The organism is Streptomyces sp. NBC_00285 (assembly GCF_036174265.1).
Taxonomy (GTDB): Bacteria; Actinomycetota; Actinomycetes; order Streptomycetales; family Streptomycetaceae; genus Streptomyces.
The window spans coordinates 1,193,542-1,424,227 of sequence record NZ_CP108055.1 but is presented as its reverse complement, the minus strand read 5'-3'; the positions used below and the strand labels follow the sequence as shown (position 1 = coordinate 1,424,227).

The 230,686-nt window shown below is 70.1% G+C and carries 174 protein-coding genes and 12 pseudogenes (1 of these 186 cut by a window edge); 96 read left to right on the top strand and 90 right to left on the bottom strand.

The features are described from left to right. The first annotated feature begins 7 nt into the window (after positions 1-7). Entirely contained in the window at positions 8-766 is a 759-nt protein-coding gene (locus tag OHT57_RS06580; RefSeq protein WP_328745092.1) for a PaaX family transcriptional regulator C-terminal domain-containing protein, read from the top strand. A 743-nt stretch (positions 767-1,509) separates the two neighbouring features. Here the strand turns inward: OHT57_RS06580 and OHT57_RS06575 are convergent. Continuing rightward, positions 1,510-2,720: pseudogene (locus tag OHT57_RS06575) on the bottom strand (IS256 family transposase). 282 nt (positions 2,721-3,002) lie between these two features. Then, a complete protein-coding gene (locus OHT57_RS06570) occupies positions 3,003-4,031 on the bottom strand; it encodes an amidohydrolase family protein (protein ID WP_328745091.1) in 1,029 nt (342 codons plus the stop codon). Positions 4,032-4,108: 77 nt separating this feature from the next. Between OHT57_RS06570 and OHT57_RS06565 the strand changes: the two genes are divergently transcribed. The 6 genes and pseudogenes from OHT57_RS06565 to OHT57_RS06535 all read left to right on the top strand — a co-directional run bounded on the left by OHT57_RS06565 (position 4,109) and on the right by OHT57_RS06535 (position 8,971). Continuing rightward, positions 4,109-4,738, top strand: a complete 630-nt coding sequence (locus OHT57_RS06565; protein ID WP_328745090.1) for a TetR/AcrR family transcriptional regulator — start codon at positions 4,109-4,111, stop codon at positions 4,736-4,738. A gap of 252 nt (positions 4,739-4,990) precedes the next feature. Beyond that, positions 4,991-5,344 carry an enoyl-CoA hydratase-related protein gene (locus OHT57_RS06560; protein ID WP_328745089.1) on the top strand — a complete coding sequence of 118 codons (354 nt, stop codon included), beginning with the start codon at positions 4,991-4,993 and terminating at the stop codon, positions 5,342-5,344. A 700-nt stretch (positions 5,345-6,044) separates the two neighbouring features. Further along, positions 6,045-6,356, top strand: a pseudogene (locus tag OHT57_RS06550) (4-hydroxy-2-oxovalerate aldolase); the annotation flags it as partial. A gap of 4 nt (positions 6,357-6,360) precedes the next feature. Then, the gene (locus OHT57_RS06545; RefSeq protein ID WP_328745088.1) at positions 6,361-7,179 is read left to right on the top strand and encodes an SDR family NAD(P)-dependent oxidoreductase; all 819 of its coding nucleotides are present in this window, start codon (positions 6,361-6,363) and stop codon (positions 7,177-7,179) included. Between the two features lie 294 nt (positions 7,180-7,473). Next, a complete protein-coding gene (locus OHT57_RS06540) occupies positions 7,474-8,715 on the top strand; it encodes a cytochrome P450 (protein WP_266520893.1) in 1,242 nt (413 codons plus the stop codon). A gap of 61 nt (positions 8,716-8,776) precedes the next feature. Next, entirely contained in the window at positions 8,777-8,971 is a 195-nt protein-coding gene (locus tag OHT57_RS06535) for a ferredoxin (protein ID WP_266520891.1), read from the top strand. 86 nt (positions 8,972-9,057) lie between these two features. Here the strand turns inward: OHT57_RS06535 and OHT57_RS06530 are convergent, their stop codons facing one another. Beyond that, positions 9,058-10,440, bottom strand: coding sequence for an MmgE/PrpD family protein (locus OHT57_RS06530; protein ID WP_328745087.1), 1,383 nt, complete (start codon positions 10,438-10,440; stop codon positions 9,058-9,060). 681 nt (positions 10,441-11,121) lie between these two features. Between OHT57_RS06530 and trpC the strand changes: the two genes are divergently transcribed. Then, positions 11,122-11,910, top strand: coding sequence for an indole-3-glycerol phosphate synthase TrpC (gene trpC, locus OHT57_RS06525; protein WP_328745086.1), 789 nt, complete (start codon positions 11,122-11,124; stop codon positions 11,908-11,910). 606 nt (positions 11,911-12,516) lie between these two features. Here the strand turns inward: trpC and OHT57_RS06520 are convergent. From OHT57_RS06520 to OHT57_RS06490, 7 genes are all read right to left on the bottom strand, one after another. Beyond that, positions 12,517-13,398: an LLM class F420-dependent oxidoreductase gene (locus OHT57_RS06520; protein WP_328745085.1), complete on the bottom strand. Its 882-nt coding sequence runs from the start codon at positions 13,396-13,398 to the stop codon at positions 12,517-12,519. Positions 13,399-13,487: 89 nt separating this feature from the next. Then, the gene (locus OHT57_RS06515) at positions 13,488-13,961 is read right to left on the bottom strand and encodes a MaoC/PaaZ C-terminal domain-containing protein (protein WP_328745084.1); all 474 of its coding nucleotides are present in this window, start codon (positions 13,959-13,961) and stop codon (positions 13,488-13,490) included. A 138-nt stretch (positions 13,962-14,099) separates the two neighbouring features. Continuing rightward, positions 14,100-15,668, bottom strand: coding sequence for a carotenoid oxygenase family protein (locus OHT57_RS06510; RefSeq protein ID WP_328745083.1), 1,569 nt, complete (start codon positions 15,666-15,668; stop codon positions 14,100-14,102). A gap of 150 nt (positions 15,669-15,818) precedes the next feature. Continuing rightward, positions 15,819-16,244 carry a MarR family winged helix-turn-helix transcriptional regulator gene (locus OHT57_RS06505; protein WP_328745082.1) on the bottom strand — a complete coding sequence of 142 codons (426 nt, stop codon included), beginning with the start codon at positions 16,242-16,244 and terminating at the stop codon, positions 15,819-15,821. A 145-nt stretch (positions 16,245-16,389) separates the two neighbouring features. Further along, complete coding sequence (locus tag OHT57_RS06500; RefSeq protein ID WP_328745081.1) at positions 16,390-17,730, bottom strand: MFS transporter; 1,341 nt, start codon at positions 17,728-17,730, stop codon at positions 16,390-16,392. A 2-nt stretch (positions 17,731-17,732) separates the two neighbouring features. Beyond that, the gene (locus OHT57_RS06495) at positions 17,733-18,311 is read right to left on the bottom strand and encodes an alkyl sulfatase dimerization domain-containing protein (RefSeq protein ID WP_328745080.1); all 579 of its coding nucleotides are present in this window, start codon (positions 18,309-18,311) and stop codon (positions 17,733-17,735) included. A gap of 133 nt (positions 18,312-18,444) precedes the next feature. Beyond that, the gene (locus tag OHT57_RS06490) at positions 18,445-19,683 is read right to left on the bottom strand and encodes a PucR family transcriptional regulator (protein ID WP_328745079.1); all 1,239 of its coding nucleotides are present in this window, start codon (positions 19,681-19,683) and stop codon (positions 18,445-18,447) included. A 164-nt stretch (positions 19,684-19,847) separates the two neighbouring features. Here OHT57_RS06490 and OHT57_RS06485 point away from each other — a divergent pair, with 164 nt between their 5' ends. Next, positions 19,848-19,991, top strand: coding sequence for a hypothetical protein (locus OHT57_RS06485; protein ID WP_328745078.1), 144 nt, complete (start codon positions 19,848-19,850; stop codon positions 19,989-19,991). Positions 19,992-20,082: 91 nt separating this feature from the next. Next, the gene (locus OHT57_RS06480) at positions 20,083-22,953 is read left to right on the top strand and encodes a helix-turn-helix transcriptional regulator (RefSeq protein WP_328745077.1); all 2,871 of its coding nucleotides are present in this window, start codon (positions 20,083-20,085) and stop codon (positions 22,951-22,953) included. A gap of 16 nt (positions 22,954-22,969) precedes the next feature. Here OHT57_RS06480 and OHT57_RS06475 read toward each other — a convergent pair. From OHT57_RS06475 to OHT57_RS06430, 10 genes and pseudogenes are all read right to left on the bottom strand, one after another. Beyond that, positions 22,970-23,451 (bottom strand): annotated as a pseudogene (locus OHT57_RS06475) (ISAzo13 family transposase); the annotation flags it as partial. After that, a pseudogene (locus tag OHT57_RS06470) lies at positions 23,452-24,116 on the bottom strand (IS256 family transposase); the annotation flags it as partial. Positions 24,117-24,192: 76 nt separating this feature from the next. After that, positions 24,193-24,429 (bottom strand): annotated as a pseudogene (locus OHT57_RS06465) (helix-turn-helix domain-containing protein); the annotation flags it as partial. Positions 24,430-24,758: 329 nt separating this feature from the next. Then, a complete protein-coding gene (locus OHT57_RS06460) occupies positions 24,759-27,746 on the bottom strand; it encodes an NHLP bacteriocin export ABC transporter permease/ATPase subunit (protein WP_328745075.1) in 2,988 nt (995 codons plus the stop codon). A gap of 1 nt (position 27,747) precedes the next feature. Continuing rightward, entirely contained in the window at positions 27,748-30,030 is a 2,283-nt protein-coding gene (locus tag OHT57_RS06455) for an NHLP family bacteriocin export ABC transporter peptidase/permease/ATPase subunit (protein WP_328745074.1), read from the bottom strand. Then, on the bottom strand, positions 30,027-30,770 hold the full coding sequence (locus OHT57_RS06450) for an HlyD family efflux transporter periplasmic adaptor subunit (RefSeq protein ID WP_328745073.1): 744 nt from the start codon (positions 30,768-30,770) through the stop codon (positions 30,027-30,029). The genes OHT57_RS06455 and OHT57_RS06450 overlap by 4 nt, the downstream gene beginning before the upstream one ends. A 106-nt stretch (positions 30,771-30,876) precedes the next feature. Beyond that, on the bottom strand, positions 30,877-31,236 hold the full coding sequence (locus tag OHT57_RS06445; protein ID WP_328745072.1) for a hypothetical protein: 360 nt from the start codon (positions 31,234-31,236) through the stop codon (positions 30,877-30,879). Between the two features lie 189 nt (positions 31,237-31,425). Further along, positions 31,426-31,611, bottom strand: coding sequence for a hypothetical protein (locus tag OHT57_RS06440; RefSeq protein WP_328745071.1), 186 nt, complete (start codon positions 31,609-31,611; stop codon positions 31,426-31,428). Positions 31,612-31,847: 236 nt separating this feature from the next. Beyond that, on the bottom strand, positions 31,848-32,216 hold the full coding sequence (locus tag OHT57_RS06435; protein WP_328745070.1) for a hypothetical protein: 369 nt from the start codon (positions 32,214-32,216) through the stop codon (positions 31,848-31,850). Positions 32,217-32,408: 192 nt separating this feature from the next. Beyond that, positions 32,409-32,582: a bacteriocin gene (locus OHT57_RS06430; protein ID WP_328745069.1), complete on the bottom strand. Its 174-nt coding sequence runs from the start codon at positions 32,580-32,582 to the stop codon at positions 32,409-32,411. A 264-nt stretch (positions 32,583-32,846) separates the two neighbouring features. Between OHT57_RS06430 and OHT57_RS06425 the strand changes: the two genes are divergently transcribed. The 3 genes from OHT57_RS06425 to OHT57_RS06415 all read left to right on the top strand — a co-directional run bounded on the left by OHT57_RS06425 (position 32,847) and on the right by OHT57_RS06415 (position 34,056). Next, positions 32,847-33,176 (top strand): helix-turn-helix domain-containing protein, encoded by a 330-nt coding sequence (locus OHT57_RS06425; RefSeq protein WP_328745068.1) that lies wholly within the window; start codon positions 32,847-32,849, stop codon positions 33,174-33,176. 8 nt (positions 33,177-33,184) lie between these two features. Then, positions 33,185-33,391 (top strand): helix-turn-helix domain-containing protein, encoded by a 207-nt coding sequence (locus OHT57_RS06420; RefSeq protein WP_328745067.1) that lies wholly within the window; start codon positions 33,185-33,187, stop codon positions 33,389-33,391. 110 nt (positions 33,392-33,501) lie between these two features. Further along, complete coding sequence (locus OHT57_RS06415) at positions 33,502-34,056, top strand: hypothetical protein (protein WP_328745066.1); 555 nt, start codon at positions 33,502-33,504, stop codon at positions 34,054-34,056. Between the two features lie 298 nt (positions 34,057-34,354). Here the strand turns inward: OHT57_RS06415 and OHT57_RS06410 are convergent. The 7 genes and pseudogenes from OHT57_RS06410 to OHT57_RS06380 all read right to left on the bottom strand — a co-directional run. Next, positions 34,355-35,366 (bottom strand): annotated as a pseudogene (locus OHT57_RS06410) (IS481 family transposase). Then, a complete protein-coding gene (locus tag OHT57_RS06405; protein ID WP_328745065.1) occupies positions 35,363-36,541 on the bottom strand; it encodes a Cmx/CmrA family chloramphenicol efflux MFS transporter in 1,179 nt (392 codons plus the stop codon). The pseudogene OHT57_RS06410 and the gene OHT57_RS06405 overlap by 4 nt, the downstream one beginning before the upstream one ends. 266 nt (positions 36,542-36,807) lie before the next feature. After that, positions 36,808-37,353, bottom strand: coding sequence for a hypothetical protein (locus tag OHT57_RS06400; RefSeq protein ID WP_328745064.1), 546 nt, complete (start codon positions 37,351-37,353; stop codon positions 36,808-36,810). Between the two features lie 358 nt (positions 37,354-37,711). After that, positions 37,712-38,929, bottom strand: a complete 1,218-nt coding sequence (locus OHT57_RS06395) for an IS701 family transposase (protein ID WP_328745063.1) — start codon at positions 38,927-38,929, stop codon at positions 37,712-37,714. 188 nt (positions 38,930-39,117) lie between these two features. Then, a pseudogene (locus OHT57_RS06390) lies at positions 39,118-39,349 on the bottom strand (transposase); the annotation flags it as partial. Between the two features lie 23 nt (positions 39,350-39,372). After that, positions 39,373-40,614 carry an IS110 family transposase gene (locus OHT57_RS06385; protein ID WP_328743949.1) on the bottom strand — a complete coding sequence of 414 codons (1,242 nt, stop codon included), beginning with the start codon at positions 40,612-40,614 and terminating at the stop codon, positions 39,373-39,375. Between the two features lie 1,161 nt (positions 40,615-41,775). Then, a pseudogene (locus OHT57_RS06380) lies at positions 41,776-41,871 on the bottom strand (IS5 family transposase); the annotation flags it as partial. Positions 41,872-42,032: 161 nt separating this feature from the next. Here OHT57_RS06380 and OHT57_RS06375 point away from each other — a divergent pair. From OHT57_RS06375 to OHT57_RS06360, 4 genes are all read left to right on the top strand, one after another. Next, positions 42,033-42,437 (top strand): hypothetical protein, encoded by a 405-nt coding sequence (locus OHT57_RS06375; protein WP_328745062.1) that lies wholly within the window; start codon positions 42,033-42,035, stop codon positions 42,435-42,437. A 129-nt stretch (positions 42,438-42,566) separates the two neighbouring features. Further along, positions 42,567-43,340: a hypothetical protein gene (locus OHT57_RS06370; protein WP_328745061.1), complete on the top strand. Its 774-nt coding sequence runs from the start codon at positions 42,567-42,569 to the stop codon at positions 43,338-43,340. Positions 43,341-44,204: 864 nt separating this feature from the next. Next, the gene (locus OHT57_RS06365; protein WP_328745060.1) at positions 44,205-44,603 is read left to right on the top strand and encodes a hypothetical protein; all 399 of its coding nucleotides are present in this window, start codon (positions 44,205-44,207) and stop codon (positions 44,601-44,603) included. 209 nt (positions 44,604-44,812) lie between these two features. After that, positions 44,813-45,328 (top strand): peptidase inhibitor family I36 protein, encoded by a 516-nt coding sequence (locus OHT57_RS06360; protein WP_328745059.1) that lies wholly within the window; start codon positions 44,813-44,815, stop codon positions 45,326-45,328. 262 nt (positions 45,329-45,590) lie between these two features. Here OHT57_RS06360 and OHT57_RS06355 read toward each other — a convergent pair. Then, positions 45,591-45,702, bottom strand: a pseudogene (locus OHT57_RS06355) (transposase); the annotation flags it as partial. Between the two features lie 663 nt (positions 45,703-46,365). Between OHT57_RS06355 and OHT57_RS06350 the strand changes: the two are divergent. From OHT57_RS06350 to OHT57_RS06310, 9 genes are all read left to right on the top strand, one after another. Further along, positions 46,366-46,953, top strand: coding sequence for an RNA polymerase sigma factor (locus tag OHT57_RS06350; RefSeq protein ID WP_328745058.1), 588 nt, complete (start codon positions 46,366-46,368; stop codon positions 46,951-46,953). Beyond that, a complete protein-coding gene (locus tag OHT57_RS06345) occupies positions 46,950-47,564 on the top strand; it encodes a hypothetical protein (RefSeq protein ID WP_328745057.1) in 615 nt (204 codons plus the stop codon). Before OHT57_RS06350 ends, OHT57_RS06345 begins: the two co-directional genes overlap by 4 nt. 1,494 nt (positions 47,565-49,058) lie before the next feature. Next, a complete protein-coding gene (locus OHT57_RS06340; protein WP_328745056.1) occupies positions 49,059-52,967 on the top strand; it encodes an SGNH/GDSL hydrolase family protein in 3,909 nt (1,302 codons plus the stop codon). A gap of 80 nt (positions 52,968-53,047) precedes the next feature. Continuing rightward, positions 53,048-53,449: a hypothetical protein gene (locus tag OHT57_RS06335; protein WP_328745055.1), complete on the top strand. Its 402-nt coding sequence runs from the start codon at positions 53,048-53,050 to the stop codon at positions 53,447-53,449. Positions 53,450-54,140: 691 nt separating this feature from the next. Continuing rightward, on the top strand, positions 54,141-55,139 hold the full coding sequence (locus OHT57_RS06330; RefSeq protein WP_328745054.1) for an RNA polymerase subunit sigma-70: 999 nt from the start codon (positions 54,141-54,143) through the stop codon (positions 55,137-55,139). Positions 55,140-55,144: 5 nt separating this feature from the next. Further along, positions 55,145-55,441 (top strand): hypothetical protein, encoded by a 297-nt coding sequence (locus OHT57_RS06325; RefSeq protein ID WP_328745053.1) that lies wholly within the window; start codon positions 55,145-55,147, stop codon positions 55,439-55,441. Continuing rightward, a complete protein-coding gene (locus OHT57_RS06320; protein WP_328745052.1) occupies positions 55,438-55,893 on the top strand; it encodes a DUF6069 family protein in 456 nt (151 codons plus the stop codon). Before OHT57_RS06325 ends, OHT57_RS06320 begins: the two co-directional genes overlap by 4 nt. A 425-nt stretch (positions 55,894-56,318) precedes the next feature. Then, entirely contained in the window at positions 56,319-57,698 is a 1,380-nt protein-coding gene (locus OHT57_RS06315; protein ID WP_328744772.1) for an IS1380 family transposase, read from the top strand. A gap of 1,541 nt (positions 57,699-59,239) precedes the next feature. Then, a complete protein-coding gene (locus OHT57_RS06310; protein ID WP_328745051.1) occupies positions 59,240-59,533 on the top strand; it encodes a hypothetical protein in 294 nt (97 codons plus the stop codon). On the opposite strand, the gene OHT57_RS06305 is transcribed toward OHT57_RS06310, so the two are convergent. Continuing rightward, a complete protein-coding gene (locus OHT57_RS06305) occupies positions 59,528-59,923 on the bottom strand; it encodes a helix-turn-helix domain-containing protein (RefSeq protein WP_328745050.1) in 396 nt (131 codons plus the stop codon). The two genes, OHT57_RS06310 and OHT57_RS06305, sit on opposite strands and share 6 nt — an antisense overlap. Before the next feature lie 8 nt (positions 59,924-59,931). Between OHT57_RS06305 and OHT57_RS06300 the strand changes: the two are divergent. From OHT57_RS06300 to OHT57_RS06280, 5 genes and pseudogenes are all read left to right on the top strand, one after another. After that, a pseudogene (locus OHT57_RS06300) lies at positions 59,932-60,200 on the top strand (O-methyltransferase); the annotation flags it as partial. Positions 60,201-60,389: 189 nt separating this feature from the next. Next, complete coding sequence (locus OHT57_RS06295; RefSeq protein WP_328745049.1) at positions 60,390-60,971, top strand: SLATT domain-containing protein; 582 nt, start codon at positions 60,390-60,392, stop codon at positions 60,969-60,971. Continuing rightward, a complete protein-coding gene (locus OHT57_RS06290; protein ID WP_328745048.1) occupies positions 60,968-62,281 on the top strand; it encodes a nucleotide-binding domain-containing protein in 1,314 nt (437 codons plus the stop codon). The genes OHT57_RS06295 and OHT57_RS06290 overlap by 4 nt, the downstream gene beginning before the upstream one ends. A gap of 86 nt (positions 62,282-62,367) precedes the next feature. Next, on the top strand, positions 62,368-62,568 hold the full coding sequence (locus OHT57_RS06285; RefSeq protein ID WP_328745047.1) for a hypothetical protein: 201 nt from the start codon (positions 62,368-62,370) through the stop codon (positions 62,566-62,568). A gap of 267 nt (positions 62,569-62,835) precedes the next feature. Further along, positions 62,836-63,921, top strand: a complete 1,086-nt coding sequence (locus tag OHT57_RS06280; protein WP_328745046.1) for an integrase core domain-containing protein — start codon at positions 62,836-62,838, stop codon at positions 63,919-63,921. Positions 63,922-64,073: 152 nt separating this feature from the next. Here the strand turns inward: OHT57_RS06280 and OHT57_RS06275 are convergent, their stop codons facing one another. The 3 genes from OHT57_RS06275 to OHT57_RS06265 form a co-directional block, all read right to left on the bottom strand. After that, positions 64,074-64,682 (bottom strand): hypothetical protein, encoded by a 609-nt coding sequence (locus tag OHT57_RS06275; protein ID WP_328745045.1) that lies wholly within the window; start codon positions 64,680-64,682, stop codon positions 64,074-64,076. A gap of 182 nt (positions 64,683-64,864) precedes the next feature. Continuing rightward, the gene (locus OHT57_RS06270; protein WP_328745044.1) at positions 64,865-66,322 is read right to left on the bottom strand and encodes a DUF1996 domain-containing protein; all 1,458 of its coding nucleotides are present in this window, start codon (positions 66,320-66,322) and stop codon (positions 64,865-64,867) included. A gap of 365 nt (positions 66,323-66,687) precedes the next feature. Then, on the bottom strand, positions 66,688-67,176 hold the full coding sequence (locus OHT57_RS06265) for a hypothetical protein (protein WP_328745043.1): 489 nt from the start codon (positions 67,174-67,176) through the stop codon (positions 66,688-66,690). 137 nt (positions 67,177-67,313) lie between these two features. On the opposite strand from OHT57_RS06265, the gene OHT57_RS06260 reads away from it, so the two are divergent. The 6 genes and pseudogenes from OHT57_RS06260 (at position 67,314) to OHT57_RS06240 (ending at position 71,832) form a co-directional block, all read left to right on the top strand. Continuing rightward, positions 67,314-68,405 (top strand): integrase core domain-containing protein, encoded by a 1,092-nt coding sequence (locus OHT57_RS06260; RefSeq protein WP_328745042.1) that lies wholly within the window; start codon positions 67,314-67,316, stop codon positions 68,403-68,405. A 9-nt stretch (positions 68,406-68,414) separates the two neighbouring features. Then, positions 68,415-68,837 (top strand): ATP-dependent nuclease, encoded by a 423-nt coding sequence (locus OHT57_RS06255; protein ID WP_328745041.1) that lies wholly within the window; start codon positions 68,415-68,417, stop codon positions 68,835-68,837. Between the two features lie 106 nt (positions 68,838-68,943). Next, positions 68,944-69,090 (top strand): annotated as a pseudogene (locus tag OHT57_RS47390) (ATP-dependent endonuclease); the annotation flags it as partial. Between the two features lie 145 nt (positions 69,091-69,235). Beyond that, positions 69,236-70,657 carry an ATP-binding protein gene (locus tag OHT57_RS06250; RefSeq protein ID WP_328745040.1) on the top strand — a complete coding sequence of 474 codons (1,422 nt, stop codon included), beginning with the start codon at positions 69,236-69,238 and terminating at the stop codon, positions 70,655-70,657. 147 nt (positions 70,658-70,804) lie between these two features. Further along, a pseudogene (locus OHT57_RS06245) lies at positions 70,805-71,326 on the top strand (helix-turn-helix domain-containing protein); the annotation flags it as partial. Between the two features lie 95 nt (positions 71,327-71,421). Next, the gene (locus OHT57_RS06240) at positions 71,422-71,832 is read left to right on the top strand and encodes a hypothetical protein (RefSeq protein WP_328745039.1); all 411 of its coding nucleotides are present in this window, start codon (positions 71,422-71,424) and stop codon (positions 71,830-71,832) included. On the opposite strand, the gene OHT57_RS06235 is transcribed toward OHT57_RS06240, so the two are convergent. Further along, on the bottom strand, positions 71,807-72,433 hold the full coding sequence (locus tag OHT57_RS06235) for a nucleotidyltransferase family protein (RefSeq protein ID WP_328745038.1): 627 nt from the start codon (positions 72,431-72,433) through the stop codon (positions 71,807-71,809). The two genes, OHT57_RS06240 and OHT57_RS06235, sit on opposite strands and share 26 nt — an antisense overlap. Before the next feature lie 109 nt (positions 72,434-72,542). Between OHT57_RS06235 and OHT57_RS06230 the strand changes: the two genes are divergently transcribed. Continuing rightward, the gene (locus tag OHT57_RS06230) at positions 72,543-72,977 is read left to right on the top strand and encodes a hypothetical protein (protein WP_328745037.1); all 435 of its coding nucleotides are present in this window, start codon (positions 72,543-72,545) and stop codon (positions 72,975-72,977) included. 175 nt (positions 72,978-73,152) lie between these two features. On the opposite strand, the gene OHT57_RS06225 is transcribed toward OHT57_RS06230, so the two are convergent. Further along, positions 73,153-73,956 (bottom strand): pectate lyase, encoded by an 804-nt coding sequence (locus OHT57_RS06225; RefSeq protein ID WP_328745036.1) that lies wholly within the window; start codon positions 73,954-73,956, stop codon positions 73,153-73,155. A 47-nt stretch (positions 73,957-74,003) separates the two neighbouring features. Further along, the gene (locus OHT57_RS06220) at positions 74,004-74,981 is read right to left on the bottom strand and encodes a pectate lyase family protein (protein ID WP_328745035.1); all 978 of its coding nucleotides are present in this window, start codon (positions 74,979-74,981) and stop codon (positions 74,004-74,006) included. A 644-nt stretch (positions 74,982-75,625) separates the two neighbouring features. Here OHT57_RS06220 and OHT57_RS06215 point away from each other — a divergent pair. Then, on the top strand, positions 75,626-76,924 hold the full coding sequence (locus OHT57_RS06215) for an extracellular catalytic domain type 1 short-chain-length polyhydroxyalkanoate depolymerase (RefSeq protein WP_328745034.1): 1,299 nt from the start codon (positions 75,626-75,628) through the stop codon (positions 76,922-76,924). Between the two features lie 97 nt (positions 76,925-77,021). Here the strand turns inward: OHT57_RS06215 and OHT57_RS06210 are convergent, their stop codons facing one another. Continuing rightward, positions 77,022-78,101: an NADH:flavin oxidoreductase/NADH oxidase gene (locus OHT57_RS06210; protein WP_328745033.1), complete on the bottom strand. Its 1,080-nt coding sequence runs from the start codon at positions 78,099-78,101 to the stop codon at positions 77,022-77,024. Positions 78,102-78,220: 119 nt separating this feature from the next. Between OHT57_RS06210 and OHT57_RS06205 the strand changes: the two genes are divergently transcribed. After that, on the top strand, positions 78,221-78,574 hold the full coding sequence (locus tag OHT57_RS06205; protein ID WP_328745032.1) for an ArsR/SmtB family transcription factor: 354 nt from the start codon (positions 78,221-78,223) through the stop codon (positions 78,572-78,574). Here OHT57_RS06205 and OHT57_RS06200 read toward each other — a convergent pair. The 16 genes from OHT57_RS06200 to OHT57_RS06125 form a co-directional block, all read right to left on the bottom strand. After that, positions 78,494-79,882, bottom strand: coding sequence for a nucleobase:cation symporter-2 family protein (locus OHT57_RS06200; protein ID WP_328745031.1), 1,389 nt, complete (start codon positions 79,880-79,882; stop codon positions 78,494-78,496). The genes OHT57_RS06205 and OHT57_RS06200 overlap by 81 nt on opposite strands. A gap of 132 nt (positions 79,883-80,014) precedes the next feature. Beyond that, on the bottom strand, positions 80,015-81,016 hold the full coding sequence (gene ilvC / locus OHT57_RS06195; protein WP_328745030.1) for a ketol-acid reductoisomerase: 1,002 nt from the start codon (positions 81,014-81,016) through the stop codon (positions 80,015-80,017). A 45-nt stretch (positions 81,017-81,061) separates the two neighbouring features. Then, the gene (gene ilvN / locus OHT57_RS06190; RefSeq protein ID WP_328745029.1) at positions 81,062-81,625 is read right to left on the bottom strand and encodes an acetolactate synthase small subunit; all 564 of its coding nucleotides are present in this window, start codon (positions 81,623-81,625) and stop codon (positions 81,062-81,064) included. A 14-nt stretch (positions 81,626-81,639) separates the two neighbouring features. Further along, complete coding sequence (locus tag OHT57_RS06185; protein ID WP_328745028.1) at positions 81,640-83,520, bottom strand: acetolactate synthase large subunit; 1,881 nt, start codon at positions 83,518-83,520, stop codon at positions 81,640-81,642. 57 nt (positions 83,521-83,577) lie between these two features. Further along, positions 83,578-84,390: a 4'-phosphopantetheinyl transferase family protein gene (locus OHT57_RS06180; protein WP_328745027.1), complete on the bottom strand. Its 813-nt coding sequence runs from the start codon at positions 84,388-84,390 to the stop codon at positions 83,578-83,580. A gap of 40 nt (positions 84,391-84,430) precedes the next feature. Further along, a complete protein-coding gene (locus tag OHT57_RS06175; RefSeq protein WP_328745026.1) occupies positions 84,431-85,756 on the bottom strand; it encodes an MFS transporter in 1,326 nt (441 codons plus the stop codon). Next, entirely contained in the window at positions 85,753-87,228 is a 1,476-nt protein-coding gene (gene argH / locus OHT57_RS06170; RefSeq protein ID WP_328745025.1) for an argininosuccinate lyase, read from the bottom strand. Before argH ends, OHT57_RS06175 begins: the two co-directional genes overlap by 4 nt. A gap of 448 nt (positions 87,229-87,676) precedes the next feature. Next, entirely contained in the window at positions 87,677-88,930 is a 1,254-nt protein-coding gene (locus OHT57_RS06165; protein ID WP_328745024.1) for an ATP-grasp domain-containing protein, read from the bottom strand. Further along, a complete protein-coding gene (locus OHT57_RS06160) occupies positions 88,927-89,979 on the bottom strand; it encodes a PLP-dependent cysteine synthase family protein (protein ID WP_328745023.1) in 1,053 nt (350 codons plus the stop codon). Before OHT57_RS06160 ends, OHT57_RS06165 begins: the two co-directional genes overlap by 4 nt. 1 nt (position 89,980) lies before the next feature. Next, positions 89,981-90,898: a GHMP family kinase ATP-binding protein gene (locus OHT57_RS06155; protein ID WP_328745022.1), complete on the bottom strand. Its 918-nt coding sequence runs from the start codon at positions 90,896-90,898 to the stop codon at positions 89,981-89,983. A 194-nt stretch (positions 90,899-91,092) separates the two neighbouring features. Continuing rightward, positions 91,093-98,280 carry a non-ribosomal peptide synthetase gene (locus tag OHT57_RS06150; protein ID WP_328745021.1) on the bottom strand — a complete coding sequence of 2,396 codons (7,188 nt, stop codon included), beginning with the start codon at positions 98,278-98,280 and terminating at the stop codon, positions 91,093-91,095. Continuing rightward, positions 98,277-109,628, bottom strand: coding sequence for a non-ribosomal peptide synthetase (locus tag OHT57_RS06145; RefSeq protein WP_328745020.1), 11,352 nt, complete (start codon positions 109,626-109,628; stop codon positions 98,277-98,279). The genes OHT57_RS06150 and OHT57_RS06145 overlap by 4 nt, the downstream gene beginning before the upstream one ends. Positions 109,629-109,758: 130 nt before the next feature. Beyond that, positions 109,759-111,015 carry a glutamate synthase-related protein gene (locus tag OHT57_RS06140; protein ID WP_328745019.1) on the bottom strand — a complete coding sequence of 419 codons (1,257 nt, stop codon included), beginning with the start codon at positions 111,013-111,015 and terminating at the stop codon, positions 109,759-109,761. Then, entirely contained in the window at positions 111,012-112,001 is a 990-nt protein-coding gene (locus tag OHT57_RS06135; protein WP_328745018.1) for an asparagine synthetase A, read from the bottom strand. Before OHT57_RS06135 ends, OHT57_RS06140 begins: the two co-directional genes overlap by 4 nt. Further along, positions 111,998-113,278, bottom strand: a complete 1,281-nt coding sequence (locus OHT57_RS06130; protein WP_443053425.1) for a methylaspartate mutase — start codon at positions 113,276-113,278, stop codon at positions 111,998-112,000. The genes OHT57_RS06135 and OHT57_RS06130 overlap by 4 nt, the downstream gene beginning before the upstream one ends. Continuing rightward, complete coding sequence (locus OHT57_RS06125; protein ID WP_328745017.1) at positions 113,275-113,754, bottom strand: cobalamin B12-binding domain-containing protein; 480 nt, start codon at positions 113,752-113,754, stop codon at positions 113,275-113,277. The genes OHT57_RS06130 and OHT57_RS06125 overlap by 4 nt, the downstream gene beginning before the upstream one ends. A 209-nt stretch (positions 113,755-113,963) precedes the next feature. Here OHT57_RS06125 and OHT57_RS06120 point away from each other — a divergent pair, with 209 nt between their 5' ends. Next, positions 113,964-114,260, top strand: coding sequence for a hypothetical protein (locus tag OHT57_RS06120; RefSeq protein ID WP_328745016.1), 297 nt, complete (start codon positions 113,964-113,966; stop codon positions 114,258-114,260). Positions 114,261-114,310: 50 nt separating this feature from the next. After that, the gene (locus OHT57_RS06115; protein ID WP_328745015.1) at positions 114,311-114,523 is read left to right on the top strand and encodes an MbtH family protein; all 213 of its coding nucleotides are present in this window, start codon (positions 114,311-114,313) and stop codon (positions 114,521-114,523) included. A 65-nt stretch (positions 114,524-114,588) separates the two neighbouring features. Here OHT57_RS06115 and OHT57_RS06110 read toward each other — a convergent pair whose 3' ends face one another. Continuing rightward, complete coding sequence (locus OHT57_RS06110) at positions 114,589-115,515, bottom strand: ornithine carbamoyltransferase (protein WP_328745014.1); 927 nt, start codon at positions 115,513-115,515, stop codon at positions 114,589-114,591. Positions 115,516-115,561: 46 nt separating this feature from the next. After that, a complete protein-coding gene (locus OHT57_RS06105) occupies positions 115,562-116,911 on the bottom strand; it encodes a helix-turn-helix domain-containing protein (protein ID WP_328745013.1) in 1,350 nt (449 codons plus the stop codon). A 278-nt stretch (positions 116,912-117,189) separates the two neighbouring features. On the opposite strand from OHT57_RS06105, the gene OHT57_RS06100 reads away from it, so the two are divergent. Next, complete coding sequence (locus OHT57_RS06100; RefSeq protein ID WP_328745012.1) at positions 117,190-120,198, top strand: AfsR/SARP family transcriptional regulator; 3,009 nt, start codon at positions 117,190-117,192, stop codon at positions 120,196-120,198. 101 nt (positions 120,199-120,299) lie between these two features. Here OHT57_RS06100 and OHT57_RS06095 read toward each other — a convergent pair whose 3' ends face one another. Next, a complete protein-coding gene (locus OHT57_RS06095; RefSeq protein ID WP_328745011.1) occupies positions 120,300-120,683 on the bottom strand; it encodes a hypothetical protein in 384 nt (127 codons plus the stop codon). Positions 120,684-120,837: 154 nt separating this feature from the next. Then, the gene (locus OHT57_RS06090; protein WP_328745010.1) at positions 120,838-121,194 is read right to left on the bottom strand and encodes a hypothetical protein; all 357 of its coding nucleotides are present in this window, start codon (positions 121,192-121,194) and stop codon (positions 120,838-120,840) included. A 279-nt stretch (positions 121,195-121,473) separates the two neighbouring features. On the opposite strand from OHT57_RS06090, the gene OHT57_RS06085 reads away from it, so the two are divergent. The 8 genes from OHT57_RS06085 to OHT57_RS06050 are packed head-to-tail and all read left to right on the top strand — an operon-like array spanning position 121,474 to position 141,755. Beyond that, positions 121,474-122,856: an MFS transporter gene (locus OHT57_RS06085; RefSeq protein ID WP_328745009.1), complete on the top strand. Its 1,383-nt coding sequence runs from the start codon at positions 121,474-121,476 to the stop codon at positions 122,854-122,856. After that, complete coding sequence (locus OHT57_RS06080) at positions 122,840-126,373, top strand: amino acid adenylation domain-containing protein (protein ID WP_328745008.1); 3,534 nt, start codon at positions 122,840-122,842, stop codon at positions 126,371-126,373. The genes OHT57_RS06085 and OHT57_RS06080 overlap by 17 nt, the downstream gene beginning before the upstream one ends. After that, the gene (locus OHT57_RS06075; RefSeq protein WP_328745007.1) at positions 126,358-127,410 is read left to right on the top strand and encodes a MupA/Atu3671 family FMN-dependent luciferase-like monooxygenase; all 1,053 of its coding nucleotides are present in this window, start codon (positions 126,358-126,360) and stop codon (positions 127,408-127,410) included. The genes OHT57_RS06080 and OHT57_RS06075 overlap by 16 nt, the downstream gene beginning before the upstream one ends. Next, positions 127,407-132,155, top strand: a complete 4,749-nt coding sequence (locus OHT57_RS06070; RefSeq protein ID WP_328745006.1) for a non-ribosomal peptide synthetase — start codon at positions 127,407-127,409, stop codon at positions 132,153-132,155. The genes OHT57_RS06075 and OHT57_RS06070 overlap by 4 nt, the downstream gene beginning before the upstream one ends. After that, the gene (locus OHT57_RS06065) at positions 132,152-136,120 is read left to right on the top strand and encodes a non-ribosomal peptide synthetase (protein ID WP_328745005.1); all 3,969 of its coding nucleotides are present in this window, start codon (positions 132,152-132,154) and stop codon (positions 136,118-136,120) included. The genes OHT57_RS06070 and OHT57_RS06065 overlap by 4 nt, the downstream gene beginning before the upstream one ends. 3 nt (positions 136,121-136,123) lie before the next feature. Next, entirely contained in the window at positions 136,124-139,396 is a 3,273-nt protein-coding gene (locus tag OHT57_RS06060) for a non-ribosomal peptide synthetase (RefSeq protein ID WP_328745004.1), read from the top strand. Next, positions 139,393-139,719: a hypothetical protein gene (locus OHT57_RS06055; protein ID WP_328745003.1), complete on the top strand. Its 327-nt coding sequence runs from the start codon at positions 139,393-139,395 to the stop codon at positions 139,717-139,719. The genes OHT57_RS06060 and OHT57_RS06055 overlap by 4 nt, the downstream gene beginning before the upstream one ends. Further along, the gene (locus OHT57_RS06050) at positions 139,716-141,755 is read left to right on the top strand and encodes a beta-ketoacyl synthase N-terminal-like domain-containing protein (protein ID WP_328745002.1); all 2,040 of its coding nucleotides are present in this window, start codon (positions 139,716-139,718) and stop codon (positions 141,753-141,755) included. The genes OHT57_RS06055 and OHT57_RS06050 overlap by 4 nt, the downstream gene beginning before the upstream one ends. A gap of 50 nt (positions 141,756-141,805) precedes the next feature. Here OHT57_RS06050 and OHT57_RS06045 read toward each other — a convergent pair whose 3' ends face one another. The 4 genes from OHT57_RS06045 to OHT57_RS06030 all read right to left on the bottom strand — a co-directional run bounded on the left by OHT57_RS06045 (position 141,806) and on the right by OHT57_RS06030 (position 144,888). Continuing rightward, entirely contained in the window at positions 141,806-142,543 is a 738-nt protein-coding gene (locus OHT57_RS06045; RefSeq protein WP_328745001.1) for a thioesterase II family protein, read from the bottom strand. Positions 142,544-142,639: 96 nt separating this feature from the next. Next, positions 142,640-143,104: a hypothetical protein gene (locus OHT57_RS06040; protein ID WP_328745000.1), complete on the bottom strand. Its 465-nt coding sequence runs from the start codon at positions 143,102-143,104 to the stop codon at positions 142,640-142,642. Between the two features lie 10 nt (positions 143,105-143,114). Then, positions 143,115-143,354 (bottom strand): hypothetical protein, encoded by a 240-nt coding sequence (locus tag OHT57_RS06035; protein ID WP_328744999.1) that lies wholly within the window; start codon positions 143,352-143,354, stop codon positions 143,115-143,117. Positions 143,355-143,550: 196 nt separating this feature from the next. Next, positions 143,551-144,888 carry an FAD-dependent oxidoreductase gene (locus OHT57_RS06030; protein ID WP_328744998.1) on the bottom strand — a complete coding sequence of 446 codons (1,338 nt, stop codon included), beginning with the start codon at positions 144,886-144,888 and terminating at the stop codon, positions 143,551-143,553. Between the two features lie 189 nt (positions 144,889-145,077). On the opposite strand from OHT57_RS06030, the gene OHT57_RS06025 reads away from it, so the two are divergent. Next, the gene (locus OHT57_RS06025) at positions 145,078-145,545 is read left to right on the top strand and encodes a DUF6214 family protein (RefSeq protein ID WP_328744997.1); all 468 of its coding nucleotides are present in this window, start codon (positions 145,078-145,080) and stop codon (positions 145,543-145,545) included. A 61-nt stretch (positions 145,546-145,606) separates the two neighbouring features. Here the strand turns inward: OHT57_RS06025 and OHT57_RS06020 are convergent, their stop codons facing one another. Beyond that, complete coding sequence (locus OHT57_RS06020; protein WP_328744996.1) at positions 145,607-146,260, bottom strand: DUF305 domain-containing protein; 654 nt, start codon at positions 146,258-146,260, stop codon at positions 145,607-145,609. Positions 146,261-146,370: 110 nt separating this feature from the next. On the opposite strand from OHT57_RS06020, the gene OHT57_RS06015 reads away from it, so the two are divergent. Beyond that, entirely contained in the window at positions 146,371-147,873 is a 1,503-nt protein-coding gene (locus OHT57_RS06015) for an LVIVD repeat-containing protein (RefSeq protein ID WP_328744995.1), read from the top strand. On the opposite strand, the gene OHT57_RS06010 is transcribed toward OHT57_RS06015, so the two are convergent. The 5 genes from OHT57_RS06010 to OHT57_RS05990 all read right to left on the bottom strand — a co-directional run bounded on the left by OHT57_RS06010 (position 147,861) and on the right by OHT57_RS05990 (position 151,325). Further along, positions 147,861-148,535 (bottom strand): TetR/AcrR family transcriptional regulator, encoded by a 675-nt coding sequence (locus OHT57_RS06010; RefSeq protein WP_328744994.1) that lies wholly within the window; start codon positions 148,533-148,535, stop codon positions 147,861-147,863. The two genes, OHT57_RS06015 and OHT57_RS06010, sit on opposite strands and share 13 nt — an antisense overlap. Before the next feature lie 243 nt (positions 148,536-148,778). Continuing rightward, positions 148,779-149,471, bottom strand: a complete 693-nt coding sequence (locus OHT57_RS06005; protein ID WP_328744993.1) for an HAD family hydrolase — start codon at positions 149,469-149,471, stop codon at positions 148,779-148,781. A gap of 9 nt (positions 149,472-149,480) precedes the next feature. Further along, positions 149,481-149,999, bottom strand: coding sequence for a hypothetical protein (locus tag OHT57_RS06000; RefSeq protein WP_328744992.1), 519 nt, complete (start codon positions 149,997-149,999; stop codon positions 149,481-149,483). After that, positions 149,996-150,667, bottom strand: a complete 672-nt coding sequence (locus OHT57_RS05995; RefSeq protein ID WP_328744991.1) for a phosphatase PAP2 family protein — start codon at positions 150,665-150,667, stop codon at positions 149,996-149,998. Before OHT57_RS05995 ends, OHT57_RS06000 begins: the two co-directional genes overlap by 4 nt. A 127-nt stretch (positions 150,668-150,794) precedes the next feature. Continuing rightward, entirely contained in the window at positions 150,795-151,325 is a 531-nt protein-coding gene (locus OHT57_RS05990; protein WP_328744990.1) for a DUF5134 domain-containing protein, read from the bottom strand. A 211-nt stretch (positions 151,326-151,536) separates the two neighbouring features. Between OHT57_RS05990 and OHT57_RS05985 the strand changes: the two genes are divergently transcribed. From OHT57_RS05985 to OHT57_RS05970, 4 genes are all read left to right on the top strand, one after another. Further along, the gene (locus OHT57_RS05985) at positions 151,537-151,791 is read left to right on the top strand and encodes a hypothetical protein (RefSeq protein ID WP_328744989.1); all 255 of its coding nucleotides are present in this window, start codon (positions 151,537-151,539) and stop codon (positions 151,789-151,791) included. Between the two features lie 126 nt (positions 151,792-151,917). Then, a complete protein-coding gene (locus tag OHT57_RS05980; protein WP_328744988.1) occupies positions 151,918-154,512 on the top strand; it encodes a cellulosome protein in 2,595 nt (864 codons plus the stop codon). A gap of 127 nt (positions 154,513-154,639) precedes the next feature. Beyond that, a complete protein-coding gene (locus OHT57_RS05975; RefSeq protein WP_328744987.1) occupies positions 154,640-154,948 on the top strand; it encodes a hypothetical protein in 309 nt (102 codons plus the stop codon). A 339-nt stretch (positions 154,949-155,287) separates the two neighbouring features. Beyond that, a complete protein-coding gene (locus OHT57_RS05970; protein WP_328753130.1) occupies positions 155,288-156,814 on the top strand; it encodes a glycoside hydrolase family 43 protein in 1,527 nt (508 codons plus the stop codon). 88 nt (positions 156,815-156,902) lie between these two features. Here OHT57_RS05970 and OHT57_RS05965 read toward each other — a convergent pair whose 3' ends face one another. Beyond that, positions 156,903-157,298: a VOC family protein gene (locus tag OHT57_RS05965; protein ID WP_328744986.1), complete on the bottom strand. Its 396-nt coding sequence runs from the start codon at positions 157,296-157,298 to the stop codon at positions 156,903-156,905. A gap of 71 nt (positions 157,299-157,369) precedes the next feature. Here OHT57_RS05965 and OHT57_RS05960 point away from each other — a divergent pair, with 71 nt between their 5' ends. Beyond that, positions 157,370-157,906, top strand: coding sequence for a GNAT family N-acetyltransferase (locus OHT57_RS05960; protein WP_328744985.1), 537 nt, complete (start codon positions 157,370-157,372; stop codon positions 157,904-157,906). A 15-nt stretch (positions 157,907-157,921) separates the two neighbouring features. Here OHT57_RS05960 and OHT57_RS05955 read toward each other — a convergent pair whose 3' ends face one another. Further along, positions 157,922-158,605, bottom strand: a complete 684-nt coding sequence (locus OHT57_RS05955; RefSeq protein ID WP_328744984.1) for a glycerophosphodiester phosphodiesterase — start codon at positions 158,603-158,605, stop codon at positions 157,922-157,924. Between the two features lie 269 nt (positions 158,606-158,874). On the opposite strand from OHT57_RS05955, the gene OHT57_RS05950 reads away from it, so the two are divergent. The 5 genes from OHT57_RS05950 to OHT57_RS05930 are packed head-to-tail and all read left to right on the top strand — an operon-like array spanning position 158,875 to position 163,329. After that, complete coding sequence (locus tag OHT57_RS05950; RefSeq protein WP_328744983.1) at positions 158,875-160,272, top strand: DUF6421 family protein; 1,398 nt, start codon at positions 158,875-158,877, stop codon at positions 160,270-160,272. 53 nt (positions 160,273-160,325) lie between these two features. After that, complete coding sequence (locus tag OHT57_RS05945; protein WP_328744982.1) at positions 160,326-161,075, top strand: SDR family NAD(P)-dependent oxidoreductase; 750 nt, start codon at positions 160,326-160,328, stop codon at positions 161,073-161,075. Then, the gene (locus OHT57_RS05940; RefSeq protein ID WP_328744981.1) at positions 161,072-162,142 is read left to right on the top strand and encodes a threonine aldolase family protein; all 1,071 of its coding nucleotides are present in this window, start codon (positions 161,072-161,074) and stop codon (positions 162,140-162,142) included. Before OHT57_RS05945 ends, OHT57_RS05940 begins: the two co-directional genes overlap by 4 nt. A gap of 41 nt (positions 162,143-162,183) precedes the next feature. Next, positions 162,184-162,696 (top strand): GNAT family N-acetyltransferase, encoded by a 513-nt coding sequence (locus tag OHT57_RS05935; RefSeq protein WP_328744980.1) that lies wholly within the window; start codon positions 162,184-162,186, stop codon positions 162,694-162,696. 60 nt (positions 162,697-162,756) lie between these two features. After that, the gene (locus OHT57_RS05930; protein WP_328744979.1) at positions 162,757-163,329 is read left to right on the top strand and encodes a transglutaminase family protein; all 573 of its coding nucleotides are present in this window, start codon (positions 162,757-162,759) and stop codon (positions 163,327-163,329) included. 77 nt (positions 163,330-163,406) lie between these two features. Here OHT57_RS05930 and OHT57_RS05925 read toward each other — a convergent pair whose 3' ends face one another. Beyond that, the gene (locus OHT57_RS05925; RefSeq protein ID WP_328744978.1) at positions 163,407-164,135 is read right to left on the bottom strand and encodes a lysophospholipid acyltransferase family protein; all 729 of its coding nucleotides are present in this window, start codon (positions 164,133-164,135) and stop codon (positions 163,407-163,409) included. A gap of 187 nt (positions 164,136-164,322) precedes the next feature. Then, entirely contained in the window at positions 164,323-164,739 is a 417-nt protein-coding gene (locus OHT57_RS05920) for a DUF4395 domain-containing protein (RefSeq protein WP_328744977.1), read from the bottom strand. A gap of 75 nt (positions 164,740-164,814) precedes the next feature. On the opposite strand from OHT57_RS05920, the gene OHT57_RS05915 reads away from it, so the two are divergent. The 4 genes from OHT57_RS05915 (at position 164,815) to OHT57_RS05900 (ending at position 168,000) form a co-directional block, all read left to right on the top strand. Continuing rightward, positions 164,815-165,228, top strand: a complete 414-nt coding sequence (locus OHT57_RS05915) for a TlpA family protein disulfide reductase (protein ID WP_328753129.1) — start codon at positions 164,815-164,817, stop codon at positions 165,226-165,228. Positions 165,229-165,436: 208 nt separating this feature from the next. After that, positions 165,437-165,946, top strand: coding sequence for a flavin reductase family protein (locus OHT57_RS05910; protein WP_328744976.1), 510 nt, complete (start codon positions 165,437-165,439; stop codon positions 165,944-165,946). Between the two features lie 226 nt (positions 165,947-166,172). Then, a complete protein-coding gene (locus OHT57_RS05905) occupies positions 166,173-166,961 on the top strand; it encodes an electron transfer flavoprotein subunit beta/FixA family protein (RefSeq protein ID WP_328744975.1) in 789 nt (262 codons plus the stop codon). Between the two features lie 76 nt (positions 166,962-167,037). Then, on the top strand, positions 167,038-168,000 hold the full coding sequence (locus OHT57_RS05900; protein WP_328744974.1) for an electron transfer flavoprotein subunit alpha/FixB family protein: 963 nt from the start codon (positions 167,038-167,040) through the stop codon (positions 167,998-168,000). Positions 168,001-168,056: 56 nt separating this feature from the next. Here OHT57_RS05900 and OHT57_RS05895 read toward each other — a convergent pair whose 3' ends face one another. Beyond that, positions 168,057-168,950 (bottom strand): endonuclease/exonuclease/phosphatase family protein, encoded by an 894-nt coding sequence (locus OHT57_RS05895; protein ID WP_328744973.1) that lies wholly within the window; start codon positions 168,948-168,950, stop codon positions 168,057-168,059. A 189-nt stretch (positions 168,951-169,139) separates the two neighbouring features. Between OHT57_RS05895 and OHT57_RS05890 the strand changes: the two genes are divergently transcribed. Continuing rightward, positions 169,140-170,456: a DUF6986 family protein gene (locus OHT57_RS05890; protein WP_328744972.1), complete on the top strand. Its 1,317-nt coding sequence runs from the start codon at positions 169,140-169,142 to the stop codon at positions 170,454-170,456. A gap of 96 nt (positions 170,457-170,552) precedes the next feature. After that, a complete protein-coding gene (locus tag OHT57_RS05885; protein WP_328744971.1) occupies positions 170,553-172,469 on the top strand; it encodes a serine/threonine-protein kinase in 1,917 nt (638 codons plus the stop codon). Here the strand turns inward: OHT57_RS05885 and OHT57_RS05880 are convergent. Both OHT57_RS05880 and OHT57_RS05875 read right to left on the bottom strand, forming a co-directional pair. Further along, positions 172,415-173,209: a hypothetical protein gene (locus OHT57_RS05880; protein WP_328744970.1), complete on the bottom strand. Its 795-nt coding sequence runs from the start codon at positions 173,207-173,209 to the stop codon at positions 172,415-172,417. The genes OHT57_RS05885 and OHT57_RS05880 overlap by 55 nt on opposite strands. A 7-nt stretch (positions 173,210-173,216) precedes the next feature. Then, positions 173,217-174,266 (bottom strand): LacI family DNA-binding transcriptional regulator, encoded by a 1,050-nt coding sequence (locus tag OHT57_RS05875; protein ID WP_328753128.1) that lies wholly within the window; start codon positions 174,264-174,266, stop codon positions 173,217-173,219. A gap of 194 nt (positions 174,267-174,460) precedes the next feature. Here OHT57_RS05875 and OHT57_RS05870 point away from each other — a divergent pair, with 194 nt between their 5' ends. Continuing rightward, positions 174,461-175,411: an ROK family protein gene (locus tag OHT57_RS05870; RefSeq protein WP_328744969.1), complete on the top strand. Its 951-nt coding sequence runs from the start codon at positions 174,461-174,463 to the stop codon at positions 175,409-175,411. A gap of 88 nt (positions 175,412-175,499) precedes the next feature. Here the strand turns inward: OHT57_RS05870 and OHT57_RS05865 are convergent, their stop codons facing one another. After that, entirely contained in the window at positions 175,500-177,518 is a 2,019-nt protein-coding gene (locus tag OHT57_RS05865) for an NPCBM/NEW2 domain-containing protein (RefSeq protein WP_328744968.1), read from the bottom strand. A 153-nt stretch (positions 177,519-177,671) separates the two neighbouring features. On the opposite strand from OHT57_RS05865, the gene OHT57_RS05860 reads away from it, so the two are divergent. The 7 genes from OHT57_RS05860 (at position 177,672) to OHT57_RS05830 (ending at position 185,495) form a co-directional block, all read left to right on the top strand. Beyond that, on the top strand, positions 177,672-177,872 hold the full coding sequence (locus OHT57_RS05860; RefSeq protein ID WP_328744967.1) for a hypothetical protein: 201 nt from the start codon (positions 177,672-177,674) through the stop codon (positions 177,870-177,872). 146 nt (positions 177,873-178,018) lie between these two features. Beyond that, complete coding sequence (locus OHT57_RS05855; RefSeq protein ID WP_328744966.1) at positions 178,019-179,059, top strand: NUDIX hydrolase; 1,041 nt, start codon at positions 178,019-178,021, stop codon at positions 179,057-179,059. A 367-nt stretch (positions 179,060-179,426) separates the two neighbouring features. Beyond that, on the top strand, positions 179,427-180,458 hold the full coding sequence (locus OHT57_RS05850; protein ID WP_328744965.1) for an ABC transporter permease: 1,032 nt from the start codon (positions 179,427-179,429) through the stop codon (positions 180,456-180,458). Positions 180,459-180,540: 82 nt separating this feature from the next. Then, positions 180,541-182,208, top strand: coding sequence for an ABC transporter substrate-binding protein (locus tag OHT57_RS05845; protein ID WP_328744964.1), 1,668 nt, complete (start codon positions 180,541-180,543; stop codon positions 182,206-182,208). Positions 182,209-182,279: 71 nt separating this feature from the next. After that, positions 182,280-183,272 (top strand): ABC transporter permease, encoded by a 993-nt coding sequence (locus OHT57_RS05840; RefSeq protein ID WP_328744963.1) that lies wholly within the window; start codon positions 182,280-182,282, stop codon positions 183,270-183,272. 28 nt (positions 183,273-183,300) lie between these two features. Next, positions 183,301-184,377, top strand: a complete 1,077-nt coding sequence (locus tag OHT57_RS05835) for an ABC transporter ATP-binding protein (protein ID WP_328744962.1) — start codon at positions 183,301-183,303, stop codon at positions 184,375-184,377. After that, complete coding sequence (locus tag OHT57_RS05830) at positions 184,374-185,495, top strand: ABC transporter ATP-binding protein (RefSeq protein WP_328744961.1); 1,122 nt, start codon at positions 184,374-184,376, stop codon at positions 185,493-185,495. Before OHT57_RS05835 ends, OHT57_RS05830 begins: the two co-directional genes overlap by 4 nt. On the opposite strand, the gene OHT57_RS05825 is transcribed toward OHT57_RS05830, so the two are convergent. Further along, the gene (locus OHT57_RS05825) at positions 185,396-186,499 is read right to left on the bottom strand and encodes a protein kinase family protein (protein WP_328744960.1); all 1,104 of its coding nucleotides are present in this window, start codon (positions 186,497-186,499) and stop codon (positions 185,396-185,398) included. The two genes, OHT57_RS05830 and OHT57_RS05825, sit on opposite strands and share 100 nt — an antisense overlap. A 134-nt stretch (positions 186,500-186,633) precedes the next feature. After that, a complete protein-coding gene (locus tag OHT57_RS05820) occupies positions 186,634-187,989 on the bottom strand; it encodes a dipeptidase (RefSeq protein ID WP_328744959.1) in 1,356 nt (451 codons plus the stop codon). 133 nt (positions 187,990-188,122) lie between these two features. Here OHT57_RS05820 and OHT57_RS05815 point away from each other — a divergent pair, with 133 nt between their 5' ends. Further along, entirely contained in the window at positions 188,123-189,424 is a 1,302-nt protein-coding gene (locus OHT57_RS05815) for a geranylgeranyl reductase family protein (RefSeq protein ID WP_443053424.1), read from the top strand. 4 nt (positions 189,425-189,428) lie between these two features. On the opposite strand, the gene OHT57_RS05810 is transcribed toward OHT57_RS05815, so the two are convergent. Then, the gene (locus OHT57_RS05810) at positions 189,429-189,878 is read right to left on the bottom strand and encodes a nitroreductase family deazaflavin-dependent oxidoreductase (RefSeq protein ID WP_328744958.1); all 450 of its coding nucleotides are present in this window, start codon (positions 189,876-189,878) and stop codon (positions 189,429-189,431) included. 134 nt (positions 189,879-190,012) lie between these two features. Between OHT57_RS05810 and OHT57_RS05805 the strand changes: the two genes are divergently transcribed. The 3 genes from OHT57_RS05805 to OHT57_RS05795 all read left to right on the top strand — a co-directional run bounded on the left by OHT57_RS05805 (position 190,013) and on the right by OHT57_RS05795 (position 192,691). Beyond that, entirely contained in the window at positions 190,013-190,708 is a 696-nt protein-coding gene (locus tag OHT57_RS05805; RefSeq protein WP_328744957.1) for a TetR/AcrR family transcriptional regulator, read from the top strand. An 82-nt stretch (positions 190,709-190,790) separates the two neighbouring features. Next, positions 190,791-192,029 (top strand): sensor histidine kinase, encoded by a 1,239-nt coding sequence (locus OHT57_RS05800; protein ID WP_328744956.1) that lies wholly within the window; start codon positions 190,791-190,793, stop codon positions 192,027-192,029. Further along, positions 192,026-192,691, top strand: coding sequence for a response regulator transcription factor (locus OHT57_RS05795; RefSeq protein WP_328744955.1), 666 nt, complete (start codon positions 192,026-192,028; stop codon positions 192,689-192,691). The genes OHT57_RS05800 and OHT57_RS05795 overlap by 4 nt, the downstream gene beginning before the upstream one ends. On the opposite strand, the gene OHT57_RS05790 is transcribed toward OHT57_RS05795, so the two are convergent. Next, a complete protein-coding gene (locus tag OHT57_RS05790) occupies positions 192,652-192,939 on the bottom strand; it encodes a DUF6332 family protein (protein WP_328744954.1) in 288 nt (95 codons plus the stop codon). The two genes, OHT57_RS05795 and OHT57_RS05790, sit on opposite strands and share 40 nt — an antisense overlap. Positions 192,940-193,019: 80 nt before the next feature. Further along, complete coding sequence (locus OHT57_RS05785; protein WP_328744953.1) at positions 193,020-194,510, bottom strand: MFS transporter; 1,491 nt, start codon at positions 194,508-194,510, stop codon at positions 193,020-193,022. Between the two features lie 86 nt (positions 194,511-194,596). Between OHT57_RS05785 and OHT57_RS05780 the strand changes: the two genes are divergently transcribed. After that, a complete protein-coding gene (locus OHT57_RS05780; RefSeq protein ID WP_328744952.1) occupies positions 194,597-194,977 on the top strand; it encodes a MarR family winged helix-turn-helix transcriptional regulator in 381 nt (126 codons plus the stop codon). On the opposite strand, the gene OHT57_RS05775 is transcribed toward OHT57_RS05780, so the two are convergent. Continuing rightward, the gene (locus OHT57_RS05775; protein WP_328744951.1) at positions 194,974-195,711 is read right to left on the bottom strand and encodes a maleylpyruvate isomerase family mycothiol-dependent enzyme; all 738 of its coding nucleotides are present in this window, start codon (positions 195,709-195,711) and stop codon (positions 194,974-194,976) included. The two genes, OHT57_RS05780 and OHT57_RS05775, sit on opposite strands and share 4 nt — an antisense overlap. Positions 195,712-195,738: 27 nt before the next feature. Next, positions 195,739-196,683, bottom strand: coding sequence for a LysR family transcriptional regulator (locus OHT57_RS05770; RefSeq protein WP_328744950.1), 945 nt, complete (start codon positions 196,681-196,683; stop codon positions 195,739-195,741). Between the two features lie 50 nt (positions 196,684-196,733). Between OHT57_RS05770 and OHT57_RS05765 the strand changes: the two genes are divergently transcribed. Then, a complete protein-coding gene (locus OHT57_RS05765; protein ID WP_328744949.1) occupies positions 196,734-197,429 on the top strand; it encodes a type 1 glutamine amidotransferase domain-containing protein in 696 nt (231 codons plus the stop codon). A 154-nt stretch (positions 197,430-197,583) separates the two neighbouring features. Further along, positions 197,584-197,919: a hypothetical protein gene (locus OHT57_RS05760; RefSeq protein WP_328744948.1), complete on the top strand. Its 336-nt coding sequence runs from the start codon at positions 197,584-197,586 to the stop codon at positions 197,917-197,919. A 99-nt stretch (positions 197,920-198,018) separates the two neighbouring features. On the opposite strand, the gene OHT57_RS05755 is transcribed toward OHT57_RS05760, so the two are convergent. Further along, positions 198,019-199,260, bottom strand: a complete 1,242-nt coding sequence (locus OHT57_RS05755; RefSeq protein WP_328744947.1) for an MFS transporter — start codon at positions 199,258-199,260, stop codon at positions 198,019-198,021. 520 nt (positions 199,261-199,780) lie between these two features. On the opposite strand from OHT57_RS05755, the gene OHT57_RS05750 reads away from it, so the two are divergent. From OHT57_RS05750 to OHT57_RS05740, 3 genes are all read left to right on the top strand, one after another. Further along, positions 199,781-201,118, top strand: coding sequence for a gluconate:H+ symporter (locus tag OHT57_RS05750; RefSeq protein WP_328744946.1), 1,338 nt, complete (start codon positions 199,781-199,783; stop codon positions 201,116-201,118). A 99-nt stretch (positions 201,119-201,217) separates the two neighbouring features. Continuing rightward, entirely contained in the window at positions 201,218-202,546 is a 1,329-nt protein-coding gene (locus OHT57_RS05745; protein ID WP_328744945.1) for an enolase C-terminal domain-like protein, read from the top strand. A gap of 156 nt (positions 202,547-202,702) precedes the next feature. Further along, the gene (locus OHT57_RS05740) at positions 202,703-203,305 is read left to right on the top strand and encodes a hypothetical protein (RefSeq protein ID WP_328744944.1); all 603 of its coding nucleotides are present in this window, start codon (positions 202,703-202,705) and stop codon (positions 203,303-203,305) included. 413 nt (positions 203,306-203,718) lie between these two features. Here OHT57_RS05740 and OHT57_RS05735 read toward each other — a convergent pair whose 3' ends face one another. The 3 genes from OHT57_RS05735 to OHT57_RS05725 form a co-directional block, all read right to left on the bottom strand. Continuing rightward, on the bottom strand, positions 203,719-204,816 hold the full coding sequence (locus tag OHT57_RS05735; RefSeq protein WP_328744943.1) for a Gfo/Idh/MocA family protein: 1,098 nt from the start codon (positions 204,814-204,816) through the stop codon (positions 203,719-203,721). Next, positions 204,786-205,496, bottom strand: coding sequence for a ThuA domain-containing protein (locus OHT57_RS05730; RefSeq protein WP_328744942.1), 711 nt, complete (start codon positions 205,494-205,496; stop codon positions 204,786-204,788). The genes OHT57_RS05735 and OHT57_RS05730 overlap by 31 nt, the downstream gene beginning before the upstream one ends. A 99-nt stretch (positions 205,497-205,595) precedes the next feature. Beyond that, positions 205,596-207,755: a protein kinase domain-containing protein gene (locus tag OHT57_RS05725; RefSeq protein ID WP_328744941.1), complete on the bottom strand. Its 2,160-nt coding sequence runs from the start codon at positions 207,753-207,755 to the stop codon at positions 205,596-205,598. A gap of 195 nt (positions 207,756-207,950) precedes the next feature. Between OHT57_RS05725 and OHT57_RS05720 the strand changes: the two genes are divergently transcribed. From OHT57_RS05720 to OHT57_RS05705, 4 genes are all read left to right on the top strand, one after another. Continuing rightward, complete coding sequence (locus tag OHT57_RS05720) at positions 207,951-210,296, top strand: tetratricopeptide repeat protein (RefSeq protein ID WP_328744940.1); 2,346 nt, start codon at positions 207,951-207,953, stop codon at positions 210,294-210,296. Further along, complete coding sequence (locus OHT57_RS05715; protein WP_328744939.1) at positions 210,200-211,417, top strand: hypothetical protein; 1,218 nt, start codon at positions 210,200-210,202, stop codon at positions 211,415-211,417. Before OHT57_RS05720 ends, OHT57_RS05715 begins: the two co-directional genes overlap by 97 nt. Further along, positions 211,414-212,691 (top strand): alpha-glucoside ABC transporter substrate-binding protein, encoded by a 1,278-nt coding sequence (locus OHT57_RS05710; protein ID WP_328744938.1) that lies wholly within the window; start codon positions 211,414-211,416, stop codon positions 212,689-212,691. Before OHT57_RS05715 ends, OHT57_RS05710 begins: the two co-directional genes overlap by 4 nt. A 198-nt stretch (positions 212,692-212,889) precedes the next feature. Further along, entirely contained in the window at positions 212,890-213,540 is a 651-nt protein-coding gene (locus OHT57_RS05705) for a DUF6629 family protein (protein WP_328744937.1), read from the top strand. A 221-nt stretch (positions 213,541-213,761) separates the two neighbouring features. Here the strand turns inward: OHT57_RS05705 and OHT57_RS05700 are convergent, their stop codons facing one another. Together OHT57_RS05700 and OHT57_RS05695 are read right to left on the bottom strand one after the other, a co-directional pair. After that, a complete protein-coding gene (locus OHT57_RS05700; protein WP_328744936.1) occupies positions 213,762-214,793 on the bottom strand; it encodes a LacI family DNA-binding transcriptional regulator in 1,032 nt (343 codons plus the stop codon). A gap of 254 nt (positions 214,794-215,047) precedes the next feature. Further along, positions 215,048-216,163 (bottom strand): FAD-dependent oxidoreductase, encoded by a 1,116-nt coding sequence (locus OHT57_RS05695; protein ID WP_328744935.1) that lies wholly within the window; start codon positions 216,161-216,163, stop codon positions 215,048-215,050. A gap of 53 nt (positions 216,164-216,216) precedes the next feature. On the opposite strand from OHT57_RS05695, the gene OHT57_RS05690 reads away from it, so the two are divergent. After that, positions 216,217-216,909, top strand: a complete 693-nt coding sequence (locus OHT57_RS05690; RefSeq protein ID WP_328744934.1) for a TetR/AcrR family transcriptional regulator — start codon at positions 216,217-216,219, stop codon at positions 216,907-216,909. Between the two features lie 111 nt (positions 216,910-217,020). Here OHT57_RS05690 and OHT57_RS05685 read toward each other — a convergent pair whose 3' ends face one another. Then, positions 217,021-219,222, bottom strand: coding sequence for an MMPL family transporter (locus OHT57_RS05685; protein WP_328744933.1), 2,202 nt, complete (start codon positions 219,220-219,222; stop codon positions 217,021-217,023). Positions 219,223-219,654: 432 nt separating this feature from the next. Here OHT57_RS05685 and OHT57_RS05680 point away from each other — a divergent pair, with 432 nt between their 5' ends. Both OHT57_RS05680 and icmF read left to right on the top strand, forming a co-directional pair. After that, entirely contained in the window at positions 219,655-219,927 is a 273-nt protein-coding gene (locus OHT57_RS05680; protein WP_328744932.1) for a hypothetical protein, read from the top strand. A 264-nt stretch (positions 219,928-220,191) separates the two neighbouring features. Next, complete coding sequence (gene icmF / locus OHT57_RS05675) at positions 220,192-223,422, top strand: fused isobutyryl-CoA mutase/GTPase IcmF (protein WP_328744931.1); 3,231 nt, start codon at positions 220,192-220,194, stop codon at positions 223,420-223,422. 115 nt (positions 223,423-223,537) lie between these two features. On the opposite strand, the gene OHT57_RS47385 is transcribed toward icmF, so the two are convergent. Continuing rightward, on the bottom strand, positions 223,538-225,571 hold the full coding sequence (locus OHT57_RS47385) for a 2-oxo acid dehydrogenase subunit E2 (protein WP_443053423.1): 2,034 nt from the start codon (positions 225,569-225,571) through the stop codon (positions 223,538-223,540). A gap of 1 nt (position 225,572) precedes the next feature. Next, positions 225,573-226,670, bottom strand: coding sequence for a thiamine pyrophosphate-dependent dehydrogenase E1 component subunit alpha (locus tag OHT57_RS05660; RefSeq protein WP_443053422.1), 1,098 nt, complete (start codon positions 226,668-226,670; stop codon positions 225,573-225,575). Positions 226,671-226,910: 240 nt separating this feature from the next. Here OHT57_RS05660 and OHT57_RS05655 point away from each other — a divergent pair, with 240 nt between their 5' ends. Together OHT57_RS05655 and OHT57_RS05650 are read left to right on the top strand one after the other, a co-directional pair. Beyond that, positions 226,911-228,200 (top strand): cysteate synthase, encoded by a 1,290-nt coding sequence (locus OHT57_RS05655; RefSeq protein WP_328744930.1) that lies wholly within the window; start codon positions 226,911-226,913, stop codon positions 228,198-228,200. Further along, positions 228,197-230,686: the 5' end (the start) of a non-ribosomal peptide synthetase gene (locus tag OHT57_RS05650; protein ID WP_328744929.1), read on the top strand. The gene runs 5,310 nt beyond the window's last position; only the first 2,490 of its 7,800 coding nucleotides appear in the window; the start codon lies at positions 228,197-228,199; its stop codon lies beyond the right edge, outside the window. The genes OHT57_RS05655 and OHT57_RS05650 overlap by 4 nt, the downstream gene beginning before the upstream one ends.

Sequence of the window (230,686 nt, the reverse complement as noted above, 5' to 3'; positions counted from 1 at the left end):
CGTGACCATGCGGAGGAACGTGTCGGTGCAGCCGGGTGAGGTCGATCTGCGGACGCTGTCCGCCCGGTCGGTCGTGCTGAGCCTGCTGCTGGGCGCGCATCCGCCGCACATGCCCGTGAAGGACCTGCTCCGCGCGGTGGAGCCGTTCGGGGTCGGGGGCTCCACGCTGCGTGCCGCGCTCAGCCGGATGGTGGCCGCCGGTGACCTGCGGCGCGTCGACTCCGTCTACGGCCTCAGTGACCGGCTGCTCGCTCGTCAGCGCCGCCAGGACGATGCCGTGCACCCCCGCACGCGCGTGTGGAGCGGCGACTGGGAGATGGCCGTGATCACCGCGACGGGCCGTGGACCGGCCGAACGCGCCGAGCTGCGCGCGCGGTTGACCGCGCTCCGGCTCGCCGAACTCCGTGAGGGCGTCTGGCTGCGCCCCGCGAACCTGGTCCGGCCGCTCCCGGACGGCCTCGACACGCTCGCCCAGCGCTACACCGCCCGCCCCGACCGTCCCGGCCCCGAACTGGCCGCCGCGCTGTGGCCCCTCGACGGCTGGGCGGCGGAGTCCCGGGCGCTGCTCGCCCACGTCGCTTGCGCGGATCTGCCCGCGGACCGGCTCGCGGGCTTCGCGGCGGTCGTACGTCATCTGCTGGCCGATCCGGTGCTCCCGCCCGAGCTCCTGCCGCCCGACTGGCCGGGGACACGGCTGCGGTCCGCGTATGCGGCCTATCGGCGGACGCTGTCGGACATCGTGCCCCAGGACCCGCTCCGCACATGACACGGCGGCCGTGCGAAGCGCCGTGCGGGGACGCTTCGTACGGCCGCCTTCACCTGCGAAGGGGCTACCTGTAGGTGATGTCGGACGTCGCGTACTTGCAGTACTTGCCGTCTAAGCGGGCTTGAGCTGCGGTGGGTTCTTCCTATGGGGCTGTGACCAGGGCCAATGCGTGTTTCTTGCTGTTTCCCGATGTACCAGCTTCTTTCGCTGGGGACCCCCCTGAGAACTCCCTGGCCGGGCTCCCGCCCCCCTGAGAACCCCCTGGCATCACCCTCGCGAAGAGGGCTGTGAGCTGGAAAAACAGCAGCCCTTGCGCCATCTGACGACGCAGGGGGACTTCCGATGCGCCTGACCAAGTCCTGGCCCGCGACGCAGTCTGCCTACTGGACTGCCGATGCATAAGACCGGCACCGGCAAGGTTCCGGCGACCCGTCTGAGCCCGTCCGCAGCCACGGCACGGATCTCGGCAACGGTGATCTTGGCTTCGGGGCCGGGTACGGGGTGTGTCAATTTAACGGCCCTGGCTCACTTCCGGTGGTAGCGGGCGGTGATGCTCGTTACCTGTAGCGATCTACCCAGCTCAGGCTGCACGTCGACGGCGGAGCCATGAGCTCGTCCCAGCCAGGGCAACGAGGTCTCGGGCGGGCACCCACGCGCTCCAACCAGGCGTTCTTCTCATGACTTTCCGTCACCACCGGAAGTGAGCCAGGGCCAATTTAACGGCTGATCCTGGTTGTTGATGGTCAGTTGTTGCTCGGGGTCAGGCGTCCCTCGAAGGCGATCTGGAACGCGTTGAGGGGTGCTTTCCAGCGCATGGTCCACCGCCTGCGGCCCTTTCCGGTCGGATCGAGGCTCATCAGCGCCATGTAGATGCACTTGAGGGCGGCGGCCTCGTTGGGGAAGTGCCCGCGGGCGCGAACAGCTCGGCGAATGCGTGCGTTGACGCTCTCGATCGCGTTCGTGCTGCAGATGACCTTGCGGATCTCGACGTCGAAGGAGAGGAAGGGGCACGAACTCGGCCCAGGCGTCGGACCACAGCTTCACGATCGCCGGATACTTCCGGCCCCATGCCTCCTGGAACTCCAGGAAGCGTTCCGTGGCTGCATCCTCGCTGGGTGCGGTGTAGACGGGCTTGAGGGCCTTGGCGACCTTGTCCCAGTCCTGACGGGCGGCGTAACGGAACGAATTCCGCAGCAGGTGAACCACACATGTCTGGACAATCGTGCGAGGCCAGACGGCCTCCACCGCATCGGGAAGCCCCTTGAGCCCGTCGCAGACCAGCATCAGCACGTCGTCCAGGCCGCGGTTCTTGAGCTCGGTGAACACGTGCAGCCAGTACTTCGCTCCCTCGCCGCCGTCGCCGGCCCAGATGCCGAGGATGTCGCGGGTGCCGTCCACGGTCACGGCCATCACCACGTAGATCGGACGGTTCGCGACCTTCCCGTCTCTGATCTTGACGTTGATCGCATCGACGAACAAAACGGGGTAAATGCGGTCGAGTGGCCGGTTCTGCCATTCGGCCATGCCCTCCATCACCTTGTCGGTGATGGTGGAGATGGTCTGCTTGGACACCTCGGCCCCGTAGACCTCGGCCAAGTGGGCGGCGATCTCGCCGTGCGTGAGCCCCTTCGCGGACAACGACAGAACCATCTCGTCGACCCCGGTCAGCCGGTGCTGCCGCTTCTTGATGATCTGCGGCTCGAACGTGCCCGACACGTCACGCGGGACCTTGATCTCGACCGGTCCGACGTCGGTCAGCACAGTCTTGGCCCGGCCTCCGTTGCGGGAGTTGCCACTGCCCCGGCCGGCTGACTCGTGCTTCTCGTAGCCGAGATGATCCGTGATCTCACCTTCCAGGGCGGACTCCAGGACCCGCTTGGTCAGCTGCTGCATGCAGCAGCCCGCCCTGCCCGGTCAGCTGCAGTCCCTCTGACCGGGCCTGCTCCACCAGCATTGCCACCAACTGCTCGTCCGACACGGGCACGGGCGGCCCGGACAAGTCCTTCTCGACAGGCTCCACGGTCTCCAACTCCACGGCGGTGTCAGTCACTTGACGTCTCTCCCATGATCGTCGGATTCGCCGTTAGATTGGCCCTGGCTCACTTCCGGTGGTGACGGAAAGTCATGAGAAGAACGCCTGGTTGGAGCGCGTGGGTGCCCGCCCGAGACCTCGTTGCCCTGGCTGGGACGAGCTCATGGCTCCGCCGTCGACGTGCAGCCTGAGCTGGGTAGATCGCTACAGGTAACGAGCATCACCGCCCGCTACCACCGGAAGTGAGCCAGGGCCGTTAGATTTACACTCCCGGGCGTCGCGATGGCGTTGTGCGGCCGCGGGGAAGAGGTCGAACGTGCGGTGGCCGAGTGCGTCGACTTCCGGCGGTGTGAGGACGTGGGAGTTGTGGAGCGCGTCGATGTTGCGTTTCATGTTGTTCTCGTTCGAGCAGGGGACTCCGGCGTCGGCGCCGTAGACGAGATGGTCGCGGGGCACCATCGTGACTGCTGCGGCGAGGTTGGCGTCGGTGCCGGATGCGGCGGTGTCGAGGTAGAGCTTCGCCAGGTCGGTGCGGATGTCATCGGCGGTCAGGCCCAGGGGGTTGAAGACGTACTCCTCCGCCCCGAGCAGTCCGAGGCGACCGGAGAGCGCGGGCAGGGCGCCGCCGCAGTGGGCGAGGACGATCGTGAGGCGGGGGTACCGGCGGAAGAATCCGGTGTAGAGGAGGTCCACGATGGTCCGGGTGGTCTCGAACGGCAACTCGACCAGGACAGCCGTCTGCCGGAACGTGGGCGGCACGGCGCTCGGATGGATGAACAGCACGGCCGAGCGCCGGTCGAGTTCCTCCCACACCGGCGCCAGACGCGGGTCCCCGAGCGGGACACCTGAGCGACGGGTGGTCAGCAGGTAGCCGTCGGGGTGTGTTTCCGTGTCACCGCGCGCGATCTCGGCCAGAGCCGCGTCCGGGTCGTCGGTGGGCAGGCCGGCGAGCAGGCCGAAGCGGCCGGGGTGGTCGGCGACGAGCTGGGCGCCGTAGTCGTTCCAGGCGCGCAGCTGTGGCAGTGGGGAATCGACGGGTACCGGGCTGAGCATCTGCACGGCGATGCCCAGGCGATCCATCGTGGCGAGCATCGTCTCGGGTCGCCAGTGGTAGGGCTCGGGCGCCAGGAGGTGAGCTTCCCTCAGTTGTCGCCACTGGGTCTCACGCTCCTCCGCCGTGGTCGGTGGGGTGAAATGCGCATGGATGTCCACCCAGCCGTTGACCTTGTCCATGATGCGCTCTCCCTGGAATCAAGTTGCACTCAAGTGCAACTGATTCGATGGTTGCACGAGAGTGCAACAATGTCCACATGAGGAAGACGGAGGGCGAGAAGCAGGACGGGAGGACGCGCAATGCCCAGGCCAACCGGGAGCGCGTCTACGTGGCAGCGATCAAGGTGTTCGCTTCGCGCAGCTACGACGCCGCCACCATGGACGAGATCGCAGCAGAAGCCGGGGTGTCACGACGGACCGCGTTCAACCACTTCCCCGCGAAGTCCGACATCGCCACTGAATGGGCAGTGCGAGGCGGGACATCGGCCTTCGCCCTGGTGCGCGACATCGACCGCATCACCTCTGCCGCCGACCGGGTCCGGGCTTATTTCCACGAGCTGGCCCTCACAGCGGAGCGGAACTGGGACGAGACCCGGCAGATGACAACCGGACTCCTGCGCGGATACGGCGTATCACCCCACCGCTCGCGGCTCTCCGCGGAACTGCGTGGCTGGCTGCGTGACTGCCTGCAAGAACGGCAGGGCAACACACCGACACCCTCGGCCGATCCCGCCCTGGCCGTGGACGTGCTCTACGACGTCTTCCAGGGCGCAATCATGCGATGGCTACCCCAAGAGGCCGCGCCGCACGGGGCGTTCACGGCCGAGGTGGACGCCGCCATCGCGCTCGTGCTGGCCGGATTCGCGAGTGACGCCGGCCACGCATAGGCAGATGCCTGCGAGCCGGGACACCGGGTATTTTACCGAGCTGATCGAGCAGATACAGCCGGGGCCGGATCACCGGGCGGCTGCGGGCTGCGTCCGGGCGGCGCATGAGGGACGCCGGCTCGCCGGCCGCCCGCCGAATCGGCGCCCGGAACCACGCTCGAAATCGGTCGGCGGATCGGGCTGGGAGAACCCGGTGCCGGATGGTGGAACGGACCGGCGGCGGAAGTGCGGGGTCTCCCTACTGGCTCCGGCATGAGCGAGGTGCCCGTCGACATCACCGATCGGATCATGATGACCGTCATCAACCGCCCTGAGGCCCGCAATGCCGTCACCATGGCCGTCTCGGTGGCTTGTGCCGAGGTGCTCGACGAACTCGACGCCCGCGACGACCTCGCCGTCGGAGTCATCACCGGCGCCGACGGTAACTTCTGCGCCGGTATGGACCTCAAGAGGTTTCTGCGCGGCGAGCGCCCGTCGCTGCCGGGCCGCGGCTTCGCGGGCCTGACCCGACCCCCACTGGCCAAGCCACTGATCGCGGCCCTGGAGGGCTGCGCTCTGGCCGGGGGCTGCGAGGTCGTCCTCGCTTGCGACATGGTGACCGCCTAGCGTCAGCTCCCCGCCGCTCGCGCGGTGCGCCAGGTGGGCACGGTCGCCGCAGTATCACCACGATCATCGCCCAGTACACCCGCGACTCCGAACTGCGGAGCAGATGCTCGTAGTCGCGCACCAGCCTGCGGTGCAGCATCGAGATCCCATACGTGTGCTCCACCACCCACCGCTTGGCCTGGGAAACGAACCCGGTCTGCCCACGTCGAGACTGCCGACTATCGCGATCGTGGGCGTCCTTTCGAGGGGGCACAGGCGAGTGGGTGCTCCGGGCTGGGGCGGCTGAAGAATGGCCAGCGGGTCGCTCGTGGGGGCGACCAGGTACTTGGTCAGGTATGCGGGCTTGCCTGACAGCTGCACGGTCTGGGTGCAGATGAGCAGCGGGTCGGAGGGGCGCAGGCCCAGGAGTTTGCCGCGCGTGGCCCCGGCGATTCCGGCGGTGACGGTGCACTCGGGGGGCCGAATACCGGGCCGAAGATGTCGGTCATGGCGCCCAGCAGAGTGCGTGAGCTGCTCTGCAGTTCCTGGATGCGGTCGGCGACGGCGGGCATGCGATCGCGCAGCTCCCCACCGGCCGGGATGTGCTCCTGGACCAGTGCGAGGACCTCACGCCCGCGAGACACGCGCGTTTCACAGAACCAGGCGGACCCGAGCCTGGTGGTGCTCGATACCCAGAGCGTGCACGCGGCGGCGGGTCAAGCTGCAGGACGCCGCCGACGACATCGTCCGCCCGCTGCAGGGCCGCCCGGTGCGCGTGGACCGCGAGACCCTCACCCTCGGCCACGCTGGCGTCTACTGGTCGTTCCTGCGGCACACGGAGAACGCTGCGGCGCGATACGGCGTCGACGTCCGCGACATCCTCATGGAATGCGGCCGACGGCGGCTCGTCGGCGGCCAGAAGGACATGATCATCGACATCGCGCTCTACCTCGCCGCCGAGGGGGCCGCCACACTCACTGGAGCAAGGCCCTCGACCCGTGGGAGCGGGCGCGTGGACGAACGGAGCGGATGAGCGCATGGATGAGCTGTCGGGAAAGATCGCTTTCATCACGGGATCGGCCGGTGGGATCGGGCTGGGAATCGCCCGCGCGTGTGCGCAGGCGGGCATGCGGATCGTGCTCTCGGACATCGACGAAGGCGAGCTGGCGGATTCTGCAGCGCAGTTGACGGATGCCGGCGCCGACGTTCTTGCGGTTCCGCTCGATGTCACGGACCGAGAGGGGTGGGCCCGTGCGGCCGGCCGGGTGTCCGAGGAGATGGGCCCGGTGCAGCTGCTGGTGAACAACGCCGGTGCGAGCACCTTCGGCATGCGCTTCGAGGAAATAGGCCCCGCGGTGTGGGATCGCATGATCGGCATCAATCTGACCGGCGTCTACAACGGGGTGCATACCTTCCTTGACGCCATGCGGGCGGCGGGCGGCGGCCATATCGTCACCACCTCCTCGATGGGAGGGCTGGTCGGTATGGCGGCGCTGGCGCCGTACTGCGCAACCAAGTTTGCCGTCGTGGGGCTCTCCGAGGTGCTGCGTGCCGAGCTCGCCGAGGAGCAGATCGGTGTCAGCGTTCTGTGCCCCGGCGGTGTCCGGTCGCGGCTGTGGCGCACCTCGCGCCCCGTGCGGGGGTTGCCGGACTCCGACACCCCGCCGTCGGATGTGAGCGGGCAGTCGGCGAATCCTGCCGGAATGGATCCCTTTGAGGTGGGCCTGCGCGTGCTGGAGGCGGTCGTCGCCGACGAACCGTACATCCTGACCCACCCCGAGTTCAGGGATGCCGTCACTGAGCGGCACGAGCGGCTGCTGCACGGATTCGACCGCGCGGAAGCCTTCACGAAGTGATCGGGGTTCCGTGCGTCCTTGAGCTGACCACGCCGGGCACTGTCGCGCGCGATTGCCGCACGGCGCCCGGTTCAACCTGGAATTTGCCGATAGGTGACGGCCCGGTCATCGGCTGCTCCGGTCGGGCGTGGGCAGGGGGGATCCGGAAGGGCTAAGGTCCGCAGGATCAACTGGGTGGCTGAGGCAACTACTTGTCGGCGGCTCTGTGTTGGAGGATGCCCGCGCGTCCGGGTCGGCTGCCCGCGCGGCGCGATCGTCGGGTGGATCGGGCGGTACGAGATCGGGAGGATGGACATGGCGAACACAGTGGCGGAGATATCGGGCGGGGGAGCCGCCGAGGTACCGTCGTTTCCGATGCCCAGGGCGGACGGCTGCCCGTTCGACCCTCCGCCTGAGCTGCGGCGGCTGCAGGACCAGGCGCCGCTGAGCCGGGTACGGCTGTGGGACGGCAGTACCCCGTGGCTGGTAACCCGGTTCAACGATCTGCGGGACCTGCTGGCGGACCCGCGGGTCAGCGCGGACAGCCGCCGCGCGGGGTTCCCGCACATATCCGAGAGCATTCGCGACACCCGGGACAAGACCAGGACCTTCCTCACCATGGACGGCGAGGAGCACTCCCGGATACGTCGCATGGTGACTGGCTCCTTCACCGCTCGGCGGATGGAGGCCATGCGCCCGACGATCCAGAAGATCACCGACCGCCTGATCGACGACATGCTGGCTGGTCCGTGTCCGACGGATCTGGTCCAGACCCTGGCTCTGGCGCTGCCGTCGATCGCCATCAGCGAACTGCTCGGCGTCCCGTACGCCGACCACGATTTCTTCCAAAGCAACACGGCCGCCCTGACCGAGCGGGGCCTGGCACCCGAGAAGATGCTTGAAGCCCAGCGCCGGATGGTCGAATACCTGGAGCAGCTGGTCGGCGACAAGCTACTCCATCCTGGCGACGACATGCTGTCCAGGCTGGCGTCCGAGCAGGTCGCCACCGGCGCCATCACCCGCCAGGAACTTGCCTCCATGGGCTTCCTGCTGCTGATCGCCGGGCACGAGACCACAGCCAACATGATCACGCTCGGCACGCTGGCGCTGCTCGAACACCCCTACCAGCTCGCCGAGTTGCGGGCCACCGAGGATCCGAAGCTGGTGGCCGGGGCGGTCGAGGAACTGCTGCGGTACCTGCACATCGTCCACTCCGGGCGGCGGCGCATCGCCCTTGAGGACATCGACATCGCGGGCCAGACGATCGGCGCGGGCGAGGGCATCGTGTTGGCCAATGACATCGGCAACCGGGACCCCGAGTTCTTCCCCGAACCCGACCGGCTGGACATCCACCGTGACGCCCGACGGCACCAGGCGTTCGGCTTCGGCCCGCACCAGTGTCTGGGCCAGCCGCTGGCCCGCCTGGAACTGCAGGTCGTCTACGGCACCCTCTACCGCCGGATACCCACCCTGCGCCTGGCCATCGGCCTGGACGAGGTGCAGTTCAAGCGGGACGGGCTGATCTACGGCGTCTACGAGTTGCCGGTTGAGTGGTGACTCCGTCGTGACGGCCGGTTCCGGCAGCAGTGAGACGGCGACAAAGGAGCGAGGAAGACACATGCGGATAGCGGTCGACCAGGACAAGTGCGTGGGGTCCGGGCAGTGCGTGCTGGCCGTTGAGGAGGTCTTCGACCAGCGCGAGGAGGACGGCATCGTCGTACTGCTGGACGCCCAACCGTCCGACGAACTGGTACCAGACGTCCAACAGGCCGCCTTCGTCTGCCCGGGCCGGGCCATCACGGTGTCGCCGTAGCAGGCACGACGCCATCGATCGCCCACCACCAAGGCCTCCCCGCGGCGTGCGTTCTGCCTCGGGGGGTCTGCGGTGGCACTTGCGCGTTACATGGCCAGCAGCGCGGCGAGGCTGCGGACTTGGCCGGTGCCGGCCAGCCCGCACACGGCGTCGATCACGGCCTGGGCCCTGGCATCGCTTATGACGCCGCCGGTGTTGTCGCGGAACTTGGCGGTGACGTCCGCCCTGGTCGCCGGGCGGGCCGGGTGGCCGGTGAAGCCCGCCTGGTAGCGCTCGAACGAACGCCCGTCGTGCAGCGTGATCTCGACCCGGGAACTGAGAAACGAGTCCCCCGCGGGAATGGCGATGGCGTACGGCTGCACCAGGTCCGCCGCCGCCAGAATCTCCGGATCGTTCCATCGCCGGGGATCCATGTAGTCCTGGGGGGCGTTGCGGCCGGTGACGAGCTGCAGGGCGGTGCTGAAGGCCAGTGAGAACTGTGCGGAGATCGCGTCGGTGGGGCGGGTGATGTGGGCGCCGTGTCCGACGACGACATCCGCCAGGCCGACCCGGATCGTGGTGACGGTGCGCCAGTCCTCGATGCCGTGCTCGGCGCGCAACTGTTTGACCAGGTCAAGGGGGGCGTGGATGGTGCCCACCGTCGGATAGAAGCGGAAGACGGTGTCCAGGATGTGCCAGCGGTCCCAGCCGCGCTCCAGCGGGGTGGTGTCGGCGGTGCCGGCGAACATGGCGAAGATCCCACGATCACCTTCGAGGATCGCGGCCGGACCGGTCAGGCCCGCCTGGGCCAGCAGCGCCGCCTCGGTGCCCGAGCGGGACGCCACTCCGGCGTGCAGGCGCTTGACCTCACCGCCCGAGCGGTCGTATTCCATGGTCCCGCCCGCGTCACTGGCCGCGATGCCGAAAGCGTGGGCCAACTGCTCCGCGTCCAGGTCCAGCACCTTTCCTGCCGCGGCGGCGGCGCCGAATACACCCATGACCTTGGAACCGTGCCACCCGGTGCGGAGCATGCCCTGGCTGGCCACCGCCCCCAGCAGACACATCACCTGCACCCCGGCGACGACCGCGACCAGCAGGTCCCGGCCCGACGCGCCATCGCGCTCAGTCAGGGCAAGCGCGGCGGGAACCACAGCCGAGGAAGTGTGCCAGGCCAGCTCGTGGGCGTCGTCGAACTCACACGCCGAGCCGAGCGTTCCGTTCACCCACGCCGCTTGGGCGGGCGAGGTGCGCCGCTCCGCACCGGTGACGGTGGACTGATCAGGTCCGGGCGCCAGCTCGGACAAGCGCCGCACCGGCTGCACATTGGGCAGGGTCGCACCGCGTATCTGCAGCCCCAACTGGTCGAGTATCAGCATCTGCGTCCGATCAACTACATCCTCGGGCAAGTCCTCGAACCGCAGGTCGGTGACCCAACGGGCCAACCGCTGCGAGACCGTCGCGGCGCCGGCCTGGGCGGTGTGAGTGGTCATGACGGATCCTCAGCCTCGACGCGTGCCTTCCTCGGCGCCGAGCGTAGCCGTCGGCGCAGCCGCCCCGAACGGGGCCGGTGCGGCGGCCACCGCGTCTGGGGCCTCCATCCTGCCGGGAACACCAACGAGGGCCACGTGATCGCGGAGAGCCGTCCGCCGCTGCGGTCAGGTCGCTGTGCAGGCGCCGGTGCCGCCGAGGCGGAGCATGGCGGCGTAGACCTGGCTGGGGGTCATGGGCGGTTCCGGCAGCGGGTGGGCCCGCTCGGCACGGAATCGAGCATGAGGTAGAGGTGCCGCCACCAGACGTTCGGTGCGATGCCGTGGGTGGCCTCAACGGCCCCCGCTCGGCCCCCATCAACGTCCGCGCCGCCGGCAACAAGGGCGGCATCCGCCTCTCGCGCGCCAACGCCGCCGCCTCTTCCTCCAGCAAGCCGCCGACACCACTCGCATCGGCCAGCCCCCTTCATCACCGACAAGGAGATGATGTCCCGCCCCCGCCGTGCCGGATTGCCCCGGCTTCTCAGACGGACATGGCGGATCCTCAGTGAGTCGGCTGACGAAGGGCTCGCGTACGCGAGACACACGGCGGGCGCAATTGCGGCCGCCGGTAGCATGCGCCTCGTACCGCACGATCGACTTTCCCGCCGCCTCGTCGGCGGCATGCACAGGAGAGGCTGAACCTTGAACGTACTCGCCGAGATCGTCGCCGGGGTCCGCGAGGATCTTCAAGAGCGCATGGGCAAGGTGCCCCTCGACGAGCTCAAGGAACTCGCCGCCCACGCGCCTCAGGCCAAGGACGGCGTGGCCGCCCTGCGCGGCGACGGCGTCCGCGTGATCTGCGAGGTCAAGCGGTCCAGCCCGGCCAAGGGCGCGCTCGCCGCGATCGCCGACCCGGCCGCTCTGGCCACCCAGTACGCGGCCGGCGGCGCAGCAGCGATCTCGGTCCTGACCGAACAGCGCCGCTTCAAAGGCTCCCTGTCCGACCTTGCGGCCGTCCGCGCCGCCGTAGACACACCACTGCTGCGCAAGGACTTCATCGTCACCGCCTACCAGCTGTGGGAGGCTCGCGCCCACGGCGCCGACCTGGCCCTGCTGATCGTGGCCTCCCTGGACCAACCAACCCTGGTCGCGCTGATCGAGCAGGCGCACGCCATCGGCCTGACCCCGCTCGTCGAGGTACACGACCAGCAGGAGGCAGCCCGCGCCGTCGACGCCGGTGCCCGCGTCATCGGAGTCAACGCCCGCGACCTGAAGACCCTTCACGTCGATCGGGACACCTTCACCCGAGTCGTCCCCGCGATCCCGGATCACATCGTGAAGGTCGCGGCCTCCGCGGTACGCGGCCCGCGGGACCTCATCGCCTACGCCGACCACGGCGCGGACGCGGTCCTCGTGGGCGAGGCCCTGGTCACCGGCCCCGACCCCCAGGCCGTCGTCGCGGACCTGGTGGCCGCCGGCATTCGCCACTGACGCCCAGCCCACTCCAGCGTCCAGCCTCCGTACAGGCGACGACCACGACATCCTGCGCGACCGGCTCGATATCCGATGGCAAGACCCGACCGGTCCGTGAAGTCCCCCACGATCGCTTTGGAGATGTCGAGGGCGAGGCGTGGGGTGACGGGCAGTGCGTCACCTTGGCGCTCAGGTCTTCAGGGGTAGGCTCACGTGCGCGTGTCCTCACCGGATCCGGCCGGCTTCGCGCCGCCCGCTGTTCGCGTCGTTGTCACGGACGGGGCAGGACGATGGTTCACGGCGGCTTCTGCACGGTCGGCCCGGTCGGCGTAGTCAACCGTTTCCGCAGGTGCCAGTGCTCATCAAGTCGCGGATTCTGCAGATTCAATGTGAATGCGGACCTGCCGTAGGAGTGCGTCGGCCCGTCCCTCGACCTCGGCGGCATCCTTGGCGGCTTGTCCGCCGGTGACTCGCTCGACAGTGGCCAGTACGCTGACAGGTGTGGTGTCCCGGTCGATCTGACCGACGCGCTCGGACTGGCGCGGCAAGAGGCTCTGCCGGGGCGCGCTCCCGGCCCTGGACCGGCCGTCCGAGAGGGATAGGACGGCCGATTCTCGGGCCGCTTCAGCCTAGTTCGGTCAGTCGCCTTACGGCCTGGGAGGCGAAGGTCTCCATCCATCGCGACGTGGCGCCCAGATGCGGCGAGATGATGACCGTGTCGATGCCAAGCTCGGCGTACGGCTCGATGTCGCGGGTGAAGGTGTCCAGATCCTCCGCCGTGGCGGCCTCTCCCGAGTACGTGATCGTCCGGCGGACGGTGTCGTGGTCGCGGTCCGCCTTGTCGCAGTGCCGGCGCAACACGTCCAGCTTGTGCGCGACGTCCTCGGGCGAGGTGGCGAACAGGTTGCAGGCGTCGCCGTACCGGGCGACGAGCCGCAGTGTCTTCTTCTCCCCACCGCCGCCGATCATGATCTCCGGGTGCGGGCTGCTGACCGGCGGCGGGACGCACAGGGTTTCGGCGAGCTGGTAGTGGCGGCCTTCGAAGGGCCCGTTGTCGTCCGGGTCCCACATCTGCAGGCAGATCCTCAGGGTCTCCTCCAGCCGTTCGAACCGCTCCGCGAGTGGCGGGTAGGGGACGCCCAGGCCGTGGTGCTCGCGGTCGTACCAGGCCGCTCCGATGCCCAGAGTGGCCCGGCCGCCGGAGAGGACGTCGAGCGTGGTGGCGATCTTGGCGAGCAGTCCGGGGTGGCGGTACGTCACTCCGGTGACCAGGGCGCCCAGTCGCACGGTGGAGGTGTGGGCGGCCAGATAGGCGAGGGCCGTGTAGGCCTCCAGCATGGGTGCCTCGGCGCCGCCGTTGAACTCCATCTGGAAGTAGTGGTCCATCACCGACAGCCGGTTGACGCCGGCGGCCTCAGCCGCTGCTCCCGCGGCGGCCAGCTCTGCCGCCAGGGCAGGGCCGCCCTCGGGGTGGTCGAACCGGTTGATGTGCACGCCGGCATGCATGTCCGTCTCCGTTCAGTGTCTTCTCGGGTGTCCGGGGCCTTTGGCGGCACTCGGTACGGTCGCGAGCGGCCGGCGGGGGTTCCTGGGTGTCAGGCCGTGCCGCCTTCTCTCCCGCCTGGTGGGCGGTGTTCCCAGAGCGTTTCTCCCTGGAGTTCCAGGACGACGGTGCCGGAGTCGTTGGTGAGGGCGCCCCGGCTGCGGACGGCGGCGGTGCCGTCGTCGCGGGGGCGTACCTCCAGGATCTCCATCGTGCCGTGCAGCACGTCCCCGGGCCGGACCGGCGCCAGCATGCGCAGGGATGTGATCTCCCGGCCGGCGATGACGGCGGCGCGGGAGAGGACCGCGTCCACCAGGAGGCGTTGCAGGACTGCCAGGGTGTGGAAACCGCTGGCGATGAGGCCCCCGAAACGGCTCGCGGCAGCCGCGTCCTCGTCCGTGTGCAGCGGCAGCGGGTCGAAGCGCCGGCCGAAGTCGAGGATCTCCTCCCGGGAGACCTTGGCGCCGCCCAGGTCGAACACGACACCGGGGCGAAGGTCCTCGGCGTACAGCCGCACGGTGCTCACCGCCGGTCCGACGTCCGCGCCGGCCCTCCCGGACCTCGGCACGGGCTGCACCGGTGGGTGTGCGTGCCGAGTCGCATGCGGGTCTCCGTTCATCTCGTCCTGCGGGGGAGGTCGTCGGCGATGGCTTGTGCTCGCCGGCTACGGGGCGAGGGTGGCGATCTCCGGACTGTCCAGCCAGGTGGCGTGGACACCGAACGGCACCCGCTGCGGCAGATGCAGCCGTGCCAGTTCGGTCATGGTCTGGGCGTCGATGACGACGAGTTCGGCGCGGTGGTCGTCCATGAGCAGGTCGAGTAGGTAGCCGTTGTCCTCGCTGCTCGCCGTGGGCCTGGGAACGAACAGGGCCTCGCCGCCGTACATGTCGCCGTAGTCGAGGTAGCCGAGTTCCTTCTCCTCGACGAGGTCGTACTTCAGGACCCCCTTGCCCATGTAGCCGTCACCGTGTTCGTCGAGCAGGTAGCAGTAGCGGCTGGTCCGCCCGACGTGGTTCAGGTTGAGGCTGGGCCGCTCGTAGCCGTGGTCGATCAGCAGCCGGTCGTCGGTGACCTCCCCGGTGTCCAGGTCCAGCACCCAGGTCCTGACCTGGGCGGGCGGTTCCTCGGGGGTGTGGATCGCAACGCTCGACGGATAGGACGGGAAGACGGGGGAGTAGAGCACGATCTCCCGCGAGCCGCGCGGGCCTTGGCGCTCCCAGGCGTTGATGACGTGCCAGACGGTGCCGGCCTGGCCGGTGGTGAACCAGCGCACCTCGGTGTCCGGTCCGAAGTCGCGAGGGAGAACACCCCACCGCAACCGGTGGTCGGCATCATGGCGGAAGACGCTGCCTTCCGGGCCGAGCAGACCGCCGGGATCCCGGCGGACGGAGATGTCGGGGAACACGAGATGGTTCTCGGTCAGGAAGAAGTCGTGCAGCCAGCCCATCTCGCCCGTGTCCGGCGTCTGCCGGTGCACGACCTGCTGCGCTGCGAGTTCTCCCTTGTGGAGCAGCCCGGCGATGATCTGTCCGGACGGCTCGACACTGAGGTTGTACACGTCGCCGTTGTCCGGGTTGATGCGCGGGTGCGCGGAGAAGGGGCCTTCCCACTCCCCCGCCCACGTCTCCAGCCGGCCGCGGCCGTCCACGATCAGCCGGCCGTCCTCGACGCGTGTGTCGAGGACGAACGCGTAACCCGTCTCCTGAAGGCAGTACAGGCGCCCGTGGTGGTACCGGATCGAGGTCGAGCCCGGGGTCCGCTCGAAGGGGCCGAGGGCGGGGATCAGACCGTGGCGGATCTTCTCCTCCACCAGGGCGAGCCGGTCCGCACCCGGCCTGCCCGAGACCAGGTCGGAGAACTCCGGGTACACCTCCCGGCCGGCGGCCCGCTCGGCCTCGAACCGAGGGGTGCGGACGTAGGAGTTGGAGTACGTGGCACTCCCCGACGAGATCTGGATCTGGTGGACCATCCCGGCGCCCGAGAAGGCATGGAGCCGGATATGGCCGTTGTCGAACTGGGAGTTGGTGCCGTTGCGCAGGTACGCGCCCTCCAGGTCGGCGGGCAGCTCACCGCTCACCCGGACCGGAGCGTGGGCCAGTTCCCTGCGCACCGGCCGGTAGCCCGGAACGTTGTACACGCTGTCCCTGTTGTGATTCTCCAGATCCAGCGCGGCGTCGATGCGCCGTTCCTCTTCCACGATCGCGGAGACGGACGAGTCGGACGAGACGGTCATGGGATCACTCCTTGCTGCCGGGCGGGCATGCGAGACCGAGCCCTCTGCGTGCATCGGGCTGTGGAGTACGAGCGACTGGACCGGTCCGTCGCCGCGAGACCGGTGTCCAGGGAAGGGAAGGGAAGGGGAAGGGAAGGGGCCAGGCGACTGTCAGTCGAGTTCCGTGACGAACCGGTGGAACAGGCGGCTGAACGTCTCGACGTCCTCGTCCGGCCAGTGGCCGAGCCGTTCCTTCAGTCCCTCGCGCTGGTGCTGTCTGACGCGCGCCAGGCGGGCGTGGCCGGTGTCGGTCAGTTCCAGCAACTTGGTCCTGGGACGCGACGGATGCGTCACCCGGCGCAGCAGGCCGTCCTCCTCCAACTGGGACAGCTGACGACTGACGGTGGACTTCTCCAGCCCGTACCGCTCCGCCAGGTCGGAGGCGGTGGGCAGAGGGAAGGTACCCACATACGACAGCATCGTGTACGCGACGAAGGGCAGCTCGTCGTACATGTTGTTCGCCCGCACCCGGGAATTGCGGGAGAACAGGATGATCGCCTCGTGGATCACGTCGAGGGGTTGGTCCTGTGCTGTCATGACGCCATCATGGAGTTGTGCGAAGCAACTGTCAAGGTTGTATCGCACAACTCAAACTGCATGGGCATCCCTCCAAAATCTGCGCCAGAGCCAGAGCCAGAGCCAGAGCCAGAGAACGGCCAGCCCGGTCGGGCAGGGCACCCTTTCATTGGCTGGCAGCGCCTCGGGGCGCTGGGGTTTCCGGGACGCCGAGTCGCCGGGCGTCCCTTTCCGGGCGCAGGAAGAGCGCCGCCAGGAGGCCGGTGACCAGGAGCAGCGTCGCCGTGACGAGCCATGCGTTGTGATAGCCGATCGCGATACTCGCCGCGCTGTCAACGGTCCGGCCAAGGATCAGGGGCGACGCGATCCCGCCCAGGGCGAAGACCGCCACCAGTGCGCCCAGGACGACGCCACGCTGGGAGGGCGGCGTGATCCGGGCGATGGCCGTCTGCGCGACAGTGATCATGACCATGCCGAGCGCCATCGGACCGAACATCATCGGAACCTTGATCCAGAGCGCGTCGACGGTCGCGAACCACGCCACCGCGACCGACGAGGCCATCAGCAGCAGACCGGCGCCGGCAGGCAGCTTTCCACCGGTGCCGCGCAGAGCGGCCCGGCGGGCCAGCATCCCGTGCGCCAGGAAGACCACGCCGTTGGCGACGGCACCCCCGCCGACCGCGGCACTGGCCTGCTTGAGGTCCCAGCCGACAACCGTCTGGAGATAGTCCGGCAGCCATGTGAGCTGGGCGCTCATTACCCAGTAGGCCCCGAACGCGCCCAGGGCCGCGGTGATGAACGTGCCGGAGAGGAAGACGGACCGCAGCGGTACCTCCACGCACCTGGGCCCGCCGTCCGCGATGCGTGCGCGTCGGCCCACGGGCGGGGCCAGCGGCCCCTCTTTGCCCTTCACCGTCCACACCGACGCCCACAGGATCCCGGCGATACCCGCCACTCCGAAGGCCCAGCGCCAACCGAAGTGGGAGATCACCGCCCCCAGGGCCGGTGCCGCCACCGCGACTCCCGCCGCCGCGCCCACCATGAGGATGGCGGTCGGCAGGGTTCGCTCTCGCTGCACGAACCAGCCGTGCACGTGATGAACCGCCACGGGTGCCGCGGGCCCTTCGGCGAAGCCGAGGAGCACTCTCGTCGCGATCAGCGTCCCGAAGCCCGCCGCGGCCCAGAGCATCGGCAGCTGAGCGACCGACCACAGCAGGCCCATCGCCAGGAGCAGCACCGAGGTGCGCACCCTACGCGTCAGGAACGACACGCCCAGCGCGGAAAGCGAGAACAGGCTGAAGAACGCGGCCTGGGCGGTGCCGAACTCCTGCCGGTCGAGACCGAACTCCTTCATGATCTCCGGGCCGGCCAGCCCCAGGACGGCCTTGTCGGCGAAGTTCACCAGCATGAAGGCCAGCAGCAGCCAGGTAGTCGTCCAGGCCTGTCGGCCGGCAGGTAGCGCGGTCACCGGGCCGCTTTCGCGCACCTGGGCATTCGTTGCCTCCACGGTCAGGCCCCTTCCTGGGTGCTGTCGTCCACGGGTACGCCGCAACCGCAGCCGTCGTCGTCGACGACGCCCACGCTGATCGCTCCCGACGCCCGCCGCCGCCCCTCGTCACTGCGCGTCAGTTCGGTGGCGACATCCGTGCCGTCGGCGACGGCGGCGGATTCGGCGGCCGCCCAGTTGAAGATGCCGCGCGCCATCGTCGAGGTCTCGCGCCCGGCACGGCGGGCGAAGATCTCGGCCCTGATCCGGGCCACCTGCCGGTCGGCCGGCGCGGCCAGTGCGGCGGTCTCGCCAAGGTGCGTCGCCAGGCGCGGTTCCCCGCGGCCGAGCAGCTGCTCGGCCCGGTCCGCCAGCACCCGCGGGCCGCCCGCTACGTCGGCGAGCTCGGCGGGCAGTGCCGCTTCCGGGGCAGGCTTGAGGCTCGCCGGGTTCTGGTCGTACCAGCCGCCCCAGAGCCGCCGGAGATTGCGTACGACGAATTCCGGCTCGTCGTACGCCGGGTGGAGGTAGGGCTTCTCCAGGAGGCCCGCCGGAACCTTCACACTGTGCAGCACCTCATCGAGGCGTGCTCCGGCGTTCATCAGATCGCGCCTCTGGGTGCACAGGCGCTCTGGCGCTCGATGCGAAGATCTCGGACCAGTCATACGACTCCGTCGAGCAGACCCGTCATCAGGTGCCCACGTCCGGCACCTCCGACTGCCGCTCGCGCGGCGTTCACCCCGGCGCGTTGTCACGCAACAACAAGGCGGCCAGAGCCAGGGCGGTCCCGCGTGAGGAGGCGATGTCGAGGCCGGTGAGCTCGCTGATTCTGGTGAGTCGGTTGTCCACGGTGTTGGGGTGCAGGCCGAGGTGGCGGGCGGTACTGCGCCGGTCCTGCCGGTGTCCGAGGTGCACGCGCAGGGTGTCGATGAGGTCGGGGCGGTCCTCGATGGGGTCCAGCAGGGCGGCGATGCGGTCGCTGCTCTCGTCGGGCTGGGAGAGGTGGTATTCCAGGAGGACGTCGTTCATGGTGTGGACCCCCGGGGGATGGCCGCAGGCGCGGGCGATCCGGACGATCTCGGCGGCGGTGCGGGCCGCGGCCGGGACGTCTTGGGCGGTGGCGGCGGCGACCGCGGCGAGTCTGACGCCGTTGCCGCAGACCTGCCTCAGTGAGGTGCACAGCTCCTGGTAGGTATGGATGCCGTCCTTGTCGTCGGCCTGTTGGGGAACGATCACCTGGCCTCCGTCCACGCCCAGCAACGACACGGGCTCGGTGTCCAGGCTGCGGTCGACGACGGCCTGGACGCGGCGGACCTGGCGGCGGTCCGCGACACTCGTGGTCTCCGTGCTCTCTTCCCTCGGCAGATGCAGGTGGACGACGAGACAGGGGCCTTCGAGGCCCAGCTGCTTGAAGGCACGCTGGGGAGACATGGAGCCGTCCAGCAGGCCGCGTACCAGGGAGCGGTGATGCTCGCGACGTTCCGCCGCCAGCGTCGCCTGCTCTGCCAGGTAGGTCTCGGTTACGGCGCCGATGACGGCTTCATGACCGCGCAGGAGCAGGTCGACGAGCTCGATCAGTGCGCCCGCTTCTTCGCCGGTGGCCTCGTCCCGGAGCGCCTGCCACAGGACGTGGACGGCCGTGGCGTGGGCGCGCAGCAGCGTGGGCAGCGGCATGCCCTCCTCGGCACGTTGTGCGGCGCGTTCGCGGAAGAGGCTGTAGTCCCCGGCGCGCCTCTGGGGGTCTCGTGCGCGGCGCAGGTAGAGGCGTAGGCCGGTGCGGACTGTCGCGGCGACTTCCACGTCCTTCACATCGGCGGGGAGGTCGGAGTAGCCCGGCAGCCGTTCGAACACGTCGCGGGCCATGTGGCGGGCGAGCTCGTTGACGTGGCTCTCGCAGCGCGCGGCCAGAGCCTGCGCGGCTGGAGACAGCGCGGGATACGCCGCGTGGCGTTCGGGCGTGGGATCGCTCGGCACCAGCTCTCCCTTCAGCCTGTGACAGATCACAGGGCCCGTCGCTTTTGGCTGTGAAGATGAGGGATGTCTCTCCGACCGCATCCGACACAGACTCTACGCAGATCAGCAGGCTGCCGCAGGGGGCAGGACGGCGGCCCAGGGGCGAATGCTGGGAGCCGGACGCTATGACAGAACACGATTCCAGTGACTACACGGCGTACGCGGACCGGGTCTGGTCCGGCGAGGAGACGCTGCTGCCCCACTTCGCGGGCGGGCTCGCGAGCGGCGGTCCGGCGCTGCAGTCGGTCTTGCCTTTGTACGCCTTATGAGTACGGCGCGCCCCAGGGAAGGCCACCTGCAACCCATCATGGCGCGCTTTGAAGGTCAGCATTCGCTCTGCGAGTTCCACGGAGAAACTATATGTTGAAGTCCAATCGAATGCCGCCACTTCGCGAACTTCAATCTTCGGCGATTGCCGAATTGATTGAGTGCGCACAGGCCGGATACGGCAGCGTCATCTCAATATCGGGAACAATGGGGGCGGGTAAAACATCACTCCTGCGTGACATTTGCGACGATGTGCGGAGTCGTGACTTCACCTTCCTTCAGCTATTTGGTAATTTCCCTGAGCGTGAGAATGGATTCGAGGCAGCACGGGCACTCCTTGGTTCGGCGCCCTTGACGCGGGCAGCCGCGCGACCAGGAAATGAATCTGCACCAACTGATATTGCCGAAGCGATCAGAGCAATCGAAAACTGGAAACCAGGCGACTCGACTTCAACTTCGGTGGTTTCTCGACAGATCGATGACATCATCTGTTTTCTATCGCGTGATATGCCGCTCGTGATCGGTGTCGACGACTGCCAGTGGCTGGATTCGCCATCCCTGAAGTGGCTTACTGAATTTTCTTGGCGCATACGGCAAATGCCTGTAATTCTTGTGGTAGTTGTGGGTTCAGGGGAAGTCTGTGTAGACCCGGAGCAACTTGACGAATTGATTTCCAATGCAGTACACGAGTTCCACCCAGATCCGCTGCGGCCTTCTGAGGTGGCGACCATTTTGGAAAACAGTCTCGGAATTCCTGGCGATCCAGAGTTCATTCGAGCATGCATCACTGGTACCTGCGGTAACCCTAGGTTGATGACCGCCCTCGCGGCACACCTCGCAGAGCGTCAGATAGTGCCGGACGCGGAAAATGCTCCATGGGTGTCGACCTTGGAACTCGCCGGTCTGGCTCCGGCACTACGAGCCAGGCTCCGACGAGTCACCAAGCATGCGCATGCAGTAGCCCAAGTTGTGACCGTCCTCGACACAAGCGCCACGATCGACCGAGTCGCCGCGATGACAGGCGTAACGCCTTCAGTCATAAGTGGCACGGTTAACGCACTGCAACGAATGGGTGTGCTTGACGTCGAAAGGCAGAGCGTCACGATTGTTCATCCCCTCATTGAATCGCTGCTCAGGCAACAGCTCACTTACTCGGCTCTCCAGGAATTGCACTGCCAGGCCGCCCGGACCATCGCCCTCACTGGGGGAAATCCGAAGGATGTGGCAGAACACCTTCTGGCTAGCGCTCCTGTTGCGGAGCCATGGGCCTTGGCGGCGTTGATGGCAGCAGCAGAACATGTGTTGACCGATGGAGATCCCCGATCCGCTGTCGCCTATCTGCGCCGGGCACTCCAGGAACCGTCGACCGACAGTGACCGCTTCAAGGTGCTGGGACGGCTGGGCGAAGCAGAGGCACGCATCGACATCAAAGAGGCCATGGCAAACCTGTCTCAGGTCGTTGCGGCCAGTTCTTGCGCCGAGGTACGCGCCCGGGCAGGTCAACAGCTTGCTGACCTGCTCGGGATCCTCGGGGACGAGGTGACCTTGGAGCGTCGCGCCGGCAGCCTTCGATCGCTAAGCGCAGGGACGATACTGCCAATGCACACTACAGCCGCGCTGTTTGAGCTGCAGAAGCAGGGCGAGCAAGCCGTTGCGGCGGCATTGGGCCGGAGAGTTCAAATCGGTGATGACTCAGACCCTGCGGCACTGAAGCAGTTTATGACAACTTACGCAGCAACCGCAGATGCTGATAGCTCCGTGAGTATCGCCTTTACGTCGCATTGCCGAAATAGAACCTTCGCAGTCGCCTTGGCAGATCGGGTCGTAACAAGCCCACTCGCAGACGTCGACCAGTTCTTGGCACACCTGCGGGGCAATCAGACGCTCATCCACGGAGGGCGCCTCGATACGGCTTTTACCCATTGCGACAGACTGATCACCATGGCAACGGCCTGGCAGCATCTGCCAGCGTTGTCGGCGGCCTATGGTCAACGAGCAGACATCTGGTTCCGCCGCGGCCGACTTCACGAAGCGGTCGACGACGCCCGGACCGGCCTGAAGCTGTTGGAGGATTCCCAAGCCGATCCTCGCGCCGGCACTGTGATGATGCTGCGCGCTCGGTTGATTCATGCCCTCGTGGAACTCGGGTCCCTAGCGGAGGCAATGGATGTTCTCGAGGCAGGCGGTTGGACCATCGACCTTCCGCCGGACCCGGACTTTCCAAGTCCCGCCTTGCTGTTCGCTCGGGCGCAATTGCTTGTCAGTGTCGGTCGAACACAGGAAGGCATACGAGAGCTGCTAACCTTGGGTGATCGGCTCACCGATTGGAAAATTGCCAATCCCGCCCTCATTCCATGGCGATCTTCGGTAGCGATCGCCATGCACCGGACTGGCCACCAGAAAAAGGCACTCACACATGCTGCAGAGGAAGTAAGGCTGGCACGCGAGTGGGGGGCACCAGGGCCGCTCGGCCGTGCACTCAGAATCTACGGGTCCATTCTTCCCAGAAGGGCTGGGCTCGCCACCTGCAAGGAAGCAACCGATTTGCTGGCTGATTCCGATTGGTCTCTGGAATTCGCTTGGAGTCTTATCGAATATGGGTCCGCGCTCCATTCATCTCACCGCGATGTGGAAGCACGAAAATTTCTGAAGCAGGCCCATCGGATCGGTCTCGACATCGGATCTCCTATCTTGGTCGACCGTGCCAAGACCGATTACGGCATCGTTGGTGGACGACTGGGAAAGAACTCATCGAAAGCTTCCGTTTTGACCCCTGCCGAGCAACGAGTCGCTCTCCAGGCGGCAGCGAAACAGACAAATCGCGAGATCGCGGTCGCCCTTTTTGTCAGTCGACGGGTTGTAGAAATACACCTAACCAGGGCGTATCGCAAGCTGGGAATATCAGGAAGGAACGAACTGCCTGATGCCCTCCGCACAATAGGCGTGACTCCAGCAGAATCATGAACTCTATGGGTTTCGTACTGGTGAGGTCTTTCGCGGTGGGTGCGGTGGCCGGTGCTGGGCGGGCGTGGCGGTTGAGGGCCTCCAGGATGGGGTGATCTCGTGGAGGGTATCGCCGACGACATCTGCCAGTGAGCCGAGCGGGGAGGTGGGGACGCGGATCTGGGGCTTCCAGCGGTGGCGAATGACGGTGACCAACAGTCGGTCGGACAGTGACAAGGGGTGCGCGCCGCAGGGTGCGGTGGCGGGCGCGCTTGTGATGGAGGCTGATGGGCGGGTGGTCGAGGAGGCACCGCTCGACGATGGCCGGCAGCTCGGTGAACGCCGCGTGCTCCAGGCCGGTGAGGGTGGGATGGTGCAGTGCAGCCAGTCGGGGGCCCGGTCGTCGCGACGCGGGAGGGGTGTCGGGGTTGATGGTTGGGGCCGCAGGATGTAGTTCCAGGTGCCGTGCCAGTCTTGCGCTATCAGCGGCAGGGCCGCCATGACCTCGTCGGGCATGGTACCGAGGATGTCCCGGGTGCCGTCCACGGTCACCGCGAGGGCAACGCGGATCGGCCGGTTCGCCATCTGCCCTCGCGGACCTTCACGTGCACGCAGTCGATGAAGATCACCGGATAGACCGAATCCAGCGGCCGGTTCTGCCACTCCGTCATCCCGTCCATGACCTTGTTGGTGATGGTTGAGATGGTCTGCTTGGACACACTCACGCCGTAGACTTCAGCCAGGTGCGCAGAGATGTCACCATGCGTCAGACCGCGAGCGGACAGGGACAGCGTCATCTCGTCCACGCCGGTCAGCCGCCGCTTCTTGACGCTCTGCGGTTCGAAGCTGCCGTCGCGGTCACGCGGCACCGTGATCTCCACCGGTCCCACATCGGTCAGCACGGTCTTGGACCGGACCCCGTTGCGGCTGTTGCCACTGCCGGCGCCGGCCGGATCATGCTTCTCGTAGCCGAGGTGGTCGGTGATCTCTCCCTCCAGGGCGGACTCCAGCACGCGCTTGGTCAGCTGCTGCAGCAGGCCGCCGTCGCCGGTCAATTGCAGCCCGCTCGGGCGGGCCCTGTCGACCAACTGCCCGATCAACTGCTCGTCCAGCATGTCCGCCGACAACTCGACCGCCCGGACCTCGTCAACCGCCTCGGCAGAGACGGTCACGTCGCTCGTCAGGTGCTACTTCCATGATCGGGAGTTACATCGAAGACCGTACAGACCCGCCCTTGGCAGCTCCTTCTCCAGCAAGGACGAAGCGTCCGTCCGACAGCTTCGGCAGTTTCGCGGGTCCCTTCGACTTCAGACCCTCCATGCCGCCTTCACGCCAGGCCCGGCGCCATTGCTCCACCGAACGCTCGCTCACCCGCAGGTTCATGGCGAAGTCCGAAGTCCTGTCACCTCGTGCGAACCTCTGCCCGGCCTCCAGCCGGATCCCTTCACGCGCAGCCCGCCGCTCAGTAGTCAGGCCCCCGCCATCCGCGTACCGCATGACACCGGCATACCGCAGAGATCACCCACCGTCACCACCCGAACGCAACCCGAAAGGGTCAGTAACAGCAGGGCGGGGACCAGCCTCAGACCGATATCGGCCAGCCGCTTGGGAGCGGGCACCCGCCCCGACGGCACCGGTCCGCGGTCCAGTTCGCCCACGCCGCGCGAGCCCGTTGACTCCGCAACTCCGGTGGCGCGGGCAACAACACGGACCGCCAGCGCTGCCACAGTCCCCTCCGTCACATCCGGATCCTATGAACCCAACTGCTCCATCAAATCAAGGAGTTATTGATCGACAGCTCCCTGCCCTGCCAACAAGCAGGCAAATCAACCGCTGGCACAGTGAGGCGAGGGGAGGGGCTCCTGAATTTGCCTGTGGACGAGTTGGTAGAACAGTCCCGCCTGGTCGGTGAGCAGTTGTTCGGGGGATCCTTCCTGGGTTATCCGGCCTTCATCAAGCACAATCACCCGGTCCGCGTGCATGATCGTGGATAGTCGGTGCGCGATCACGATGCGGGTCGCGGACAGCGTTCTGGTGCTTTCGGTGACGATGGCCTGGGTTTCGTTGTCGAGTGCGCTGGTCGCCTCGTCGAAGAAAAGGATCTTGGGGCGTGCGATCAATGCCCGGGCAATCATGAGTCGTTGGCGTTGCCCGCCGGACAGTGCCGCCGCGCCGTCGGTGACCAGCGTGTGCATGCCCATGGGCATGCCCTTGATGTCGCGGTCGAGGCCGGCGAGTTCGGCAGCCTTCCATGCCTCATCGACGGTGTACGAGCCGGTACCGCAGATGTTGCTCAGGATGGTGCCGGCGAAGGGGGCGGCGTGTTGCAGGACCACGCCGCACTGCTGGCGCACCTCGGACAGGTCGAGTTGGGTGAGGTTGTGGCCGTCGTAGCGGACCGTTCCGGTGGTGGGCTGGTTGAAGCCGATGAGCAGACGCAACAGGGTGGACTTCCCGCAGCCGGTCGGTCCGACGATCGCGACGAACTCGCCGGAGCCGACGTGCAGGTTGATCTTTTCGAGGATGAGGGGTGATCCGTCGGAGTAACGAAACGACACGTCTGCGAGTTCCAGCTCACCGGACAGGCGTTCCGGCACCGTTTTGCGTGAGGTGACCTCGGGGGTTTCCTCGAGAACTGGACGGATTTTATCGAACAGGGGGACCACGGCGCTGGCGGATGAGATCGCGCTGGTGACCTGCACCATGGAGGAAAGGACGGCGGCAAATGCTGTGAGGAACGTCAGGAACTGAGCGAGCGTCAGCATGCCCTCGGCGGGTCCGGCGAGTGCGAGGAACAGCAGGAGCGTGGAAAAGGGCACGTATCCCGCGTTGATCGCGGTCACCAGGTTCTGGGTGCGCTCCACTCGCCGGGTCAGCTCACGGCTTTTCGTGAAGTCCGCGGCCCATCGCGCGTACGCAAAGCCTTCAGCGGCGGCCACGCGGAGTTTCGGCAGGCTGCGCAGGGTCTGGAAGACGCGGTCCGCGAGTTTGTACTCCAGGTCGATGAGCTGGTGTTGCCAGCGGAGCTGGCGCACAGCGATCGCGATGAAGACAGACCCGTGAAGCAGCAGCAGGGTTGCCGCCAGCAAGCCCAACGGTGCGCTGTACCACAGGAGGAGAGCGAGGTTCACCGCTGCGGTCAGCAGGGCGCTGATGATCGTGACGCCGACGTTGGACAGTATGGAACGTATGGCGTTGATACCCAGTGCGGCGCTGGCCAACTCGCCAGTTGAGTACCGGGTGAAGAAGGCGGCGGGAAGCCGCAGGAGCCGGTCCCAGACGGCTGCCTGAAGCGTAGCGTCGAGACGTGCCTCCAAGCGCAGCACGGCGATCGAATTCATCATCGAGAAGGCGGCCGACACCACGCCCGCGATGACCACGGCGATCCCGGCTTGAACGATGAGGTCATTTCGGGCGTTCGGCACGAATTCGCCGAGGACTTGGCCAGTCGCGATCGGCACCACCAGTGCCACTGCGAATCCGGCGATGCCTGCGGCCAACAGGCGCAGCACGTCGAGTCTGGCACCGTGCAGACCGAACCGCAGGAGTCGGAACCCGTTGACGGGTTCCTCCGGCAGTGACCGGTAGAACATCACCGCGCTCGGCTGCAGGTCCGCGGCCACCTCCGCAGTGACCCGTCGCCGACCGGTCCCGGGTTCGACGATGTCGTAGCCGCCCCGGCGCCACAGCAGCGCGACCGGCATCCGTTCCGACCCCAGGTACGCGGCCAAAGGACCCACGTCCTCGCGCCACCACGTGCCGGTCAGACGCACGGGTCTGGTCCTGATCCGGGAGGCCGTGGTGATACGGGTGATCGGGTCGGTCCGGCTGCCCGCCGAGCCCAGCGACGACGTGCCACCCATGTCGATTCCCGCCGCAGCGGCTACGATCCGGCACACCTCGACCGCCGCGTCTTCCGGTATCTGCCGGTCAGGTGTCCAGCGGGCGACGGGGTGGGCGACCGCGCGCAGCGCCTGATCGGCCTTGGCCACGGCTCGGGCACTGGCGTCCCGGCCCTCGGCCGCGCTCTGGTTGCCGATGGCCCATTGCCGATCGATCCGCTGGCTCAGCATGTGCAGGTACTGGCCATGGTGGTGTACGAGACAGCCCCACAGTTGGCCCGCGCTGAGCAACTCCTCGGTTGGCCAGGCCACCAGATCGGTGTCCGTCGCCGCCTCGACCCAATCCTGGCCGGTCAGTGCGAGGGTGTCGCCAGCCTGGTGTTCGCGGTCGCCGTCAGGCCCGGCGGTTGTGATGTGTCCCCGGTTGACGCCGATCCACAGTACTCCGGCGCGCGGCCGCGCCTGATGCCCCGCCGGGAGGTGAACCTGTCCTCCGGGCGGAATCTCGACTGGTGCGGAGCTCGGCTGGGTTCCGCCGATGGACGAGTGCAGCACCGTCAGACCGGCGTCGATGCCGTCGCTGATCGCTCGCCGTTGCAGGTCCACGACCGTGTCACCGGATCGGTCCTGCGGCGAGCGGAACAGCTCGTCGAGCGAGACCCGGCGAAGTACGCATCCTTCTTCCGGTCTAGCGGCAAGAACATGCCGGGCCTCTCGCGGAGATCCCATGATGATCATTCCGGGCTCGAAGCGACCGACGAACTGCCAAGGGCCGCGTTCGACGGTGCCGACCGCAAAAAGGTTCAGTGCCGCGCCGGATACCAGCCACAGGGTGTGACGTCCGCCGAGCACGACATGCCGAGCCCTGGGCCCGGCTGTCTGACCATAGCCCGGCAGCAGGGGCACAGCATTGGCATCAGGCCCGGCGAAGCCTTGCCCGCCTGCATCGGCGCCGTTTCGATCGTGAGTCATGTCATGCCTCCAAGACAAGGCTCGAGTAGACGCCTGCGCGGGCGACCAGTTCGTGATGGGTGCCGCGTTCAATCGCCCGTCCGGCGTCAAGGACGATGATCTCGTCGGACGAGCGGATCGTGCTCAGACGGTGGGCGATGAGGACGCAGGCACACCCACGGCGCCGGAGATTCTCACTGATCCGCTGCTCGGTTTCGGCGTCCAGGGCGCTGGTCGCCTCGTCCAGGACCAGAACGCTGGGATTGCGGACCAAGGCCCGGGCGATTTCCATGCGCTGCCGCTGGCCGCCGGAGAAGTTGCGGCCGTCCTGCTCAACGCGGCTATGGATTCCGCCCGGGCGAGCGGCGACGACATCGTCCATACAGGCGTCCCGCAGTGCGGCCATCACAGCCTCGTCCGGCAGGCTCGGGTCCCACAGGGTCACGTTGTCCCGCACAGTGCCCTCGAAGAGGAACACGTCCTGGTCGACGAACGCTACCGAGGCGGCCAGGACGCTGCGCGAGACGGTCGTATGCGGCTTGCCGTCGAATTCGATCGAACCGGACCAGGGGTCGTACAGGCCGGCTATCAAGCGGCTCACCGTCGACTTCCCGCTGCCCGACCCGCCCACCAGCGCCAGCTGGTGGCCGGGCTTGATCTCGAAGGAGAAGCCGTTGAGCAGCGGAGGGGACAGCCTGCCGTAACCGAAGGTCACGGTGTTGAACCGTAGATGACCGCTGAGACGCTTGGTTCGGTCCGGTTCGGGACGGGTGAAGACGGCATCCTGTTGTTCGGCTTCCACGTCTTTGATGCGAGTGACATCCGCGACGGTGTCCTGCATGATCGGAGCGAGGTTGCTGAGTTCGGCAACCGGTCGGCTGAAGTTCGACAGGACGACTTGGAATGCGATCAAAAGCCCGATCGACAGGTTGCCCGCGACTGCCTGCAAGCCTCCGTAGGTCAGGATCACCGCGACGTTGAGGGTGGTCAGCAGAGGGCCGATGGAGGACAACAGAGCCGAAGGGACCGAGACCACCTGCTGCTGGTACAGGAGTGCGGCCTGTTGGTCTCCCCAACGGCGGAAGTATCCGCGTTCGCCGCCTGTCGCTTTCATGGTCTCGATCAACTGCAGCCCGCTGAAGGACGTCGATATCAGTTTGGACGTGTCGACTGCGAGTTTTGCCACGCCATCGCTGCGTAGCCGGACCACGACGCGCGTGAGGACGATGTGGAGCAGTGAGATCGAGATCCCGATGACGGCAAGGATCGGGCTGTACGTCCACATCAGCGCGGCATAGAGAACTGCCACGACGGCGTTAACCACCGCCGATGACAGAGTCTGTGACAGCCTTTCGGCGATCTGGTGGTTCATTCCGAGTCGATGCGCCACGTCGGCCGGACTGCGCTGGCTGAAGAAGGCGATCGGCAACCGCAGGAGGTGGCGGAGGAAGCGCGCGGTACTGAGGGTGGACGACATCAGCTGCGCCCGCAGCAGGTACGTCTGCTCGGTATGCACGAGCACGACGGTCAGCAACACCGCGGTCGCCATCATGCCGAAGAATGCGAAGAACGGCGCGTTGCCGTCGGCGGTGAAGACGCCTTCGATGAACCCGCGGGTGAAGGCCGGGATGACGGTGCTCACGCCTGCCAGCATCAGTGCTGCCGACAGCGCGAACACCAGCGCGCCGTAGGTGCCTTTGAGCCGTGCCGGAGTGTTCGCGAGTTTGCCTGGCGCCTTGCCGTCACGGACGAAGTCCGCTCCCGGCCTGAATGTCAGGACAATACCGGTGAACCCGTCACTGAACTGCTCGGGTGTCAGCACCCGGCGCCCTTGCGCCGGGTCATTGAGATACACCACCAGCTTACCGAGCCGACGCCCCTGCCCCTCCCACACCACAAAGTGGTTGAACTCCCAGAAGAGAATCGCAGGCGCCGGCAGTGTGGCCAACACCTCGGTGGTCGTCTGGTGACCGCCGGCTTCCAGGCCGAGTGCGCGGGCCGCCTTCACCAGATGACTTGCGCGGGAGCCGTCCCGGGATATGCCGCACAGGATACGCAGACGTTGCAGGCCGACGTACTTGCCGAAGTGCGCGAGGATCATCGCCAGCGCCGCCGCTCCGCACTCGACCGCCTCCATCTGGAGAACGGTCGGCGTCTTCACTCGACGGCGGGTGGTGAGAGTCCGCTTGGCCTCACTTGGTCCGGCAGCAGCGCTGCCGCTGGAATTCCCACCCGAGGCGCCTCTGGGGGCTCGGTGCCGGCCCCGACGGGTGGGCGCTGCCGGCTGATTCAGATCGGTTGTCATCTCGGCAGGACCCATTCGATGGGGTGGACGGGGGGCTGCTGGATCTTCGCCTGAACGACCGACCTGGAGTCGATCCGGGACGGCGGTCCTGCCTTGGTGGACCAGGCGTATCCACTGGCCGTGTCACCGGCGACGAGTTCCACTACAGCCCGCTGCGCCGGTCCGTCCGCGGTCAGGGACTCGGCCAGGCTGTCATCGCCCAGGTAGGCGGCGATGTCCCGGCGCGTGGAAACGAACGGATCAACGCTCACGATCCGGCCGCGCAGCATCCCGAACGTGGTGACCGGCACAGAGCTGACGGTGAGGTCGACACGCTCACCCACCCTCACCGTTGCCGCAGTCTGAGGGGGCAGGTACACCAACGCTACGGGGCGGTCAGCGGCGGTACCGGACCACTCCGCCGAGGCCAGCGTGGAACCGGCTTCCACAACCTCGCCGATCCGCGCGGCAAGGGAGATTATGCGACCTTCACCCGGAGCCCGGACCAGGGTCCGCTTTGACCCGTTGGACAGCAGAACCACCGGCGCACCCGCGGCAACAGTTGAGCCTCGCTCCACGTAGACCTTTGTGACCTGCCCGGCTACGAGGGTCTGCACGGAGAAGGCACCCCGCGCCGACGTGATCAGCCCGGGCGCTGCCACTCCTGGAGGCGACAACGTCGCCGAGTAGCCCCAGATGCCTCCGCCGATGACCACCACGGTCAGTACGGCCAGCACTATCCAGCCTCGAGGGCTGGTCAACCGCACCGGCTGATCGAGCACCCCTTGCGCGTCAACACGAGCAAGAGCCTCTTTCCTGAATTTCATATACATCCGCCTATGCAGCGCATTTTCCTGTGGCTATGAACTAGCGGAACAACCTGCGGACCAGACGCCGATAGAGGTCCATGTCGGCCCCAGAGCCTCCGACCAATTCACCCAGCTGTTCCTCGCTCAGTTCCCGCAGGTCTAGAGCAGGGATCTGCAGGACGAAGTGACCCGAGCGCTCACCCTCTTCCCATAGACCGGCCTGAAATTCGAGATCGGGTTCCTGGGAGGGTAGACGCACCACGCTGACGCGGGCGTCGTCATGTATTCGCATACCGATGCCCGTAAGGACGACCACAGGGTCGCGCTTCAGTTCCTCACAGAAATGCGTGTCGCACCACGCGCGCGTCAGAACCCTGACGTAGCACTCAATGAAATTGATTCTTTCATCGTTGTCCACTGTTGCTCCTCGTCCCGCTTGGCGCGATCTTGTGCGTATGGTTTTCCGGAAGGCATCTTCGAACCGAGATGATCTCGGCACGTGGTGTCGAGAGAGCCAACGGATACAGACCGGGCCATGGTGGGCGAGGCGGACCCCCTAGTCGCAGCCATCAGCGACAGGCAGCGACCGGCACGTTCGAAACACGCCCTAGAACCACAACTGCGGGTCGTCGCTGGGCCGGTCCTGAAGGATCGGCAGCACAGGCCGGGCCGGCAGGACATCCTGATAGCCTCCGAAAGCACTGTCGAAATGCGGAATACCGCCGGACAGGCCTTCCAGGTCATCGTCGGTCAGCGTGACCAGTTCGCCAGAGCTGGAGTGACTCGATTCCATGAAATTTCACCCTTCCATCGCCTGATTACTATCCGGTTCGCAGAAGGCGCCGGACTGATAAAAAAGACGCGACCGGTTCCCGAGCCCGAGCTGAACCCGTCGCATGCCGCAGGCGCCCTGGGAGCCGAACGTGGCGTACCACTGTGGCCCTTGGCCGAGCCGGAAGCGGGCGCCTTCGCCAGCGCCGTTCTCAGTCCGCCATGCGGCCGAAAGCAGTCGGCTCACAGTTGGCCGAGTCACTCACCTGTATGCACTGGTTCCGCGGAGGCCTCCGGACGCTGAGCCGGGGCGGAACCAATGAGCGCCCTAGCGATTGCTCCCGTGAGGATGGCCGCAAGGGTAACCATGACCATGGTGGTCACCAGCAGGTCGAGCGGCAGGAACAGATGCGTCAGCCGCGGCCGGTAGAGCAGAACGGCACCGAAGGACAACCAGTGCGAGATGCAGTACGAGCAACCGACAAGCCTTCCGGCGAAGGTGCTGTGCCTCAGCACGAACTCCCGGAAGGGTCCCATGATCGCAGTGCGGCTGACCGTCAGAGCAGCCGAGGCCACCGCAACGGAGAGGAATACAGTGGTCAGGATTTCGTTCTGGCTGACTGCCATAGCTCCTCGCTTCTTTACGTCCCGAGGTTCGACGACTTCGGGGAATTCCCAGGTAATCTCTGGCCGGTCCACGGCCCGGCCGCACGAGTGACAGCTGACGGGATCTGATTTCCGCCCGTCCGTGGTGGGCGGTTGGGCTGAGATGCCGGGATGGCATCTCAGCCCAACCGCCCACCTAGATTCGCCTCAGCCCTACAGGCACAGGACCTTCCCGTTGCTGGCCGTCGGCTTGAGTCCGCTCTTGCAAGCAAGGTCGGGGTAAGAACGGGGCGGCTCGCCATACCCTCCGAGCCCGCCGGAAATCTCGGCCAGGTTCTCCTCCGACAGCTCGGACAGACCTTCGTTGGCCTCGAAGTTTTCCTTCATCACAACTCCCGTTTTCGCGTTTCTCGGTTCCGACTTTCTGCCGGAACTTCGACTACGGAAACTATGCAACGGCAGAGGGAGGAGGGGCAATACTCAGCGCTTAGAATGCCGGTGCCCGCGATTCCGAGTATCGGTATTTAATATCGGTTGGCGCCACTGCTGTATCGGTGCACCGATACTCGTGGTCTCGGTTCGTCACTCAGCTTGAATCCGCGATGTCCGGGCCGGGGTGACGGGTCGTGATCCCTGCGGTACGACCGCAGCATGCGGTATGCGCAGGGTGGCGGGCTGACGCCCGCTGAGCAGGAGAAACTGGAGGTCGTGCGGCTGAAGGCCGCCAAGTGGTTCGAGGCTGACGCGGGCACCGTGCAGATCGCGGCGGCGCTACGGGTGACGGACCGGTCAGTGCGCCGGTGGCGGGCGGCGTGGCAGCGGGGAGGTGCGGCGATGCTGGCGTCGGCGGGGCCGATGTCGACCGAGCGGCTGGCGCCGACGCAATGGCAGCGGCTGGAGTCGGAGCTCAAACAGGGGCCGCTGGCGCACGGCTTCGACGACCATCGTCAGGGCTGGACGCGGCCAGGGTCAGGCTGCTGATCGGCCGGATGTTCCACGTCGGCTACACCGTGCAAGGGGTGTGGCGGCTGCTCAAGCGGCACGGCTGGAGCTGCCAGGTGTCCGTCCGCCAGGCGCTGGAGCGGGACGAGGCGGTCATCGAGGTGTGGAAGGCCGAGGTGTGGCCGCGGGCAAAAGTACCGCGCACGACCTGGGCGCCCACGTCTGCTTCGCGGACGAGAGTGGCCAGTCGCTGATCCCGCCGCGGGGGCGGACCTGGGCGCCACGCGGCGCCCGCCTGACAGTTACTCCCTGTAAGGATCTGCACGGCCGATACGCCGTCACCCCGAGCAGGAAGGATCACGTTGTGGCTATCGAGCCGTACCAGCAGACCCCAGCCACGCCCGCCGAGGCCGAGCCCCTGGTGAACCTCAACGTGATCACCGTGCAGCCGCAGCCGACGGCAACTGTGGCCCCGTTCTCCTACCAGCGACTTGTCCAGCTCGACACGGGCCAGTGGACCCTCGCCTACGTGTCCCCGGCGCCGCCCGTCATCGTGGCCGCCGCCCCCACCCGCACCGAGCGGCGCGGCCTGTCCCGCAACGAACGGCGCGCCATCGGCGTCACCGGAAGCCTGTCCGTCCTGATGCTGTCCGCTGGAGGAGCTATCGCCATGGCCAGCCCCTATCTCGCGTCCGTCGCGCACCTCGCGTTCGCCACAGCCACGCTCATCGGCACGGGCGCAGCCGGCTGGCTCGCCCTACGCGTGGCCGGCTTGACGTTCGCCGGGAGCTCGGGCGGCGGGCGCCGCGGCGAGCCCACCGCGCCCATCAAGGTCACCAACAACGTCACCGTGAACAACGGCGGCTTCCTCGCGCGAGGCAACGCGACCGGCATCGGCCGTATCGACCGCATCGGCTGACCGGAGCGGCGCGGCCTGGGTGGTCCGGCGGAGACTGGACCACTTGGGGCGGCAGCACGATCATTCTGTGCCACCTGGCAGTGCACACGCTGATCACTTCCAGCGCTGCCCCGCATGGATTTTGTGGTCCCTCTTCCGCCGGGCGCACGAGAACGCTACGGGTACCGGGTACCGGGTACCGGGTAGCGGCCAGCGCGGGACCTGCGGGGCTTCACTTGTTCGGGTGGCGCGTACCAGGAGAGCCCGCCGCAGTGGCGAACGCTGTGTATACCGACGCCCCGGCCAGCACAGAGCCCCACTAGGTGTTGCTGGCCATGACGTTGGTGACGCTCGCGTGGGAGGCGTGAGGCTGGAGGACGGTTTCCGGCGGCGGTGTGAGGCCGGTGGTAGTTGTAGTGGACGTTCCGGACCGCGATCGCCCGAGCTCGTTCTGCTTCAGAGGTCCACTGCCTGGCGTAGAGGAGTTCTTCGGCGAGGATGTGCTGGTAGCGCTCGACCTTGCCGTTGTGCCGGGGCGTGTAGGGCTTGGTCCGCTGGTGGCGGGAGGCCCACGAGATTCAGGGAGCGCACGAAGACTGCGGCGCGGTAGTTTGCGCCGTTGTCGGTGACCACGCGCACGACCCGGTGTATGCCGTGGGCAGCGAAGAACGCGCGGGCGCGGCTGAGGAACGCCACGGTGGTGGCGGCCTTCTCATCGGGAAGGGGCTCGGTGTAGGCCAAGCGGGAGAATCCGTCGACGGCAGAGTGCAGGTAGACGTACCCGCTCTTGGTGCCACCGGTCTTCGTGCGCTGTGCGGCCCTGGTCTGCTCGGAGCCGCGTCCGTGGGCTCGCCACCCGCCGCCGTCGGGGATCCGTCCGACCTTCTTGACGTCCAGGTGGACCCTGTGGCCCGGGTAGCGGGCCACGATCCGTTTCGTCGGGCGCCTGTTGGCCGAGCCGTCGGGGTCGAGGAACCGGCGGTGGTTGATGCCTAGGCGTGCCAGCCACCGGCCTACGGTGCGCTCGCTGATCCGCACGCCTTGGTTCGCGAGTTCGAGGGTGATCCGGCGGGCGGACCACTTGTTGTCCCGCCGCAGCTGCTCGATCCGTTCGACGACATCGGGTGGGGTCTGGGTCGGTGAGGATCGCGGGACGCTTGGGCGGTCCTGCAGCCGGGTTCGCCGTGCGTGTCGTACCGGTTCTTCCACTTGGACAGGCAGGCGCGGGAGACACCGGTCTCGGCGGCGACGTGCGCGATCGGAGGGGTGCGGCAGCGCTCCACGAGCCGTCGGCGTCCTTCGATGGTCAAGGGGGCGTTCGCATGTGTCACCGGAGCACCTCGGTGCTCCGGTCGGCCGTGATGGCGGTGAGGAGGGGAAATGCGATGAGCAGCGCGACCGCGACGAGGAGTCCGCTGGCCCAGAGCGGCCCGAGGTCCCCGGCTTCGGTGCTGAGGGTGGCTGCAGCGATGACGGGGCCGACGGCGGCGCCTACGTTGAGTGCCGCGGTCGCATACGAGCCGGCCATGGTGGGGGCTCCTGCGGCCTGGTAGAGGACTCGCGTAATCAGCGTGCTGCCCAGGGCGAACGACAGTGCACCCTGCACGAACAGGAGGATGAACAGGGCGACCGGCTCGTTGGCCAGCATCGCCAGGGCCGGCCAGCCGATGAGTAGCAGCGGGCCGACGACTGCGATGACCGGACCGGGACGCCGGTCGGACAGTCGGCCGGCGACGGTGACGCCCACGAAGGATCCGGCGCCGAAGAGCACCAGGGCGACAGAGATCCACAACTCGCCCAGCCCGGTGCTGTCGGTCACCACGGGGGCGAGGAAGGTGAGGCTTGCGAAGGTTGCCGCGTTCACCAGCGCGCCGAGCAGCATCACCACAATCAACCGTGGCCGGGTGAGCTGGGCGAGTTCCGCTCGCAACGCTGGCCTGCCCGTCGCCTCATTCTCATCACGTCCTGCCGGGATTCCCTTCAGGATGCCGAGAGCTGCCGGCAGGCAGAGAGCGGCGACGGCCCAGAATGTGGCCCGCCAGCCGAGGAACGTGCCGAGCACCGACCCGGCAGGGACACCGGCGATCGTGGCCACCGTCGTGCCTGACAGCAGCACGGCCAGCGCACGTCCCTTCCTGTCGGGTGAGACCAGCGTGGCGGCAGCCGTCAGGGCGACGGCAAGAAACCCTGCGTTCGCGAGCGCGGCGACGACCCGGGTGGCGAACAGGACCGGGAAGCTGGTGGTCATGGCGCCTACGGCATGAGCGGCCGCGAAAGTGAGGATGAACCCGAGAAGGCTGGAGCGCCTGGGCCAGTTGCGGGCAAGCGCGGCCACGAGGGGGGCACCGACGATCATGCCGACGGCGAAGGCCGAGGTGAGCGTTCCGGCTGTCCCGACTGTGACTTCGAGGTCTGAGGCGATGTCCGGCAGGAGGCCGGCGAGCATGAATTCCGAGGTGCCCATGGCGAAAACCGCCATGGCAAGCAGGTACAGCGGGAGAGGCATCGAGTGGCTCCGAGGTGAGGAGAAGCACGAGAAGGTCATCTCGTCACCGCGGCCAGCCCCAAGAGCACACTCGCCCGGCCGCAGAATGCGGCGCGACGACAGGGCTACGAGCTCAGTGGTTCAGGGGGCTGACGGCGTGACCGAAAGCCCCCACCTTGTCTGACTCAGGACTCGACATGGCCCGCACGCTACCCGACCGATGCCCGCCGAAGCATCCTGGTTTCACTGACATCGGCCTGTGTCACCAACGTCATGTCCCGCAACAACTAGTAGTAGGAGGCCACCAGGTCGCGGTCCACCGTGATGGTGTCGCGATTCAGTGCGGGCAGCCCCATGTGGTCACAGATCAGCTGGGTCAGCTGCTCCTCGTAGGTCTCGCTCCGACGGTCCAGGCCGGCCGCCGTGATGAGAGGGGCCATCTTGTTGGGCCAGTACTCTCCGACGTAGTCGGGACCCTCGTAGTCGATGCAGGACGATGTCTGGCCGTCCTTGTAGTGGTACGCCTTGGGTCCATGGGCCTTGGCAACGCACGGATTGGGAACGAACACCATCAGCTCAGCGCCCGCAGGGCACAGCTCGCGGTAGTCGATCTCGTCGTAGTCGTCGCGGTTGAACATGTGGTGCACGATCACGCCCCAGTCGCCGGGTTCTGTGTCGTTGCCGTAGGCGAACGGCGGCCGCTGCTGCGCGGACAGGCCTTCGGCCATGGCGGTCAGGGTGGTCCCCTTGAAGTAGACCAGGACGGTTTCGTCTTCCCGGTACAGGTCTTCGTCCACCCATGCCATGACGCCGCAGTCGATCCAACTTGTCATGCTCGGCAACATAACCGGCGCCACTGACATACCAACGCCCAGAGCCGCCACTCGACGCCAAGGCCAACCGCCGTAACCCGCGCCGTCGGGGCAGAACGCTCCGGTCGCTGACTCGCGCGCCCACTCGCTGAAGCGCTCAGCTACATCCAACCGCCGTAACCCGCACCGTTAAAGATCTCTAGTACTCCAGCCGTACTTCTCCATTAGGGCTGGTCAGCGGCTTGGGTGTGGGGATTGTAGTGGGGTGGATCGGAGTGCTGGGCGGTCTTAGCGGAGCGTCCCGCGAACGTGTGACCACGCCGCATGTAGTGGCAGCGTCGTGCGCGTGCTTGGTGGAGGCGTCTCCAGTGCGACCACGTCACTGCGTGATCGCGTTGCGCAGGACAGCGTTGGGGTTCAACTGCCAGCAGACGGCGGATTTCGGCCGGGGTGAGGTCCACGAGGTCGGGTGTGTCGGCCGTGTCACCCCTTTTTCACGTGCCTGGACAGCCATCGCCGCGAGGAAGGTATGCGCGAGCATCACGAGAGTGATGTGCCGGTACCAGCCGACGTAGCGGCGGACTTCGTACTGGTCCAGCCCGCACTCGTTCTTCGCGCTCTGGAAGCACTCCTCGATCTTCCAGCGGCAGCCCGCGATACGGGCGAGGTCCGCAACGGTGGCGTCCAACGGGGCACTGGCCAGGTAGTACGCGATCTCATCGGGCTTGTTGATGCTGCGGCGGGCGAGCATCCAGCGTTGCCGCGTGGGTTCGTCGCCGTCGAACTCCCAGACGGCCGGCAGCCGGGCCGCTGCCCAGTCGTAGAGCCGCGGTCCTTTGGCGCCGTCTCCGCAGGAGAGGCGTTGCCATGCCTCGGGCGGGGCCTGGCCGATGAGGTAGTCGATGCGCGGGCCGTGGACCTGCTGGGACTTGGGCACCGCCACGACGTAGGACAGCCCGGCGTCCTCCACAAAACGGCGGAAGCGGGAGTCCTGGCCGTAAGCGGAGTCGGCGGTGATCCAGGAGAAGACCAGCGGGGAACGCATGGCTCGAAGGATCATGGAGCGGGCGAGGTCGTTCTTGGTCGTGAAGTCGCGCTCGTCGGGGACCTGGGCCGTTCGGCAGCGTTCGCGGTCCTCGGTCCAGGACTTGGGCAGGTAGAGCTCGCGGTCTACCAGCGCGTGACCGCGGGGGGTGGCGTAGGCGGCGAAGACACCGATCTGGCAGTTTTCGGTGCGTCCCGCCGTTCCGGAATATTGCCGTTGCACCCCGGCTGAGGTGGTGCCCTTCTTGATGAAGCCGGTGTCATCGATGATCAACACGCCGTCTGGGGAACCGAGTTGTTCTGCCGCATAGAGCTGCAGGTCGTCGCGGAGGCGGTCGGCGTCCCAGCGGCTGCGGGAGAGGAGGTGCTGCAGCCCGTCCGGGGTGGCATGGCCGGCAAACTCGGCGAGTTGCCAGCCGTTCTTGCGACCTACCGGACCCAGCAGTCCACGCACATAGTCGCGCATCCGTCGCCGGGGTTCCACCCTGGCGAAGCAGGCTCCGGCCCGCAGGAACAGGTTCTCGAGTTCATGGCCCCAGGCGCTCGTGGGCACATCATTGATCACACCTGCGGACTACTCGGTCCGCTGCCACTACATGCGGCGTGGTCACACGTTCGCGGGACGCTCCGCTAAGACCGCCCAGCACTCCGATCCACCCCACTACAATCCCCACACCCAAGCCGCTGACCAGCCCTAATGGAGAAGTACAGCTGGAGTACTAGGAGGGCATGTGCACACGCCAGGGCGGCGAACGCGGACAGGAACATTGCGCGTTTCAGTTGCCGGTTGCCGCCTCTGGGCGCGTGTTCGCCGTGGATCGAGGTCCCCGACTGCTTGGTGGCCGGTGCAAGACCGGCGTAAGAGGCCAGGTGGGCGGCGGTCGGGAACGAGCTGCCGTCGCCGACGGTGGTCAGGAGGACTGCGGCGGGTCCTGACGCCGACGCCGGGCACCGAGGTCAGGACCGGGGAAAGAGACATCCGATGCAGTTGATCTGTCAAGCGGCGATGGTGAGTTGTGGGGCCGGTAGGGTCGGGAATGCGGCTTGTTCGTCGTATGGGCTGCGCTTGGTGAGGCAGTAGTGGAGGCAGCCGAGCATGCGGTTGAAGAGGTTCCGCTGGGCGGCTGTGTGGCGGTCTCCGTCGGCTCGTCGCCGGTCGTAGTGGGCTCGGGCGCCGGGTGAGGCGGTCAGGCTGGCGAAGGCCCAGACGTAGCCGACCGAGGCCAGGCGCTGGTTCTTGACCCTGCGGGCCATGACGGCGAGGCTTCTGCCAGATGCCCTGGTGATCGGTGCGGCCCCGGCGAAGGCTTTGAGGCCTTTCGCGTCGGTGAAGCGGGATCGGTCGTCGCCGATCTCGGCGAGCACCCGGGCGCCGGTGACAGAGCCGAGTCCCGGAAAGCTGGTGATGATCTCGGCGTCCGGGTGCGTATCAAATGACTCCGCTGTGGCTTCGGTGAGGTCTTCGACGCTGGTGCAGGCGGCGTTGAGCTGTCTGAGCAGAGCGACGGTCTGGCATCCCATGGCCTGCTCGACCTGATTGGGCTGGCGCATTTGTGGGACGCGCAAAGCGGCGCGGAGCCGTTCGGCTTCCGTTTCGATGCCGCGCTCACGGCCGCTCTTCTTCAGCAGCGTGCGCAGCTGGGGGCGGGTGAGCTTGGCGGCCTGTTCGGGGGTGGGGGCCGCTGCCAACACGGCGCGGGCGACGCTGCCGCTGATCCCTTCGCGCTTGTGCTGAAAGGCAGCGAGGAAACCGGGGAAGTATTCGCGCAGGTGAGAGCGGAGTTTATTGCCGGCTTGGGTTCGGTCCCATACGGCATCCTGCTGGGCGCGGGCGAGGACGGCGACCGCTCGGGCGAGCTCGCTGTCGTCAGGCAGCGGCCGGTGTGCGGCCCTGTCCGTGCGCAGGATGTTCGCGAGCACCATGGCGTCGAGGTGGTCGGACTTCTTGCGGGTGACCGTGTGGCGGTCACGGTAACGGGCGGCGGCCATCGGGTTGATGGCGTAAATAGGCCGGCCGGTTGCGCGGAGGCATGCGACGAGAAGTCCGCGGGAGGTCTCGATCGCGATAGGGACCGGGGCGTTCACGGCGTCGCCGTGGGTGGTGAGGAGCTCGAGTAGCTGGTGCAGGCCGTCCAGGTCGTCGGCGATCCGAGCCCTGGCTAACAAGGTGCCTTCCTGGTCGACCAGAGCGACGTCGTGATGGTCGCTGGCCCAGTCGACTCCGCAGGTGATGGTCATGGCGTCGTGTTCGTCCTCTCACTCGGGAGCTTGGCTGCTGGTCGCAGCCGTGCGGGGGCACGCGTCTCCCTAATGGAAGGGCTCGATGGCCCTGCATCCGATTAGCCGTTCGTGACCCCAGCGGTCCTCAGGGCCCTCGGTCTGCTCCAGAACTCGACGGCTCCAGGCGTGGTGAGAGGTGATCCCTGTGGACGGCTCAGACCACAAACATCAACGATCCGATCATCGGACTGGATGTGGTGGACGCTCGGCCTCGTGGCGCTGGACGGGCCCGGAGGCCGACTCTTGACCAAGGGATCCATGTCCCAGGGGGTGTGTGCGGCTTCTCCGGAACCGACCACCGCCACGAGGAGAGTGATGCGAGGCCCGCAGTCTCTTTCAGGGCCTCGACGGGCCGGGGTGGGCCTGGCGGTGCCCCGCATCACTGCCCATTAGGGTGGGCCTCCAGCAGGTCCTCGATCCAGCTTCCAGCAAGTGGCCTCTACCGCATCCAGCAGGTCTCGGTATGCAGGCTCGACGGCATCGCCACTGTGCCCGCCACCAGCCTTGGCCAGGTTGTAGAAGGCGACCAGCGCCTGGTCTGCGCGACGGTCGTAGTCACGCGATTTGTCCTCATAAGCCCCCACACACATGCCGAAACCCCCTGAGAATCCCTGAGGCTGTGAGGGCCGTCGTCCGTGACCGGATGACGGCCCCCTCTACTGCTGTGCGAGCCAGTAGTGGATCCGCTATTGGTGCTGCTCAGAGCGCGTGAAGAGGGCAGTGTGCGAGATCATCCGCGCTGAAGCTGGTGCGCCCGGTCTACCGGTAGGTGATGTCGGAGGTGGAATAACGGCAGTACTTGCCGTCTAAGCGGGCTTGAGCTGAGGTGGGGTCTTCTTATGGGGCTGTGACCAGGGCCAATGCGTGTTTCTTGGTGTTTCCCGATGTTCCAGCTTCTTTCGCTGGGGACCCCCCTGAGAACTCCCTCGCCGGGCTCCCGCCCCCCTGAGAACCCCCTGGGATCACCCTCGCGGAGAGGGCTGTGAGCTGGAAAAACAGCAGCCCTTGCGCCATCTGACGACGTAGGGGGACTTCCGATGCGCCTGACCAAGTCCTGGCCCGCGACGCAGTCTGCCTACTGGACTGCCGACGCATAAGAGGTCGTTTTCTCCCGTTGTTTCATCCCGAAATACGTATTTGATCCGGTGGTGTGGGGTCACGCCAGGAGATGGTCGCTTCGCCGGTGAGGCGGCGGGCCATGAGGTCGGTCATGGCCCGCCGCCTCACCAGCGAGAACACCATCTCCTGGCGCGACCCGGCACTGCCGACCAAACAGCAGATTCCGGGATGAAACAACGGGAGAAAACGACCTCTTAGCTTGTGGTTTTTCCGGCGAAGGCCGTGGGGGTGAAGGCCGTCGGCCGGAGCGCGTGTGCGTGCGCGAGGACCAGGCCGCCGAGGACACTGCCGTTGCCGAGCCTGCAACGCCGATGGCTGAGGACGGCCCGCTGCGCGGGGAAAAGCCGAAGGAGTCCCCGGTCAATGAGCATGGTGGGCAGGGTGCTGCCGTGGCTGCGGCCGGTGGCCGGCCGCAGGCTGTTGGCTGGGACAAGGAGCAGCAGCAGCGACGGGCTGGACTTCCGGCTGATCTTGGTCTGCAGGTGGTTTTGGAGCCGGTCTCCAGGCTGTGGGAGCGGCTGAGCGGCTGGCAGCAGGACCAGGTGAAGGCGGCCGCCAAGGCGGAGGTGAAGCGGCTGGCGGGCCTGCTGGAGCAGCCGGAGCCGACGGAGCGGCTGCTGGCCGACCGGCTCACCGACCGGCTGGAGGAGACCGGCGGCTAGGCCCTGGTCGACCGCCCGTACCCGTGGCTGATCCGCCGCGGCCTGGTGCAGCGTCAGGCGTGTTCGGACCGGAGGTGCGATGACGGGGTCCGGCTGGACACCGGTGGGGAGTGCGAGAACTGCAACAACGTGCTTCACATCCGGCGTGCCCGGCGGGTGAAGATCGCGGCGCAGATCGACCGGGAGTTGCCAGGTCTGGCCGCTGGTGAGCGCCACATGGTCATCGAGGAGCGACTGCGCGAGCACACCGTGCTCGAGGTGGAACGCACCCGGCGCCGGCACGCTTGTGCGGTGGTTGAGGTGGAGGGGCGGCGGGCGGCCGCGGCGCGGCGCCGGGAGCGGGAGGCGGAGCGGGCGCGGCGGTCGGCGCCCTGTGCGGGGTGTGGGCTGCCGGACGCGGCGGGCCTGTGCCCGCCCTGCTCGTACGCCCGGCGCACGGACCAGCTGGTGCAGGAGGCCGTCGACCTGGCGGTCGCCGCGAGGGCCGACCTGGACTACGCGGAGCAGGTGGCGCAGCTCACGGCGCCCTGTGAGGCCGACACCCGGACACTGATCGCTGACGTGTGCAGGCGCCGCAGCGGGGACGAGGCCTGGGCCGCGTACGCGGCCCAGGAGGTCGCCGAACGAGTCCGTGATGAGCGTCGGGCGGCCGCTGTGCGGCGGTTGATGGCGAGCGAGGACGCCGTAGCGGAGGCGGATGCCGCGTACGAGGCAGCGCTGCGCCAGCGGCCCCGGGATCACCGAGGCGCGGAGGCTGCCGCGGACGATGCCTGTCGCCGTACCGCGGGCTATCTGCTACGCAGCAGGCTCGGGCAGCTGACGGTGCTGCGCGCGCGGGTGGCGGCCACAGGTCGCACCGCGGAGTCGCGTGACGGCTGGGGGAGCGTCAATGCCTGCCGTTAGCCTGGGAGTTACTGGATTTTGTGCTGTCTGGTCGCTTTCGCGGCCGGGCTGCCGGGATGCGTGTATCGGGAGGCTGAGCCGACGTGAGTGTTCCTTCCCAGCAGGGGGCCGGGTCAGCATGGCGGCCCTGCCCTTCGGCCAGGACGGCACCTCCCCTCCATAGGCCCGGAAGAAGAACCTCAGGGGCGCGGGGACCGGTGCGTGGCGGGGTGGGGACCGTCACGGCTGCCGCCGGGCCCACTTTCAGTCATCTCGCTTGAATCCGAACTCCCCCAACCATCGGTTCTTCACCTAAAGACTGCAGCAACCGCACGGAATCTTGGTGATCGGATGACCGGAGTGAAGTGCTGCTGTTTCACGCCACCTTGTAGATCTTCTCTTGCATATCTCAGTACCCGCCTGTCTACAGTGATCCCGCTCGTCCTCGAACGCGGCTGACCACCGCTCGAACAAGGGGGCGCGTATCGGAACGGCGACGGGGGGAGCCGCTTTGCGTCATCATGTCGACGCTCCCTGCCGAAAACGGAGGGGTGCTGATGGCCGACCAGATGGTGTTGCAGGCGCAGAAATTCGTCAACGCGACATACGGCAGCCGGACCAGTCCTTCGTGAAACTGCCGGTCACCGGCCTAGGGGACTTCTCCACGTGGGCCTCTCTTCTGGTCTCATTCAGTGATCAGTCGCCCACGGGCGACGACTTACGTGGTCGCTTCCGGCGCCCGCCGGGATTCCGGCCGAAGGGCTTAGCGCTCGCCGACGTAATAGGGCTGCCTCAGCATCGTCGTGATGCCCGCTCACCAGTAGGGCCCAATGGCAAGCGGGGCTCGACGTCCGTCCACCACTGACCTTTTGCCACGCTGAGGCCATGAAGAGAATCCTTCCCGCATTCCTGTTGACCGTTGCGGTTCTGCTGTCGGGATGCAGCACAGAGACCGGTCCGACCGCTGCCGGCGGCCCGCCGACCACCAGCGCGTCCCCGGCCGGGAGCGACACAAATCTGGCGGCACGCTATCGCCGGGCCGACGGAGACCCGGACGTGTACGGCATCAAGCACGCGAAGAACAGGGATGGCCTGCTGACCCTCACTGTATGGACCCGCAGGAAGTCCGGCTACGGGAGCGGCTTCGACAAGTTCGACGAGACGTTGACGTCCTTCCTGACCGGGACGGGCGTCAGCCTCCTTCAGGGCTACGTGCTCAACGTGTACGGCCCTGACGGGACCAGATTGCACCATTACGACACCACCAGGGAGAACTCCTCTTGAGACCGAGACTCTTTACGTCCACCCTCTTAGCCGCAGCTTCTGCTGGGGCCCTTCTGCTGGGTACTGCCCCGCTGGCACAGGCGGAGGGACCCACTGCGGAGCCGTCGGCCACGGCAACTGAGGATCCGACTGCAGAACCGACTGCAGAACCGACTGCAGAACCGACTGCAGAGCCGACCGGGGAGCCGACCGCAGACCCGGTGAACCCGGTGATCGCCGACTATGACGGGAAGAAGATCAACCTCGCCGAGTCCTGGGAAGGCGCCAGTATCTGTACGGAACTTCCCAACGGCGAAGTCCACTGCTACGACTCCAACGAGGAATCCCTGGCGGACCCAGAACTTCCGACCCAGGTCCGTGAGGCAAGCCTCAGAGCCACCACCGATCTGGCCTCTGACCCGCACGACAAATGTGCCGCCGACTACTGGTGCCTCTTTCAGAACGCCAACTACGGTGGCAGGCGCCTACAGTTCTCGAGCAGCGGCAAGAAGAACCTCGGCGACTACGGATTCCGCGACAAGCTCAGCTCGGTCTTCTACTGGGTCGGCCGCTGGTCGATCAACTACGGAACTGCGACGATCTGGGACTCGCGGTCCTGGCCGCTGCACGACCGGGAGCGTGAACTCGAACCGCCGCACGGCTGGGCGAACTTCAAGAACATGGACTACCCAGGTGGCGGCAACTGGAACGACAAGGTCGACGTCTTCCAGGTCGAGCGTGCCTGACACGGGGCAAGGAGCATGAACACACCGCGCTGAGCCTCTTTCATCCTGGTGTGCAGGGGCGAAGCGGGCTGGGCACCGAGATGTGTTACGTGGCAGAGCCCCTCGTTGTCGGCGTGGTGATCTCACTCATCACACAGGCAACCGAGGGGCTTTGTTGCAGACCCGCAGGACCGGGTCCTGGGTGTCCTTCACGCGGACCAGTGCGGGCAGGTCGTGGTTGAGCTGGGCGAGGATACGTCGGGAGGTCGACCTTGGCCGGCTACCCGGTGGGCCTGCGGTCGAGCCGGGCCTTTCTGCAGGTCGTCAACGTCGGCTCGATTAAGGCCCATCGGGCGTCGGTAAAGGTCGCTGGGGTACGGCTTTCGCTGGCTCACGCCGTAGCGTGATCGTGGATGTGGCGGACGGTCCTGCTCCGCTGATGCTGGGCGTTTCTGGATGTGCTGCACCGCTCGCACGCCGGCATCGAGGACGGGGCCCGCACCAATGGCGACGGACTGGACAACCTGCCCTCTGCCTCCTGGGATGTGAACCGCGGCTGGATGCTCGCCGTGAACCTCGCCAGTGATCTCGACGCCTGGGTGCGGCTGCTGGCCTTGCACGACGACGAGGACCTGGCCGACGCCGAGCCGAAGACCATACGTTGCGCCCCTATGGCCGGTGCGACGACGGCGACCCGTGGCGCCGGCCCGCGAGACCCAGCTGTGCAGCGTCCCGGGATGGATACCCAGATCCTCGACCATCCCCGGAATCGGCTTCCCGGTCTCCGTCATGGTCTGCACCGCCCCGTCATGGAAGTCGGCGTCGTAGATGCACTTCCTGGACGCCATGACCCCCAACTATCTCTCCGGTCATGCTCTCCACAGGAGGGGAGGTGCACACGAGCGACTCGCGCACAGTGTGTACGCATGGCAGGCTCGTGCTCCGTATCACGCCCGCCGAGACGGCCCGAGCCTGAATCTGTCAGAGGCTGTAAGAGATCCGGCCCGGCCGTACATCTCCCGGTTGACGGCTGTTGATGGACGGACCATGGAGGTGCTGTGAGACGACGACGAACAACCGCCGGGGAGTACGGTGACCCGGCCGGACACCGGGCCCTTGAGGTGCTCTATACGGCTCATGCTGATCGGGTCCTGGCTTATCTGCTGCACCGCACGGACCGGGAGACAGCTCAGGACATCCTGTCGGAGACCTTCGTTCTGGCCTGGCGCAAGTCCGGGTCCGTACCCGACGATGCCCTGCCGTGGCTGCTCGCCTCGGCCCGGCGGCTGCTCGCCAACCGCGTGCGGTCCGACCAGCGGCACCGCGCACTGACCGAGCACTTGGCGGTGATGGCCGACCGGACGGGGGCCGCGGAGATCGCGGACACGATAGGGACGCGTGCCGAGGTGGCCGCCGCGCTGTCAGCGCTTTCCGAACAGGACCGGGAGGTACTCGTGCTGAGCGCCTGGTACGGCCTGACGGCCAAGCAGGCGGCCGTGGTCGCGGGCTGCACGGCCACTGCCTTCGCTGTGCGCCTGCACCGGGCGCGCAAACGGTTCAGGGCAGCGCTGCTCCGTGCAGGCCATGCACGGCCGGTCCATAACGCGATTTCCCACCCCCACTTCATCCAACGGGAGTCAGCATGAAGCAGAGCGTCACCAAGCACAGCCAGGCGGCCGACCTCGCCGCCGTCCGCGCTCTGCGGCCCACCGGCGACGGCACCGAAGGCTGGGCGGCGTCGGAAGACGGCCAGGCCGTCCTGCGGGGGATCCAGCTACGCACCGAGCAGCCGCGTGCCACGGCCGGTTCTGGGAGACGTCGGCACATGTTCATGGTGGGTGCGGTCACGGCCGCCCTCCTCGGGGGCGCCACCACGGCTGCCGTAGCCACATTCGGGCCATGGGACGAGGACGGGCACAATGTCATGTGCGCTCGCACGCTGTCACCCGAAGCGGACCTGAGTCAGCTGCCGCTCAAAGCCATGAAGGACTTCGATCCGCAGGACGCGACGCGTTCCTGCGCGGCATCCTGGGATCGGATGTGGAACCAGCCCGCCCAGGACACAAGGACACGGACTCCCAAGCCGACCCGGTTCGCGGCCTGCTTCTTTCCCAACGCGCAGCCTGACAGCGGCGAATCCTCGGCCACCGACGACGAGGGGGCACTCGGCGGGCCGGTGGTCTACCCAGCGGACGGCTACCCCACAAAGAAAGCAGCCTGCGCAGCCATCGGCTCCAAGCCCGTGGCCGGCGGTTGAGACCGACTGGAGAGGGCTGACGCAGGTCGTTTCGAAACAGCCCGGGAGCCTCCTGGACATACGGGAATCATGCTTTCCGTCACTGGGCGTTTTCAGAGTGGTCACCGGTCGGGTGACGGGTCGGCCTCCTGTAAGGCGCGAGGCTCCTCTGCCGTTGAGAGAGGTGTTCCACGTCTCAACCCAATCGGCGCAGGAGCCTCGTTGGTCTCCTATCCTGACGCAATCGACCTCCCGCTGGTTAAGGGCTTGGCGGCGGAGTGTTTCCCGGACCTCAAAGGTGCTGGTGCCTGAGGAACGGAGCAACGACGGTGACGGAACGTCACGAGCAGATCTGGGTCGGCATCGACGCCGACAAGGCCCATCGCTGAGCGGTCGGAGTCAAAGCCAGCGGAGAGAAAGGTGCTCTCCAGGAATTCCGTCAACTGTGAGGACGACATCCTGGCCTGAGCGAGGCGGCCTACCAGGTGCGGTGGGCAAGTGGACATCTGAGGCCGGCCCTCAACAAGATCCGCGTGCCGGGATCCAGACAACCTGATCAGGATACTCCCTGACGAGATCCCTCCACTTTTTCACCGCAGGCCTGCAAGTGCTTACCGCGCTAGGCGAGGTGCAGATTCCGCTTAACGCTGTCGTGTGCACCCGATTCTAGTCAGGGACGTTTTCAGGGGTGCCTGTTCCGTAACGGCTGCAACTACTGTGACCGGAGCGGCGGGCAGGAAGCCCTGGCCCGTTACGCGCACAGAGCTCACGGGCTGCAGGCAGCAGCCTCGTGCGCGGCACTCAATCTGGGGGGGATTGTGTCTTGGGGGAACACAGGGGGTTGGAAAGCTGCCGCGCTCTCCTGCAGTCGTCTGCAGGACTTCCCTGCAGGCGGTATACCGACGCCGCCGCCGAGTGGTACACGCTCGCCGGAAGCCCGACCTCGCTCTGCCACCACGGGCTGCAGGACCTTGTCGTTGGCATCGCCAACACCACCCCGGTCGCGGTATTGGGACAAACCGTCGGCATCGGGCCGCGCAAGGCAGTCGGCGCCCGGGGCTGGCACATCGCTGTGCAGCTCCTCACCTAGTCCGCGTCCCTGGGCACGCTGGACGGACTCGACGGCACCACCTTGGGCACACTGACCGTCCTCGTCACGGCCGTCACCCGTCAGTGGAACCCCGTCCCCGCCCACCCTCGGTGCGATCGCCCCGCCATTGGATTGCTCACCGGTCATCTCGCCGGCCTCTATCCGGCCTGGCGAGCCGCCCGTGTCCCGCCCGCACAAGCTCTCCGCCGCTGAGCCGGTGTCGACCTACCGGCATGGTCGCGGAGTCTGCCCAGTCACATTCTCTTCCGGACCTAGGGGAATCCTTGAGATCGAGACGTAGAGCACATCCGTCTCTCGCGCTGACGGCCGCCGCACTGGCGGTGGTCGGCCTTATCCCAGCCGCCGCACCGGCTTTCGCTGCCGAGGCGACACCAAAGCCATCACCAGAACCATCCGCCCATACCGTGCCGCCCGCCCCAGTCGATGATCCGGCCAAGAAGCTCGGCACCGGCTGGAAGGCATCCGAGGACCGGGCGGTGACCAGTGCGGCCGACACCGACGGACTGAAGATCCTCGTCGCCGACTCGTCGAAGGCGTACGCGTGGAAGACGGTGGCCTCCCTGGCGGAGCCAACGATGTCGGCGGACACCTGGATCGGCAACCAGTGCGTCATGGACGACGGTCATGTCGCTGTCGTGTACGCACCCCGCACCTTCACCAACAAGCCCGACCTCATGCAGGGCGGCGCCTTTGCAGCCGTCGTCAACACCATCACCGGCCGCGTGGTGAAGCTCCCGTTCACCGCGTCGCTAGCCTACTTCGACCCGTCCTGCAACACGGTCACGCACACGGCCGCCTTCACCGCCTTCCGCGACATGAACGACCCGGCGAAAACGAAGAGCCGGGTGGTCACGGTCAACACAGCCGGAAAGACGCTCGGTTCGCTAGAGACCGCAGGAGAGATAACCAGCGCGGTACCGGTGGAGGACGGCGCGATCGGCGCGCGCGGGCGCGAACTAGTCCGTCTCGACGGCGGCGGTCGGCTGACGACGCTCGCCACCGCCGACAGCCCGCCGTTCAACATCCGGCTCACCCGCGACGGGCACGTCGCTTTCCTCGACCGTCAGGGCGACTCCACCGCCCGCGCCAAACTGTGGCAAGGGCACGGCACGCCTTCCGTGATTGCTTCGGGCAAGCTCGGTGACGTGGACCTGCGCCAGGGCGCCGCAGGCAGGGTGTTCCTGACCGGCGAGCCCTCTCGTACCCAGCTGAAGGATTCAGGCGTCTCGCTCCTGGACGCCCCCGCCGACACTGAGATCTCCACCCTGGGGCGGCTCGCCGTCGACCCTGTCCTCACCCCCGGCGTGCGCCGCGGCCTTGCCCGCGTCGAGGACGCGGGCAAGGACTTCGACAAGAGCACCACAGGACCGGAGAGCCCGGTCACCGGTGCGCCGGACACCGCCAGCAGCGATGAACCGACCACCGTCACGTCGACCGCCACCACCACGGGTGCGAAGATCACACAGTTGGTGGCGCAGACCACGGCGAACACCGGCGACACCTCCGTATCTCCCGCCCTCACCGGCATTGCCGCACCCGCCGCCCTCACCGCGGCCGACAACCGAGCGAACGACCCGGTCGACACCGACCGCTGGTGCTCGGTGCCCCGCAACGACGTGAAATCCCAGGCGCTGCAACCCACCCCGAACCAGGTCGAGTGGGCTGTCGACATGGCCATCCGCGGCGAACTGCGCTCGAGATGGATCACACAGGGAGGCTGGCGTGACCAGATCGGGATCGGCACCATCGACCCGCAGGGCCTCTTCCCCCGCCCGTCCCTGACCGGCGGTGGCCGCATCCCCGCCAACGTACTGCTCGGCGTGATGGCGCAGGAGTCGAACCTGTGGCAAGCCGAACCGGGCGCCGTCCCCGGCCAGATGGGAAGCCCCCTGGCCTCCTACGCCGGCTTCTACGGGCATAAGGGCGACACCTCTGCCGAGTACTGGAAGATCAACTGGGCGAACTCCGACTGCGGCTACGGCGTGGGACAGGTCACCGACGGCATGCGGATGGCGGGACACGAGAAGACGGGCGAGACCGCACTGCCCGCAGCCACCCAGCGCGCGGTCGCCCTGGACTACTCAGTGAACGTCGCCGCCTCCCTGTACATCCTCGCGGACAAGTGGAATGAACTCCACGAGGCGGCGCAGAAGATCACCGTCAATAACGACGACTCGGCGAAACCCGAAAACTGGTTCGCCGCCCTGTGGAACTACAACCTCGGCTTCAATCCCCGCAGCGCCGAGTCAACGAATGGCAACTGGGGCCTGGGCTGGTACAACAATCCAGCCAACCCCATGTATCCCCAGTCGCGTTCGGCCTTCATGAACACCGACATCGATCCGTACGCCGCCAGGGACGCGGCGCACCCGCAGGACTGGCCGTACGAGGAGAAGGTGCTGGGCTGGGCCGCCTGGTCCATGGACACCGGCTACTCCTATGCGACCTCCGGCCGACAGGACTGGCCGGGCGAGTCCGGTTTCTCCTCTGCCGGCTTCCGCCCCGCCTACTGGAACGGCACAGCCGAGGCCTACACCATGCCGGGCAGCGCGAAGTACAACCGGGCGCACGCCACGCCGTCGCGCGACACGTTCTGCAACACCAAGAACAACTGCAATGCCGCCAGCCCGCCGGACTGCCCCAACGCCGCCTGCTACACCAAGTACTGGTGGCACGAAACCAACACGACCTGGAAGAGCGACTGCGCCACCAGTTGTGGCTTCGAGAACATCAAGTACCAGACCCTGGCGGCAGAACCAGGCCGCGGCACCCGGCTCCAGTACGGCACCCCGATCTGCGCCGGCGACTCCGCCAACAAGCTGCCCTCGGGCGCACTGATCGTGAACTCCGTACCCGACAACACGAATACCTACAGCTCGTGCGGTACGACCGGCACCGACGCCGGCAGCTTCCAGTTCACCTTCAACTCCGACGGCTCAGTCGGCTCCGGACTCGGCCAGTACGAGGCGAAGGGCGACCTGTACCAGATCGGCGGCGGATACGGCGGCCACTTCTGGTACGCCCACACCCGCAACGCCGCCCACCTCGCCGGCAGCAACGGGGCGATGACCGTCAAGGGGACCTGGACCCTGGGCCAGAACCTGAACAGCTGGGCCCGGGTCTTCGTGCAGCTGCCCGACACCGGTGCCCACACCCAGCAGGCCCACTACACCATCCACGGCGTGGCCGGCGGTGACCGGGAGCGCTACCTCAACACCCACTATGGCGCGAACACCTGGGCCGAGCTCGGTGTCTACCGCTTCACGGGAACACCCCAGGTAGAGCTCACGAACACCACCGACGACGGAACGGCCGAGGAGGACGTGGCCTACACCTCGATCGCCTTCCAAAAACTCCCGGGCAAGCCGCAGGACATGGTCGTCGCGATGGGCGACTCCTACACGTCCGGCGAGGGCTCGGGCGACTACTACCACGTCAGCGACCGCGACCACGGTAAGACCAGCTGGAACGCCTGTCGGCGCAGCCCGAACGCATGGCCACGCAAGGTCACTCTCCCGAACCAGACACAGACCGTCGGGACCCTCGCGGACGGGTTCAACGCGAACCTCGACTTCCAGTTTGTCGCCTGTTCCGGAGCCAAGACCTGGCAGGCGGGGACGGGCACACCCGTCGACGGCACAGGCAAAGAGACGTGGGGCTTCGACGGAAACTTCCACGAGAAGTTCCAGACCGACTCCGGAGTGCTCAGCTCGGACACGACCCTGGTGATGCTGACCATTGGCGGAAACGATGCTCAGTTCGACAAAAAGATCGAGGCCTGTGTAACGGACGTAGAGAACGGATGTCCCTCCGAAACGTCAATGCAGGCCGACATCGACACAGCCGTGACGCAAACCGGGGTGCTGCTGGACGAAATCCACAACGCGGCACCGAACGCAACGATCTCCTTGATGGGATACCCCTTGCTGTTCAGCCGCACTGCGGCCTGTTCGACCGCGGTGAGCGCATCTCAGCGTGTCATCCTGAACAACATGGCCCAGTACTTCGAGGACAAGCAGAGGAACCTTGCCCTCTCCAAGACCTCGGCGGGCGTGCGCTACCGGTCCCCGCAGGCGGCGTTCGAGGGCAAACGGATCTGCGACACGCCGGAAGGCATCAACGGGGTAGTGGCCGGACCGAACGGCGACGGCGACTTCCACCATGACGACGACGCGACCAAACTGTGCTGGTGGTTCTGGGGAGACAGCTGCCTCAGCCGGGAGAGCTACCACCCCAACAAGACAGGTCACACCGCCTACGCGCAGGCGTTCATGATGCTGGGCCCCGCAGCGATCAGACAAGAGGACGAGTGAACCCGTCTCTTTCCTCCACCGGTGCTCCGCCGCGGTCCGACCGCGGCGGGGTGCCGGCCCCCGGCTGCATGCTGGCACTCATGGTGCCCATACTCCTCGTGCTGCTCGCCGCGGGGACGCTCATGATCATGTCTCACCGCCAGGATGACGCCAACGAACGCCATGAGAACGAGGCGTTGGAACAGATAACGAGGCATGCGCAGTCGTACGAGGACGATGTGCAGAACGAGGCGCGCAACGGCTACCCGAGCGAGGACCGGACACGTGCCATCGCCCAACGGAACCACAGCAGACTCATCTCATACGGGCAGTCAGCCCAGTCGCTGACCACCGTCGTCGAGTTCTCTGCGACGTATGAGGACACCAGCTTCTTCGGTACCTCACCCTCAATGGCCTACCGCTGCTACGTCTTCCATTTCCAACCGGCCAAGGGCGGAACAGGCCGGACGACGCTCGCCCTTCAAGAATGCAATTCCACCTGACCGGACAACCACCCACGCACTGCGGGATCGGAGCGGAGGCGGATGCCGCGTACGAGACAGCGCTGCGCCAGCGGCCCCGGGATCACCGGGGCGCGGAGGCTGCCGCGGACGGTGCCTGTCGCCGTGCCGCGGGCTATCTGCTGCGCAGCCGGCTTGGACAGCTGAGGGTGCTGCGGGCGCGGGTGGCGGCCGACCGGTTGCCTCGCGGGATCGCATGACGGCTGTGGGAACGTCAATGTCTGCCCTTAGCCTGGGAGTTGCTGGATTTGTGCTGTCTGGCCGCTTTCACGGCCGGGCTGCGGGGATGCGTATACCCCTCCTTCTTCCTGACCGAGCCGCCACACGTGGGCCATGGAGACACGACAGCCGCCGGCCGGAAACCGCCATCCGTTCGCGGCCGAGCCCGCGGGGGTCTCGGATCCACGATCAAGCCCTTTCGGTGGACCTCGCGACGTACCTGTGCGGCCACGCCCGCCGCGTCGTCGCAAACCAGGCGACCCCGGCACGCGCCAGGCGATCGCGCACCCGCGCCCACTCCGGCGGACCCGCGCCCTCCTCGTCGTACCGCGAGTCGTGCTCTGCCACCGCATCCGTCACTGGATCAGCCATCCCAACCAATCCTGGTGATGAGTTTTCGCGTCCGCACCCGTCACACCTACGACGGGACCCGACGAAGCGGAAGGATGACGTGATGAGTGCGGACACGCGCCTGGAGGAGCTGGGCGTGAGCGGGCTGGGCGAGGTCGACGAGTCGGCGTTCTCTGGGCTGGCGGAGCGGCACCGGCGGGAGCTGCACGTGCACTGCTACCGGATGCTCGGGTCGTTCGAGGACGCCGAGGACACCGTGCAGGAAACGTTCCTCCGTGCCTGGCGGCGGCGGGAGACCTTCGAGGGGCGGTCGACGTTCCGGGCCTGGCTGTACCGGATCGCCACCAACGCCTGCCTGGACCTGCTCGCCAAGTGCCGCCCGGAGCCTGCGACCGGCGGCGAGGTGCTGTGGCTGCAGCCCTACCCGGACCGGCTGCTCAACGAGCTGCCCGCGAGCGACGCGGACGAGCCGGAGACCGTCGCCGTCGCGCGGGAGACAATCGAGCTGGCGTACCTGGTCGCCGTCCAGCACCTCGCGCCGCGCCCGCGGGCCGTGCTGATCATGCGGGACGTGCTCGGCTGGCCGGCGAAGGAGGTCGCGGAGCTCCTCGGGGACTCCGTCAACTCCGTGAACAGCGCGCTGCAGCGGGCCCGCGCCGGCATGCGGGAGCACCTGCCCGCCGAGCGGCAGGACTGGACCGGCGGCGAACAGGACGCCAGGACGCGCGAGCTGGTGCGCCGCTTCACCGAAGCCAGCGTGGCCACGGACGTCGACAGCCTCGCCGCAATGCTGCGGGACGACGTCCGGTGCTCGATGCCGCCCACGCCGGGCCTGAACGTCGGCCGCGACGCGGTGGTCAACGACTGGATTGAGGACGGCTTCGAGGGCATGAAGGGCCTGCGCGCCGTCCACACCTCCGTGAACCGGCAGCCCGCCGTCGCCTTCTACCTCTGGCGGAAGCCAGAGGGCGCCTACCTGCCGCTGACGATCGACGTCCTGCGGATCACCGGTGGGGCGATCACCGAGATCGTCACGTTCCACGACGACCAGTTCCCGCGGCTCGGGCTGCCGGAGCGTCTGCTGGCGGACGGCACGGAGTAGTCCCGGTGTGGACGCTCACGCTGCGCGGTGGCGCGCGCGTCGCGGTGGTCGCTGCACAGTGGTACGACGCGTTCGGCGTCGTCACCCGCGGGCGGGTGCAGCTGGAGCTGCGCGACGGCGAGCTCGGGCCGGTCCTCCGACGCTGCGCCGGGTTCTGGCTCCGCGGCACCGGCGTCCGAGCCCTGCGCAACCCCGGCCGTCGCACGGCGAGGGTGCACATCGTCACCCCCAGGGCCAGGACCGTCACAGGCCAGTCGACACACCCCGTACGCGAGTTACTGAATGACGGAGGAACGACATGAACAGCATGAATGAGACCGGGGTCGGCGCAGGCGCGGCATCGGGCCGGTCCAGCCGCACCCACCGGCTCCGCGGGCTCACCGGCACCGGCTTCATTGCCACGCTCGCGGCGATGGTGGCCACCACCCTCGCCGCTGCGCTTGCCCAGGCTGTTGGCGTCGACTTCGAGGTCCCCGATGGTGGCGAGACGATCCCGTTGTCCGGGTTCGCCGTGGTGACCGGCTTCTTCTCGGTCGTGGGCATCGTCATCGCCGTCGCTCTTCTTCGTTGGAGCGCTCGCCCCGCCGAGCGATTCGTGTGGACGGCAGTGTCGCTGACCACGATCTCGTTGGTCCCGCCCCTCCTCTCCGGGGCAAACACCGCAACCACCACCGCCCTCCTCGGGCTGCACCTCGTCCCTGCGACGGTGATGATCCCCACCCTGGCGCGGAGCCTCCGCACCCGGACCGATTGACTCTCGAGTCAACGTCTGGCTCACACCGCGCCAGGACGCGCTCACAGCCGGGCCCTGACACCTACGCCTGCGGGAGGCTGTCACGCCGCCAGCAGGGCAGGGAGCGCTGTTTGTGACGTGGGAGGTTGGAAAGGGCTCATTGGCCCATCCGTTGACATCCAACCTAGCCGCCCCAGTTCAGATGTCACCCGATCGTGCGGCAGACCCATCCCCGCAGGTGACGGTCATCGTGTCGTTTTCGTCCTCTCGGTCAGGGGCTTGTTGCTGCTGGTCGCAGCCGTGCGGGGGCACGCGTCTCCCTAACCTCGCGCTTTCGCGAGTGGGCCTGTCCGGGTCTTGATCAAATAAATGGAGAGTGCCGCTGACCTGCAACGATGGGACTTGTCGAGGGTCCTGTCAGCTGCAAGGAAAGAAGCACTCTCCAGGTGAAGAAGCGTAGCGGGTCCTATCCGCGTGTCCGTGTCGAGGGCAGCAGCCGTGGGGTGGTCTCGCAGGCCGGGGCGGTGCTGCTGGTCGAAACGGTCCGCAAGGTCGGCCTGGACACGGCAATATCGGCGGCGCTGGCACCGTGGCGCAAGCCGCGGACCGTGCACGACCCGGGCAAGATCCTGCTGGATGTGGCCCTGGCCGTCGCACTCGGCGGCGACTGCCTGGCCGATGTCGCCATGCTGCGGGCCGAGCCCGACGTGTTCGGCCCGGTGGCCTCCGATCCGACGGTCTCCCGGCTCGTCGACGCCCTCGCCACGTCCGGCCCGAAGGCTCTCGCGGCGATCAGGGGCGCACGTGCCGAAGTACGGACGCGCGTGTGGGAGTTGGCCGGCGCGGACAGCCCGGCCGCCGACGGCCAGGTGATCGTGGACATCGACGGCGTACTGGTGCTCGCCCACTCCGAGAAGCAGGACGCCACCGCGACCTGGAAGAAGACCTTCGGCCATCACCCGCTCGTCGCGTTCGTCGACCACGGCCAGGCCGGCTCCGGGGAACCGGTGGCCGCTCTGCTGCGGCCCGGCAACGCAGGCTCCAACACCGCCACCGACCACATCGAAACCGCCCAACTCGCCCTGGCCCAACTCCCCGGACACCTGCGGCGAGGGCGGCAGACACTGATCCGCACCGACTCCGCCGGCGGCACCCACGCCTTCCTCGACTGGCTCTCCAAGCCTGGCCGGTGGCTGTCGTATTCCGTCGGAATGACCATCACCGACACCATCCACCAAGCCGTCCTGAAGATCCCGAAGAAAGCATGGACACCGGCCTACGACGCCGGCGGCACCGAACGGCCCGGCGCCTGGGTCGCAGAGATCACCGACATGCCCGACCTGAGCACCTGGCCCAAGGGCATGCGGCTGATCGTCAGAAAGGAACGCCCGCACCCCGGCGCCCAGCTGCGCTTCACCGACCTCGACGGACTACGGCTGACCTGCTTCGCCACCAACACCAAGGGCGGCCAACTCGCCGGCCTCGAACTGCGTCACCGCAGACGGGCCCGCTGCGAGGACCGCATCCGAAACGCCCGCGACAGCGGCCTGCGCAACCTGCCCCTGCACGACACCGCCCAGAACCGGATCTGGCTGGAGATCGTCTCCCTCGCACTCGACCTCCTCGCCTGGATGCCCATGCTCGCCCTGACCGGCAAGACCCGCCGCTGGGAACCCAAACGGCTTCGCCTGCGGCTGTTCTCCGCCGCCGCCCAGTTCGTGAACACGGGCCGCCGCCGCTGGCTCCGCCTGCCCGCCCGATGGCCCTGGAGCGACGTCATCACCTACGCAATCGAGCGGCTCCTTGCCCTGCCGAACCCCGGCTGACCAGCCACTTCACCCATCCCGACAACCCGCATCACCACACCGGGCAGTGGAACCCGGCGCCTACCCGACGCGAGAGCCGGGCCATCAGCCTGACCGCACCGTGAAAACTCCACCACGTCCGACAACAAAGGGCCCGTCAGCAAGCTGACGGACCCTCATGAACGATCGAGGCTAATGGAAGGGCTCGATGGCCCAGCATCCGATTAGCCGTTCGTGACCCCAGCGGCCCGCGGTGCCCCGCTTCACTGCCCATTAGGGTGGGCCTCCAGCAGGTCCTCGATCCGGCCTTCCAGCACGTGGCCTCTACCGCATCCAGCAGGTCTCGGTATGCAGGCTCGACTGCATCGCCACTGTGCCCGCCACCAGCCTTGGCCAGGTTGTAGACGGCGACCAGCGCCTGGTCTGCGCGACGGTCGTAGTCACGCGATTTGTCGCCATAAGTCCCCATACTTATGCCGAAACCCCCTGAGAATCCCTGAGGCTGTGAGGGCCGTCATCCGTGGCTGGATGACGGCCCCCTCTACTGCTGTGCGAGCCAGTAGTGGATCCGCTATTGGTGCTGCTCAGAGCGGGTGAAGAGGGCAGTGTGCGAGATCATCCGCGCTGAAGCTGCGGCGCACGGTCTACCGGTAGGTGATGTCGGAGGTGGAGTAACGGCAGTATCGAACGTGCATCGCTCTGGCGCCCTCGCTGTGATCTGGATCTGGGCCGTGACCTGGCCATCTAGTCTTTCTGGTTCTTTCTCGGTGTTTCGCGATGTGTCGTTCAGCACCCCCCTGGGAACTCCCTGAAGGGCTTCGAACCCCCTCTGAACTCCCTGAGATTGAGCCCCGTAAGAGGGGGTGTAGGCCTCGTGTAAGAGGCTGTGAGCTGGAAAAATAGCAGCCCCCCCTGCGCCAGCTGACGACGCAGGGGGACTTCCGATGCCCCTGACCAGGTCCCGGCCCGCGACGCGGTCTGCCTGCTGGACGTCCCGACGTACAAGACCGGCACCGCGTTCACCAAGCCGGTCGATCCGATCCTCGGTCAGGCCCTCGGTGCGTGGCAGGCGATCCGTCCGGAGCAGCCGAAGCTCACCGACCGCCGCACCGGCGAGCTGGTGGACCTGCTGTTCGCCACCCGGGCCCGGAAGGTTTTCCTCCGCCTACACCAACAACACCGTCATCCCGATGCTCTGCCGCAAGGCTGGTGTCCCCGCCGCCGACGTGCGTGGGACATCACCAGCCACCGGGCCCGGTCCACGATCGCCAGCCAGCTCTACAACGCGAAGTAGCCGATGACTCTGTTCGAACTGTAAGCCTGGCTCGGCCACCGCTCGCCGCAGTCCACTCAGTTCATTTTTACGCGAAGATCAGCCCGACGACGCTGACCCGGGCCTACGACGACGCGGGTACTTCTCCCGCAACGTCCGCACGATCGAGGTCCTTGTCGACCGCGACGCGGTCACCTCCAGCGCCGCCGCGCCGGGTGAGCCCTGGCAGTACTTCGACCTCGGCCACGGCTGGTGCACCTACACCTGCTTCGAGCAGTGCAAGCACCGCATGGCCTGCGCCCGCTGCGACTTCTACACGCCGAAACACTCCAGCAAAGCCCAGCTCCTCGAGGCGAAGGACAATCTCCAACGCATGCGGGCAGCGATCCCGCTGACCGACGACGAACAAGCCGCCGTCGACGATGGCCAGGCCGCGCTCAACCGGCTGCTGGAACGCCTCGCGGACATCCCCACGCTATCCGGCCCCGCCCCACGTCAACTGCTGCCGATCATCGAGGTCCGGCGGGCCGCTGACGTCGAGTGGTGCCACGGCCATACGGCTAGCCCAAGCCACAAGTCATGACCCGTCGTCTGGCGGCAGGTTGGGCACAGCGGCACGGAAGAGGCTGACCAACAACCCATAGGGCTCGCCCCGCCCGGGAGCGGTCAGGTGCGGCTCCTCGGCCATCGTGCGCAAACGGGCTTCCAGCGCGTGCGCCTCGGAGTTGGTGAGACAGAGGCGGCGCAGTACGGTGTGCGAGGGCTGGTCGGGCTGACTGGGCAGTATCTCGCCCAGCGCGGCATTGATCGGGAACTCCGGCCCGACGGCCGCGTCTTGGTGCACCTTGAAGCCATGGCTGACGAGCGCGAAGTACTGCTCGGTGCCGCCGCGTACCTGGCGGGTCTCGGCCAGCCGGACCAGTCCGGCCTCGCGCAGCACGCGCACGTGGTAGCCGATGGTGCCCTTGCTCATTACCAGCGCTGCTCACGATGCTGCCCCGGCTGGCAGGCGCCCACTTCGAGGTCGAGGTCGGCGTCTTCACCGGCTACTCGACCCCCTCTGCATCGCCCGCGGCCTGGCTGACGACGAGTGGCTGCTCGCCTGCGACATCAGCGAGGAGTGGACCGCCATCGGCCAGCCGTACTGGGAGCGTGCGGGCGTCGCCGACCGGATCGACCTACGGATGTCCCCCGCGCTGCAGACACTGCGCGCACTCGGTCCCGAGCCGGTCATCGACATCGCCTTCATCGGTACCTGCGCGAAGCAGGAGAGGGCCGTGGGGCGGGCCGGATCGAGCGAGGCCTGAACGGGAGGTGACTCAAGTCGGTCGGAGTGTCAGTGGTCGCTGCCATACTCAGAAGATGTGCACCTGACGTTCAGGCGCATGTCCAGGAGTCCTTAACCGAGTAGGAACGAATTGACACGCGAAGGCGACGCGGTGCCTGACCGCGACCCGTACCTTCTGGCGCAGATGCGAGAGGCCTTCGGACGCGTGGTCTACAGCCACAAGACCCATGAGAAGCAGGCGGACATCTGCTTCACCAAGCACCGGTGGCAGCAGGGCGTCCTCATTGCTCTCACCGCGATCGGCTCGGGCACCTTCCTCGCCGCGGTGGTCGGCCTGCTCGGCAACGCAGTGCTGACGAGCCTCGCGACCTCTTCTATCGCGCTCCTGGTCAGCTGGATGAGCCTTGGGACGAAGACCTTCAAGTTCGAGGAGGAGTCCCAGGCCCACCGCGGCATCGCCTCTCGGCTGTGGGACGTCCGGGAGTCCTACATCTCCCTCATCGCCGACCTGATGTCCGGCACCGTATCCAACGCGGAGGGCCGAGAGCGGCGGGACGAGCTGCAGCAGGCCGCGCGCGACGCGTACGCCGACGCGCCTAGGACGAGCAGCAGGGCGTTCGCGCGCGCCCAGGGCGGGCTGCAGAACAACGAGGAGATGACGTTCACTTCGCGCGAGATCGATCTCTTCCTCCCGGAGGCGCTCCGGCTCGGCGAAGGCGAGGCGTCACGATGAAGGCCTCAGAGATCTTCGAAACGCTACTCAAGAACCTGAAGGTCGGGGAGACGGCCACGACGGTCGCCTCGCGCCGGGACGAGATCACGAAGGTGCTCAACAAGGACTTCCGTGACAAGGACGGTTGCACCGACTACAAGCTGATGGTCGGATCGTTCGGTCGGCACACCGCGATCAAGGGAGTGTCCGACCTCGACATGATCTTCATCCTCCCGCCCTGGATTCGGTCGAGCTACGATGGGGACACCGGCCCGCGGAGGATTCTCAAGAGGGTCCGCGATGACCTCAAGGCGCGGTACAAGAACACGGAGATCCGCGTCGACCAGTGCGTCGTCCGAGTGCGGTTCACATCCAACGCATTCAAGTTCGAGGTCCAGCCGGCATTCGAGAACGCCGACGGCAGCTTCGACTACCCGGACACGAAGGCTGAGGGCTGGAAGGTCACCAAGCCGCGCGAGGAGATCGTCGCGACCAAGGAGTGCAACGACCGCACCTCGACGAACATGCGCCACCTCGCCCGGATGGCACGGGCCTGGAAGAACGCGAACGGCGTGAACATGGGCGGCCTGCTCATCGACACCCTCGTCTACAACTTCTTCGACCAGACCGACGACTACGACGCAGCGGGCACAGGCTCGTTCGACCTCATGGTTCGCGACTTCTTCGAATTCCTCAAAGATCAGCCGGAGCAGGAGTACTACCTGGCGCTGGGCAGCCGTCAGCGGGTCCACGTTAAGGTGAAGTTCCAGCCGAGGGCGAAGAAGGCGTACAACCGATGCCTTGAGGCGATCGCCGACGAGGGCAAGACGTCCGCCAACAAGAAGTGGCGCGAGGTGTTCGGCACGTCGGTGCCGCTGGCGAAGAGCGCGAGCGAGTCGTCCCGGTCGTTCAGGGACACCGAGGAATTCATCGAGGACGAGTTTCCGGTAGACGTCTCCGAGACCGTGGCCATCGACTGCGAGGTCACACAGGCCGGATGGCGTCCGACCTGGCTCCGCGCGATGCGTCGCGGCGGGATCCTGCTCAAGGCCGACAAGAGCTTGAGGTTCGTGGTCACCCACTGCTCGGTCGAGGAGCCCTACACACTGAAGTGGAAGGTACTCAATCGTGGTCCGGAAGCCGAGCGGCGGGACAAGATCCGCGGCCAGATCGTCGACTCGAGCAAGCGGGGAGTCCGCATCGAGCACTCGGACTTCAAGGGCGAGCACGTCGTCGAGTGTTACGTCGTCAAGGACGGGGTCGTCGTCGCTCGGGACCGGATCGACGTGCCGATCGGCAACACGAGCGTAGAGACGGCGAACGTTTTGTAGGAAACGGATCCTCGGAGCGCGACGAGGCCGCGACGAATCTGCCGGGGTCTCGCCGCATCAGACGCATCCGCCCGTAGGGTTGAAGCATGAGCAGTTCTCTCGCTGCCATGCCCGAGTCCATGCTCAACGCCGCGATGGCCTTCGCGGGCAAGCGGTACGGCGTTCGCTGCGCTGCTGGCCTGCTTTCCGAGGATCCCAGCAGGTTCGCGGAGCAGATCGTCGGCCTGCTCCGCGACATAGTAGATGCCGCGGAAGCGGAGTTCCGGCGGCTTCGAGACCTCGGCTGAGGCCGGTTCTCCCTCGGACGCTTCCGGAGAATGGTGCCGTGGAACGGCAAATCGACTTCTCACGCGAGCGGCAGATGCTCTGTGGGTGCTGCGATCATCGGTGGCGCGCCGATCTGGACTGGATCGATCGGTGGGAGCAGGGGGAGGAGACCTGTCCCGGCTGCGGCATGACCTGCGAGCACGAGGACCCTGTGCCGTTCGGAAACTCATCGCTGCTGCTCGGAGCGGGTCTGGCGTTCCATCACGGTCTGCTGGAACCCTGTCGAGGTGATCGTCTCTCTGGTGTACCAGGTGGCTCGGAAGCTGCTCGCGTTCCCGGCATTGCTGTTGGGTCGGGATGCGACCAAGGACGCGGAACTGCTTGTGCTGCGACACGAGAACGCGGTGCTGCGCAGGCAGCTCGCGAGGCCTGTGCGGTACGAGCCGGCGGATCGGCTATGGTTCGCGGCGCTGTCGTCGCTGATCCCCCGGTGCCGGTGGGCGAACGCGTTCCCGGTGACGCCCGCGACGCTGCTCGCATGGCACCGCAGGCTGATCGCTCGGAAGTGGGACTACAGCAAGCGCCGGGCCAGGCCCGGGAGACCGCTGACCGGGCGAGTGGTGAAGGCGCTGGTGCTGCGGCTGGCCAAGGAGAATCCGCGGTGGGGCTGCCGACGGATCCAGGGCGAACTCATCCGGCTGGGACACCCGGTCGGCTCGACGACGGTCTGGGAATTCCTCACAGCGGCGGGCATCGATCCAGCCCCGCGCCGGGGAGGCCCGACGTGGCGCGAGTTCCTGACCGCGCAGGCCGAGTCCATCATCGCCTGCGACTTCCTATACGTCGACCTGATCGACCTGCGCCGCGTGTACGCGCTGGTGTTCCTCGAGCACGACACACGCCGACTGCACATCGCCGGCGTGACAGCCCATCCCACCGGGCCCTGGGCGGTACAACAGGCGAGAAACCTCGCCATCGAGTTAGGTGCGCGGGTGCACTCGCTGCGCTTCCTGATTCGCGACCGGGACGCGAAGTACACCGAGTCCTTCGACGCAGTCTTCGCGGCCGACGACATCGAGGTCGTGCCGACAGCGCCTCGAACGCCCCGGATGAACGCGCACTGCGAACGGGTCATCGGAACCCTGCGGCGCGAGGTCTTCGACCACCTGCTCATATGGAACGAAACCCATGCCCGGCAGATCCTCGACGCCTACGCCCAGCACTACAACCGTCATCGCCCACACCAGGCCCGGGCACAGCTCCCTCCCCTTGCCCACGAACACCCGAAGCCCATGAGCGCTCCGACTACTCACCGGCTCCTGCACACCCGAATACTCGGCGGCGTGATCAACGAGTACAGATACGCCGCCTGACCAGCAGCGACGAGTTTCCGAACGGCACAGGGTGCTCCGGCCGTCGGCACGTTTTGATCGAACGACCACGTAAGGCGCGCGACCGGATCGGGCGGGCGACCGGGCAGCTCAACAGCCACAGGCGACGGGGTGGTGGAGGAGGCCCGTCTCGCTCAGACGCGGGGTGGAGCGGATTGGCTCCTTCTGGTCCCGGCGGCGAGCAGAGCGAAGCCCAGTGCGAAGCCGAGCATTGTCCATACGCCGCGGGGCCAGAAGATGTGGCTGTCTGTGAAGGACCAGCCGGCCACCAGGAGAACCACCGTGCCGGGAACGACTCGCACCCCGTGTTTCGGGAAGAGCGCGACGGCTGTGGCCACTACGGCGACGATGAGGGCGTAGGCCCCGACCTGCCCGAGTGACTCACCCGTGTCGTAGAGCGGGTGCTTGATCGGCCCTATGTTCGCTGTCCCGGCAGCGTGCTCGACCGCGGTTCCCGCCGCGATACCGGCCACCGCGTCGAGACCGGTGTAGAAGGCCGCGTATGTGAAGGCACTCGCCCAGGCCACCACTGTGGCGAAGCCCGCGAGATCTGGTCGGGGGCGGTGCCATAGAGGGACGAGGAGGCCGAGCGTGAGCAGCGGAAAGACCGGCAGTAGTGCGATGTGCAGCTGTGTCCAGTCCGCGGCTGTCGCCCTGGACAGGCCATGCGGGTGCGCGGCGCCCGCCGCAGCCAGCACAAGGGGCGTGACAGTGGCGAGGATGATGTTTCGGATGGTCAACACGCTGCGATCGTAGGCGCGTTACGTCACCTGAGACGGCTGCGTAAGGGCTTCGTAAGATCTTGTGTGGTGCCACGCAACCTGGAAGGCGCACGCCGGGGTGACTCCTCTCCGACGCGACACCGGCCCCGCCGATCTCGCGGCGAGGCCGGAGCAGAGGACCGGTGGCGGCCCGGTCGGTCGGTTCAGCCGCAGCGGCGCCCGGAGTTGATGCAGAAGACCGCCTGGCGCATGAGCCGGTCGGTCATCACGTTGATGAAGTCGTTGTGGTCGGTGATGGCGTTGTGCTGCTGTCCCTGGAAGCCGTCGACGGCGAAGTTCGGTGCCGCGGGGGTCTTGTAGATGAGCCGCATCGTCAGCTGCGGGATGGCCTTGAAGCCCCTTGCGCAGTTGCCGTCGGCGCCGGCGAAGGCGACGTGGCTGCGGTGGTCGGCGCTGTCGACGTTCCTGCCGTCCCAGCAGCTCTGGAAGGCGAAGCTGCGCACCACTTTGCTGCCCCGGGGGCAGATCGGGTACTTGTCGGTGAGCTGGACCCTGTTCTCGAAGCCGGTGCAGCTCCAGTGGGCGTTGGCGTTCTTGGTGCCGTTGGTGAACGCCTTGGCGTCGCCGGTGATGATCCGCAGGAAGCGTGGCATCGCCACGACCCTGCTGGTGGGGCTGCCCTGGTAGGTGATCGTGACGGCCCTGGGCACCAGGATGGCTCCCTTGTTGCCTTCGGCGCCGCCGCCGAGGGCGTTGGCGTCGGGACCCTGGCGGGTGGTGTCCCGCAGGACGGGCCAGTAGTACGCGGACTGGTCGCCGTTGGTGCAGGAGGTGCCCTGGGCGCTCAGGGACTGGTTGGTGGATTTGAAGTCCACCCTCCGGTTGCCCACGTAGTCGTGGACGTGGTGGGCGCCGTTGCTGACACCGGGCGCCACGATGTCGTTGTCCGAGTTGTGCTGTCCCCGCTTGTTGACTCCGCATCGGGAGGTGAAGACTCCGGTCGAGGCGCCGGCCTGGCGGCGCACCTTGCGCACGTTCGGAGCCACCTTCGTGATGTCCACGAAGTCGGCCGCGGTGGGCCCGTCGTTGCTCTGCCCCGCGGCACCGGAGCCGTTTCCTTGCTGTCCGGGCTGTCCGGGCTGTCCGGCGTTGCCTCCCGCGCCCTGGGACCCGCCGGGGTTCTGGCTCGCGGCCCCGGATGCCTCCTGGGTCCCGGATGTGTCGAGGCCGAGGTTGCAGGCGGCGAGAGCGTCCAGCCCTGTGGGCCTGGCGGCGGACCGCCCGATGGCGATGGCGATCCGGTCGATGGTCGCCTTCCTCTTGTCCGTCAGAGGGCCGAGGACCGCGTTCCGCACAAAGTTCGGGCCCCCTTGCCCACGGGTGTCGACCAGCCGCTGGTTGGCCTCCGCGGTCTGCCGGTCCAGCAACCGCAGGTTCCGGCCCACCTCGGCCTGCGCCTGCTGGGGGACGGCCGGCAGCCTGCCCTTCACGTCCGGACAGCTGATCGTCTGGGCCGACCGCGTCGTAGGAGCGGCGGCGGTGACGTCGGACGCGTTGGCGGCGTAGTTCACGGCTACGAGACCACCGCCCCCTGCCAGGAGCGCCGTGACCGCCATGATGGCGTTGCGGCGGCCTCGGCCGCGCCTGTGATCTGCTCGCATGAGAACTCCCGATTTCACAACGTGGTTCCTGAGCCATCGGCGATACGCATCGCTCGTCGCCCGGATGCCCCCAGCCTCACCTGAGAGGCGGGCGCTTGGCTGCTGTTCACGTGACGCGTCATGGACATGTAAGGACTGGATCGCGAGAACCGAATCGCGCCCGAACACAGGACTTCGCGGAATCGTCCCGGCCGGGTTCACCGGTCCAGTCCCAGCCGGTACCCCCGACAGGCTGGACGCGGCCGGCCCGCATGCCTTGTCCGCTGCGGGAGTTGGTGACCGTCGTCGAGCACTCCTGCCACATCGGAACGGGTTCGACGCTCCGGAGAGAGTCTCCGGGGCGCCGGGCCGCGGTGGCAGCTTCTTTACACCGCGGCTATGCCCTCCATGCCGGATTCGGCGAAGGGGGGCAGTCCGGTGGCCGTGGTGACCTTGGTGAGGGAGCCGTTCTTGCCGATGCGGAAGCCGTCGACGGTGCCGGAGGTCCCGTTCTGCACGTACAGGAACTTCTCTTCCTGCGTCACCGCCAGGTCGATGACGCCCTGGGACATGGCCGAGGGCGGGGCGGCGATGCCGATGTCGTTGGTGAGCGCGAGCTTTCCGTGCCGGTCGGTGCGGTAGCCGGTGACGGTGGAGTTGCCGGTGTTGCCGCCGTAGAAGAAGTCACCCGCCCGCTCCAGCCAGCACAGCGTGTTCTGGCCGTTGGCCAGGGGCTGCTGGACGACCTTGAGGCGGCCGTCGGCGCGCACCTTGTACGTACTGACCGTCGACTTCTCGGCCTCGGCCACCAGCATCCGGCCGGCCTTGTCGAAGGTGATCGCGAACGGCACGCCACCCGCCGAGTCGTTGACCACCGGCCGGTGCGCGGGCCGTGCGGGTGCCGATAATTCATCCGCCGAGGTCGGGGCCCTGATCCCCACACTCCGATCGTGTCCGCTGATCGCGTCAGAGACTTCGCCTGCACCGGGCATCAACGGCATCATGACCTGTCGTGCTGCTACGCCTGGCCTATCTTGCGGCCACCAACACCTTCGCGCTCCTGCGCCTGCTGCCGATGAACGATCGGGACAAAGACATCGAGATCCTTGCCCTCCGTCACCAACTGCTCGTCCTTCAGTGCCAGGTCGGCAAGCCCACGTTCACCGATACTGACCGAGCAGTCCTCGCCGGCCTGCTCCACCACCTCCCGGTGAACAAGTTGCAGCACCTGCTCCTCCTGGTACGCCCGGAGACCCTCCTGCGCTGGCACCGTGACCTGCTCAAACGGCGCCATGTCGTGACCTGCGTGCCCAAGCGACGCGGGCGTCCGCGCACCCCAGGCTCCGTCCGCGTGCTGGTCCTGCGCCTCGCGCACGAGAACACCTCATGGGGCTACCGCAGAATCCACGGCGAACTCGCAGCGATGGGCATCACGGTCGCGGCCTCCACCGTCTGGGAGATCCTCAAGGGGCACGGCATCCCGCCCGCTCCCGAACGACACAACTCGACCTGGGCCGACTTCTTGCGCGGTCAAGCCGACGCCCTGCTCGCCTGCGACTTCTTCGAGACCCGAACCCTGACCGGGGCCCGCCTGTTCGTCTTCGCCGTCATCGAGCACTCCACCCGGCGCATCCGGATCCTCGGCGCCACCGCGCACCCCACTGCGCGATGGGTCGTGCAACTCGGCCGCAACCTCGTCATGGATCTCGAAGAGCCGGGCTGCAGGGCCAGGTTCATGATCCGCGATCGCGACTCGAAGTTTACGAAGGCCTTCGACGAAGTGCTGGCCGACGCCGGCCTCAAGGTCATCACCACCGGTATCCGAGTACCGCGGATGAACTCCATCATGGAGCGATGGATACAAACCTGCCGGTACGAACTCCTGGACAGGACCTTGATCTGGAACCAGAGGCACCTCATGCACGCGCTTCGCGAGTTCGAGACCTTCTACAACGGGCACCGCCCGCACCGAGCCCTGGGCCAAGCCGCGCCGCTCCGTCCACTGTCCGAACCAATCAGCCTGACAGAGCAGACCACGCACCTTGAAGTCCGCCGACGAGACCGACTCGGCGGAACCCTCCACGAGTACCGACATGCCGCTTGACCAGGCCGGATGATTTATCGGCACCCGCAGAGCCAGGACATCAACTCGGCTTACCTGCAGCGGTTCGCCATCGGCGACGACGTCCTGCGCGCCAAGATCAGCGTCGCCACCGACGCGACGCTGGCCCGCGCGCTGGAACGGCTCGAACTGAATCTCTTCGCCGAGTCCGACGAGTGGACGCGCCGCGGGCTCGGCTACAACAATGCCTTGTTCATGGCCGCAGAGCTCCTCCTGCTGGGCAAGAGCGAACTGGCACCCCTGCTGCTGATCGAGGAGCCCGAGGCGCACCTCCATCCCCAGCTCCAGACCCGGATCATGGACTTGCTCCGCGACAAGGCTCAGGGGCCGCAGGAAGGTGGCAGGGCCCCGGTCCAGGTCATCCTCACCACCCACGCCCCAACCTTGCCGCGTCTACGTCCGTCGAGTGCCTGACCCTCGTCGTCCGGGACGCACTTTCCCGCTGCGGCGCGGTATCACGCGCCTGACCGGCGAGGATTACGCGTTCCTGACCCGGTTCCTGGACGTCACCAAGGCCAACATGTTCTTCGCCCGGGGGCTGGCGATGGTCGAGGGCGACGCCGAGGCGATCTTCCTGCCCGCTCTCGCTGCCGTCCTGGGCATGCCCTTCAACGAGCACGGCGTCAGCGTGGTCAACGTCGGCCACGTCGGGCTGTTCCGGTACAGCCGTGTCTTCCAGCGGCCTGTTCAAGGCCACCTTCAAGGCCCTGCCTCGATGATGGAACCGCCGGTGACCGAACTTGATAGAGCCAACTTTGGTATGTTCATTTTTGGACGCACCAAAATTGGCTGTATTGGGTGGGTGGCTGGACGTGGACGATTTCATCGGGCGGGATCGGGAGCTCGCGGCTCTGGACCGGATGCTCAAGCGGGTCGAGGCGGGTGGCCGCGGTGGGCGGCCGGGCAAGGCGATGCTGATCCGCGGGCGGCGGCGGGTGGGGAAGTCCCGGCTCGTCGAGGAGTTCATCGAGCGCTCTGGGCTGCCCAGTCTGTTCTTCACGGCCTCGGCCCAGGCCGGAGCGGAGGCGGATCTGCGGCTGTTCGTCGAGGCGGCGGCCGAGTCTGACCTGCCCGGCGCCGAGGCGGTGGGCGGGCAGTCGCCCGGTACCTGGGACGCGGCCTTTCACCTTCTTGTCGCCGCGCTGCCGGACGACCGGCCGAGTGTCGTTGTATTCGACGAGATGCCCTATCTGATCAAGAACGATCCGGGCTTCGAGGGCACCTTGCAGAAGTTCTTCGACCGGGAACTGGCCAGGCGGCCGGTGCTGCTGCTCTGTGTCGGTTCCGACCTGGCGATGATGGAGCGGCTCAACGACTACGACCGGCCCTTCCACCAGCGCGGTACGGAAATGGTGGTGCCGCCGCTCAGCCCGGCCGATGTGGCGGACATGCTTGGACTCTCGCCGGCCGACGCGTTCGATGCCTTTCTCGTCTGTGGCGGGCTGCCTCTGGTCCTGGAGGAGTGGCCACGCGGCGCGGGGGTCTTCGACTACCTGGCCGACGTGGTGACCGATCCGACCTCGGCCCTCATCGTCAGCGCGGAGCGGTCCCTGGCCGCGGAGTTCCCGGCCGACGCCCAGGCACGCCTGGTGCTCGGGGCGATCGGCTCCGGGGAGCGGACACACACGCTGATCGGCCGGGCTGCGGGCGGCCTGCCCGCCACCACCCTGCGGCGCTCCCTGCAGCTCCTGGGTGCGAAGCGGGTGGTGGAGGCCGTCACGCCGCTGTCCACACGCCCTTCGAAGGAGACCCGCTACTACGTAGCCGATCCGCATCTGCGCTTCTGGCTGGCCTTCCTGGGGCCGTATCTGTCCGAGATCGAGCGAGGCAGGGGCGACCTGACTCTTGAGCGGCTGCGCCGGTCGTGGACGGCCTGGCGCGGGCGGGCCGTCGAGCCGGTGGTGCGGGACGCCCTGTTCAGGATGCGCGCGGACGGTCTGCCCGAGGAGACGGGCGCGGTGGGCGGCTACTGGACCCGCAGCAACGACCCCGAGATCGACATCGTCGCGGCCGACCGGGGCCCGATCGCCAAGCGCATCACGGCGGTCGGCTCCGTGAAATGGCTGGAGAACCGCCCCTTCGACGCCCACGACCTGGCCCGCCTGCTGGTTCACCGCTCGCAACTGCCCGGGGCGAACGAGCAGACCCCGCTCCTCGCGGTGGCGCGGAGCGGGGTCTCGGTGGACGGGGTGCGGGCGGTGGGGCCCGAGGAGCTCATCACCGCTTGGCGGTGACGGTGGTCATGTCAGCGCCGTCAGGGGCACTGCGGGTGCCGAGAAAACCTCCGCCCAGGTCGCGGCCTTGACCGCCGATCTCTGGCCGTGCCCCAGCCCACCCAGTCTCTTCACGTGCACAGGCGTGTACACCATCATGATTCTTTCGTGCTGCTGCGCTTGACCTATCTCGCGGCGACCAACACCCTGGCACTCCTGCGCCTTCTGTCGATGAGCGACCGCGACAAGGACATCGAGATCCTGGCGCTGCGCCACCAGCTGCTGGTCCTGCAGCGTCAGGTTGGCAAACCCACGTTCACCGCCGCCGACCGCGCCGTCCTCGCCGGCCTGCTCCACCACCTCCCGATGGACAAGCTGCGGCACCTCTTGCTGCTGGTACGTCCAGACACCATCCTGCGATGGCACCGTGACCTTCTCAAGCGACGCCATGCTGCGGCCTGCGTGCCCAAGCGCCGCGGCCGCCCGCCCACCGTCCGCTCGATCCGCACCCTCGTCCTGCGCCTCGCCCGGGAGAATCCCTCATGGGGATATCGCCGGATCCACGGTGAACTCGCGGCTCTCGGCGTCAAGGTCGCCGCCTCCACCGTCTGGGAGATCCTCCGCGCGCACGGCATCCTGCCCGCACCCGAACGACAGAACACGACCTGGGCCGACTTACTTCGCAGCCGCGTTCCACGTACGGCGACAACACCCTCAAGCCCGAGGACCGCCTCGCCGGACTGCTTCTCCTCCTTTTTGTCCAAGGGCCGTCGGCGATCCACCGGTTGACCACCGAGGACGTCGAGGTCGGCGTCCAGGAAGTACGTCTCCACCTCGGCGACGCCCCCGTCCAGTTGCCCGAGCCCGTCGCCCACCTCGCCCGCACCGTCGCGGCGAACCGCAAGGGCCACGCGACCATCGGCGCCCTGACACCGTCTCGATGGCTCTTCCCCGGCGGACAGCCCGGACGGCCGATCAGCACCACACAGCTGACACAGCGGCTCAACCGGCTCGGGCTCCGTCCCAATCAGGCCCGCAGCACGGCGCTCTTCCAACTCGCCACCGAGATCCCCGCCGCGATCCTCGCCCGCACCCTGGGCATCCACACCGACGTCGCCGTCGCCTGGCAGCGACTCTCCGCAGGCGACTGGGCCACCTACGCCGCCGAGATCAGCCAGCGGGCGAGGCCGACGTGACGCTCCCGGACGGCCACTCCAGGACCGTCAGCTCGGGCCACTGCTCACGCCACCGCACCGCCTTGCTCTCATAGACCGACCGCGGAGCGAGCACCGGGTTCGGACGAACGACGAGGTTGAACACATCCGAAAGCCCGTGCGGCGCATACACACGCCACCGGCCGTCGGCCTCCACACGAACCCCCAGACAGCACGTCGTCGCAGCGAAGCTGTCGATTGCCGCCTCGGCGGAGTCATACGGCGGACACGCCACTCCGAACTTGTCCTCATACCAGAGATGAACCCGTGCCTCGTTCCGGATCTCGACCTCTGCAGGCAGGCCGGCGAAGACCTTCTGCCCGGCCTTGATCACGGCGTTCTCCGCCTCCCAGGACAGATCGCCCTCGTCGAAGTAGAAGACGTCGTAATCCTTGATACCGCTGGTCGGCGGCCTATCCGTGACCACGTTCCACACGGTCTGGAACAAGCACCCTGCCGTCACATACCACCCAGGCAGATCCAACGTCGCAGTCCGCGCCAACACCTCCGTCAGCACATTGTTACGCGACAGCAGCGCACGCAGGGAGTCAAGTTGCTCATCGAGAGGAAGTCGGCTGATCACCAACCCTGCCTACCACGACTCGCCCGCCAGCGGCCTCGATCCGCCTCAGAAGACCCTCGCCCCAGAGGCATTCCGACACTTCCAATACCCGACGTCACCATTAGACTTCATGCCGGACATCGGCCAGCGGGGGCGTACCGCGGTGGACGCCTGGCTCGATGGCGGCGCCCCGGATAGAACGGGAGCGGACCTGCGTGCCGTGGAGCCGCTGGGCTTCAGCACGTTCACGAAGCTGGACCTTCCTGCCGACAGTGCGCAGAAGTCCACGGAGCTGCTGGTCTCCGGCGCCCGGTATGGCGATGCGTGGGCGGTCGGCGTCCAGCTCGAACTCGGAGGCGTGCTTTTGGGGGAGATCCGCACCGAGGTGAGCAGCGAACCGGACCGTGCGTTGGCCTCTGCCCTCGCGTGGGTCGAGGAGTACTGTGAGAGCAGTGGACTGGCCGTCACCCAGGCCGAGAACCTGAGCGATCAGTTCCCCTCCGAACTGAGGCCCTTCCAGATTCGCGCACGATTCCTGGTGGTGCCCCGAGCGGGAGTTTCGTGAACTCCCGCTGAAACCCCCTGAGAACCCCCTGGATCGACAAGGGCCACCATCCACATAGGGATGGTGGCCCTCTGCGCTGCTCCGCAATTCAGCGACTCAGCAATGGTTTTTGCAAGTCAGAGGGCGAGTTGCTCTCTGTGGCTCGGCTCATTGCTCGCCTTCACCTGCGAAGGGGTTACTTGTACGTGATGTCGCCGGTCGCGAACTTGCAGTAAGTACTGTCGGGTCCCGAGCCGTTCGTGGTCGGCTCCTTGCCCGAGTTGTTCCCGATGTACTTCTGGCAGGGGACGATCTTCTTACCGGAGTCGCCGACGATCGTGATCTTCTTCAGGGTCGCGCTGTCGCCGTAGTTGGTGTTGATGCCGACGAGCTTGTTCCCCGAGTAGGTCGCCTCGATGGTGTTGAGGTTGATCGTCCGCTTGTACTGCGTCGAGCAGTTGCCGCAGGAGCGCACGAAGGTGCCGAAGCCCTGTACCGCGAAGTTGGAGACGTTGAGCGTCCCGGCGCCGTTGAACTGGAACACCTTGTCGCTCGCCGACTTCGCGCCACCGCCGGAGACGGTGTACACGTTGGACGACGAGGAGCCGCGGAAGGTCGCCGCGTCCTCGCCGACGTCCTCCCACCACACGTTCTGCAGGGTGCAACTGCCCGCGCAGTGGATGCCGTCGGCGGCGGGGGAGCCGATGATGACGTTCTTCAGGACGGTGCCCGCGGCGAGGTTCAGGATCGGCCCCTGGTCCTCGTCCTGGTTGTCCGTGCCCAGGTCGCCCGTGCCGTACAGGCGCTTCATCCCGTAGTCCTTGGTGCCGGACAGGTTGATGGTCGAGGAGACCGCCTGGCTGCCGTTGGCGGTGGGCCAGGTGGCGGCGGTGGCCGTCGGCGCATTGAGAGTCATGATCATGCCAACCGAGAGGCCGAGTGCGGCCGCGGCGCCGGTCAGTGCGCGTGTACGCGCGTGTGGACGTGCCGGAGAAGTCATGTCCCGAATCCTTCTTCCGTGTCGGGGGGTGGACGGGTGGGGGGAGGTCAGAGCTTTCCGGTGCCCGCGCCGCCCGTCACCGAGGCGACGACGGAGGAGGCGGGCTCGGCGGTGTAGCCGTACGGGGCAGTGGTGAAGGTGCCGACCCGCGAGATCTCGGTGGCGGCTCCGCCGAGATCGTTGCCGCGCAGGTTGGCGTAACCGTCGACGTCACTGTTCCGGTTCGTGGTGACAGCGACTCCGGTGCTCCGGAAGACGTTGTTCTCCACGAGCATCTGGGCGCCCATGCGCGAGTGGACGGCTGTCTCGGCCCCGACGACGTAGTTGTCGTAGAAGTGCCCGGTGCCGAAGCGCAGACTGGGGATGCGCGAGTTGACGTTGTTGAACCAGTTGTGGTGGTAGGTCACCTTCAGATGGCCGGTGTCCTGGCTCGCGTTGTTGTCGCTGTGGCCGACGAGCGAGCCCTTGAAGTGGTCCTTGAAGGTGTTCCAGGACACCGTCACGTTGTCCGAGGCGTGGTTGATGTCCAACAGGCCGTCGTAGTAGTCCTTGTCGTGATCGCGGTCCGCCGAGAAGGAGTTGTGGTCGATCCACACCTTCGTCGAGGCCTGCACCTCGATGCCGTCGGCGGGTGCGAGCGGCTTGCTGATGTTCAGGTTGCGGACGACGACATTCGTGACCTTCTTCAGCCGCAGCCCGCCGCCGGTGAACCCGGACGAGGAACCCACGCCCAGCACCGTGGTGTTGGAGCCGACGTCGACCGAGCCGCTCAGGGTGATCAGGCCGCTGACCTTGACGACCTTCGCCGTGCTGCCGGTGACGGCGGTCTTGAAGGCACTCAGCGTGGAGACGGTGACCGCGGAAGCGCTGCCGCCGCCGGTGGTTCCGGCGCCGAAACCGATGGGGGAGGTCTCGGCGGCCCCGGCCGGCTGCGGGACGACCAGTGCCGCAGCCGTCGCGAGCGCGGCCGCACCGACGGCCAGGGCGGATCTTTGCGCGTGTGTACGTGGGGGGTGAGTACGCATGCGGGTGCGTTCCCTTCGTGGTGCCTGCATGATGCGTGGTCGGACATGTACGTGAAGAATGTTCGTCATGTTGAACGCCATGTGCAGTGCAGAGCGGTGATGTCCAGCCCGTGCGCCACGGACTGGTCACATCACTGAACGGAACGTAGGGGGCAAGCGCTTTCTAGTCAACGCTTTGCGCAGAAGACATTCGGCCACCCCCGCGACGGGTGAGTGGCGGACGTGAGCGAATTCTTTCGACGTGTGGGAGCGCTTCCATGGCGGCCATGTGCATGCCACGATGCTCGGCGGACGCTTCCCTTCCGAGGGATTTCCGAGAGGTTTCCGAGAACTTCCGAGAGGGGTGACTCGGTGGCGACTCCACCCGTGGGTACGTTCGTCGGCGGCCCGGTGCTCACCCTGCTCGCGCTGGGGCGCACGGCCCTGGCCCCCGGACCGATCGCCGCGGGTGACCGCGCGAAGCGGCTGTCCAGCATTTTCAGCTGGGCCTCGACGGGGCCGCTGACCAGTGCCCAACCCGACGCCGAAGCTTCCTGCACCAGGGCCTCCGCCCCGCGGCGACCGGCGGCCACCCCCAACTCCCATGGCGGCTCACCCTGTTCACCCAGACCCACATCCACCTGCTGAACGAAAGGGGCAAGGCCGTGTCCACCACCCCCCGCACCACGACGAGCAGACCGCTGAGTTCGGTGCTGCTGGCCCTGCTGTCGTTACTGGCGGCAGCCTTCCTCACCGCGCCCGCGGCTTCGGCCCGCACCGAGGCGGTCCCCACCGCGACCCTCACCGAGGTGACCGGTTTCGGCACGAACCCCAGCAACCTCCAGATGTACCTGTACGTGCCGGACAACGTCACCGCGCACCCCGCGGTCGTGGTGGCCGTGCACTACTGCACCGGTTCCGGCCCGGCCATGTACAACGGCACCGAGTGGGCCCAACTGGCCAACACCTACGGCTTCGTGGTGATCTACCCCTCGGTCACCCGGTCCAGCAAGTGCTTCGACGTGTCCTCGCCCCAGGCCCTGAAACGGGGCGGCGGCAGCGACCCCGTCGGCATCAAGTCGATGATCGACTGGACGGTGAACGCCTACTCCGCCGACACCGGCAGGATCTACGCCACCGGCATCTCCTCCGGCGCGATGATGACGAACGTCCTGCTCGGCGACTACCCGGACGTGTTCGCGGCGGGCGCGGCCTTCTCGGGCGTCTCCTTCGGCTGCTTCGCGACGACGGACGGTTCCGAGTGGAACAGCGCGTGCTCGGGAGGCACGATCACCCACACCCCGCAGGAGTGGGGCGACCTGGTCCGCGGCGCCTACCCCGGCTACACCGGTGCCCGGCCCCGTATGCAGGTGTGGCACGGCACCGAGGACGACGTGCTGCGCTACCCCAACTTCGGGGAGGAGATCAAGCAGTGGACCAACGTCCTCGGCGTCGGCCAGACGCCCGCCGCCACCGACTCGCCCGTCGCCGGCTGGACCCGGACCCGCTACGGCGCCACCGGTGACCGGGCCCCCGTCGAGGCGATCAGCCTCCAGGGCGTCGGCCACAACCTCTACGCGAACGGCATGGCGGCCCGCGCCCTCACCTTCTTCGGCCTCGACAGCTCGGGCCCGGCACCCCAGCCCCCGCCGGGTGCCTGCAAGGTGACCGCGACGACCAACGCGTGGAACACCGGCCTGACGGCCTCCGTGACCCTCACCAACACGGGCACGACCACGATCGGCAGCTGGCAACTCGCCTTCACCCTGCCCGCCGGCCAGGTCATCACCAACGGCTGGGGTGCCACGTACGCCCCGGCGTCCGGAGCGGTGACGGCGACCAACGCGTCGTACAACGGCACGATCGCCCCCAACGCGAGCGTCTCCATCGGCTATCAGGCGACCCACAGCGGGAACAGCGCGGCGCCGGGCGCCTTCACGCTCAACGGAAAGGCCTGCACGTAGAGTCGAGCGCCGGCACCACGCTTGCCGGGCCCGGGACGGCAGGCGGACTCGGGCCGACCGTCGTGCGCCGACGGCGATCGGTGGAAGCCGCCGCCGCTCAGACCGACCGGTGGTACTGGTCCGGCACATGCACGTCCCCGCCCAGTTCCCGTGCCGCATGCCGGGCCCACGACGGGTTGCGGAGCAGCTCGCGGCCCAGCAGCACCGCGTCCGCCTCGCCGTTGGCCAGGATCTTCTCCGCCTGTTCGACATCCGTGATGAGGCCGACCGCGGCGACCGGAAGAGTGGTCTCCGCCTTGACGCGGGCGGCGAAGGGGACCTGGTAGCCGGGGACGGCCGGGATGCGGACACCGGAGGCGTTGCCGCCCGAGGAGACGTCGAGGAGGTCGACGCCGTGGGCCTGGAGGTCGCGGGCGAAACGGACGGTGTCGTCCGGGGTCCAGCCGCCCTCCTCCAACCAGTCGGTGGCCGAGATACGGAAGAAGAGGGGCTTGCCTTCGGGCCACACCGCGCGCACCGCGTCGACCACCTCCAGCGCGAACCGGGTGCGGTTCTCGTAGGAGCCGCCGTATCCGTCGGTCCTGCGGTTCGAGTGCGGGGAGAGGAAGTTGCCGATCAGATAGCCGTGGGCGCCGTGGATCTCGGCGACCTCGAACCCGGCGGCGAGGGCGCGACGGGCCGCGTCCGCGAACTGGCCCACGACCTCCGCGATCTGATCATCCGTCAGCTCTGTCGGCACCGGGTGATCCTCGTTGAAGGCCACCGCGCTGGGACCCAGCGGCTGCCAGCCCCGAGCCTCCGCGGTGAGCGGCGCGCCGCCCTTCCAGGGCTGGTCGGTCGATGCCTTGCGGCCCGCGTGGGCCAGCTGGATTCCCGGGACCGTGCCCTGGGAGACGAGGAAGCGGGTGATGCGGCGGAACGCCTCGACCTGGGTGTCGTTCCAGATGCCGAGGTCCTGGGGGGAGATGCGGCCCTCGGGGCTGACCGCGGTGGCCTCGACGAGGATCAGGCCCGTGCCGCCGGCCGCGCGTGCCGCGAGATGCGTGAAGTGCCAGTCGTTCGGCGCCCCCGTGTCCGGTCCCTCGGGCGCGGCCGAGTACTGGCACATCGGCGCCATCCACACCCGGTTGGGAATCGTCACGTCGCGCAGGGTGAAGGGCTCGAAGAGTGCGCTCACGGCGGGCTCCATTCGTCACAGGACCGATGGGGAACTTGTACGACAGACATCGTAGTACGTCGAGTGTCGAACTACGATACCTCTCGTACAATGGTGAGCCCCGAGCAAGTGGAGCCGCCGTGACCACCCCCGCCGTCAGCAGCCGTGATCTGCCGCATCCGGCGCGTGCGGAGATCCGGCTGGAATCCGTGCTGCACGCCTTGTCCGACCCGATGCGGCTGCGGATCGTGAGAGAGCTCGCCGCCGTCAGCGACGAGCTCTCCTGTTCGCACTTCGATCTGCCCGTCACCAAGTCGACGAGCACCCACCACTTCCGGGTGCTGCGCGAGAGCGGAGTGCTCCGGCAGAACTACCAGGGCACCGCCAAGATGAACGGCCTGCGCAGGGACGACCTAGACGCTCTCTTCCCGGGGCTCCTCGACACCCTTCTCGACGCTGCCGCCCGCCAGGCCGGCCGCCTCGGGAGCGGCTGAACCGGCCCTGGACGGCAGGTGGTTGAAGAGGAGGTTCAGTACGATCGCCGTCAGACAGCCCGCGCTGATCCCGCTGTTCATCACTGTCTGGAACCAGTCGGGGAACTTCTCGTAGATCGTCGGAACACCGACCGGCAGCACGCCCATGGCCACCGAGACGGCCACCACCGTCAGGTTGTCGGTGCCCTTGAAGTCCACTTGGGTGAGGGTCCTGAGACCGCTCGCCGCCACCGTCCCGAACATCACCAGGCCCGCCCCGCCGAGCACCGGCGCCGGTACGGCCGCGACCACCGCGCCCAGTTTGGGGAGCAGTCCCAGCAGGACCAGGATGCCGCCGGCGGTGGCGACGACCCAGCGGCTGCGCACCCGGGTCATACCGACGAGGCCGACGTTCTGCGCGTACGCCGTGTAGGGGAAGGTGTTGAAGACGCCGCCCAGCACGGTGGAGAGGCCGTCGGCGCGCAGGCCGTCCGAGAGGGAGCCCGGTCCGACCCTGCGGTCCGTCATCTCGCCGACCGCGATCAGGTCACCGGTGGTCTCCGTCATCGTCACCAGCGCCACGACCAGCATCGACACGATCGCCGAGAACTCGAAGGTGGGCGCCCCGAAGTGGAACGGCGTACTGATCCCGACCCAGTCGGCGTCGCCGACCCCGCCGAAGTCCGTGAACCCGAAGGGGATCGCCACGGCCAGGCCCACCGCGATGCCGATCAGTACCGCGATCCGGCGCAGGAAGGCCGGTGCGAACCGCTGCACACCCAGCACCACCACCAGCACGAACACGGCCAGTGCGATGTTCTTCGGCGCGCCGAAGTCCGCGGAGCCGACGCCGCCGGCGACCCAGTTCCCCGCGACCGGCAGCAGTGAGAGGCCGATGATCAGGATCACCGTGCCGGTGACCAGCGGCGGGAAGAAGCGCAGCAGCTTTCCGAAGACCGGTGCGAGCAGCATGATCGCCAGCCCCGCGACGATCACCGAGCCGTAGATCGCGGGCAGACCTCCGCCCGTCGTCCCGATCAGGACCATCGGTGAGACGGCCGCGAAGGTACAGCCCTGCATGATCGGCAGTCGTACGCCGAAGCGCCAGAAGCCGACGCACTGGATGAGCGTGGCGATGCCGCACACGAGGAGGTCGGCGGTGATCAGGTATGCCAGGTCGGCGGCCGACAGTTTCATCGCGCCGCCGACGATCAGGGGGACGGCCACGGCGCCGGCGTACATCGCGAGGACGTGCTGGAGACCGAAGGCGGCGAGTTGGCTTACGGGGGGTACGTCGTCCACGGGGTGCACAGGGGTGGTTTGGGCCATGTCCGAGACCGTAGATGCATTGAACAGATTGTTGATTGCCGGGGTGTTGCCGGTTCGTTGCCCGGTGCGGGCTGCGGGGGCCTGACGGCGGGCGGGGCCGGCTCCTTCGGGGGCCGGCCCCGTCGACATGTCTCATGCCTCCCCGTCGTCGACCCAGCTCATCAGCTTGCGGAGCTGCTTGCCGGTGGTCTCCAAGAGATGGCCGGCGTCCTGCTGCTTGTACTTGTCGTACTTCTTCAGGCCGCCGTGGTACTCGGCCATCCACTCGCGGGCGAAGGTGCCGTCCTGGATCTCGGCGAGGATCTTCTTCATCTCGGCCTTGGTGGCGTCGGTGATGATCCGCGGGCCGGTGACGTAGTCGCCCCACTCGGCGGTCTCGGAGATCGACCAGCGCATCTTCTCCAGACCGCCCTCGTACATGAGGTCCACGATCAGCTTCAGCTCGTGCAGGCACTCGAAGTACGCGATCTCCGGCTGGTAACCGGCCTCGGTCAGCGTCTCGAAACCGGCCTTGACCAGCGCGGCCGTACCACCGCAGAGAACGGCCTGCTCACCGAACAGGTCGGTCTCGGTCTCCTCGGTGAACGTCGTCCTGATGACGCCGGCGCGGGTGCCGCCGATGCCCTTCGCGTACGACAGCGTCAGCGCGAACGCGTTGCCGGTGGCGTCCTGCTCGACCGCCGCGATACACGGAACGCCGCGGCCCTCCTCGTACTGACGGCGCACCAGGTGGCCCGGGCCCTTGGGGGCGACCATGCACACGTCGACGCCGGCCGGCGGCTTGATGAAGTCGAAGCGGATGTTCAGGCCGTGACCGAAGAACAGCGCGTCGCCGTCGTTGAGGTTGTCCTTGATGGACTCCTCGTAGACCTGGGCCTGCAGCGGGTCCGGCACCAGGACCATGATGACGTCGGCCTCGGCGGTCGCCTCGGCGGGCGTGACCACGCGCAGGCCCTGCTCCTCGGCCTTCGCCCTGGACTTGGAGCCCTCGTGCAGACCGACGCGCACGTCGACACCGGAGTCACGCAGCGACAGCGCGTGGGCGTGGCCCTGGCTGCCGTAACCGATGACCGCGACCTTGCGGCCCTGGATGATGGACAGGTCGGCATCGGCGTCGTAGAACAGCTCGGCCATGGATCAAACTCCTTATGACAGTGGGTAATTGGGTTACGTCAAGAGTCAGGCGCTCTGCGCGGTCCTCGTCGCGGCCGAGGTGATGCCTACCGGGCGGGTCTCGCGAACGCCGCGTTCCGTCAGGGAGCGGGAGCCGCGGCCGATGGCGATCACGCCCGACTGCACCAGTTCCTTGATGCCGAACTGGGCGAGCATCCGCAGCATCGCGTCGAGCTTGTCGCCGGCGCCGGTGGCCTCCAGCGTCACCGCGTCGGGGGCCACGTCGACGGTGCGGGCGCGGAACAGCTCGGCGATCTCCAGCACCTGGGAGCGAATCGTGTTGTCGGCGCGCACCTTCACCAGGACGAGTTCGCGCTGGACCGCGCCCGCGGCTTCCAGCTCGGCGACCTTGAGAACGTTGACGAGCTTGTTGAGCTGTTTGGTCACCTGTTCCAGGGAGAGCTGGTCGTCGACGCGGACGACGATCGTGACGCGGGAGAGGTCCGGGTGCTCGGTGGTGCCCACGGCGAGCGAGTCGATGTTGAAGCCGCGGCGGGAGAACAGGGCGGCGATCCGGGCCAGGATGCCGGGGGTGTTCTCGACCAGGACGGAGAGCGTGTGCTGGGACATGTCTAAGGGTCCTCTCAGTCGTCCGCGGCGTCGCCGAAGTCGGGGCGGACGTCGCGGGCGGCCATGATGTCGTCGTTGGAGGTGCCGGCAGGGACCATCGGCCACACCATCGCGTCCTCGTGGACGATGAAGTCCACGACCACGGGGCGGTCGTTGATCGAGTTGGCCTTGTCGATGACCGCGTCCAGCTCGTCCGGGTTCTCGCAGCGCAGGCCCACGCAGCCCATCGCCTCGGCGAGGAGGACGAAGTCCGGGACGCGGGTGCCCCGGTTGGCGGCGGAGCCCACACCCCGGGCGGAGCCGGTCGCGGCGTTGGTCGCGCCGTCGTGCAGCACGGTGTTGGAGAACCGTGCGCCGTAGAAGAGGTTCTGCCACTGGCGGACCATTCCGAGGGCGCCGTTGTTGATGACGGCGACCTTGATCGGGATGTTGTTCAGGGCACAGGTGACCAGTTCCTGGTTGGTCATCTGGAAGCAGCCGTCGCCGTCGATCGCCCACACGGTGCGATCGGGGCGGCCGGCCTTGGCGCCCATCGCTGCCGGTACCGAGTAGCCCATCGTCCCGGCGCCGCCGGAGTTGAACCAGGTGCCCGGCTCCTCGTGCGGCAGGAACTGCGCCGCCCACATCTGGTGCTGGCCCACCCCGGAGGCGAACAGGGTTCCCTCGGGGGCGAGTTGACCGACGCGTTCGATGACCTGTTGCGGCGAGAGCATGCCGTCGGCGGGCAGGTCGTAGCCGCGGGGGTAGGTGTCCCGCCAGCGGTTCAGGTCCTGCCACCAGGCGGCGTGGTCGCCCGCGTTCCCCTCCTCGTGTTCCTCCCGTACGGCCGCCGCCAGCGCGCTGATCACCTCGCGGGCGTCGCCGACGATCGGGACGTCCGCGAACCGGTTCTTGGATATCTCCACCGGGTCGATGTCGGCGTGCACGACCTTGGCGTACGGCGCGAAGCTGTCGAGTTTCCCGGTGACCCGGTCGTCGAAGCGGGCGCCGAGGGCGACGATCAGGTCGGCCTTCTGCAGGGCTGCGACGGCGGCCACGTCGCCGTGCATGCCCGGCATTCCCAGGTGCTGCGGATGGCTGCCGGGGAAGGCGCCGAGTGCCATCAGCGTCGTGACCACGGGGACGCCGGTCAGCTCGGCGAGGTCCCGCAGTTCGGCGCTGGCCCCGGCCTTGAGGACGCCGCCGCCGACGTAGAGCACGGGGCGTTCGGCGCAGGTGAGGAGCCGCGCCGCCTCGCGGACCTGCCGGGGGTGCGGGCGGGTCCGCGGCCGGTAGCCGGGGAGCTGTGCGGTCGGGGGCCAGGAGAAGGTGGTCTGTGCCTGGAGGGCGTCCTTGGTGATGTCGACCAGGACCGGGCCGGGGCGGCCGGTGGAGGCCAGGTGGAAGGCCTGCGCGATCGTCCTCGGGATGTCCTCGGCGCTGGTGACCAGGAAGTTGTGCTTGGTGATCGGCATGGTGATGCCGACGATGTCCGCCTCCTGGAAGGCGTCCGTGCCGATCGCCCGCGACGGCACCTGGCCCGTGATCGCCACGAGCGGTACGGAGTCCATGTGGGCGTCGGCGATCGGCGTGACGAGGTTGGTCGCGCCGGGACCGGAGGTCGCGATGCACACGCCGACCTTGCCGGTGGCCTGCGCGTAGCCGGTGGCCGCGTGCCCGGCGCCCTGCTCGTGCCGGACCAGGACATGGCGGAGCCTGGTCGAGTCCATCATCGGGTCGTAGGCCGGCAGGATCGCCCCGCCGGGAATCCCGAACACGGTCTCCGCACCCGCCTCTTCGAGGGAGCGGATCAGGGACTGGGCGCCGGTCATCGACTCGCTCGGGGTGGCGGCGGACTCCGGGGCCCGCATCCGTGGAAGGCGGGCCGCGGGGGCCTGCTGCACAGCGTTCGGCATCATCAAATCCCAAGGTTCGTAGGGCTGTTGGAATGAGCGGGAGAGTGGTGTGCACAGTCAGGTGAGGGTCCCTCCCGTCAGGAGCCCGGGTGGGGCCGTGCGGAGCAGGTCGGCCGCGTGGGGACGGACCAGGTCGGCCGCCCGTGGCCCGAAGAGCCGGGTGACGGTCGGGCCGGCCGCGGTGAGTTCGCCGCGTACCGCCACCGCCGCCGCGTAGCCCCGGTCCACCGGGACGTCCAGCAGGGTCCAGCCGGACGGCGGGTACGGTCCGCCGGGTGCCCCGGAGCCGACGTAGTCGAGGGACGGATCGCGTCCCAGTCCGGTGCCGAGGCCCTTGAGGTAGGCCTCCTTGCGGGTCCACAGCCTCGCCAGCGCGCGGGGCCGCGACGCCGGTGCGAGAGCGGCCAGTTCCTCCTGCTCGGCCACGTGCAGCATCGAGGCCAGCTCGGCGGAGGCCGTCCGGTCCGACACCAGGTCCACGTCCACGCCGATCGGCGCCGCGGCCGTACCGACGAGGGCGAGATCACCCCGGTGGGAGAGCGAGAAGAACAGGTCGTCACGGCCCGCGCCGAGCAGGGTGGGCCGGCCGTGCGGGCCGCCGCAGCAGGGACAGGTGTCCCGGCCGAAGTGGATCTCCTCGGGGCGCCGGCGCAGATACGCCCCGAGCAGCCGCCGCAGTGCGACATGCGCGGCCGTGAACCGGGTCCGGTCGGCCGCGTGCATGAGGGAGGCGGCGCGCCGGCGCTCGGTCGCATCGAGCACCGCCTCGTCCAGGATGCCGAAGGGGACATCCGAGACCCTCAGGAGCCAGAGGTCGAGTGAGCCAGGGGGTGGCAGCTCACGGGCGACCCACGGCGGTGTTCCTTCCACGGGGTCTCTCCTGTTCGTACTCGAAGGGGCCGGTCGGGCCTCATGAGCCACCGGGTGCGGTGGCCGGCGCGGTGGGCAGGTCGTGCCGTGCGCGCAGAGGACCGATCAGCAGCAACAGGGGGCTGACCGCGAGACCGGCGGTCAGCATCCACAGCGTCGGCCTGAGCCCGAGCGCCGTGCCGAGCACGCCGCCGAGCAGGGAACCGAACGGAATGGCACCGAAGTTGGCCACCGAGATGCTGGCCGTGATGCGGCCGAGCAGCTGGGGTGGGCAGTACCGCTGGCGGAACGCGCCCTGGATCACATTGGCGAGGACCACGCCGAGGGCGAGCAGGGCGCTGCCGACCGCGAGCGCGGCGAGCATCCAGCCCTGCTGGGCCATCGGGATCAGCAGGGCGAAGGGGGCCGTGGCGGCGGTGGCCACCAGCAGTCCACGTGCGGTGCCCCAGCGGGCGGTGACCCGCTTGGCACCGGTCGCGCCGAGGATGCCGCCGACGCTGCTGGAGGCCAGCAGCCAGCCGGTGGCGCCCTCGGGCACGCCCAGCTGCCGGATCATGAAGACCGGCAGGATCGCCTGGTACGCCGTCAGCAGCAGGTTGGTGACGGTGCCGTAGGCGGTCAGCACACGCAGGTACGGGTCGCGCACCGTGTACTGGAGTCCCTCGCGGATGTCCTGGCGCAGCGGGGTGCGCTCCAGGGGCCGCTCGGGCAGGGGCTCCCGGCCGCGGATGCCCAGCAGGCACAGCGCCGAGAAGAGGAAGGTGCCGGCGTTGACGAGCAGGCCCGACACGGCGCCGAAAGCCTGGGCGAGCAGACCGCCGCCGCCGAGGCCGGCGACCTGGGCCACCGACTCGCTGCCCTGCAACTTGGCGTTGGCCTCCTGGAGTTGCTCCCGGTCCACGATGGAGGGGACGTACACCTTGTAGGAGATTCCGAAGAACACCGCGGCGAGGCCGTTGAGGAGGGCCACGACGAGCAGGTGGGTCATGGTGAGCATGCCGAGCCAGGCGGCGACGGGCACGCTCGCGAGCAGGACCAGCGAGCCGAGGTTGCACACCAGCATCAGCGGGCGGCGCCGCATCCGGTCCACCCAGGCGCCGGCCGGCAGGCCGATCAGCAGCCAGGGCAGCCAGGGGGCGGCGGCCAGCACACTCACGCTGAGCGTGCTGGCGTTCAGGGTGACGACGGCGACCAGGGGCATGGCGACGGTGGTGACGTTGATGCCGACGCGGTTGGTCGTCTCGCCGAGCCACAGGAGGCGGAAGTCGCGGTGCCGGGACAGGCCGGGGCGGGGGGTGGCGGCCGGATCGGCCGCGGCCTTCGGGGTGGTGTCCATGGTGTCTTTCGTGGTGATGTCGGTCCTCATGCCTCTGTCGCCTTCCGTACGGCTTCGGCGAGTTGGGCCTCGGCGTCCGACCAGCGGTTTCGGCGTACGTCCGACTCGGCGCGGTGGGCGGCGAGTTCGCGGTGCAGCGGCGGCAGGCCGTCGGCGCCCGGGCCGCCTCCGTGGGCGCAGGCGGCGGCCACGCGGTCGGGGGCGAGGTCGGGGGTGAGGCCGCCGTCGAAGGGGGCGGTGCGGGCGGTCTCCTCCAGGGAGCGGCCGGAGTCGAGCGCGGCCAGCACGGTCTCGCCGACCAGGTGGTGCGCGGCCCGGAACGGCATGCCGGCCACGACCAGCCGTTCCGCCAGATACGTCGCCGCGGTGAACCCCTCCCGGGCCCGTGCGGCCATCCGCTCGGGCAGCGGCTCGGTGCCCGCCACCACCAGCCGTAGCAGCGTCACGGCGTCGGTCGTGTCGGCGAGGCCCGGCCACAGGTGGCGCATGGCCTCGGTGCCGACGGCGATGGCGTTGGTGTAGCCGGCGGTGGTCATCGCCGAGGCCGCGCTCACGAAGGCGCCCAGGCTCGCGGTGGAGCGGCCCTGGATGTGTTCGAGCAGGAACGGATTGCGCTTCTGCGGCATCATCGAGCTGGAGCCGACCAGCGTGTCGGCCACCCTCAGCAGCGCCGCCTCCTCGGACGTCCACGCGCTCAGGTCGCGGGCGACCCGGGCGAGCGTGACGCCGAGCATCGCGGAGGCGGAGAGAAGGTCCAGCGCGAAGTCCCGGGAGGCCACGGCGTCCACCGAGTTGGGGGCAGCCCGGGTGAACCCCAGGAGTTGGGCGGTGCGTTCGGGGTCGACGGGCACAGAGGTGCCGCCGATCGCGCCGGCGCCGAGCGGGTTGACATCCAACTGACGTCCGGCGTCGATGAGTTGGCCGTACGCTCGCAGTACCGCGACCGCGATCCCCGTCAGGTAGTGCCCGTAGGTGATCGGCACCGCGGGCTGGCCGTGCGTGTACGCCGGCATGGTCACGTGCGCGTACCGGTCGGCCTTCTCCAGCAGTACGGCGGCCAGCCGGTCCACCGCGTCCAGCAGGGCGAGGTAGGGGGTGCGGGCCTTCAGGCGGGCGGTGGTGGCGTTGAGGTCGTTGCGGGAGCGGCCGGTGTGCAGGATGCCGCCGGTCTCGTCGCCCAACCGCTCGATGAGGAAGCCCTCGTAGGCCAGGTACACCCCACGCGGCATCGGACGCCCGCGTACCGGTCCGAAGTTCTGGTCACGCAGCTCCTGCACGGCCCGCAGCAGGGCGGCGGCCCGGACGGGCTCCACGACTCCGCGCTCACCGAGCATGATCAGGTGGGCCCGGTCGACCTCGCTGATACGGCGCAGCTCGCCGCCCAGCGGATCCGCCGACTCCGCGGACACGTACTGGTCGTAGACGATGGCGTGCGCCTCGGGGTCCAGGGCCGAGCTGAGCCGGCCGGTGGCGACTCCGTCACGCACGGGGGCGGTGGTCATACGAGGTCCTCGGGGGTGAGAAGCGGTCGGCACGGGTGCCTCCGGCGTCCGGCGGGGTGTGGGGGCGGGGTGTCGTGGCGCCGTGAGGCGCGCGCACCGGTTCGCGCGGAGGTGAGAGGGCCGGGTGTCGAGCAGGGGACCGCCGTGGCGGTCAACGGTACGTAGCTGTCCGGCAGTTGATCCGAGGACGGCCGGAGTGTGGCCTCCGGGACGCCGGCGGCTCTCGTCGGAATGACGTTCGCCCCGGGGGCGGGTGTCCGTGCGGCCGTCGCGGGAGGGACTTTCGGGAGGCCGCCGGGCCGCTTCCGTACGGCGTCCGGCCCGGGGGTTGCTGCCGATGCGCCGGGGCCTTTCGCTGTCACGGCGCTCGGTCCCGGGGTTGTTGAAGGGCGGGAACCCTTCGTCGGTTCGGGGTTCGGGCCGGTCGCGCCGTGCCTGCTCGCGGTGGTCACGTCAGTGCCTCCTGCCGTTCCAGGGCCGTGTACGACACCGCTTCCGCCAGCGCGGCGACGGCCCGGTCCGCCGCGGCGGCGGCCTGGAGCGGGTGGTCCGCGAGGGCGATGACGTGACCCAGGCGGCCACGGAAGTCGGTGGCGGGGCCGACCGGTTCGCCCGGGGCGCGGTAGAAGGCGGCCTCGACCACGCCCGGGACGCGGTGGGCGCGGGCGGTGGGCTCGCAGAGGTCGGGGGCGAGAATGCCGTCGCGGTCGGCGGTCAGAAAGCGGATCGAGGCGCGGCCGTACATGCCGCGCGTCGGGGCGGCCGGGCGGCCGAGCGCGGCCAGTACCTGGGCACGGACCAGGTCGACGCCGCAGGCCCTGCGCACCAGTTCGGGGATCATGCCCCCGGCCAGCCGCGGGTTGACCTCGATGACCTTGGCGAGGGGACCGTCGAGCCGTAGCTCCACATGGGCGGCGCCCCAGCCGAGGCCGAGGGCCGTGACGGCGCGCACCGCCGTCCGGCGCAGTTCGCGCTCCAGGTCGGCCGGGAGTGCCGCCGGCACGTCGTGGCCGACCTCGACGAACGCGGGCAGCGGGCCGACGTGCTTGGCGACGGTCACCACCGCGTCGGTGCCGAACACCTCGACCGAGAACTCCGCGCCGGTCAGGTACTCCTCGACCAGGATCCGGCCGGGTGTCGCCACCCCGCGCTCGTTCGTGGTCGCCGCCAGCAGCGTGCGCGCGTGCCCGGCGACCTCGTCGAGGTCCGCGCACAGCCGTACGCCCAGGCTGCCGGAGCCCTGCACCGGCTTGACCACGACGGGAAGCCGGGTCGCCGCCGCAGCCGACACCGCCGCGTCCACCCGCTCCACGACGGCGAAGCCCGGTACGCCCACCCCGGCAGCGGCGAGGATCCGCCGCTGCTCGGCCTTGTCCCGCACGGCCCGCACTGCCTCGGCCGAGGGTCCGGGAAGGCCGAGGCGGGCGGCCAGTGCCGCCGCGGCCGGGACGTAGTACTCGGAGCTGGTCAGCACACCCGCGATCGGCGCCTCGGCGGCCAACGCCTCGGCCGCCGCCCACAGTTCGCCCTCGTCGGAGGTGTCCACGGCCACGGTCCGCAGGCCGTCCTCGGCCGCGTACGGATAGCGCGCCGCATCCGTGCTCAACAGGACCGGAACCACACCCAGTTCGGCAGCTCGCCGGGCGAACAGCCGCCCGGTGCCGGTGGTGTTGGACTCCACCAGAAGCAGCAGCCCGCTCATGACGCGATCTCCGGCATCATCACGTCGTCGAAGCCGCGCCGCGCCCACAGCAGCCGGGACCAGACCGGCGCCGCGTCCAGCGGGTGCTCCACGGTGAGGGGGCCGCCGCCCGGCGCGGGTGCCGGGACGATGCCCTGCCCGCGCAGCCAGCCGTCGTTGTAGACCGTGGACTGGTAGCGGTAGCCCTCGTCGGGCAGCACCATCACCACCGTGCTGTCCGGGTTCTGCGCCGCCCACCAGGACGCCACCTGGAAGGACGCGCCGCTGGTCGGGCCCATGAACAGGCCGTGGCTGCGGTACAGCTCGTGGGTCGCGTGGAACGCCTCCGCCGCGGTCACCCAGTGCGCCTCGTCGTACGCCGAGTGCCGCACGTTGCCCGGGTGGATGCTGCTGCCCAGGCCGCGCAGGGTGCGCGGGGCGTCGGGGGTGCCGAAGATGATGCTGCCGTGGGTGTCGACCCCGACCAGGTGCAGCTGCGGGTTGCCCGGCCTGAGCGAGGCGGCGAGCCCGCCCGTCGAACCGCCCGAACCGACCGGCCCCACCAGGCAGTCGACGGAGCCGACCGTGTCGCCGATCAGGTCGGCGACGATCCCGTAGGCCCCCGGGTTGTCGGGGTTGTCGTACTGGCCGGGCACGAAGGCGTCCGGCCGCTGCCGGCACAGCTCGGCCACCCGGGCCAGCCGGGCGCCCTGGATGCCGCCGGCCTGGCCGGTGTGCTCGACGATCTCCACCGTCGTGCCGAGCATCTCCAGTCTGGTGCGCAGCTCCTGGTCGATGGCGGAGTCCCCGACGATGGTCAGCGGGTAGCCGCGCAGCCCGCACACCATCGCCAGGCCCAGCGCGAAGGTGCCGGAGGAGGTCTCGATGACCGGGGTGCCCGGGGTGAGCACCCCGGCGGCCTCGGCCCGGTCGATGATGTAGCGGGCGGGCAGCAGCTTCATCAGGGTGAAGGCCGCCGCGTAGAGGTTGTCGCTCACCTTGATGATGCGTGGCAGCTCGGTGGCCTCCACGATCGAGGAGTGAGCCTTGGGGAGGATCGTCGTCGTCATGTCAGTCACCCGTTGTGTAGTTCCACTGCTCGTCGATGCCCGTGCCGCGCAGAAGTTCCTGCGCCTGTGCGGTGCGCGCCTCGACCTCGGGGTCGTCCCGGTCGAAGAGCAGCCCCGCGATGTCTCCGCTGTGTGCCACCTGCACGCCCACGGCGCCGCAGGTCCGCTGGATGTCCCGGATCCGGTCGAAACCCGGAACCGGCAGATGACGCTGGTTGGTCTCCGCGCTCGCCGTCGCCACCGAGCCGAGCAGGGCGACGTCCTTCATCTGGATGGCCTCGCGCAACATGTCCCGCAGTAAGGCGAACCGCCGGACCTCGGCCTCGTCGTAGCGGGCCGGCGGGAGGGTCAGGGTGTCGACGCCCTTGCCGCGGTTGGAGGGCCGCGAGCCGAAGCCCAGGACCCTGAGCGGCGGCATCCGGTAGCCGAAGTCCTCGATGACGGTCCCCTCGCGCTGGGCGAACAGCACGGTGGAGTCCTCGAACATCAGCGAGTCCGAGGCGGTCTCGGCGCGCACCGCGAGCCGGGCCACCGCCCGCGGCGGCAGCGGATCGGCGAACGCGTCCTTCACGGCCCAGATGGCCGACAGCACATCGCTGGTGGAGGAGCCGAAGCCGCGGCACAGCGGCACGTCCCCGGTCAGCTCCAGATGTCCGCCGACCGGTCCGGCGTCCGCCGGCACGACCTCCCGCACGGCGAGTTCGGCCGCACGCCTCGCCTTTCCCTTCCAGCCCGGCGACACGGTGACCTCGGCGCCGGGCGCCGGCGTGAAGGTCGCCCGGGTCGTGTGAAGGGTGCTGGGCAGCGTCACGAGCCCGCGCACGAGCCCCTCGCGGCCGGTGAAGACACCCTGCAGAATCTCGCCGTGATGGACGGGGGCCGAAGCTGCCCCGACACGCCAGTCGGAATGATCCACCATGTCCTTGACCCTCTGTTGCCGGTGAAGCCGTGACCTGCAGACACCATCACGCTACGGAGGCAGGGACCCGCCTTCCGGCGGCAAGAGCGGCAGGTTGTGGGCGGTTGGCGGTGGGCCCGCGCCGCGCACACGAAAGTGCCCGGACCCGCCGTGCAGGCAGGTCCGGGCACTTCTCACGGGTTTCTGGTCAGGTGCTACCGGCGCACCCCTCGCAACTGTTCCCCCAACACCTTCCCGATCTCCCGCAAGGGCTCCGCGCCGGTCATCGCCCAGTGCTCGCAGTCCACGTCGTACTCCTCGACCCGTCCGCTCACGTACGGTGCCCAGGACCCGGCGCCGGTCTGTGCGGCCGGTGTGCGCGAGGCGTTGAAGAACACCGCGTTCCCGCCGAACCGCCGCTCGGGGACGTACCGGTAGCGCATCTCCAGGTGCGCCGCCGTCGCCTCGACGACCGCGGCGGCCTGCACCGGGTCCAGGGCGCCCAGGATCGGATCCTCGCGCCGCAGCAGTTCGGCGAGTTCGGCGGGGTCGGGGTCCGAGTCGGCGCAGGCCACGTCGAGTTCGGCGCCGCGGGTGCCGAGGAAGGCGGTGAGCACTTCGCGCCCGTCGACGGCCGGGGCGGTGAAGCCGTCGGGCAGCGGATAGGCGTCCAGGAGTCCGAGCAGGGCGACCTCCTCGCCGAGCTCCTCCAGACGGGCCGCGATCGCATGCGCGACCAGTCCGCCGAAGGACCAGCCCAGCAGGTGGTACGGCCCGTGCGGCTGGAGGGAGCGGATCTCGGCCACGTAGGTGTCGGCCATCTCCGCCATGCTGCCCGGCCGCAGTGCCGGGTCGGTCAACTCCCTTGCCTGCAGGCCGATCAGCGGCCGGTCGTCGAGGTGGCGCAGCAGTCCGGCGTAGCACCAGCTCATCCCGGAGACCGGGTGGACGCAGAACAGCGGGGGCTGCTCCGAACCGGAGGCGGCCCGGATCGGCAGCAGCGTCTCCAGCGGGTTCCCGCCGGCGTTCTCGGCGATGTGCTCGGCCAGCAGGGCCGGGGTCGGGTACTGGAACAGGTCCCGGATGGTGACCGGGGTGTCCCAGACGGCCCGGATCCGGCCGATGAGCCTCGTCGCGAGCAGGGAGTGTCCGCCGAGGTGGAAGAAGTGGTCGTCGATGCTGACGGACGGCACGCCGAGCACGGCCGCGTACAGACCGCACAGGATCTCCTCGGCAGGCGTCCGCGGCGAGCGCCCACCGGTGGCCTCGCCCCGCGCCGGCTCGGGCAGCGCGCGCCGGTCCAGCTTGCCGTTCACGGTGAGCGGCAAGGCGTCCAGGACGACGATCGAGGCAGGCACCATGTACTCGGGGAGCGCGGCGGCAGCGTGCCGACGCAACTCGGCGAGGTCGAGAGCGACTGCGGGGTTCGGGCTGAGCTCCGGTTGATCTGTGCGGGTCCGCTCCGGATTCGGCAGGTCCGCCGGGTCCTCGCCCCGCTCGGACGGGTTCGTCTTCCGGCCCGCTTCGGCGGCGACGACGTATGCGACCAGGCGCTTGTCGCCCGGGCGGTCCTCGCGGATCATGACCGCGCACTGGGCGAGGGACGGGTGGCGCAGCAGTGCCGACTCGATCTCGCCGGGCTCGATGCGGAAGCCGCGCAGCTTGATCTGCTGGTCGGCGCGGCCCAGGTACTCCAGCGCGCCGTCCTGGCTCCAGCGGGCCAGGTCCCCGGTGCGGTACATCCGCGAGCCGGGCACCCCGTGCGGGTCCGCGACGAACCGCTCGGCGCTCAGCATCGGCTGCCCGATGTAGCCGTGGGCGAGCCCGTGCCCGGCGACGTACAGCTCCCCGGGGACGCCGGGCGACAGCAGCCGCAGGTTCTCGTCGAGGACGTAGGAGTGCTTGCCGGCGATGGGCCGGCCGATGGGGATGGCGGGCGCGGGCGCGGTGATGATGTGGGCGGTGGTGAAGCCCATGCTCTCCGCCGGGCCGTAGCCGTTGACGAGGCGCAGGTGGGGGTGGTCGGCCAGGGCCTTGGCGGTGTGCGCGGGCGAGGCCGCCTCACCGGCCGTCATGGCCTCCCGGACCCGGGAGAACACGGCCGGGTGCTCGTCGAGCATGTGGTTGAACAGGCTCGCCGACATCTGCAGCGTGGTGATGTCGTGCCGCTCCACCAGCTCCGCGATCCGGTGCGGGTCGGTGTGCTGGCCGGGCTGCAGCACGCACACCCCGCCGTGCAGCAGCGGCCCGAACACCTCCAGCGCGAACGCGTCCCAGGACACCGGCGAGCTCTGCAGATACGTCTGCTCGGGACCGAAGGCGAGGTAGTCCGGCCCGATGAAGGTGGCCGCGAGGGCCCGGTGCGAGGCCGCCACGCCCTTGGGCACGCCCGTCGAGCCCGAGGTGAACATGACGCACGCGGTGGACTCAGGGTGCCCCCCGGTCTCGACGGCAGCCCCGGACAGGGCGCTGATCGCGGGCGCGTCCACGGTCAGGTCGACCAGGGTCGCCGGGGTCGCCAGTGCGACCAGGTGGCTCTGGGTGACCAGGGCGGACGGCCGGGTCTGCCCCAACACGGTGGTGAGCCGGTCGGCGGGGAACTGCGGGTCCAGCACGGTGTATCCGGCGCCCGCCTTCAGCACCGCGAGGATCGAGGCGATCAGGTGCGGCGAGCGCTCCAGGTGCAGGGCGACGAGGCTGCCCGGGCCGACTCCGTGCGCGGTCAGGTGCCGGGCCAGCCGGTTGGACCACACGTCGAGTTCGGCGTACGTCAGCCGCTGCTCCTCGAAGACCAGCGCGAGGGCGTCCGGGGTACGGGCCGCCTGCCCCACGAAGAGTCCGTCGAGCCCGAGGGCCGGGGCCGTCGTGGGCACACCGCTCCACCCCCGTACCCGTTCCCGCTCGCCTTCTGACAGCAACTCCAGCTTGGTGACCGGCAGTTCGGGGTCGGCGACGGCCGCGGTCAGCAGTCGTACGAGACGGTCGGCGGCGGCCTCGATCGTGCGGGCCTCGTACAGGTCGGTGGCGTACTCGACGGTGACGTCCAGGCCGCCGGGCTCGCCGTCCGCGCCCCGGTGCTCGGCGAAGGCGAAGGTGAGGTCGAACTTCGCGACGGAGGCCGACGGGAAGGCGAACTCACCCTCCAGGTCGCCCAGTCGGGGCGCCTCGGTGGAGGTGTCGCCGACGGTCAGCATGACCTGGAAGAGGGGGTGGCGGGCCGTGGTCCGCTCGGGGTTGAGGATCTCGACGAGCCGGTCGAAGGGCAGATCCTGGTGGGCCCAGGCGGCCAGGTCGGTCTCGCGGACGCGGTGCAGCAGGTCGCGGAAGCTGGGGTCGCCGCTGAGGTCGGTGCGCAGGACCAGGGTGTTGACGAAGAACCCGACGACGTCGTCGAGCTTCTGGTCGGTGCGGCCCGCGACGGGTGAGCCGAGCGGGATGTCGTGGCCGGCCCCGGAGCGGGACAGCAGGGTGGCGACGGCGGCCTGGGCGACCATGAAGAGGGTCGCGCCGGAGTCCTGGGCCAGCGCGGTCAGCTCCCGGTGGAGTGCCGCGTCGCCGTGCACGGTGTGCGTGGTCCCCTGGTTGGAGGGGGTCGCCGGGCGGGCTCGGTCCGCGGGGAGTGTGGCCTCCTCCGGCAGCTCGGCCAACGCCTGCCGCCAGTGCCCCAGTTGACGCTCCTCGTCCTCCTCCATGACCTTGTGCTGCCACAGTGCGTAGTCGGCGTACTGGACGGGCAGCGGTTCCCACTGCGGTGCCTGTCCCTGGGTGCGGGCCGCGTAGGCGGCGGCAAGGTCGCGGAAGAGGGGGGCGTTGGACCAGCCGTCGGAGGCGATGTGGTGGATCACCAGCGACAGCACGTGCGCCTGCCCGCTCCCGTCGAGCCGGAACAGCCGTGCCCGGACGGGGAGTTCACCGGCCAGATTGAAGGTGCGCGAGGCCTCCGTGCCCAGCAGCCCCGCCAGGTCCTCCTCCACGGCGGCGACGAGCGGCAGTTCGACCGGCTCGGGGGCCCGCACGAACTGATAGGCCTTGCCCTCGTGGACGGGGTAGACGGTGCGCAGGCTCTCGTGCCGCGCGAGAAGGTCGCCGAGGGCCAGCCGCAGCGCCTCGGCGTCGAGGGCACCGGTCAGGCGCAGGGCCATCGGGATGTTGTACGTCGCCGACGGGCCCTCCATCTGGTCCAGGAACCACAGCCGTTGCTGGGCGGACGACAGCGGCACCCGCTCCGGACGCTCCTGCGGTGCGAGCGCCGGCCGCCGTGTGCCGCCGCTCGCCGCGGTGAGCCGCTCGGCGAGCAGCGCGACCGTCGGGTACTGGAACAGGTCCCGGATGGTGATGTCGGCGTCCCACACGGCACGGATACGGCTGATGAGCCTCGTGGCGAGCAGGGAGTGGCCGCCGCGGTGGAAGAAGTGGTCGTCGATGGTGGCCGAGGGCAGTCCGAGCACGGCCGCGAACAGACCGCACAGCACCTCCTCGACAGGCGTACGGGGCGCCCTGCCGCCGCTGTCCGAGCTCTGCTTCGGCGCGGGCAGCGCCCGCCGGTCGATCTTGCCGTTGGTCGTCAGCGGCAGCGCGTCGAGGACGACGAACGCCGACGGGACCATGTACTCGGGCAGGGCGGCGGAGATCTCCCGCTGCACCTCCTCGACCTCCAGCCGTACGTCCTGCGCGGCGACGAGATAGGCGACGAGCCGCTTGTCGCCGGGCCGGTCCTCGCGGACGATCACGGTGGCCTGGGCGACGGCCGCGTGCGCGGTCAACGCGCTCTCGATCTCGCCGGGTTCGATGCGGAAGCCGCGCAGCTTGACCTGTTGGTCGGCCCGGCCCAGGTACTCCAGCGAGCCCTCGTGGTTCCAGCGGACCAGGTCGCCGGTGCGGTACATCCGCTCACCGGCCGGACCGAACGGGTCGCCGACGAAGCGTTCCGCCGTGAGCGAGGGCCGGTTGAGGTAACCCTGCGCCAGACCCGCGCCCGCGATGTACAGCTCACCCGGGGTGCCGGGCGGTACCAGCCGGAGCGCGGAGTCGAGGACGTAGAGGCGGTGGTTGTCGAGGGCCTCGCCGATCGGGACCGTGCCGGGGTAGTCGAAGGGGCGGCGGATGTGGTGGGTGGCGGCGAAGGTGGTGGTCTCGGTGGGGCCGTAGCCGTTGACGACGGTGGTGTCCGGGCAGTGCTCGTGGATCCGGCGGACGGCCTCGGGCGGTACGACGTCCCCGCCCGCCCACACCTCCCGGACCCCGGCGAAGGCTTCCGGCGCCTCCTCCGCCATGACCCGGAACAGCCCCGCCGTCAGCCACATGCCCGTGATGCCGTGGGTGTCGATCAGCCCCCGGTAGCCCGCCGGGTCGAGGTGGCCGGGGGGAGCGACGACGAGGGTGCCGCCGTTGAGCCACGGGACCCATATCTCGTACGTCGACGCGTCGAACGCGGCCGGCGAGTGGAACAGCACCCGTCGGTGGCCGCCGCCCGCGTACCGGGCCTGCGCGGCCAGGTCGGCGACGCCCCGGTGGGTGACCGCGACGCCCTTGGGGACACCGGTCGAGCCCGAGGTGAACATGGCGTACACCGGCTCGTCCGGGTGGATGCCGGACACCGGGGCGGTGGCGGGCAGGTCCTGCGGGACCGTGGTGCCGTCGAGGACGACCAGGCGGGCCGTGGTCGCGGCGGCCACCGGGTGGTCGGCCAGCGACTCGTCGGTGAGCAGCACGGGCGCCGCGGTGTCGGCGAGGATCTGGACCAGCCGGGTGTCCGGGTCGGTGGTGTTCAACGGGGCGTACACCGCACCCGCCTTCACCACCGCCAGCAGCGCGGTGAGCAGCCCGGCCGAGCGCTCCATCAGGACGGCGACCACGTCACCGCGCCGGATACCGAGGTTGATCAGGTGGTGGGCGAGCCGGTTGGTGAGCTCGTCCAGTTCCGCGTAGCTGAAGTCCTGGTACTCGTCGACCATCGCGACCGCGTCCGGGGTGCGGGCGGCCTGCGCGGAGAACAGCTCGGCCAGGCTCGCGTCCGGGGCGCCGGTGACCGCGCCCGCCCACTCGTCCAGGAGCTGCCGGCGCTCGTGCTCGCCGAGCAGGTCCAGGACGGACAGCGGGGTGTCCGGCGAGGTCAGCACCGACTCCAGGAGCCGCTGCAGCCGCGCCATGAGGGCGTCGATCGTGCGGGCCTCGTACAGGTCGGTGGCGTACTCGATGGTGATGTCGAGGCCGTTCGGCCGCCCGTCCCGGGTGCGGTGCTCGGCGAACCCGAAGGTCAGGTCGAACTTGGCGATCTGCAGCTCGCTGTACTCGGTCCGGGCGTCCAGGCCGGGAAAGCCCACCGCGTCCGAACCGGCCTCGCCCAGAGTCAGCATCACCTGGAACAGGGGGTGCCGGGAGGCTGATCGCTCGGGGTTGAGGACCTCGACCAGCCGGTCGAAGGGCAGGTCCTGGTGGTTCCACGCGGCCAGGTCGGTCCCCCGGACCCGGCCGAGCAGGTCCCGGAAGCTGGGATCGCCGCTCAGATCGGTGCGCAGGACAAGGGTGTTGACGAAGAAGCCGACCAGACCGTCCAGTGCCTCGTCGATGCGCCCGGAGACCGGCGAGCCGACCGGGACGTCGGGCCCGGCCCCCGAGCGGGACAGCACGGTCGCGACCGCCGCCTGCACCGCCATGAACAGGGTGGCCCCCGACTCCCGCGCCAGGTGCGTGAGTCCGGTGTGCAGATCGGCAGGCAGGTGGTCGGTGCACAGGGCGCCGCGGTAGGAGGCGGCGGCCGGGCGAGGACGGTCCGTGGGGAGGGTGGCCTCGTCCGGGAGATCGGCCAACGCCTCGCACCAGAAGGCGAGTTGCTTTGCACCGGCGCTCTCCTCGTCGTCCGCCTCGCCTAGCAGCTCCTGCTGCCACAGCGTGTAGTCGGCGTACTGGACCGGCAGTTCCTCCCAGTCGGGCGCCTGCCCCTGGGTGCGCGCCCCGTAGGCGATGGCCAGGTCGGCGAGCAGCGGGGCGGTCGAACCGCCGTCGGAGACGATGTGGTGCATCACCACCAGCAGGACGTGCTCCCGTTCACCGAGCGCGATCAGCCGCGCCCGCACGGGCAGGTCCTCGGCGAGATGGAAGATCTGCGCGGACTCCTCGGCGAGGACGGCCGCCAGGGTCTCGCCGGTGGCCGGGACCACCGGCAGCTCGAACTCCACCTCCTCCTCGGCCAGGATGTGCTGGTACGGCGTGCCGTCCTGATCCGGGAAGAGCGTCCGCAGGCTCTCGTGCCGGCCGATCACATCGGTGATCGCCGACCGGAGGGCGTCCCGGTCGAGTTCACCGGTCAGCCGGACGCCCAGAGGGATGTTGTACGTCGTCGAAGGGCCCTCCATCTGCGCGATGAACCACAGACGCTGTTGGGCGAAGGACAAGGGGATCACTTGGTCGCTCCCATCCGGCGCATCGGCCGCAATTTGGGCCTTGCGGCCTCGGCGCCGTCGAGCTTCTCGACGAGCGTTGCCACGATCGGGTTTTCGAAGAGGGTCGCCACGGACACCCCGACGCCCAGCACGGTGCGGATACGGCCGACCAGCCGGGTGGCGAGGAGGGAGTGTCCGCCGAGGTGGAAGAAGTGGTCGTCGATGGTGACGGCGGGGAGTCCGAGGATTTCGGCGAAGAGTCCGCAGAGGACTTCTTCCCTGGGTGTGCGGGGCGTGCGTCCGACGGCCGCGTCCTGGTTCGCGGATGGTGCGGGCAGGGCTTTGCGGTCCACTTTGCCGTTGCTGGTCAGCGGGATCGTGTCCAGCACTACCAGTGCTGACGGGACCATGTATTCGGGCAGTAGTCCGGCTGTGCGTCGCTTCACGTCGTCGACGTCGACCGCCGCCCCGTCCTGTGCCGTGAGGTAGGCGACCAGGCGCTTGTCGCCGGGGCGGTCCTCGCGGACGGCGACGACGGCCTGGCCGACGGCTTCGTGGGCCGCCAACACGCTCTCGATCTCGCCCAGTTCGATGCGGAAGCCGCGCAGCTTGACTTGCTCGTCGGCCCGGCCGAGGTATTCGAGCGAGCCCTCTTTATTCCAGCGGACGAGGTCGCCGGTGCGGTACATCCGATCGCCGGCGGGGCCGTGGGGGTTGGCGATGAAGCGGTCGGCGGTGAGGGAGGGGCGGTCGAGGTAGCCCTGGGCGAGTCCGGTGCCGGCGATGTAGAGCTCGCCGGGGGTGCCGGGCGGTGCCAGCCGGAGCGCGGGGTCGAGGACGTAGAGGCGGTGGTTGTCGAGGGCTTCGCCGATGGGGATGGTGCCGGAGTAGTCGTAGGGGCGGCGGATGTGGTGGGTGGCGGCGAAGGTGGTGGTTTCGGTGGGGCCGTAGCCGTTGACGACGGTGATGTGGGGGTTGTGGTCCATCACCCGTCGGACGGCCTCGGGGGGTACGACATCACCGCCCGCCCAGACTTCGCGGACGCCCGCGAAGGCCTGGGGGGCTTCTTCGGCGATGAGGCGGAAGAGGCCGGCGGTGAGCCAGAGGCTGGTGATGGCGTTGTCGGCGATGAGGTGTTGGTAGGTGGTGGTGTCGAGGTGTCCGGCGGGGGCGATGACGAGGGTGCCACCGGTGAGCCAGGGGATCCACATTTCGTAGGTGGAGGCGTCGAAGGCCATGGGGGAGTGGAGGAGGACGCGGGTGTGGTTGCCGTTCGCGTACATCTGCTGATGCGCCAGGTCGGCCACATTGCGGTGGGTGACGGCGACGCCTTTGGGGACGCCGGTCGAGCCGGAGGTGAACATGGCGTACACCGGCTGGTCGGGGTGCACCCACACCCCCGGGTCACCCGCCTCACCCCGGTCCGGAACCGCACTCGGGACGACCTTGGCCCCCGCGGGCAGCCGCACCTCCCCGGGATCCCGGTCGGTGACGAAGAACGAGACGTCGGACTGCTCGACGATGAGCTGGACGCGCTCCATCGGATACCGGGTGTCGAGCGGGACGTAGACACCACCGGCCTTGACCACGGCGAGTGTGGTGACGACCGAGTTCAGGGACCGTTCCTGGAACAGTGCGACCCGGCTGCCGACGCCGACGCCCTCCGTGACCAGCCGGTGAGCCGCGCGGTTGGCCAGCGAGTCCAGTTCCCGGTACGTCAGCTCCTGCCCGCCGTGCACGACGGCCACCGCGTCCGGGGTCCGCGCGACCTGCGCCGCGAACAGCTCCCCGAGCCCGGCGTCGGCGCTGCCGGTGACCGCGCCCGCCCACGTGTCCAGCAGCAGCGACCGCTCACCGCCGGACAGCAACTCCAGCTCCCCGACCGGCAGTTCAGGAGCAGCGACCGCCGCTTCCAGGAGCCGTACGAGACGATTCGCGACGTTCTCGACCGTGCTCGCGTTATACAGATCGGTGGCGTACTCGACGGTGATGTCCAGGCCGCCGGGCTCCCCGTCCGCCCCCCTGTGCTCCGCGAAGCCGAAGGTGAGGTCGAACTTGGCGATCTCCACCTGCGAGAACTCGTACGCCGTGTCCAGACCGGGCAGTTCGGGCGCTTCGGCCGCGGTGTCGCCCAGGGTGAGCATGACCTGGAAGAGGGGGTGGCGGGCCGTGGTCCGCTCGGGGTTGAGGATCTCGACGAGCCGGTCGAAGGGCAGGTCCTGGTGGTTCCAGGCGGCCAGGTCGGTCTCCCGGACCCGGGTGAGCAGCTCGCGGAAGGTCGGGTCGCCGCTCAGGTCGGTGCGCAGGACAAGGGTGTTGACGAAGAACCCGACGAGGTCGTCGAGTTGCTGGTCCGTGCGGCCGGCGACCGGGGAGCCGAGCGGGATGTCGAACCCGGCGCCCGAACGGGACAGCAGGGTCGACACGGCCGCCTGGGCGACCATGAAGAGGGTCGCGCCCGTGTCCTGGGCCAGCGCGGTCAGCTCCCGGTGGAGTGCCGCGTCGCCGTGCACGGTGTGCGTGCTGCCCCGGTTGGAGGCGGTCGCCGGGCGGGGCCGGTCGGCCGGGAGGGTGGCCTCCTCGGGCAGATCCGCCAGCACCTGCTGCCAGAAGCCGAGTTGGCGCTCAGCGTCGTCCTCCAGCAGTTGCTGTTGCCACAGTGCGTAGTCGGCGTACTGGACGGGCAGCGGCTCCCACTGGGGTGCCTGTCCCTGGGTGCGGGCCGCGTAGGCGGCGGCAAGGTCGCGGAAGAGGGGGGCGTTGGACCAGCCGTCGGAGGCGATGTGGTGGATCACCAGGAGCAGGACGTGCTCCCGGTCGCCGAGGGCCAGCAGGTGCGCGCGGAGCGGGATGTCGGAGGCCAGGTGGAAGGGGGTGGCCGAGAGGCCGGCCAGGCGGGCGGCGAGCGTGTCGTCCGTGACCGGGACGAGGGGCAACCCGACCGGCTCGGGGGCCCGCACCGACTGGTAGGCCTTGCCCTCGTGGATGGGGTAGACGGTGCGCAGGCTCTCGTGCCGCGCGAGAAGGTCCCCGAGGGCCAGCCGCAGCGCCTCGGCGTCGAGGGCACCGGTCAGGCGCAGGGCCATCGGGATGTTGTACGTCGCCGACGGGCCCTCCATCTGGTCCAGGAACCACAGCCGTTGCTGGGCGGACGACAGCGGCACCCGCTCCGGACGCTCCTGCGCGCGGGTCAGCGCGGCCCGGGGAAGTTCACCGCTGCCCTCCGTGACCCGCTCGGACAGCGCGACGACGGTCGGGTACCGGAACAGGTCCTTGACGCCGAGCTGGACGCCGAAGGCCTGGCGGATGCGGCTGATGAGCCTCGTGGCGAGCAGGGAGTGGCCGCCCCGGTGGAAGAAGTGGTCGTCGATGGTGGCCGACGGGAGCCCGAGGACCGCCGCGAACAGGCCGCACAGGACCTCTTCCTGGGGGGTGCGCGGGGCGCGTCCGGTGACGTCGTGGGTGACCTGCGGGGTGGGCAGCGCGCGCCGGTCGATCTTACCGTTGGTGGTCAGCGGGATCGCGTCGAGGAGCACGAAGGCCGACGGGACCATGTACTCGGGGAGTGCCGAAGTGGCGTGTCGGCGCAGGTCGTTCAGGTCGACGCCGCCCTCGGCGGTCACGACGTAGGCGACGAGCCGCTTGTCCCCGGGCCGGTCCTCGCGGACGATCACGGTTGCCTGGACGACTTTTGCATGGCCCGTCAACACGGTCTCGATCTCGCCGAGTTCGATACGGAATCCGCGCAGCTTGACCTGTTGGTCGGCCCGGCCGAGGTACTCGAGCGAGCCCTCGTGGTTCCACCGCACCAGGTCGCCGGTGCGGTACATCCGGGTGCCCGGCTCGTCGCCGTACGGGTCGGCGACGAACCGCTCGGCGGTGAGCGACGGGCGGCCCACATAGCCGCGCGCCAGACCGGCGCCGGCGATGTACAGCTCGCCGGGAGCACCGGCCGGAACGAGCCGGAGCGCGGAGTCGAGGACGTAGAGGCGGTGGTTGTCGAGGGCCTCGCCGATGGGGATGGTGCCGGTGTGGTCGTAGGGGCGCTTGATGTGGTGGGTGGCGGCGAAAGTGGTGGTCTCGGTGGGGCCGTAGCCGTTGACGACGGTGGTGTCCGGGCAGTGCTCGTGGATCCGGCGGACGGCCTCGGGCGGTACGACGTCTCCGCCCGCCCACACCTCCCGGAGCCCCGCGAAGGCTTCCGGCGCCTCCTCCGCCATGACCCGGAACAGCCCCGCCGTCAGCCACAGACCCGTGATCGAGTACCCGGCGATCAGCTCGCTCAGCGTGCCGGTCTCCAGGTGGCCCCGAGGAGCCACGACGACCGTGCCGCCGGTCAGCCACGGCACCCAGATCTCGTAGGTGGAGGCGTCGAAGGTGTGCGGGGAGTGGAAGAGGACCCGCTGGTGGCCGCCGCCCGCGAACATCCGCTGGCGGGCCAGGTCGGCCACGTTGCGGTGGGTGACGGCGACGCCCTTGGGGACGCCGGTCGAGCCCGAGGTGAACATGACGTACAGCCACTGGTCGGGGTGAGTGGGAGCGCTGGGCCTCGTCGCGGTGCGGCCGTCGAGGTCCTTGGCCTCGACGACGAGGTCCCGGGCCTGCGCCCTGTGAACCAGCGGATGGTCGGCCAGCGCCCGGTCGGTGATCAGGACCGGCGCGTCGAGTTCGTCGAGGATCTGGATGTGGCGGGTGTCCGGGTCGGCCGGGTTGAGGGGCGCGTAGGCACCGCCCGCCTTCACGACCGCGAGCATGGCGACCAGGAGGTCGGGTGAGCGCTCCATCATCAGGGCGACGACGGATTCGGGGCCGACCCCGAGGCCGATGATCCGGTCCGCGAACCGGTCGGACTCGGCGTCGAGTTCGGCGTAGGTGAAGGAGCGCTCCTCGGACGCCACCGCGACCGCGTCCGGGGTACGGGCCACCTGCGCGGCGAACAGCTCCGCGAGGCCCGCGTCCGGGAGAGCGCCGTCGGTGACCGGACCGGCGCCCAGCGCCAGCAGCCGTTCCCGCTCCTCGGGGCCGGTGAACTCCAGCTGTCCGACGGGCAGTTCGGGAGTGGCGGCGGCCGCCTCCAGCAGTCGTACGAGACGATCCGCGAGCCCCTCGACGGTCCTGGCGTCATACAGGTCCGTCGCGTACTCGATGGCCAGGTCCAGGCCGGCGGGACGGCCGTCGGGCGCCCGGTGCTCGTGGAAGGAGAAGGTCAGGTCGAACTTGGCGATCTCCAGCGGGGTGAAGCCCGACTCGGTGTGCACGCCCGGGAGTTCGAGGACCGGCTTGGCCGCGTCCTGGAGGGTGAGGGCCACCTGGAAGAGCGGGTGCCGGGCGGTGCTGCGCTCGGGGTTGAGGATTTCCACGAGCCGGTCGAACGGCAGGTCCTGGTGGGCCCAGGCCGCCAGGTCGGTCTCCCGGACCCGGTCGAGCAGCTCACGGAAGGACGGGTCCCCCTCGACATCGGTGCGCAACACCAGGCTGTTGACGAAGAAGCCCACCAGGTCGTCGAGGCGTTGGTCGGTGCGGCCCGCGATCGGCGCCCCGATCGGGATGTCCGTACCGGCACCGGAGCGGGCCAGCGCGGTCGCCACCGCGGCCTGCGCCACCATGAACAGGGTCGTCCCGGTCTCCCGGGCCAGCCGGGTCAGCGCCTCGTGCAGCGCGGGCGGGCACTGCACGCCGTGCGTACGGCCCCGGAAGCTCGCGGTCGCCGGACGCGGCCGGTCGGCCGGGAGGGTCGCCTCCTCGGGCAGCTCGCCCAGCGTCTGCCGCCAGAACTCGGCCTGCCGTTCACCGTCCGCCGCCAGCAGTTCCTCCTGCCAGAGGGTGTAGTCGGCGTACTGGACCGGGAGTTGCTCCCACTCGGGCGGCCGGCCCGCGACCCGGGCGGTGTAGGCGGTCGCCACATCGCGCAGGAAGGGGGCGGTGGACCAGCCGTCGGAGACGATGTGGTGCATGACCACGAGCAGCACGTGATCCTGCGGACCGGTGCCGAACAGGGAGGCGCGGACGGGGAGTTCGGCGGCCAGGTCGAAGGTGCGGGCCGCCTCCGCGCCGAGCAGCGCGTCCAGCGTGTGCTCGTCGGCGGGGGTGACCGGGAGGTCAAGACGGATCTCCCCGGCCGGCAGCACCAGCTGCCCGGCCTCCCCGTCCGTCACCGAGAACAGCGTCCGCAGACTCTCATGGCGTACGACGGTGTCGGTGAGCGCGAGCCGCAGCGCCTCGATGTCCACGGCTCCGGTGAGCCGCAGGGCGAGCGGGATGTTGTACGTCGCCGACGGCCCTTCCAGCTGGTCGAGGAACCACAGCCTGCGCTGCCCGAACGACATAGGTACCCGCTCCGGCCGTGCCACCTCCCGCAGCACCGGCCGCCGTACGTCCTCCCCGCTCCGCAGCTCCACCAGTTCCGCGAGCGCGGCCGGGGTCGGGCCCTGGAACAGGTCCTTGACGGTGATCCCCACGCTGAAGGCCTGCCGGATCCGGCTGATGAGCCGGGTGGCGAGGAGGGAGTGTCCGCCGAGGTGGAAGAAGTGGTCGTCGATGGTGACGGCGGGGAGTCCGAGGATTTCGGCGAAGAGTCCGCAGAGGACTTCTTCCCTGGGTGTGCGGGGCGTGCGTCCGACGGCCGCGTCCTGGTTCGCGGATGGTGCGGGCAGGGCTTTGCGGTCCACTTTGCCGTTGCTGGTCAGTGGGATCGTGTCCAGCACTACCAGTGCTGAGGGGACCATGTATTCGGGCAGTAGTCCGGCTGTGCGTCGCTTCACGTCGTCGACGTCGACCGCTGCCCCGTCCTGTGCCGTGAGGTAGGCGACCAGGCGCTTGTCGCCGGGGCGGTCCTCGCGGACGGCGACGACGGCCTGGCCGACGGCTTCGTGGGCCGCCAACACGGTCTCGATCTCGCCCAGTTCGATGCGGAAGCCGCGCAGCTTGACTTGCTCGTCGGCGCGGCCGAGGTATTCGAGCGAGCCCTCTTTATTCCAGCGGACGAGGTCGCCGGTGCGGTACATCCGATCGCCGGCGGGGCCGTGGGGGTTGGCGATGAAGCGGTCGGCGGTGAGGGAGGGGCGGTCGAGGTAGCCCTGGGCGAGTCCGGTGCCGGCGATGTAGAGCTCGCCGGGGGTGCCGGGCGGTGCCAGCCGGAGCGCGGGGTCGAGGACGTAGAGGCGGTGGTTGTCGAGGGCTTCGCCGATGGGGATGGTGCCGGGGCAGTCGTAGGGGCGGCGGATGTGGTGGGTGGTGGCGAAGGTGGTGGTTTCGGTGGGGCCGTAGCCGTTGACGACGGTGATGTGGGGGTTGTGGTCCATGACGCGTCGTACGGCTTCGGGTGGTACGACATCACCGCCGGCCCAGACCTCCTGCACTCCGGCGAAGGCCTGGGGGGTTTCTTCGGCGATGAGGCGGAAGAGGCCGGCGGTGAGCCAGAGGCTGGTGATGGCGTTGTCGGCGATGAGGTGTTGGTAGGTGGTGGTGTCGAGGTGTCCGGCGGGGGCGATGACGAGGGTGCCACCGGTGAGCCAGGGGATCCACATTTCGTAGGTGGAGGCGTCGAAGGCCATGGGGGAGTGGAGGAGGACGCGGGTGTGGTTGCCGTTCGCGTACATCTGCTGATGCGCCAGGTCGGCCACATTGCGGTGGGTGACCGCGACGCCCTTGGGGACGCCGGTCGAGCCGGAGGTGAACATGGCGTACACCGGCTGGTCGGGGTGCACCCACACCCCCGGGTCACCCGCGTCCGTGCCGTCCTCGTCCAGGTCGGAGGCGTGCAACAGCTGTACGTCGGGCGGGAGTTGAAGCCCCGCGATGTCGGTGTCCGTGAGGAAGTGGCCGATGCTCGACTGGGCGACGATGAGCTGAAGACGGTCCACGGGGTAGCGGGTGTCGAGCGGGACGAAGACACCACCGGCCTTGACCACGGCGAGTGTGGTGACGACCGAGTTCAGGGACCGTTCCTGGAACAGTGCGACCCGGCTGCCGACGCCGACTCCCTCCGCGATCAGCCGGTGAGCCGCGCGGTTGGCCAGCGAGTCCAGTTCCCGGTACGTCAGTTCCTGCCCGCCGTGCACGACGGCCACCGCGTCCGGGGTCCGCGCGACCTGCGCCGCGAACAACTCCCCGAGCCCGGCGTCGGCGCTGCCGGTGACCGCGCCCGCCCACTTGTCCAGCAGCAGCGACCGCTCACCGCCGGACAGCAACTCCAGCTCCCCGACCGGCAGATCGGGCGCCTGCGCCGCCGCGTCCAGCAGGCGTACGAGCCGTGCGCCGGCCGCCTCCACCGTGCTCGCGTCGTACAGATCGGTCGCGTACTCGACGGTGATGTCCAGGCCGCCGGGCTCCCCGTCCGCCCCCCGGTGCTCCGCGAAGGAGAAGGTCAGGTCGAACTTGGCAGCCTGCACCCAGCTGAACTCGGCGTGGGTGTCGAGGCCTTCGGCGGTCAGGGTCGGGGTGGCCGCGTCGGTCAGGGTGAGCATGACCTGGAAGAGGGGGTGGCGGGCCGTGGTCCGCTCCGGGTTGAGAACCTCGACGAGCCGGTCGAAGGGCAGGTCCTGGTGGGCCCAGGCGGCCAGATCGGTCTCGCGGACCCGGGTGAGCAGCTCGCGGAAGCTGGGGTCGCCGCTGAGGTCGGTGCGCAGGACCAGGGTGTTGACGAAGAAGCCGACGAGGTCGTCGAGTTGCTGGTCGGTGCGGCCGGCGATCGGGGAGCCGAGCGGGATGTCGTGGCCGGCGCCCGAGCGGGACAGCAGCGTGGAGACCGCGGCCTGGGCGACCATGAACACCGAGGCGCCGGACTCGCGGGCCAGCGCCGCCAGGGCCGCGTGAACCCCGGGCGGGCAGTGCACGGTGTGGGTGGCGCCGCGGTAGGAGGCCACCGCGGGGCGCGGCCGGACCGCCGGCAGCGTGACCTCCTCGGGCAGCTCCGCCAACGCGCCCTTCCAGTAGGCGAGTTGCCCGTCCTCCGTACCCGCCAGCAGCTCCTTCTGCCACAGCGTGTAGTCCGCGTACTGCACCGGCAGCGGCTCCCAGGCGGGGCGCTGTCCCCGCGAGCGGGTGGTGTAGGCGGTGCTCAGGTCGCGCATCAACGGCTGGTAGGACCAGCCGTCGGAGACGATGTGGTGCATGACCACGAGGAGGACGTGCTCCTGGTCATCGACCTTGAAGAGCCGGGCCCGCAGCGGGAGTTCACCCGCAAGGTCGATGGTGCGGGCGGCCTCGGCGGCGACCGCCCCCTCGGTCAGGGGCACCACCGGCAGCTCGACGCGGACCGCGTCGGCCGACAGTACCCGCTGACAGGCCTGCCCGCCCTCGGTGCCGAAGACGGTCCGCAGGCTCTCGTGCCGCCCCACGACGTCGTTGAACGCCGACTCCAGAGCCTGGACGTCGAGTGCGCCGCGCACCCGTACGGCCAGCGGGATGTTGTACGTCGCCGACGGGCCCTCCAGCTGGTCCAGGAACCACAGCCGCTGCTGGGCCGCCGACAGCGGAAGCAGCTGCGGCCGTTCCTCGGCCACGGTCAGCTCGGGCCGCCCGGACTCGCCGCCGCCGGTGGCGATGTACCCGGCGAGCAGGGCCACCGTCGGATACTTGAAGAACTCCCGCAGGGTCAGCTGCACTTCGAGCGTGGCGCGAATACGGCTGACCAGGCGGGTGGCGAGCAGGGAGTGGCCGCCGACGCCGAAGAAGTCGTCGTCGATGCCGATCGAGGGCAGTCCCAGGGCGTGCGCGAACAGACCGCACAGCACCTCTTCGACACCGTTGCGCGCGGCCCGGCCGTTCGCCGTCGCCCCGGCGCGGGGCGCGGGCAGCGCACGCCGGTCCAGCTTGCCGTTGGGCGTCAGCGGCAGCGTGCCGAGCGGGACGATCGCGGAGGGGACCATGTACTCGACGAGCTCCTGGCCGGCGTGCCGCAGCAGCTCGGCGGTGTCGACGACGCCCTCGACGGCCGGGACGACGTAGGCGACGAGCCGCTTGTCACCAGGGCGGTCCTCGCGGACGATCACCGCGGCCTGCTGCACGGACGGGTGGCCGGTCAGGACCGTCTCGATCTCGCCCGGCTCGATGCGGTTGCCGCGCAGTTTGACCTGCTGGTCGGCGCGGCCCCCGAAGACGATCTCGCCGTGCTCGTTCCAGGCGGCGAGGTCACCGGTGCGGTACATGCGGCTGCCGGCCGGACCGTACGGGTCGGCGGTGAAACGCTCGGCCGTGATGTCGGGGCGGCGGCTGTAGCCCTGCGCCAAGTGGGGTCCCGCGACGTAGAGTTCGCCACTCTCGCCGGGTGCCGTGTGGCGCAGGTCGGCGTCCAGGACGTACATCGCGGTGTTGGCCATCGGGATGCCCAGGTGCAGCCGCTCCAGCGTGCGCAGCTCGGGGGTGAAGGCCTGGTAGCTGCAGAAGACGGTGGCCTCGGTGGGGCCGTAGACGTGCATGACCGTGGTGTCCGGGCAATGGTCGAGGACCTTGGTCAGGGCGGTCGCGGACAGGACGTCGCCGCCGGTCCAGATCTCCCCGAGCCGGGCCAGGGCTCCGATCGCCTCGCCGGCCATCGCGTCGAAGAGAGCGGTGGTGAAATAGGCGGCCGTGGCGTCGTGACGGACGACGGCCTCGCCCAGCTCGCCGATGTCGATCTTCGGTGAGGAGAGGATCACGGCCAGGCCGCCGCGCAGCAGCGGCACCCACAGTTCGTACGTCGAGGAGTCGAAGGCGAGCGGGGAGTAGGCGAGGACCCGCTCGTGGGCGGCGGCGCCGAAGCCGGGGTCCAGGGCCAGCTCCACCACGTTGCGGTGGGTGTTGACGACCCCCTTCGGGGTGCCGGTGGACCCGGAGGTGAACATCACGTACAGCGCCTGGTCGGGGTGGACCGTGACCCGGGGCGCGGGCGCCGGGTCGTACGCCGTGACGCTCGCGTCGCTCACCCGCAGCGTCGGCAGGCTCGCGGCGAACGCGGCCGTCTCCTCGGCCGGGCGGTCACTGACCAGCAGTACGGCATCGGTGTTGTCGAGGATCCAGGTCTGCCGCTCGGCACGCTGGCGCGGGTCCAACGGCACGTACACACCGCCGCTCTTCAGCACCGCCAGCACCGTCACGACGTAGGCGAGCGACCGGTCGAAGAGGAGGCCGACCGCGGCACCGGGGCCGACGCCCGCCGCGATCAGCCGGTGCGCCAGGGCGTCGGACGCCCCGTCCAGCTCCCCGTAGGTGAGCTCGCTCTCCCCGCTCACCAGGGCGACCGCGTCGGGCGTGCGGGCCGCCTGCGCGGTGAACAGCTCGTGCAGCGGGCCGGCGGGGAGGTCCACCGCCGTGTCGTTGTACGCGGCGATGTGCGCGGGCACGCCGTCGGTGCCCGTGGAGAGAGCCGGTTCGGCTTGCTGCTGGGACATCTCGACACCTTCTCGGAAGCTCGGTTGGCTGGTCTCGCGGCGTGCCGGGAGACCGACGGAGCCACGGCGGGACAGGGGGGCGGCACTGCGAAGTCCTGGAGAAACCAGGAGGGTTGAGAAGACGGGGCGCTCAGCCGGGCGGCAGCAGGACGTCCTGAGCGTCCAGGGCCTCTACCCGGTACTTTCCGAGCGCGCTGATCAGCAGCCGCAGTTCCAGGGCGATGCTCTCGACGAGGCGGACGAGCCCGTCCACGGCGTCCTCGTCGACCGCGAGGAGGGCGGCACGGCCGAGGCCGACCGCGTGGGCACCTAGCGCCAGGGCCTTCACCGCCCGGGTGCCCTCCCACATCCGCCCGCTGACCAGCAGGCAGTTGCCGGTGCGGCCGATCCGGGCCAGGCAGTCGCCGAGCGGGAGCCCGACCTGGCCGAGGAACCCGGTGGGTGCCCAGGCCGTGCCCCCCTCGGCGCCGTCGACTGTGACGGAGTCCGCGCCGGCCGCCCAGGCGGTGGCCGCCGCGAGCGCCACGTCCCGGCCGGGGTGGAGCTTCACCCATACCTTCACGCGCGGGAAGTTGTTGCGCATCAGCCGGACCTGCTGGCGCAGGATCTCCTCGGTGAATGTGCCGGGGCTGCTGATCCGCAGCACCCGGTCGCCGCCCGTGCCGAAGACCTCGTCGGTGGCGTACTGCTCGGCGACCCGCCCGGCGGCCTCGCGGCCCAGGACGGTCAGTCCGCCCAGGCCCGGCTTGGCGCCCTGGCCGACCTTCAGCTCGAAGGCCAGCCGGCCGGAGGCCAGCAGGGGTTCGGACACCGGGTCGCTGTAGACGAGGTTCCACACCTCGGCGTCCGCGTCCTCGGTGGACTGCTGGACCACGACACCGCCGTACTCCTCGTTGCCACTCGAAGCGGCGGCCTCCGTGTACGCGGCGATCCGCCCGAGCAGCGGGGAGACCTCGGCCTCGGACGCGGCACGGTAGCCGTTGACCGGGACCACGTTCTCGCCGATGACCATCGGGATGCCGAGCCGTCCTGCCTGTCTGCCGGCCGCCTCGCCGAGGTCGCGGCTGGCGACCTGGGTGGAGCCGAACGCCGACACGTACAGCGGCAGCCGGGAGGCGAACCCGCCGACGGAGGCGTCCAGTTCGACATCGGTGTACAGCGGCTCGCGGGCCAGCTCGATCAGCTTCTTCAACCGCTCCGGCATGAACACCGGAGGCACGATCCGGGCCCGCTCCAGCAGGTCGTACGTCTCCTGCCCGGCCGGCACCGCGCCCAACAGGCCGCTGCCGTAGCCGTCCAGCGCGGGGAACGCGGCGGCCGCGCCGTGCCGGGCCCGGTGCCGCACCTGGTACTCGGGGAAGCCGGTGGCGCTCAGTACGGTGCTCATGCCGACACCACTCCCGGCAGCTTCGGGTAGGCGCTGGCCTCCCAGGCTGCGGTGCGGCCGGTGACGTAGCGGGTCAGCCGCTCCAGGCCGATACCGAAGCCGGAGCTGGCGGGGATGCCGCGCCGGGCGAGGTCCAGGTACCAGCCGTACTTGGCGGGGTTCTCGCCGGTCTCCCGCATCCGCGTGACCAGCGCCGCGTAGTCGTGCTCGCGCTCGCTGCCGCTGGCCAGCTCGCCGTAGCCCTCGGGGGCGATCAGGTCGAAGTTGCGCAGCACACCCGGCTGCTCGGGGTCCTCACGGTCGTAGAAGCCGCGCGAGCCCTTCGGATAGTCGACCACGAAGAAGGGCCGGCTGCTCTTCGCGGAGATGATCTCCTCGCCCTGCCAGTCGATCTCGGCGCCCGCGTCCTGCGGATGGCCGAGCGCCACCAGGTCGGCGGTGGCCTCCTTGTGTGTCATACGGCCGAACACGCCCTCGACCACCTCACGGAAGGCGTCCGCGTCCCGGCCCAACAGCTCCAGCTCGCCCGGGAGTTCGCGGACCACCTCGGCCACCACGTATGCCACCAGCCGCTCGGCGACCTCCATCGCGTCCTCGCGCCGGGCCTCGCGTATCTCCACGTCGATCTGGTGGAACTCGGCGAGATGGCGGTGCGTGACGGCCGTCTCCAGGGGCTCCAGGCGGACGTTCGGCGCGATGTAGAAAATCTTGTCGAAGGCGAGCAACGAGGCCTGCTTGTACAGGATCGCGCTGGTCATCAGCTTGTACTTGTGGCCGTAGAAGTCGACGTCGACCTGCTTGGAGCCCCGGATGCCCGGGTCGGTGACCGGCCCGATGATCGGCGGCAGCAGCTCCTGGAAGCCCCGGCCGGTCAAAAACGCGCGGGTCGCGGCCAGCATGCGGGACTGCACCCGCAGCGTGGCGCGCGTGCTCTCACGCATCAGATGCTGGTCGGGCGAGGTCGGGAACGCGGGCGTGCTGGTCATGCTGCTGCCTCCTGGGTCAAAGGGGTGTCATGGCGGTGCTGCACGAACGACAACGCCTCGTACAGGCCCGCTGCGGTGAGCCGGCGGCCGCGCCGCGAGACATGGCCGATGGGCATCGCCCCGATCTCCGACCAGACGAGCCGGCCCGAGCGGTCGATCCGGCTCCTGCTGCGGCCCGCGTTGTCGGGGTGCAGGCAGTACGGGACGTCGAGCAGACCGCGGGCGAACGCCTTCAGCAGCGCCTGGCCGAGATCCGCGTCCAGGTCGAGTACGGCGTCCACGAGGGCGCGGGCCTCGGTGTAGACGGCGTTGTCGGCGAGGTCCGCGCGCGGGGCGGGGGCCGCGCGGTGCCGGGCCGCCGCCCGCGAGGCGGTGCGCAGTGCCTCGACGTTCTCCGCGACCGTCGGGATGCGGTGCGACTCGGCCGTCGTCTTCACGATCAGCCGGGCCGCGCCCGTCTCCACGGCCAGTTCGGCGGAGCGTTCGAGGAGGTCCAGGGCGCCGCGTCGGCTGCGCGGGTACAGGCCCATGTAGGTGTAGAGGACGATGTGCCAGTCGGTGTCCGGCAGCAGCTCGCCGGCCAGCCGGCGCAGCGCGTGCACCGCCTCGCGGTCCTGCCCGGGATGGGTCTGCTGGGCGTAGCTGAGCGAGATGCTGCGCAGGCCGGCCCGGCGGAAGAACAGGGCCTCCAGCGCGCTGATCGCCACCAGCAGCCCCGGTGGGCACAGCTGGCCGAGCATGCAGCCGCCGAACGTCTCCAGGTGCGGCTCCGCGCCGCCCGCCCGCAGCGCCGCCAGTGCCTCGCAGCTCTCCTGCCAGTTGCGCACCGAGTCGAGCAACGGGGTGCGCCCGTACGGCAGGCAGTACGACACCGGTCCGCCCTCGGTGGCGTCCAGACCGAGCCGGGCCAGTGCGGCGACGATGCCCTGGGGGCGGGCCGAGCCGTGCCGCACCTGCACCGGGAAGCCGGCGTCGCGAACGCCGTCCAGCACCCAGGCGGCGGTGTGCGGGCTGTAGGAGGTGATCGGGAACCCGTTGAGCGGGACCCGCTCGTGCAGCGCCCGCACCGCCGTCGGTTCGTCGCCCACCCGCGTGTAGCTGTCGATGGTGACGGTGCCGACGACCGCGTCCGCCGCGCTCTTGGTGGCCAGCAGGCCCGAGCGCATCAGCGCCGGGTCCGAGAACCCCATCCGCGGCTGCACCACGAGCGCCCCGCGGGCTTGTGCCTCGGCGACGAAGCGACCGAAGGAGAGGGGGCGGCGCGGCAGCGTGCTCACCGTGTCACCGCCTTGCGGGCGGGCAGCGCGCCGACGAAGGACTCGAAGGTGGTGAGGTCGGCCCCATCCTGGAACACCGCGTCGAAGCCGGCCCGCATCAGCTCGCCGGCCTGCTCCTCCTGACGACCGCCGACGCCGAGCTTGCCGCCGATGACGGCCGGCAGGTCCGCGAGCTCCCACCGTGACCTGACCGCCTCGACGAGCGGCCGGGCGTCGTTGAAGCCGTGCCCGTTGACACTGCTGACCACCAGCAGGTCGGGCTGGAACTTGCAGCAGGACTCCACGATTTCGTCCTGGGGAACACACGGCCCCAGGTTGACGACCTTGTGCCCGAGGTCTTCGAGCAGCAACTGGATGAATACGAGATTCCAGGTGTGCGCATCGGACGGCAGCCCGGTAACGACGACGTCCAGCGGCCCGGATCGAGGGCGATCCGCCCATTTCGCAGGCTTCATTGTTCGCTTCGTCCACATCATGGGATGACAGGGGAGAAAGAGATCCCGGTGACCCGGAAATTCCTTTCGGACATCACCGTAGATTGGCGCCGCGGCTGTTTCCGGCGCTCCCCGGCGGCAACCGACAGGCAGCCGGGCAGCAGTTGGCGACCGCCTGCCGCCCGGGTGCGCTCCGGGTCCCGACACTGGGGTGCAGGACCCACCCGAGTGACCGAGTCAGGAGTGAGGACATGGCGGACACACTGGAGGACGTGCTGGACCGGGCACGCGAGGGCATCGACCGGAGCGAGGCTCTCGGGGAGGCCCAAGTCGCCGTACTGGAAGCCGCGTTGAGCCTCGTACGGGCGAGCGGAGAGCGTCTCGCGCAGTCCCCGTCGGAACGCGCGGAGCTGCTGCGCGAGGCGCTCGCGTCGGTGCGCGCGGCCACCGTCGCCACGGGGATCGCGGTCACGCGCGCCCACCGGAGCCCGGTGGTTGCCGCCCAACTGCCTGGCCTGCTGCCCGGCACGCCGGCCGTGCGGATCTAGCGTTTTCCCCATACCCCGACTGCCAACCCGACTTCGCAGAGGTGGACACCATGGCAACGAATCCGTTCGAGGAATCCGATGGCCGTTACGTCGTGCTGGTCAACGACGAGGGCCAGCACTCTCTTTGGCCCGCGCACATCGAGCAGCCGTCCGGCTGGGAACTCGTCAAGAGCGAGGCCTCCAAGCCGGAGGCCATGGAATTCATCGAGGCCAACTGGACGGATATGCGCCCGCGTTCGGTCGTCGCCGCGCTGGCGAGCTGAAAGCAAAGGCGAAAGGCCGGGTGGGCCGGAGAATTCCGGCCCACCCGGCCTTTCGCCCTTCCGGCTCAGTTCTCGGCAGCGGTCACGCACCACTCCAGGACCGCCATCGCCGCCGTCATCTTGTGGTACGCCTGCCGCCAGGCGACGCTGCTCGGCCCGTCCAGTACCTCGTCCGTGACCTCCTGCCCGCGCACTGCGGGAAGGTCGTGCAGGAACACGGTGTCCGGGCCACCGAAGCGGTCCAGGAACCCGGCGTCGATCCGGAAACCCTCGAAGTCCGCCAGCCAGTCGGGGTTCGCCTTGGGCACGCCCATCGTCTGCCAGCGGCTGGTGTACACCGCGTCGACCGGGCCCTGGACCTGGTCCGGGCTCGTGATCTGAGTGACCGCGGCCTTGCCGCCGGCGAGTTCGTCGGCGAGGTCCAGCTTGTCCTTCGGTACCTCGTAGCCGCTCGGGCACAGCAGGGTCAGCCGCAGACCGGGGGTGAGCGCGGTGGCCAGGGCGAGAGCCGCTCCGGAGCTGTTGCCCTCGCCGACGGCGAGCAGATGCAGTCCGGCCGGCGAGCCGAAGTGTTCGGTGAGCGTGGCCAGGTCGGCGATCGCCTGGGTGGGATGCTCGTCCAGGCTCAGCGCGTTGACGACGGCCAGGTCCGGGCTGCTGCCGAGCCGCCGTATCTCCTCGACGTCCCCGTTGGTGCGCACCACCAGCGCGTCCAGGTACTGCCCGAGCACCCGGGAGGTGTCCTCCACCGTCTCGCCGGTCGACAACTGCAGCTCGTCCGGGCCGAAGGTGATCACGTCGGCGCCCAGCCGGGTCGCCGCGCTCCAGAACGAGGTACGGGTACGGGTCGAGGACCTGCGGAAGAAGACGCCGACCTGCTTGCCGTCGAGCGACCTGTGGTCGACGCCCTCGCGGCCGAAGAACACGGCCCGCTTGACGATCCGGTCGAGCTCGGCGGGCGTCAGGTCGGCCAGGGAGATCAGGTTGCGCATGGGTGGGGTGCCTTTCGGGAGAGGGGGTTCGGGGAGGTGTGGCAGCTCAGTCGGCCGTGCCGACCAGGTCCGCGGTCGCCGGGCGCCCGGCGCGCAGGAGTTCGCGGACCAGGTTGAGCACGGTGAACCCGACGGGGCCGCCCGGCTCGGTGGGCAGCTGGCGGATCAGGCCGCGCAGCAGCAGGTCGTGCACGTCCCGGGCGGTCTCGGCCAGCGTCGTACCGCTTGCACGGGCGGCGGCGTCCACGGTCCAGGGTTCGGGCAGGCCCGCCAGCGTGCCGAGGAAACCGGCCGTGCGGTCGTCCAGTTCGGCCAGCACGGCGTGCAGCCGCTCGCTCAGCGTGCCGTCGGAGCTCCCGGTGGCGGGGGTGATGCCGTCGACGAGCAGCAGCGGGGTCGAGCGCGCGATGTCGAGGAGCTGGTCCGGCGAGTGGAGCAACAGCCAGGAGGCGGCCGCCTCCAGCGCCTGCGGTATGCCGTCCATGCGACGGCAGATGTGGGCGACGGTGGCGGTGACGGCGTCGGTGGGCAGCAGGTCGGGGCGCATGTGGCTGACGTAGGACAGCATCAGTTCGACGGCGGGGCGGCCCGCGACCAGGGAGTCGCCCGGCAGGGCGGACCCGTCGGCGGACGGGAGCGGCACCGGCAGCGGGGCCAGCGGCAGCAGCCGGCCGGCCGGGGGCCGGCTCACCCGCCGGGTGGTCACGATGATCTTCAGCCGCTCGCAGAAGCGCAGCAGGTGCAGCAGGGACGGCACGGCGGCCGCCGAGTCTGCGAGGCCGTCCAGCACGATCAGGGTCGGCTTGGCGCCGATGACGGAGGTCAGCTCCTCGTACCGGTCGCCCCCGCGGACCAGTTCACGGACCCACTCGTTGAGGGGGGCCTGCGGGCCGTGCTCGGGGCCGGAGTCGGCCGGGCGGTCCATGGGCACCCACAGCACCGGCGTCCGGTCCCGGGCGTGCAGCACCAGTGCGGCCTCCTGGGCCAGCCGGGACTTGCCCACTCCGGGCAGCCCGACCAGGGTCAGCAGCCGGTCGTGCCGGTTGTCCAGCCGGCCGGTCAGCGCCTCCAGTTCGGCCCGGCGGCCGATCAGGGGACGCAACGGCGTGGGCGGCGCGGCCAGTTCCGCGCTGTACAGGGACTGCAGGACCCGGCCCGCCGCATGGGCGTCGGCGGCCAATTCGAGCTCGAAACGGCGGTTATCGCTCATCCGCATCGCATTGGCCAGCAATTTGAGTGTTTCTTTACGAGGATTTCGTACACGACCCTGCTCCAGGTCCCTGATGGCCCGCACACTCACCGTGGAAAGCCCGGCGAGCTGTTCCTGAGTGAGGCCTGACCGCCGCCGCGCATTCTGCAGCAGCGCATCGAGACCGGGTGTCGACTCGGAATTCATCGGTGTCTCCTTTGTCCCCAAATCTTGGTGAAGTGCCAGGTAGGCGACCCGAGTCGACGAGGTGTCCGGACAAATTGAGCCCGGCCGGAATTTCCCCGGTGTGCATACCTTGCGGATCTTGTCGGCCATGCTCGTGGCCTGCCGACGGGGAACAGAGTGCGCGCCGCTCTTCCCGAATGATTCCCGGCCCAGTACCGCGGCGTTCCGCAGGCGGTTAGGATCTGCTGCGGCTGGGAGCGAGCTGTAAGGGGAAGCGGCGACGAGGGGGGAGGCTGTCGGTGACGACAGCAACAGGGGAACGGCTGCGGTTCAATATCCTCGGCCCGATCGAAGGGTGGTCCGAGGGTGCTCGGCTGAGGCTCGGTGGAATCATCCAGGAACGAGTTCTGGCCACCTTGCTGCTGGAGCCGGGAAAAGTTCTCACGGTGTCCCGCCTGGTGGAGGCGGCCTGGGACGAGGACCCGCCGGCCACCGCTTCCCACCAGGTCCGCAAGGCGGTCGCGGATCTGAGAAGACGGATCCCGGGCGGCGCCGATGTGCTGCTCACCGAGGGACCCGGCTATCGCATCGTGCTCGACGAGTCCCAGAATGACTTCTCCGAATTCGGAATGCTGGTGCGCACCGCGAAAGCGGCCGTGGCCGAAAACCGATTGGCCGAGGCGGTCGAAGTGCTGCGCGCGGCACTGGCGTTGTGGCGTGGCCCCCTGCTCTCCGGAAGCGGCGGCCCGGTGATCGAGGCCGCGGCCACCACCATCGAGGAACGCCGGCTGGCCGCCTGGGAACAGCTCCTCGAACTGCGTCTGACGCTCGGCGAGGCGGCCGAGTTGATCCCGGATCTACGCGAGTTGACCGGCCGGCATCCGCTGCGGGAGACCCTGCGCGGCCAGCTGATGATCGCCCTGTATCGCTCCGGACGGCAGGCCGAGGCCCTGGAGGAGTACGGCAGGGTCCGTGAACTGCTCGTCGAGGAGCTCGGCGTCGACCCCGGCCCGCAGCTGACCAAGCTCTACGAGGGCATCCTGCGGGAGAGCCCCGAACTGGCCGGCCCCGAGCCCGCCCCCGCGCCGGCGCCCGTCCCGCTCCCGGCCGAGCCGCCCTGCACCCTGCCCAACGACCTCGCGGACTTCACCGGCCGCGAGGCCGAACTGGCCGAACTGCTGCGCTGTGCCACGCAGAAGGGCGAGCAGGGCCCCCGGATCGTGGCCCTCGACGGCATGGGCGGCAGCGGCAAGACCTCCCTCGCGGTGCGCGCCGCCTACCTCCTGGCCCCGGAGTACCCGGACGGTCAGCTCCACATCGACCTGCGCGGATACACCCCCGGTGACCGGCCGGTGTCCGCCGGCACCGCACTGGACACCCTGCTGCGGGCCCTGGGCATCCCGGGGGACCGCATCCCCGACGACGTGCTGGGCCGCACCGCCCTGTGGCGCGCCACGCTCGTCGGGAAACGGCTGCTCATCCTCCTGGACAACGCTGCCGACGCGGCCGGGTTCGGCCCGTTGCTGCCCGCCTCCTCCGGCTGCCTCGTCCTGGTCACCAGCCGGGCCCGCCTGGTGGACCTCGACGGCGCGGAGTGGATCTCCATCGGGACGATGTCGGCCGGGGAGAGCACGACCCTGATGGCCGAGACGCTCGGGGCCGAGCGCGTCGCCGCCGAACCGGCGGCCGCCGCGGAACTCGCCCGGTTGTGCGGGCATCTGCCGCTCGCCCTGCGCATCGCCACCGCCCGGCTGCGCAACCGCCCGCGCTGGACCCTCCAGTACCTGGCCGAGCGACTGCGGGACGAGACCCGAAGACTCGACGAGCTCAGCGCCGGCGCCCGCAGCGTCTCTGCCACCCTCCGCCTGTCGTACCAGGCCCTGGACGACAAGTGCCGCACCGCCTTCCGGATCCTGGCGCTGCATCCGGGCGGGGACATCAACGTCCACGCGGCCGGAGCGCTGCTCGGCACGGACATCCGGGACGCGGAGGACCTCCTGGAGACGCTGCTCGACGTCCATCTCGTCCAGCAGCCCGAGATCGGCCTGTACACCTTCCACGACCTGGTCCGCAGCTTCGCGCAGAGCCTGCTCGGCGAGTCGGTCGACGGCGAGGACACGGTGGCGGTGGAGCGGCTGCTCGGCTACTACCTGACGGCCACCGAGACGGCGTGCGAGGTGCTCTACCCCGGCCGGAAGAAACGTCACACCGGAATCCCGCCGGCCACGGCCGAACTGCCGGACCTCAGGGACGCGGACCGGGCGCAGAAGTGGTTCGACCGCGAGCAGACGGCGCTGATCTCGGCCGTCGTCCTGGCCGAACGGCGCGGGCACGACCGGTACGTGGTCTGCCTGGTCCGCAACCTGGTCTTCCAGCTCAACGCGCGTGGGCAGCTGGAGGAGTTCGGTGACCTGGGGCGTGTCGCGGTGGCCGCCGCGCGCCGGGTCGGCGATCTGGGGCTGCTCGGGGTGAGCCTGTCCAACCTGGGCGTCGCCTGCTGGAAGCTCGGCCGTTTCGCCGAGGGGGTCGAGGTGGCCAAGGAGGGACGGGACGTCGCCGACCGGCTCGGCGACCAGCACACGGTGGCGCACAGCGAGAGCACCCTCGGCCAGTTCAACAGCCTGCTCGGTCGTTTCCCCGAGGCCCTGGTCCACCTGGAGAAGGCGACCGGACTCGAACGGGAACTGGGCGTCGCCCGCTCGGAGGCCGACAACCTCACCATCCTCAGCACGCTCTACGAACAGTGGGGCCGGCCCGAGGAGGCACTGACGGCGGCCGAGCGGGCGGTCGAACTGCGGGAGCGGCTCGGGCAGCGCAAGCACCAGGCGGCCACGCTCGCCGACCTGGCCCTCGCGCACCTCGGCCGACGTGCCTACGACGAGGCGGACCGCATTCTTCAGCGGGCGCGCGAGTTGTTCGACGACGCCGGTGATCCGGGGGACGCGGCGCTGATCCTGGCGCTGTCCGCCGATGTCGACGAGCGGCTCGGCCGCCCCGTGCGCACCCCCGATCTCGCCGCGCACGCCCTGGAACTCGTCGAGTCGAACGTCTCGCCGCTGCGCCGGGCCAAGGTGGAGAACACGGTGGGCCGCCTCCGGTGCCGGCAGGGGGACGCGGACGGCGCGCTCGCCCTGCACACCCACGCGTACCAGCTCGCGTCGGCCATCAGTTACCGCATCGAGGAGGCCTACGCCCTGGCGGGAATGGCCGACGCCCTCGGCGATGCGGAGAACGCGGACGTACACCGGGCGGCGGCGGAGGCGCTCTTCGCCGAGATGGGCGTCCCCGCGGACCGCCGCCGCACCTGAAGTCCCTGAGTCCCTGAGTCCCTGAGGCCCTGACGGAACAGCACAGTGCCCCGCACCGGAACTCCGGTGCGGGGCACTGTCGTTGGGCGGGGGACCGGGGGTCACACGGCCAGGGAGGTGGGGTTCTGGACGTCCTGGGTGGTGACGGCGGTGGGGTTCTGGACGTCTGCGTAGGTGGTGACAGAAGTGGGGTTCTGGACATCCGCGTAGGTGACCACGGTGGGGTTCTGGACGTCCGCGAGGGTGACCGAGGTGGGGTCCTGGACGTCCTGCGTGGTGATGCCCGTCGGGTTCTGCACATCCGCGAGGGTGACCCTCGTCGGGTCCTGTACGTCCTGGGTGGTGATGCCCGTCGGGTTCTGGACGTCCGCGAGGTGCTGCACGCTCTGCCGGTCCTGCGACTGTCCTGCCTCGTGCGTCGCGCCCAGACCGAAGGCCAGCGCCGCCGCGACAATCCCGAAGAGCCCAGCAAGCTTGCGTCCCATGGTCCCGCCCCTTAGTGGTGTTTGTGAGGTTTGCGGTGTTTTCCGCTTCCTGACACCACTGACTTTCCTGGGGGGCGTTCCCAGGCGGCTCCCCGTCCGTTACCGGTCTGCGGGAACGCGGGGGAACCGTCCCGGGAACGGCTCCGACCTGCGACTACTCACTCAGGCTGCATGCCACCACCCGCGGCCCGGAGGGCGTCAGTACCACCTGGGTACGGGCCGGTCCCGACTCGTGGCCGGCCAGATCGAGGAGTGATCTCACCAACGAGCGCATAGCGGCCTGTTCGGACTCGTCCGACGGCGCCGGAGCGATCCGGGCAACGCTGTGCATCCCGTCCACCGTCTCCGTGTCGACGCTGAACTCCGGTCCCTCCAGGGGCGCCCGGTCCACGAACGGCGGTGCCTCGCGGTCGGCGGCCACCCGCTCCGCCCAGCGTTCCACGGAGGACAGGTCCTGGAGTGCGTGGGCCAGTTCCGTGCCGTCCGGCGATCGGTCCCGCTGGTCCTTCACGGCAGTACTCCTTCTGCGGGTTTGAGCAGACAACGACACCGGGACCGTCACCCCGACGGGTCCCGATCCCGTCCCGTTCCGTTCCCCCGCCGATCCCGTTCACGCATTCGCGAGGGGAACGCGGCGGTAATCGTCCCCCGCATCATGACGGCCATTCGACAACGGACCTGGCCGCACGCCGGCCGGGTCCGTACGGCAGGCAACCGTCATGGGGGCAGTGCAGTGACAGCAACTCCAACCGAATCGACCCCTGGCCGTTTCACCGGCCTGGGGCCACTCATGCTGGTGTGGTCGGGTCAGGCCGTCTCGCTCGTCGGCAGTGCGGCAGTGAGGTTCGCCTTCGTCGTGGACGTCTGGTCCACCGGGCAGCGGGCGAGTGCGGTCACCGCCCTGTCGCTGTGCGCACTGCTCCCACAGGCGATCCTCAGCCCCGTTGCGGGCGCAATCGTCGACCGCATGCGCAAGCGGTCCGCGCTGCAACTGGCCGACGCCGGCGGACTCCTGGTCGTGGGCTGCCTGGCACTGCTCCACTACCTCGGACTGCTCCACTCCTGGCAGATCTACGTGGCCACCGCGCTGCTCGGCGCCTGCGCGGCCTTCCAGTTCCCGGCGCTCTCCTCGGCCGTCCCGCTGCTCGTGCGCAAGGACCAGCTCGGCCGCGCCAACGGGCTGCTGGCCGGCGCCAAGAGCGCGGCGAGCATCGGCGGCCCCGCCCTGGGCGGCATCATGCTCGCCCTCTTCGGGATAGGCCCGACGCTCCTGGTGGACCTGGTGAGCTACGCCGTCGCCCTGATCGGCGTACGCGTGGTGCGGCTGACCGGCGACCGGCCCGCGCCGCCCCGGACAGGCCCCGGCGCCGGGCCGCGCCGCAGGATCACCGCGGAGTCCGGGGAGGGCCTGCGCTATCTGTTCCGCACCCCCGGTCTCAGGGACCTGATCGTCAACTTCTGTGTCGTCAACCTCGTCATGGTCTTCGGCTTCGCCCTCATCCAGCCCATGGTGCTGCTGCGGGCCGACAGCGCCGCGCTCGCCGCGGTCAACAGCGCGATCGGCGTCGGCGGAGTCGCCGGCGGGGTGCTGATGGCCGCGTGGGGCGGCCCGAAGAACCGGGGGCGCTCGATGATGCTCGGGATCATCGGGATGTGCCTGTCCGCGCTGGTGGGCATGGCGTTCGCCGACGGGGTGGTCGGCTGGTCGATCGCCGTGCTGATCGGCGCCCTGCTGATGACGGTCGTCAACTCCCAGATGCACGCCATCGTGCAGACCAAGGTCCCGCAGGAGTGGCAGGGCCGGGTCTTCGGCGCGGTGATGTTCCTCGGCTACATCTCCGTCCCGTTCGCCACCGCCCTCTCCGGCCCGCTCGCCGACCACGTCTTCGAACCGCAGGCCGCCCACGGCACGGGCCTGTTCACTGTCCTCGGCCCGCTCTTCGGCGACCGTCCCGGCAGCGGTATGGCGGGGATGTTCCTCCTCGCCGGCCTGGCCGGGATCGGGGTCTCGCTGTGGGGGCTGGCCAGCCGGAACATCCGGGAGATCGACCTGGTGCTGGCGGACGTGGACGACCGGACCGAGGCCGCGGAAGCCCAGGAAGCGGACGACCGCACCGAGGCCGCCGAAGCCGCCGAATCCCAGGAAGGGGCCCGGGATGGAGTGCGTGCATGAACTCCTGGAGGAACAGGCCCGGTCGGCGCCCGACGCCCTCGCGCTGATCGACGGCGACGACCGCCTGACCTACGCCGAACTCGACGCGTGCGCCGCCCGGTCGGCCGCCCTGCTCGCCCGGCACGGCGTACGGCACGGCGACACGGTCGGCGTGTACCTGGAGCGGTCGGCCGACCTGGTCGTGACCGTCCTCGGCGTCCTCAAGGCCGGTGCCGCCTACCTGATCCTCGACCCCGCCTTTCCGAAGGCACGCCTTCGCGCGATGGCGGCGGACGCGGCCGTCACCGCCGTGGTCGCACCCCGCGGCCGGCACCTCACCGGCGTCGAAGCCCCCGTGGTCCACCCCGAGGACGCCGGGACGGCACCCCCGCTGTCCCACGGCGCGGTGCCCGTACGCCCCACCGACCCCGCCTGCGTGATGTTCACCTCCGGCTCGACCGGCCGGCCCAAGGGCATCGCCGCCCCGCACGAGGCCGTCACGGCGACTCTCACCGGCCAGGACTTCGCCTCCTTCGGCCCGGGCGCCGTCTGGCTGCAGTGCGCGCCCCTGTCCTGGGACGCCTTCGCGCTGGAACTGTGGGGCCCGCTGACGGGCGGCGGCACCTGCGTGCTGCATCCGGCGGGCCGCCCCGAACCCCTTGTGATGGCACGCCTGATAGCCGAGCACGGCATCACGTCCCTGTACCTGTCGGCGTCCCTCTTCAACGTCGTCGTCGACGAGTACCCCGACGCCCTCGCCGGCCTGAGCGAACTCCTCGTGGGCGGCGAGGCGTTGTCGCCCCCACATGTCGCCCGCGCCCTCGAACGCCGTCCGGGGCTCCGGCTGAGCAACGGCTACGGACCCGTCGAGTGCATGGTCTTCCTCACCGTCCACCCGGTCGTCCCCGAGGACCTGCGCACCGGCGGCCCGCTGCCGATCGGCCGCCCGCTCGCCGGGAAACGCCTGTACGTCCTCGACGAGCGGCTGCGGCCGGTCCCGGACGGCACCACCGGTGAGCTGTACGCGGCCGGCACGGGCCTCGCCCGGGACTACGTCGGACAACCCGCCCTCACCGCCGAACGTTTCGTCGCCGCCCCCTTCGGCGAGCGCCTGTACCGCACCGGAGACCTGGTCCGGCGCCGCCCGGACGATGTCCTGGAGTACCTGGGCCGCGCCGACAGCCAGGTGAAGATCCGCGGTTTCCGGGTGGAGCCCGCGGAGGTGGAGACCGTCCTGGCCGGCCACCCCGCCCTCGACCGCGCGGCCGTCGTCGCCCACGCCCACCCGGCCGGCGACCGGCAGCTCACCGCGTACGTCGTCCCACGCGGCGGTCGCGAACAGGCGCCCACCGCCGAGGAGTTGCACGTCTACGCCCGTGGCATCCTCGCCGACCACCTGGTGCCGGCCGCCTTCGTGGCCCTGGACGCACTGCCGCTCACACCCAGCGGGAAGCTGGACCGGGCGGCCCTGCCGAAGCCGGACCTCGCCCCCGCGCGGACCGGCACCGCGGCCGACGGCACCGTGGGCACCCTCTGCGAACTGTTCTCCCAGGTCCTGGCGACCCCGGTCGCCCCCGACGACGACTTCTTCCGCCTGCGCGGCAACTCCCTCCTCGCCGCCCGCCTGATGGGCCGTATCCGCTCGGTGCTCGGCGTCGAGCTCGACATCCGGACGCTCTTCGAGGCGCCCACCCCCGTACTCCTCGCCCCTTTCGCCGACCGCGCCCCCGCCGCCGTGAGCCTGCCCGTCCCCGCCGCCGCGTCGGGCCCCCTGCCCGTCTCGGACGCCCAGCAACGCCTGTGGTTCCTGGACCGGACCGGTGCGGGCGCCGCCTACAACCTGCCGATGCTGGTGCGGCTGCGCGGAGCGGTCGACCCGGCCGCGCTGGCGGGCGCCCTCGCCGACGTGGCCGACCGGCACGACGTCCTGCGCACGCTCTTCGAGGAGGCCGACGGCGTACCCGTACGACGGGTGGTGCGCGGCACCGCGGCGCGCCCGCCGTTCGCCCATCTGCACGTCTCAGCCGGGGAGTTGGACGATCGGCTGGCGGAGGAGGCCGGGTGGCGCTTCGACCTACGTGCCGAACTGCCTTGCCGGGCCGTGCTGTTCACCCTGAAGGAGCGGCCGGACGAGCACGCGCTGCTCGTGCTGGTCCACCACATCGCCGGTGACGGCTGGTCGCTGCTGCCACTGTTCCGCGACCTGTCCCAGGCCTACGCCGCCCGGGTGCGGGGCGGACCCGTGCGCCTCGGCCCGCTCACCGTCCCCTACGCCGAACACGCCCGCCGCCGACTCGACCGGCTCGGCTCCGCGGCCGACCCCGACTCCCCGGCCGCCCGCCAACTCGCCTACTGGAGCGAGAAGCTGGCCGCCCTGCCCGCCGGCGGCCCGCTGCTCCCGCGCCGCCCGGAGCGGCCCGCGGTGCCCGGTCCGGACGCCGGTGTCGTCGTACGGCTGCTGGACCCGGCGGCGCACGCACGGCTCGTCGAAGCGGCCCGGGCCCAGGGGGCCACCCTCTTCATGGCCCTGCACGCGGCGCTGGTCACCGCGCTGCTGCGGGCCGGGACAGAGGCCGACACGGCGGTGGGCACGCCCGTGGCCGCGCGGGCGGCCGAGAGCGAGGTCGCGGACGTCGTCGGGTTCTTCGTCAACTTGCTGGTCCTGCGCACCGACGCGTCCGGCGACCCCACCGCGGCCGAGCTGCTGGCCCGGGTCCGGGACACCGACCTCGGCGCCTTCGCCCACCAGGACGTGCCGTTCGAGGACGTCGTCGGCGTGCTCAACCCCGCCCGCAGGCCGGGGCGGCAGCCGTTCACAGAGGTGGTCCTCGCGCTGCAGAACAACGCCCGCGCCGAGGTGACGCTGCCCGGCGCCGACAGCGGCGTCGAGCTGGTGCGCACGGGGTCGGCACGGTTCGAACTCCTCGTCGACGTCCTGGAGACGACCGCAGCGGACGGTACCCCCGGCGGCCTCACCCTCACCTTCGAGTACCGGACCGACTCGCTGGAGGAGTCCTTCGTCACCTGGCTGGCAGAGGCACTTCCGCGGGCGCTCGAGACCGCCGCGGCCGACCCGGAGGCGCGCCTGTCCGCACTTGCCCTGCCCGAGCCACCCCGCCGGGCCGACGACGGCGACCGCCTCGCCGCGCCGGCCCCCGCCCTCGCGCCCGAGCACCCCGGCACCCCCCTGGAAGCACGTATCGCCGCCGCCTGGTGCGACGTCCTCGGCCTGTCCCGAGTGGGCCGCCACGACGACTTCTTCGGCCTCGGCGGCAACTCGCTGCGCGCGGTGCGGGTCACCGCCCGCCTCAGCACCCCCGACCGTCCCGTGACCGCGTCCCAGCTCTTCGCCAACCCGACCGTCGCCACCCTCGCCGTCGACCTCGAACAGGCCGCGGCCCGCCCCCAGCCCGCCATGACCCTCATCCCCCGCCGGCCACGCGTGCCGCGCCCGCCCGACCGGGCACCCCGGACGACCGCCACCACAACCGACCGCAGCAACAGGAAGCAGGAGGACAGGCAGTGGACCTCAGCGTGATGTTCTTCGGTGCCGACAGCACCGCCGCGCAGACCCGGCACGAGCGCGCCTACGAGGACATCCTCACCGTCGCCCGCGCCGCCGACCGCCTCGGTTTCCATGCCATATGGACGCCGGAACGCCACTTCCAGCAGGTCGGGCAGGTCTTCCCGAGCCCCCCGGTGCTCGGCGCGGCACTCGCCGTCGCCACCGAGCGGATCGGGATCCGCGCCGGCAGCGTCGTACTGCCGCTGCACCACCCGCTGAAGGTGGCGGAGGACTGGGCGGTCGTCGACAACCTTTCGCACGGCCGGGTGGGCCTGTCCGTCGCCACCGGCTGGCACTCCGCCGACTTCGCCCTCGCCCCCGGCAACTACGCCGACCGCCGCGCCCGCACCCTGGACACCGTCCCGCTCCTGCGGTCGCTGTGGGCGGGGGAGAGCGCCGAGTTCCCCGACGGCACCGGCAATCCGGTGAGCGTGCTGCCGCAGCCGCGTCCGGTGCAGGACACCCTGCCGTTGTGGATCACCACCTCCGGCAACCCGGAGACCTGGGAGGCGGCAGGGCGGCTGCGCTGCGGGGTGCTCGGCGCGACCGTCGGCCAGAGCAGGGACGACCTCGCCGACCGGATCGCCCGCTACCGCACCGCCTGCGCGGCCGCCCCCGACCAGCGGGGCACCGACGCACACGGCCGGGTCACGCTCATGGCACACACCTACGTCGGTGCCGACGACGCGGAAGTACGGCGGCTCGCCGCCGCCCCGCTGAAGACCTACCTGACCTCCTATCTGCGGCAGACCGCCGCCAACCGCACCGCCGACGCGGGCACCGCCGCACTCACCGAGGAGAAGACGGCGATGCTCGCGGAGTTCGCGTTCGAGCGCTATCTGAGCTGGGGCAGCCTGCTGGGCTCGCCCGGGCACTGCGCCAAGATGCTCGCCGATCTGGCGGAGCTGGGAATCGACGAGGTCGCCTGCTTCGTCGACTTCGGCCTGGGAACCGACGACGTCCTCACGAGCCTCAACCGGCTGGCCGAACTGAAAGAGACCCTGTCATGACCGCCCCTCCCTCCCCGGGCCCGCAGCGAACCGCCCGCCCCGCGGCCTCCCTCGCCGACCGCTTCAGCGCCCTCGGCGGCGAGCAGCGCGTCCAGCTGCTGCGGCGGATGGTGCAGAGCGGGCGGGTGCGGGACATCCCCGCCGTCGTACCGCCCCGGGACCCCGCCCGGCCCGTGCGGCTCAGTCCCGCGCAGCAGGACCTGTGGGTGTACGAGTCGCTGTATCCCGGCACCCCGGCCCTCAACCTGTGCTGCGCCTACCACTTCGACGAACCGGTGGACCCGGCCCACCTGGAGGCCGCCCTCACCCTCATCCAGCAGCACCACGACATCCTGCGCACCCGCGTGACAGACACCGGCGACGGCGAACTGCACGTCGACTTCCCGGACTTCGGCCCCTTCGCCCTGGAACACGACGACCTGCGGGGCACCGGCACCAGCGTCCACCAGGCCTTCGACACCTTCCGCCGCCGCCCCTTCCAGCTCGGCGGCGACCGGCTGCTGCGCGCGCGTTTCGTGCGCGTCGACGAGCGGCGCACGACGCTGATGCTGAGCATGCACCACGTCATCGGCGACTGGTGGTCCTTCGACGTACTGCAGAGCGAGTTCGCCGAGGCCTACCGGGCGATCCGCGAGGGCACGAAGCCACGTCTGTCCCGGCCGGCCGTGCAGTACGCCGACTTCTCCGCCTGGCAGGGCGAGCTGGAGGAGGCCGGCGTCTTCGCCGAACGCCTCGCCTTCTGGCGCCGCTACCTCGCCGACCTCCCCGGCCCGCTGACCGCCCCCGGCCACGGGTCCACCGCCGACGACCCGGACCGCGACCCCGACGAGATCGTCCACATCGGCTTCGACCTCGACGCGCCCACCGCGGCCGCGGTCCGCGCCCTGGCCCGCCGCTCGGGCACCACCGTCTACGGCGTGCTGATGGCCGCGTTCGCGGTCCTCGCCCACCGGGTCACCGGAGCCGAGGACATGGTGCTCGGCACACCCGTCGCCAACCGCTCCGCCAAGGGCCTGGAGCAGGTCATCGGTTACGTCATGAACGCCGTGCCCACCCGCTGGCGGGTGCGCCCCGAGGACACCTTCGCCGACCTGCTCGCCGTGTTCGCCGCCGACTTCCCCGACCTCGTCGCCAACGCCGACCTGCCGGTCGGACGGATCGTCGCGGCCACCGCCCCCGAACGCAGTCTCGGCCGCTCCCCGCTCTTCCAGTGGGTGTTCATGCACCTGACGCAGCAGCCGAGCGTGTCCGCGGTACGGGAGTTCGCCGAGCCGGAGCGCATCCACACCGGCGGCGAGCACGACCTCGTCGGCGTGGTGAAGGACAACGGCGACACGATGATCGGCAGCTTCGAGGTCCGTACCGACACGTTCTCGCCCGACGCGGTCCAGCGCTGGGCGGAGTGCTACGTCGAACTCCTGCAGCAGATCACGGCCGACCCGGCGCTGCGCGTCGCCGACCTCGACATCGTGCCGGCCCGCCTGCGCCGCCGGCTCCTGGACACCTCGGCCGGCCCCGCCGCGGTCGAACCGCTCTCGCTGCCCGGCCTGGTGGCCCGCCAGGCCGCCCGCACGCCCGACGCGCCCGCCCTCGACACGGGGGCGCGGACCCTGTCGTACGCCCAACTCGTCGACCGGGTCGACCGGTTGGCCGGGCTCCTCGCCCAGCACGGCGCCGGACCCGGTCGGATCGTGGCCCTGCTGCGAGGTCGCGGCACCGACTGGCCGGTGACCGCGCTGGCGATCCAGCGCACCGGCGCCGCGTATCTGCCGCTCGACCCCGGGCACCCGGCCGAACGCCTGCGCCGCACGCTGGCCGACGTACGGCCGGCCCTGGTCGTCACGGACGACCCGGCGTTCACGTGCCCACAGGCGCCGACGCTGGTCCTGGGCCCGGAGGCCTACGCGGGCGAGCCCCTGAACGCCCCCCACCCGGACCCGTCCGCCCCCGCCTACGTCATCCACACCTCCGGCTCCACAGGCACCCCCAAGGGCGTCGTCGTCCCGCACTCCGGCCTGGCCGCGCTCGCCGCGGCCCTGTCCGACCGCCTCGCCCTGGGCGCCGGGGACCGGGTGCTCCAGCTCGGCACCCCGACCTTCGACATCTCGGTGGCCGACCTGTGCATGGCGTTCGGCTCGGGCGGCACACTGGTGCTGCCGCCGGAGGGGATGCTGGTCGGCGAGGACCTGGGGCGGGTGCTGACCGAACGGCGGGTGTCGGCGGTCATGACGACACCGTCCGTGCTGGCGACCGTGCCCGCCGGGGCCTACCCGCACCTGCGGGTGCTCGCGGTCGGGGCGGAGGCGTGCCCGGCGGAGCTGGTGGCCCGCTGGGCGGTGGACGGCCGCGGCTTCCACAACGTGTACGGACCGACCGAGGCGACGGTGGCGGTCACGGTCTGTGGCCCGCTGACGCCCGACTCGGCCGCACCGCCGCTCGGCACCCCGCTCGCCGGCACGTGGGTACGCCTCCTCGACGAACGCCTGCGCCCGGTGCCCCCGGGCACCCGCGGCGAGCTCTACCTCGCGGGCCCCCTGGCCCACGGCTACCTGCACCGCCCGGCCCTGACGGCCGACCGCTTCGTGGCCGACCCCTACGGCCCGCCCGGCACCCGGATGTACCGCACCGGCGACCTGGCCTGGCGCGACGACGACGGCACCACCCATCACCTGGGCCGCACCGACGACCAGATCAAGCTGCGCGGCCTGCGCGTCGAACCCGCCGAGATCGCGGCGGTCCTCGCCGAACACCCCTGTGTCGACCGGTCGGTGGTCCTCGTCCGCGAGGGACGGGCGGGCCGGCCGCAACTCCTCGGGTACGTCGTCCCGGCCGCCGGCCGCACGCCGGCACCGGACGACCTGCTCGCCCACGCGGCCGAACGGCTGCCCGCCGCCCTGGTCCCGGCCGACGTGGTCGTGCTGGACGCGTTCCCCCTGACGTCGAACGGCAAGATCGACCGCACCGCGCTGCCCGCGCCCGCCGCTCGCGCCGCGAGCCCCGCCGGCCACCGAGGCGCCGCCTCCGCGGCCGAACAGATTCTGTGCGCGCTGTACGGCGAGGTCCTCGGCACCGAACAGGCCGCCATCGACGCCTCGGCCGACTTCTTCCGGCTCGGCGGCGACAGCATCATGGCCATCCAGCTCGCCGCCCGGGCGGCCGCGGCCGGCTTGCTGCTCGCCCCGAGAGACGTGTTCACCGCCCGCACGCCCGCACGGCTGGCCGCCTTGGCCCGCCCCGCCGCCGTCGGGGCGGACGCCGGCCCCGACCTCCCCGAGGGCCGGTTCCCGCTCACCCCGATCATGCACTGGTGGCGCGAACAGGGCGCTCCCCTCGGCACGTTCACCCAGTCCATGGTGTTCCCCGTACCGGACGGCGTCGGCTTCGACCGCATCAGCGCGGCGGTGGCGGGGCTCGTCGAGCGGCATGCGGCGCTGCGGATGCGTCTGATACGGCACGACGAGGGCACGGACTGGGAGCTGGAGGTGGGCCCCGCTGCTGCCGTCCGTACCGAGCGGGTCGCGGTGCCCGCGTCCCGAAGGGGCGCGGGGAACGGCGCGACCAGCCACGACGGCGCCGCAGCGCACCTCGCGGAGTGCCTCGCCCGGACCGTCGAACTGGACCCGGAACAGGGGGAGATGCTGCGGGCCGTCTGGCTCGACACCGGACCCGGGCAGCCCGGACTGCTGCTCCTGATCGTGCATCACCTGGCCGTCGACGGGGTGTCCTGGCGCGTGCTGGGGCCCGAGCTGGCGCGGGCGCTTGAGGGCGCTGCCGAGCCGGCAACCAGGCCCGGGGCCTCCTTCGTACGGTGGGCGCGGCTGCTGCCCGCCGAAGCGGACCGGGCGAGTGGCGAACTGGACTGGTGGAAGAGCCAGTTGGCCGGTGCCGAGGACGCGAGACTGGCCGCCGGCCGTGGGGTCGGCGCACGGCGCGGCAGCGTCACCGTCGAGCTGGACGCCGGACTGACCCGGGACGCGCTCGTCACCCTGCCCGAAGCCTTCCACTGCGGAGCGGACGCCGTGCTGCTCACCGCACTGGTCCGGGCGGCCGTCCGCTACCGCGGCACCGGGACGGCCCTCCTCCTGAATCTGGAGGGGCACGGCCGCGAGGCCCTGTCGGCGCCCGTGGACGTCTCCCGTACCGTCGGCTGGTTCATCACCCAGTACCCGGTCCGGCTCGACCTCGCCGCGGACACCGGGGCCGCGGCCCTCAAGCAGGTGAAGGAACAACTGCGGGCGGTGCCCTCCGCCGGACTCGGCTGGGGCCTGCTACGGCACCTCCACCCCGAGGCCGGCCCCGAACTGGCCACGCTGCCCGGGCCCGACGTCCGCTTCGCCCACCTGGGCCGGATCGCCGGGGACGACGCGGCCGGCGGCCGGCTGCTCGACCCCGGGCCCGAGGCGGTGCCGGTCGGCCACGCCCTGGAGATCGACACCCTGGCCCGGGGCGCGGAGGGCGCGCCGCGCCTGGAGGCCACGTTCTCGTACGCGGAGGGCGTGTTCACCGAGGACGAGGTGCGGGAGCTGGCCCGGCTGTGGACCGAGGAGCTCACCGCGCTCGTCGCGGCCACAGCGGACGGCCCGGCCGCCACGTACAGCCCGTCCGACTTCCCCCTGGTCGACCTGACCCTCGACCAACTCACCGAGCTGGAAGACACCTTCGGGTTCGACGACTCGGACGACTTCGAGGACGCCGGTCCTGAACAGCACTTCGAGGAGATCGAGAGCGAGGTGACCGACCGGTGAGCGGGCGAGTCGACGACGTCCTTCCGCTGTCCCCGGCCCAGGAGGGACTCCTCTTCCAGACCCTGCGGGACACGACGGGGCCCGACCCCTATCTGGTCCAGGCCCGGTTCCGGCTGGGCCCGGGCACCGAGCCGGGGCGGGTGCGTGCCGCGGTGACGGAACTCCTGCGGCGGCACCCCAACCTGCGCGCCTGCTTCCGCCACGAGCGCCTCGACCGGCCCGTGCAGATCATCCCGAGCGCGGTCGGAGTGCCGTGGCGGGAGGCCGATCTGACCGGGCTCGACCCGGACGGGACGGCCGCCCGGATGCGGCAGCTGCTGCGCGCGGACGCCGCCCGGCGCTTCGACCCGGGCCGGCCACCGCTGGTGCGCGCCACGCTCGCCCGCCACGACAAGGGTGCCGAACTGCTGCTGTCCTTCCACCACATCCTGCTCGACGGCTGGTCGATGCCGGTCCTGGAGGCGGACCTGGCCGCCCTCGTCGCGGGCCGGCCGCTGCCGCCCGCCGCGCCGTACCGCGACTACCTGGCGTGGCTGGCCCGGCGGGCCCTGGACGAGGGGGAGAAGGCGGAGGCGGCTTGGGCCCAGGCACTGGAGGGGCTTGAGCACCCCACGCTGCTCGTGCCCCCTGCCGCCGACGGCACCTCCGCCGACGACGCGTGCGACCGGGCCCAGGTCCGGCTCTCCGCCGAGACGACCGCCGCCCTCACGCGGCAGGCGGCCACCGTCGGCGTCACCCTCAACACCCTTGTCCAGGCGGCCTGGGCGCTGGTCCTGGCCCGTACCACCGGTGCCCGGGACGTGGTCTTCGGCGCGGTCGTCTCCGGCCGCCCGCACGACCTGCCCGGCGTCGAGAGCATGGTCGGCCTGTTCGTCAACACCCTGCCGGTGCGGGTACGGCTGCGCGCCGGCGAGAGTACGGCGGACCTGCTGGTCCGCCTCCAGGACGAGCAGTCCCGCCTGGTCGACCACCACCATGCGCGCCTCGCCGAGGTGCAACGCGCGGTAGGCGTGGGGGAGTTGTTCGACTCGGTCCTCGCCTTCGAGAACTTCCCGCAGCGCCCCGAGGACGAGGCCGGCTCGGACGAGCTGAGCCTGGTCCGGGTCACGGACGCGACCCACTATCCCGTGACGCTGGCCGTCGTCGCGGGCGAGCGGCTGTGGCTGTCGGTCGGCTGCCGGCGCGGGCTGTCCGCGGCCGCCGTGGCGGGCCGTACGACCCGGGCCCTGGAACAACTGGCGGGCGATCCCGGGCAGTCGGCCGATCGGATCGACGTACTCCCGCCCGAGGAGCACCGCCGGCTCCTCGCGCTCGCCACCGGGCCGCGGCGTCCCGTGGCCGAACCGGCCACCGTCACCGGCCGGTTCGCCGCGCAAGTCGCGCGCACCCCGGACGCTCCGGCCGTGGAGTCGGCCGACGGGGAGGTCCTCGACTACGCCGGATTGGACGCGGCCTCGGATGCGCTCGCCGCCCGACTGGTCGAAGCGGGCACGGCGCCCGGCGACACGGTCGCCCTCCTCCTGCCCCGCTCGCCGGCCGTCGTCGTGGCCCAGCTGGCCGTACTCAAGGCGGGCGCCTCCTGGCTCCCACTGGACCCGTCCCGGCCACCGGAACGCCTCTCCCTCCTGACCAGTCGGGCGGGGGCCCGACTGGCGCTGACCTCGGGCGGTGTCGCCGCACAACTGCCCTCGTCGGTACGGGCGTTGGAAGTGGGGGAGTGTGGTCCGGCAGTCCCGTCGCGTGTCGCCGGGCGCCCGCCCCAGACCGTACGGATGCCGGACGCGACGGCGCTCCCGTCGGCCTCCCCCGTGCACCCCGACTCGGCTGCCTGTGTCCTCTACACCTCGGGTTCCACCGGCGAACCCAAGGGTGTCGTCGTCCCGCACCGGGGCATCGCCGAGCTCGCCGCCGACGCTCGTTTCCAGGGTGGCGGGCACCGGCGGGTGCTCCTGCACGCGCCGTACACCTTCGACTCGGCGACGTACGAGGTGTGGATCCCGCTGCTGAACGGCGGGACCGTCGTCGTGGCCCCGCCAGGGCCCGTCACCCCCGGCCTCCTGCGGCGGGTGATCCCCGAGCGGCGGCTCACCGCGCTGCTCCTCACGCCCGAACTGCTGCGCACCGTCGCCGACATCGCGCCGGAGGCGGCCGCCGGGCTCACCGAGATCTGGGCCGGCGGCGACGTGCTCGCGCCCGGCACGGTGGCCCGGATCCGAGCGCACTGCCCGGGCACCACCGTCGTCAACGGGTACGGCCCCACCGAGGCGACCGTCTTCGCCACCGCCCACACCGCCGACGGCGGCCCGGACGCCGTCCCCGTCGGCCGCCCGCTGGACAACACCCGCGCCTACGTCCTGGACGACCGGCTGCGTCTCCTGCCCGTCGGCGGCACCGGCGAGTTGTACCTGGCCGGGACCGGACTCGCGCTCGGGTACCTCGGGCGGCCCGGGCACAGCGCCGAGCGGTTCGTCGCCGATCCGTACGGGCCGCCGGGCAGCCGGATGTACCGCACCGGCGACCTGGCCCGCTGGACGGGCGCCGGCGTGCTGGACTTCGCCGGACGCGGCGACGACCAGATCAAGGTCCGCGGCTTCCGTATCGAACCCGCCGAGGTGGAGTCCGCGCTCGCGGACTGCCCCGGCATCCGGCGGGCCGTGGTCGCCGCACGCCCCGACGCGGCTGGCGGCAAACGGCTGGCGGCATGGCTCGTACCGGACGCCACACTCGACGAGGACCGGGCCGAAACACTGGCCCGGGCAAGGGAGTTCGCAGTCCGCCACCTGCCCGCCCATCTGGTCCCCTCCGTCTGGGCCCGCATCGACCACGTACCGCTCACCCGCCACGGCAAGACGGACCGGGCCGCACTGCCCGAGCCCTCGGGTACCGCCGGGACCGTGGCCGCCGCCCGAGCCCCCCGCGACGAGCGGGAACGGCACCTGTGCGCGCTGTTCGCGGAGGTCCTCGGCGCGTCCGGCGTCCATCCGGACACCGACTTCTTCGCGGCGGGCGGCCACTCGCTGACCGCACTGCGCCTGGTGTCGAAGGCACAGGCCGCGCTCGCCACACCGGTGCCGCTCGCGACCCTGTTCGCGGCCCCGACACCAGCCGCACTGGCGGCCCGCCTCGCCGCCGACCTCGCCTCCGACACCGACCTCGCCCCGCTCCTCACCCTCCGCCGAGGTGCCCCCCGCCGGGGCGGCGACCCGACCCCCCTCTTCTGCGTCCATCCCGGCCTGGGCCTCGGCTGGTCCTTCGCCGCCCTGCTCCCGCACCTCCACCCGGACCGCCCGGTGCACGCCCTCCAGAGCCCGGCGTTCACCGAGGGAGTGGGTCAACTCCCCGGAAGCATCGGCGCGTTGGCCGACGCCTACACCGAACGGATCCGCGCCCTGGTGCCGAACGGCCCCTACGCGCTGGTCGGCCGGTCCTTCGGCGGCCCCGTCGCGCACGAGATCGCCGTACGCCTGCGCGGAGCCGGACAGGAGGTGCGGCTGCTGGCCGTGCTGGACGCGATGCCGTGGCCGCCCGGCACGCCCCGGCTGCCCGCGGACGTGGTCGAACGGGAGACCCTGCGGCTCCTGCTCAACAGCCACGCCCCGGACCGGCCCGCACCGCCCGGCGCCTTCGGTCGCACGGAGGCCTTCGCGGTGGTCCGCACCGGCGACAGCCCCCTCGCCGCGTTCGAGGACCGGGTCCTGCACGCCCTGACCGACGCCGGAACCCACCACATCCACCTGTCCCGCGCCTGGCGTCCGTCCCCGTACGACGGCCGCACGACCCTCTTCTCCGCCACCCGGCGGTCCCACGCCACGACGGCCGAGAAGGCCGCGGCCTGGCGGCCCTTCACCGCCGGCCTCGACGTGCACGAACTGACCTGCACCCACAGCGACGTACTCGCACCCGACCCGGCGGCACGCGTCGCCGCCGTCCTCGAAACCGCCCTCACCACCTGCCAGGGGGACTGACCCATGACGACCGACACCCTCGACCTCGCCCAGCCGGCCGCGGACCAGGACCCCATCGAGGCGTCCCGGGCGCACGAGGAGTACGAGTTCCCCGTCTCCGACGCCCAGAGCCGGCTCCTGGTCCTCGACCAGCTGAACCCCGGCACCGCGCAGTACAACGTGCCCGCCGCCTTCGCCGTGCGCGGCCCCTTCGACGTCGCCGCGTTCGGCCGCGCCCTGGACGCGCTGGTCGCCCGGCACGAGTCCCTGCGGACCGTCTTCCGCACCGCCCCCGACGGCACCCAGACCCAGCTCGTACGGGCCACCGGCCGGGCCGCGCTCACCGTCGAGGAGGGCGTACCCGCGGACCGCGTGGACGCGCTGATGCGGACGGCGGCCGCCCGCCCCTTCGACCCGGCCGCCGGGCCCCTGCTGCGCTGCGCGGTGTACGCGGTCGACGACGGCACCCACCGCATCCTGCTCGTCGCCCACCATCTGGTCTGCGACGGCTGGTCGCTGGGCGTCATGCTCGACGGGATCGGCGCCGCCTACCGGGACGAGACGGCCGGCCGGCCCCACAGCCCACCCGAACCGGCCCTGCAGTTCCCGGACTTCGCGTTCTGGCAGCGCGAACGGCAGGAAGCGGGCGTCTACGCACCGGCCGTACAGCACTGGGTTCAGGACCTGCGCGGCGCGCCCGCCACCCTGGAACTGCCGACCGACCGGCCGCGCCCCGCCGTCCGTTCGGCATCCGGCGGCACCGTACCCTTCCGGCTGCCCGCCGCCACCCGCGCCCGCCTGGCCGAGGCGGCCGCGACCTCGGAGGCGACCCCCTTCACCGTGCTGTTCGCCGCCTACGCCGCCTTCCTCGGCCGCCTCACCGGCTGTGCGGACCTCGTCATCGGCTACCCGGTGTCCGGCCGCGAGCACCCCGAGCTCCAGCAGACCGTCGGCATGCTCGCCAACACCCTCGCCCTGCGCGTCGACCTGAGCGGCGACCCCTGTCTCGACGAACTCGCCGCCCGCGTCCGCACCGCACTGCGGGCCGCCGCCCCGCACCAGGACGCCCCGTTCGAAGCGGTGGTAGACGCCCTCGCGCCGGCCCGGGAGACCACACACGACCCGGTGGTGCAGGTCGTCTTCGCCTACGACGACGACACCGCCCTCACCCTGGAACTGGCCGGCACCGAAACCCGACGGCTCGAACTCGCCCTGGACACCGCGAAGTTCGACTTCCATCTGCATGTGGAGCGCTGGGGAGAGGACCTGGCCGCCCAGTTCATCTACCGCGCCGACCTGTTCGAGGCGGCGACCGTCCGCCGCTGGACCCGTAACTTCACCGTTCTCCTGGACGGCCTCCTCGCGGCCCCGCACGCCCCCCTTTCGTCCCTCGACCCGGTCGCCGAGGACGAGCGGCGCCTGATCCTCGCGCAGGCCGACCGCCTCGCCGACGCCGCCCCCGCCGACCGCCTGGTCCCCGACCTGATCGCGGACGTCGCCGCGGCCCGCCCGGACGCCACCGCCCTGGTGCACGGCGAGGAACGCCTCGACTACCGCCAACTCCTCGCGCGTGCCGACGTGTTGGCCGCCCGGCTGCGTGCGGCCGGAGTACGCCCCGGATTCCGCGTCGGCGTGCTGCTGCCCCGCTCGGCGGACCAGGGCCTCGCCGCCCTCGCGGTGCTGCGCGCGGGCGGCGCCTACGTCCCCCTGGACCGCGCCCACCCCGACGACCGCCTGCGCTACATGGTCGACTGCTCCGGGACCGGCCTGCTGCTGACGGCCGAGGCCACCGCCGAGAGGGCCGGGCGACTCGGCGTGCCCTCCCTGCGCGTCGACCGCACCGACCCGACCGAGCCGCCGCCCGTCCACGAGGGGCCGGCGCCCGGCGCCCGCGACCTCGCCTACGTCCTGTTCACCTCCGGCTCCACCGGCCGCCCCAAGGGCGTGGCCGTCGAACACCGGGCCCTGGTCAACCTGACCATGGCCGCGCGCCACTCCTTCCCGGTGACGGCCGCGGACCGGGTGCTGCAGTTCGTGGCCTTCGGCTTCGACGTCGCCGTCTCCGACCTGTTCTTCCCCTGGGTCGCGGGCGCCGAGCTGCACGTCCCGCACGAGGACGAGCGGCTCGGCGAGGCCCTGCTGCACCGGCTGCGCGACTCCCGGATCACCTATGTGTTCCTGCCGCCGTCCGCGGCCATGCTGCTGCCCGACGTCACCGGACAACTGCCCGACCTGCGCACCCTCGCCGTCGGCGGCGAGTCCTGCCCCGCCGAACTCGTCGAGCGGCTGCACGCACCGGGGCGGCGGATCGTGAACGCCTACGGTCCCAGCGAGGTCACCGTCTACTCTCACACCGGCGACCTCACCCCGGGCGGACCCGTCGTGCTCGGCCGGTCCGTCGCCGGCGCCCGCTACTACGTCCTGGACGACCGGCTGCGGCCCGTCCCCGTCGGCGTCACCGGCGAGATCTTCATCGCGGGCGCCGGACTCGCCCGCGGCTACATCGGGCAACCCGGCCTGACCGCCGAACGGTTCGTCGCCGACCCGTACGGCGCCCCGGGCACCCGGATGTACCGCAGCGGCGACCTCGGCCGCATCGACGCCGACGGTGTGCTGACCTACCTCGGGCGCAGCGACCTTCAGGTCAAGCTGCGGGGCGTGCGCCTCGAACTCGGCGAGATCGAGTCGCTGCTCGCCGCCCACCCGGACATCCGGATCGCCGCGGCCACCGTGCGCGGCACCGGCGCCGAACAGCGGCTCGTCGCCTACGTGGTGGGCCGCGACGGCACCGCCCCACCCCCGGACGACGCGCTCCGCGCCCACCTCGCCAGGCGGCTGCCCGCCTTCATGGTGCCCGAGGTGTTCGTCCGCCTCGACGAGCTGCCGCTCAGCGGCAACGGCAAGATCGACCGCTCCCGGCTGCCCGAACCGGCCCTCACCCTGCGCACCCCGGACGTGTCCTGGACGGCCGCGGACACCGCCATGGAACGCCGGATCGCGGACGTGTGGGCACGCGTCCTGACCATGGACCGGGTCGGCGTCCACGACAACTTCTTCGAAATGGGGGGCAATTCGGTCCGCCTGCTCCGGGTGCTGGCCGCGCTGCGCGAAGCCGGCCTGGACGGCGGCCTCACTCTGGTCGACCTGTTCCGCCACCCCACCGTCGCCTCCCTCGCCACCCGCCTCGACCAGGCCCGCGCGGCGAACCTCCCCGACCCGGCAGCCCACGGCGACGAACGGCACCACCGACGCACTGCCGCCGCCCGACGGCTCCGCTCCCGCAAGGGGACTCCATGACGACCGCCACCACCGAGGCGGCACCGGCGATTCCCCTCCGGCACCTCGCCCCGCACCCTGAGGCCGCCACCCCCGGCAGCCTCCCGCACCACCACCGCCGCCTCACGACTCAGCTCCCGCAGGGGAACCCCGCGATGACCGCCACCACCGCGGCGGCATCGGCGACTCCCCGCCCGCGTCTCGCCCCGCACCCGGCCGGGGCGAGCGCGGCCACCCCGCCCGGCGGCCACCGGCGCACCGCCGGCGACCCCGGCAACCACCGGCACCACCGGCGCACCGCCGCCGTCCGACGCCCCCGCTCCCGGAAAGGCACACTCCGATGACCGACACCGCAGCTTCCGAGGCCCTCGACTCCGCCATCGCTGTCATCGGCATGAGCGGCCGCTTCCCCGGCGCCCCCGACCTCGACACGTACTGGCGGAACCTCGTCGGCGGGGTCTGCTCGATCACCGACCTCACCGAGGAGGAACTCCTCGCCGACGGCGCCGACCCGGACGAGATCCGCGGCCGCGACTACGTGGCCGCCAAGGGCGTCCTCGCCGACGCCGACCGTTTCGAGGCCGCCCTGTTCGGCTTCCACCGCACCGAGGCCGCGGCCCTGGACCCGCAGCACCGGCTGCTCCTGGAGACCGCCTGGTCCGCGCTGGAGGACGCCGGGCACGACCCGCTCGCCGCACCGCTTCGCACCGGCGTCTACGTCGGCGGCGGCGTCACCGAGCACATGCTGGCCGCCCAGACCGACCCGAAGCTCGCGGCCCAGCTCGGCGCGCTCCAGGTGCGCATCCTCACCGACCGCGAGTTCCTCGCCCCCTGGATCTCCTACCGCCTGGGCCTCGACGGCCCGAGCCTGACCGTCCAGACGGCCTGTTCCACCTCCCTGACCGCGATCCACCTCGCCGTCCAGGCGCTGCTGCTCGGCGACTGCGACACCGCGCTGGCCGGCGGCGTCGCCGTCGACACCGTGCGCAGCCGCGGATACGTCCACTACCAGGGCGGCATCTTCTCGCCCGACGGCCGCTGCCGCCCCTTCGACGAGCGGTCCGGCGGCACCGTGCCCGGCAACGGCGTCGGCGTCGTCGTACTGCGCCGTCTCGCGGACGCGCTCGCCGACGGCGACCCGGTACGTGCCGTCATCCGCGGCAGCGCCGTCACCAACGACGGTGCCGCCCGGGTCGGCTTCACCGCCCCCGGCGTCGACCAGCAGACCGCCGCCATCGTCGAGGCCTGGACGTCGGCGGGCCTGGATCCGGCCGACGCCCAGTACCTGGAGGCGCACGGCACGGCCACCGAACTCGGCGACCGGATCGAGGCGAGCGCCGCGACCGCCGCGTTCAAGGGCGCCCTCGGCACCCGCTCCGTCGGCCTCGGCTCGGTGAAGGCGAACATCGGCCACCTGGACGCGGCCGCGGGTGTCGCCGGGTTCATCAAAACGGTCCTCATGCTGGAGCACGCCACCCTCGCCCCCACTGCCGGAGCCGGCCGCCCGCACCCCGAACTCGCCCTCGACGACTCGCCGTTCCACGTCGTCGACCGGGCCGCGCCCTGGCCCGAGCCGGAGTGCGGCCCCCGCCGGGCCGGCATCAGCTCCGTCGGTATCGGCGGCACCAACGTCCACGTGGCCCTGGAACAGGCCCCGCCGCGCCCCGCTCCTGCCGCCACCTCGGGACCGGAGGTCCTGCTGCTCTCCGCCCGTACCGAGGACGCCCTCAAGACCCTCGCGGGCCGCCTCGCCGCCGTCCTGCGCACCCCCGGTGCCCCCAGCCTCGCGGACACCGCCCACACCCTCCGCTTCGGCCGTACGCCGCTCGCCGAGCGCGCCTACGTCCTGGCCGCCGACCGGGAGGAGGCCGCGGCCCGGCTGGCCGAACTGGCCGAGGGCCGCGCCGGGTCCGTCCCGGCGGGCGCCGACGACCTGCGGGCGATCGGCGAGGCGTGGCTGCGTGACGAGCGGCTGCCGTGGCCGGGCCGGGGCCGCCGGGTCGCGCTGCCGACGTACCCGTTCGCGGGGGAGAGCCACGGGGCGTTCGGCCTGGACACGGTCCGCGCGCAGTCGGCGAAGGAGCCGGAGCCGCAGACCGCGCCGGACGCCGGTCTCGACCCGGCCGTACGCGCCCTGCTCGTCGAGACGCTCGGCCTGGACTCCGCCGACGACCTGGGGATGACGTACTTCGCCGCCGGCGGGGACTCCCTGGCCGCCGTCCACCTGGTGGGCTGCCTGCGCGACGACTTCGACATCGACGTTCCGCTCACCCTGTTCCTGGAAGAGCTGACCCTCGACGAACTGGCCCGGCGGATCGTCGAGGCCAGGGAGCCGGACGACGCGCTGGACGCGCTGCTCAGCGAGTTCGAGGGCGTGTGAAAGAAGGGGCCGGCGGTGTCCGCCGGCCCCTTCCGCTCGTCCTCACACCCTCACACGCCTACGCCTACCGACGTCAACACCCTTGCCACGTACGGCAGATGCTCGTCCACGAAGAAATGCCCGCCCGGCAGCACATGCGTCGTGAACGCCCCTTCGGTCTCCCGCTCCCAGGCCGCCACCGCCGAGACCGGGACCCTCGGGTCCGCGTCCCCGGTCAGCGCCACCACCGGGCAGCGCAGCCGGGGGCCGGGGCGGTGGGTGTGGGCGAACAGCATCGCGTAGTCCGCGCGCAGGGCGGGCAGGATCAGCTCCAGCAGCATCGGGTCGGCCAGCAGGACGTCGTCGGTGCCGGCCAGCAGCCGCATCTCCGCGAGCAGTTCGGCGTCCGAGGGCGCCTTCGGCCACCGGGCCGCGACCGGCACCGAGGGCCCGCCGCGCCCCGACACGAACAGCGCCGCTGGCACCTGGCCCCGCGCCTGCAGCGCCCTGGCCGTCTCGAACGCCACGACCGCGCCCATGCTGTGCCCGAACAGCGCCGGCGGTCGCCCGGCCGGATCCGCGGACAGAGCGTCCAGTACGGCGTCCACCACCTCGCCGATCCGCTCGGCGAACGGCTCCGCGAAACGGTCGTGCCGGCCCGGGTACTGCACCACCAGGGGCTCCAGCGGGCCCGTGACCGCGGCCGACAGGGGGTGGTAGGCGGCGGCCGCGCCTCCCGCGTGGGGGAAGCACAGCAGGCGGGCGGGGGCGTCGGCGGCGGGGTGGAAACGCCGTATCCAGTCGGCCATGGAAATCCTCTCTGTCCTCGGTACAGGAAACGGACCGGGCCCCGGTGCCGGTTCCCCGGCCCGGGGCCCTTGTCGCACGGTGTGCGCGGCGCGCTCTCACTCCGCCGCGGCGATCCAGCTCTCCAACTCGTCCAGTGTGGTCGCGGGGTCCGCGACGAGCACGTTCAGCTCGTCGTCGTGCGGGTTGAGGGTGACGACGGCGGGGCAGCGATGACAGCCCTCCACGCCGACCTGGTTCCACCACTTGCAGTGCGGGCGGAGGTGGCACCGCGGTACGGCACCGGTCTCGGCCTTCGCCGGTACGGCCCGTATGCGCTCGATCAGACCGCACGCGTCGCCCACCCGGTTCGCACAGTCCGACACGCAGTGCGAGGCGAACCGCAGCACCCGGTTGGGCGCGATGCCCTCCGGGATACCGCCGAGCACCTCGGCGGCCGGTACCGGATCGGCGAGATAGACGACCTCACCGCGCTCCCCGGACCGGACACCGAGGACCACGGACTCGGGGCGACTCGCGTCGCCGCTGGGACACCAGTTGACGGGGCGTTCCACGGTGCTCACCTCCGCACCCCTAGCAGGAGGCCGTGTAGGTGCCCGGCTTGCTGCTGACGGAGATGCCGCCGACGACGCCGGTGGTGACGGCGCCGCTCTCCTCCTCGGCCGCGACAGCCTTGGCGATGCTCGCCGCCAGCTGCGCCTGCGAGGTGATCCGCTCGGGCCGGGCGGCAGCCGCCGCGGGCGCGCTGCCCGCCGCGACGAGCCCGGTGACCAGCGCAGCGGCCGCGGCCGCCGTACGAAGACCGTTGTTCATACGAGTCCCTTCCCAAGTCGCCTTATGCCTACGGGACTTGAGGCTAGAGATCGGAGAGCACGGCAACCGGCGGTAGAGGCGGCAGCTGGGCGGCGCCCCAGAAGGGGCGCGGGGAACGGCGCGACCAGCCACGACCGCCGCACCCGAACAACGACACGCAGAGGCACTTACTGCGAAGGGAGAACCCGGCCCTGTCCTAAAGACCGTGCGCGGCGTTCATCAGGGACTGCCAGTCCGGGAGTTTCACCACGCCCCGGCCCAGGGAGGCTCCCAGCTCAGCTTCCGCTCGCTCTATCGCGCACCAGCCCGTCCAGCCCACCGGCTCGATCCCCGCCGCCCGCAGCGCGGCCAGCGGGTCGCCCGGCAGATCCTTGTGTACGAGTGTGGCGGCGTCCTGCACCAGGGACGTCACCGTCTCCTTCGCGCACGGCCGGTTGGTGCCGATGACACCCGTCGGGCCCCGCTTGATCCAGCCGGCCACGTACTCGCCCGGTGCGACCACGCCCTCGCGCAGCACCCGGCCGGCGAGATGGGGCACGGTTGCGGTGGCGGGGTCGAACGGCAGGTCCTCCAGCGGGACTCCGAGGTAGCCCACCGAGCGCAGCACCAACTGGGCCTCGATCTCCTCGAATTCGCCGGTTCCGGTCACGCCGCCCCGTCCGTCAGGTGCCGTCCGTTCGAAGCGGACCGCGCCCACCCGGCCGCCGTCGGCGAGCAGTTCGACGGGACGCAGGAAGAAGCGCAGGGAGATCCTGTGCGGCGAAGGGTGTGCGCCAGGTCCCGCCCAGCCGCGCAGCACCTCCACGTTCCGACGCTGCGGCGCGGCCAGGGCAGCGGGGTCGAGGTACGCCGGGTCCAGCGCCAACTCCTCTGCGCGCACGGCTATGTCGGTGTCCGGGAGTGAACCCAGCTCGCGCAGCTCCTTGGTGGTGAAGCGGGCCTGGGAGGGGCCGCGCCGCCCCACCATGTGGACGTCCGCCACCCGGCTGTCCGCCAGTGCTGCCAGTGCGGGCTGCGGCATGTCGGTGGTGCGGAGCTCCGTCACCCCGCGCGCCAGCATCCGCGTCACGTCGACGGCGACGTTACCCACCCCGATGACCACCGCCGACCGGACACCGGCCACGAAGGCGTCGGCCGTCGAGTCGGGGTGGGCGCTGTACCAGGACACGAACTCGGTCGCCGACCAGCTGCCCGGCAGGTCCTCGCCCGGAATCCCCAGATGCCGGTCGGTCGCGGCACCCACGCAGTACACGACGGCGTGGTACAGCTCGCGCAGCCGCCCGGCCGGCACCCCGCCCGGACCGATCTCGACCCCGCCGAGGAACCGCACCCGCTCATGCTCCAGGACTCCTCGCAGGTTGTTCTGGAGCGACTTGATCTTCTCGTGGTCCGGTGCCACGCCGTAACGCACCAGACCGTACGGGCAGGGCAGCCGGTCCAGGACGTCGACGAGGACACCGGGATCCTGCTGTACGAGGCTCTGGGCGGTGTAGCACCCGCTCGGCCCGGAGCCGACCACGGCGACACGCAACACGGCGGAACTCCTTCCCTGAGGAGTCGCTGACATCTCCAGGATCGCACCGCCGGTGCTGCTCTGACAGGGTGCCGGTGCCATCCCGACGTGCGTGTCCGTTCGTATGGAATGTGATCATGCGGTTACGTTGCGTGTGTGCTTGAAACATCCTTTCTTAATCTTTCTGATCGTTGTCCGACGGACGGCAACGTGTCCGTGTGGCCCGCGTGGGAAGTGCGGGAGGACGAGGGCGCCGTGGCGTGGTTCAACGTCCGGCTGGCCTTCTCCGACGGAGCGCAGGTCGACGCACTCGCCGTGGTGTCCGAAGGGGGCGTCTGCCTGGAGGACGTCCGGGCGATGCCCGCGCTGTCGCTCGACGATCTGGGCGCGCTCGCTGACTGGATCGAGGGGCCGCTCTTCGAGGCCGGTGGAACGGAGCCCCGGGCGCAGACGGAGACCGAGGCGGGGACCGGGCCGCGCCGCGCCCGCCCGGCGTGGCCGCGCGGCATGGAGGGCCGCTGGTTGATCGCGCAGGAGTACCAGGCCGCTCAGGACGACGGCGTCGACCCGGTCCTCGCGGTGATGTGCGCGACAGGTCACAGCCGCCGCAAAACGCTCAGACTGATCTCCCAGGCACGCGACGCGGGATTCCTGACGCCACGTCACGCACAGCGCTGAGCAAGGCGGTTCGCCGAGTCACCTGGCTCGACGAGCACTCCGGTGCCGGCGGCGAGCTCGTTCAGAGCATGCTCCGCATCCGGTTGATCTCGCTCGTCTGCTGGGCGACCACGTCGTCCGCCATCTCCTCGATCCGGATGTTGTTGCCCTGTCCCTTGACGTCCGTCGCCATGGTGATCGCTCCCTCGTGGTGAGTGATCATCAGGGTGAGGAAGAGCTGGTCGAAGGCCGCCCCCTTCGCCGCGCGCAACTTCTTCACCTGGGCCTCGGTCGCCATGCCGGGCATCGGGGCGTGCTCGTGGGCGCCGCTCTTCCCGGGCCGGCCGTGCTCCTTCAACCAGGCCCTCATCGCGTCGATCTCCGGCCCCTGAGCGGCCGAGATCCGCTCGGCGAGGGCCTTGAGCTTCGCCGACTCGGCACGCTCAGGCGCCAGCTCGGTCAGCTCCAGGGCCTGGGCGTGGTGCTCGATCATCATGCGCGCATACGAGACGTCGGCCGAGTTGGGGGTGTCGTCGTCGTCCCGCTGCGCCTGCGCGTCCTCTGCCGACAGCGTGCGGTTCGCCTCGCCCGGTCCGCCCGGCACCAGTACCAAGGGCCCGGTGGCCGAGGCCGACCCGGGATCCGCACCGGAGTCGCAGCCCCCGAGGGCCAGGGCTGCCAGAGCGACCAGGGTGAGGGTCGCGCGGGGCGCGCGGCGAAAGAGCACAGGGGTCATCCAGGGTCCCTTCATTACAGTCTCGTTGCCCTCTGTTGATCTGTGCATGGTGAAGACGATACTGCGGGGGTGCGTGAAGCGTTCCACAAGAATCGCACAGGGAGGAAACAGTGATCCTGTCGAGAATTCCCCGAACCCGCCACAGACGCCTGGGAGTTGCCGCGGCCGCCGCGGGTCTCCTGGCCGCACTGCTGACCGCGGTACCGGCCGCCGCGACCCCCGACCCCGGGGACGGCCCGGCCGCGAGCAAGGGAGTGTCCAAGAGCACCGAGGCCGAGGTGCGGGCGGCGATCGCCGACGGCGAGATACCCGGCCAGGACGAGATCGTCCACTCCGACAACATCGAGCACCTCGTCAACATCCCCAAGGACGCGCTGCCCGGCACCAATTCGGACCTGGCCTTCCAGGGCGGATACGCCTTCGCCGGCAACTACGACGGCTTCCGCATCTTCGACATCAGAAACCCGAAGGCGCCGAAGACGGTCGCCCAGGTGCTGTGCCCCGGCTCGCAGAACGACATCTCCGTCTCCGGGAACCTGCTGTTCCTGTCCACCGACTCCTCGCGCAACGACAGCAGTTGCAGCAGCACCACCCAGCCCGCGACCGAGAAGTCGTCGTGGGAGGGCATGAAGGTCTTCGACATCAGCGACAAGACGAACCCGAAGTACGTCGCCGCCGTGGAGACCGCCTGCGGCTCGCACACTCACACGCTGGTACCGGAGCGCAGGAACGTCTACCTCTACGTCTCCTCGTACTCGCCGAGCGCGACCTACCCCGACTGCCGGCCGCCGCACGACGGCATCTCTGTCATCAAGGTGCCCCGCAACGCCCCCCAGAAGGCGGCGGTCGTCAACTTCCCGGTGCTCTTCCCCGGCGAGGGCCCCGACGGCGGCGGCAACCCCGGTTCGCCCACCAACCCGGGCGTCTCCAAGACCACCGGCTGCCACGACATCACGGTGCTCCCGGACAAGGACCTGGCGGCAGGCGCCTGCATGGGCGACGGCATCCTGTTCTCCATCAAGGACCCGGAGAACCCGAAGGTCATCGACCGCGTCCAGGACAACGTGAACTTCGCGTTCTGGCACTCGGCGACCTTCAACCAGAAGGCGAACAAGGTCGTCTTCACCGACGAGTTGGGCGGCGGCGGTGCGGCCACCTGCAACGCGGAGATCGGCCCGAACCGCGGTGCCGACGGCATCTACGACATCGTCGGCAAGGGCGACAAGCGCAAGCTCGCCTTCCGCAGCTACTTCAAGATCCCCCGCTACCAGGCCGCCACCGAGAACTGCGTCGCCCACAACGGCTCGCTGATCCCGGTCAAGGGCAAGGACCTCATGGTCCAGGCGTGGTACCAGGGGGGCGTGTCCGTGTGGGACTTCACCGACTCGTCCAAGCCCCGGGAGATCGCCTACTTCGAGCGCGGTCCGCTCAACACGAGCACCATGCAGACCGGCGGGGCCTGGTCGGCGTACTACTACAACGGCTACATCTACTCCAACGACATCGCCAAGGGCTTCGACGTCCTCAAGCTCAGCGACCGGCGCACGGATCCGGCCAGGAAGGTGCGGCTGAAGGAGCTCAACGTCCAGACGCAGCCGGACTACTTCGACTGACCCTCGGACTCCCGGCCCGTCTCGAAGAAACGTGACAGATCCATGTCGTACGCCCCGTCGGGTGCCTCGGTGCCCGGCGGGACGCCCTGCTCCCAGTCGAGGCGGTAGCGCGTGAACAACTCGGCGCGCAGGGTCGCGAGCGGCATCGGGACGTTCGGTACGACCATCGCGTAGACCGCGCCCATGAGCTGCGAGCGCAGCATCGGGTACTCGCTGCCGACCTCCTGTGAACCGTGCCGTTCCATCGTCTCGCGCAGCAGCTCGGCGAGGCGCTGCTGTTCCGGGCACTCCACGAAGCCGGCGGTGTCCAGCAGCCCCGCCATGTGCTGGCGCATCAGCACCGTCCGGTCCCGGGTCAGACCCAGGATCGCGTCGATGGCCCGAGCCATCCGCTCCCGGCCGTCCTCGGTGTGCGGCTCGCGCTCCAGGGCCTCCTCCAGCGTGCGGTGCATGAGCCGGTGCACCGCCGACTGCACCAGCTGGCGCTTGCCGGGGAAGTAGTACGACACCAGACCGCGTGCCGAACCGGCCCGGTCCGCGATGTCGCCGAGGGTCGTGGCCTCGTATCCGCGCTCGGAGACGAGTTCGAGGGCCGCCTGCAGGAACCGCTCCCGGGAACGACGGCGCAACTCTTCATTGACCGAGGCGCTGCGCGGGGACATGCTGAGAACTCCTGTGTTGACTGGCTATCAGCCAACTATACTCAGGACGTCCTGATCGGCCCGCAAAAGGCCTGGTCGGGGCTGCCGCCTGCTCTGGGCGACGCGGGGGATCGTCCAGGGTGGGCGAGCATATGCCCCAATGGTGTCCTCAGGCGACCTTTCCGGCAGGGTGACCGACCGGTTTTCGGACATCTTTTTCCGGGCTCGATTCAGGGTCCCGCCCGGGGGCGTGATTCGCCGGTCTCAACCCACCAGGCCGAGGACCGGCCGCAGCCCGTCGGGGCGCCGCGCCACCGGCAGATGATCAACGAAGTGCACCCCGCACCCCAGGGCCGCCGCGCCACCGTCCGCCCGCCGGTCGTCACCGACCATCAGCACGTCCCCGGGCGCCACGCCGAGCGCCGTGCAGGCGGTCCTGAACAGCCTGGGGTCCGGCTTCTGGATGCCGTGCTCGTACGACAGCACATAGGCGTCGACGTAACGATCGAGCCCGTGCGCGCGGAAGACCGGCCGCAGATCCCAGCCGATGTTGCTGACCACGCCCACCGGGATCCCGCGCTCGCGCAGCGCACCCAGCACCTCGACGGCGTCGGGGTAGGGCTGCCAGGCCGCCGGCGACATGTGCCGGTCGTACAACGCGTCGTGCAGGGCGGGGTCAGGCAGCGGGACCTGCCGTGAGAGCCCGGTGTAGGCGGCCCGGTGCAGTTCGGCGCTCTCGTCCCGAACTCCCCACACGGCGGCGACCTCGTCCGGCATCGGAACCCCGGGCGCCACTCCGCCCGGCAACGCTCCCACGCGCTCAAGCTCCTGTGCGGCCCGCGTCAACTCGGCCTCGGGGAGGGACAGTTCCGCCGTGTCCAGACCGGCCCGCAACCAGGACTCGGTGGACTCGATCCGGAAGAGGGTTCCCGAGAAGTCGAACAGCACAGCAGCCATACGATGATCTTACGGGCCCGCGTTCCAGTCGAGGGGGAGCTCGCCCCCGCAGAACACGCAGACGAAGTCCTCCTCACGCACGATCGACCGCTCCCCGCACCTCTCGCAGCGCCGGAACACCACCTCGTGCGTGAACCGTCCCGGGTGCTCGACGCCGGCCCGGTCGAGCGCGCGCACGACCGAGTGCCACGAGCCGAGGTCCGGGCAGTAGCCCGTGGAGTGGTTGGTGACCTCGTGGACCGCCCAGCGGCCGGCGGCCCGGGCGAATCCCATCTCCCCGGCGGCCAGTACCTCCATGCCGCCCGCGCAGGCCACGTGTTCGCTCCGGCGGGGCGCGAGCCGCAGCAGGCCGTCGGGGGAGACGACGAAGGTGAAGGGCTCCGACGTCTCGGCCGGCCCGCGGCCGGACAGCCAGGTGGCGAGGTCGCCGGCGGAACGGATGGGCCGGCCCTCGCTGCCCGGCCGTACCGTCGAGCGCAGACGGGGTGGGCCCACATAGGCATAGGTGCGGGTGGAGCCGTCGTTCACGGCCGGTACCGCTGGTGGACCAGCACCGCCAGGCTCACCAGCATGCCGCCCAGGAGCCAGCCGCCGAGGACGTCGGAGGGCCAGTGGACGCCCAGCCAGATGCGGGTCAGCCCCACGCCCGCGACGGAGATCACGGTCAGTGCCAGGCCCGTGCGCCACAGGGCGCGGCCGGCGCCGTAGTGGTGGAGGAGCCACAGGAGCAGGCCGCAGACGACCGTGGCCGTCAGAGCGTGGCCCGACGGGTAGGCCGCGAAGTGCGCGGTGTCGACGGGGTCGGGCCAGACGGGACGTTCACGGCCGACCGCGGCCTTCAGGACCTGCTGGACCAGTGTGCCCACCGCACATGTGGCCACCAGCCATACGGCCGTCCAGCGGGCGTTGCGCCGCCACACCAGCCAGATGGCCGCGACCGCACACAGGATGCGCATCGTCCAGGGGTCCCAGACCCAGTCCGTGAGGATGCGGAAGGCATGGGTGAGCCCTGGTTCGTCGACCGCCCAGTCGTGGGTGGTGTCGGCGATGTCGCCGTCGACGGTGAGCAGCGGGTGCCACCGGGTCGCGACCAGCACGAGCAGCAGCACAGAGCACAGGGCCAGGACACCGGTGACGCGAGCCGCGGTCCGGTGCTCCGGTGAACGGGGCGGGGAGTCGACGGACGGGGTGTGCATGGTCCGATCCTCGCCGACCGGTGCGGCCCGAGGCCAATTCCGGTCCGTGGGCGGGCCCGACTTCCGTGCCGCGCGGGTCCGCCCACGCACGGCCTCTGCCGAACGAACGCCTGCGTGCGCCGCCTGTTCAGAGGGTCAGCAGCATGGCCACCATCGCGATACCCATCGAGAGCCGGCACGCCCGCGCCAGTTCGGGCCGGTCACTCCAGCCGACGGTTCCGCCACCGGCTGTCACCGGTATCAGACGGACACCGGACAGCAGTACGAATCCGGCGAAGTAGAGAAGCAGCACCCCCGTCACGAGGGGAGTTCCCGAACCACCGTGGTGTCCGGGGGAGGCAGCCATCGCCACCGCCATGTAGACCATGGCGAAAGCGCCCACCAGGTGGTGCAGATGATGGGAGCTCGTGCGCGCCGCCCACAACGCGCGCAGTGCCGCTCCGCCGAACACGGCCGTGTAGAGGGGCCAGGCCCACGACGGTGGAGTGAACACGGCGGCCGGTACGGCCATCGCGGCCATCCCGAAGCCCATCAGCGCCTCGCCGCCCGCGGCCCGGCGCTGTTCCTCGACGCTGCTGCGCATCCGCAGCAGGCAGTACGCCCCGGTCGCAGCGCAGAGTGCCACCAGCAGCCAGCCGGACGAAGCCGGTCCGTGCATGCCCACCTCCCCGCTCGACGGTCGGTCAAGGACTGCCCGGGCCATGCGGCGCGCAATCGAGCGCAAGGGTGTACGCGGGGAGCGTGCGACGGAGCACAGCAGGTCGGAACCATCGCCCCGGCCGGCACCGACCCGCGCCATCTCCGCGCCTGGGCCCGTGGACTGTGCGGCACAGGACCGGTCCCGTAAGCGGCGGGCGCCGGTGAACTCCGTGGCGAGCACGCCCGGGAGGACGAACTCCTCGGCGTGGACGTGGAACCGGCCGCTCCCGCCCGTCGGCCCGCTCACCCCGATCGCCGTACGCACCGCCCTGGGTCGCGCCTCGGCCGGGCACCCCTCCCACGCGCTCGACGTCGGCCGCCCCCGCCTGGCGTACGAGACGGGCGTACTGTCCGTCCTGCCTCCCGAGGCGCGGGACGAACTCGCCCCCCGGTGGGAAGGCGGCCCGGGAATCCTGCGCGCCTGACCGCCCCGACCTGCGGTTACGGAAGTTCCCGAACCCGGTCGGCAGTTGACGCGGCCCACCTGTGCTTCCTACGTTCGTCCAGGTCGGTGCGGATCATCGACTGTCGTACGGAATATCGAACGAAGGATGGATGCCGTGGCAGCCGAAGGCCCCACCCCCGAGAAACTCACCATCGACCTCGGCACCGAGACCGGCCCCTTCCATGGAGGAGCGAGCGGCACCCTCTACGGTCTGTACGGCGACGGCGTGCCCAGCCGCGTCGTGGTCGAGGGCATGTATCCGCGCACGGTGACCACCAAGGCCCAGGACGGCATCCAGCACCCCGGCGGTGACGCCCTGGAGATCCTGCCGCCCTTCGTCGCGGCCGGCGGCCAGGACATCTACGTCTATCTGCCCGACTCCTACCGCGGCTTTCCCTACGAGTGGCCCGGCGCCACCGGCGAGGAGCGGCTCGCCGGACACCTGGACGTGATCCGCCGCCAGGTCGAACAGGTCCTCACGCTGGGAGAGTTGAAGGCGCACGTCGTGTACGTGCCGTTCAACGAGCCCGAGGGCAACATGTTCGGCGAGGGGGAGTGGAGCTACGACCAGGTCTCCTGGCGGACCGAACCCGACCACTACTTCGCCGCCTGGGAAGCCTCGTATCACCTGATCAAGGACCTCGACCCGGAGGCCCGCGTGGCCGGACCCAACACCTGCATCCTGTACCCCGAGGTCAGGGACTTCCTGGAATTCGCCAAGGCCCACGACGTGCTGCCCGACATCGTCACCTGGCACGAGCTGTCCTCACCGGCCGAGGTCCGCACCAACGTCGCCAAGTACCGTGATCTGGAGCGCGAGTTGGGCATCGGCCCGCTCCCCGTCAACATCAACGAGTACGCGCACAATTACCACGTCTCCGTGCCCGGCCAGATGATTCAGTGGATCGCCGCGATCGAGGAGTCGAAGGTCGACGCCGACCTCGCCTACTGGAACATCGCCGGCAACCTCAACGACTCGGCGGTGGAGGCGAACAAGGCCAACGGCCAGTGGTGGCTGTACAACGCCTACGGACAGTTGACCGGGAACACCGTCCGGGTCGTCGCCCCGCACCCCAACGTGCAGTACACCCTGCAGGGCGTCGCGGCCATCGACCGGGAGAAGCGGCAGGCGCGGGCCCTGTTCGGCGGGGCGGGCGGCGCGGCGGACCTCGTCTTCGAGGGCGTGGACGCGGAGGTGTTCGGTGCGGCCACCCACATGCGGCTCGTGGAGATCCCCTGGACGGGTCAAGTGGGCGCGAGCGCACAGCCCTTGCGGCTGCGCGACGAGGAAATCCCGGTGTCCGACGGGAAGGTGACGATCAGTCTGACGGGACTCGACGAGATGTCCGCCTACCAGGTGATCCTGTCGCCGGGCGGAAACGGGGCCGTGCCCCTGCCGCCCTCGGTGCGCTGGAGGCGGACCTACGAGGCTGAGGACGCCACGTACACGGGCAGCGGTTACTCGAAGAACGGGCCCGAGGGTTCTCCGTCCGCCGTCGACCGGTTCGCCACCTCCGGCGGATACCACGTGGGCGGTCTGCGCACCGGATCCGACGGCGTGCTCGCCTTCGACGTCGAGGTCCCGCAGGACGGCACCTATGACCTCGTGGTGTTCGCCAACTCGCACAATCTCGCCGACCTGGTACGCGAACTGGGGCCCACCAACGTCTTCCTGCGCGTCGACGGTGGGGACCCGCGCGAGCTGCGGCTGCCGCTCGGCTACAAGCCGGCGGTGTGGGGGCACACCGACACTCGCGTCCCGCTGACCGCCGGTCGGCACCGGATCACCCTCGCGGCCCAGGACCCGGAGCTCGGGGCCACCAAGGGCGACGCGTTCGTCGACAGACTGGACCTCGTGCTGCGAGGCGAGGACGAAACCGCGCTGTACGACGCCGAGTTCGCGGATCTCGGCGGCGGCGCCCGGGTCAGCCACGCCCACCGAGGCGCCTCGGGGCCGGGAGTCGCCGTGCTCCCGCGAGGCGGCACCGTCACCTTCTGGACGTATGCGGCCGACGACGGGGAGGCCTCCGTGACCGTCGACCTGCTCGGACCCGGCGAGGGTGTGTTCAGCGTCAACGGCGAGGAGATCGGGCGCGTCGAGCGCGGTGCCGTACCGCTCTTCCTGGCGGGCGGCATCAACCGGATCACCGTCACCGGGACGTCGGACCGTCTGGTCGTGGACCGGGTTCGGATCGGCCCCTCGCGGGGCCTGCTGCCCGTCACCGCCTACCCGGCCGAGGACGGCATCCCGACCGGCGCCGCGAAGGTGACCGGATATCCGTACGCCACCGGCGGCAAGGCGGTCGACGGCGTCGGTGCCGGGCCCGCGAACGCACTCACCCTGACGGTCACGGCGCAGAGCGCCGGGCGCCACGCGCTGACGATCCGCTACTCCAACGGCGAGCAGCCCCCCTCCACCCACTACAACCCGGACCCGGTCTGCCGTCACGCCGACGTCTCCGTCAACGACGGCCCCGCGCACCGCGTCCTGTTCCCCACGACCTTCCACTTCAACAACTTCTGGAACCTGTCCGTGCCCGTCACCCTGCGCCCGGGCCCGAACACCCTCACCTTCACCGCCGACGCACTGCCTGACTTCGGCGGCGGCACGGCGGACGAACACGGCCGGCGTTCCGCGTACGCCCCCGTCATCGACCGGGTCACGGTGACACCGCTGGCCCCGGGGGACGAGCCTTCCTGACGGAGACCCTCGAAAGTGCGGTGACGACGGTGCCGCACGGCCCGTGTCCGAGCTTGTTACCGGAGGGTCCGAAGTATTTGTAAGATCCACTTCGACCAGCTCGAACCTTATGTGGGGGAAACAACCCATGACCAAGCGCTTGTCCGCCCTGGCCGTCTCCGCGGCCGTCGTCGGAGGCTTCTTCATCACCTCCGTGCCCGCTCAGGCCGCCACGTCGGCCGGCCAGGGAGTGGTGTCGGTCGAGTCACCTGTCACCTGCGACCCGGGTCAGATGCGCCAGCAGATCGCCAATCTCAGGACCAAGGCCGAGAAGCTGAGGCACCTGGGGGAGACCGCGGCGGCCAAGAAGGCGCTCAACGACGCGGCCGCCCTGGAGAAGAAGCTCACCGCGTGCATCAAGGCCGACGACGACGCGAGCAAGCCGTTCCTGGGATAGGTACCGGTTGATGTGTGGCGCCGTCCGTCCTGTTCCATGGGGCGGGCGGCGCTGCCCGTTCCCCCTTCTCATGCAACTTCAGTTCGCGCGCAACCGAGTCGGCGTGCCCTGTCGGGTCCCAACGACCGCTCTGTGTAGCAGCGTTGACGACGGGAGCCGACAGTGTGGGGGCCGCCGCTCCGTGCGGCGAGGGGCCGTTGACCCTGGTGATCGCCGTAGCTAGCCTCCTGAGGAAACCATCTGCCCGATGACCGCGAAACCTTCTCGACCCCGTTGGCCCGTACGACTGCACCGCGCCCGCTGAGAGCCGACGGCACCCCGGCCCGCGTGGCCACATCCATGGAAGGACTCGATGTGTCGAGCGCGCCCGCGAGGGACAACACCATCACCAACCCCGTGATCCCCGGATTCCACCCCGATCCGAGCATCTGCCGGGTGGGCGAGGACTACTACCTCGTGTGCTCCAGCTTCGAGTACTTCCCCGGAGTGCCCGTCTTCCACAGCCGTGACCTGGTGCACTGGACCCAGATCGGCAACGCCCTCGACCGGCCGAGCCAACTGCGGCTGCCGCCCGAGACCTCGGCGTCCGGCGGACTGTACGCACCCACCCTGCGCCATCACGACGGCCGCTTCTGGCTGATCGTCACGAACGTCAGCAGCGACGGCAACGTGCTGTTCACCGCCACCGACCCGGCCGGCCCCTGGTCCGACCCGATCCGGCTGCCCGGCGTGCACGGCATCGACCCGGATCTCGCCTGGGACGAGGACGGCACCTGCTGGTGCACCCTCGCGGGCGTCAGCCAGGTCCGCATCGACACGCACACCGGGGAGACGATCGGCGAGCCCCGGCGCGTCTGGTCAGGCACCCCGGGCGCCAAGGCCCCGGAAGCGCCGCACCTGTACCGGATCGGCGACTACTGGTACCTGCTCATCGCCGAAGGCGGCACCGAGCGGTGCCACGGCGTCTCGATCGCCCGTGGCCGTACGCTCGACGGGCCGTTCGAGGCCTGCCCGGACAACCCGATCCTGACCCATCGCGGCACCGAGCACCCCATCCAGAACACCGGCCACGGGGACCTCGTACAGGGGCCGGACGGGTCGTGGTGGATGGTGTTCCTCGGAGTCCGGCCGCAGGGCGGCACCCCCGGCTGGCACGTGCTCGGCCGGGAGACGTTCCTCGCCCCGGTCACCTGGGTCGACGACTGGCCGGTGGTCGGTGACGTGGCCCCCGTCATGGCCGCGCCTCCGTGGCCGCTCCAGGAGCCCGCCGTCGTACCGGTCCGTGACGACTTCGACGGCGGTGAACTCGCCCACGGCTGGCTCTCGCCGCGCTCCCGTCCGGCCGAGAACTACAGCACGGGGGAACGGCCCGGCTGGCTGAGTCTGCGCGCCCGCGGGACGTCGATGGACGATCCCGAGGTGACCTTCCTCGGCCGCCGTCAGCAGCATCTGTCGTGCCGCACCCGGGTCCTGGCCGACGCGGCCGACGGAAGCGGGGGCCTGGCGGTCCGTCTGGACGAGCAGCACCACTACGAGATCGAGGCCACGCCCGGCCAGGTGCAGGTGATCGCCCGCATCGGCACACTGCGAACGGTGGTCGCCACGCACCCGACGGCCGCCGGCCCGGTGGTGCTCAGGGTCGAGGTGTCCGCCACCTCGAAGGTCACCGACCCCCGCCAGGGACCCGACACCGTCACCCTCGGCGTCGAGGACGGGCAGGGCGTGTTCGTCGAACTCGCCGCCCTCGACGGCCGGTACCTCTCCACCGAGGTCGCCGGCGGCTTCACCGGCCGGGTCATCGGTGTGTACGCCGCGGCCGGCACCGTCCACTTCGACTGGTTCGACCACGAGCCGGTCGAGGACTGACATGTGACCTGCCGGAGCGCTCGCCGGCACGCCCTGCGTCCCTGAGCCGGGTCGCCGCCACCCGGTCGGCGACCCGGCTCAGGCGAGCTCAGATCCCGGGCCGGTAGCGGATCGGGTGGTCGGTGGGGACCTCCACCAGCACGATCGGCGTCCCGTCCGGATCCGCCACCCACATCTCGACCAGCCCCCATGGCTCCCTCACCGGCGGCCGGACGATCTCGACGCCCTTGGCCAGCAGCTCCTCGTGCGCCGAGGTCACGTCCGCGACCTGGAGCCACAGCCGTACGTCCGCGGCCGGTGGCGCCTGCGACGACCGTCCCGACAGTTCCAGGAAACCGCCGCCGAGGAAGTAGACGGTGCCCCGCTCCGGTCCGGTGCCGAACTCGCGGTACACGGAGAGGCCCAGCTGATCGCCGTAGAAGACCCGGGAACGCTCCGGATCGGTGGGCCGCAGCAGGATACGGCCGCTCAGTACGTGCACCATGCGGGCGAGCCTATCCGGGGCGTTAGTCTCGGCCGTGCCCGAGTCATGCCCGAGAAGTGGAGACGCGCACCATGGAGACCACCGCCGGACTCACCTTCCGTGACGCCACCGGCGCCGACGTGGACGCCCTCGTCGCGCTCGTCGAGTCGGCGTACCGCGGGGACGACAGCCGGGCCGGGTGGACCACCGAGGCGGACATCCTCGACGGGCAGCGGACGGACCCGGAGGGTGTGCGCGCGGTCGTCGAGTCGCCCGACAGCCGGCTGCTGACGGTGGAGCGGGACGGCCTGCTCGTGGCCTGCTGCCAGCTCGAACACCGGGGCACTCACGCGTACTTCGGGATGTTCGCGGTCAGCCCCGTCCTCCAGGGCGGCGGCCTCGGCAAGGTGATCATCGCCGAGGCGGAGCGGATCGCCCGCGAGACCTGGGGCGTCACCGAGATGCACATGACCGTGATCTCCGTGCGGGACGACCTCATCGCCTGGTACGAGCGGCGCGGCTACCGCCGTACGGGACAGATGACGCCCTTCCCGTACGGCGACGAGCGCTTCGGCATCCCGCAGCGCGACGACCTGCAGTTCGAACTGCTGGTCAAGCCGCTGGTGTGACGTTCCTGCCCCGGTTCAGGCGGTGAAGCGGCCGGTGCGTTTGATCTCCGGGTAGTCGGTCGTGGCGCCGTCCAGCTCCAGGGCTCGCACCAGCCGCAGATGGTCCTGGGTGTTGACGACCCAGCCGATGATCTTCAGGTCCGCCTTGCGGGCGGCCTCCACGACCTCCAGGGTCAGCCGGCGGATGTTCAGGCAGACGGTCTCCGCGCCGGCCTCGACAGCGCGCTCCACGATGTCGGGGCCGAACCGGCTGCCGATCAGCGCGGTCCTCACGCCGGGCACCAGCCGGCCGATCTCGGCGATCGCCTCGTCGTGGAACGAGGACACCTCGACCCGGGAGACGAGGTCCCGCCGGAGCATGACCTCGGCCAGCGCCCGGGCCGCCGCGGTGTCCTTGATCTCGGCCTGGAGCGGCGACCGCACGGCGTCCAGGACCTCCTCGAACACCGGGACGCGCTCCCCGCGGCCCGCGTCCAGGGCGCGCAGTTCGCTGAGGGTCTTCTCGGCGATCAGGCCGGTGCCGTCGGTCGTGCGGTCCACGTCGATGTCGTGCATGACGACGAGCGCGCCGTCCTTGCTGAGGTGCAGGTCGAGTTCGATGACGTCGAGGCCGGCCTGCTGGGCGGCGGTGAACGAACGGAGGGTGTTCTCGGGTTCGGTACCCATGACTCCGCGATGACCGATGGTAAGGAAGTTCAACGTTCAACTCGCTTCCGTCGACGGCGGCTCGGTGCAGAGCCGCAGCCTAACGGCTACGCCGTGTGATGGACCCTTGTGTACACGGGGATCCCGTGAGGCGTGGTGTCATCGCCTCGGTTACCCGGAATCGCGGCGTTCATGGCACTCGGCAGGAAAAAATCCGGTGACCATTGGGTTGCGCAGGATAACTTCCCGAGTCTGCCCTTGCTGGACGGAAGCTCGTATGTATACGGTCTCCATACGAGAGGTTCTCCCGTGGAGGATGGGACATGACGGAAATTCTTGCGCAGGCGACTTCGGGGGACCACGTTCCCCCCATGACCAGGGTGGTGGAGCACCCGGCATGGCCTGTGCTCAAGGATGCCGTGGAGCGGATCCGGCCATGGCAGTCCAAGGACGGGTCGATCGACTTCGAGGCAGAGGGAGCGCCGGGACGTGCGGACGCCGAGGCTGCCGTACGGCGTGTCGTCGACAGCGTCGAGGAGCTGTCCCCGCTGCTTGCGCACGACGCCGACTACCACGGGGCCCTCGTGAAGGACCTCCGGCGCTGGGCCGAGGGAGGCTTCGAGGTGCCCGACTTCCTCGACTCCCTGCTGGCCTTCCAGCCCGCCGTGGCTCGCGCCGACGGCCTCCAGCACCTGGTCGTCTTCCCGATGTACACGCAGAACGGCAACCCCGACCGCAACCTCGAAGCGGTCGTACTGCGCATGGTCTGGCCCGACTGGCTGGCCGAACTGGAACGCACCCGCTACGACAACCCGCTGTTCTGCGGCATCAAGTTCGAGGACTTCACGGCCGGCTACGACACCAACTCCGCCGTCCTCTTCCCGGAGACCATCGCCGTACGCGAGGCACCGGAACGCTTCTCCTGGGGCGGCATCTTCTGCGACCGGGAGGCCGCCCGCTTCCGCCGGGTCACCGAGGCCGCCGTCGACATCCTCGGTGTGGAACTTCCCGGGGACATCGCCGCGATGGTGCACGACCAGACGCGCTGCGAGGAGGCCTTCGTCCTGTGGGACATGGTCCACGACCGCACCCACAGCCACGGCGACCTGCCCTTCGACCCGTTCATGATCAAGCAGCGCCAGCCCTTCTGGATGTACGGCCTCGAGGAGCTGCGTTGTGACCTCACCGCCTTCAGGGAGGCCGTGAAGCTGGAGGCCGACGGCGTCCCGCAGGCCCGTGACGTGCAGTACGCGGTCCTCTTCGACCGCATGTTCCGCTTCCCCGTCACCGGTGAGCGGGTGCGCAACTACGACGGCCTCGGCGGCCAGCTCCTCTTCGCCTACCTGCGCAAGCACGACGTGGTCCGCTGGACCGACAACAAGCTGTTCATCGACTGGCAGCGCGCCCCGCAGGTCACCAACCAGCTGTGCGCCGACATCGAGCAGCTCTACCGCGACGGCATCGACCGCCCGAAGCTCGTCCACTGGTTCGCCGGGTACGAGCTCGTCTCCACCTATCTGGCACCGCACCCGGGCTCCAGGTGGGCCAAGGGTCCCGACGCCCTCGACCTGTCCCTGCCGCCCCGGAAACTCGTCGATGACGTGCTTCCGGACGAGTTTCCGCTGAGCATGTTCTATGAGGCCCTCTCCAAGAAGCTGAAGAACGTGATCGCCTCCACCCGGGGCATCACCGCGGAGAGTGCCGCGCGGGCCGCCGCGTGAGCGGTGCCGACTTGCGCGCGACCGGGAACACAGCTCAGCAGGAGGCGAAGAACATGGCGGGGAACGGAGCTCTCAGCGGTGCGGTGATCGCGGTGGCCGGAGCGGGCGGGCCCGCGGGGCGCGCGGCACTCGTCCGGCTGGCCGAGGCGGGCGCGACCGTCGTCGGCGCGGACAACGATCCCGTCCGGCTCGCGGAGGCGGTGGGCGCGGCCAGGGACGCGGGCGGCGGTGCCACCGTCACCGGGGAGCCCGTCGACCTGCTCGACCTGAAGTCCACGCGGGACTGGGCCGCCGGCATCGAGAAGGACTTCGGCCGGGTCGACGGCGTGGTCCACCTCGTGGGCGGCTGGCGTGGCAGTGAGACCTTCGTCAAGACCAGCCTCGACGACTGGGACTTCCTGGAGCTGCTGCTCATCCGCACCGTGCAGCACACGTCCCTCGCGTTCTCCGAGGTGCTCCAGCGCAGTGACCGGGGCCGCTATGTGCTGATCAGCGCGGCGGGCGCGACCAGGCCCACCGCGGGCAACGCCGCCTACGCCGCCGCCAAGGCGGCCGCCGAGGTCTGGACGCTCGCCATGGCCGACTTCTTCCGTAAGGCGGGGGCGGGTGCGGAGCTCACCTCGGCGGCCACCATCCTGGTGGTGAAGGCGTTGGTGCACGAGGCGATGCGCGCCGAGCGTCCCAACGCGAAGTTCGCGGGCTTCACGGACGTCAAGGACCTCGCGGCGGCCATCGCCGAGGTCTGGGAGAAGCCCGCCGAAGAAGTGAACGGAAACCGTCTGTGGCTCACCGAGAAGCCGTGAACCCTCAGAAGACCGACGCGCGGCGTCACCACGACCCGGACAGCCGGGGCTTCGCCAGCGACAACTACGCCGGCGCCCACCCGGAGGTCCTCGCCGCCCTGGCCCTCGCCAACGGCGGCCACCAGGTCGCGTACGGCGAGGACGACTACACCGAGAACCTCCAGGGCATCATCCGCAGCCACTTCGGGGCCACGGCGGAGGCCTTCCCGGTCTTCAACGGCACCGGCGCCAACGTCGTCGCGCTCCAGGCGGTCACCGACCGCTGGGGCGCGGTGATCTGCGCGGAGAGCGCGCACATCAACGTCGACGAGGGCGGCGCCCCCGAACGGATGGGCGGCCTGAAGCTGCTTGCCGTCGCGGCGCCCGACGGCAAGCTGACCCCGGAACTGATCGACAGGCAGGCGTACGGCTGGGACGACGAGCACCGCGCGATGCCCCAGGTCGTCTCGATCACCCAGAGCACGGAACTCGGCACGCTCTACACGCCGGACGAGATCCGCGCGATCTGCGACCACGCTCACGCGCACGGCATGAAGGTGCACCTGGACGGGTCCCGCATAGCCAACGCGGCGGCCTCCCTCGACGTCCCGATGCGGACGTTCACCAACGCCGTCGGCGTCGACATCCTCTCCCTCGGCGGGACGAAGAACGGCGCGCTGTTCGGCGAGGCGGTCGTGGTGATCAACCAGGACGCGGTCTCCCACATGAAGCATCTGCGCAAGCTGTCCATGCAGCTCGCCTCCAAGATGCGCTTCGTTTCGGTGCAGTTGGAGGCCCTGCTCGCCAAGGACCTGTGGCTGCGCAACGCCCGCCACGCCAACGAGATGGCCCAGCGCCTGGCCGAGGGCGTCCGCGCCGTCCACGGCGTGGAGATCCTCTACCCGGTGCAGGCCAACGGCGTCTTCGCCCAGCTTCCGCACGACGTGAGCGAGCGGCTCCAGAAACGCTTCCGCTTCTACTTCTGGGACGAGACCGCGGGCGTCGTGCGCTGGATGTGCGCCTACGACACGACCGAGGACGACGTGGACGCGTTCGTGGCCGCGCTCAAGGAGGAGATGGCGCGCTGACGCACGCGCGTGCCGGAAGGCACCTGTGCTTGCATGCCGGTGTGGACAGAACAGAACACCGGGTTCGGCCGAGGACCGAGGACGACATCGAGGAATGCGTACGAGTGCTGGGGGAGGTCCATCGGCGCGACGGCTACCCGGTGAACTGGCCTGCGCGGCCCGGTGAATGGCTGGCGCAGGCCTCGGCCCTGGGCAGCTGGGTCGCCGAGTCGGACGGCCGGGTGGCGGGCCACGTCAGCATCTCCCGCAGCGAGGAGGGCGACCTGGCCCCGGTCCTGTGGAGCGAGCGGAACGGCACGAGCAGCGAAGAGGCCGCGGTGGTCGGCCGGCTGTTCGTCGCTCCGCAGGCGAGAGGGTACGGGATCGGCGCGCTGCTGATCGGCCGAGCGGTGGAGGAGGCGAGGCGTCACCGCCTGCACCCGGTGCTCGATGTGGTCGCCTCGGACACCGCGGCTGCGGCTCTCTACGAACGGCTGGGCTGGACGAGGCTGGCAACGGTCGAACAGCGGTGGAGCGCGTCCCAGTTGGTCGCCGTGCACTGCTACGCCGCATGAATATGCTGTATTCAGTAAATTTATTGACGTGTGGTGATCGTCTTCTTATGCTCTGCAGGCATGGAGCTGATCCAGAAGACCCCCGACCTTTCCGCCTACTTGGCCGCCGACGAGGTCATCGACCATGGCCATCCGGTTGTCCGAGAGGCGGCCGCTCGCCTCGCCAAGGAGGCGGTGGACTCGTATGCCTATGCGCGCCTGGCGTTCGAGTTCGTGCGCGACACCATCCCGCACTCGCAGGACTCCGGTGACCTGCGCGTCACCTGGCGGGCGTCCGACGTCCTGGAGCAGCGCACCGGTATCTGTTACGCCAAGGCCCACGCGCTGGCCGCCCTGCTGCGCGCGGAGGACATCCCGACCGCGTTCTGCTATCAGAAGTTCGACGTGGTGCACGGTCTGGTCGCGGTGCGGTTCAACGGCGCCTGGCACCGCCAGGACCCCCGGGGCAACAAGCCCGGTGTGGACGCTCAGTTCTCCCTCGACGGCGAGCGGCTGGCCTTCATGCCCGACCCGGAGTCCGGCGAGACGGACTGCCCCGAGCTCCACGCCGAACCGCACCCGGCCGTCCTGAGCGCGCTCAGGGCCGCCCCCGACCGGCCGTCCCTCTGGCGAACGCTCCCCACCGCACTCTGAGGGCACGCCTCGCCGAAGCGCCCTCCGGGGGCACGGAGTGGCGCGCGGCCGACCCCGACGCACCCGCAGCCGAACAGCTACCGGGCCTCGGTCTCCCGCACCTGTTCCGGAGTGGGCGCCGTACCGCCGAGATGGGCCGGCATCCACCAGGTGTCGTCCGGCCCCTTGGGGCGCACCGGATAGGCCCGCTGAGCGGCTTCCAGCAACTCGTTGACCCGCTCCCGCAACTGTCGGGTGATCGCCCCCGCGTACTTGTCCCGCGAAGCCTCGATCGCCTCACCGACCCGCATCGTGATCGGGATGTGGCTGCGCTTGAAGTTGCGCGGGTGGCCCTTGGTCCAGATCCGCTGGGTGCCCCAGAGGGCCATCGGGATCAGCGGTACGCCCGCCTCCTGGGCCAGTCGTGCCGCACCCGACTTGAAGCTCTTGAGCGTGAAGGACTGCGAGATGGTCGCCTCGGGGAAGACCCCGATGATCTCACCCGACCGCAGCGACTCCAGGGCGTGGGCGTAGGCCGTCTCGCCCTGGGTGCGGTCGACCGGGATGTGCTTCATTCCGCGCATCAGCGGACCCGAGATCTTGTGGCGGAAGACGGACTCCTTCGCCATGAAACGCACGAGACGCTTCTGCGGGAGCGCTGCCATGCCGTTGAAGACGAAGTCCAGGTAGCTGATGTGGTTGCTCACCAGAACCGCGCCGCCCGAGCGCGGGATGTTCTCCGAACCCTTGCAGTCGATCTTGAGGTCCCAGGCCTTGAACAGCGCCTGGGCGAATCCGACGACGGGGCGGTAGACAAGCTCTGCCATGGGCGGGGTGAGCCCTTCCTGCTCTGCCGGAGAAGGCGAGTCCCGGCATTAAGTTACGCAGCCGTAGGTCTACGGCATCTCGCAGATCGTGCCCCAAGAACGGGCGGGGAGCCAGTCCTGACGCCCGCCTCGGGCGAGATTCTTGTCACGTCCACCCGGTGATCCACCTTGGGCTTTTACGGCACCTTTACTCCGCGCGTACCGTCACCCGCCGCACGAGCAGGTACATCTCGCATCCCAGGCAGTACCCGAACGTGGCGTTGAGGAACGCCGCCGCCAGGGCCGCTCCGGTGGCGGCGAGCCCGAGCCACTCCGGCCCGATCCCGTAGCCGACGAGTCCCAGCCCCGCGAAAGCGAGGCCCACGGCCTGCGCGAACCGCGGCGGTTCCGGCGACTCGAACTCGGTCGGCGCCCCGATCCGGGGCCTTACGGCCCTGCGGAACAGCCAGCCGTACGGCGATCGGCCCACCCCGCCCGCCGCGCCCAGCGCGAACGCCAGCGTCTGCCAGGCCAGCAGCCAGAAGCTGCCCGTGATCAGAACGGCCGCCAGGACGACGGTCGTCACGGCCGCACCGAAGCGCGGTCCCCTTGCATCAATGTCCATGAATCCAGCATTCCGCAACGGACGGGCCGCAGGGAGTCGGGAATCTTTGCAGTCTCGTGAATGCTTGTGCAGGTGATGACCGGACTTGTGGTGTGCATGGTGGTGCTCGCGGCGGCGAGCGGCTTCGGAGTGCTGCAACGGCGGCGGAGCGGGAGAGTACGGGTGCGCGGGCGCGACGACGACAAGAGGCTCGGCGCGGCCGAGTTGGGCCAGGAACTGGGTGAACGCGCCACGCTGGTCCAGTTCTCGAGCGCCTTCTGTGCGCCCTGCCGGGCGACCCGGCGAGTGCTGGGCGAGGTCGCCGGCCTGGTCCCGGGTGTGGCCCATGTCGAGATCGACGCGGAGAAGAACCTCGGCCTGGTCCGCGAGCTCGACATCCTCAAGACGCCGACCGTGCTGGTCCTCGACGCCGACGGCAGGGTCGTACGCAGGGCCACCGGCCAGCCCCGCAAGGCGGACGTCATAGCGGCGATCGGGGAGGCGGTGTGACCCCGGGCGGACCCCCGGTGAGGCATCTCCCACCCGCCGGAACGAACTTGACTGAATGCAGCGCGTCTCGTCAGCCTGACTGCATGCCTACGGAACTCCTTCTGTTCGGGCGGGCGCACGTCGATCTCGCCCGCACCGCGAGCGCGTGCTGTCCGGTCTGTTGAGCAGCCACGGTCCAGCTCGGCACTCCTCGCAGAAGGACAACCGCATGACGGCCACGCCCGACGTCGACACCCCTCGGCTCGCCTCTCCCGACCTGCTGCGCTCCGTCTTCCGGAGGCATGCGGCAGGCGTCGCCGTGATCACCGCGAGTGGTGAGACGGGCCCGGTCGGCTTCACCGCCACCTCCCTCGCCTCGGTGTCCGCCGACCCCCCGATGCTCTCCTTCGGGATCGGAACGGGCGCCTCCAGCTGGCCCGCCATGTCCCGGGCCGATCACGTGGGTGTGCACATACTCGGCGAGCACCAGGAAGAGCTGGCCGCCACCTTCGCCCGCAGCGGCGCCGACCGCTTCGGTGCGCCCACTGCCTGGCGCGAGGGGCCCGAGGGGGTTCCCGTCCTCGACGGCGTTCTCGCCTGGCTGGTCTGCCGGGTCGTCGCACGCGTGCCCGCAGGGGACCACCGCATCGTGCTGGCCGAGGTGAGCCTCGGCGACCCCGCGGGTGCCGGCCGCCCGCTGCTCTATCACCAGGGGCAGTTCAACGGCCTGCGCGGCTGACCGGTTCATCAGCTTTTCCGCTGGTGTGCACGACTGTCCGGTTCCGATTACGCTGCGTTGCGAAGGTCACAGTTCAAAGCGCTTGCTTAGCGGGCAGGAGCTGGGTGTACTGGTGAGTAATATTGCGGTCGGAACGCAGCCCGCCCCGACCGGGATCGGCCGCTTGGGGCGCCTATGCTGCCTGCAAGAGGCAGCCGAAAAATGACGATGCAGTAGGAGAGCCGGCGTGAGCTTGAGGATCGTTGTCACTGTGAAGTACGTGCCCGACGCCACCGGCGACCGGCATTTCGCCGATGACCTGACCGTCGACCGGGACGACGTGGACGGTCTGCTCTCCGAGCTGGACGAGTACGCGGTCGAGCAGGCGCTGCAGATCTCGGAGAACTCCGATGACGACGTCGAGGTCACCGTGCTGACCGTCGGTCCCGAGGACGCGAAGGACGCGCTGCGCAAGGCGCTGTCCATGGGCGCGGACAAGGCCATCCACGTCGAGGACGACGGTCTGCACGGCACGGATGTGATCGGTACCTCGCTGGTGCTGGCCGCGGCGATCGAGAAGGCCGGCTACGACCTGGTGATCTCCGGTCTGGCCTCCACCGACGGCACCATGGGCGTGGTCCCGGCGCTGCTGGCGGAGCGCCTGGGTGTCCCGCAGGTGACCCTGCTCTCCGAGGTCTCGGTCCAGGACGGCACGGTCAAGGGCCGTCGCGACGGTGACGCGGCCTCGGAGCAGCTGGAGGCTTCGCTGCCGGCGGTGGTGTCGGTGACCGACCAGTCGGGCGAGGCGCGGTACCCCTCTTTCAAGGGCATCATGGCCGCCAAGAAGAAGCCGGTGCAGGCCTGGGACCTGTCCGACCTGGACCTGGACGCTGCACAGGTGGGCCTTGAGGGCTCCTACACCACGGTCGACTCGGCCACCCAGCGCCCGGCCCGTACCGCGGGCACGATCGTCAAGGACGAGGGCGAGGGCGGCAAGCAGCTCGCCGAGTACCTCGCGAGCCAGAAGTTCATCTAAAAGAGGCCGCTGGCCCGCCGAGGCTCAACTCCCTTACCGCCCCTTAAGACTTCGCAATCCGCAGGAGAGCATTCCCATGGCTGAAGTTCTCGTCTATGTCGATCACGTGGACGGTGCCGTCCGCAAGCCCACCCTGGAGCTGCTGACCCTGGCCCGCCGGATCGGCGAGCCGGTCGCCGTCGCGCTCGGTGCCGGTGCCGCCGACACCGCCGCCGTCCTGGGCGAGCACGGCGCCGTCAAGGTCCTGACCCACGACGCCTCCGAGTACGCCGACTACCTCGTCGTGCCCAAGGTCGACGCCCTGCAGGCCGCCGTCGAGGCCCTCTCCCCGGCCGCCGTGCTGGTGCCCTCCTCCGCCGAGGGCAAGGAGATCGCCGCCCGCCTCGCGCTGCGCATCGGCTCCGGCATCATCACCGACGCCACCGACCTGGAAGCCGGCGACGAGGGACCCGTCGCCACCCAGTCGGTGTTCGCCGCCTCCTTCACCACCCGCTCCCGCATCTCCAAGGGCATCCCGGTCATCACCGTCAAGCCCAACTCCGCCGCCGTGGAAGCGGCTCCGGCCGACGCCGCGGTCGAGGCCCTGTCCGTGACCTTCTCCGCGCAGGCCACCGGCACCAAGGTCACCGCCCGTACCCCGCGCGAGTCGACCGGCCGTCCCGAGCTGACCGAGGCCGCGATCGTGGTCTCCGGCGGCCGCGGCGTCAACGGCTCCGAGAACTTCGCCATCATCGAGGCCCTGGCCGACTCCCTCGGCGCGGCCGTGGGCGCCTCCCGGGCCGCGGTGGACGCCGGCTGGTACCCGCACACCAACCAGGTCGGCCAGACCGGCAAGTCCGTCTCCCCGCAGCTGTACATCGCCAACGGCATCTCCGGCGCCATCCAGCACCGCGCCGGCATGCAGACCTCCAAGACCATCGTCGCGGTCAACAAGGACGCCGAAGCCCCCATCTTCGACCTCGTCGACTACGGCATCGTCGGCGACCTCTTCGACGTCGTCCCCGCCCTCACCCAGGAGATCAACACCCGCAAGGGCTGATCCCTTTCCGGGCGTACGAGGCCCCCGCGACCACCCATGGTCGCGGGGGCCTCGGCTCATCCCAGGGTCACGGTGGTCTGCACCGGCAGGTGGTCGCTGGGGAACTGCCCGTTCATCTCGAAGGTGTTGATGACGGACCGGTGGACGGTGGTGCCCGGCGTGGCGAGGATCCAGTCGATGCGTTCGCCGTCGGGAGTCAGCGGCCTGTAGCCGTGGAAGGTCGCGTACAGCCTGCTGCGTTCGGCCGCCGCGTCCCAGGTGTCGACGACTCCGGTGGCGAGAAGGATGTCGTACGCCTGGTTCTCGTGGGCCGCGGCGTTGAAATCGCCGGTCACGACGACCGGCAGTGAGTGGTCGAACGCGTCGATCTTCCGGGCGAGGAGCTGCGCGGAACGCTCGCGCGCGTACTGGCTCACATGGTCGAAGTGCGTGTTGAGGACGTAGAAGTCCCGTCCGCCCACAGCCCGGTCGCGAAAGCGCGCCCAGGTGACGATCCGGGGGAACGCGGCGCCCCAGGTGTTGGAGCCGATGACCCTGGGCGTGTCGGAGAGCCAGAGCGTGTCGTGTTCGACGGGGGCCAGACGCCGGGTGTCGTAGAAGATCGCCGTGGACTCGTCGTGGCTGCCGCCCTCGCGGCCGGTGCCGATCCAGTCGTAGTGCGGTCCGAGATCGGAGTGGATGTCGCGCAGCTGCTGGTAGAGGCCCTCCTGGGTGCCGAGGACGGTGGGGGCCTCCTGGCGCAGCAGCTGCCGCATCACCGGGCGGCGGGCGGCCCAGCTGTTGGGTTCGGAGGTGCTGGCGAAGCGTAGGTTGAACGTCATGACATCGAGTCGGCGGTTGGCCGACCTGGCGGCGGAGGCCGGCAGCGTGCCCATGAGCGGCACGGTGACGGCGGCGGCCACTGCGGTTCTGAGCCCCATACGACGCGTCATTCTGTTGATGTCCGGCATGGTGTCCCTCCCGACGGACCAGGATGAATGTTCGAGCCGGACTGTGGAAGACGGCGTAGGGGTTCTCGGCATCCTGGGTGAACCTGGCGGCTCACGCCGTGGACGGGGTGTTGACCGTCGGGAAGATTCGCGGATAACTTCGCTCTACGGATTGTTGATTCCGTAGAGCGGAAAACAGGAGGATGCGGGATGGGTCAGGGCCAGCAGGAGAAGGTGGCGACGAGCCTCGCGGGTGCCGTGAGCGAGGAGATCAGCGCCTCCCTCGCGCCGGTCGACGCCGAACTGGAGCGCCGCTACCCCGGAGACCCCGGTACCCGACAGCCCGTACACACCGTCTACGTCCCCGGTGACGTCTTCGCCGCCGACACCGTCCGCTCCTGGGGCGACCGGGCTCTCGCCGCCCTGGACGAACACGCCCCGGACGCCGCGTCCTTCGCCGCCGTGCTCGGGCTGTCCGACGAACTCGCCGAGCCGGTCCACACGCGCGTACGGGCCAAGCTGGAGCACGAGCCGATCGAGGACCTGCGCGTCGACTTCGAGGACGGCTACGGCCCGCGTCCGGACGCCGAGGAGGACGAGGCGGCGGCCCGCGCGGCCCGGCTGATCGCCGAGGCGTACGACAACGGCACCGCGGCCCCGTACATGGGCATCCGCATGAAGTGCATGGAGGCGGCCGTCCGGGACCGCGGCATCCGCACCCTCGACGTCTTCCTCACCGGCCTCATGGCGGCGGGCGGCCTGCCCGAGGGGCTGGTGCTGACCCTGCCGAAGGTGACATACGCCGAGCAGGTCAGTGCGTTCGTTCGGCTCCTGGAGGCCTTCGAGAAAGCGCACGGGCTGGACCCCGGCCGCCTCGGATTCGAGATCCAGATCGAGACCAGCCAGGCCGTGCTCGCCACCGACGGCACCGCCACCGTCGCCCGGATGATCCAGGCCGCCGAGGGCCGCGCCACCGGACTGCACTACGGCACCTTCGACTACAGCGCCTGCCTCGGCGTCTCCGCCGCCCACCAGGCCAGCGACCATCCCGCCGCCGACCACGCCAAAGCGGTCATGCAGATCGCGGCCGCGGGCACCGGCGTACGGGTGTCCGACGGCTCCACCAACGTCCTGCCGGTCGGGCCCACGGCGAAGGTCCACGACGCCTGGCGGCTGCACTACGGACTGACGCGCCGGGCGCTGGCCCGCGCCTACTACCAGGGCTGGGACATGCACCCCGGCCACATCCCCACCCGGTACGCGGCCGTGTTCGCCTTCTACCGCGAGGGCTTCGAGCAGGCCGCCGGCCGTCTCGCCCGCTACGCCAACCGCGCGGGCGGCGACGTCATGGACGAACCCGCCACCGCCAAGGCGCTCAGCGGCTACCTGCTGCGCGGCCTCGACTGCGGTGCCCTCGACATCGCCGAGGTGGCCCGGCTGGCCGGTCTGACCCGGGCCGACCTGGAGAGCTATGCGGCACCTCGGCGCGGTGACCTGACCGTTTCCACGAAAAAGCCGCAGAAGTAGCGGACCTGTCACGGTTGCAACCGCCGACTGGAGTTGTCACTCGTGCCCCGTAGTCTGTACCGCACGCATTGACGTGTTCACAGGAACGGGGCAGCTGTGTCTTCGGGGGAGACCAACGGGAAGGGCCAGGACGAGACCGGTCGCTTGCTGGCCGGGCGCTATCGCGTCGTGGCCCAGCTCGGGCGTGGCGGCATGGGAGTGGTCTGGCGGGCCGTCGACGAGGTGCTCGGCCGTGAGGTCGCGGTCAAGGAACTGCGCACCTACACCGACGCGGACGGCCCCGAACTCGCCGATTTGCGGCTGCGGATGCAGCGCGAGGCCCGTGCCGCGGCCCGGGTCCGGCATCCCGGTGTCGTCGCGGTGCACGACGTGGGCGAGATCGACGGACGTCCACTGATCGTCATGGAGCTGGTCGACGGACCGTCCCTGGACGCGGTGCTGCGCGAGCGCGGCCCTCTCGACCCGCGTGAGGTGGCCGGGATCGGCGCCAAGGTCATGGACGCGCTGGCCGCCGCCCACCAAGCCGGCGTGCTGCACCGGGACGTCAAGCCCGGCAACATCCTGCTCGACCGCTCCGGCCGCGTCCTGCTGACCGACTTCGGCATCGCCACCATGGACGACCCGGGCGACGGCGCGGCGACCCAGCTCACCCGCACCGGTCATCTCGTCGGCTCCCTGGACTACATGGCGCCCGAGCGGGCCCAGGGCGCCGATCCCGGCCCGGCCTCCGACGTATGGGCCCTGGGGGCCACGCTGTACGCGGCCGTCGAGGGCGCCTCGCCGTTCCGCCGTACGTCGACGTTCTCCACGCTCACCGCGATCGTCGGCGAACCGCTCCCCGCGGCCCACCGCGCCGGAGCCCTCGGTCCCGTCCTGGAGCGTCTGCTGGACAAGCGTGCGGAGGCCCGTCCGGGCGCCGAGGAGGCCCGCGAGCTGCTGCAGGCGGTGGCGGACGCGGCAGGGACGGACAGCGCCACTACGGACAGCGCCAAGACGGACAGCGCTACGACGACTCTGCGGAACCCGGCGGCTCCGGCCGGACGGGCGGAACCGGAGTCGGCCCCCGACACTCCGCTGCTGCCGCCGGGCTTCCGGATGGCGGGCCCGGCAGGTGCGGGGTCCCCCCAGCCGGCGGAGCCCGCGGCCGCAACCGGGTTCGACACCCCGGGGCAGGCCGCGGTCGGTGCCCAGGCTTTCGGGGCGCCCGCCGCCCACGGCGGTACTCCAGGACAGCCCGGTCTCCCCGTCCACGGCTTCGGCCCCCACGTCTCCCCGGAGCAGCCCCCGACGGGCCTCATGGGTGTCTCCGACCCACCCCGCCGCAACGGGCGCGCACTGCTCGTCGCGGCGGCCGTCACCGTTGTCCTGGCGGTGGCGGGAACCGCCGTGGTGCTGCTGAACAACACGGGCAACGCCGAAGCCGACGTCCGCCCGTCCGCGTCCGGCACCAGCGCGACGGCCTCATCGTCCCCCCGCACCGAGGCCGACCGCTCCAGCAGCCCTGAGCCGACGGGCAAGGGTGCCAAGAAGACCCCGAGCGGGAAGGAGACGTCCGGCGGGAAGGACGGCTCCGAACCCTCGAGCCCCGCCTCCGCGACCTCCACCGCGAACTCCGCGGGCGGCGGCACCTCGGGTGGCGGCTCGGGCGGCACCTCCGGAGACGGCGGCTCGGGCGGCACCGGGACCGGGGGCACCGGGGACGGCGGCGCCTCCAGTACCCCGGAGCCGACCCCGGCCTGCACCGCCGTCGGCGGCGGTAAGTACAACTGCACCGTCTGGAAGACCGCCACGTCCTACACCGCGTCCGGCGCCGAGGCCGGCGTTCTCTACAAGGGCACCAACTACTTCTACTGCCAGTCGAACCTGGGCCGCCGCGAGACGTCCGGCGAGTGGACCAACGTGTGGTGGGCGAAGACGGACGACGACAGCGGCAACACCGGTGTCTATGTCAGCGTCGTCTACATCAAGGGCGGGAACAACGACGAGGCCGTGCCGGGGCTCCCGGTCTGCTGAACCCTCAGGAACGGCTCCAGGCCCGACTCCGCCACCCGCTTCTCGTCGGCGAACAGCCGGGTGCCCGCCTCGCACAGCAGGTGGTCGGCGCGGGCCCGTGCCACGAACTCCTCGGGTGTGATGCCGAACAACTCCCTCAACCGGGCTGATTCCACGAGGAGTTCGGTCAGCAGCTCCCGCTGGCCGGGATGGGTGCGGGGAGCGCCGGTGCCGTCGTGCAGGACGCCGTGGCGGTTGACGTACGCGTGCACGCCCGGCAGTGCCATGCCGTCGGGCAGCTCGACCCGCACCTCGGGCGCGGGCAGCAGGGCGCGGGCGTAGTTGCCGTTCGGCAGCGGTACCCCCTCGCTCGCGTCGACGACCGTGAGCTGCTCGGCGTCCAGCCAGATGACGAACAACTCCCGTACGGCGTCCGGGGCATGGAAGGGGGACGCGGACACGTATCCCATGCGGCTCACATGCGCGGAGACGCCGATGCCGACGCCGCTCACCCGCGTCTTCACCATCGGGATCGGTGAGGTGATCCCGAACTCGGCCATCTTGTGCCGCAGTTGACCCGGACTGGCATTGGAGCCGACCGCGAGGACGGGGACCCGGTCCTCGTGGGTCAGGCGGTCGAGGGGCAACAGCCGGTCGCCGTCGAGGAGCGCGGAGTCCGGCGGCCAGACGCCGGGGTAGCGCAACGGGTGTTCGCGGGGCGCCCCGGCCAGGCCGAGGGCCTCCAGGGTGACGTCCCGCATCCGCTGCTCAGTCCGTCGGCGGCAGTTCACCGGAGCCGCGGGTGATCAACCGCGTCGGGAGTTCGATCCGCTCCGGCGACAGCAGCGTGCCGTCCAGCTGGCGGAACAACCGCTCCGCGGCCGTGCGGCCGAGGGTCGCCGCGTCCTGGGCGACGACGGTGACGCCCGGCTGGAGCAGGTCGGCGAGTTCGATGTCGTCGAAGCCGACGAAGGCTACCCGGCGGGTGTGTTCGGCGAGGACGCGGACCACGGTGACCGTCACCCGGTTGTTGCCCGCGAAGATCGCGGTGACGGGGGAGGGCCCGGAGAGCATTTTCTCGGCCGCCCGGCGCACCCGCTCCGGGTCGGTGATCCCGAGCGATGTCCAGGCGTCCGCCACCTCTATGCCGGCGTCCTCCATGGCGGCCTGGTACCCGCGCAGCCGCTCGGCGGCCGTGTGGATGCGAGGCATGTCACCGATGAAGCCGATCCGCCGGTGGCCGTGGGCGATCAGGTGGGCCACGCCGTCGCGGGCGCCGCCGAAGTTGTCGGACAGGACCACGTCGGCGTCGATCCGGCCCGCCGGACGGTCCACGAACACCGTGGCGACGCCGGCCTTCAACTCGGGCTCCAGATAACGGTGGTCGTCACCGGCGGGAATGACCACCAGCCCGTCCACGCGCCGGGCACACAGTGCCAGCACCAGTTCCTGCTCCCGCTCCGGGTCCTCCGCGCTGGAACCGTTGATGAGCAGGGCGCCGTTGGCCCGGGCGACCTCCTCCACGGCGCGGCTGAGGGGGCCGTAGAACGGGTCGGCGAGGTCCTCCAGGACCAGGCCGATGCTTGAGGTGCGGCCCTTGCGCAGCACGCGTGCGCTGTCGTTGCGGCGGAAGCCGAGCGCCTCGATGGCCTCCCGGACCCGGTGTTCGGTCTCCGGCGTCACACCCGCCTCGCTGTTCACGACGCGCGAGACCGTCTTGAGCCCTACACCGGCCCGTGCGGCCACGTCCTTCATGGTCGGGCGATTGCCGTACCGGGTCGCGGAGTGACGGTCTGCTCGGCTGTGGGTGTCGGGCACGATACGGCGTCCTGTCCTGTCGTCGACGGGGATGCGGCGGTTCATGATTTTGTATGAGGATGTGGCGTCGAGCATAGAGCCTGGACAACGTTGTCAGATGCGGGAGACACTGTCCACCGCAATCTGCCGGTCTGCGCCCCCACCGCGAGACCGGCCTGTCCATTCCTCAAGGTTGACGGGGAGAACTGACACTGATGCACACCGACCTCGTGGCTGCGCTCGACATCGGCGGCACCAAGATCGCCGGAGCGCTGGTGGACGGCCACGGCCGGATCCTCCTGCGCGCGCAACGCGCCACGCCCGCACAGGAGGACGGCGAGAGCGTGATGCGCGCCGTCGAGGCGACGCTCGGCGAGCTCACCGGCTCACCGCTGTGGGGACGCGCCACCGCCCTCGGCATCGGCAGCGCGGGACCGGTGGACGCCTCCACCGGCACCGTGAGCCCGGTGAACGTGCCCGGCTGGCGCGACTATCCGCTGGTCCGGCATGTCCGGGCGGCGGCCGGCGGGCTTCCCGTCGAGCTGATCGGCGACGGCGTGGCCATCACGGCGGCGGAGCACTGGCAGGGCGCCGCCCGCGGGCACGACAACGCGCTGTGCATGGTCGTTTCGACGGGTGTCGGGGGTGGCCTGGTCCTGAACGGTCAGCTGCACGCCGGGCCCACCGGCAACGCCGGTCACATCGGGCACATCAGCGTCGACCTGGACGGCGACCCGTGCCCGTGCGGGGGGCGCGGCTGCGTGGAGCGCATAGCCAGTGGGCCGAACATCGCCCGGCGGGCGCTGGAGAACGGCTGGCTGCCCGGCCCGGACGGCGACACCTCCGCCGCCGCGGTGGCCGACGCGGCCCGGGCCGGAGATCCGGTCGCCGTGGCGTCCTTCGCGCGGGCCGCCCGGGCGCTGGCCGCCGGGATCGCCGCCACTGCGACCCTCGTCGAGATCGACATCGCCGTCATCGGCGGCGGGGTGGGCAAGGCGGGCGACGTGCTCTTCGAGCCGCTGCGCAAGGCGCTGGGCGACTACGCGACTCTCTCCTTCGTCCAGCGTCTGACGATCGTGCCCGCGCAGATGGGCACGGACGCGGGGCTGGTCGGCGCGGCCGCGGCCGCGCTCGCGAGGCAGGCGGACACGGCCGCGGCGGTCTGACTCCTGGGCGTCGCGACGGGGCGGCGGTACCGGCAGAAACGTTCACTTGGCGACCGGGTCCCGCGGCGGGCCCGGTCGCCGAGCGCTGTCAGCAGCTCAGCCGCGCGTCCGCCCAGTCCGCGTGGTCCGAGTCGACGCCGTCCCCGCCGTCGGTGACGACGAGCCGGATCAGCCGGGCGCCGGTGACGTCGGCGGTGAGCGGCTGGGCCGGCATGGCGTTGGTGAGGGTGGGGGTGGACGCCACCTCGGTGCCGTCCGCCCAGACCTCGAAGGCGACGGTGCCGTTCGCCCCCTTCTCGTCGTCGACGCCGACCTGTGCGGTGACCGTCTCGCAGGCCCCGCCCGTGTAGTACTCGACGGTGCTCTCGGCGTGCACACCGAGGCCCTTGGCGTACACCACCCCGCCGACAGTGATCGGATGACCGTCGCCCGCGGCGCTCTCCCCGTTGCTGGTGTTGCGTTCGACGGGCCCGTAGCCGTTGGCGGCCGACAGCCACGGAAGGTCACCGAGGCCGGAGGTGCCCGAGGGCGGCGGCACCACCACGGTCGCGGTGAAGGGCAGAGTGGTGTCGGCCCGGACGCCGGTCGGTGCGCGGTAACTCGCCCTGAGCGTCAGGTCGTACGACCCGGTCGGTGTTCCTGGTGGCGCGGTGACCGACCACCTGGTGCGCAGCGAACGGCCCGTGGGCAGGGCCGCGGAGACGGTCGGCGAGGTCGCCTCGACCGCCCAGCCCGCGGGGCCGGACAGCCGTACGGAGACCTGCCGGGCCGGGGTGCGGCCCAGGTCGGTGACCGTCGTCGTCAGCCTGGCCGGGGTGCCCGCCTCGGTCAACGGGCTGTCGCCCAGGCCGAGTTCGACGGCGGGCGGGTGCTGGTACCACCGGCGGTCGGCAACGACCCGTACCAGGACCGTGCCGTGCGCGGGGACGGTCGCCGAGATGGTGCCCGCGGTGTTGTAGCTCTCGTGCCGCCACAGGTCGCGCAGAGTGTAGGCGTCGGCGCCGGGCAGGCCGACGGCCGCGGCGGTCGTGGCGATGCGCCGGGGGCCGTTCGTCTCGTTGAAGAGAGCCACCGTGCGGCTGCCGTCCCGCATCTCCTTGGCGACCACCCAGCGTCCGCCCTCGGACGAGACCACGGTGCCCTGCTTGCCCAGCGGGTCCTGGTCGACGGCGATGACCTCCTTGTTGCCGAGGATCTCCAGGGTCTGAGGTGAGGCCGAGCGCAGGTCGCTGCCGATGAGCAGGGGTGCGGCCATGACCGACCACATCGAGAAGTGCGAGCGGTACTCGGTGGAGGTCATGCCGCCGTTGCCGACCTCCAGCATGTCGGGGTCGTTCCAGTGGCCGGGGCCCGCGTGGGGCGCCAGGGGCAGGTTCTGCTTGAGGATCGACAGCATCGAGCCCCAGTTGTCGCTGATGTCGCCGGTGGTGCGCCACAGGTGCCCGACGTCGGCCGCCCACTCCCAGGGCTTGTTCTGGCCCCATTCGCAGATGCTGTAGACGATGGGCCGGCCGGTCGCCTTGAGGGCGTCGCGCATGGTCGTGTAGCGCAACTGGGCGTCCACGCCCTGGTTGTTGCAGTTGTCGTACTTGAGGTAGTCGACGCCCCAGTCGGCGAACTGCCGGGCGTCGCTGTACTCATGGCCCAACGCACCCGGGAAACCGGCGGAGTTGCACGTCTTGGTGCCCGCGCTGGTGTAGATCCCGAGCCCCAGGCCCTTGGAGTGCACATAGTCGGCGACGGCCTTGATCCCGTTCGGGAAGCGGGCCGGGTCCGGGACGAGCTTGCCGTCGGCGTCCCGGGCCGGCAGGGCCCAGCAGTCGTCGAGGTTGACGTACTGGTACCCGGCGTCCTTGAGGCCCTTCTCGACGAAGATGTCCGCGATCCCCTTGACCATGGCCTCGTTGAACTCGGCCCGGCAGTGGGTGGAGTTCCAGTTGTTGAAGCCCATGGGCGGGGTGAGGGCCAGGCCGTCGGCGAGAGTGGGCGACCGTGTGCCCGTCTCGTCCGCGACGGCCACGGGAGTCACTCCCGGTGCCGAGAAAAGCAGCACGGTGAGTGCCGCGATCACCCTTCGGCGGGTTGTGCGGGTGTGAAGGTGACGCATCGTTACGTTCCTCCGAACCAGCGGAAGGTGGGATGACTGCATGTACGCGTCATCTGGTGGGCGTTTACGGTAGGACGTGTTGGACTGTGGTGGAAGGGAGCCGTGCGAGGGGCGTCAGCGTGACTCATTTCGTCCGGTGCCGTTGATCAGCGCATGAAGAAGCGCAGCATGCTCGCCATCGCCTCCCTCGCCACCGGCTTCGTCGTCGCCGCGGTCACGCCGTCGCACTCCCTGGACCTGGGCAAGGACCTGAACCACATCAACGTCGACGACACCCTGAGCACCCTCGGCCACACCGTCTCCAGCGACAGCCTGGACGGCGTCGACGAGACCGCCCTCGGGCAGAACCGCTGACGGGTTCCACCGCACGGACCGCGACGCCGGAGCCCCTGGATGTGGGGGCTCCGGCGTCGCGTTCATGTGCCCTCAACTGCGGCTGGTTTCCGTGGCAGGGTGGAACGGGCAAACCACAGGGGGCCGAACAGAATGAGGGGGAGTCCGTGATCGTCTGGATCAACGGCGCGTCCGGTGCGGGGAAGACCACCACCGCACGGGAACTGATCGAACTGATCCCGAACAGCACGCTCTTCGACCCCGAGGACATCGGCGCAGCGGTCGTGCAGCTGCTGCCGCCCAAGCGCCTCGCCGAGGTCGGCGACCTCCAGGACCTGCCGATCTGGCGACGGCTGGTGATCGACACGGCGGCCGCGATGCTCGCCGAGCTCGGCGGGACCCTCGTGGTCCCCATGACCCTGCTGCGTCAGGAGTACCGCGACGAGATCTTCGGTGGCCTCGCCGCTCGCCGGATCGGTGTCCGGCACCTTCTCCTCGCTCCGGCGGAAACGATCCTGCGTGCCCGGACGGCCGAACGGGAGGCCCCTCCGGACCCGCCCGACGGCGAGATACGGCAGGGACAGTGGGCGTACGACCACACAGAGCCCTATCGGGCCGCCCTCGCCTCCTGGCTCACCGCGGACGCCCATCTGATCGACAACAGCGCGCTCACCCCGTACGAGACGGCCGCCCGCATCGCCCAGGCCCTCGGGGCCGGGACCGTGTCCGTGTGCGACATCGTGCAGACCCCCGAGCCCACCGCCGAGACCGTGGCCGCCGGGGTCCTCCTCTTCGACGAGCACGACCGCGTCCTGCTCGTCGACCCCACCTACAAGGCCGGCTGGGAGTTCCCCGGCGGCGTCGTCGAATCCGGCGAGGCGCCCGCCCGGGCGGGCGTGCGCGAGGTCGCCGAGGAGACCGGCATACAGCTGGAGGACCTGCCCCGTCTCCTCGTCGTGGACTGGGAGCCGCCCGCGCCTCCCGGATACGGCGGACTGCGCCTCCTCTTCGACGGCGGCCGGCTCGAATCCACGGAGGCGGGACGGGTGTTGCTGCCCGGGCCCGAGCTGCGCGGCTGGTGTTTCGCCACCGAGGAGGAGGCGGCAGAGCTGCTGCCGCCGGTGCGCTACGAGCGGCTGCGATGGGCGCTGCGGGCCCGGGAACGCGGGGCCGCGCTGTACCTGGAGGCCGGGATCCCGATCGGCTGACCTCTGTGCGGAGCCCCGCCGGCACCGGGCCGGCGGGGCTCCGCCATGTCCGGGGCCAGGTTCGGGTCAGGCAAGCGGAGGGCGAGAACCCGTCAAGGGAATCGTCGCGATACCTCCATGTCAGAGCTAATGGCATGTCCCGCCCTCGTCAACACTTGGCAACGAGCGCAAACAATCCCTTTTTCGGTCATTTTCTGCCTTGACCGGTCTCTCGGCGTGTTGCGACAGTCCGCTCAGTCTCACGGCGCCGACAACGGCCGGCGACCGACGTCTTTCCCGCAGGGAACAGCCCCATGACGAGACCCCGTCCGCCGGCGATGGCCAAGACTCCGCGCCGGCCCCAGCACATACCCGGGACGTCCGCACGATGACGACGCAACAGCAGCCGATGCCCGCCGCCGCCGGCCCGACGCAGGCGGCCGGTGGAATGACGCCCGACCCGCGCGGCGACGGCACGGTCATCACCGGGCGCTCGCCCGCCCGCATGGCCTGGCGGCGCATCAGACGGGACAAGGTCACCATGGCCGCGTTCGTGATCACCGTCCTGTTCATTCTGATCGCGCTGCTGGCTCCGGTCCTGACCGCGATCACCGGCTGGGGGCCGATCACCCCCGACGGCAGGGCGATCGACCCGGACACCGGGAACTTCCCGCGCGGAGCGCTGGGCGGGATCAGCCTTGCCCACCTGCTGGGGGTCGAACCGGGCACCGGCTACGACCTGTTCGCCCGGATCGTCTACGGCCTGCGCACCTCGCTGGTCGTCGGATTCGCCTCGGCCGTGCTGTCCACCGTCGTCGGTGTCGTGGCCGGCCTCGCGGCGGGGTACTCCGGCGGCTGGGTCGACTCCGTGCTGTCACGGATCATGGACGTGATGCTGGCCTTTCCGCAGCTGCTGTTCATCATCGCGCTGACGCCGGTCATCCAGAACGCGATGCAGACGAACAGCCACGGCGGCACCGACGAGAACCTGCGGCTGCTGGTCCTCGTCCTCAACATCGCGGGGTTCGCCTGGGCGTACACCGCCCGGCTGGTGCGCGGACAGGTCCTGTCGCTGCGCGAGCGGGAGTTCGTCGACGCGGCCCGGATCATGAGCGCCGGACGGTGGCACATCCTCTTCCGCCAGCTGCTGCCGAACCTGTGGGCGCCGGTCCTGATCTCCTTCGCGCTGGCCGTCCCGCAGAACATCACCACCGAGGCCGCCCTGTCGTACCTCGGTGTGGGTGTCATCCCGCCCAACCCGGACTGGGGGGCGCTGCTGTCGGACGCCTCCCAGTACTTCCTCCAGGACCCGATGTACCTGTTCGTCCCCGGCGTCCTGCTGCTGGTCCTCGTCCTCGGGCTCAACCTCCTCGGAGACGGAGTCCGGGACGCCCTCGATCCCCGCGCGGCCCGCGGCTGACGCGGTCTCATCAACACCGGCGCGGACCGGTCCTCCCGAGGAACGACCGCTGCCGAGCCCGTAGAAGAAGGAGTGTTACCTCATGACGCGCAGAAGGCGCTCGATCGCGCTCGCGGCCACCGCCGTGGCGATCGCCCTGGGGGCCACCGCATGCGGTGGCTCCTCCAGCACCACCGGGAGCGGGTCCCCGACCAAGGGCGGCACGCTGACCGTCCTCGACCACGCGGACTTCGACCACCTCGACCCCCAGCGCGTCTACACGACCGAGGGTTCGAGCATGGACCAGGAGCTCGTGCGCACCCTGACCGGATGGGACGAGACCGGCTCCCAGCCCAAGCTCGTCGGCGATCTGGCCACCGACACGGGAACGCCCAGCAAGGGCGACACGGTGTGGACCTTCCACCTACGCAAGGGCGTCGTGTGGCAGGACGGCACGGCGGTCACCGCGCAGGACGTCAAGTACGGCGTCGAGCGGGCCTTCTCGCCGGACATCAACGGCGGTCCGCCGTACGCCAGTCAGTGGCTGGTCGGCGGCTCCTCCTACAAGGGGCCCTACTCGGGCAAGGAGCTCGCCTCCATCCGGACGCCGGACGCGTCCACGATCGTGTTCCAACTCGACCAGCCCGTCGCTGACTTCAACGAGACGACCGCCATGCCCGGCTGGTCGGGGGTGCCCAAGGCCCACGACACGGGGGCCACGTACGACACGCATGTCTGGTCCGACGGGCCGTACATGATCAAGTCGTACACCAAGAACAAGGAAGTCGTCCTCGTCAAGAACACCCACTGGAAGCAGTCGAGCGACCCGATCCGGCAGCAGAACGTCAACGAGATCGACGTGAAGCTGGGCCAGGACCAGTCGGCGATCGACCAGCAGATCAAGTCCGACGCCGGCACCGCCCAGACCTCGATCATGCAGTGGCCGATCGCGGGCTCCGACCTGACGACGATCTCCGGTGACCCGTCCGTGAAGTCGCGCCTCTACAAGATCCCGGCCCCGGGCATCAACTACCTCGCCGTCAACACCACCCGGGTCAAGGACCTGAAGGTCCGTCAGGCCATCGAGTACGCCATCGACAAGACCACCGTCCGCGGCGCGTTCGGCGGTTCGGCCTACGGCGACTACGCGAGCACCATGATCAGCCCCGGCATCGACGGCTACCGGAAGTTCAACCTCTACAGCACCGACCCCGCGGGCGACCTCACCAAGGCCCAGGCGCTGATGAAGCAGGCAGGGAACCCCAAGCTCACCATGTCGCTGGCGGTGGAGAACACCACGACCGAGGAGCACTTCGCCGACGCGGTGAAGACCTCGCTCGGGAAGATCGGCGTCACCGTGAACATCACGCCGATCGACGCGGCGAACTACTTCAGCACCGTCGACAACGTGAAGAACCAGTACGACCTGACCTGGGTCGACTGGATCGCGGACTGGCCCAACGCCTCCACCGTGCTGCCCGTGCTGTTCGACGGACGGCAGATCGCGAAGCTGCCGCAGTCCAACCAGGACATGGCGTACCTGAATGACCCCGCGGTCAACGCGCAGATCGACAAGATCGCCAAGATGACCGACATCAAGCAGGCCGACACCGCCTACGGGGCCCTGGACGAACAGATCATGAAGGACGCCGCCGTGGTCCCGCTGATGTACATGAACTTCAGCGAACTGGCGGGTTCCAAGGTCGGCGGGGTCATCCCGGACCCCATCCTCGCCGAGCCCAGCCTGGTGCACGTGTACGTCAAGAACTGACGCCCTCCACCTCATGCCCGCCGGCGCCCCCGGCCGGCGGGCACCCCACTCACGTCAGGGTCCAGCACGACATGCTTCGCTATCTCATCCGGCGCCTGCTGGCGGCAGCCGCGATCCTGCTGGTGATCACCGTCATCACCTTCTTCATCTTCTTCGCGCTGCCGTCCGACCCCGCGCTCCTGGCCTGCGGCAAGACGTGCTCGCCGTCCCGGCTGGCGGAGATCAGGCACTCCCTCGGCCTCGACCAGGGCTATCTGAAGCAGTTCTGGGAGTTCTTCAAGGGCCTGTTCATCGGCCGGGACTACGGCGACCAGAGCGTGCGCGTCCACTGCGGCGCGCCCTGTCTCGGGCTGTCCTTCCAGACCGACACCCCCGTCCTGACCACCCTGCTGTCCGACTTCCCCGCGGACCTCTCGCTCGGCCTCGGCGCCGCGGTGCTCTTCCTCTTCCTGGGCGTCGGCCTCGGCACGGTCGCCGCCGTCCGCCGGGGAAAGGCCGCCGACAAGGCCGCGGTGGGACTCGCGCTGCTCGGTGTCTCCGTGCAGATCTACTTCGTCGGCCTGCTGCTGCTCTACCTGTTCGTCGACAAGTGGCAGATCCTGCCCGCCTCCGGCTACACCCCGATCACCCAGGACCCGAGCGCCTGGTTCCAGGGCCTCCTCCTGCCGTGGGCCACCCTGGTCATTGTCTACCTCGCGCTGTACACCCGGCTCACCCGCTCCTCCATGCTGGAGGTCCTCGCCGAGGACTACATGCGCACCGCGCGGGCCAAGGGACTGTCCACCGGCAAGGTCGTCCTCAAGCACGGCCTGCGGGCCGCGATCACCCCGATCATCACCATCTTCGGCATGGACGTCGGCTCGCTCATCGGCGGCTCCGCGGTCATCACGGAGTCGGTGTTCGGCATCGACGGCATCGGCAAGCTCGCCGTGGACTCCGTGCAGAACTCCGACCTGCCGGTCATCCTCGGCACCACGCTCTTCGCGGCGACGTTCGTCGTGCTCGCCAACGTGGTCGTCGATGTGGTCTACGGCCTTGTCGACCCCCGTGTCCGCCTCGCCTGAGCCCCTCTCACCGCAGCAAGGAAACCCCGTGTCCCTCCTGACCTCACCGAAACCGGCGGACGCCGATCCCACGGCCGCCCCCTTCCTCGACGTACGGGATCTGCGTGTGCACTTCCCCACCGAGGACGGGACCGTCAAGTCCGTCGACGGCGTCTCCTTCGCCCTGGAGAAGGGCAGCACGCTCGGTATCGTCGGCGAGTCCGGCTCGGGGAAGTCGGTCACCTCGCTGGCCCTGCTCGGGCTGCACAAGGGCACCCGCGCCGTCGTCTCCGGGGAGATCCGGCTGGACGGCAAAGAACTCGTCGCCCTCCCCGAGCGCGACATGCGCGAACTGCGCGGCCGGACGGTCTCCATGATCTTCCAGGACCCGCTGTCCGCCCTGCACCCGTACTTCACCGTCGGCGCCCAGATCGCCGAGGCCTACCGGGTCCATCACAAGGTCACGAAGAAGGAGGCCCGGGAGCGCGCCGTGGAGATGCTGAAACGGGTCGGCATCCCGCAGCCCGAACTACGGGTGCGGGACTATCCGCACCAGTTCTCCGGCGGTATGCGCCAGCGCGCCATGATCGCCATGGCGCTGGTCTGCGACCCCGAACTTCTCATCGCCGACGAGCCGACGACGGCCCTGGACGTCACCGTCCAGGCACAGATCCTGGACCTGATCCGCGACCTCCAGGAGGAGTTCGGCTCCGCGGTCATCCTCATCACCCACGACCTGGGCGTGGTGGCCGACATCGCCGACGACATCCTGGTGATGTACGGCGGCCGCCGCATCGAGTACGGCACCGTGCGCGACGTTCTCAAACAGCCTCAACACCCGTACACCTGGGGCCTGTTGGAGTCGATGCCGCAGATCACGGGCGATGTCGAACGGCGGCTGAACCCGATCGCCGGAGCCCCGCCGAGTCTGATCAACCCTCCAGGCGGCTGCGCCTTCCACCCCCGTTGCACCTACAAGGGCTGGGTGCCCGAGGGGCGTTGCGCGAGCGACCTGCCCGAACTGCTCGCCGTCTCCGGCACCGGCCGGCACCTCGCCGCCTGTCACCTCACCCCGGAGACCAGGAAAGAGATCCGCGGTCGTACGGCCACCGGGGCCTCGCAGTGACGGCGGCAGACGAACAGGAGCATGCCGTGAGCACCACTCAGCCCGCCGCCGGGGAGCACCTGCTCGACGTCAGCGGCCTCACCAAACACTTCCCGATCCGCCAGGGCATCCTCTTCCAGCGGCAGATCGGGGCCGTGCACGCCGTCGACGGCATCGACTTCACGGTCGGCGCCGGTCAGTCGCTCGGACTGGTCGGCGAGTCCGGCTGCGGCAAGTCGACGACGGGCCGGCTCATCACCCGGCTGCTGGAACCGACGGCCGGGAAGGTCGTGTTCGACGGCGAGGACATCACCCACGCCCCCGCCGCCAGGATGAAGGAGGCCCGACGGAACCTCCAGATGATCTTCCAGGATCCGTACTCCTCCCTGAATCCCCGGCACACGGTCGGCACGATCGTCGAGACGCCGATGCGGCTCAACGACATCAACCCGCCGCAGGGCCGCAAGAAGCGCGCCCAGGAACTGCTGGAGACCGTCGGGCTCAGCCCCGAGCACTACAACCGCTACCCGAACGAGTTCTCCGGCGGCCAGCGCCAGCGCATCGGGATCGCCCGCGCCCTCGCGCTGCGTCCCAAGCTCATCGTGGCCGACGAACCGGTGTCGGCGCTGGACGTGTCCATCCAGGCGCAGATCGTCAACCTGCTCCAGGATCTCCAGCGGGAGTTCGGCATCGCGTTCGTCTTCATCGCCCACGACCTCGCCGTCGTACGGCACTTCTGCGAACGGGTCGCGGTGATGTACCTGGGCAAGATCGTTGAGGTCGCCGACCGGCAGACGCTGTACACCCGGCCCCGGCACCCCTATACCCACGCCCTGCTGTCCGCCGTCCCCGAGGCCGATCCCGACGCCACCGGGCGCCGCGAGCGCATCCGGCTCGCCGGGGACGTGCCCTCGCCGGTCGATCCGCCGTCCGGCTGCCGCTTCCGCACCCGCTGCTGGAAGGCCCAGGACAGGTGCGCGACAGTGGAGCCGCCGTTGGTGCGCGTGACGGGAGACACCGAGGGCCACCTGACGGCCTGTCACTTCCCGGAGGAGCCGAGCGTGGAGGCCCGCGGCGAGGACATCGTGCTCGATCCGGCGCTGACCGCACTGGAGGACAGCGCTGCGACCTCTTCGTGAGGGTACGGGGTGAGCCTGCTCTCCTGTTCCAGTCGCCGGTTGAAGTCGCCGACCACGACGGCGAGTTGTGCGTGCCGGGAGATGAGGTCGGCCGCGGCCCCGGGGATCCCCTCGGGTCGGCGGCCGGCGGCGCACGCGCGGATGAAGTCCTCACGTTCGTCCCGGCCGAGGCCGTACTGGTCGACGACCAGCCAATGCACCAGGTAGGAGAGGGCGTAGGCGCGGTCGTAGCGGCGGTGGCGGCCGTGGAAGTCGCGTTCCTGCGGCGTGAGGTGGAAGCGGTTCGACAGGGCCAGTCCGTAGTCGGTCAGGTAGAGCCGCCGTCCGTCGGTGAGGATGTTGCGGAAGTGGGCGTCGAAGTGGATGAGTTGCTGCTCGTGGAGGAAGCCGGTGACGGCTTCGAGGCCCTGCTCCACGAGGGCACACGCGAAGTCGGCGTTCCGTGTGCGCAGTTGGGCTGAGAACCAGTCGTGCAGGGTGTGCGGCAGGTACTCCAGGAACAGGGTCAGGCTCGCCGAGGCCGTGCTGAGGGCCTCGATGCGCTCGCGTCCGCCGCCCCAGTAGGTCACGGCCCGCTCCACGTCGGCGAGTTCTTCGGGCAGCGGCCGCGGAGCGTGGGGCAGTACCCGCCAGTGGTGGAGCAGCGGGAAGTCCGGGAAGCGGCCGGAGCGTACCCAGTTGGTCGTCATCTCGTGCACGGCCAGCTCCCGCCAGGCACCGAAGCCGGGGCTGCCGACCGCGCCGATGCCGTAGTGGCAGCGGGCGGGCAGCGCGAAGAGGTTCGCGGTGGAGCGGACGTTGTCGGGGTGGAGTTCGGCGTCGGTGACCGGAACCTGCTTCACGAAGACCCGTACGCCGTCCACCTCCAGGAGGGTTGCCTGCCCGCCGATCCCGGTTCCGGCGGGCGTGCCGGACGCCACGAGGTCCGCGAGGCCGCGGTCGCTCAGGAGGGCGAGGGAGGTGGCGGTGTCGGCGTGGGTGCCCAGACGCGCGGAGGAGTCCATGGACCCATGATCGGCCCGCCATGGCCGCGGCGGCACCCGGCGTCCGGCCCGGGTGCCGCCAACTTCTCGGACGAGCAAGGGGATTGAGCCCGGTCGGCGGGGAACACCGCGTCCACCACCCTCGCCCCGTCGGCTCAGCCCCCCGCGTAGTTGCGCAGGAACAGGGCTTCCGTCACCGCCAGGCGCTCCAGCTCCTGCGGGGACACGCTCTCGTCCACGGCGTGGATCCGGGCCTCCGGCTCGCTCAGCCCGATGAGGAGGATCTCGGCCTGCGGGTAGAGGGCGGCGAGGGTGTTGCACAGGGGGATCGAGCCGCCCTGGCCGGCGTACTGCATCTCCTGGCCCGGGTAGGCCACGGCCATCGCGTCGGCCATCGCCGCGTACGCCGGGCTGGTGGTGTCCGCGCTGAACGGCTGGCCCTGGCCGATCTGTTCGGTGCTCACCCGCGCACCCCACGGGGTGTGCGTCTCCAGGTGGGCCCGCAGTCGCCCGGTCGCCTCGGCCGCGTCGATGCCCGGCGGCACCCGCAGGCTGACCAGGGCGCGTGCGCTCGCCTGCACGGACGGGGTGGCGCCGACGACCGGCGGGCAGTCGATGCCGAGAACCGTGACGGCGGGGCCGGACCAGATGCGGTCGGCGACCGTGCCGGAGCCGATCAGCTCGACGCCGTCCAGCACCCTGGCGTCCTTGCGGAACTGCTCCTCGTCGTACTGGAGGCCGTCCCAGGCCGCTCCCGGCGTCAGGCCGTCGATCGTGGTCGAGCCGTCCTTCGCGCGCAGCGAGTCCAGTACGCGGATCAGCGCGGCCAGCGCGTCCGGGGCGGCGCCGCCGAACTGACCCGAGTGGAGGTTGCCCTCCAGGGTGTCGACCTGGACGCGCATCATCGTCATGCCGCGCAGGGTCGCGGTGACCGTCGGCAGACCGGTACGGAAGTTGCCCGCGTCGCCGATGACGACGGTGTCCGCCTCCAGCAGCCCGGGGTGCGCCTCGGCGTACCGCTCCAGACCGCCCGTGCCCTGCTCCTCGGAGCCCTCGGCGATGAACTTGACGTGGACCGGGACCCCGCCGTTCGCCTTGAGGGCGCGCAGCGCGAGCAGGTGCATGATCACACCGCCCTTGCAGTCGGCGGCCCCGCGCCCGTACCAGCGGCCGTCGCGCTCGGTGAGTTCGAACGGCGGGGTCGTCCAGGCGGCCTCGTCCAGCGGCGGCTGCACGTCGTAGTGGGCGTAGAGCAGGACGGTCTTCGCGCCCTCGGGGCCGGGCAGAAAGCCGTACACCGACTGGGTGCCGTCCGGGGTGTCGAGCAGGGCCACGTCCTGGAATCCCTCGGCGGTGAGCGCGTCCGCGACCCAGCGGGCGGCGGCCTCGCTCTCGCTCCTCGGGAACTGGTCGAAGTCCGCCACCGACCTGAACGCCACCAGTTCGGTGAGCTCCGCCCGCGCCCCGGGCATCAGCGAGGCGACGGTCTCGGCGACCGGATTCGACGACATGGGCACGCTCCTTGTGGGTGCGACGTTGTACCTGTGAGTGCCGTAGATCCTCCCACAGTGGTGTGGGGGCGGGCCCGCCGTAGGATGCGGGAGACAGGTGCGGCAAAGGCTTGATCGGGAGCAGCAGACCATCGTGAGCAGCGAGAACTCTTCGGCGGACGACCCTTCGGCGGACGGCGTGCAGGACGACGGCATGCGGGACGACGACGTGCAGGACGACGCACAGCGGGTGTGGGACGTCGTCGTCGTGGGCGCGGGACCCGCGGGGGCCTCGGCCGCGTACGCGGCGGCGGTCGCGGGACGGCGCGTGCTGTTGCTGGAGAAGGCCGAGCTGCCGCGGTACAAAACGTGCGGCGGTGGCATCATCGGCCCCTCGCGGGACTCGTTGCCGCCCGGCTTCGAGCTGCCCTTCCGGGACCGGGTGCACGCGGTGACCTTCTCGAACAACGGCCGCTTCACCCGCACCCGGCGTTCCCGGCAGATGCTGTTCGGGCTGATCAACCGGCCCGAGTTCGACCAGCAACTCGTCGAGCACGCGCAGAAGGCGGGCGCCGAGCTCCGGACCGGCGTCACCGTCCAGCGTGTGGAGCAGCACGGTTCGACGGTTCCGGACCGGCGTACGGTCGCGGTGGTCCTGCAGGGCGGCGAGACGCTGCTCGCGCGGGCCGTCGTGGGGGCCGACGGCAGCGCCAGCCGGATAGGGGCGCATGTCGGGGTGAAGCTCGACCAGGTCGACCTCGGCCTTGAGGCGGAGATCCCGGTGCCGGAGACCGTCGCCGAGGACTGGAAGGGGCGGGTCCTCATCGACTGGGGCCCGATGCCCGGCAGTTACGGCTGGGTCTTCCCCAAGGGGGACACCCTGACCGTCGGGGTGATCTCGGCGCGCGGTGAAGGCGCGGCCACCAAGCGGTACTTGGAGGACTTCATCGGGCGGCTCGGGCTCGCCGGGTTCGAACCGAGCATCTCCTCGGGCCACTTGACCCGCTGCCGTGCCGACGACTCGCCGCTCTCGCGCGGGCGGGTGCTGGTGTGCGGTGACGCCGCGGGGCTGCTGGAGCCGTGGACCCGCGAGGGCATCTCCTTCGCGCTGCGCTCCGGGCGGCTCGCGGGGGAGTGGGCGGTTCGGATCGCGGAGGCCCACGACGCGGTGGACACCCGGCGCCAGGCACTGAACTACGCGTTCGCCATCAAGGCGGGCCTCGGTGTCGAGATGAGCGTCGGCAAGCGGATGCTGACCGCCTTCGAACGCCGTCCCGGTCTGTTCCACGCGGCGCTGACGGGTTTCCGGCCCGCGTGGAACGCGTTCAAGGAGATCACCCAGGGCTCGACCACGCTGGGTGAGCTCGTCCGTGGCCGGCCGCTGGCCCAGCGGGCGCTGGCCGCGCTGGACCCGCGTCCCGGCGAGCGTGGGGCGGGCGGCGAGAGCACCTCCTGAGCACCTACGGCTTGACCGCGAACCGGAACACGGGGTGGTCGGGCGCGGCGGCGATGATCTCCTCGTCGGAGGATTTGACGGTCACGCCCTGGAAGTACTGGTTGACCTCCCAGCCCCACTTCTTCAGATAGGTCCGCAGGATCGGGAGCTTCTCCTCGTCCGAGAGCTCCACCACCGTGAACTCCCGGACCTTGCGGCCGACCCGCAGCTCCCCGCCGCCGGCGGCGCGCATGTTGCGCACCCACTGAGAGTGGCCGCGTGCCGAGACCAGGTACTGCTCGCCCTCGTACGTGTGCGGGTTGACCGGCACCCGCTGCATCTGGCCGCTCTTGCGGCCGCGCACCGACAGCTCAGCGGTGCCGGCCAGGCTGAATCCGTGCCGGGCCAGCCAGCCGATGACGCTGTTGAAGCGGACGGTGAGCGGACTGCCCTTGAGGTAGTAAGGCGACGACATGGTGACCCCCATCGGATTGAGAGAGCGGTGCTCTCGATTTCGTCTGGCATCAGTCTGCATGGATCGGCCGACCAAAGCAAGAGCGGTGCTCTCGATTATGTGCACTGATCTGCTTCTGTGGGAGACTGGCCCGCATGAGCACCACACAAGGCGCCCGGGCCCGCGCCCGGATCGAAGTCACCGCAGCCATCAAGGACGAGGCGCGCCGGCAGCTCGTGGCGGAGGGCGCGGCGAAGCTCTCCCTGAGGGCCGTGGCGCGTGAGCTGGGGATGGTCTCCTCGGCGCTGTACCGCTACTTCCCCAGCCGCGACGACCTGCTCACCGCGCTGATCATCGACGCGTACGACTCCCTGGGCGAGAGCGCGGAACACGCGCACGAGAGTGCCGCCGGAGCGGGCCCGCTGGAGCGCTGGGTCGCCACATGCGACTCCGTGCGCCGCTGGTCGCTCGACCATCCGCACGAGTACGCCCTGATCTACGGCTCTCCCGTCCCCGGCTACACCGCACCGCAGACCACCGTCCCGCCCGCCGCCCGCGTCGGCCTCCTCCTGATCGGCATCGTGCGCGACGCCCACCAGAGCCCGGGCCTCGCGGAGCTGCCCCCGGCTCCCGAAGACCTCCGGGCGGAGTCCTCCCGCATCGCCGCCGACCTCGCTCCCGACCTGCCGTCCGAGGTGGCCGCGCCCCTTGTGGCTGCCTGGGCCCAGCTCTTCGGCCTGATCGGCTTCGAGCTCTTCGGGCAGTTCAACCGGGTCGTGGAGGAGCGGGAACCGTTCTTCCGGCACGCGGTGCGGCAACTGGGGCGGAGCGTGGGGCTGCGACAGCGGTGACCGGCGTACTTCACGGGGAGTACAGGTGACCACCACGCCCGGGTGACGCCCGGCCCCGGCCGGGGCGTCTAGCGTGGCTTTCATGGACGGTGAGCAGCGCGTACGCGGGGCCGGGCACCCGCGAAGGTGGCGGCAGGGGCCGCCGTGGTGGACGCGCTCGGGTGACCCGGAGCGGGCGGCCCGGTGGCCGTGGGCATCCACGCTGCTGCTCACGTTCTTCGTGCTCGGGGGATCGAACTACGCGGCCCAGCAGCAGATCGGCGAGCGGGCCGCCCTCGATCCGTTCGCGCGGGCCCTGCTGGTGATCGGATCGGGGCTGTTGCTGTGGCGTCACCGGCGGCCGGTGCTCGTCGCCTTCGGTACGGCGGCTGCCGCGATGCTGTACCTCGGGGCCGGGTATCCCTACGGGCCCGTCTTCCTGACCGTCGCCCTCGCTTGTTTCAGCGCCGTCGTCGCCGGGCACCGCAGGGAGGCCTGGGCCGCCCTCGGAATGCTCTGGGCCGGGCATGTCCTGGTGGCGCACTGGCTCTACCGGTGGCTGCCGCCGTCCCAGGACCCGGCCGCACCCTGGGGGCAGGAAGGCGTGATCGCCGCCTGGGTCGTCGCGATCGTCGCCCTGTCGGAGCTGGCCCGGACCCGGCGGGAACAGTGGGCCCGGGAGCGCGCCGAGCGGGCCCGGGCCGCGCAGCGGCGCGCCGACGAGGAGCGGCTGCGCATCGCCCGCGAACTGCACGACGTGCTCGCCCACAGCATCTCCGTCATCAACGTCCAGGCCGGCGTCGGCCTCGCCCTTCTCGACACCGACCCCGAACAGGCCCGCACCGCGCTCACCACCATCAAGGCCGCCAGCAAGGAGGCGCTCGGCGAGGTACGCCAGGTGCTCGACACCCTGCGCACCCCGGGCGACGCGCCGCGCGCCCCCGCGCCGGGCCTCGACCGGCTGCCCGAACTGGTGTCACAGGCGGCGGGCGCGGGCCTGACGGTCGAGGTGGAGGGAACGGCCCCGACACTGCCGCCCGGCGCGGACCTCGCCGCCTTCCGGATCGTCCAGGAGGCGCTCACCAATGTCGTACGGCACTCGGGATCCCGGCACGCGCGCGTGCGGCTCGATCGGCGCGACGGTGCGTTGCGGCTCCGTATCGACGACGACGGACCGGTGACCGGCGCCGACGCGGGCGGCAGCGGCAACGGCCTGGCCGGAATGCGGGAGCGGGCCGCCGCACTAGGTGGCACGATCGAGGCGGGGCCGCGTCCCGACGGAGGGTTCCGGGTGCTCGCCGTACTGCCGCTCAAGGTGAAGGCCAAGGAGGACGACCGGTGATCCGCGTACTGCTCGCCGACGACCAGTCGCTCGTGCGTGCCGGCTTCCGCGCGCTGCTGGACGCGCAGCCGGACATCGAGGTGGCCGGGGAGGCCGCCGATGGTGAGGAGGCGGTCGGGAAGGTGCGCGAACTGCGGCCGGACATCGTGCTGATGGACATCCGCATGCCCCTGCTCGACGGCCTCGCCGCGACCCGGCGCATCACCGGGGACGCCGCTCTGTGCGAAGTTCGGGTGGTCATGCTCACCACCTTCGAACTGGACGAGTACGTCTTCGAGGCGATCCGTGCCGGCGCCTCCGGTTTCCTGGTCAAGGACACCGAGCCGGAGGAACTCCTGCGCGCCGTACGGGCCGTGGTCGACGGTGACGCGCTTCTCTCGCCGGGTGTGACCCGCCGTCTCATCGCCGAGTTCGCGGCCCGCTCCAAGGAGCCCGCGGCCGAGGGTGCCCTCGCCGAACTCACCGAGCGGGAACGGGAGGTGATGGCCCTGGTCGGCATCGGCCTGTCCAACGCGGAGATCGCCCGCCGCCTGGTCGTCAGCCCCCTCACCGCCAAGACCCACGTCAGCCGCACGATGGTGAAGCTGGGCGCCCGGGATCGCGCCCAACTCGTCGTGCTGGCCTACGAGTCGGGGTTGGTGCGGCCGGGCTGGCTGGGCTGATCGCCCTCCCGGCGGAACCGCATCAGGACGCTGATCACCCGGGCGAGGAAGAGCAGGGGTGCGAGCGCGGCTCCGACGCGCAGCAGCAACGTCTCGACCATGCCCGGCAGTTCGAACAAAAGCGCCGGTCCGGCCACGGCCCCGAAGAGCACCGCCGCCGCGAACAGCGCACTGCACAGCGCGTATCCGATCTCGACGGTGATGGCATCCCGCTCGGCCTGGTCACGCCGTCCCCCGTAGGTCTCCATCCCCGAAGTCTCACAGCCGGGTGTCCGGCGGAGCAAGGGCTCCACCGGACACCCGGCACGCAACGCGTCCCCCGGCCGCGTCAGTCGCCCACGACCACGCGCTCCGCCTCCTTCGGGGAGGTGGACCCGGCGACCACGACGGTCGGCCGCCGCCGTCGGACACGCAGCCCCGTGAGCGAGATCAGCAGACCGAGGACCGCGATACCGGTGACCACCGTCAGGCCGGGCACGTAGCTGTCGAGGACGGCCTGCGGGGACGCGGACTCCGCGGGGGTGTTCGCGGTCAGGACCGCCGTCACCACGGCGAGGAAGAGCGCGCCGCCCACCTGGACCGAGGTGTTGAGCAGACCCGAGACCATGCCCTGCTCGTGCTCGGCGACGCCGTTGGTGGCCTGCACGTTGAGGGACGGGAAGGTCAGCGCGAAAGCGGCGCCGACCAGCAGCATGGTCGGCAGGATCACCGCCGCGTAGGCCGGGTCGAGGTCGATGCGCAGGAACAGCAGATAGCCGACGACCATCAGCGCGAAGCCGGCCACGATCAGCCTCGGGGTGCCGAACCGGTCGATGACCGCGCCCACCCTGGTCGCGGACAGCGCCACCAGGGCGCCCGCGGGGAGGAAGGCCAGGGCGGTGTGCAGCGCCGACCAGCCGAGCAGTTGCTGCATGTAGAGGGAGACCAGGAACTGGAATCCGATGTAACTGCCGAGGAACGTCAACGCCCCCAGCTGCGCCCGCACTTGGGCACCCGAGCGCAGCACACCGAGCCGGATCAGCGGACTCGGGCTGCGCCGCTCGACCCTCACGAACGCGGTCAGCAGGGCGACCACGGCGAGGAAGGACACGATCGTGCGGACCGAGCCCCAGCCGGCTTGGGGTGCTTCGACGACGGTGAAGACCAGCAGCAGCATGGAGGAGGTGCCGAGGATGGCCCCGGGGATGTCGTACCCGCCGGTGCTCCGCTCGCGCTCGCTGCGCGGCAGCAGCCGCAGGCCCACGACGAGGGCGATCAGGGCGACGGGCGCGGGCAGCAGCATGGTGTAGCGCCAACTGGCCTCCGTGAGCAGGCCGGAGAAGACGAGCCCCATCGAGTACCCGGTGGCGCCGCAGGTGGTGTAGATGGAGAGGGCGCGGTTGCGCAGCGGTCCCTCGGCGAAGGTCGTGGTGATGATGGACAGGCCGGCCGGTGCGGTGAAGGCCGCGCTCAGGCCCTTGATGAAACGGCTGGCGATCAGCAGCGGGCCCGAGTCGACGAGGCCGCCCAGCAGCGAGGCGACCGCGAAGACGCCCAGGGCCACCAGGAAGACCTGACGCCGGCCCAGGAGGTCGGCGGCCCGGCCGCCCAGGAGCAGGAGTCCGCCGTAGCCGAGGATGTAGCCGCTGACGATCCATTGCAGGGTCGAGGTGGAAAGGCCCAGGTCGGCGCCTATGGACGGCAGTGCGACGCCGACCATCGACACGTCCAGCGCGTCCAGGAACATCGCGGCGCACAGCACCAGCAGGGTGCCCCAGAGTCGGGGTGTCCAGCGGACCGCTGAGGACGCGGCCGCCGGGGTGGTGAGCGGTGAGGTCATGCCGAGGACACTACATGCGTACGCATCCAATGCAAGCGCATTTAATGCCGCTGCAATGACCCACCTTCTCTGCTACGGTGCCGCGCATGGTGGCGAAGAAGCCCGAGCAGGCGCTCGCGGAGCAGTGGCGGGACATCCTGGCGCTGCACGCGCGCACGCAGTGCGAACTGGACCGCGCTCTGAACCAACACGGCCTGTGCGCAAGCGACTTCGAGGTGCTGGACGTCCTTGCCCACGACGGCTGCGCCTACCGCGTCCAGGAGATCTCCGAGCGGGTTCACCTGAGTCAGAGTGCGCTGTCCCGGCTGATCGCCCGCCTGGAGAAGGACGGACTCGTCGAGCGCGGGATGTGCGCGGAGGACCGGCGGGGTGTCCGGGTGTCACTCACGTCGAAGGGCCGCACGCTGCACGGCGACGCCCTGCCGTTGCAACGCGCGGTCCTCACAAGGATGTTGGAACCGTCCTAGCCCACGGCGGACTTCTCCCGCCACAGTTCGGCGACCGACGCGTCCCCGGTCACCTGAGGGAACGGCAGCCGGTTCCACAGTGCCGGATACAACCGCGCGGCGGGCCCGGACACCTCGCAGTCGGCGTCCCCCGCATCGCCGTACTCCGCCGCGGGCGGCTCCTCGGTCAGCCGTACGGTCCACACCGCACCGTCCGCGTCGGTCGCCCGCACCCGCAGAACCCGGGGCTCGGGGCTGCGGACCTGGCTCTTGGTGCGGGCGTGGAAGCCGCGCAGCAACTCGTCGATGCCGTCGGCCGCGAAGTCCCGGCCGGTTTCCTCCGGTGCGGTGCCGCCCCGCGCCGCCTCCGCGTCGAAGCGGTGCACGGCGGTCTCGTGCGCCTGCCGCCGGGCCCAGAACGCGAGCGGCGACGGCGCGGGCAGGAAGTGCCAGCACCGCACGTCGGGCGCGGCTGAACCGAGCGTGTCGACCAGGCTGCGGTGACCGGTGCGGAACCAGGCCAGCAACTCCGCGCCGTCCAGAGCGGGTTCGTCGCCGAGGGGGCGAAAGGCGGTGTGCTCCTCGGCGACGAACGCCGTCGCCCAGCGATGCACCGCCCCGGTGTGCCGCAGCAGGTCCCGCACCTGCCAGTCCGGACAGGTCGGCACCTTGGCGTCGGTACCGGCCTGCTCGGCGGCGGACGCCAGCAACACGCCTTCCCGGTCCAGGATCTCGATGAACTCGGCTGTCTCCATGAGGCGAGTGTGCCCGACTCCGTCGGGTCACCAGTCGCGAGCGGCCTGAAACAGGTGGTCGCGGACCAGCGCCACGTGCGGGTTGCCCGAGGTGCCGGGCCGCTGGGCCAGGAAACTCGTGTTGACGGGCGGGTCGTCGGGGTCGTGGAGCAGGGTCAGCGTGCCCGAGGCCAGTTCCTCCGCGCACAGATAGCGGGGGAGCACGGTGAATCCGGCGCCGCCGACGACCGCGGCCTTCACCGCGTTCAGGTCAGGCATGGTCACCGCGGGCTGCCGTACCAGACGTCTGCCGAAGACGTGCCGCCAGTAGCGGCGCACGATGGGCAGGTCCTCGGCGTAGGCGACCAGGGGAACGCCGTTCAGCGCGGCCGTCAGGTGTTCGGGCCTGCCGAGCCGTTCCGCCTGGGCGGGGGAGGCGACCAGCACGAACTCCTCGTCGCTCAGGGGCAGGGCCGTGAGGGTCCGGCCGCGCGGCCGGAACGTGGCGATCACCAGGTCGTGGCGGCCCGCGCGCAGATCCTCCAGGAGCGGTTCGGTCAGACCCGGCGTGATGCGCAGCCGTACACCTCTGTCCACCAGGGGAGCCAGACCGGGCAGCACGCAGCGGGACAGCAGCTCGGCCGGGCCGGCCAGATGCACCGGCTCGGCCGGGGCGTCGTCCGCGGTCCCGGCGGACCCGGCGACCGCCGCGAGGGAGTCCAGTGGCTGCACGATCCGGGCGGCGAGCTCGTCCGCGTACGGCGCCGGGGACACCCCGCGTGCCTGGCGCTCGAACAGCTCGCGGGCCAACTGCCTTTCCAGAGTGCGGATCTGGGTGGTGACCGTGGGCTGGGACAGACCGAGGAGGCGGGCAGCGGCGGTGAAGGAGCCGGTGCGGTACACCGTCAGGAACGTCCGCAGCAGGTTCAGGTCCAGTGGGGCGGCCACGCTCTGCCCCGGCACCTCGGAGCCATTGGTGTTCCTATCCCTCATATGCGTGAGCCTATTGGATTTCTATGGCGGGGCGGGACTACGGTTTCACCATGTCGAAGATCCTCTTTGTGATGACCGGTGCCGACCACTGGACCCTGGCCGACGGCACCCAGCACCCCACCGGCTTCTGGGCCGAGGAGGCCGTCGCCCCCTACGAGGCCTTCAAGGCCGCGGGACACGAGATCGTCGTGGCCACCCCGGGCGGAGTCGTGCCCACCGTGGACAAGGGCAGCCTCGCGGCCGAGCTCAACGGCGGGCAGGAGAACGCCGACCGCATCGCCGGGGTGCTCGCAGCCGCCGCCGAACTCCAGCAGCCCCTGCGGCTGGAGGACGTGAACCTCGACGACTACGCGGCCGTCTTCTACCCCGGCGGCCACGGACCGATGGAGGACCTCGCGGTCGACGCCGACTCCGGCAGGCTGCTCACCCGCGCCCTGGCGAGCGGCAGGCCCCTCGGCGTCGTCTGCCACGCCCCGGCCGCACTGCTCGCCGCCACCGGCGCCGACGGGACCAACGCGTTCGCTGGGCGCCGCGTGGCCGCCTTCACCAACGCCGAGGAGACTCAGGCGGGCTTCGCCGACAAGGCCAAGTGGCTGCTCCAGGACCGGCTCACCGAGGCCGGTGTGCAGGTCGACGAGGCCGAGCCGTGGGCTCCCCACGTGATCGTCGACGGCAACCTGGTGACCGGACAGAACCCGGCGTCCTCCGCCCCGCTCGCCGTCGAACTGCTCAAGAAGCTGGGCTGAGCCGGAGGAGAGGCGGGCCGTCCCGGTGTGGCCGGCCCGCCTCTCCACGGACCGCCGACGTCGGCCGGTCTCCTGACCGAGCGTCGGGCACCGAGTCTCTGATGCTGCTCAAGTCGCTTGTCGGGCACGGGACATGACCGTCACGATGACCCGCATGTCGAGAATCACGGGACTGAATAAGAAGCACAACTTCGTGCTGCTCGTCCGGGACGCGGACGTGGTCGGAGCGGCCCTGCGGCAGGCGCTGACGGAGGCCTCGCCGGAGGAGCGCCCGGGGCTGGAACGTGCCGTCGCGCTTGTCGAGTCCACCGCCGCCGCCACCGAGACCCAGCTGCGCGCCCGCTGGGTCCGCTCCCGGCTGGCCGAGGTCGGCTTCACGGGCGACATCACGTCGGTCGCGGCGGTACGGGCACTTCGCGAGGCGGAGCCGAAGCTGAGCCTGCTGGCGGCCGTGCAGTTGCAGAAGGAAGCGGTGGCCCACCCCGAGTGATCGGGCGGGGCCTCGTGCTGCCCGGTGCGCCGGGACCGGCTCCGTCCGGCCCGTCCGCTCACGTGGCTCGTCCCCGGGCTGGCCGGTGATCGGCCGGCGTCAGCCCGCTGTCGAGCGTCGGGTCAGCAGAGCGATGGCCGCGGCGGCGGCCGCGAGTACCGCGACGCTGGTGAGGGCGGCGGGGAGCGAGAACCAGTCGGCCATGAAACCGATCGCCGGCGGGCCGAGGAGCATGCCTCCGTAGCCGAGGGTGGAGGCGACGGCGACCCCGTCGGGTCCGGCCAGCCTGCCCGCGCGTTCGACGGCGACGGGGAAGAGATTGGCGAGGCCGAGTCCGGTGATCATGAAGCCGAGGAGTGCCGCCCAGAGGGACGGGGCGAGAGCGCCGAGCAGCATGCCGAGCGCGGCGGTGGTGCCGCCGCCCACCAGCGTGCGGGTCTGGCCGAGTCGTTCGAGCAGTTTCGTGCCGGTCAGCCGGCCGATCGTCATGGCGAGCGCGAAGCAGGAGTAACCGGCCGCAGCGATGCCGGGTGTGGCGTCCAGGTCGTGCTCCAGGTGCAGTGCGCTCCAGTCGGCCAGGGCGCCCTCGCCGTAGGCCGTGCACAGGGCGATCAGGCCGAAGGTGATGACGAGACCCCGGGTGCGGGTGTCCGGGCGGCGGGGCGCGGGTTGCTGCCGAAGTGTGTGCTCCGAGGCGGGTGCGGGGTGGAGCCGGGGTGCGTCCTGCGAGGGGCGTGGAGCCTGGGCGGGAGGCGTGTGCTGTGCGGGGGCCAGTGGCTGGATGCGCAGCAGGGTCCGGCCCGCGACGGTCGTGACGAGCAGGCCGATCACGGTGAGGCCGAGCAGATGCCGGGTGGGGGAGAGGCCTCCGGCGACCAGCCCGCCGAGCCCGGCGCCGATCATGCCGCCGAGGCTGAACGCGGCATGGAAACTGGGCATGATGGGTCGCCGCAGGGCGCCCACGAGATCAACCGCGGCACTGTTGAACGCGACGTTGAGGCTGCCGTACGCCGCACCGAAGACCAGCAGTACTGCGCCCAGCGCCATCGCGGAGTGCGTGAGCGGCGGCAGCGCGACGCTGAGGGAGAGCAGGACGGCGCAGGCGACGGTGACCCGGTGGGTGCCGTAGCGGCGGCACAGGCGTCCCGTGAGCATCATGGTGATCACGGCACCGGCCGAGACGCCGAGAAGGGCGAGACCGAGGGCGCTGGCGGAAGCGCCGGTCTGTTCCTTGATCGCGGGGATGCGGACGACCCACCCGGCGAAGATGAATCCGTCCATGGCGAAGAAGACGGTGAGGGCGATGCGGAGCCGGGTGAGCTCGCTGCGCTTTCCCGGCACGGCACTGTGCGTTCGGGCTTTGTTTATCTGCGGCACAAAGTCAGCGTAGGTGGGCGCTCGGTTGGCGGCAAGGGTGTTCGGTTGAGCGGAGGCGGTTGTCCGGTGGGGCGCCTGGCGCTTGTGTGCCTCAACTCCCTTGTTGCGGTGATGGATTCAGTGCTCATTTTCGGCGGTCCCGCTGTGTCCCCCTGCGTCCGGGACGCTGTCTCGATGGCCCGTGTCGATGAGTGGCGCGCGGATCGCGGCGCTGCGGGTGAGCGGTTCGAGTGCCACCCGACGGCACGAACTTCCGACGTCATCTCGGGCGCGACGGGGGCGCCGGAGCGCAACGGCATGGGTTGATCGCGAGGCGATTCGTGCACACCCATTGACCCTCGCCGATCCATCGATCTAACCTCCGTCCTCATATGTAGATGACGTCTTTGTATGGGGATTGCGTTCAGCAGGTTGACTCCGTGACGTCACGGAGCACCCGCTCGACACACCTCACCGCACTGCCAGTTCAAAGGAGAACTGACACATGCCGCTCGTCGTGGTCGGAATCAGCGTCCTCGTCCTGCTCCTTCTGATGACGAAGCTGAGACTGAACGGCTTCGTTGCTCTTCTGCTGGTCGCCGTGGGTGTGGCCCTGGTGCAGGGCATAGGTCTGGAAGAGATCCCGGACGTCCTCTCCGAGGGCATCGGAGACCAGATCGGCGACACGATGCTCACCATCGGGCTCGGCGCCATGGTCGGCCGGGTGATGGGGGACTCCGGCGCGGCCCAACGGATCGCCGGCAAGCTCCTCGACGTGTGCGGTCCGCGCTGGGTGCAGGTCGCCATGGTGCTGTCCGCGATGCTCATCGGCGTGACCATGTTCTACGAGGTCGCCTTCGTCATCATCGTCCCGGTCGCCTTCACCCTGGTCCGGGTCACCCGGGTCAACGTGCTCTGGGTGGGGCTGCCGATGTCGATCGCGCTGTCCACCATGCACAGCTTCCTGCCGCCCCACCCGGGCCCCACGGCCGTGGCCGCCACCTTCCACGCGTCCGTCGGACTGACCCTGTTCTACGGGCTGTTCATCGCGGTTCCGGTCGGCGCGTTCATCGCCCTGACGTGGCCGCGCCTGCCGTTCATCCGGCGCATGAACCCCGAGATCCCCAAGGGACTCGTCAGCGAACGGGTCTTCGAGGAGGAGGAGATGCCGGGCATGGCGTGGGCGCTGGCGGTGGCCCTCCTGCCCGTCGTGCTGATCGCCGGTGCCGCGGTGACCGACCTGGCCGCCTCGGGGGACGGTCCCTGGCTGCACTTCGTCGCCTTCATCGGGTCCGCGCCGATCGCCCTGCTGCTCACCCTGCTCGTCGCCATATGGGCGTTCGGGCCGAGGATGGGGCGCAGCCTCTCCGAGGTCAGCACCTCGTGCAGGGAGGCCGCCCAGGCGATGGCCATGATCCTGCTGGTCATCGGAGCGGGCGGCGCCTTCAAGAACGTCCTCGTCGAGGGCGGGATCTCGGACTACATCAAGGACGCGACCGACGGCTGGTCCATCTCGCCGATCATCCTGGCCTGGCTGATCGCGGCCATCCTCCGCGTGGCCCTCGGTTCCGCGACCGTCGCCGTGGTCACCGCCTCCGGAGTGGCGCTGCCGCTCCTGGCGGGCAGCGGGGTCCACGCCGAGGTCATGGTGCTCGCCGTCTCCTGCGGGTCGATCGCCTTCTCGCACGTCAACGACCCGGGCTTCTGGATGTTCAAGGAGTACTTCAACCTGTCCGTCATCGACGCGATCAAAGCCCGCACCACGTATACGACGGTGCTGGCGATCCTCGGCCTCGGCGGTGTACTGATCCTCGAACAGGCCCTGGACGTCCTCAAGGTCTGACCACCGGAGCGCCCTGCCCCCAGCCCCCGACCACCGGTGCCCCCATTGCGCAGCCTCCCCTCCGTCCTGTCGGATCTCACGAGAGCGGTACCGCCCGTCATGAGCCAGCCCGTCGTCACCAGGTTCTCCGTCCATCCGGTTGCCGGCCGGGACTCCATGCTCCTCAACCTCTCCGGCGCCCACGCCCCGTACTTCACCCGGAACGTCCTCGTCCTCGAGGACTCGGAAGGGCGTACAGGCCTGGGTGAGGTGCCGGGCGGCGAGACCATCACTCGGACCCTCCGCGATGCGGAGCCCCTCGTCGTCGGCGCGCGGGTCGGCGACTACAAGCGCGTCCTGCGCGCCGTCAACGACACCTTCGCGGACCGCGACTCGGGCGGCCGCGGTGCCCAGACCTTCGACCTTCGGACGACCGTGCACGCGGTCACCGCCGTCGAGTCGGCGCTCCTCGACCTGCTCGGACAGCACCTCGACGTCCCCGTCGCCGCCCTGCTCGGCGACGGCAGGCAGCGTGACGCCGTACGGGTCCTCGGCTACCTCTTCTACGTCGGCGACCCCGACCGCACCGACCTCGACTATGTCCGTGAGCCGGACGCGGAGGTCGAGTGGCACCGTGTCCGGCGCGAGGAGGCGCTGACCCCCGAGGCGATCGTCCGGCAGGCCGAGACCGCCTACGACCACTACGGCTTCCGGGACTTCAAGCTGAAGGGCGGAGTCCTGCCGGGCGCCGAGGAGGTGAAGGCCGTACGCGCGCTCAAGGAGCGGTTTCCCGAGGCCCGGATCACCCTCGATCCGAACGGTGCCTGGTCCCTGCGCGAGGCCGTCGCACTGTGCCGCCCGCTCGTCGGCACGCTGGCCTACGCGGAGGATCCGTGCGGCGCGGAGGGCGGTTACTCAGGTCGCGAGATCCTCGCCGAGTTCCGCCGGGCCACGGGCCTGCCCACCGCGACCAACATGATCGCCACGGACTGGCGGCAGCTGACCCACGCGCTCGCCCTGCAGTCGGTGTCCATCCCGCTCGCCGACCCGCACTTCTGGACCATGCAGGGGTCGGTCCGGGTCGCGCAGCTGTGCCATGCCATGGGGCTGACCTGGGGCTGCCACTCCAACAACCACTTCGACATCTCCCTGGCGATGATGGCGCACTGTGGTGCCGCCGCGCCGGGGGAGTACAACGCCCTCGACACCCACTGGATCTGGCAGGAAGGCACGGAACGGCTCACCGTCGAGCCGCCCGGGATCACCGGCGGCGAGGTCGCCGTCCCCGACACTCCCGGTCTCGGCATCCGCCTGGACATGGACCGGCTACGTGCGGCACAGGAACTGCACCAGGAGGTCGCCTCGTCGGGACGGGACGACGCCGCCGGGATGCAGTACCTGATCAAGGACTGGACCTTCGACGCCAAGCGTCCCTGCCTCGTGCGGTGAACCGGGGCGATGAAGGCCTACCGGCGGTCGCCGGGTTCCGGAGTCGTTGACATGCTCAAGACACCTCATTAACATCCGGGAAACCTCGAAAGCGCTTTCCAGTTCATGTCCCAGACTTCCCCCCCACGGGATCCACCCCCCACAGAGGACCCCTACATGAACCCACGACGCACCACGGTGGTCGTCACCGCCCTCGCCGCCGTACTCCTGGCCGGTCCCGGCGTCGCCCGGGCCGCCCCGCCGTCCGCGCCCGCGCCGCAGGAACAGGTTGCCGCGGCGACCATCACCTGGACCCTGCAACGGGCGAGCAACCCCACGGCGGACCAGCAGTCGGCATACACGCTCATCACCTCGGCCATGAACGCCGCGGTGGCCCGCTACAACAACCTCAGCGACCTGGGGAAGTCCATCACCGTCCGCTACGACCCGAGCGTGCCCACCGCGGACGGCAACATCAACGGGACCATCCGCTTCGGCAGCAACCGCAGTTACATGACCGAGCGGACCGCACTGCACGAGACCGCCCACACCATCGGCGTGGGCACGAGCGCGGGCTGGTCCTCCCTCGGCGGCAGCGGCACCTGGACCGGCGCGGGGGCCACCGCGCTCGTCCGGCAGTTCGACGGCTCCTCGGCCAAACTGTCCACCGGCGGCGGGCACTTCTGGCCCTACGGCCTGAACTACGAGAGCGAGTTCTCCGGCACGGCGGCCGACCGGCATGTACGGATCGTCGCCGCGATGGTGCGTGACGGTTTGTGATCCGAGGGGTTGGTGTCCGGGGGCGGTGACCGCTCCCGGACCCGATGTTCGAACGCAGGACCGGCCCGAGCGGGGTACGGCCCTTGTCGTTCGGCACGTCAACCGCGCACTCCGTGCAGGGCGGGCCCCGGCGCGGCTCCGGCGAGGAACGGCCCGCAGCGAGCCGGCATCCGAGGCGTGAGGGATGCTGCGATCCGGGCATCGCGCGGCGAGGTACGGACAACGATGCGGGTCCGATGCCTGGGAGCCTTGGGCCCTTCGGTCTCCGGACGCCCACGCCGCAGACCTCCGGTACCTGCGCGGACGCCTGCCTGCCGGTCGCCCCGCTGTACGCGCCCGGGAGGACGGAGGCCGGTCCGGTTCTCACCGGGACAGTGGCAGCCGTACGCCGGCACACGTGGCCGGTGGACTGATCACCGCCACTTCTCCGCAGGCGTCAGCGGCACCGGATCGGGCCGCTCCACCGTCGTCGACAGTTCGATCCGCCGTCCCTCGTCGGACGAGCGGAGCAGCGCGGTCATGATCTCCAGCACGTGCAGGGCGAGTTCACCGCTTGCCCGGGGTGTCCGCTGCCCGCCGGCTGCGACGAAGTCGAGCAGTCCGACGCCCCGCGTGCCGCCTGCGTAGCCCGCGGACGACGGAAGCGTCCGCCATTCGGGCTCGCCGAGTCCGAGGAGCCGTACCTCACCTTCGAAGTGGTTCGGATCGGGGACCGCGAGGGTTCCCGTCTCCCCGTGGACCTCGATCGGCGCGGCGGTGGTGGTCACGCCGTCGAAACTCGTCGTGATCGTCGTCAGGGTGCCGCCCTCGTGTTCGAGGACGCCGGTGACATGGCTGGCCACCTCGACCGGGATCGGCTCACCCGCGCGCGGGCCGGACCCGATGACCCGCTCGGACCGCAACCGGCTCGACGCCCCGATCACGGCACGCACGGGGCCCAGCAGATGCACCAGGGACGACAGGTAGTAGGGCCCCATGTCCAGCAACGGGCCGCCGCCGGCGGTGTAGTAGAAGTCGGGGTGCGGATGCCAGCGTTCGTGGCCCGGGGTGACCATGGCGGCCGAGGCGAACTGGGGGCGGCCGATGGCCCCGCCCTCCACCGCCGCCCGCGCGGTCTGGATCCCGGTGCCCAGGACCGTGTCCGGGGCGCAGCCCACCCGGGCGCCCGCCTTGGCCGCGGCCTCCAGGACGGCATGGGCATCGGCGAGTTCGGCGGCGAGCGGCTTCTCGCCGTAGACGTTCTTGCCATGGGCGATGGCACCGAGGGCGATCTCCGCGTGTGCCGCAGGAACGGTCAGGTTCAGTACCGTGTCCACGTCCGGGCTGCTCAGCAGTTCCCCGACGGACAGCGCCCGCACGCCCGGCAGTTCGGCGGCGACCGCGGCCGACCGGGAGGCGTCGAGGTCGGCGACCGCGGTGACGCGTACGGCGGAGTGGCCGACGAGGGTGTCCAGATAGGCGCGGGAGATGACGCCGAGACCTATGACGCCGATGCGGTGCGCGTCGCCCACAGCATGCCCCTTTCGATGACGGTACGGACGCTCGGGTTCTCGAGCACGTCGACGCTGTGCCCGGGTGTCGTCACCACGATCCGTCCGGCGCCCCACCGGCGGGTCCAGACGGCCGGCGAGGTGACGGGCCGGTGCCAGGGCTGCCACGGCCGGGCGGGATGGGTGGTGGTGGCGAGGACGTCGATCAGGTCGTCGTGCAGCACCCAGTACTGCTCGGTGTCCAGGTCGAACTCCTCGATGCCGGCGGTGACCGGGTGCGTGCGGCCGAGTTCGGTGACGGTGACGGTGTGCGGCAGGAAGTTGTCCTCCGCGCCCCCGTGCCGCTCGCACGGCTCCTTGCCGGGGTGGGTCGCGAACTGGCCGCCCACCAGGTGGAGATAGTCGGAGGAGGCACGGAACGAGTCGGCGATTCCGCCGTGCCAGCCGGTGAAGCCGGTACCCGCCTCGACGGCCGTCCGCAGTCCCGACAACTGCTCGTGCGTGATCTCCGACATCGTCACGCACTGCACGACCAGGTCGGTGGCGGCCATCTCGGGGGCGTCGGCGTAGACGCCGGTCGACTCCTCGATCCGGACGTCGTAGCCGTTGTCCCGGAGGAAGGGCACGAACAACTCCGTGGCCTTGACCGGCTCGTGTCCCTCCCAACCGCCTCGGACCACCAGGGCTTTCTTGCGTGTCATCTTGTTCCTTCGTGGGACAGAAAAGGGTTCCTGGGGGGAATCCCCCATGAGGCCCTGGGGAAATCCACGTTCCGTCGCCGGGGTGTGCGGCCGCCCGGCTCAGGTGACGTCGGCCACCGAGAAGATCCCCGGGCCGCTGACCCCGTACAGCACGTCGTCCACCAGCAGCGGCGGCACCGAACTCGGGGACAGCTCCTCGAAGGAGCGGCCCGCCGTGTCGAAGGACGGGGCGGTCCGGCCGATCTCCTTCCCGGTCCCCGGGTCCAGGGCCAGGATGCTGGTGTCCGGCATCGTGACGTACAACCTGCCCGCGTGGTACGCCGGTTGGCTGAAGACGCGCAGGTCGCGCGAGCTGGACCAGAGCGGCTTGCCCCGCTTCACGTCCAGGGCGAGCAGCGTCTCGTTGCCGTAGTCGAAGACGTACATGGTGTCGCCCTGCACCAGCGGCGGCGCCTCCGGTTCGACACTCCACGGGAAGTCGATCCGGCGGGACTTCCCGCTGCTGAGGTCCTGCACGAAGAAGTCGGCGGAGACACCGGAGTCGTTCTCCCAGCGCGCGTAGTACGCGGTGCCGTCGTGGACGGTGGCCAGCCACAGGTCGCCCTTCGGCGCGTCGACGCTGCCCAGCGTTCGGCCGGTCCGCGCGTCGACCCGGGCGATGCCGCCGGAGCCGCCGCGCAGATCGGCGTACAGCGTTCTCCCGGGGCCCTCGTAGAAGGGACTCGATGAGGTGGAGGCCAGCTCGCGCCGCCACAACTCCTTGCCCGTGCGCGGCTCGTACGCCGCGAAGCGCGCCGAGCCGGAGGTGCCCAGTCCGTCCAGGCGGACCAGGAGCACGCCGTTGAGGAGGTCGAACTCACCTACTGGGCCCGGCAGTTGCCACAGCAGCTTGCCGGTCGATCCGTCGAAGGCGTCGACTCCCTGCGCGCGGTCCGTGCCGTAGACGAACACCACGCCGTCATGGACGACGGGCCGGCGCACCGAGAAGGCGCTGACCTTCTTGCGGCTCATGGGTTTGGTCCAGTCCGTGTTTCCCGTCGCGGGGTCGAGCCGCGTCAGCGCGACCTGTTCGGATGCGCAGAAGACGCCGACCGCGTCCAGGGTGCACGACGGGCCCACAAACGTCGGGTCGTCCTTGTCCGACGTCAGCGCGTTGTGCCAGGGCCGCCAGCCCGCCGGTGTCGTCAGGGCGGGCGTCGTCCGCGGGGCGGTGCGGACGACCTCGTCGGACGTGTCCGCCGGGGCGCCGGCCACCACGGCGGCCGCGGCAGCCGCGGCCCCGCCGAGGAGGCCCACCACGGCGACGGCCGCCCACAGCCGTCTCCCGCGGCGTCGGCGCCTGATCGGTTCGGAGTCCTTGAGCGGCGAGGCCACCGTCGCCGTGGGCGGGATCTCTGGCGCCGGGGACGCACCTTCGGCCGGTTCCCCCTCGGACAGTTCCTCCGGCAGCCCCGCCAGTGTCTCCAGCACCTCGCCCGACGACGGACGGTCCGCGGGCTCCTTCGCCAGACACCGGGCGACCAACCGGCGCAGATCCTCGTGCAGTTCACCCAACTGCGGCTCGCCGTGCACGGTGTTGTACGCGGCCAGGTAGGCGTTCTCGGCCTCGAAGGGGCTGTGCCCGGTGGCCGCGTACACGAGCACCGCGCCCAGCGAGAAGACGTCCACCGCGGAGCCGACCTCGTGGGGACGGCTGAACTGCTCCGGTGCCATGAACGGCGGCGAGCCCATCACCATGCCGGTCTGGGTGCGGACGTCGCTGTCGGCCGCGCGGGAGATGCCGAAGTCGATGACCCGGACCGCCCCGTCGTCGCCCTCGGTCTCCAGCAGCAGCACATTGCTCGGCTTGAGATCCCGGTGCACGACCTCCGCGCGGTGGATCTCCCGCAGTGCCTCGGCGAGTTCGGTACCAAGGCGGCGCAGCGCCGGCCAGCCCAGCGGCCCCGACTCCTCCACCCGCTGGGCGAGCGTGGGGCCCGGGACGAACGCGGTGGCCATCCAGGGCCGTTGAGCCTCCGGGTCGGCGTCCACGACCGGCGCGGTGAACGCGCCGCTGACCCGGCGGGCGGCGGCGATCTCCTGCCGGAACCTGGCCCGGAACTCGGGATTGTCGGCGTACCGCGTGTGGACGACCTTGACCGCGACGGCCCGCCCCGAGGCCGATCTGCCGAGATAGACGACGCCCATGCCGCCGGTCCCGATCCGCGATTCGATCCGGTAGCCGCCGACAGACTCCGGGTCGTTCTCGCGCAGGGTCACCGCGTCTCCTTCACCGCTCTGGCCTGGACGGCTGCGGTCCGGACCCTTCTGTCAGGGACCCCTCACTCTAAAGGGGCACGGGGCCGTACGGGACGCCGATCTCGGCCTTCCCTGCGGGTCCGGCCCGGGGACATCACCGTTCGCAGGAGGAACGCAAGGGGTCAATCCCGGCGGCTGCCCCTATTCTGAGGAGGCATGAAGGGGGTTCGGGGCGGGAGTGCGTTCGGTGAAGTACCGGAGTCGGAGGGGTCGTTCGGCCCGCTCGTCGTCACCGGGCAGCCCATGTTCCTGAGGGCCGCGCACGTCGAACTGCCCGCGGAGAACCCCGACCCGACCGTGCTGCCCTCGATCACCCTGCTGGGGCGCGGCTGGGAACAGGGCGGTGACCCCGGAGAACTGCCCCTGCCGCCCGGGCAGTTGCTCGCCGGTCAGTACCGACTGATCCGGCCGCTCGGCTACGGCGGCATGGGCGAGGTCTACCTGGCGCTGGACACCAAGGTCGACAACCGCGAGGTCGCCGTCAAGATGCTGCACCCCGAGCAGGCGGCGGCCGCGGCGGGCGCGCTGGCCCGGGAGCGGCGGGCCCTGGTCGACCTCGGCCACGACGACATCATCCGTGTCTTCAACTACGGCCATCATCCCGGGGTCGGCGACTTCCTCGTCCTCCAGTACGTGGACGGACTCACGCTGGAGGAGGTGCGGGCCCGGGCCGGGCTCAACCCGGGGGAGTTCGGCGACCACCGCTTCCACGAGTTCGTCCTCGCCTACGGCGTGCGCGTCCTGTCCGCCCTCGCGTATCTGCACGCCGACCGCCCCGGAAAGGTCTACGGCGATCTGAAGCCGGACAACGTCATGCACGACGGCACCACCACGAAGATCATCGACGTGGGGAGCGTACGCCCGGCCGGGGCGCCGGGGACGACCACGGACGGCTTCAGCGCGCCGACCGTGGGACCGAACGGCGAGTCCGTGGCGCAGGACGACCTGTTCAGCCTGGGCGAGACGCTCAGGCGGCTGAGCGGACTGGGCAGGTCGGCGGCAGATCTGGCGCGGCTGGGCGACCTGGCGAGGCTTCAGGCGGATACCGGGGCGGGCTCCCGAACGTCATCGGCCGCCGAGGGGGAGCAGGGCAGGAAACCGTGGACGGAGGGGGACGCCACCGCCCCCGTCCCCCGCGGCCTCGGCCTCCTCTCCCTCTCCCGTGTCCTGCACCGCGCGACCCTGGCCGAGCCGGCCGGACGGTTCGCCGACGCCCGCGAGATGGACCAGCAACTCCGCGGTGTTTTCCGCGAGTTGAGGTCGCTGCGTACCGGCACCGAGACCTTCGAGCCCTCCCCGCTCTTCCTCCCGTCGGCGTACGCCCTCGACGGCGCCCTCGGCTCGGCGCCACCCCTCGCCCACTGGGCGGCACCCGACGTCCCGTCACCGTTCGCCCCGCCCTCACCCGCCGAGGTCGCCCAGCGGTTGCCCGTCCCGCGCCCCGACCCCCGCGACGAGCACCACGCAGAGCTGAGCAGGCTGGCCGACGCCGCCCCGGAGGCCCTGCTCCAGCACATCGGTGACTGGCGGGACTCCACGGAGGTGCATCTGCTGCGCTGCCGGCTGCGGTTGCGGAACCCGGCGGACGGCCCCGAGGCCGCCGCGGCGGAACTGAGGGGCGCCGAGGAACGGATCGGGCCCGCACGCGCCCCGTACGACTGGCGGCTGGACTGGCACCACGGGCTGCTCGCACTCGCCCGGGACCAAGCAGGCGCGGCCTGGCGGCACTTCGACCGGGTGTACGCGGCGATCCCCGGCGAGTACGCCCCCAAACTGGCTCTGGGTCACTGCGCGGAACGCCTCGGGCGCCGGCACGAGGCCCTGACCTTCTACGAGGCGGTCCGGCTGCGCAACCCGTCCCTGGGCAGTGCCGCGTTCGGTGCCGCGCGCGCCCGGCTCGCCAGGGACGGCGAAAGGGCGCGCAGAGCGGCCGTACGCGAACTCGACGCAGTACCGCAGCACTCCCGGCACCGGACCGCGGCCCGCACGGCCGCCGTACGCATCGGCATCGAGTACGTGCGCACGGCCGAGCGCGACGACGAGGTGCCACGGCGGTTGGAGGAGGTGCTGGAGCGGCTCGCCCTGCTCTTCCACGCGCACGGGCTCACCGACGAGGAGGCCAGGGTCCGGATGACCGTCGAGGTGTGGGAGGCCGTACTGGGCGCCCTCGCCCGCGGCGCCCTCGACGCGGCCGACCTCGCCGCCCTGTCCGCCGGCGCCGACCGCCGGCTCGGCCTCCCGCCCGACGAACACGGCCTGCGCGAGGACCTCTCCCGCCGCTGTCTCACCCTCGCCCGCCAGGCCGCCCGCTCCACCGCCCCCGAGGACGCGGCCGTCGCCGAGATCCTTCTGGACCGCGCCTACGAGATCCGCCCGCTCGCCTTCCGACATCACAGGGACAGCCCATGGCTCGGCAAGAGAGTCGCCGACTGGCTCCGGACGGTCGTTCGCGCGCCCTCGCACAAGGCAGCCTCCGTCTCGCGCGGGCGGGTGCCGCCGTAACCGCCGAACTCACCCGCCGCATCCGCCGCTACGCCTGGCCGTCCACCACCGGTTGCCGCAACCGCGGATATCTGCGGGACCGGCTCGTCGCGCTGCCGCTGCTCGCCCTGGTGGCCTTCGGGGCACTCGGCTGGGTCTGCACGGGCGTGCGCGGCGACTCCGCGTACCTCCGGGACCACGCGGCGCCCGCGCTGGTCGACCTCGCGGACGCCCGGGCCTCGCTGCTGATCGCACAGAGCGAGGCCGAGCGGAACCTCGCCGAGGGACGGGCCGCCGAACTCAGCGGGCTCAGCGAGCGGTACCGCACCCGCATCGCACACGCGACACAGAGCCTGAACCAGGTCACCCGCAGCGGAGCCCTCACCGTCGCCGAGGAACAGGAACTGCGGGTCGTGTCCGCGCTGGTCGTCGACTACACCGGCTGGATCGGCCGGGCCCAGGGCCACGCCACGGACCCGGTCCTGCGGGAAGCCGAACTCAGCTACGCCCGCAGCATGCTCTGTTCGCGGCCCGCCACCGTGAGCAGCGCGAACCCCTACCCCGCCTGCCCGGCCGCGACCGGCTGGGGCGCCACCGCGATCGTCGACCGGGTGAGCGGCCTGGAGACAAGGCTGCGAGGACGACTCGCCGACCGGGCCGCCTGGGGCGCGGGCACCATCACCGCGGCCGTCGTCGCCACCCTCGCCTTCTCCCTCCTCGCCGCCGGATTGTGGCGGACGGTGTCCTTCTTGCGGTACCGCTTCCGCATCCGGCTGAGCGTCCCCCTCGCGGCCGCCGCCCTGCCCCTGCTCGCTGTCCCCTTCCTCGCCGCCGACGCGCTGCTCGCCCTGCACGCCCAGCGCGAGACGGTCCCCGTCGCGGACGCCCTGGCCGAGAGGACCTCACCGAAGACGGAGACCGCCGCCGAGGAACGCCCCTTCGCGGGACCGGACCCGCTCGCCATCGAAACGCTCCAGGTGCGGATCGACGACGGCCTGGCGGCCGGCCGGCTCGCCTTCCTGGACGGAGTCGCCCCGTTCGTCCTCCCCGTGGGCCTCGCCACCGCGGCCCTGATCGCCGGCACCCTGCACGCGTACCGGCGCGAGTACCTCGTCGTCACCCGCCCGGGAGCCCCGTCATGAGCCGCCTTCTGCGCGTCCTCCTCACGGCCTGTCTGCTCGCCCTTGTCCCCGGCTGCGGCTCCGACACCCGGGAACCGCTCGTCGTCCTCGGCCCGTGGACCGGCGAGGAGGGCAAGGCATTCGAAGCCGCCCTCGACAGCCTGGACGACGGGACCGGACGGACGTACACCTACGAGGGCACCCGCTCACTGCGCGAGACGCTCGTCTCACAACTGGAGGCCGACGACCCGCCGGACGTGGCCGTCCTCAACAGCATCGGCGAACTCACCGAGTACGCCCGCCGCGACAAGCTGAAACCCCTCGCATACGAGAGCATCGAGCGCGCCTACCCGCCCTGGGCGCCGACCCTGCTCGTGGACAGCAAATGGCGCACGTACTGGGTGCCGTTGAAGATCGACCTCAAAAGCCTCGTGTGGAGCAAGAAGGGCGCGACGAGCGGCACACCCACCTGGTGCGTGGGACTCGCCTCGCAGGCCACCTCCGGCTGGCCGGGCACCGACTGGATCGAGGATCTCGTGCTCCACCAGGCGGGCCCCACGCTGTACACCGAATGGGCCACGGGGCGCCTCGACTGGCGCACGCCGGCCGTCCGGCGTGCGTGGAAAACCTGGGCACACCTGCTCGGCACCCGCTCCCCGGCCTCGGTGGAGCGGTCCCTGACCACGTCGTTCGAGGGCTCGTCCGACCCGGAAGGGCAACCGCGCGGCCTGCTCGACTCACCCGGCTTCGACTGCACGCACGAGCACCAGAGCGCCTTCATCCGGTACGTCTACGCGGGCGACGACGTGTTGGTGGAGCCGTCGGCCCGCTATCTGGACGGGCGGCCCGAATACCGGGACACCTTCGAGGTCGCGGGTGACATGGCCGCCGTATTCAGTGACGATCCGGACGCCCAAAAACTCGTGGAGCGGCTGTCGAGCCCCGCCGGACGCCAACGCTGGCAGGCGGAGGCGGACCCCGCGGTACGGCCGCTGTTCCCGGACACGGCCGGGCTCTCGCCACCCGCCTCCGAGACCCCCGTCGAGCGGGACATCGACTCCCTGCTCACCTCCCGCGCCCGCAACCTCTGCTTCGACGCCTCCGACGTCATGCCCCCCGAACTCCGCGACGCCTTCCACCGCGCGGTCCTGGAGTTCTTCCGCGACCCGATAGACCGACAACTGGACTCACTGCTCCAGCAGTTGGAGACCGTACGCACCCAGGTCAACACGGAGTCCGGCACCGACCGCACGTTCCGCCCGCCGGAGGACATCTGCGCGAGGCCGGGCGGGTAATACCCGGGTGGGGACGTCTACGCGCAGGCCGGGCGGGTGGGGGAGATCCGGCCTCGGCGTGAGCCGTGGTGGACGAAGTCGGCGGGACGGTCGGCGGACACCGTCAGTACCAGGTCCGCCGGCTGACCCCTCCGCATTGATCGCGGCCCTGTCGTGGCGGTGCTCTCGCCCGGCGGTACGGGCTGACATGGTGGTGCCATGTGCTGGAGTGCGACAGCGGATCTCGTGGTGGGCGCGGCCGTAGCGTCCGTGGGGACGGTGTGTGTGGCCCGGACCCGCCGCGCCGGGGACCTGCCCATGGCCGCGCTGCCCCTGCTGCTGGGCGTCCACCAACTCGTCGAGGCCCACATCTGGCACACCGGGGGCGGCACCGGCGCGGCCACCGTCGCTTGGGCCGTCATCGCTCTTCCCGTGCTGGCGGTCTGGGTGCCGGTGGGTGTGTGGTGCGCGGCCCCACGCAGGACCCGACGCCGAGTGACCGTGGTCGTGGCGGTGGGCGTGGTGACCGCTGCCGGCCTCACGTACGGTCTCGCCACCCGCCCCGTCAGGGCCGAGATCCGCGGCCACACCATGGCCTACGTCATCGGCCTGCCCCAGGCCGAACTGCTCATCGCGGGCTACCTGATCGCCACGGTCGGCGCCCTGCTGCTCTCCGGCGACCGTCGGCTGACCTTGCTCGGAGTCCTGTGCGGGGTCGGTGCGGTGGTGTGCTGGCTGCTGTGGCGGCTGCAGTTCGTGTCCACCTGGTGCGCGCTGGCCGCGGTCTGCACGGTGGTCCTGTACAAGTGGGTGCGCCGACGCCGCACGACGCCGAAGATGGCTCTTCCGGCATGGAACACCCAGTACTGAGCGACGAGCGAACTGCCTGACGGTTCGGTCCAGTTCATCGCGGCTGATGTTCGGTTCCTCTGTCGTGACAGGTCCGAACGTCACCCGGTCGGCTGGAACCGTTCCTCGGAGGCTCGGGGATACCGGCGCTCCAGCAGCCGAACCCGGTCAGCGATGTGCCGCCGGTCACCCGATCCCACCGCGGGGCTCGCCGTAGACGGGTGCGTGGCGCCTACGGATGTTCAGGCGGGCGCCCGGCCCGAACTCTCGCGGACCACCAGCTCCGGTACGGAGACGTCGTGCGCGGTGATCTGCGCGGACTCCTCCAACTCTGCGTGCAGCAGGGCGAACGCCGCGCGGCCAAGGCCCGTGAAATCCATGCGTACGGTCGTCAGGGACGGCGTCAGATAGGCGGAGTGCGGGGCGTCGTCGAACCCGGCCACGCTGACCTCGCCGGGCACCGAGCGGCCGGCCTCGTGCAGAGCGCGCAGTACACCGAGTGCGAGGTCGTCGTTGCCGCACAGGATCGCGGTGACGGACGGGTCCGCGGCGAGCTCGAGGCCGGCCGCATGACCACCGGCGGGACCCCAACTGCCCTGCACGGGAAGGGGTTCCGGAGCGCCGGCCTCCTGCAGGGCCCGGCGCCAGCCGCTGGTACGGGCGCTGGTGCGGCGGGTACTGGACGGAATGGCGACGTAGTGCACGGTCCCGTGGCCCAGGGACAGCAGATGCCGGGTCGCCTCGTAGGCGGCCTCACGGTCGTCGGTCCACACCCAGGGCCGGTTGCCGGTGGGCGGACTCGCCGGGGTCTCGACCACGCCGACGACCGGCATTCCGGCCGGGACCGACTCCAGTGCCCGGACACCGGGCGGGTCGTAGGCGATCACGATCAGCCCGCCGCCCGCGTCGGCGGCACGCTGCACCTCGGCGGTGACGGCGGCCTCGTCGGCCGATTCGAGGACGCCCACCCCGACCGAGTAGGCTGCCGCACGGGCTGCCTCCTCGACACCCTGCAGGATCGAGGCGTAGCCGTAGTGCGTGGTGTTGGCGGTGAGCACGGTCACGGCTCTGCTGCGACCCCTTGCCAGGGCGAGCGCGGTGGCGTTGCGCCGGAAGCCCAGCTCGTCGATGGCGGCGAGGACGCGCTCCCGCGTCGACTGCTTGACGCTGGGGTGACCGTTGATCACCCGGGAGACGGTCTGGTAGGAGACCCCGGCGGCCGCGGCGACGTCCCTGATGCTCGCCGGACTGCGGGTGTGACCGGTCACATTCATGCGAGGATTGTGACCCTTCCCTGACGGAACGTCAAGGCGACATCACGATGAGCGCAGGTGGAGGGCGTGTGACCGGACGTCCGCGTGGGCCCGCGTCGAGGGTCAGGATTCACCAGTAGTTGCTCTTGGCGGGAGCGGTCCTCTCGAAGTGGGCTGTCAGCCACGACGGTGTCGGCGCCCGCGCAGCAGTTCTGCGTCGAGAGGGGCGTCGACCTGCTCTTCGGCCGGCCATCGGTCGGCACTGCCTTCCCGGGTCAGGACGGCTGGACCTGGTCGAAGAGGGCGAGGGCTTCGGCGGGGTTCGGGCTCACGAGGCGTTCCAGACCGGCCGTCGTGATCTCCGCCCACCTGCCGGCCCGAGCCCACATCCGTTCCTCGAAGGCGCGGACGGCCTCGTCCAGGTCTCCGGGGGCGGCGATGGCCTCGGCGAGTTCGGCGCCGTCCAGCATCGCGAGGTTCGCGCCCGCCCCCAACGGGGGCATCAGGTGGGCGGCGTCGCCCAGCAGCGTCACCCCGGGGGCGTGGGTCCAGGTGTGGGACACGGGCAGGGCGTAGAGGGGACGGTGGACGAAAGCGGTGCCGTGTCGGAGGAGGTCGAGGACGGGAGCGGCCCAGCCGTCGAACAGGGCCAGCAGGCTTGATCGCGCGGCCTCGGCGTCGGCCGGGTCCAGGTTCCCGTACCGGTCCAGCGGCGCGCGGAACTTGGCGTACACCTTGACGTGGCCGCCGCTGTTGCGCTGGGCGACGAGGGAGCGGTTCACGCCGTACACGGCCACGGAACCGTCGCCGATCAACCGGGCAAGACCGGGGTGGCGGGTGTCGACGTCGTCGAGGGAGGTCTCGACCGAGGTGACGCCGGTGTAGTGCGGCGTCGCTGACGAGACTGCCGGACGGATGCGGGACCGGGCGCCGTCCGCGCCGACCACGAGGTCGAACGCCTCTTGTCGCCCGTCCGCGAAATGGACCAGTGCGCCATCCCGGGTCCCCGGCACCACCCGCGTCACGCCCCGGCCCCACTGGACGTCGAGAGGGCCGAGCAGCAGGTCACGGAGTTGTCGGCGGTCGATCTCGGGATTGGCCCGCTCACCCGGGCGAGGTTGCCAGTCGCGCAGGACGGTTCCGTCCGCGTCCAGGATGCGCATGGCCTGTCCCTCGGGGCGGGACAACGCCTCGAACTCCGCCAGCAGCCCCGCCTTGTCCAGCGCGAGCTGGCCCAGCCCTTCGTGCAGGTCCAGCGTGCCGCCCGGGGGACGGGCGTCAGGGGTGGGATCGCGTTCGAGGACGGTGACGGGGTGGCCATGGCGGTGCAGGACACGGGCGAAGGTGAGGCCGGCAGGGCCGCCCCCCACCACAGCGATGCGATAGCTCATGTCGATACACTGTATTTCGTCGATACGTCGTATCGCAACAGTACGATGTGACCATGACTGTGTGGGACCGGCCTGAGCCGCCGACTCGCCCCGTGCCGCTCGACCGGGAGCGGATCGTCGCCGCCGCGATCGCGCTGGCCGACGAGGGCGGGCTGGAGGCAGTGTCATTGCGCAAGGTCGCCGCCCGGCTGAACGCCGGCCCGATGCGGCTGTACGGATACATCTCCACCAAGGAGGAGCTGTTCGACCTCATGGCGGACGAGGTCCAGGCCGAGATCCTCCCCGAGGGGCAGCCCGGTGACTGGCGGGAGACGCTGGGCACCCTCGCCCACCGCACCAGGCGGGCGGCTCTACGTCACGAATGGCTGGCCGACCTGCTCGGCGGCCGCCCGGCCCTGGGCCCGAACGGCCTCGCCGTGACCGAGTCCACGCTGGCCGCCCTCGACGGCCTCACCGACGTCGACACCGTCATGCGCGCCGTGGAGACGGTCAGCGCCTACTTCACCGGCGCCATCAGGCGCGAGATCGCGAACGTTCGGGCCGAGCGCAGCACGGGCCTGTCCAAGCGTGACTGGCAGCGCGCCTCCGGTCCGCATGTGATGAGGATGTTGGCCACGGGCCGCTTCCCGGCGCTGGCCAAGGCCGTGCACGACGGCACGGACGTGGATGCCGAGGCGTCCTTCGCGACCGGCCTGGACTGGGTCCTCGACGCCGTGGCCGCCAAGCTCAACCGGCCGCCGGAGTGACGCTTGACTGTTGCCGAACATGAGCGAGGTACCCGGTCCCGTGGTGGGCCGGGATGTGGTGACGGCTGCCGGTGTGTGCGGGTCGGCAGCCGTCACCAGGTCATGCCGACGTCACATACGCCGCCCGGCCGGATCGTGCACATTGCTGTCGCTGTCGCTGTCGCTGTCGCTGTCGCTGTCCCGGTCACCGCCGGAGACCGCGACCGGGGCGGTCCTGGGCTCCTTCGCCCGGTCCGCGTGTCCCGGCCACCACGCCGCGTGGCCGATCAGGGCCGTGAGGCTCGGCGTGAAGAACATCGCCATGACGAACGCCGCGACGGCGATGCCGAAGGAGACCGCGAAGCCCATCTCGGTGAGGAGGGCGTTGCCGGCCAGCATCATGGTGGCGAAGGTCGCCGCCAGGATGAACCCGGCCGCGGCCACGGTGGGACCGGCGTGCCGCACGGCCATGCCGGCCGCCTCGCGTGGGGTGCGTCCCTCGCGGGCCTCCTCCCTCAGCCGGGCGATCATGAGGATGTTGTAGTCGGTGCCGATGGCGACCACGAAGAGATACATGATCACCGGGAGCATGAACATCAGGCCCGAATGGTCCTGTCCCTCCTGGAAGATCCAGACCGTGGCGCCGAGCGTGGCACCGAAGCCCAGGCCCACCGAGCCGATCAGGTACCAGGGGGCGACCACGCTGCGCAGCAGCAGCCCCAGGATGAGCATGATCAGTGCGGCGGCGACGGGGAAGACCGTCTTGTAGTCGTGGTTGACCGCGGTGTCGATGTCCTTGAAGATCGAGGACATGCCGCCGACCAGGGCTTCGGTGCCGTCCGGGGCGTCGGCGTGCGCCACGTCGCGGACCCGGCCCACCGTTTCGATGGCCTTGTCCGTCGAGGCCTCGTACTTGAGCGTGACGGTGAAGTCCGCGGTCGTTCCCGCCTTGTTGACCTGGGACATACGGGCGCTCGCGACTCCGTCCACGGCCCCGAGTTTTGACGCGTAGGACGCGAAGGCGCTCTTGTCGAGGGGGCTGCCGTCGGTGCTGGAGAGGTAGACGTCGGTGGGCGCGGCGGCGCCCGCGGAGTAGGCCTTCTGCATCTGGTCCTGGACGACCATCGATTCCTTCGTGTCGGGCATGGAACCCGAAGCGAGGTCGAACGTGGCCTTGTAGCCGAGCGTCCCGAGGGACAGCGCGATCAGGACGAGGCCGGAGAGCGCGGCGGTCAGCGCCGGACGGTTCTGCACGCCCCGGCCGAGGGCGGCGAACCGGGCGTTCTCCGGCTCCCGTTGCCAGGACTTGGACGGCCAGAAGACCTTCGGGCCGATGAGGGAGACGGCGGCCGGGATCAGCGTCAGGCCCGCGATCAGGGTGACGGTGACCGCGATGGCCAGGGCCGGGCCCATCTGCTTGAGGAAGCCCAGAGTGGACAGCACCAGCGCGAGGAAGGCGATGATGACCGCTCCGGCGGCGGAGGCGATGGCCTCGCCCACCCGGTCGACCGCGTTGACCATGGCCTGCTTCGGTTCGTCACCGAGGCGCAGACGTTCTCGGTAGCGGAACATCAGGAAGAGGAAGTAGTCGGTGCCCACGCCGAACAGCACGACGATCAGGATCGACGAGATCGAGCTGTTGGCCTGGAGACCGAACAGCTTGGTGGCGTAGGCGATCAGCCCGTTGGCGATCGCGGACACCAGCCCGATGGTGATCAGGGGCAGGAAGGCCAGGATCGGCGCCCGGAAGATGATCAGCAGGGTCACCAGGATGATGACGAAGGTGCCGATGCCGATCAGTGCTTCGCCGCGTTTGGACGAGTCCTGCTGGTCGAGGGCCTGCGCGGCGGAACCGCCGAGCTTGACGTCGAGGTCGGTGCCCTTGGCGAGTTGTTTGACGTCGTCGCGCAACACCTTGGCCGCGTCGGCCTGTTCGGGCTGTCCGGCCTTCTTGCTGTCCATCTGGACCAGGGTCAGGGTGTACCTGCCGTCTTCGGACGGCTGGCCGGGGACCACCTTCTGCACCTGGTCGATCTTCTTGTCGCCCAGTTCCCTGGTGATCCGGGTGACGTCCTTCTTGTCCTCGGCGGTCAGCTTGCCGCCGTCGGTGCGCTGGTACAGCGCGATCGCGGACGGGGTGAAGGCGCTGGGGAACGCCCTCTCCTGAAGATCCGCCGCTTTGATGGATTCGTAGCTCTTGGGCAGAAAACTGCTCTCGTCGCTGTTCGAGGGCAGGCTCGGGGCGGTGGCGACGATCGCCACGGCGGCGATCAGCCAGGCCACGATCGTCCAGACGGGATGTCGGACGACTGCGTTGCCAATACGTCGGAACATGCGGGGTGTCCTCCTGGGCAGGAAGATCACCGCAGCCCGGGGAGCGGTCCCTGGCACCGGCGACCTCGGCCGCCCCTCAGGGCACTCCCCCCGTCGGGCGGCCGGAATGGTTGTCTTGGGCTCTCATGGTAGGGATCACTGGTGAAGATCGCTTCAGGGGGGCGGTCGCGTTCACTCGTCGTCGCGGCCGAGGAGTCGGCTCAGGAAGTCGTCGGCAGGGCCCGGCGATGTCGAACGCCTGGTCGAGAACGTGCTGGGGCCGCAAGGGTGCGGGCGTCGCCGACGTCTCGAAGCGCGGGTGGTGAGCGTTTGTGAAGCATCTGTACAGGAGTGGGGAACTTTAAGTCTCAAGGTTCCCTGTCGTGGTGGCACCTGTGACAGTGGCGGCATGGGGGTAGTACTCGTGCCGGACTGACCACCCTGGACCAGAAAATGACACAGAACCACAGCGGCATACGTGTGCTCGGCGTACTGCTCGCCCCCCTCGCCTTCAGCAGTCTGATTCTCACCTGCACCGTGAGCTATGTCAGAACGACCGAGGTCCGGGCTCCCGCAGCGGAGGATCACGGGTCGTACGGCGACGAGGTGGCGGCCCGGTCGGCCGTCCTGTCCGCATGGTCGGGCCGTGGCCCGGAAAGCCGCATCTCCGTCCCGGCCCGGCTCCCGTCGCCCTCCCCATTGGCGCTGCCTCTTCCACGGCGCTGACGTCGCGCCCGGTGTGCGCCGTACAGCGTGAGTGCCCCTCGGCGGGCGGAGCGCCGCTGGGTATCCCGTACGGCGTCGCCCGCGGGGCCGGGGCCTGGTTCTCGACGCTGCGGCGCCCTGGGTCGATCCGCTCGGAGGGGTGTGAGCCGCGCGGCTGAGTGCGGTCGAGGAGGGCTGAGTGGGGGTCGCCCTCCCATAATTTACTAGGACGTCCTACTATTTTCTCAGCCCACGCTTTTCGACGTGTCTTGGGAAGGCCCCGCCATGAGCGATCTGCACCGCCCCGTGCACCCCGTCCGCCTGGTCACCGCCTCGGCGTTGTTCGACGGGCACGACGCCTCGATCAACATCATGCGGCGGATCTTCCAGTCGCAGGGCGCGGAGGTGATCCACCTCGGCCACAACCGGTCCGTGCGGGAGGTCGTGGACGCGGCTCTCGAAGAGGACGCGCACGGTGTGGCGGTCTCCTCCTACCAGGGCGGACACGTGGAGTACTTCGAGTACCTGGTCGCCTCGCTGCGCAAACAGGGCGCGGAGCACATCCAGGTGGTGGGCGGTGGCGGCGGTGTCATCGTGCCGGAGGAGATCTCCCGGCTCCGGGAGAGCGGGGTGACGATCTTCTCGCCCGAGGACGGTCAGCGGTTGGGCCTGGCCGGAATGGTCAACACGGTCGTGCGGGACTGCGACTTCGACCTCTGGGACGGTAAACCGGCCGATGTCGCCGCGGTCCTGACCGGCGACCGGTTCGCGATCGCCCGCGCCGTCACCGGGGCCGAACTCGGCAAGCTGCCCCCGGAGTTCCTGGCGGAGCTGCGCGCCGCGGCGGCGGCACGGCAGGTGCCGGTGCTCGGCATCACCGGCACCGGCGGCTCGGGCAAGTCGTCCCTGACCGACGAGTTGGTGCGCAGGTTCCGCGTCGACCAGCGGGACGCCCTGCGCATCGCGGTGATCGCGGCCGACCCGACCCGTCGCCGCGGTGGCGGGGCGCTGCTCGGTGACCGGATCCGGATGAACTCCCTGGACGGCGACCGGGTGTTCTTCCGCAGCCTGGCCACCCGCGGGAGCCGTGAGCTGCCCGAGCACCTCTCCGAGGTCATCGACGTCGTGAAGGCCGCGGGATTCGACCTGGTGATCGTGGAGACGCCGGGCATCGGCCAGGGCGACGCGGCGATCGTGCCGTTCGTCGACACCTCTCTGTACGTGATGACACCGGAGTTCGGCGCCGCCTCGCAGCTGGAGAAGATCGACATGCTCGACTTCGCCGACGTCGTGGCCATCAACAAGTTCGAGCGGCGCGGCGCCAAGGACGCCCTGCGGGATGTCGGCCGCCAACTGGTCCGCAACCGCGAGGCGTTCGGCAAGCGTCCCGAGGACATGCCGGTCTACGGCACCTCCGCGGCCACCTTCAACGACGACGGCGTCACCGCGCTCTATCAGCACCTGAACAGCAGGCTGGTGGAGAAGGGCCTGCCGCCGTCCGAGGGGTCCCTGGCCCTGGTGGACGTACGGCATTCCTCCGGCATCCGCCAGGTGGTCCCCGCGGACCGGGTGCGCTACCTCGCCGAAATCACCGACGCCGTCCGCGGCTACCACGCCGAGACCCTGCAACTGGCCGAACAGGCACGGCGAGTTCAGCGGCTGGAGCTTGTCGAGGGCGAACTCGCCGACGCCGGACTGGATCCCGAGGACGTACGGTCCCTGCTGACCGAGGCGCGTCGGCAGCTGCCGTACGAGATCACTGAACAGATCACGAACTGGCCCGCCGTAATCGCCTCCTACTCCGGCGAGGAGCAGGTCGTGAAGGTCCGGGACCGGGAGATCCGCACCCGGCTGACCCGTGAGTCCCTGTCCGGCAACAAGATCCCCCGCGTCGCCCTGCCCCGCTTCACCGACCACGGCGAACTGGTGAGGTTCTGGCGCGGGGAGAACCTGCCCGGCCACTTCCCGTTCACGGCCGGGGTGTTCCCCTTCAAACGCGACGGCGAGGACCCGGCACGCATGTTCGCCGGCGAGGGCGACCCGTTCCGCACCAACCGGCGCTTCAAGCTCCTCTCCGACGGCCAGCCGGCGACCCGCCTGTCCACCGCCTTCGACTCCGTCACCCTCTACGGCCGCGACCCCGACGAACGCCCCGACATCTACGGCAAGGTCGGCACCTCCGGCGTCTCGGTGGCCACGCTGGAGGACATGAAGGCGCTCTACGACGGCTTCGACCTGGTGGCGCCCACGACCTCCGTCTCCATGACGATCAACGGGCCGGCACCGGCCGTCCTGGCGTTCTTTCTCAACACCGCGATCGACCAGCAGATCGAACGGTTCCGCGGCGAGGAGGGCCGCGATCCCTCACCGGAGGAGGCGGCCGGCCTGCGCGCACACGCGCTGGCCAACGTACGCGGCACCGTGCAGGCCGACATCCTCAAGGAGGACCAGGGCCAGAACACCTGCCTGTTCTCCACCGAGTTCAGCCTGCGGATGATGGCCGACGTCCAGGAGTGGTTCATCCAGCAGCAGGTCCGCAACTTCTACTCGGTGTCCATCTCCGGCTACCACATCGCCGAAGCAGGCGCGAACCCCATCAGCCAGCTCGCCTTCACGCTGGCCAACGGCTTCACCTACGTCGAGGCCTACCTCGCCCGCGGCATGCGGATCGACGACTTCGCGCCCAACCTGTCGTTCTTCTTCTCCAACGGCATGGACCCCGAGTACTCGGTCCTGGGCCGGGTCGCCCGCCGTGTCTGGGCGGTGGCGATGAAGGAGAAGTACGGCGCGGGCGAGCGCAGCCAGAAGCTGAAGTACCACGTCCAGACGTCCGGACGCTCCCTGCACGCCCAGGAGATGGACTTCAACGACATCCGCACCACCCTGCAGGCACTCATCGCCATCTACGACAACTGCAACAGCCTGCACACCAACGCCTACGACGAGGCCGTCACCACCCCGACCGAGGAGTCCGTGCGCAGGGCCCTGGCCATCCAGCTGATCATCAACCGTGAGTGGGGCCTGGCGATGAACGAGAACCCGCTCCAGGGGTCGTTCATCATCGACGAACTCACCGACCTGGTCGAGGAAGCGGTGCTCCAGGAGTTCGAGCGGATCAGTGAACGCGGCGGTGTCCTCGGCGCGATGGAGACCGGCTACCAGCGCGGCCGCATCCAGGACGAGTCGATGCTGTACGAGCAGCGCAAGCACGACGGCTCGCTGCCCCTGGTGGGCGTCAACACCTTCCGCAACCCGCACGCCGACACCGCCGAGCCCGGTGTCGTCGAACTCGCCCGCGCGACCGAGGAGGAGAAGCAGTCCCAGCTGGAACGCGTACGGGACTTCCACGGCCGCCACCACGGCGAGGCCCAGGTCGCCCTGGACGCCCTCAAGGACGCGGCCGTACGGGGCGACAACGTCTTCGCGGTCCTCATGGACGCCACCCGGGTCTGCTCCCTCCAGCAGATCACCGAGGCCTTCTTCGAGGTCGGCGGCCAGTACCGTCGTAACGTCTGAGGGGGACTGCCGTGGATCGGCACGCCGACGGCACCCGGGGTGCGGGCGGCAACGTCATCGCGCCGGAGCCCGGGCGGCGCCGCACGCTGTTCCCGGGACATGGGAGGGCAGCCGATCAGCTCGAGCCCGCCGACCCGCACTCCACCGCGTCGGCCACGTGGCGCAGGAAGCCCGCCGCCGTGCCGCCGTCGCAGACGCGGTGGTCGAAGGTCAGGGACAGCGTGACGATCTTGCGTACCTCGACGCGGCCGTCCACCGCCCACGGGCGGTCGGTGACCCGGCCCACACCGACCATCGCCACCTGCGGGTGGTTGAGGACCGGTGTGGCACCGTCGACGTCGAGGACTCCGTAGTTGTTGAGGGTGAACGTGCTCCCGGTGCGGTGCCCGGCAGGCAGGGCGTCCCGCCGGGCCAGGTCGGTGAGGCGCCGCAGTTCCGCCGCGAGCGCGTCGAGGGACAGCCGGTCCGCGTCCCGTACGACGGGCACGACCAGGCCCTTCGGTGTCTGCGCGGCGAAACCGAGGTGCACCCGGGCAAGACGCACGATCTCCCCGCGGTCGCTGTCGACCCGGGAGTTGAACTCCGGGAACGCGGCGAGCCCGGTGAGACAGGATCGGGCCAGTAGTGCCAGCAACCCCGTCCCGCGGGAGGCGCGTTCGGCGAGCAGACCGGTGGCGTCCACGTCCGCCCAGATCGTCACCGCGGGGATGTCACGGTGGGCCCGGAGGAACTTCTCCGCCGCGGCGGCCATCGGCACGCGGACCTCGGAGTCGTCAACTGCCGTGTCCCGCCCGGCATGCGCAGGGGGCCGGCGCTCCGGCGCTCGCGTCCCGTATCCCGTCAGCACCGCACCCGAACCGTACTCGGCCGGCGCCACGGTGAGCAGCGCTGCACCCACCCGTACGGCCTCACCGGCCGGGCAGTGCAGGGCAGTCACCGTTCCCGCAAACGGACTGGGCAGTGTCACCACGGACTTGGCCGTCTCGACCTCGGCGACCACCTGGTCATGGGCGACGGTGTCGCCCACCGCAACCTTCCACTCCAGGAGTTCGGCGTCCGTCAGACCCTCACCAAGGTCGGGGAGGGTGAAGGTGTGCCCGGGTGAGGGCGGGGCGGGACGGGCGACGGTACGTCCGTCGACACCCGCCAGCCGACGCAGTCCGGCGAGCACGCGCGGCACGTCCGGCAGGTGCGCGCCCTCAAGGAGCGGCGGGGGATAGGGGATGTCCAGGCCCGTGACGCGCAACACCGGTGCGCGCAGGGCGTCGAAACACCGCTCCTGCACCAACGCCGCGAGCTCCGCGCCGACACCGGCGAATCCCTGAGCCTCGTGGACCACCAGACAGCGGCCGGTGCGCCGGACGGACTCGGTGAGCGTACGGTCGTCCAGCGGGACCAGGGTGCGCAGATCCACCACCTCGACATCCAGGCCGTCCGTGGCGGCCTGTGCGGCGGCCTCAAGGGCGAGGGAGACCGAGGGGCCGTAGGCGACCAGGGTGGCGTCGGTGCCGGGGCGGCGTATCGCCGCGGTGCCGAACGGCTCGGTGCGGGCGGGGAGTTCGGTCTCCTCCTTCGTCCAGTAGTGCCGCTTCGGCTCCAGGAAGATCACCGGATCCGGGTCGTCGATCGCCTCGCGCAGCAGGGAGTAGGCGTCCGCCGCGGTCGCCGGAGTCACCACCTTCAGGCCGGCCGTGTGCGCGTAGTACGCCTCGCTGGAGTCACTGTGGTGCTCGACCGCGCCGATCCCGCCGCCGTAGGGGATGCGCACCACGATCGGCAGTGCGAGCCGGCCCCGGGTGCGGTTGCGCATCTTGGCCATGTGCGAGGCGATCTGCTCGAAGGCCGGGTAGGCGAACGCGTCGAACTGCATCTCCACCACGGGCCGGAAGCCCGCCATCGCCAGCCCGATCGCGAGACCGGCGATACCGGCCTCGCTGACCGGGGTGTCGAAGCAGCGCCGTTCGCCGAACGCGTCCGCGAGCCCGTCGGTGACCCGGAAGACGCCGCCGAGACGGCCGACGTCCTCCCCGAAGACCAGGACGCGTTCGTCCCCGGCGAGCGCGTCGCGCAGGGCGGTGTTGAGGGCCTGGGCCATCGATGTCGGCTTCAGGGACTGTGCCGTCGTGGCATGTTCGAGAGCCTGCGCCATCTCAGCGCCTTTCCAACTCGATGTGCAGTGCTTCGCGTTGGGCGAGCAGCTGGGGGGTGGGGGAGGCGAAGACATGGTCGAGCAAGGTCGTGGGGTCGCTCTCGGGAGCCGCCGCCAGCCGTTCGCGCACGCCCGCCGCGTACGCTTCGGCCTCCTCCGCCACGGTGGTGACGTCCGCGTCGCTCAACAGGCCCCGGTCGCGCAGCGCGGCCTCCAGGCGGGTGAGCGGGTCCCGGGCACGCCAGTGCTCCTCCTCGGCGGCCGTACGGTATCGGGACGGGTCGTCGGCGCTGGTGTGCGGTCCCACCCGGTAGGTGTGCGCCTCGATCAGCCAGGGCCCGCTGCCGGCGCGCGCGTCCTCCACGGCGGCGGTCAGCACCGAGAGGACGGCGGCTGCGTCGTTGCCGTCCACCTGCTCCGCGCGGACGCCGTAACCGATCCCCTTGTACGCCAGCGCCGGCGCGGCACTCTGGGCGGACAGCGGCACGGAGATGGCGTACCGGTTGTTCTGGATCAGGAACACCACCGGCGCGTGCAGCACCCCGGCCAGGTTCACGGCCTCGTGGAAGTCGCCCTCGCTGGTGGCGCCGTCGCCGACCAGCGCCAGGGCGACCGTGTCCGCGCCCTTGAGACGCTCGCCGTGGGCCAGTCCGACGGCGTGCGCCGCATGGGTGGCCAGCGGGGTGCACTGCGGTGCCGTGCGGTGGCGCGCGGGGTCGTAGCCGCAGTGGGCGTCACCGCGCAGCAGAGTGAGCGTCTCCACGGGGTCGATGCCGCGGCTGATCAGCGCGACGCAGTCCCGGTAGGTGGGGAACAGCCAGTCGGTCGCGCGCAGAGCGAGGGCCGCGCCGACCTGACAGGCCTCCTGGCCGAGGCTGGAGGGATGGACCGCGAGCCGCCCCTGCCGGGCCAGCGCCGTCGCCTGCTGGTCGAACCGGCGCCCGACAACCATTCCGCGGTACGCCTTCAGGAGGAGTTCGGCAGCAGGCGCCCCGCCCTTTTTCCATTCCTGCAAAAAGGAAACCGGAACCTGGGAAGGCAGCCAGAACGAAGGGTCTACCCATTCTGCGGGTTCCTTATGCATCGGCGTATCTCCCATGGCCCGACGTCCTTTCTTGAGGGGCTTTTCGCCATGGATGCTGTCCGGTTTCCCAACTGCCGTGCAGGAGAGCTCGGATGAAGCGCAGTCAAACAACGAGATCCGTGTTCAACAGGTTGAACGCGCTGACGTACGTGTAAGCCAGGTGTTACCGAAGGATCACTTTCCAGTCGCCTGTGATTCCGACGGCCCGGGTTCCAATTGACCCGCCAGACCCGGCACTTCGGAAAGCGAGCGAAAATGTCCCGAGCGCTCCCGGGAACACGTCACTACACGGTTGTCTGCTCTTCATGCGGAACCCGCTACGAGGACGACGGACTCATGCTCGACTGCCGTGCGTGCCAGGAACCCGCGTTCCTGCGCACCGAGTACCACGGGACGTACACCGCGAGCGACACCGGACTGTTCCGCCACGCCTCGCTGCTGCCCGTGGCGCGTACCTTCCCCGGAGTTCCCGGACCGGTGGTGTACCCGGCGGACCGGCTCGGCCGGCTGCTGGGCCTGAACCGGCTGTGGGTGGCGTTCAACGGTCACTGGCCCGAGCGCGGGGCGCAGTTGCCCACCTGTACGTTCAAGGACCTCGAGGCCTACACGGTCCTCGGCCGACTGCCCGCGAACCCGCCGCTCCTGGTGATTCCCTCCGCCGGGAACACCGCCGCCGCCTTCGCGTGGGCAGCCACCCGGTACCGGGTCCCGTGTCTGCTCGTGGTGCCCGCCCCGGCCCTGGAGCGGATGCGCTTCCCCGCCGCGCTCGACCCCTGCGTCCGCATCGTCGCCCTGGACGGCGCCGCCACCTACAGCGACACCATCGCCTGCGCCGACCTCCTCGTCCGCATGCCCGGCCACCACGCGGAGGGCGGCGCGCGCAACGTCGGCCGCCGCGACGGACTCGGCACAGTCATGCTCGCCGCTGCCGAGGCCATCGGACGGCTCCCGCAGGTCTATGTGCAGGCCGTGGGCAGCGGTACCGGCGCCATCGGGGCCCACGAGGCGGCCCGTCGGATCCGCGCCACCGGCGAACGCCTGCCGCGGCTGCTGATGTGCCAGAACGAGCCGTTCGCCGCCCTGTACGAGGCATGGTGCCACGGCGGACAGCCGCCCGCGAGCCGTGAACTCGAACCGCTGGCCCGCGAACTCACCAACCGGCGCCCGCCGTTCGCCGTCCGGGGCGGGGTGCGGGACGCCCTGGAGGAGAGCGGGGGCCGCGTCCGATGTACCGGCAACGAAGCCGCGCTGACCGCCATGGCCCTCTTCGAGGAGACCGAGGGCATCGACATAGAACCCGGCGCGGGCGTGGCCGTGGCCGCGCTCGCGGAGGCCGTGCGCGACGGACAGGTCCGCCCGGACGAACTCGTGCTCCTCAACATCACCGGTGGCGGCCGCGCACGCCAGGCCAAGGACCTGGCCCTGGTGCCCGCCGAACCCTGGCTCCGCGTCACCTGGCCGGGCGGCGAGTCGGGAGCACGCTGCGTGGCCGAGCACGTCGAACGCCGACTGACGGGTGTCGCGGCTGCCGGGGCCGTTCGATGACCGACCCTGCCGCGCCTACGCGTGCCTCCGAGCTTTCCGCGCCTGTCCAGCAGGCTGCGTCTGCTGTCCACCCGGCCGAGCTTCATGGCCCCGCACCCGCACCGGGGTCGGCTGCGCCCGCCGATGCGCGGGGCACCGATCCGTCCGCCCTCGCACGCCCGCTCGGCCTGTCCGCCGCCCAGCGTTCGATGTGGTTCGGCCAGCGACTGGACGCCGCCGCCGGATCCGCCTACAACGTCGGTGAGTACACCGAGGTCCACGGTCCGTTGGACGTCGACCGCTTCCGTACCGCCCTGTGCAGGGTCGTCGCGGCGACCGAGACCCTGCGGACCCGCTTCACGGCGGACGGCGAGACGGTCCACCAGATCGTCGAGCCCGACCCCGCCTGGGAGTTGACCGTCGTCGACCTCAGGGACTCGGCAGACCCCGGTGCTGCCGCCGAGGCCTGGCGGGAGAACGACTTCGCGGAGCCCTTCGAGCTGGAACGGGCCCCGCTGTTCCGGTACGCGGTGCTCCTGCTCGGCGACGAGCACTGGATCTGGTACCACTGCTACCACCACATCGCCGTCGACGGATTCAGCTGCTCCCTCATCGCGTCCCGGGTCGCCGACACCTACACGGCACTCGTCACGGGCACCGCGCACACCCTGCCCGAGTCGCCCCTCGCCCCCCTGATCGCCGCGGACGAGGCCCACCACGCCGATGACCGGCACGCACAGGACCGCGAGCACTGGGCCGCGGCCTGCGCCGACCGCCCCGACCCGGTCGGCCTCTCCGGTCGGCCGCCCCGGGTGACCGACGGGTTCCTGCGCAGGACCGGCCATCTCGCCGACGGGGCAGGCGACTTGGTGCACGCGGCCGCCGCCCGCGCCGGCACTCGCTGGTCGCGCGTCCTGATCGCGGCGACCGCCGCCTATCTGCACCGGCTCACCGGAGCCAGGGACATCGTCCTCGGCCTCGCCGTCACCGCCCGCGAGAGCGACACCGAGCGCGCCACCCCCGGCATGGCCTCCAACGTCCTCCCGCTGCGGCTGTCCGTACGCCCCGACACCGCCGCCCACGACCTCGTACGCCAGGCCGCGGCCGTCACCCGCGACCTGCTCGCGCACCAGCGCCACCGGGGCGAGGAACTGCGCCGCGAACTGAACTGGCCCGGCGGCGACCGCAGGTTCTTCGGTCCGGTCGTCAACATCATGGCGTTCGGGCCGGAGTTGAGGTTCGCCGGGCACCGGACCACACGCCACAACCTGTCCACCGGCCCGGTCGAGGACCTCGCCGTCAACGTCTACGAGCGTGGCGACGACAACGGCATCCGCATCGACCTGGACGCGAGCACCGCCTGCTACACGGACTCCGAACTCGCCGCCCACCACCGCCGGTTCACTCACTTCGCGGAACGTTTCGCGGCCGCCGTACTCGGCCCCGGCACCCCCGTCGGCCGGGTGGAGGTGACACTGCCCGAGGAGTCCGCGGCGGCCGGACTCGCTGGTCCGGCACCCCGTACGGCGGCGGGAACCGTACCCGCCCTCTTCGCCGCCCAGGTCGCGGCGACACCCACGAAGACGGCCGTCCTCTGCGGTGAACAGGCCCTCACCTACGCCCAGTTGGATGCCCGCGCCAACCGCCTCGCGCACCGTCTGCTGCGCCTCGGTGTCCGCCCGGAGGACCGCGTCGCCGTCCTCATGCGACGTTCCGAACACCTGGTCACCGCCCTCCTCGCCGTCCTCAAGGCAGGCGGCGCCTACGTCGGCCTCGACCCCAGCGCCCCCGCCGCCCGCACCCACCGAACCCTCGAGTCGACGGCGGCGGCGGTCCTGCTGACGGACGGGACGACGGCGGCGGCATTCCGGACGGACGGGACGGCACAGTCGTACGACGCCGAGGTGATCGTCGTCGACGACCTGCCGTCGCTCGCCGCCGAACCGGACACCGGCCCCGATCTCCCCCTCCACCCCGCGCAGTTGGCCTACGTCAGCCACACCTCCGGGTCCACCGGCACCCCCAAGGGCGTGGCCGTCACCCACCGGGACGTCACCGCCCTCGCGACGGACAGTTCCTTCGCGGACGGCGCGCACACACGGGTCCTCGTCCACTCGCCGATCGCGTTCGACGCCTCCACCTACGAGCTGTGGGTCCCTCTCCTCGCCGGCGGCACGGCCGTGGTGGCGGGCCCCGACGAGGACGTGGACGCGGCGTCGATCACCCGGCTGACGCACCGTCACGGGCTGACCGCGCTGTGGCTGACGGCGGGGCTGTTCCGGCTCGTGGCGGAGGAGGACCCGGGCTGCTTCACGGGTCTGCGCCAGGTCTGGGCCGGCGGCGACACCGTGCCGGCAGGCGCCGTCCGCAGGGCACTGGACGCCTGCCCCGGCCTGACCGTCACCAACGGCTACGGCCCCACCGAGACCACCACCTTCGCCACCACCCGCCCCTGCCCCGGCGCCCAGCCGGTGCCGGACCCGCTCCCCATCGGCCGCCCCCTCGAC

Coding starts and splice junctions, on each gene's coding strand:
- OHT57_RS05980 (WP_328744988.1), top strand. CDS start 151,918: ATGGATGCCGTGGCAGCCGAAGGCCCCACCCCCGAGAAACTCACCATC.
- OHT57_RS05760 (WP_328744948.1), top strand. CDS start 197,584: ATGTCGAGAATCACGGGACTGAATAAGAAGCACAACTTCGTGCTGCTC.
- OHT57_RS05700 (WP_328744936.1), bottom strand. CDS start 214,793: ATGAATGTGACCGGTCACACCCGCAGTCCGGCGAGCATCAGGGACGTC.
- OHT57_RS05710 (WP_328744938.1), top strand. CDS start 211,414: ATGAGCCGCCTTCTGCGCGTCCTCCTCACGGCCTGTCTGCTCGCCCTT.
- OHT57_RS05765 (WP_328744949.1), top strand. CDS start 196,734: ATGTCGAAGATCCTCTTTGTGATGACCGGTGCCGACCACTGGACCCTG.
- OHT57_RS06165 (WP_328745024.1), bottom strand. CDS start 88,930: ATGAGCGGGCTGCTGCTTCTGGTGGAGTCCAACACCACCGGCACCGGG.
- OHT57_RS06320 (WP_328745052.1), top strand. CDS start 55,438: ATGAACAGCATGAATGAGACCGGGGTCGGCGCAGGCGCGGCATCGGGC.
- OHT57_RS06035 (WP_328744999.1), bottom strand. CDS start 143,354: ATGAACAACGGTCTTCGTACGGCGGCCGCGGCCGCTGCGCTGGTCACC.
- OHT57_RS05960 (WP_328744985.1), top strand. CDS start 157,370: ATGGAGACCACCGCCGGACTCACCTTCCGTGACGCCACCGGCGCCGAC.
- OHT57_RS05880 (WP_328744970.1), bottom strand. CDS start 173,209: ATGCGGGACGTCACCCTGGAGGCCCTCGGCCTGGCCGGGGCGCCCCGC.
- OHT57_RS05860 (WP_328744967.1), top strand. CDS start 177,672: ATGAAGAAGCGCAGCATGCTCGCCATCGCCTCCCTCGCCACCGGCTTC.
- OHT57_RS06570 (WP_328745091.1), bottom strand. CDS start 4,031: ATGGACAAGGTCAACGGCTGGGTGGACATCCATGCGCATTTCACCCCA.
- OHT57_RS06055 (WP_328745003.1), top strand. CDS start 139,393: ATGACGACCGCCACCACCGAGGCGGCACCGGCGATTCCCCTCCGGCAC.
- OHT57_RS06285 (WP_328745047.1), top strand. CDS start 62,368: ATGAGCAGTTCTCTCGCTGCCATGCCCGAGTCCATGCTCAACGCCGCG.
- OHT57_RS06270 (WP_328745044.1), bottom strand. CDS start 66,322: ATGCGAGCAGATCACAGGCGCGGCCGAGGCCGCCGCAACGCCATCATG.
- OHT57_RS06010 (WP_328744994.1), bottom strand. CDS start 148,535: ATGTCCCCGCGCAGCGCCTCGGTCAATGAAGAGTTGCGCCGTCGTTCC.
- OHT57_RS06120 (WP_328745016.1), top strand. CDS start 113,964: ATGGCGGACACACTGGAGGACGTGCTGGACCGGGCACGCGAGGGCATC.
- OHT57_RS05970 (WP_328753130.1), top strand. CDS start 155,288: ATGGAAGGACTCGATGTGTCGAGCGCGCCCGCGAGGGACAACACCATC.
- OHT57_RS05660 (WP_443053422.1), bottom strand. CDS start 226,670: ATGGGAGATACGCCGATGCATAAGGAACCCGCAGAATGGGTAGACCCT.
- OHT57_RS05720 (WP_328744940.1), top strand. CDS start 207,951: ATGAAGGGGGTTCGGGGCGGGAGTGCGTTCGGTGAAGTACCGGAGTCG.
- ilvC (WP_328745030.1), bottom strand. CDS start 81,016: ATGGCCGAGCTGTTCTACGACGCCGATGCCGACCTGTCCATCATCCAG.
- OHT57_RS06435 (WP_328745070.1), bottom strand. CDS start 32,216: ATGGCAGTCAGCCAGAACGAAATCCTGACCACTGTATTCCTCTCCGTT.
- OHT57_RS05655 (WP_328744930.1), top strand. CDS start 226,911: ATGTCCCGAGCGCTCCCGGGAACACGTCACTACACGGTTGTCTGCTCT.
- OHT57_RS05865 (WP_328744968.1), bottom strand. CDS start 177,518: ATGCGTCACCTTCACACCCGCACAACCCGCCGAAGGGTGATCGCGGCA.
- OHT57_RS05945 (WP_328744982.1), top strand. CDS start 160,326: ATGGCGGGGAACGGAGCTCTCAGCGGTGCGGTGATCGCGGTGGCCGGA.
- OHT57_RS06020 (WP_328744996.1), bottom strand. CDS start 146,260: ATGACCCCTGTGCTCTTTCGCCGCGCGCCCCGCGCGACCCTCACCCTG.
- OHT57_RS05810 (WP_328744958.1), bottom strand. CDS start 189,878: ATGTCGTCGCCTTACTACCTCAAGGGCAGTCCGCTCACCGTCCGCTTC.
- OHT57_RS06255 (WP_328745041.1), top strand. CDS start 68,415: ATGATTTATCGGCACCCGCAGAGCCAGGACATCAACTCGGCTTACCTG.
- OHT57_RS06530 (WP_328745087.1), bottom strand. CDS start 10,440: ATGACCACTCACACCGCCCAGGCCGGCGCCGCGACGGTCTCGCAGCGG.
- OHT57_RS06400 (WP_328745064.1), bottom strand. CDS start 37,353: ATGACAAGTTGGATCGACTGCGGCGTCATGGCATGGGTGGACGAAGAC.
- OHT57_RS06335 (WP_328745055.1), top strand. CDS start 53,048: ATGGTGCCCATACTCCTCGTGCTGCTCGCCGCGGGGACGCTCATGATC.
- OHT57_RS05870 (WP_328744969.1), top strand. CDS start 174,461: ATGCACACCGACCTCGTGGCTGCGCTCGACATCGGCGGCACCAAGATC.
- OHT57_RS06095 (WP_328745011.1), bottom strand. CDS start 120,683: ATGGGACGCAAGCTTGCTGGGCTCTTCGGGATTGTCGCGGCGGCGCTG.
- OHT57_RS06485 (WP_328745078.1), top strand. CDS start 19,848: ATGACAGAACACGATTCCAGTGACTACACGGCGTACGCGGACCGGGTC.
- OHT57_RS05820 (WP_328744959.1), bottom strand. CDS start 187,989: ATGTCGTCGAATCCGGTCGCCGAGACCGTCGCCTCGCTGATGCCCGGG.
- OHT57_RS05895 (WP_328744973.1), bottom strand. CDS start 168,950: ATGCCGGACATCAACAGAATGACGCGTCGTATGGGGCTCAGAACCGCA.
- OHT57_RS05715 (WP_328744939.1), top strand. CDS start 210,200: ATGGCTCGGCAAGAGAGTCGCCGACTGGCTCCGGACGGTCGTTCGCGC.
- OHT57_RS06505 (WP_328745082.1), bottom strand. CDS start 16,244: ATGACAGCACAGGACCAACCCCTCGACGTGATCCACGAGGCGATCATC.
- OHT57_RS05825 (WP_328744960.1), bottom strand. CDS start 186,499: ATGGACTCCTCCGCGCGTCTGGGCACCCACGCCGACACCGCCACCTCC.
- OHT57_RS06460 (WP_328745075.1), bottom strand. CDS start 27,746: ATGACTCACGATCGAAACGGCGCCGATGCAGGCGGGCAAGGCTTCGCC.
- OHT57_RS06305 (WP_328745050.1), bottom strand. CDS start 59,923: ATGAGCAAGGGCACCATCGGCTACCACGTGCGCGTGCTGCGCGAGGCC.
- OHT57_RS06565 (WP_328745090.1), top strand. CDS start 4,109: ATGAGGAAGACGGAGGGCGAGAAGCAGGACGGGAGGACGCGCAATGCC.
- OHT57_RS06005 (WP_328744993.1), bottom strand. CDS start 149,471: ATGGCTGCTGTGCTGTTCGACTTCTCGGGAACCCTCTTCCGGATCGAG.
- OHT57_RS06455 (WP_328745074.1), bottom strand. CDS start 30,030: ATGACAACCGATCTGAATCAGCCGGCAGCGCCCACCCGTCGGGGCCGG.
- OHT57_RS05965 (WP_328744986.1), bottom strand. CDS start 157,298: ATGGTGCACGTACTGAGCGGCCGTATCCTGCTGCGGCCCACCGATCCG.
- OHT57_RS05780 (WP_328744952.1), top strand. CDS start 194,597: ATGGTGGCGAAGAAGCCCGAGCAGGCGCTCGCGGAGCAGTGGCGGGAC.
- OHT57_RS06135 (WP_328745018.1), bottom strand. CDS start 112,001: ATGACCAGCACGCCCGCGTTCCCGACCTCGCCCGACCAGCATCTGATG.
- OHT57_RS05800 (WP_328744956.1), top strand. CDS start 190,791: ATGGACGGTGAGCAGCGCGTACGCGGGGCCGGGCACCCGCGAAGGTGG.
- OHT57_RS05925 (WP_328744978.1), bottom strand. CDS start 164,135: ATGGCAGAGCTTGTCTACCGCCCCGTCGTCGGATTCGCCCAGGCGCTG.
- OHT57_RS06425 (WP_328745068.1), top strand. CDS start 32,847: ATGCGGTATGCGCAGGGTGGCGGGCTGACGCCCGCTGAGCAGGAGAAA.
- OHT57_RS05920 (WP_328744977.1), bottom strand. CDS start 164,739: ATGGACATTGATGCAAGGGGACCGCGCTTCGGTGCGGCCGTGACGACC.
- OHT57_RS05950 (WP_328744983.1), top strand. CDS start 158,875: ATGACGGAAATTCTTGCGCAGGCGACTTCGGGGGACCACGTTCCCCCC.
- OHT57_RS05900 (WP_328744974.1), top strand. CDS start 167,038: ATGGCTGAAGTTCTCGTCTATGTCGATCACGTGGACGGTGCCGTCCGC.
- OHT57_RS06345 (WP_328745057.1), top strand. CDS start 46,950: ATGAAGCAGAGCGTCACCAAGCACAGCCAGGCGGCCGACCTCGCCGCC.
- OHT57_RS06430 (WP_328745069.1), bottom strand. CDS start 32,582: ATGAAGGAAAACTTCGAGGCCAACGAAGGTCTGTCCGAGCTGTCGGAG.
- OHT57_RS05690 (WP_328744934.1), top strand. CDS start 216,217: ATGACTGTGTGGGACCGGCCTGAGCCGCCGACTCGCCCCGTGCCGCTC.
- OHT57_RS05785 (WP_328744953.1), bottom strand. CDS start 194,510: ATGACCTCACCGCTCACCACCCCGGCGGCCGCGTCCTCAGCGGTCCGC.
- OHT57_RS06200 (WP_328745031.1), bottom strand. CDS start 79,882: ATGGCCCAAACCACCCCTGTGCACCCCGTGGACGACGTACCCCCCGTA.
- OHT57_RS47385 (WP_443053423.1), bottom strand. CDS start 225,571: ATGGCGCAGGCTCTCGAACATGCCACGACGGCACAGTCCCTGAAGCCG.
- OHT57_RS06145 (WP_328745020.1), bottom strand. CDS start 109,628: ATGTCCCAGCAGCAAGCCGAACCGGCTCTCTCCACGGGCACCGACGGC.
- OHT57_RS05890 (WP_328744972.1), top strand. CDS start 169,140: ATGGGTCAGGGCCAGCAGGAGAAGGTGGCGACGAGCCTCGCGGGTGCC.
- OHT57_RS05790 (WP_328744954.1), bottom strand. CDS start 192,939: ATGGAGACCTACGGGGGACGGCGTGACCAGGCCGAGCGGGATGCCATC.
- OHT57_RS06420 (WP_328745067.1), top strand. CDS start 33,185: ATGTTCCACGTCGGCTACACCGTGCAAGGGGTGTGGCGGCTGCTCAAG.
- OHT57_RS06495 (WP_328745080.1), bottom strand. CDS start 18,311: ATGAACGCCGGAGCACGCCTCGATGAGGTGCTGCACAGTGTGAAGGTT.
- OHT57_RS06115 (WP_328745015.1), top strand. CDS start 114,311: ATGGCAACGAATCCGTTCGAGGAATCCGATGGCCGTTACGTCGTGCTG.
- OHT57_RS06520 (WP_328745085.1), bottom strand. CDS start 13,398: ATGCATGCCGGCGTGCACATCAACCGGTTCGACCACCCCGAGGGCGGC.
- icmF (WP_328744931.1), top strand. CDS start 220,192: ATGAGCGATCTGCACCGCCCCGTGCACCCCGTCCGCCTGGTCACCGCC.
- OHT57_RS05910 (WP_328744976.1), top strand. CDS start 165,437: ATGACGGCCACGCCCGACGTCGACACCCCTCGGCTCGCCTCTCCCGAC.
- OHT57_RS06045 (WP_328745001.1), bottom strand. CDS start 142,543: ATGGCCGACTGGATACGGCGTTTCCACCCCGCCGCCGACGCCCCCGCC.
- OHT57_RS06140 (WP_328745019.1), bottom strand. CDS start 111,015: ATGAGCACCGTACTGAGCGCCACCGGCTTCCCCGAGTACCAGGTGCGG.
- OHT57_RS05990 (WP_328744990.1), bottom strand. CDS start 151,325: ATGCACGGACCGGCTTCGTCCGGCTGGCTGCTGGTGGCACTCTGCGCT.
- OHT57_RS06105 (WP_328745013.1), bottom strand. CDS start 116,911: ATGAATTCCGAGTCGACACCCGGTCTCGATGCGCTGCTGCAGAATGCG.
- OHT57_RS06085 (WP_328745009.1), top strand. CDS start 121,474: ATGCTGGTGTGGTCGGGTCAGGCCGTCTCGCTCGTCGGCAGTGCGGCA.
- OHT57_RS05840 (WP_328744963.1), top strand. CDS start 182,280: ATGCTTCGCTATCTCATCCGGCGCCTGCTGGCGGCAGCCGCGATCCTG.
- OHT57_RS05915 (WP_328753129.1), top strand. CDS start 164,815: ATGACCGGACTTGTGGTGTGCATGGTGGTGCTCGCGGCGGCGAGCGGC.
- OHT57_RS06510 (WP_328745083.1), bottom strand. CDS start 15,668: ATGACCGTCTCGTCCGACTCGTCCGTCTCCGCGATCGTGGAAGAGGAA.
- OHT57_RS06230 (WP_328745037.1), top strand. CDS start 72,543: ATGCCGGACATCGGCCAGCGGGGGCGTACCGCGGTGGACGCCTGGCTC.
- OHT57_RS06310 (WP_328745051.1), top strand. CDS start 59,240: ATGGCCTGCGCCCGCTGCGACTTCTACACGCCGAAACACTCCAGCAAA.
- OHT57_RS05930 (WP_328744979.1), top strand. CDS start 162,757: ATGGAGCTGATCCAGAAGACCCCCGACCTTTCCGCCTACTTGGCCGCC.
- OHT57_RS05705 (WP_328744937.1), top strand. CDS start 212,890: ATGTGCTGGAGTGCGACAGCGGATCTCGTGGTGGGCGCGGCCGTAGCG.
- OHT57_RS06220 (WP_328745035.1), bottom strand. CDS start 74,981: ATGCGTACTCACCCCCCACGTACACACGCGCAAAGATCCGCCCTGGCC.
- OHT57_RS06540 (WP_266520893.1), top strand. CDS start 7,474: ATGGCGAACACAGTGGCGGAGATATCGGGCGGGGGAGCCGCCGAGGTA.
- OHT57_RS06365 (WP_328745060.1), top strand. CDS start 44,205: ATGAAGAGAATCCTTCCCGCATTCCTGTTGACCGTTGCGGTTCTGCTG.
- OHT57_RS06330 (WP_328745054.1), top strand. CDS start 54,141: ATGAGTGCGGACACGCGCCTGGAGGAGCTGGGCGTGAGCGGGCTGGGC.
- ilvN (WP_328745029.1), bottom strand. CDS start 81,625: ATGTCCCAGCACACGCTCTCCGTCCTGGTCGAGAACACCCCCGGCATC.
- OHT57_RS05805 (WP_328744957.1), top strand. CDS start 190,013: ATGAGCACCACACAAGGCGCCCGGGCCCGCGCCCGGATCGAAGTCACC.
- OHT57_RS06545 (WP_328745088.1), top strand. CDS start 6,361: ATGGATGAGCTGTCGGGAAAGATCGCTTTCATCACGGGATCGGCCGGT.
- OHT57_RS05975 (WP_328744987.1), top strand. CDS start 154,640: ATGACCAAGCGCTTGTCCGCCCTGGCCGTCTCCGCGGCCGTCGTCGGA.
- OHT57_RS06560 (WP_328745089.1), top strand. CDS start 4,991: ATGAGCGAGGTGCCCGTCGACATCACCGATCGGATCATGATGACCGTC.
- OHT57_RS05750 (WP_328744946.1), top strand. CDS start 199,781: ATGCCGCTCGTCGTGGTCGGAATCAGCGTCCTCGTCCTGCTCCTTCTG.
- OHT57_RS06405 (WP_328745065.1), bottom strand. CDS start 36,541: ATGCCTCTCCCGCTGTACCTGCTTGCCATGGCGGTTTTCGCCATGGGC.
- OHT57_RS06385 (WP_328743949.1), bottom strand. CDS start 40,614: ATGACCATCACCTGCGGAGTCGACTGGGCCAGCGACCATCACGACGTC.
- OHT57_RS06110 (WP_328745014.1), bottom strand. CDS start 115,515: ATGCGCAACCTGATCTCCCTGGCCGACCTGACGCCCGCCGAGCTCGAC.
- OHT57_RS06175 (WP_328745026.1), bottom strand. CDS start 85,756: ATGAGGACCGACATCACCACGAAAGACACCATGGACACCACCCCGAAG.
- OHT57_RS06535 (WP_266520891.1), top strand. CDS start 8,777: ATGCGGATAGCGGTCGACCAGGACAAGTGCGTGGGGTCCGGGCAGTGC.
- OHT57_RS06185 (WP_328745028.1), bottom strand. CDS start 83,520: ATGCCGAACGCTGTGCAGCAGGCCCCCGCGGCCCGCCTTCCACGGATG.
- OHT57_RS05775 (WP_328744951.1), bottom strand. CDS start 195,711: ATGGAGACAGCCGAGTTCATCGAGATCCTGGACCGGGAAGGCGTGTTG.
- OHT57_RS05740 (WP_328744944.1), top strand. CDS start 202,703: ATGAACCCACGACGCACCACGGTGGTCGTCACCGCCCTCGCCGCCGTA.
- OHT57_RS05695 (WP_328744935.1), bottom strand. CDS start 216,163: ATGAGCTATCGCATCGCTGTGGTGGGGGGCGGCCCTGCCGGCCTCACC.
- OHT57_RS05685 (WP_328744933.1), bottom strand. CDS start 219,222: ATGTTCCGACGTATTGGCAACGCAGTCGTCCGACATCCCGTCTGGACG.
- OHT57_RS06480 (WP_328745077.1), top strand. CDS start 20,083: ATGTTGAAGTCCAATCGAATGCCGCCACTTCGCGAACTTCAATCTTCG.
- OHT57_RS06050 (WP_328745002.1), top strand. CDS start 139,716: ATGACCGACACCGCAGCTTCCGAGGCCCTCGACTCCGCCATCGCTGTC.
- OHT57_RS06060 (WP_328745004.1), top strand. CDS start 136,124: ATGACGACCGACACCCTCGACCTCGCCCAGCCGGCCGCGGACCAGGAC.
- OHT57_RS05680 (WP_328744932.1), top strand. CDS start 219,655: ATGACACAGAACCACAGCGGCATACGTGTGCTCGGCGTACTGCTCGCC.
- OHT57_RS06440 (WP_328745071.1), bottom strand. CDS start 31,611: ATGGAATCGAGTCACTCCAGCTCTGGCGAACTGGTCACGCTGACCGAC.
- OHT57_RS06125 (WP_328745017.1), bottom strand. CDS start 113,754: ATGATGTGGACGAAGCGAACAATGAAGCCTGCGAAATGGGCGGATCGC.
- OHT57_RS05770 (WP_328744950.1), bottom strand. CDS start 196,683: ATGAGGGATAGGAACACCAATGGCTCCGAGGTGCCGGGGCAGAGCGTG.
- OHT57_RS06580 (WP_328745092.1), top strand. CDS start 8: ATGCGGAGGAACGTGTCGGTGCAGCCGGGTGAGGTCGATCTGCGGACG.
- OHT57_RS06155 (WP_328745022.1), bottom strand. CDS start 90,898: ATGGTGGATCATTCCGACTGGCGTGTCGGGGCAGCTTCGGCCCCCGTC.
- OHT57_RS06290 (WP_328745048.1), top strand. CDS start 60,968: ATGAAGGCCTCAGAGATCTTCGAAACGCTACTCAAGAACCTGAAGGTC.
- OHT57_RS06070 (WP_328745006.1), top strand. CDS start 127,407: ATGACCGCCCCTCCCTCCCCGGGCCCGCAGCGAACCGCCCGCCCCGCG.
- OHT57_RS05995 (WP_328744991.1), bottom strand. CDS start 150,667: ATGCACACCCCGTCCGTCGACTCCCCGCCCCGTTCACCGGAGCACCGG.
- argH (WP_328745025.1), bottom strand. CDS start 87,228: ATGACCACCGCCCCCGTGCGTGACGGAGTCGCCACCGGCCGGCTCAGC.
- OHT57_RS05845 (WP_328744964.1), top strand. CDS start 180,541: ATGACGCGCAGAAGGCGCTCGATCGCGCTCGCGGCCACCGCCGTGGCG.
- OHT57_RS05730 (WP_328744942.1), bottom strand. CDS start 205,496: ATGACACGCAAGAAAGCCCTGGTGGTCCGAGGCGGTTGGGAGGGACAC.
- OHT57_RS06080 (WP_328745008.1), top strand. CDS start 122,840: ATGGAGTGCGTGCATGAACTCCTGGAGGAACAGGCCCGGTCGGCGCCC.
- OHT57_RS06225 (WP_328745036.1), bottom strand. CDS start 73,956: ATGACTTCTCCGGCACGTCCACACGCGCGTACACGCGCACTGACCGGC.
- OHT57_RS05745 (WP_328744945.1), top strand. CDS start 201,218: ATGAGCCAGCCCGTCGTCACCAGGTTCTCCGTCCATCCGGTTGCCGGC.
- OHT57_RS06160 (WP_328745023.1), bottom strand. CDS start 89,979: ATGACGACGACGATCCTCCCCAAGGCTCACTCCTCGATCGTGGAGGCC.
- OHT57_RS05850 (WP_328744965.1), top strand. CDS start 179,427: ATGACGACGCAACAGCAGCCGATGCCCGCCGCCGCCGGCCCGACGCAG.